This window comes from Gabonia massiliensis (assembly GCF_001403595.1).
GTDB lineage: Bacteria > Bacteroidota > Bacteroidia > Bacteroidales > Coprobacteraceae > Coprobacter > Coprobacter secundus.
Genome location: NZ_LN877939.1, coordinates 493,015 through 723,700, shown reverse-complemented (window position 1 = coordinate 723,700; position 230,686 = coordinate 493,015). Strand labels below are relative to the sequence as shown.

The following is a 230,686-nucleotide window of genomic DNA, read 5'->3' as shown; positions in this document are numbered from 1 at the left end:
AATAGTGTGAAAATATGCTTATTTATCATTTTCAATTTTGTTTCGTTTAGAGGTAAAAAGCTATACCTAATCCAATTGAGAATAAGTTTATTTTAAAATTTGCTGAACTTGACGAGTAATCGCCATTATAAATTTGGTCCGTTGTTTGTCGGGTTTTACTGTAATTTAGTCCTAATACTCCGATACTGACTTCTACTGTTGTATAATTATTGACAAATGCAACAAGTCCCGGTGCCATTCCAAATTGTAGGTCAGTAGATGAAGAGAATGTTCCTGATACAGATTCACCTTTTCCGTTTACGTACTTCGATTGGCTGCCTCCAATACTGAGCTGTGCTTCGTTGAAAAGGCCAAAACGGGCAGAACTTCCCAAACTTATGTAGTAACGCAGAATAGCCATTCCTGAATAAGAATGGCTTAACTTGTAAATATCTTTCGTATTGATATTCATATCATCATTGATACCTATATCGAGACGGTCTATTTTTGTTAGTGTGCGTTGATACATAGCTCGTCCTCCCGCTGCCAAATTATCTTTGAATGCATAGCATAAGACTGGGCTTATTTTGAAAGAATAACCACTGGCATCAAACCCGTCAATAACTAAAAATTTATAATTTTTATCGTCATACTGGGAGTAAGATATAGAACTTCCTACAATCCACTGACCTTTAGGGACAAAAGTATGTTGCTTTATTCCTCGGTCAAAGTCTCCTGCGTATACTGATAATACACTTATTCCGAATAAAATAAGTGTCCATATTTTTTTGTTTATTTTTCTATTCATAAGAGAGATTAAAATCGTCTAACCATAATGTACTTGTAGTACTTCCTGTAAAATAATCACCATATTTACTTGCACTGGCTACTACAATAATGTATTTGGGCTTACGTTCTTCCGACCGGTATTCTAACTTTATAGAAAAGTCTTTCCAATCGGTTTGTCCTTGAGTCAGATTTAGTTCTCCATAAGCAATGATGTGCTCATCGTTCGGATCAAATAATGTTTTATCTTTAGTCTTGATACGAACTGGAGTATCCCAATCTCCAATAGCAATATATATACATCCGATATCCGGAGTTCCTGATGTAATTCCTTCTGGGGTTCCGGAGCCTACGTAATCGATAGTTCCTTGATTGTATTTATAATATCCGGTAAGAGTTGCTGGACGATCAGTAAACGGGCGTCCAAAATCCAGAATACCATCAGTACCGTCTGTATCCACATATTCTCCCGCAAATAGGTTTCCTGCAGCAAACTTACCTATACCCAATATTCCTACAAACTGGGAAGATAACTTTACAGAACGATTTCCATTTACTTGGGTCGACTCATCGTAATTGGTAACATTTACCCCTAATGTAGAAGATCCGTGGTTTCCGCTATCCCAAAACATGCTCTCATTTTCTCCGTAAATCAGCCATATTTTACCACTTTGATGCCAGTTTTCAAAACTGTTGTTAGGTAATTGGGTTATATTTTCGGTAGTAAATGTGCTGGTTACTGATGATGCTTGTTGGCCATCTGTTGCAACTACTTCATAAGTCGTATTTGGTGTTAAATCTGTGATATCAGCATAAAAAGTATCTCCTGAGTCTATAGCTGGGACTGTAGTCCATTCGTCAGTCGTTCCTGATTTGCGATATCGGAATCCTAATTCGGCTTGAGTAGCTTTTATCTTTTTACCTTCTAAACGGGCTCTGTTGGTCCAGACGGTAACGGGATTTATTTCTTCGGTCAATACTGTTGCATTGGATACTATTAGCCTGAAGTCTTGAGTCCTACTTTTTTCAGCAATATCGGTGGCTGAGAAGGTAAATATATATTCTCCTTCAGGCAGGGGCTGCATGAGGGATTCTGCAAATTTTACTTTCAATAACGATTCTTCTTTTTCTACATTGTAAATGTATTCGTAGCTGATACCCAGATTTTCAAGATTTGTTTTTTCTCCTTCAGACATTGCCATAAAATCGAATGATGATGGAAAGATATTTAGTTGAGCAAATTGTTCACTGGATAGTACTGCGCTTTTGAGTTCTGATGTAGTATTAATAAATACTGTCCTTGCAATACCTTCTCCGATTTCCTGATATATGGGTTGGGTGATATCAAATTCATAGCCTGTTATATCAGGCCGTTGTCGTATATAAACATCTTCATTTACTTCAATGCGGCTTTCGTCTATTGTAATTTTGATAAATGCTCCACCTTCCTGATAATCTTCACCATTATTTGCAAAGGTTAGTTTATATTTATAGCAAGGTTTTACGTCTGTTATGGTTCCTGTATATTCAAATGAGTTGTTATTAATATCTTTAGCCGTTAACTTGTACTGTAATTCTGTCTCTCCGGCAGGCATCATAAAATAACCGGCGTTATCTTGTTTAGAGAAATCGAATGCCAATTCTCCGACTGACGACCATACGGTGACAACACAACTTTCCGGGTCAAGAAGTGTTGCGATATTATTATCGTATGTTACAGATACCAAAGTATTTGCCAGACTGCATATAACATTCGCTTCTGTAGATTGGCCTCCTTTTACTGTGAAAGTTTCGCTTCCTTTATAATAAGGTGTATCGAACGATGCATTTACAGAGTCTCCCGCTGTTACAATTACCTTGTAACTATCACTCGTCAAATGTAGTTCTGATGGTACATTTGACATTCCTTCATACTTTCGGATAAGGCCTTTGGAATTTCGGATATATATTTTGCAACTTTCTTCAAGTGATGCTTTGGTGAGTGCTCCTCGTGTAGTTGAGCGACCTAATTGTATAGGCACCATTTTGACGGCATCATCGACTCGAATTCCTAATTTAAGAATTCCTTCTCCTTCTGATAAAGATATGTCTTGTGTACAAGCGTATACCAATAGTATTACACATGAACATAAGATTTTATATATGATTTTCTTTTTCATTATTGAGTAATTATAATCAATGTCTCTGTTATAGATTTGTCATTGTTATCAGTAAGGTTTATGACAAATTGATGAGTTCCAGCTCCGTATATACCTAATAATGGGGTAAATTGTGTAATATTGAAGTCTAGTTCGGTTTTATTTATAACATCTTCTTTAACAGGAAATCCTAAGCCTTTGATTGCAGTTTCGAATTCTCCTGGATTTACCAAATCTAAATGATCTGTTAAACCCACTCCGGGAAGGACTGGAGCCAATTTTTCAGATACGATATCTACGTTCAGTTCTTTGATTCCGCTGGCAGCATTTATTTTTACGATGACAGGTATGCCCTCCTCTGGTATATTTGTTGGAAGAGTAATCGGATTCTTAATGTCAAAGGTCTTTCCGTTAAAATCTTTGCCACTGATGCTCATGTCATTTTCTCCTCCAGAGGGAGGATTCACTGGATCTTCTTCAATGAGATCTTCTTCTATAGTGATGTTAAAATTTTTGTCTACAATTATAGCTGTGGCATCTAAGTCTATAGATGGATTGAGAGTGCCATTTTCTAAATTTCCGTCAGGATTTGTAGATTTGAGTTTAAATGTGATGGTTAATGTTTGAGTATCTTTCGATACCTTGCCATTTGCCGTTTGTAGCGTAGCTATACCATCAACAAGTCCATTAAAGTAAGCTGCATAGAAGATGTTGTCATCTTGGTCTGGTTCAGCATAGAAATAACCGGCTATATTTTGGTCTTTTTGTGTCTTGGTATATGTTAAGGAACCTTTGCCTATCTCAACCGTTACTTTGTAATTGTCGTCCATTAAGGCAAGAAGCTTATCTTCGAATTCTATTTTTACTTCTAAATTTTTCAGTTTACATGTCACACCGACATTTTCTGTAATTTTATTTTCTTCAATAGTAAAATCTGATTCTCCATAATACCATGGTTTATCCCATTCTGCCGGTTGTACATTGTGTGAACTGGCCGTCAGTTTGTAATTCCCCACCTTTAAGACAATACCATCTTCACTTATTTCATTGTATTTTAGTAATTCAACTTGGTCCCCGTTTTCTTTATAGATGCCAATAAGATATTCATCAGTATTTATGGAACGTGTAGTTGTCAATTGAGGTTTTGAAAGTCGCCCAGTAGGTCCGTCTTGTTCATTGCTTGAGCTATTTCCGATAGAAGACGATGTAAGCTCATAGTCGAGTTTTTCTCTGTCACAAGATGTCGTTAAAAATAGCCCGGCAAAAATAACCAATGTAATTATATATATTTTTCTCATAATACTATATTTTCTATGTTGTAAGAATCTTAATATGTTAAGGATATGTCATCGATATATAAATTACTTCCTTCGTAATGAGTGTAACCGTCGATTTCTCCATTCTCGACAAGGCTTTTGAGATTTGATGTTTCTGTCCCTTCTTCATCAGAACAAGCTGCTGAAGAGGAAAATGCTATATACATATGTGTAGCTTTTAAGCTGGTGTTAGTATATGTAATCGGTATTGTATTTTCTGTGAATTCGGTCGTCTCTCCTCCAGTTATTTCTCCTGCTCCTAAACGGATGATTTCACCGTTTGTCCTACTCTCGACGACGACCCATGCTTTGAAATTATCACTTCCGTTTGGTAGATATTTATACCAAAATTTGACGCATGCGGGTCGGGAGGTGAATGGCTGTCCGTAGTTATAGGTATCTTTATTATTGTTATGGTCAAAACTATATGTTCCCATAAATAGTTTTCCGGCAGCAACATGCTTGAGGTTTATTCCTGAGTTTCCGGAACCATTATCCCAGCCCACTGTACGAATCAGGGCACAGTTACCGGTGCGTCCTGTACGTTTTAATGTTGACGGAACAATATTATATGTAGATTTCACATTAGGGCTTCCTTCAAATGTTTTTTGATTTACACAAGCCCAATATGACTCCGGATAGTTTGCTGTAACATCTACGTAAGACCAGAATGATGCTCCGTTCATTAAACTTTTTCGAGTATTATCTGTCCATTTTTCAAGACTGGGATCTTCTAAACTAAGTTCTTCTTCTGTCAGGAATGATTGCGATTCGCTGAATTCATTCTCCATGCATGAAGCTTTAACATGATATGTTGTAGCAGCAGATAAGGACTCTATCAAATAATATCCGTTTTCTGTAGAAGCATTGGTCTTTTTCCAATCATTTCCGTCATTCGATAAATATATATTGGCATATTTGTTGATAACCTCTTGATATTTGCTATCTGAAGCTTTTAATGAGATAGTACTCTTATGAGCCCATACATCTGCTGGATTTATTGTAATTGAGTATTCGGGAACTTTAACGTTCAGCTTCTTTTCTTCCGAGTTTTTCTTGTCTCGATAAGTTGCTAAAATGCTGACGGGCTCATTTGCAGTAATGATATTTGCTTTTATATAACTATTTCCGTCAACAGAGACTGCTTCGTTATTACTGCATTCTTGCCAGACTCCGGCATAGAGATATTTTATTTTTATCTGATCGAGTTCTCCATTTGTTTGTATAGGAATAAGTGCTTCATTACTACCTATATATACTGGGTCGGGATCATTTAAGGTTATTTCTAATGGGGTATTTTTTATTTTTAATACAACCGGTTCATTTACTTTTCCGAATTTATCTTTAATGACTACTCCAAATTCATGTGTATCTGAATTGTCGGCAATCATCAGTTCAGGAATCAAGTTGGTGAAGTCAATGACTGCCATGGTACGTTCGCCTTTTGTATTTTTCAGCCAGTTTACTTTTAGTCCGTTATTTGTTAGGTTTTGGATATCGGCGTTAGCCAAATCTATTTCTGCAGGCCATCCATGAGACAGAAGATAGGCTGAGTTTGTAGTTAATGTACAAGTTGAAATTCCACCTCGGGCGTTAATCATTGTATTTACAGATGGGGCCGAAACTTCTCCAAGTTCTATTATTTCTTGTGCTATATTTGACTCGAAGCCTTCGTTAATAGCGTAAGGTGGCTTAGAATTCCAAAAATCTTCAGATAAATCGATAGTAATAGGTTTTTCGGTAGTTGAGTTATCGAATGATATTAATAGTTGTGCATCGCCAACCTCTCCATTATTTACATCAAATTTTAGTCGGTAATGTTCTTTTCCTATAGCACCCGTAATAGTGGATGGCTCGAATGTTGTAGTTTTGCCATCTTGTTTGGTCATTGAAAGAATGATGCTTATATCACCTGGTTTTATATAGGCAGAACGGGTTTCGTCTTTATCGAATTTTATATATTTACCGCCGTTTACATGTATTGTTGCAGAATAATCGGTAAAATATTTTTTAAATGCGTCGGTGTAATCGATAGAAACTTTTACGTTGGCGAGATAACATGTTACATCAAGAACTGATTCTTGCTTGTTGGCTATAGTAAAAGGAGAAGTCCCTTCATAGTAGGGTAAGTCGAAACCTTCTTCTTCAATATTGCCATATGATGCTTTTAGTGAGTATGTACCTATTGGATATTGAGTATCAGGGGTATATTGGCTAAATTTTTCCCACTCTTTATAAACTCCACCTTGAGCATCAAAAATGGATATTTTGAAATCACTTGTAGACGGGAGAATTGTTTCTGATACAGTATTGTCTATTTCAGAACGAGTTATTGATGTTACTTCGTTTACCTTGTAGTCGGCTGATATACCTAATGTTAGCGACCCATAACCTGCAATTTCCTTATCGTTTTCGATACATGCTAAACACAGTAGAGCACATACGCTACATACAAAAAGTATTTTGAGTTTCATTTGTTTCTGGGTTAATTGCAATTTTATCATTATATACTCGGAAATTTTTACCAATTGTATATTTCCCGTTTGTACTTGACCATATATCTATCAATTTGCTACTGGATATTCATACGTTTTCAACGTACAAATTGTTTACAAATATAAGCAAAATAATCGATTTGCCTTTTATTTACCTTGATTTTGACTCATTTGCAGTAGTTTTTGCAAAGATAAAAGTCTATTTATTCTACATAGTTTTTGTGTATTACCATTTCATTTGGATATTTATATTTAATATTTATATTTATATTTCATTTGAATTTTGTATATCTCTTAAATAATGAAATTCGCTTTTTATTAAAGAATCTTTTAAATTCGGGACAAAATTAGAATATTGTATTTAATAAATAAATGTCTATTTATTAGAATTTGTAGTCTATTTTTAATATATCCCTATTCCAAAACAAATGTTTGATACAAAAAAGTATTCTATTTTTAAAAAAAAGATAGAGATTTGATATGTTTTTTATCCATCTCCTGATTAAGATTAATGAGAACTTTATCTGTATTTTTATGAAACTTGGCTATCTTTGTGAAAAAGATAAATTATGAAGTTGACAGATATATGGTTTACGGCATTGGCCGAAAGTGAGGATGGCCAAATGATTGTGGTTTCCGGTCGTGATAATATTTCTGATTTTAGGAAATCAGGCAAGTTTAGAGAGCGGGCGGAAGTTACGTGGTCATATCGTTCTGCTATTAATGGTATGCCTTCAGAAGAAGAAGCTAAGAAGATGGAGGAAGTACAGCTTGTCTTGCAACGCTCTATGGAAAAGAATAAATTGGCAATACTTACAGGTGTATATACTGGAGCGGGTGAACGAACATGGGTCTTTTATACCCGTAATGTCCCGGCATTTGGTCAGATGTTGAATGATGCACTTGCTGATTTTGAACGGTTACCATTGTCTATATATACAGAAAAAGACTTAGAATGGGCTGAATATCAAGAGATGTATGAGTCAAAACCGGAAGAGGGGAGTGATGATTTTGAATAATAATAGATTATTTATTGTTTTGCATCGATGTACAGAGATAAGCGAGCTTATAAAAGTCGAAGACGATGAGGCTGGGTTTTTTATTTGTTATTAAATATTTTTCAATAAGGGGCCTTATTGATGTAAATAGGAAGGATATCGGGATATGTAGAGGTTTAATTTTCTTATAAAATGAAAGAATTTTTATTTTATTAGATAATTGGGAAGAATATTCTGCTCTTTCGTATAGTTCTTTAAGAGATAGGATGGATTGTTGTGTCTTTTGTAGAAAAATGATATTGTTCTCGATGCCTTTGTGATATAGAGGATTGTTGATATGTAAGATTTCTTTTTTTTCTTTTTCTAACATAATACCAAATAAAGTATCTTCATGTCCGTATTTGGTAATTGATTCATCGAATTTGATAGCCAAAAATACTTTTTTAGGAATTAGCATATTGAAAGAGGTAAAAGCTTGATATGGAGTCTTATTGCGTGTTTGTGCAGATTTTTCTTCTCTTTTATGTCCATATTGGAAACGAAGGCTTTTTTCTGGAGTATAGTCTTTGATATCATATAAAAGGCCTCCGCAGATTATTTTGTCAGATGGGAGGAATGGAAGATATTTCGCAATATAATTGTTACATGTTCCGGCATCGCAGTCAATGAATAGAAGGTACTCATATTTTGCTTCTTGAGCTAACTGGTTACGTATTGCGGAGCGTCCGATGTTGGTGGATAAGGCCGTAAAGTGTACAAATTGGAGTGTCGATAGACTTTGATTTTCTTTTTGAAAATGGTCGGAACAATCGTCGATTAGCCGGATTTCAAAAGGGATGTCCGATACAGTACATTGTTTGTGTAAGTCTTTGACTAAAGAACGGCAATCGTAGTTGTATATTGGAATAAGAATAGAAAGCATGTCATATATAAAATTGTTCGGCTGCTTTCAAAGGTAGAAAAAATCAACTAACAATAAAAGAGGTATTATAAAAAAAACATATTCCTTCTTCATGAGGGAATATGTTCTTTAAGTATGCTGTATAAATTTTTATTCAGCACTTTCGGTAGCCGGGGCATCAGCAACAGGTGTTTCTTCTGCTGGAGCGGCTGTTTCTTCACTTGTAGCAGCTGCGGCAGCTTCAGCGGCAGCTTTTTCAGCTTTTTTCTTTGCTACTTCTTCAGCAATAGCTTTGTTTACTTCTTTTTCAGCTTCTAAGCGTTTTTTTGCTTCAGCAGCTTTTGCTTCATTTACTTTTGCTTTTACTGATTCGATAACAGATTGTTTGTTTTTCAACCAAGCGTTGAAACGATTTTCTGCTTCCTCCATTGAGAACGCACCTTTTTTAACACCGCCCAATAAATGTTTTTTCAGTAACACTCCTTGTGCTGATAAAATGTTACGGGCAGTATCGGTGGGTTGAGCACCGGTTTGAAGCCAATACAAAGCTCTATCGAAATTCAAATTTATTGTAGCAGGATTAGTGTTCGGATTATAAGAACCTATCCTTTCAATAAATTTACCATCACGTGGTGCCCTGCTATCGGCGATTACAATTTGATAAAACGGATAACCTTTGCGTCCGAATCTCTGTAATCTAATTTTTGTTGCCATTTGAAATTTGTTAATTAGTTAATATTTTGCATTAGCGGTGCAAATGTACTATATTTTTTTGTATCACAAAACAATGTTTCTCAAAAACTTCCGAATTTAGANTCTTTCTATTATAGTTTTGTCTATGGTATTATGATAAAAAGGGCTAATTCTAATGTTAGGACTCTTCTGAGTAAGCTGTATTTAGAAACTTTTCTTCCTATTTTAAGAATAATTTTTTCTTTTATAGATTTATATAAATAGTAATAAATAAATTAAGATAATAATTTGTGGATATCTCTTAAATTCTGTAATTTTGAAATTTAATAATATATTATTAACTAACCAAAATATAATTAATTATGAAAAAAATTACTCAGAGATTTTTATTGACTCTTGCAATGTGTGTAGGGGTATGTGTAAGTGCTTTTGCTCAAGCTTCGCTTCCGTTTAATTTTGATGGTGGAGCTAACGACATTAAGGATGTGGAAGGTTTGACTTCTGAAAATATCGGAGCAGATTATAAAGATAGCCCGAAATTGAGATTTGAAAATAAGACAGGTAATGGGTTGCTTATTTTGAATTTTACTGGAGCACCAGAAGAACTTAGTTACTCTATAAAATGGAATGGTTCAGGAACATTTGGCAAATTTACTGTATCGGTATCAGAGAATGGAACTGATTATACTGTTATTAAAACGTATGAAAATGGTGATCTAAAGTCTAATGCAGTACTTAAAGAAAAGGTAGCGATAGATAATAAAAGTGTTCGTTATATAAAATGGTATTATGATGAAAAAGCTAGTGGAAATATCGGACTTGGAGCTATATCGTTGACGGCTGGTGTAGCAGAAGATGTAGTCGAGGCACCTGTATTCGATGTTGTGGGGGCGTTGAACGGATATGAAAAATACATAGAGAAAGCAACAGTAGAACTTACTTCTGCGACAGAGGGAGCTAAAATTTATTATAATATAAATTCTGGTGAAGTGCCTTCTGCCACTTCGACAGAATATACAGCTCCGATACCGGTAACTGAGTCATCAACGATAAAAGCTATTGCTATCAAAGATGGTAAAAGCAGTACTGTAATAACTCGAGAAATTTCTGTTGATGCAAATGATGTAGTAACATTGCCTTATCTTCAAAAATTTGACGGGTCATTAGCAGACTGGTATCCTTGTAGTATTAATGGAGAGCAAGTTTGGGCTGCAGCGTCTTATCAAGAGACGACATATGCCAAGATATCTGGATATTTAAGCGGATCAAGATTTGAAAATGAAGATTGGTTGATTTCTCCGGCTATTCCTGCAGGAAAAATAGTCGTTAATTTTGAGAGTGCGCAAAATAAAGAATCTGATGGGACAGGTATCGGTTTTGCTTATTCGTTTGATTATGATGGGTACTCTGATCCGACTACGGCTTCTTGGACTTTTGTTACTGAAGGTATAACGTGGTCACCTGTTGGCGAGACATATGCTATAACTCCTTCTGGAGATATTGAGATAGATAATACGACGGAGAACCCTACTCATATAGCATATAAATATACGTCGTCGAACGAGGTTGCTAATACATGGCAGATTTATAATGTAAGTATTGATAAAAAAGAAACTGTATCAGTAGAAACTGAGACGGTATCAGATATTGATGTATATACAGCTAATGGCAATATTTATATTAAGGGAGCTGATGGTAAAAATGTAAATATTTATAATATGCAGGGACAAGAAATAAAAGCTTTTAAGGCTGATGCGGAAAGTGTAGTTCCTGTTGTTAAAGGTATTTATATCATAAAAGTCGACGGAAAGGCTGTGAAGGTAATTTTGTGATATGAGAATATTATGTGATATGTGTAAAAAGGCGTGGAGTTTCCACGTCTTTTTCTTTGTTGGTCTTTTTTCAGTTTTTACATTGTCAGCGCAAGAAATCTGGACAGAAAATTTTGATTATAATATAGGTGATTTATTGACAGAGCATGGATGGATAGCTAATGTTTCGGGTGAACCTGCTATGGTAGTTTCTGGATTGTCTTTTGATGGATATGCAGCCACGGGGATAGGGGGTGCTGTGCAATTGGAAGGTGATGGGGAAGCCGTATATACTCCTTTTCCTAAAGTGAGCAAGGGAAGTGTATATGCTGCTTTTCTTGTGCAGATTAATGGAGCAGGAGGAGCTAATGGCCAATATTTTTTACATCTTTGGGATGGGGAGTTACCTACATGGATGGGAGGTACTAGTACCAAGTTTGATTATGATGCACGAGTATATTGTAGTAATGATGGTAAGAATATAGGACTGTCCTTTTCCGATAATCAAAAAGCTTTGTATACGACTTCTGATTTTATAGATAAATATCGTACATATTTAATGGTTTTAAAGTATGAAGTTGTTCCTGGAAATAATAATGATAAAGTGAGTTTATATGTTTTTGATTCGATGACTTCAGAAGTAGAGCCTGAAAATCCTACCCTTGGACCTATTGTGAGCACCTCGGGAGATAAAGATGATATATTCCCGGCGGGTATCGGTTTACGTCAGGGCCATCAAGATATAAATATTATAGTAGATGGTATACGGGTTGCGACTTCATGGGAAGCTGCTGTATTGGGGAAAACCTCTGATATAGGAAAATCAACATTGGAGTGTCCGCGAATATGGTTGTCTGAAAATAAAATTTGGGTATCGAGTCTTGTTGCAGAGAATGTTTATCTATACAATATTACGGGAGAGCAGGTTGCGGTTCAGTATTGTAATGTAGGAAAGAATGTTTTGGATGTTAGCTTGGAAAGTGGAATATATTTGATAAAAATATCAGGTAAGACATACAAAATAGTTATACCTTAAATTATTTAATAAAATGTTGTTATTGGCCTGCAGATATCTTGTTACAAGATATCTGCAGGCCAGTCTATTTTATGATATTTATGGTTTTTATATATAAAAATTCGTACATTATTTAATGTGAGTGAACCAATGATTATGTTTTGAGGTTTTTTATATGGATGAATTGAAAAACGATAGAAAATGGCAAATAGTAGTATATTGATTAATGATGTGTTGGTTTTCAACGGGTGTAATAAAGATGTTTTCCGTGCTAATATTTTCGTAGAAGATAGTTTGATAAGGAAAATCTCAGAGCAGGATATTATTGTTCCAGAAAGCACTTTGGTAATTGATGGAAAGGGTAAATTTTTAATGCCTGGATTGATAGATGCTCATTGGCATACTTTTATGTCAAGTAATACAATGATAGACCTTCTGACTGCAGATTCTGCTTATACACAGATTAAAGCTATTAAGGAAGCTGAGAATACATTGTTAAGAGGTTTTACAACAGTACGTGATGCGGGAGGACCGGTGTTTGGTATAAAGAGAGCTATTGATGAGCAGATATTGCCGGGACCTCGTATATATCCATGTGGAGCTATTATTTCACAGACTGGCGGTCATGGAGATTTCAGAGCTGTGTATGAAGAACCTCGTCCGTTTGATTGTTGTAAATTGAGCCATACTGAGGAGATTGGAGCTGCTATTATTGCTGATGGTGTTGATGCTGTTACTGTCGCTGCTCGTAACAATATCCGGTTGGGGGCAAGTCAGATAAAGTTGATGACGGGGGGTGGAGTGGCATCTCTGTATGATCAGCTGGAAGATACACAGTTTTTTGAAGAAGAAATTAGGGCTGCGGTTAAAGCTGCGGAGGATGTTGGTACTTATGTTATGGTTCATGTTTATGTTCCGAGAGCTATAAAGCGTGCTGTTTTGGCTGGAGTTAAAAGCATAGAACATGGGCATTTGATAGATGAGCCGACAATGGAATTTATGGCACAGAAGGGAACGTGGCTTAGTATGCAACCTTTTACCTATAACGATAATCAATATCCAAGTAAGGCTCAGCAAGATAAACATAAAATAGTGGTAGATGGTACCGACCATACCTACAATCTGGCCAAAAAATATCAGGTGAAATTGGCTTGGGGCACAGATTTGCTTTTTAATCCAATGAATACGAAAAATCAGAACCAAGGGATTTTGAAATTGCAAAAATGGTTTACAAATTATGAAATATTAAGGATGGTCACGTATGGCAATGCTCAATTATTATCTCTTTCTGGTTCTCGTAATCCCTATCCTGGTAGGTTGGGCATAATTGAAGAGAATGCTTGGGCCGATATGATAATATTGGATGGTAATGCGATGGATAATATTGATTTATTAGGAGACCCGGGAAAAAATATACTTTTAATTATGAAAGGTGGTGAAATATTTAAAAATATATTATAGGGAAGAGTATCTTAATTATATGCTATTCAGCATTGAAGGGAAGCAAGTCTTTGGTTTGTATAATGAAAAAACTTGTAAATAAATTTATTTACAAGTTTTTTGTCAGCGGAAGGAGGGGGATTCGAACCCCCGGTACCGTTACCAGTACGACAGTTTAGCAAACTGTTGGTTTCAGCCACTCACCCATCCTTCCTTTGTGAGCTTTTCTCGACTAAATCGGTGCAAAGATAGGCAATTTTGCGTATTTGCCAAATATAATGTTGTTTTTCTTTTTTTATTCTTTATAAGGATGTGTGTAACGTTCTGTTTTACAGTTAAGGAAGATTCTATTATTTTGTTTCAATATTTTGTTTTGCATTCCTTATTTTTAATAAGGAATCGTTGTTAATTTCTTTTTTAAGATTTTCCATGTATGGGGAGAATTTTACCTCATCAGAACCATAGCTTAGGTTGAGTTCATATTCCAATGGAAGCCATGTGGATATATCGGCTTCATTATGTTGTATGATAGCTTCCATCTTGTCTAATGCTTTGTATATTTTAGATTCAAGAGTGACTAAATCATTCATTTCTTGAAATAGGTTAGTCAATTTTTTTTGGTAGTATTGAGGCAGTGATTTGACTAATCGGGATATTTCCAGATTTTCGACGGATTCGTCTTTAGAGGTTTTTAGAAAAGCCGGTATGTCACCAGTGATAGCTTCTCCAAGATCATGGAATATACACATTAATATCACTTTTTGTATATCTGCTTCTGGAAATTCGTCTTGAACGAAATAGGCCATCATTGATAATCGCCAACTATGTTCAGCTACGCTTTCCTGTCGATGAGTGGATGTCCATGAATGTCGGGTATTGCATTTCATTTTTTCTGCAATCGCCATTAAATTTATAAAATCCTTGGGTAACATATATTTATGACAAATAAATGTAGAATAAATAATGCGATAACTTAAGATAAAGCTACCGCATTTGTAAGAGTTACTTGTTTGTTTTATTTAAAATGGTAGAGGAATATTACTGTAGCGTCAAGTGCCGTTTTTTTACAGTCTTTTATTTCTAAAGAGACCTTGATTTCGGCTTTGGCGATACCTCTTAAATTAATGAGTGAAACCAGTTTTGCTCTTATTCTTACATCGCTGTCTACTAATACTGGTTGGTTGAACCGAAGCTTTTCTATGCCGTAGTTTACCAGCATCTTTACATTGTTGACTTGTATTATTTGTCCCCAAAGGTAAGGTAATATAGAGAGATTTAGATATCCGTGGGCTATGGTTGTATGAAATGGGCTTTCTGCTTTTGCTTTTTCGACATCCACATGTATCCACTGGTGGTCAAATGTTGCATCGGCAAATTGATTTATTTGCTCTTGGGTGATTTTCAGATAGTCTGATACACCTAGTTCTTGTCCGACATATTTTTCGAACTCTTCGTAACTGTTAATAACTAATTGGCTCATTATAATGATTTTTATTTCCTGATATAAATATTTTTTGTTTAATAATTAATTACAAATTATTTTGATATAATTTGTAAAAGAAATAAATAATATAAATTTCTTTATTATTAAACTGATACAAAAATACACATTTCTTTATTTAAGAAGACACATTAACAATTGATTAATTAATTATTAACATATTTCAGGAATTATTGAGGATGCCTTATTGTTGTTTCATTTTTTTTGAATTTAGAAATTTTCTTAAGGTATTTTTGATGTCAGAAATATCATTTTGTAATGTTTCAATATTATTTGTGACCGTAAGAGATGTTGGTAAATCGACTGAAAGAAGCATCTCGAAATGCCATATCGAATCTATTTCGTTTAGAGATAAGGTCATATCGGGATATAAACTTTTATTCGGATTATCAGAGATGCAAATAATGGTATTTTTCTTCAAGCTTTTCCTTATTCTTCTTATAAAAATATTTTTGCAGTTGTCAATAATAACATATATATCGTTATTGGATATATTTTCTTTTTTATTGGAAACTTGGCTCACAATAAGATAGGACTGGAATGGTAAGGTCGGAAACATAGAGTTATCATTCACTTGAGTACATAGATGGAATGTGTCATTATTCAAGATAAATGATGGCAAGGACAAGAAGGGTAAGTTGTTGTAGTTGTCGGGATTATTGCCTTTTTGGATAATCTCTGTGAGCTCTTCAATTGGGATACGGATATTCCTTGTTGTGTATAATGGCAAATCGCTGGTTTGAGAGGGTAGTTCTTCTTCGAGTTCTTTGTATCGGAATGTTTGTTGGGGTGGTAATATCATGCTACCTTCTCCGGTAATGAGCCATCTTAAGTTTATATCGGTAAATGTTAATGCAATTTTTTCTAAAACTTGATATGAAGGATATGTTTGTCTGCCTTTTAAAATGTGATGTAGAGTTTGAGGTTGAATTCCAACTTTTTTACTGAAAGAATTCTTGTTTAATTTCTTTATTTCGATGATTTGACTTATCCTCTCCCGTACATCCATAGGAAAATGTTTATATTTTAACATATTTTATATAGGAAAATGTTTGTATGTGCAAACAAATTCCTATATTTGCATTGTAAAATGGTATACAAATGTAATAATTAATATTTTATATCGAGAATAAGGTAGTATGATTTTTTTAACCGGTATATTTATCGGAGGATATTATTATATCTTTTTCTTTTGAAAATCAGAAGTAAAGAAATACATCACATTATATTATAATAGAGCCGGAAGGTCATAGTATGGGCAACGATGCATTCGTTCTCTAACGTAGTGCGCAGTTGCCCTTTTGTGGTAAGAAATTATAGTAGTATAACCTGTTTTTATGCTATTTTCAAACATTTATTTTTACTTTCATTGTATTTTGTTTATTTGTACTTATTTTCAGTAATAATTTATAGACGTATTACTTTTTGAGATAGTTTTTGTTATAAAAAGTAGTGTGCAGTAGTAGAAGAAAACCTTCAGTTTTGAAGATAATAAGAAGGGGCATTCATTAACTTTAAAGTAGAAGGCTCGGCTAAGACCCAACATAGATTAAAGTCTGTTTGCCCCTTTTTATAAAATGTTATAGTATATTTGTTTTTTTGATAAATGTATATTATTGTACATTAGGATGTTATAAAAACTGTTTTATCCCTATCCATGTTTTTAAAGTTTAACTGACTTTGCTCTTTAGGTAAAGCATAATTTGCATATAAAAGTCTTTATCGCTATCTCAAATTATATAAATGTCGCGTTTACTAAGTGCAGATTTCGTTTATTTTTATTATTCTTGGCTTTATTTGTGTATAAATATTTTTTTAGTATTACGTAGAATATTAATTAGAAGTAGAAATTATATATAATAATATTCCTTAACAAAAATGTGATATGTGTTTGATAAAGAGTAAGGTTAAGGTTTACAAAGAATATCTATAATACTTGTCCTTTTGCAGATAAGGACGAGTATTATAAATATTTTTGTTTATTCAAGTTGTCGTAATTTTTTAGAACTAATATTTGAATTCTCCGAATTCGGATTCTATGATAAGTTCATTTTTATTTGAAGCTTCTACATAACCTACAACTTGCGCATCGATTCCAAATGAGCGGGTTATGTCTATTACATTTTGGGCATGTTGTGGTGCAATATATATTTCCATGCGATGTCCCATATTGAAGACTTTATACATCTCTTGCCAATCTGTTCCTGATTGTTCTTGTATAATTTTAAATAAAGGAGGTACTGGAAATAAGTTGTTTTTAGTAATTTTTAGATTCTCGACAAAATGCATGACTTTTGTTTGTGCTCCACCAGAGCAGTGTACCATGCCATGTATAAGAGGACGCATTTGGTCAAGTAGTTTTTTGATAACAGGAGCGTAGGTGCGGGTGGGGGATAATACCAGTTTTCCGGCATCTATGCCCAACTCTTTAATTTGATCGGTTAGTTTGAGATTCCCTGAATAGACAAGGGCTTCGGGAACAGCTGCATCGTAACTTTCAGGATATTTTTTTGCCAGGTATTTGGAAAATACGTCATGCCGGGCCGATGTAAGTCCGTTACTACCCATACCTCCGTTATATTCTTTTTCGTAAGAAGCTTGTCCATATGAGGACATCCCTACGATAACGTCTCCAGGTTGTATGTTGTGGTTTGAAATAACATCAGTTCTCTTCATTCGGCATGTAACGGTACTATCAACGATAATTGTGCGTACTAAATCTCCGACATCAGCAGTTTCACCCCCAGTTGCATAAGCATTTACACCAAGTTCTCGGAGCTCGGAGAGAAGTTCATCTGTTCCGTTTATAATAGCCGAGATGATTTCTCCAGGGATAAGCAGTTTGTTTCGGCCGATAGTTNGTCAATATTCATGATAAGAGCATCTTGGGCGATACCTTTCCATACAGATAAATCTCCGGTTTCTTTCCAATACATGTAAGCTAAAGCCGATTTAGTTCCGGCTCCGTCGGCATGCATAATATTACAATATGCTGGATCCCCACCTAATATATCTGGAATAATTTTGCAAAATGCTTTGGGAAATATTCCTTTATCAATGTTTTTAATAGCATTATGTACATCTTCTTTGGATGCAGAGACTCCTCTCAGATTATAACGTTGATCGCTCATGATGATTTTATTCTTGTTTTGCTTGCAAAAGTAATGTAAAAATAGAAAGTAGGCAATCAATAATGAAAAAACAGGAAAGGAAAGTAAGATTTTTTCTTTTTCTGTTTGTACTTATTTGTTCTTGTATTGATTGTAAGTTACGATACTATCTATTGGTTTTCTTTTTTTAGGTAGGTGTTCCTGGTTTGAGTATCCGATAAGGATGTCAAGAATAACTCGTTTAGATGAGGGAATATCTAATAATTTTTTTATCGCTTTCTCGTCGAACCAACCGATAATGCATGTACTTAACCCCTCGGCTGTAGCCGCCAAGGTAATATGTGCAGCGGCAATACCGATATCAATGGAGGGGAAATGCTTATTCTTTACTTGACTGCCGATGCTGGAAGTAAAATTAGCACTTTCTTCTACAATAATCAAATGTACTGGAGCTTGTTTGGTAAAATGATTCATTCCCAATATCCGAGTTGATGTAGCATCGGCAATTTTATTTTTTAGTTCAGGGTTATCTACGACGATGAAATGCCAGGGTTGAGCATTACATGCTGAAGGGGCTATGCGACCAGCTTCTAATATACGTTGCAATTTTTCTGGTTCTATAGCTCTTTTAGAGTCATATGTCCGACAACTTTGTCTTTTTTCTGCTAATCTAAGAAAGTCCACTAGTGCAAATTAAAAGGTGATGGATAGAGAATGGCGGAAAACATAACAGAATGTATTGTACTATGCTTGATATTTCATGATTCGACTGATGTATTTCCCAATAATATCAAATTCTAAATTGACAATACTCCCGGGAACAATTTGATGAAAATTAGTATGCTCATGAGTGTACGGGATGATGGCGACTTGAAAGCTATTATCTTTAGAATTGCATACGGTAAGACTTACCCCGTTTACGGTAACCGAGCCTTTTTCTACAGTCATGTATCCTTCGGCAGCTTTAGCTTTGTCAAATGGGTACTCAAAAGTATAATACCAACTACCGTCAGCTTCATCTACATGTCTACATGATGCAGTTTGGTCTACGTGTCCTTGTACTATATGTCCGTCGAGGCGACCGTTCATTGGCATACTACGTTCGATATTTACTTTGTCTCCGACTTTTAAAAGTCCAAGATTACTGCGTTCAAGAGTTTCTTTTATTGCAGTAACTGTGTATCTGTTACCTTCGATATTGACGACTGTGAGACATACGCCATTATGAGCTATGCTCTGATCTATTTTCAGCTCATTAGTGAAAGAACATTCGAGTGTCAGGTGTAAATTCCCCTGATCATTTTTGAGAGCAAGAATAGTTGCTGCTTCTTCTACAATTCCTGAGAACATAAGTTTTAAGTTTTGATTATATGCATCAAATGTAAAAAAAAAAAGTGAGTTTGAATGTATACTTAAAATGATAATTGACTACATTTGAAAAATGCTTATTATTTAAACATCCTATAAATGTTTACTTTATGGAAATAGTTTTACCTAAAAAAAGCAACTCGGCAGAAAGTATTATTTTGAAGGATCCGCATAATATCATTATTATAGGGGCTAATGGCGCTGGCAAGAGCCGCTTTGGACGGGCGATTGAGCGCAGGTATGCCGATTGTGTTTTCCGTATTTCTGCGGGAAATGCTTTGTGTTTAGTTCCAGAAAAGAAGAGTACTTCTCATTCCGTTTCTGGGATGTATGAACAAATGCTATCGAAAAATGGGAAAATTGAAGTGAAAGCTCAGACAGAATTTGATAGGTTGCTTTATCTTTTGCAGCAGGAAGAGTTTCAAAGTTTGGTTGATTTTAAGATGAAGCGGTTTCGAGGAGAGTCGTGTAATTTGCCCAGGACTCGGCTTGACCAGACACAAGAAGTTTGGGAACGGCTGTTTCCTCATAGTCGTATATTACGTAAAAATGGGGATTTAGAGGTGCTCTCATCGGTCGATGAGAAATCATATAAGGCTTATCGAATGAGTCAAGGAGAAAAAGCTGTTTTTTACTTGATAGCTTCGGTTCTGTTTGCTATGCCTAAAGCTTTGATTATTGTAGAGGATCCGGAGTTACATTTGCATCGCTCGATTGTAGGCTCTTTATGGGATTCGATAGAACAATCTCGTCCTGATTGTACTTTTATCTATATGACTCATGACATAGAATTTGCTGCGGGACGTCCTGCTGGTGTAAGAGTTTGGGTAAAGAGTTATGATGCAGTGCGTCGTGCTTGGGACTATGAATTGATAGAAAACCGAGAGAGTTTTCCTGAAGAAATTTATCTAGAATTGTTGGGGAGCCGTAAACCGGTGCTGTTTATTGAAGGAACTGATAATAATAGTATAGATAATAAATTGTACCCGTATATATTCCCCGATTATTTAGTAAAGCCATTAGGTGGATGTTCTAAAGTTATAGAAACAACTAAGGCTTTTGGTGAAATGAAAAATTTTCATCATTTGGAGTCAAAAGGTATAGTTGATCGAGATCGCCGTACATCTCGGGAAATTCATTATTTGCGCGAAAGAAATATTTATGTGCCGGATGTCGCTGAGGTTGAAAATTTGTTGATGCTCGAAGATGTAGTGAAAACTGTGGCTCGCCGTATGTTGCAAGATGAGGATGAGGTTTTTTCCCAAGTAAAACATAATGTGATATCTTTGTTTGATAAAGATGTTGAGACTCAGGCATTATTACATACACGTCATCGGTTGCGTCGTCAGATAGAATATATGATAGACCGAAAACTCGATACGATCGAAGAGTTGGCTCAACATATTGAAACATTGACAGAAGGAATTGATACCAAGGAAATGTATGAAAATATATGTGGTGAGTTTAGAAATTACGTGATGAGAGAAGATTATCCCTCTATATTGAAAGTGTACAATCAAAAAGGCATGCTACCACAGAGCCGGGTTACCCAATTATGCGGGTTGGCCAATAAAGAAAAATATCTTAGTTTTGTACTTTCTATTTTGAAGGAGGGTAAGAATGATGCAGCTTGTATACGCTCTGCTATCCAGCATTGTTTTGGAATAGTTTAAGTTTTAAATATTATGATGAGAGATTGGGTTGATGCGGCTCGTCCGCGTACTTTACCGGCTTCTGCGAGTCCTGTGGTTGCGGCTACGGCTTATGCTTGGCATTATGGTGTGATGAATGTTGTGGCTGCTGTCATTTGTTTGTTGTTTGCCTTGTTGGCACAGATAGCATCTAATTTTGCCAATGATTATTATGATTATAAGAAAGGTAGCGATCGTGCTGACCGAGTAGGGCCGAGACGAGCTGTAGCTTCGGGGGATATTTCTCCTAAATCAATGTTAATGGCGACATTGCTTACTTTGATAATCTCTTGTGGATTGGGACTTGCTTTATTGATATGGGGCGGTTGGTGGCTTATATTAGCCGGAATGATAATTGTTGTTTTTGCAATAGCCTATTCGGCAGGACCGTATCCATTATCCTATAAAGGATTAGGAGACGTTGCTGTGTTTATTTTTTTCGGGTTGGTAGCTGTTAATTTGACTTATTATGTGCAGGCTCTCCATTTTTGTATTGAAGTCTTTTGGGGAAGTGTTGCTATAGGACTATTGTCGGTCAATATACTTATGGTGAATAATTATAGGGATGTTGAAGCGGATCGGCTTTCTGGGAAAAAAACAGTCGTAGTACGATTTGGGCATACGTTTGCTCGATATGCTTATCTTTTCAATGGTGTTGTCGCTCTTTTATGCACTGTTGATATCTGGTTTTCTTATAATTTTTGGAGTATAGGGGCAGCTATACTGTTTTTTTGTGTCCATATAATTACGTGGCGGCAAATGTGTATATTGAAAGGAACCGCATTGAATCCGGTATTAGGAAAGACTGCCCGTAATCTGTTGATATTTACGATATTCCTTTCTATTTTTTTAATATTATAATTTCTTTTTAATTTATTGTACGACAATGAGCTGGATAAACAAATATGCACAATCTTCTTTTTCTGTAAAAATCTTGATGAGTTTGGTCATATTTCTCATTTTTTTGATTATTTCTTCCATTATGATAGTGGTAATTACTGCTCTGTGTGAAAACCATATGAGTTATGTAGAATTGTTGCGTTTGAACTTGTCTGTTCAGTCATTAGGACTTTTTGTCATACCTCCATTTTTTGTAGCTTTACTATTTAGTAATCATCCATTTAAGTATTTGCAAATTAGTTATGCCCCATCATTTATGAGTGTTTTGGGGGTTGTTGTTTGTATGGTAGTAGCTATACCTTTTATGAATTGTATCATAGATTGGAATGAAGCGATGCACTTACCCAAAGCATTGGCTGGGTTTGAGTCTTGGATGCGTGAGAGCGAAAAGGCTGCTCAAGCAATGACTAACCAAATACTAGATATGCAATCTGTCGGAGGGTTGCTGATTGTGCTCCTTATAGTAGGAGTGTTGGCTGGGGTTGGGGAAGAACTGACGTTCAGGGGGATACTACAAAGATTGATATTGGATAAGTGCCATAATCGTCATATCGCTATATGGACAGCTGCATTTATTTTCAGTGCAATTCATTTCCAGTTTTATGGTTTTATTCCTCGGTTATTATTGGGAGCTTTTTTCGGTTATCTTTTGATTGGCTCAGGAAATTTATGGCTACCGATTATAGCTCATTTTTTGAATAATGCTATGACGACATTGTATACTTATTTTTCAAAAGATAATTTGTTTTTGGCAAGTTATGAGACAATTGGTACGGCTGACTCGTCTACAGCGTGGATGGCATGGGTAAGTTTGGCACTGTTTGTTTTTTGTTGTTGGGGTTTTCGTAAGTATTTGTTTTCAAGATATTAATTGTTTGCAAAATTGTAATTTGTTTGGGAAAATGATAATTAAAAAAGCATTTCAAAATTTTGAAATGCTTTTTTAATATGTAGGAAAAGTAAGATTATTTTCCTTGAGCTTCAAGAACCAAAGTAATAGTCGGTTGGTCACATACTTCTGTCGGTCCGAAATATTGGATAGGACCGGGATATACATAGCATGTATTTTTAGCCCATGTTTCACGTTGGGATGCGAAATATTTAAATGGAGCGTCATCAAGTTTAACTAAAGCTTTTTGTATAACGGGTTTCATTTCTCCGTGGCGACGTTCCATATTCATCATCATGGTTACAGGAACTCCTCCGGCTATCCATTCTTCCGCTGGTTTAGTGGTATTGCGTACCGATGACATGTAACCGGTCTTACCTTCAGCAATAAGAGCCGATGCCGTATAGCCAAGAGAGTAACAATAATCGGCATCAAAATTTGATGGAGCAGCACAACGGCCTTCGTAACCGAAGAAATGATGTTGGGCAGCAAATTTGCCTGTATATTTGCCTTCGCTTTTCATTTCAGCTAATTTTTTACCAACCATTTCTGATAATAATTTTTCGGTTTCGATAAGCGATACTTGAACATTTCCATGAGGATCACGATCGAGTGATAATTGACGAGCAACCCCTTCAGGAAGACTTGCATAAATAGCTGAATTTTCGGGAGAAAGGTGGTTGATGATATAGTTACGTTGCTCTGATTTTTTTATCATTGCGAATTCATTTCCGTTTTTAGCTAAGAAATCGTTTAGTTCTGCAATGAGTTTTTTCATAGCCGGAATGAATTCAATAAGACCTTCAGGAATAAGTACGGTTCCGAAATTGTTACCCTCAGCGGCACGAGCAGCAACGATATTGGCAATGTAAGTTACAACATTGTCGAGTGACATATTTTTTTCTTCGACTTCTTCTGAAATAATACAGATATTGGGTTGTGTCTGCAAAGCACATTCGAGGGCAATATGAGAAGCAGAACGTCCCATCAACTTGATGAAGTGCCAGTACTTTTTTGCAGAATTACAATCACGTTGTATATTACCGATTACTTCAGAATAGACTTTGCAAGCTGTATCGAATCCAAAAGATGTTTCAATCATTTCATTTTTCAAGTCACCGTCAATAGTTTTAGGACATCCGATAACTTGGACTCCGGCATTGATTTTTTTATAATATTCGGCTAAAACACAAGCATTGGTATTAGAGTCATCTCCTCCAATAATAACAAGTGCCTGTATTCCTAATTGCTTAATGATTTCTAAACCTTTGTCAAATTGTTCGACAGTTTCAAGTTTGGTACGTCCAGAACCAATAATATCGAACCCCCCAGTATTTCGGTATTCGTCTATAATATCAGAAGTTAGTTCAATGTAATTGTGTTCAATAAGACCTGCCGGGCCTAAAAGAAAACCATATAGTTTAGAATTTTTGTTGATAGCTTTTAGACCGTCAAATAGACCCGCAATAACGTTATGTCCTCCAGGAGCTTGTCCTCCTGAAAGGATTACACCTGCTGTTACAGCTGGATAGTTTTTGCTTTCGTTACTGGGTTCAAATGAAATAACAGGCATTCCATAAGTGTTGGGAAATAATTTTTTAATTTCCGCTTGGTCAGCGACCGATTCTGTAGGAGTACCTTCTTTAATAGAAACTTGTCCTTTTAATGCTTTCGGTAATTTTGGCTGATAAGAAGCGCGGGCAATTTGCAGAGCACTTTTTTTCATTGTTGTAATAAGTTTTTATGTGTTAATAATAAAACTACTGTATTCGTTTGTTGAAAGTCAGCGCAAAATTCGTTATTTTTTTTCAGACTACAAAAGCATGTTAGTTGAAAAACTATAGAGTGCTTTTGTGCAAACGATTGTATTGTGAAATAGATACGGATTTTGCTTTCTTATATGTAAAAATATGGTAAATATTTTTATAATAAGCTTTGATTGTAAAGTCGAGATGACAATTTGATAAGTTGTTTAAAATAATGGTGTTTTAATAACTTTTCGTAATGAAAATGTATTGTTAAAACCGAGAAAAATTTTACCTTTGCATCGCTTATTAAGGCTTTAAATTTTTCATTAAATAAAAAGAGCGAATTATGATCTATTCACACGAAGTAGAACACATGTGTGTTGTAAAAAAAGGGCCGAACCATGGTCCGGCTCCTATCCCTGAAGAAGGTAGATGGGTGAAAGCTAAAGAAGTGATTGATATTTCAGGCTTGACTCATGGTGTGGGGTGGTGTGCTCCACAACAAGGTGCTTGTAAACTGACTTTGAATGTAAAGGACGGTGTAATACAAGAAGCTTTGGTGGAAACAATTGGTTGTTCGGGTATGACCCACTCAGCTGCTATGGCGTCTGAAATTCTTCCTGGAAAAACCATTTTGGAAGCGTTGAATACAGACCTTGTATGTGATGCTATTAATACAGCTATGCGCGAACTTTTCTTGCAGATTGTGTATGGACGTACTCAATCAGCCTTTTCAGAGGGCGGTTTGATGATCGGTGCTGGATTGGAAGACTTAGGCAAAGGTTTGCGGAGTCAGGTAGGTACTTTATATGGTACTTTGGCAAAAGGCCCTCGATATTTGGAAATGGCAGAAGGTTATATTAAGACTATCGCTCTTGATAAAAACGATGAAATTTGTGGGTATGAATTTGTTCACCTTGGAAAATTCATGGATGAGATTAAGAAAGGTACGGATGCTAATGAGGCTTTGAAGAAAGTAACAGGTACTTATGGACGCTTCACAGAAGAACAGGGTGCAGTTAAATATATTGATCCACGTCACGAATAATATAAGGAGGAACAAATAATGATTAGAGAAGTAAAATTTGAGAGTCAAGACCGTCGTATCAAGCAGATTCTTGCTGCGTTGAACCAAAACGGAATTAAAGATATTGAAGAAGCAAATGCTATCTGTGAATCTTATGGTCTCGATCCTTATAAAACGTGTGAAGAAACCCAGCCTATCTGCTTTGAAAATGCTAAATGGGCTTATGTAGTGGGCGCTGCTATTGCTTTGAAAAAAGGTTGTAAAAATGCAGCGGATGCAGCAGAAGCTATTGGTATTGGGTTACAGGCATTTTGTATACCTGGGTCTGTTGCTGATGATCGTAAAGTTGGTATCGGACATGGTAACTTAGCTGCTATGTTGTTACGTGAAGAAACCAAATGTTTTGCATTTTTAGCTGGTCACGAATCATTTGCAGCAGCGGAAGGAGCTATCAAAATTGCAGCAAAAGCTGATAAGGTACGTAAAGAGCCTTTACGTTGTATTTTGAATGGTTTGGGTAAGGATGCTGCACAAATTATCTCTCGTATTAATGGATTTACTTATGTTCAGACTCAATTTGATTATTATACTGGAGAATTGAAAGTCGTAAGGGAAATTGCATATTCCGATGGTCCTCGTGCTAAGGTAAAATGTTATGGTGCAGATGATGTTCGCGAAGGTGTGGCTATCATGTGGAAAGAGGGTGTAGATGTATCTATTACGGGAAATTCTACAAATCCGACTCGTTTTCAACATCCGGTTGCTGGTACATATAAGAAAGAGCGTGTATTAGCGGGTAAGCCATATTTTTCTGTTGCTTCAGGAGGGGGGACGGGACGTACCTTGCATCCTGATAATATGGCTGCTGGTCCTGCATCTTATGGTATGACAGACACTATGGGCCGTATGCACTCAGACGCTCAGTTCGCTGGTTCTTCATCAGTTCCTGCTCACGTAGAAATGATGGGATTCCTCGGTATCGGCAACAATCCGATGGTAGGATGTACAGTGGCTTGTGCTGTTGACGTGGCTACTGCTTTGAGCAAGTAATTGAATTCTAAATTGCGATATAAATCCCTGTAACTCTGATGAGTTATAGGGATTTTTTATTTATCAGATTCAGTTGTAAGAATTAGTTGATGAATATTTAGATTGAGTATTTTTTATTGTAGATATCTTTAAGTTCTTTGTTTCAACCGATAAACCGATAGGAGAGATAAACTGTATGTTTTATCTTCTATTTTTACCTTTTCAGTTTTTAATAGGCAAGGACGTATAGGTATTTACTTCGGTAATTATTATATCCATAGTATTGCTGTTTGATTTTGTTTGTACACGAGTAGTCGTAGAAAAACTTATTCCAACGATACGTATGTCGGTTATTTCATATTGTATATCGGAACTATTCTTGGTAGCATGAATATTGAAGCCACCAAACACTATTGCTTTTAGTAAGAGAAAAATATTATTGAATAATGATGGATAAATTTTGTTTTTAATAGTGTATATTCAATTAATAATCAGATGAAAAATATTTTTTTTAGATTGGGTAGTAGCAGTGATTACAAATATGTTTTTGATTTGTAATATAAATATAGGAAAAGAATCCGCTATTGTTGTAGCATATATTCTTTTTAGATAAGTAGGAATATAACTTTATTACTATTTCTGTTTTGGAGGATTGTGATGTGATGTGTTTTTCAAAAATGAATATTTGTGTGATGAAGATTATTTTTATATTTTTTCTTTTGCTATGTAGTCTGGTTACAGTGAGTAGCCAGTCAGTTTTGATAGAAACAGAACTTTTTGAAACAAAGGGTGGTTGGTCAATTGATTCTCAATTCATTGATCAGATGGGTTCTCCTTATCTGCTGGCTCATGGTTTAGGTGAAGCTGTTGAAGATGCTACTACTGAGGTAAGATTTCCGGAAACAGGTGTTTATTATATTTGGGTGCGGACAAAAGATTGGGCTCCTTATCCGAAAGGTCCCGGTAGATTTAGAATGATAATAGATGGAAAAGAATTGGATCATACCTTTGGGGCATCTGGAGATATAGAGTGGAAATGGTATAAAGCAGGGACGGTACGAATAGATAACTTAGTGACAGAAATTCGGTTACGAGATTTGACAGGTTTTGATGCAAGATGTGATGCTATATTCTTTTCAAAATCTGCTGAGGAGAATTTGCCTAATGATGTAGACGGTTTACGGCTATTTAGGAAGAAAATGTTAAAGTTAAAGGATTTTTATTATGAAGGAGAATATGATTTTGTAGTTGTGGGTGGAGGTACTGCTGGAATTTGTGCAGCAATACAGGCAGCAAGGTTAGGGTTAAAAGTAGCTTTGATTAATAATCGTTCAGTACTGGGTGGTAATAGTAGTTCGGAATTAAGAATTCCTACAGATGGAGAGCTTTTTAGGAATAAGTATCCGAAAATAGGCTCTATTATGAGAGAAATTGATAACGGTTTTGCTGGAGTTTGCAATGAGAATCTTTCTATGTATCGGGATAATTGGAGGCTGAAAATTATAAATAATGAGAAAAATATCTCTTTATTTAGAAATATGCATGTCTATGCTGTGGGAATGTCGGGCATAAAGATAGACTATGTAGACGCAATGGATATCAATACATTGAAAACTTATCGCTTTTCGGGAAAAATATTTGCCGACTGTACTGGAGACGCGTCTTTGGGACTGTTATCTGGTGCAGATCATTTGTACGGACGTGAAAGTAAGGCTCAGACAGGAGAGGCTGGGGCTCCAGAAGAAAGCGATAGTTTGACTATGGGTACATCAAATCAATGGTACGCAACATTAACGGATAGCATATCAGCTTTTCCGATTGAGGAATGGATGTTACAATTTACTGAAGATTATCATTTTGAATTGACCAAGTCTGTTTGGAATTGGGAAACCGGATTTGGTAATTTTCATATAGTTGAAGATTCGGAACTGATAAGAGACCATAATTTTAGGGCTATTTATGGTAATTGGGCTTATTTAAAGACTTATTTAAGAGATAAATATGGAAAGTATAAGTTGGCTTATTTATCTTATAATGCAGGCAAACGTGAATCTTATCGTTTAGTTGGAGATGTTTTATTGACGGAGACTGATATAAGATGTAAAGTTAATTATCCAGATGCAATTGTGACAACTACTTGGGGAATCGATTTGCATTACCCAGATAAACAAAATTCCAGATATTTCCCCGGACAAGAATTTATAGCTTACGCTATTCACCCAAATAAGCGGAAAGAGGATTATACTTTTCCTTATCGTTGCCTTTATTCACGTAATATAGAGAACTTGTTTATGGCTGGAAGGAATATAAGTGTTACTCATATTGCTTTAGGTGCAATACGAGTACAGCGTACTACTGGGATGATGGGAGAGGTTGTTGGAATGGCTGCTTATCTGTGTATGAAATATCGTTGTTCTCCTCGTCAGTTATACACTGATTATTTGCAGGAGTTATTGGATTGTGTTTCGTAATTTGAATTTTTGAGCATGGTGAAAGAAAGGCTATTCCTAAAGAAAAAAGTTTACTAAAAACTTTTTAATGGATTTGATTTTTCTATTTATTCAAAAACTTTGTTTGTAGTGGTTGGGTCCTATAAAAAGAGATTTAGGTAAAATGGTATTCGAAAGATAAAATGTGATGATAGATAGATTGTATCTATTCTAAGTATGGTATTTAAAACCGTTTATAAGAAGTAAGGATTGGTATAGTAATTTTTGAGAGGAAGAGAGAAATAGAAAATGAGTTTATATGGAAAATATCTATTTTTCTATGGAAAAGGGCGAAATTGACTTTTACAAGGCATTAAGTCTATGAATAATGGGGGTGAAGGAGAAGGATTAGTCTGGAATTTAGCATAGGAAATCACAGAGTTTTCTTATCTTTACCCAAATAACCGATAAAAGTGTATAATATGAAAAGAATAGTTTTGTGTATGAGTGTGATGTTTTTATTCGTTTTACTGGCTTGTAATTCGGGTAAAAAAGGTGAGAATTCTAAAATGGATTCAGATATTGGTGATATTTTGCAGAAAAGTTTAGTTGAATTGCAAGCAGATTCGGGTTATGTACTTGTTATTGATACAGCAGGACAAGTTAAAGTTTCAGTTAATATGGTACTCGGAGCGGATGGAAAATATGAAAAAGGCAGTAATCGTATATTCTCTGCCCAATCGGAGATGGGTTCTTTATTAATGCCGTTTGCTCTGATTCCTGCATTGGAAGATGGACTTATTACATGGAATGACAGTATTGAAATACCAGGAGATACATTGATGCATGATGGGGTTTCTATAACAGATGAAAATACCCAGATGGCACGGACAGGAAAAATTACAGTAAAAGATATTGTTGCTACGTCTTCAAATATAGGTATGGCTAAAATATTACTTGAAAATTATGAGGAGCAGCCTATGATGTTTACTCAAAAACTAAAACTGATACGTATTGTAAATGTTCCATCTCCAGATGATACAAAAACATTTTTGGGTGTAGGACAAGGGTATGGTGTGACTATGACTCCGGCGGAAATGTTGTCTTTCTATTATACTGTGTCTAAGAATGATACGACTCTTTGCTCTGATACAACGATGATGGGAATACGTGAAATTTTAGATGAGACTGTAGCTTCTGGTCTTGGAATGTCTGCATTGTCGGAAAAAGTTAAAATTGCAGGTAAGACAGGGTCTGCCATTACGGAAGATGAGGTAAAATCAGAATTCTGTGGATATTTTCCGGCAGATGCTCCGCAATATACATGTTTAGTGGTTATTAGTAATCCTAAAAACAGTCAACCTATTGAGAAAATTGCAGGAGACACTTTTAGACAAATTGCTGAGTATATAATGGAGAAATAAAGGAACTTAAATCTTAAGATTTGTCATATAATGTCATCTTATGTAAGTTGTAAGGTGGCATTATTTTTATTATGACTTTTGGGTAATTTCTATTTCTTTGTAGTCTGGAGCTGTCTTTTGAGGTGAGGTTACGGATATATGTTTTCTATGAGGTTTTAAAGCGAAACGGACTAAAAGAAAATTGATAGGCATGATTACTGCCCAGACGGGCATTGGAGCATAAGCTTTGGAGACTCCAAAAAAGAGAAATAAATTGAAAAAAGATATTTGCATGATGTAGTTGACGACATGGCTTCCACTGAATCTGATAGCTCTCTTCCATGTAGGACGTGTATGGAATGTGTAATAATTAGATAATAAAAAATTGCATATAAAGCTGACAATGAATCCTATACTGTAGGCTGCATTTAGTTTCAAAAATGAACTTAAAGGTAAGTATAATCCGTAATGAATAATAGTAGCAATTGTTCCTACAATACAGAAACGAATAGGTTCACTATTAAGTAATCTTTTTTTCATTCTTTGGATTGCTGTTATTACGGAATATGATGATTCTTAAAAATATTTTCCTTTTTATCTCAAAAATTTTAGTAAAAATAGCTCAAAAAAATTATATATACAACTTTCTGTTGGACATTTTATATGTCCTGTTGTTTATATAGAATTGTTTTGTGAGGTATTTTTGTAATGTTACTGCCTTAATTTCCTAATAGCACATTTTATTCCAGGAGTGGGGGAGATGGATTCTTTTGCAATAATATTTTCCATGACCTCTGTAATCCATTTGACTTGAGGATTTAGGATTTGGAGTATATTCAAACACCATATTTTATTCCCTATTTTGGCTTTAGATGCTATGAGCCAATGGCATACTGTCTCTGCGATTGATTCGGCAGTATCAATATCAGGGACTAACCATTTTTTAGAGAGTAATATATACATAATTTTTCCATAAAGACGCCGTACGCTTTCATTTTCTGTTTTATGAAAATAAGTTATAAATTGTGGAACAAAATTTAAAAATGAATCTGGTCGCTTTAAAAAGGCATATTCGACTGCCCATGCTGCACGAAATGCGATATTCCCTTTTTCCTTACAAATAATATCCATCATCAGACCAAACAAATTTTGTTCTAATATTAAATTACCCATGTATTTATTGAAAGGTATTTTCCTATCATAATTCTTATATTGTAATAGTGAAATTAACAGGGAATGACTATATCTTGAGGGTGATACCATTTAGTCGAATTTTTTTCGACGGAATATGAAATTTCGTCCCAAATACTTTTCTCTTACGATAGGGTCAGCCGCTAGTTCTTCGGAACTTCCTTGAAAGAGGATTTTTCCTTCGAACAATAAGTAAGCTCGATCAGTAATGCTAAGTGTCTCTGGAGCGTTATGGTCTGTGATGAGTATCCCTATGTTTTTTTCTTTTAGTTTATATACGATGTATTGTATATCTTCAACGGCAATAGGGTCAACTCCAGCAAATGGTTCATCAAGCATGATAAATTTGGGATTGATAGCCAGACATCGGGCTATTTCAGTACGCCGGCGTTCGCCCCCTGATAATTGGTCTCCAAGATTTTTTCGAACTTTTTGTAGCCTGAATTCGGCAATGAGACTTTCAAGTTTTTCTTTTTGGTAAGTTTTGCTTTCTCCTGTCATTTGTAATATGGAGAGTATATTGTCCTCTACTGACATCTTTCGGAATACTGATGCTTCTTGGGCTAGGTAGGCTATTCCATGTTGAGCTCGTTTATAAACAGGAAATTTGGTAATGTCAAGGTCATTTAGAAAAATACGCCCTTCGTTTGGAGTAACAAGCCCTACGGCCATGTAGAACGTAGTAGTCTTTCCGGCACCGTTCGGGCCTAATAGCCCTACGATTTCACCCTGTTTTACATTGATAGAAACATGGTTAACAACAGTACGTTGACGGTATTTTTTTACCAAATCTTCAGTCCGTAATGTCATCATCGGGTTTTCAGATTCTGGAGTAATTTCGTTCTCAACGATGATATTTTCCTCGACAATTATGGGTGTTATTGCTTCGGGGGTAATTTCTTTTTCACTCTTTTTTGTCTCCATCCAATACTCTCTAAAATAAAAAATTTATTGTGAACAAAGGTATATATTTTTATGGATTACGTTAAGTTCTTTGTCCCAAATTGTGTTTATTGAGAAAGAAAGATTGTTATAATAAGTGTGTAAATAGTGTTTTTTTGTTTAATTGACACTTAACGATACAATAATTTTAATTATGTTTGTAGTGTAGAATCGTTTGTTTCTATGATAGAAAAAGTTGTTTTTTATGATATTGACTAAATCATTAGAAAAATTTGGTGACTATGTCATGCTCATGACAAGGGTATTTTCTGCCCCAGATCGTTGGAGTGAGTTTTTCAGACGTTATATTGCTGAAGTATATAAATTGGGTATTGACTCAATTGCTATTGTAGTGACTATCTCATTATTTATCGGTGCAGTTATAACGATTCAGGTGTCATTGAACATTATGTCTCCTTTAATTCCTGCATATACAGTGGGTTTGGTGACAAGAGATACTTTGATATTGGAATTTTCTTCTTCTATCATGAGTTTGATATTGGCGGGGAAGATTGGGTCTAATATTGCGTCGGAAATTGGCACTATGAGGGTAACGGAACAAATAGATGCGTTGGATATCATGGGGGTGAATTCTGCTAATTACCTTATATTGCCTAAGATTATCGCTTTAGTGACTTTTATTCCGGTGTTGGTGGTTTTCAGTATGTTTACAGGCTTGATGGGCGGCTATCTGATCGCTTCATTTACGGGAATGATTTCTACAGCCAAGTATATTTATGGGTTACAAAGTTTCTTTGTAGAATATTATATTTGGTATTCGATTATTAAATCATTTTTCTTTGCATTCGTTATTAGTTCGGTGGCTTCTTATTATGGGTATAACGCTAGAGGAGGAGCTCTTGAGGTGGGAAAGGCCAGTACTGACTCTGTGGTGGTGAGTAGCGTGATGATTTTATTGTTGGATGTGTTGCTTACTAATTTGTTATTGCAATGATAGAGGTAAAAAATATAGTGAAATCATTTGAAGGTAAGACTATCTTGCATGATATCAGTGCGACTTTTTATGCGGGTAAGACTAATCTGATAATTGGACAAAGTGGTTCGGGAAAGACTGTTTTGATGAAATCTATTGTAGGTTTGATACGTCCAGAATCAGGGCAAGTTTTATATAATGGTAAGGATTTGTTGAAGATGAACAGCTCGGAAGTTAGAACTTTAAGGTCTGAAATTGGGATGTTATTTCAAGGTTCTGCGTTGTTTGACTCATTGACAGTACTTGAAAATGTGATGTTTCCTTTGAAGATGTTTACACGTCAGTCAATGGTAGAACGAGTAAAACGAGCTGAATTTTGTTTAGAAAGGGTAAATATAAAGGGTGTAAATAATTTGTATCCGTCGGAAATTAGTGGAGGTATGCAAAAGCGCGTTGCTATAGCAAGGGCTATAGCTTTGAATCCTAAGTATTTATTTTGTGATGAACCGAATTCTGGACTTGATCCGCGCACTTCGATTGTAATAGATGAGCTGGTGAGTGATATAACTAAGGAATACAATATGACAACTATTATTAATACTCATGATATGAACTCGGTCATGGGCATTGGTGAGAATATTGTATTTCTGAATAAAGGTCATAAGGAATGGGTTGGTACGAAAGAAGAAATCTTTACAGCAAAAAATGAGGCTTTAGATGATTTTGTCTTTGCGTCTAATTTGTTTAAGATGGTAAAAAAATATGTTGTAAAGGAAAATCTGGAATCTTTTTTTGATAATAAATCTGGGAAATGAAATTAATAGATGATAATTTATTCATTATTAACTGTAAAGTTTTTGTGCAAACGTTTGTACTAATTTAGATAAATCTCTTATATTTGTACCTGGTTTAAAAGTTATACCGGATTAGGAAATTTAAGTGGAAGGTAAGACTTTATAAGTACTGGATGTGAAATGTATCAAAAAAAGAATTCAATAAATTGTTTAAGACCATGAGTAAAAAAGTAGTCACTTTTGGAGAAATTATGTTGCGTTTGGCAACACCAGGTTATCAACGTTTTTGTCAGGCCACAGAATTTACTGCGACCTTTGGTGGAGGAGAGGCTAATGTTGCAGTTTCGTTAGCTAATTATGGACTTGATGCTGAATTTGTAACTCGTTTGCCTAAAAATGATATTGCCCATAGTTGTGAAATGGATTTACATAAACATGGAGTGAAAACTAGTCATATTGTTTATGGAGGTGACCGTTTGGGTATTTATTTTCTTGAGACAGGGGCTGTAGCTCGAGCTAGTAAGGTTGTGTATGATCGCGCTTATTCTGCTATTTCAGAAATTCAGCCAGGTATGATAAATTGGGATGATGTGTTTAGAGGAGCTGACTGGTTTCATTGGACAGGTATTACACCTGCACTTTCTCAGGGTGCAGCAGATGCTTGTCTTGAAGCTATAAAAGCTGCAAATCGTTTGGGTATAACAGTCTCTTGCGATTTAAATTATCGTAAAAATTTATGGAAATATGGAAAAACAGCATCAGAGATTATGCCGGAATTGGTTGCGGGATGTGATGTCATTTTAGGGAATGAAGAGGATGCTGAAAAAGTATTCGGAATTAAACCTGAAGGTTTTGATGTTACTCAGACTGAGGGTGAGGTAAATGCTGCCGAGTTCAAATCGGTTTGTACTCAATTGATGAAAAAATTTCCTCGGGCTAAGAAGGTTATTGTTACTTTACGAGGTTCTATTAATGCTAATCACAATACTTGGGGTGGGGTATTGTATGATGGCAATATATTGTATCAATCTCCTCGTTACGATATCACTCATATCGTAGATCGTGTAGGAGGAGGTGACTCTTTTATGGGTGGTCTTATTTATGGGTTGCTTACATATACTGATGATGATCAGAAAGCTTTGAATTTTGCTGTTGCCGCATCTTGTCTGAAGCATACTATATATGGAGATTTTAATTTGGTGACAGTAGATGAAGTTGAGAAGTTGATGAGTGGGGATGCTTCAGGGCGAGTATCACGATGATATTAAAAGTATAAACTAACTAAATGGTAGTGTGTAGAGAGCGTTACCATTTATTTTCATTATAAAAATATGGCAAGATTTTCTAAGATGCAGGTCATTAACGCAATGGCCTCTACAGGAATGGTTCCTGTATTTTATAACAAAGATATTGAAATATCTAAAAGTGTAGTAAAGGCGTGCTATGAGGGAGGTGTAAGAGCTTTCGAATTTACCAATCGTGGAGATTTTGCACAGGAAGTATTTGCAGAGTTGGTTAAGTTTGCTGCAATTGAATGCCCGGAGATGATTTTGGGAGTAGGATCAGTTGTTGACCCTGGGACAGCATCTTTATATATTCAGTTAGGAGCAAATTTCGTTGTTGGTCCTTTGTTTAATCCAGAGATTGCGAAGGTTTGTAATAGACGTTTGATTCCTTATACACCAGGATGTGGTTCAGTATCTGAAATTGGATTCGCACAAGAAGCTGGTTGTGATTTATGTAAAGTTTTCCCCGCAGGGAATGTAGGAGGACCATCTTTTGTAAAAAATGTAAAAGCCCCGATGCCTTGGTCTATGTTAATGGTAACGGGTGCTGTCGAACCTACAGAAGAGAATCTTTCAGCTTGGGTTAAAGCTGGGGTTACATGCGTAGGAATGGGATCAAATTTATTCCCCGCAGATATTATAAAAGCTAAAGATTGGTCTGCTATTACTAATAAATGTGCTGAAGCTCTGGCTATAATTAAAAAATTTAGAAAGTGATTTGAATATAGAGGTTTTTCATTATCTTCGGTGAAGAAATGAAAAACTTTCTTTTTATTACTTTGTCCGGCGTATACTATTGTCCGGCTTTTTGAATCAAAGAAAAACACTAACACAAATATTTGAGAATGGATACATCAAAAAATGGAATGGGAAAGATGACAAATTACAGATGGGTTATCTGTGCAATGTTGTTTTTTGCGACAACAGTCAATTACATGGACAGGCAGGTATTGTCTCTGACTTGGAAAGATTTTATTGCTCCGGAGTTTCACTGGACTAACGATGATTATGGAAACATTACGGCATTATTTTCTCTTATTTATGCCATAGGTATGTTATTTGCCGGTCGTTTGGTGGATTGGTTAGATACAAAGAAAGGATATTTGTGGGCTATTGGTATTTGGTCTTTAGGAGCATGTGTACATGCTTTTTGTGGAATTGCAACTTCTGGTATTGTTGCCGGAGAGTGGTTTGTTGGCTTTGAAGGGGCCAAAGAAGCTCTTGCCAAAGTGGACGATGTTGCGATGATTGTAAATGTGAGTGTAACACTATTTGTCTTTGCTCGTTTTGTATTAGCTATAGGTGAAGCAGGAAACTTTCCAGCTGCGATTAAAGCAACAGCAGAGTATTTCCCTAAAAAAGACAGAGCATATGCTACCAGTATATTTAATGCGGGAGCTACTGTTGGTGCTTTGGCTGCACCAGTTTCTATTCCACTAATTGCGGAGTTATATGGCTGGGAAATGTCATTTATTATTATCGGAGCTTTAGGCTTTGTTTGGATGGGATTTTGGGTGTTTATATATGCTAAACCGGATAAAAGTAAACATGTAAATGCTGCTGAGTTGGAATATATACAACAAGATAAGGGCTCGGAAGAACAATCTAAAGATGAGACAGTTGAAGGCAAGAAATTATCTTTTGTAGAATGTTTTAAGTTTAAACAGACGTGGGCGTTTGCTTTTGGTAAATTTATGACTGATGGTGTATGGTGGTTTTATCTGTTCTGGACACCTGCATACTTGAGTTCGGTATACGATATGAAATCGTCCGATCCTGCAAGTCAGTTAGCTATATTTGTCTTATATGCTATTACTTTATTATCTATTGTTGGGGGGTGGTTACCGACTTATTTTGTAGATAAAAAGCAGATGAATCCTTATGCTGGGCGTATGCGTGCCATGTTGATATTTGCCTTTTTCCCGTTATTAGCACTCTTGGCTCAACCATTAGGTCATATGACATATTGGTTCCCGGTTATCATTATCGGTATTGCCGGTGCTGCACATCAGGCATGGTCGGCCAATATATTCTCTACTATTGGAGATATGTTTCCTAAAAGTGCGATTGCAACTATAACTGGTATTGGTGGTATGGCTGGTGGCATTGGTTCTGTATTTATCAATAAAGGCTCTGGTTTGTTATTTGATTATTCCGAAAATTCAGGAATGAGTTTTCTTGGATTTGAGGGAATTGAATCGGGATATTTCATAGTCTTTTCGTTTTGTGCTGTTGCATATCTGATTGGCTGGGTTGTTATGAAAGCGCTTGTTCCTAAATATAAACCTATTCGGTTATAATTTCACAATAAATAAATTTAAAGAAGTGTCCGGAGAAATCAATATATGTTTTGTCCGGACATTTTTTATTTTGAAAATAATTATTCGTTTGCCATGCTACGTAATGGCCTATATAAAGTTTCAAGGTCTCGGGAATATAGTTCTATATAGAGTTCATCACCACTTTTAAGTTTATCTTTTTTAAGGCTGAGCTCTTGATTGTGCCGTTTTGCACTAAATATTGTACAACCTTGAGGTAGCTGCAATTCATAAGGGCATTTGTTTATCATATATGAGTTGTCGTTTATATTGAAAGAGATTGTAATACGTCTGTCCGAATTTTGAAGTCCTGTAGGTAATAGTCGTTGATATAGCATGTCATAAATTGGTTTGACATTTACAATTTGGCTGAAAAAGTAAGAGAGACTCACAACGATAATCATAGGAAAAAGAATATTGAATTTTTGGGTCATTTCAAGTATTAATATTATACCAGTAATGGGTGAACGAACGACGACACTGAAAAGAGCAGACATTCCGATAACCATAAAAAATCCTGTGTGAGCAGCATTTAATAGCCCTATTTGTATAAGTATAAGAGAGAACCATTTTCCTAGTAATCCGCCGCACACTAATAATGGTAGGAAAATACCTCCTGGAAATCCGGTCGCATAACATAGTGGTGTATAGAAAATTTTTATGAATATAATAATGGTGAGATATACAATGCCTGTGTAAGCCAAAGGAGAACTTTGTTGTATTAAAAAGCGTTCGCCTCCAGCTAATAAATCTGTACAAAAGAAGCCAAGTAAGTAAGTTAGTAGTATTATAATTAGTATTTTCCAATATATGGGTATTGGCATTTGTTTAAATTTTTTTTGGAAATTGAGTAATGATGAATTGAAAAGTTTTCCAGCTCCGGTAAGTAGTATAGAAAAGAAAATGAAAGTGATAAATAATGAAAAAGTGCTCATTTCTTCAGGCCATGTGGTTTGTATGGGTGCGTAAATATTTGTTGGAAGGATGATGCTTGCCATCCATGCTGATACTGTAGATGCTAATAATGAGGTTATTATAATTTTGACAGAATCAAATTTTTCAATTTCTTCTACAATAAAAATCGTAGAGGCGAGAGGTGCTGTAAAAGCTGAAGCCAATCCGGCACTAGCTCCTCCAGTGTAAAGATATCTTTGTTCTGATACATTGGCTTTACTCCATTTTCCTATTATTCGAGCTATAAATCCTCCCATTTGCACCGAAGGGCCTTCTCTGCCTAACGATAATCCCATACCTATACCAGCCACACCACTCCAAAATTTAGCTATAAGTAGACGAAAAGGATATGAAAATTTGAATCTTCCATAAATAGCTCCTTCGACTTGAGGTATACCACTTCCCGAAATAATCGGGAACTTTTTTACTGATATATAGATAAATAGGGCTATAATCCACATAATAGCAACTGTGAGTAGATGAAACCACCAACTGTGATGTTCAACAAAGAAGTATGCTCTAAATATATCTGATTTTTCGAGCAGATATCTATAAGGTATAGTCACAAATCCAGTCAATATGCCGACAAATAATGATAGTACATACAATTTGATGTGGGAAAACTTCATAATGAATCGGATGATGTTTTATACAAATAATAGCCTTTATATTATAAATAGAGGGCTTTTGTTTATAGAAACAAGAATAAGGCAAATAGTGAAATAGTCTATTCGCCTCGTCATATTCTTGTCATTTTTATTATTTATTTGTAATCTTTAAGTATTTCTTGTAAACGTTGGCGAGCAAAAAATATTCGGCTTTTTACTGTTCCGAGAGGAAGTCCCATCTTTTCTGCAATTTCGTGATATTTAAATCCTGCTACATGCATTGAAAAGGGAATTTTATATTCATCTGAAAAGCTATTTATCGCTTTTGTTATTTCTTTTACTGTGAACGAACCTTCAGGAGTATTGAATCCTGATTCTTGAGGTAAATTTAGGTGGTACAGATCTTCGGTCTGATCGACTATTGTCTGATTGCGCACAATCCTTCGATAATTGTTGATAAAGATGTTTCTCATGATAGTGAATACCCAGCCCTTAAAATTTACATTGTCAATGTATTTGTCTTCGTTGTCAAGAGCTTTCAGGGTTGTGTCTTGAAGTAAATCTTTAGCTTCTTCCCGATCAGATGTAAGCATGTAAGCGAAATTCAGCAAATTGTCTTGTAATCCCAACAATCGCTGTTGAAAATTATTTGAATTCATAAATTCAAAAATTAGATTAATTAATACTTCGTTTATTTTCATGCTACTGCTCATTACAAAGCTAATTATATAAAATCGGATTTCAAAATTTTCTCATTAAAAATATGTTATTTAACAGTGTTTAAAAACATATATGTGGTCTTTTTTTATGGATTTTGTCTATATCATGGCTTTATTTTTATAGAATACAATTTTTTTATTTCCATTTAACGATATAAATAGGATAATATCACGTAATAGTGATAAATACGATATGTAGATTTCTCCTCTTAATTATAGTTTTATTTCTTATGAATTTCTTATATTTCAGAGAAAAAGACTAACTTCGTATATGAATATAACGTAAAAAGGATGAAAAGGTTCTCATTTGTTATTATAATTTTATTTTTACTTCCAGTTTTTTCGGTTTATGCTGTTGAGAAAACATTGATATATAAAATAAATTTGAAGAAAGAGGTAGGAAGTACTACGTGGAGATATGTAAAAAGAGGGATGGCTGAGGCATCAAAGAAAAAAGCCGATGCAGTTATTTTGCATATGAATACATATGGAGGAACTGTTATTCATGCAGACTCAATACGAACACTTATTTTGAATTCATCTATTCCGGTTTATGCTTTTATAGATAATAATGCAGCTTCAGCAGGGGCTCTTATAGCCATTGCTTGTGATAGTATATATATGAGGCCAGGAGCCAATATAGGTGCGGCTACAGTAGTAAATGGAAATGGAGAGGCTATGCCAGACAAGTATCAATCTTATATGAGAGCTACTATACGTTCGACTGCAGAAGCCCATGGAGCTGATACTATAATCAATGATGGAGATACGGTTGTCCGTTGGAAACGAGATCCCCATATTGCGGAAGCGATGGTTGATGAGAGGGTTGTAATACCGAGTGTAATTGATTCTGGAAAAGTGCTTACATTAACAGCTTTGGAAGCTGAGAAATGGGGGTATTGCGAAGCAATTGTAAATAGTACTGATGAAATTATTTCAAAATGCCTGAATCAAAAACAGTATACAATAGAAGAATATCATCCTACTTTATTTGATGAGATAGCTGGTTTTTTAACTAATCCGGCATTTCAAGCGATATTGGTGATGATAATTATCGGGGGCATTTATTTTGAGTTGCAATCTCCGGGTATCGGTTTTCCTTCGGCAGCGGCATTAATAGCTGGGGTATTGTATTTTGTTCCTTTGTATATTGATGGATTTGCAGCAGGATGGGAAATATTGATATTTTTGGTAGGAGTTATTTTACTGATATTGGAACTTATTATTATACCGGGTTTTGGTGTTGCTGGGATATTAGGTAGTATTATGGTTTTTACCGGATTGATATTAGCTTTGATTAATAATATTGATTTTGATTTTTCCCCAGTTGAGCCTAGGATTATTAGCCAAAGTATATTGACTGTGATATCTGGTATTGTTATGGGTTTTGTAATTGCTATATATTTAGCACATAAGATAGGGTCAAAAGGCATATTTCATCGTTTAGCTTTGCATACGGTTCAAGATGCAGAGAAGGGCTTTATTGGAGTTCCGAGAGATTTATTTGAGCTTGTAGGTAGAGAGGGGATAGCAGCGACTATTATGAGACCTTCGGGAAAAGTAATGATAGGAAGTGAAGAATATGACGCTATGGCATTGTATGGGTATATAGAAAAAGGAGAATCTATAAAAGTAGTGAAGACAGAAAATACACAATTATATGTAATAAAAACGAAATAAATCATAGAGATAAATATGAAATTTACAGGAATTATTCCAGCACGTTATGCTTCTACGCGTTTTCCCGGGAAACCGTTAGTTGATATGAAAGGAAAAACGATGATTCAGCGGGTATATGAGCAGGTAAGTATCGTTCTCGATAGTGTATATGTGGCAACAGATGATAGTCGTATTTATGAGACTGTAGAAGCATTTGGTGGACGGGCGATTATGACTTCCGAAAAACACAGAAGTGGTACAGACCGTTGTGAAGAGGCTTATTATAAAACGGGGGAAAAGAGTGATGTAATTATTAATATACAAGGTGATGAACCTTTTATAAAGCCTTGTCAAATAGAGGAAATAATGAAATGTTTTGATTCTGAAGATACGCAAATTGCGACTTTGGTAAAAGCTTTTGATTCAACGGATGGATGGGATGTTTTGATGAATCCGAATTCTCCTAAAGTTGTGTTAAATGATAAGAGTGAAGCCTTGTATTTCAGTCGCTCTATAATACCCTATTTAAGGAATATTCCGCGGCAGGAGTGGCTTCTAAATCATGTATTTTATAAACATATAGGTATGTATGCTTATCGGGTGGATGTACTAAAGGAGATTACTAAATTGCCTCAATCTACACTGGAGCTGGCCGAGTCTTTGGAACAATTGAGATGGTTACAAAATGGATATAAAATAAAGGTGGGCATAACTACGCAAGAAACTATAGGCATAGATACTCCTGACGATTTGAGAAAAGCGTTAGATTTATTATAAGATTATATGAATATGGATGTTCGACAAGGAAAATTTGTTGGAGTACTTGACAGAAAACAGGTTCCTTCAGTAAAAGATTTTGAGAATGTATCGTTACCGAAGCCGGAAACAATTATATTGCCAAACGGGATACCGGTATACATTATTCGAATGGGAGATCAGGATGTATGTCGTATAGATGTTATATTTTCGGCTGGTAGATATAATGAAGAGAAAACTATGGCAGCCGTAATGACAAACCTTATGCTGAAGGAAGGTTCGTTTTTAATGAGTTCGTCTCAGATTGCGGAGAATCTGGATTATTATGGTGCGTGGTTACAGACATCGGCATCTTTTCATAATTCGTATGTCACTCTTTATTCTCTAAATAAATATTTTTCAGAAACTTTAAAGATACTTGATTCTTTGATATGGAGTCCGACATTTCCAGAAAAAGAATTTGAAATATTGGCTTTAAGGCGAAAACAACAGTTGATGGTAGAGCAAGAAAAGGTTCAAAATTTGGCTGCTCAAGCTTTTTTTGAATGTTTATTTGGTGCATCTCATCCTTATGGACGTAAGCCTTCTATAGAATCGTTTGATTCTTTAACAAGGAATGATTTATTGGATTATCATCAAGAGTATTATATCCCGAAATCTTGTATGTTACTATTGACAGGAAAAGTTACAGATGAAATGTTGGTGGGACTGTTCGAGTCTTTTGGTCGATATTCGTCAGATATTGAGGTTACGAAGGAAAAGGAGATATCCATTACGATGTCTTCTGACAGAGAGATTTGGGTAGAAAAGGATAATGCTCTACAGTCAGCTGTTAGGATAGGTTGTCCGGTTGTTGGCAGAGAACATCCTGATTTTGTAGGTTTACGTATATTGAATACTGTTTTAGGAGGGTATTTCGGTAGTCGTTTGATGTTGAATATTCGGGAGAATAAAGGATATACTTATGGTATTTCGTCATCTGTAATAGGGCAGCAAAAAGGTGCTTATTTGTCTATATCGACACAGACAGCAACGGAATATACGCAGCCTTTGATAGCAGAGGTGTATTCTGAGATAGAAAAATTAAGGAAGGAATTAATTGGAGAAGAAGAATTAAGTATGGTGCGTAGTTATCTTTTAGGCGAATTGTCTCGTTTATCGGACGGGCCTTTTTCTGTAGCAGATGCTTACGTTTCTATGTTAGCAAATCGAACGACTTTTGATTATTTCGAAAAACAAGCGGATTCGATTCGGAATATTAAATCAGAGGATTTGTTATGTTTGGCAGAGAAATATTTTTCTCGGGATGTTTTTTATACAGTTGTTGCAGGAGATAAATTTTGATATAAATTATTTGGCATAATATTTGACATTTGTTTTGCGATATGTTTTATACTAAAATATTGAAGAAATGAAAAAACGTTTAACAATAGCTTTGGTAGCTCATGATAACCGAAAAGCTGATTTAGTTGAATGGGCAGTACATAATGCGGAATTGCTATCACATCATCATTTGGTGTGTACTGGTACTACAGGAAGTTTGGTGAAAAAAGCATTCGAAGAAAAAGGTATCAATGCAGATATAACTTGTATGAACTCTGGTCCATTAGGAGGTGATGCCGAAATTGCAGCTATGGTAGTTCGGAAAGAGATAGATTTAGCAATCTTTTTGATTGATGATTTAAATCCCCAACCTCATGAAGCAGATATTCAGATGTTATTGAGGCAATGCCGGGTACATAATGTCCCTATTGCTTGTAATCGTTATAGTGCTGACTTGATGATAACGAGTACATTATGGGATAATGAGAGTTATGTTCCTACAGAACCTAAATATGTTCACTTCAAGAGGCCAGATACTAATAGTTAATTTTTTGACTTTAAATGTTTAACTTCTCCTGGCTCTAAGAGGAGGGGAGAAGTTGTTTTTATTTTTATAGGACGTCTTCTGGATGGTAGAAAGGCAGTGGTTGATTGTCTGCTTTGTATTTTCCACAGAAGAACATTTCTATTTTTTTAGGTATACTGCAATTTTTGTATAGCCAGTCGGTAAAGGGTGTTTCGAATATTCTTGCTTCATTCGGGCATTCTTTTACACAAGCGCAACATTTTATGCAAAATTCAGGAGAACTTTCAATTTTGTTGTTTATGGCGTGAGTTGGACATATGTTGATACAATGGCCGCACTGGGAACATATGTCATATAATGTAATGGGAGCTTGAGGTATTTGAGTTCCTTTTACTTTATAAGGTACATTTCCTTTTACGATTAGTTTGGGAATTTTATTTCCCCAATTTTTTATGTATTCTCCAGATATTTTTCCGAAGCGGTAGGCCATATTTATATCTTGAGTATCTGGCCTGCCAGATGCAATTTCTTTGTTCTTACGGCTATATGAATGTTCTCCGATAAAGGCACCTCCCGATATAGGTATGAATCCCTGTTTTTGTGTTAAATCAGATAACTCGATTAGAGCATCTTCATAATCCCTGTTGCCGTATAAGACACAAAGAATTGCTCGGGTATTTTTTGCATGTATGAACGACAATCGTTCTACTGCAGTTTCAGATATTCGTCCGCCATATACTGGAACAGCAATTACAGCCCACCCTCCATCTATATGAATGTCTTCTTTTGGAGTATGATAGGTTAGATTTATAGAGACTTCATGTTTTATCCCCAGTCCGTCTGCTACAGCTTGAGCTATTGTTTGGGAAGTATGTGTCGGAGAAAAAAATAGTGTATATAATGTTTCTTTAGTCTTCATAATTAATAATAAAGTGTAATTAAAATTTTGCGATTACCTCCTGAATTTCTGAATTCGCAGAGGTATATTCCTTGCCAAGTTCCTAAAGACAGTTTATGGTTATGTATAGGTATTGTTAAAGAACATCCTATTAGGGACGATTTTATATGTGCAGGCATGTCGTCATTTCCCTCAATAGTGTGGGTATAATATGTCATCCCCTCTGGAACGATATGGTTCATTATTTGTTCAAAATCAGTTCGTACCGAAGGATCTGCGTTTTCATTAATTGTTAATCCTGCTGAAGTATGTTGAATAAATAGGTTTATAATTCCTTTTTCTGGTAAAACAGGAATTTTTTTTTCTATTTGGGACGTAATTAAATGATATCCCCTTTTGTATCTGGGTAGAGTTAATTCATACTGTTCTATCATAATGATTGGGAATATTTATGTTAATTTTTTCTTTCCAATTCACGGAGGTTATCCATTTTTTTCTTTTCGAGGAATTCATAAATCCCATGTAGATGTTCAGTTACTTTTTGATTTCCGAATTCGTATACTTTAGTGACAAGGCTATCTAAAAAGTCCCGATCGTGAGATACCACTATAAGTGTTCCGTCAAAATCTTGTAATGCCATTTTTAAGATGTCTTTTGTTTTCAAATCGAGATGGTTGGTAGGCTCGTCAAGTATCAATAAGTTAACGGGTTCAAGTAACAGTTTTATCATAGCCAAGCGACTTCTTTCTCCTCCGGAGAGGACCTTGACTTTTTTAGTAGAATTTTCTCCACCAAACATAAAAGCTCCGAGTATATCTCGTATTTTTGTACGTATATCACCTTTTGCTACATTGTCTATTGTTTGAAAAACTGTAAGTTTTTCATCAAGCAAAGATGCTTGATTTTGCGCAAAATACCCGATTTGTACGTTGTGTCCTAACGTCAGAATGCCTTCATGCTCTATTTCATTCATAATGCATTTTACAAGTGTCGATTTACCTTCTCCATTTCTGCCGACAAAAGCAACTTTGTCCCCTCGTTCAATAGTGAAAGATACATTTTTAAATATCGTATGATTCCCATAACTTTTCCCTACATTTTCGGCAATAACAGGATAGTTTCCCGAGCGAGGAGATGGCGGAAATCGGAGTTTTAGAGCAGAGGTATCTTCTTCGTCGACTTCTATCAATTCTAATTTTTCAAGCATTTTTACCCTTGACTGGACTTGTAGCGTCTTGGAATAGGTCCCTTTGAATCGCTCAATAAATTCTTTTGTATCAGCAATCATCTTTTGTTGGTCATTATAGGCCTTTTGTTGTTGTTCTCTACGTTCTTTCCTGAGTTCAAGGTATTTAGAGTAATTCACTTTATAGTCATAAATACGTCCCATGGTAACTTCTATGGTTCGTGTTGTGATATTGTCAACAAAAGCCTTGTCATGTGAAATTACAATAACAGCTTTGGCACTATTGACTAGGAAATCTTCCAACCATTGTATTGATTCTATATCCAAATGGTTAGTAGGTTCGTCAAGCAATAATACATCCGGTTTTTTCAATAATAGTTTTGCTAACTCGATACGCATTCTCCATCCTCCGCTAAAATCGGAAGTGGGGCGGTCGAAGTCGCTTCGTTTAAATCCGAGGCCTAATAGAATTTTCTCAACATCTTCTTCGTAATTAGTTACATCTATTGCATAGAATTTTTCGCTTAAAGCAGATACTTCTTCTATTAATGCATAGTAACTTTCAGATTCGTAATCAGTTCGGTTTGCCAATTCATTATTGAGATACTCGATTTTTTTCTCCATTTCGAAAAGATGAGAAAAGGCTTGAGATGTTTCTTCGAAGACAGAACAAGTATTGTCTGTCATCAAATGTTGGGGAAGGTATGCAATGACCGTATCTTTAGGTGCAGATATACAACCTTTATTGGGTGTGCGTATACCGGCAAGTATTTTTAGAAGAGTTGATTTTCCAGCACCATTTTTTCCCATTAGGGCAATGCGATCTTTATCATTTATAACAAATGAGATGTCATGAAAGAGAGTTGTCCCTCCAAATTCTACAGTAAGTCCGTCGACAGAAATCATAAATTTTTTTGTTTAGACGCAAAGATAGATATTTTATTTAATCTAGTCATGATGCATATGATTAGGAATATCTTATTTTACGGTATGTTTTTCTATAATAATTTTTGTTCTAGGGTAAGGAAAAAACTAAAAAATGTTTGTAAATTGCACAAAAAATAAAATAATATATGAGAACATATCTGGTGACCGGCGCTGCAGGTTTTATTGGTGCCAATTTTTTGAAATATATTTTAGTTAAATACGGTGAGGATATTAAAGTTATAGTATTGGATAAGTTGACTTATGCCGGGAATTTGGGAACTATTAAGAATGAACTGAAAGATCCTCGGGTTAGATTTGTAAAAGGAGATATTGGTAATACAGAGTTGGTTTCTCAGATTTTTGCAGATTATGATATCGATTTTGTTGTAAATTTTGCAGCAGAATCGCATGTGGATCGTAGTATTACGAATCCTCAGTTATTTTTGGAAACAAATATATTAGGAACCCAAAATATATTGAATTGTGCTAAAATAGCCTGGACTACGGGTACCGATAAGGAAGGTTATCCTACGTATCGGTCTGGTAAAAAGTATTTGCAAGTTTCGACGGATGAGGTATATGGTTCTTTGTCTAAAGATTATGATGAACCTCATCTACTTGTCATAGAAGATGAGGTCGTGAAAACTGTCGTGAAAGGCAGAACTAAAATACAAACCTATGGAAAGAAGTATTTTACAGAGGAGACACCTTTGGACCCTCGTTCTCCTTATTCGGCTTCTAAAACTGGAGCTGATTTAATAGTCAAGGCCTATCATGAGACTTTTAGAATGCCAATAAATATCACTCGTTGTTCCAATAATTATGGACCATATCATTTTCCGGAAAAGCTTATACCGCTGATTATTAAGAATATACTTGAGGGTCGTTTGTTACCAGTGTATGGTAAAGGTGAGAACGTACGAGATTGGCTTTACGTGGAAGATCATGCAAAGGCGATAGATATGGTGCTGAACAAAGGACGCATAGGAGAAATATATAATATCGGAGGGTTCAATGAAGAACAGAATATTAATATAGTAAAATTGACAATTAAGACGATTGCACGTCTTATGGATGAGGAACCTAAATATCGTAAAGTTCTTAAAACTGATTTATCAAATATAAATGAGACGTTGATTACTTTTGTTGGAGATCGTTTAGGCCACGATATGCGTTATGCGATAGATCCATCTAAAATTGCTAAAGAATTAGGTTGGTATCCAGAAACCCCGTTTGAAAAAGGTATTGAAAAAACTATTCGCTGGTATTTGGAAAATCAAGACTGGGTGGAAGAGGTGATTAGTGGAGATTATCAGAAATATTATGAACAAATGTATTCTAATCGTTAGGTAAAAATCTCATTTAACTTGTAATTTTTAGATGAAAGGTATAGTTTTAGCAGGAGGGGCAGGTACACGTCTATATCCAATAACCAAAGGGATATCGAAACAAATGTTGCCGGTATATGATAAACCGATGATATATTATCCTATATCAGTTCTTATGTTGGCAGGAATAAGGGAGATACTAATAATTTCTACACCTTATGATTTACTTGGATTTAAACGTTTGTTGGGTGATGGGTCTGCGTTAGGTATATCATTTGAATATGCGGAACAGCCATCTCCGGATGGATTAGCTCAGGCTTTTATTATTGGGGAAAAATTTATTGGAAATGATTCCGTTTGTTTGGTATTAGGCGATAATATTTTTTACGGCCAGAGTTTTACGAGCATGTTACAGAAAGCTGTATTAACAGCAGAAAAAAATGGTTTAGCGACTATTTTTGGCTATAGAGTGGGGGATCCGGAAAGATATGGAGTGGCGGCTTTTGATCAGGAAGGGAATGTGGTATCTATAGAAGAAAAACCTGTAAGACCAAAATCGAATTATGCTGTGGTAGGTCTTTATTTTTATCCGAATAAGGTGATTCGTGTTGCTCGAAATATAAAGCCTTCGGCCCGAGGAGAGCTTGAGATAACTTCTGTAAATCAGAAGTTTTTGGAAGATGGGGAATTAAAGGTTCAATTGATGGGACGAGGATTTGCTTGGCTTGATACCGGGACGCATGAATCTCTTTTTGAAGCATCAAACTTCATTGAAACCATAGAACATAGACAGGGGTTAAAAGTTGCTTGTCTTGAGGAAATAGCTTATAGAAAAGGATGGATAACAAGAGAAGAGATGCTTGATTTAGCAGAACCGATGAAAAAAAACGAATATGGACAGTATATGATAAATCTGGTAAAAGATATTCCTGATGAATTTGGAGTCTGTTAAAGTAATAAATTTGCCTCGTATTGAAGATAGAAGAGGAAATCTTTCTTTTATTGAAGGAAATAGACACATTCCTTTTGAGATAGCACGTACTTATTGTATATACGATGTTCCTGGTGGACAGTTTCGTAGTGGACATGCTTATTATACTCAGCAAGAGTTTATTGTAGCTCTTTCTGGTAGTTTCGATGTCGTTTTAACAGATGGAGTTCAAGAAAAAACTATTTCATTGAATCGTTCTTATTATGGGATTTATATTCCTAAAATGATATGGCGTCAGCTAACAAATTTTTCTACAAATTCATTAGCTTTGGTATTGGCTTCAATTCCTTTTGACGAATCTGACTATATACGGGATTTTGAGAAATATAAAAAGATACAAAATGAAGCGTACAACTATATATGATTGTTCTGTTGTAGAACTTCCTCGTATTTATGATCCAGGAGGTAACATTACACCTATTCATGGGCAGCATAATATCCCGTTCAATATATCAAGAGTATTTTATTTGTATGATATTCCGGGCGGGGAATCTCGAGGGGCTCATGCCCATAAAAGTTGTCATCAATTTATTATTGCGGCCAGTGGAAGTTTTGAAGTTTTTTTGGACGATGGAGAGAATAAACGTACAGTTTTATTGAATCGGCCTTATTATGGATTACACGTGCCTCCGGGCATATGGGCAGCTCAACAGAGTTTTTCTTCAGGATCTATTTGTTTGGTACTTGCTTCTGAAAATTATGATGAAGCAGATTATATACGGGATTATGAGGAGTTTTTAAAAATACAGGATTTTTAAGAGCTACATGAAATTTTTAGATTTGCAGAAGGTAAATGCTGTATATGCGACAGACTTGAAACGTATTGCAGCAGAAGTGATAGATTCGGGATGGTATCTATTGGGAAAATATGTAAAGTTATTTGAGGAGCAGCTATCATCTTATTTAGGTTGCAAATATACTGTTGCTACTGGTAATGGATTAGATGCATTGCGTTTGATACTAAGGGCATATATTGAGATGGGGGTCATGCAGGAAGGAGATGAAGTTATAGTACCTGCGAATACTTATATTGCAACAATTTTGGCAATCACGGATAATCGATTAGTCCCGGTTTTTGTAGAACCGGATGAACAGACATTAAATTTAGATTTTTCTCTGATAGAAAATTATGTAACAAATCGTACTAAGGCGATTATGCTGGTCCATTTATATGGGCGCTGTTGTTGGGGAGAGCAGGTAAAAGTGGTGGCTCGGAAGTATAATCTTAAAATTGTGGAAGATAATGCTCAGGCAATGGGGGCTAAAAGTCATATTTGTGGGTTGTCAGGCAGTTATATGACAGGGGCGTTGGGTGATGCTGCAGGGAATAGCTTTTATCCTACTAAGAATTTGGGTGCTCTTGGCGATTCTGGAGCTGTGACGACTTCCGACGAGGAATTAGCGATGGTTGTGAGGGCATTGGCGAATTATGGATCAGAAAAAAAATATTATAATCGTTATCAAGGATTTAATAGTCGTATGGATGAGTTACAAGCTGCATTTTTATCATTAAAATTGAAATACCTTGATATTGAGAATGAGAGAAGAAGGGTGAATGCAGAGACATATTCGATATTATTGCAAAATGCTGAATTAATTTTACCGCAACAAGCTGGAGAAGAGCATATTTGGCATCAGTATATTGTTCGGTCAAGTAAGAGGAACCAATTACAAAACTGGCTTCAAAAGCAAGGTGTTGATACGCAGATACATTATCCACTTCCTCCTCATCTGCAAGAGTGTTATCCTAAATATAATCATCTTTCTTTTCCTTTGACAGAGCGGCTAAGTCAGGAAATTTTAAGTTTACCAATCTCTTCATATATGGGGAAAGAAGAATTAACAATAATTGCAGAAGCTATAAATAGTTTTGCAGAATAGTTTGTTATGTATTATATTTGAATAAAAAGTTGTAACTTAGCTCTCCGTTTACAGTTTTGGATAAAAATTGTAAAAGAGTAGTAGAATAAGTTTATTTTATGAATATCAATCATGTCGTTATTATGGCTGGCGGTATTGGCAGCCGTTTTTGGCCGATGAGTACAACGGAGCATCCAAAGCAGTTTATAGATGTTTTAGGGTGTGGACGGACATTGCTGCAATTGACGGTCGAACGTTTTGAGGGAATTGTTCCAGCAGAGAATATATGGGTTGTAACTTCAAAGAGGTATAAAAGTCTTGTCCAAGCTCAGTTACCAACTATTTCTGAGTCTCATATATTATTGGAACCTTGTATGAGAAATACGGCACCTTGTATTGCTTATGTGAGCTGGAAAATAAAAAAAAATTATCCTAATGCTAATGTTGTAGTTACCCCGTCTGATCATATTGTTACAGATGTTTCCGAATTTAAACGAGTAATTATAGCTTCCCTTGATTTTGTTACTCGGTCTGAAGCTATTGTCACATTGGGGATGAAAGTATTGCGGCCTGAAACTGGATATGGTTATATAGCAGCAGCTTCGGAAGAAGGGGAGATAAGACGTGTAAAAGCGTTTAAAGAGAAACCTGATTTGGAAACTGCAAAAAAATATTTGCAAGCAGGTAATTATTATTGGAATGCCGGGTTATTTATCTGGAATGTGAAGACCATAGAAATGGCTTTTCGTTTTTATCAGCCAGAAATTGCAGAAATATTTGATAAGATAGAAATAAGTATGGATACAATTTCGGAACAGATGGATGTTGATAAGATATTTCCTTCCTGTCCTTCTATTTCTATTGATTATGCTATTATGGAAAAGGCTGATGATATTTATGTTTTTCCTGCTGATTTTGGATGGTCGGATTTAGGAACTTGGGGATCTTTACATAATATGTTAAGCCAAGACTCAGATAATAATGCCTGTGTTGGAAGTAATCTTTCTTTAATCGAGTCTAAAGGGTGTATTATACATATGCCTGAGAATAAAAAGGTTGTTATACAGGGGCTTAATGGCTATATTGTAGCTGAAAAAGATAATACATTGTTGATTTGCCGTTTAGAAGATGAACAACGTATAAAAGAATTTTCAAAATAGAAAAATGAAAAAAGTTTTTGTATCAGGGTGTTATGATATGTTGCATAGCGGGCATGTTGCTTTTTTTGAAGAGGCAGCAAGTTATGGAGATTTGTATGTAGGCATTGGTTCTGATAAAACCTTGTATGAATTGAAGGCCCGCAAGCCTATCAATACTGATGCTGAACGCCTTTATATGGTGAAATCTTTACGGATGGTTAAGGATGCTTGGATAAACAGTGGTAGCGGTTTGTTGGATTTTGAAAAAGAATTGAGGCAACTAAAACCGGATATTTTTTTTGTTAACAGTGATGGGCACACACCTTTGAAAGAAAAGTTGTGTAGAGATTTGGGTATTGAGTACATTGTGAGTAAGCGAATACCTCATGGAACGCTGCCTGCCCGCTCTACAACGATGCTACGTCAAGAATGTCGTATACCATATCGTATAGATTTGGCTGGGGGGTGGCTTGACCAACCATATGTGAGTAAATATTATCCGGGGCCGGTTTTGACTATTTGTATAGAACCAGACTATGAGTTTAATGATAGGAGTGGAATGTCTACAAGTTCTCGGAAAAAAGCGATAGAGTTGTGGCAGACAGATATTCCTGAAGGTGATAAGGAAAAATTGGCAAAAACACTGTTCTGTTATGAGAATCCACCGGGAACACCTTATATAAGTGGGTCTCAAGACTCTTTGGGAATCGTTATGCCGGGTTTGAATAAGTATGAGTATAATGGAGAATATTGGCCTGAGTCAATAGAGAGTGTCTTAGAAGACGATATATTGTCTTGGATTGAGAAGGTAATATGGCTTCTTCCGCTTTATCCTCGAACGGCCGATTATAATGCGATAGCTGATACTTGTATTGATAAAGATTCAGCGCGAGATTTAAGTAATTCGGCTCGAAAATGTTGGGACGCGATATTAGAGAAAAATATTGATGCATTTGGAGAAGCTGTTAGAGAAAGTTTTGATGCACAAGTGAAAATGTTTCCTAATATGGTGAATTCGGATGTAATGGACCAAATAGAAGCATATCGGCATAATATAAAAGGTTGGAAGTTATGTGGTGCAGGAGGAGGTGGCTATTTGGTTTTTATAAGTGAGGAACCTATAAAAAATACTATACAGATACGTATAAGAAGATAAATTTGAATAAAAATTAAAAATAGATATATGTCAGATAAAGTTGCTTTAATTACGGGAATTACGGGACAGGATGGTGCATATTTGGCCGAGTACCTATTGAAAATGGGATATATGGTACATGGTATCAAACGTCGTGCTTCATCTTTTAATACCGATCGTATCGATCATTTGTATGAAGATCCTCATAAAGAAGGCCGAAGGCTTATTTTACATTACGGAGACATGACCGATTCTTTGAATATAACCCGTATTATCAAAGAAGTACAACCGGATGAAATATATAATTTGGCAGCAATGAGTCATGTGAAAGTAAGTTTTGATACTCCAGAATATACAGCGAATGCGGATGCTTTGGGTACATTGCGTATTTTAGAGGCGGTCAGACTTCTTGATTTGACAAAGAAGACTCGTATATATCAGGCTTCTACTTCTGAACTATATGGTTTAGTACAGGAAGTCCCCCAAAAGGAGACTACTCCTTTTTATCCTCGTAGTCCCTATGCGGTAGCTAAATTGTATGGTTATTGGATTACTGTAAATTACAGAGAGGCTTATGGAATACATGCAAATAATGGAATTCTTTTTAATCATGAATCTCCTTTGCGTGGGGAAACTTTTGTTACTCGAAAAATAACTCGAGCAGTGAGTCGCATTGTTTTAGGACATGAGAGTTGTTTATATTTAGGTAATTTGTCTTCAAAACGAGATTGGGGGCATGCCAAAGATTATGTGAGAGCCATGCATGCTATTTTACAGCAACCTGAGCCTTCAGATTATGTTATTGCGACCGGGATTACGACAACTGTACGAGATTTTGTACGTATGGCTTTTGCTGAGGTAGGAGTTGGCGTTTGTTTCGAGGGAGAAGGAATTCATGAAAGAGCTTTTGTGGAAACTGTTGAGAAGAATAAGTTTATAGATGTAGTTGGAGAAGAATATTTACCTATTGTAAATTCTCTTAAGGGTAAAACTATCGTTGCTGTGGATCCAGCTTACTTTAGACCGACAGAAGTTGATTTGCTCATTGGAGATCCAACAAAATCAAAGACGATATTGGGCTGGGAGCCAGAGTATGATTTACCGGCATTGATTGCGGATATGGTTAGTAATGATATAAAGTTAACCAAGAAGGAAACATATTTAAGAGATGGTGGTTACCAGACATTGAATTATTACGAATAATATCTTATTTGTTTTCATATTTAGAGGATAAATGGAAAAAAATGCAAAGATATATATTGCTGGTCACTGTGGTTTGGTAGGTTCAGCAATATGGAATAATTTGAGCTCGAAAGGTTATACCAATTTGGTAGGACGAACTCATAATGAATTAGATTTATGTGATTCTGTTGCTGTGGCTCGTTTTTTTGAAATGGAAAAGCCCGAGTACGTTTTTTTGGCAGCAGCTTTTGTTGGAGGAATTGTGGCTAATAGCCGCTATCGAGCAGATTTTATATATCGTAATTTAGCTATTCAGAACAATGTCATAGGAGAGAGTTTTCGACATAAAGTAAAGAAACTGCTTTTTTTAGGAAGTACATGTATTTATCCTCGTGAGGCAAAGCAACCAATGAAGGAGGACGCCCTTCTTACTTCTCCTCTTGAGTATACTAATGAACCATATGCAATTGCTAAGATTGCAGGTTTGAAAATGTGTGAGAGTTTCAATTTGCAGTATGGGACAAATTATATAGCAGTAATGCCGACTAATTTGTATGGTCCAAATGATAATTTTGATTTGGAACGTTCACATGTGTTACCTGCTTTGATTCGGAAGATATGTTTAGGTTGTTATCTGGAACAAAATGATTGGGATGCAATACGTAGAGATCTTGATAGGCGGCCGATAGAAGGAATAAACGGTACAGCTTCAGAAAGAAGTATTTTTGAAAAACTCGATAAATATGGCTTGAGAAAAGTTGCTTCGGGCGTTGTACAAGTTGAAATTTGGGGGACAGGAACTCCATTAAGAGAATTTTTGTGGAGCGAGGAAATGGCTGATGCTTGCGTATTTATAATGGAAAATGTAGATTTTGATGACTTAAAGCCTCAAGGTACTAAAGAAATTCGAAATTGCCATATTAATATCGGGACAGGTAAAGAAATCAGTATCGGAGATGTTGCCCAACTGATAAAAAAGATTGCCGGTTTTACTGGAGAGCTATATTTCAATAAAAATAAACCGGATGGTACTATGAGGAAATTAACCGATGTCTCAAAATTGAATGCATTAGGTTGGCATCATACAATTGAGATAGAAGAAGGTATAGCTCGGCTAATTGATTGGTACAGGAGTAAAGAATAAATTTGATATATAGAATAGTGGGCGGATTTTCTTTTTTAATAGATAGCCGTCTATTATTCTGACATAATAGTGTTACAATATACAACTTTGCCTTCAGAAGCCATTTCGGTGATGAAATAATTAGATAATAAAAAGTTTGGAGGCATACATCCAGGTAATCTGTTCTTCATAAGTGAGGGGTATCCATGTCTTTTTAAAAGTACCCCATTTCCAAAAAATAATAAATTTACATTTCCACCTACTTGAGAAAATAATTGAGAAAGAGTTTTTTGTTTTAATGCTATGGTATTTCCGTTTTTTATATCTTGTGCATAATGTTGAGTTGCATCAAAGGTATTTGATATATAAAGTCGGTTATCTTCAGAAAGAGAAAAATAAATACTATCACCATCCAGAAAATAATTTAATAAGTTAGAATTTGTAAGTATAGATGGAATTTGAGGAATACTGTCTTTTGGATATAAAGTGATAACTTTATTCGTTTGAAGTGTTGAGTCTGTTACGATGTTCCATGCAATATTGAAGCTTCCGCGACCGGTTTCCATCAGGATACTATCAGTTGACGTTAAGTTTTTACCATTAGAGAATTGTTTCCAAAAGGATTTCAGTTCTTTTATTCCGTAACGGATACCGAAATAAGTTCGGGAACTAAATATATATGGATCGGGTTCGCATCCATTTGTTATTTTATTTATTAGTGTTTCTAATGGTTGTTCGGGTATTATCATTCCTGTAATCCAGGTTTTATTTTTATCAAAGCTGAGTTCTTGGGCAATCCATTGTTTGTTTTTCGATTGATTGTTGTTATTGGTATAGAGTTCGTAATCAACGGCATTTGTATTGTAAAGTATAGTATGTACAGATTTCCCGATAGTTGCTGAAGCTTGTTGAAACGAGAGATTATGTTCAATAGATTTATTATCAGAAAAAGAATGGATGGATTGTCGTAGTATATGATAATCCTGAGTTAAACATATAGTTCCATTATGAAAGAACCCGAAAAAAAATTGTCCGTTGGGTAAGGAATATTGAAAAATCTTGAAATCATTCAGTTCCTGTACTACAGGTTTAAAGGAGGTCTCGAACTTTTTTTGTAAAAAGAGTAAGATTTTTTTGAAATTATTGTTCCCGACGTAGTGCCATAAAGTAGCTGAAGGAGAATGATTCATTCTATTATGCAAGCAAATAAAAGCATTTTCTTTATTCGGTAAATCGGCCTGAAATATTTCTTTCAATTGTATGGATATTGTTAGCAGTGTATCGTAAATGGTTCGGTTTTCAGAAATGTAATTTCCGAAGTTGTTTTGACTAAGTTCATATAACCCCTCTTTATCTTTTACTCCGATAAGCAAAGTCATAGTGGTGTCGGGAATGTAATGAGCTAAAGAATATTTTTGATAATTTTTTTTGTATTTAAGGTTCGGTAAAAAACTTATGATAATGAATGTTACTATGATGAATAAAATAGAAATTATAGAATATTTGAAAGTTTGTCTGAAGTTCATAGAAATAAATAATATATCTGCTACAAATGTAACGAATAAATTGAAATACGGAATAATAAAATGGAATGATGTTGGATTAAGGCTTTTGTATTGAGATAAAAAGAATATACTTTTTTAGTTGGGATTTTTGGATATAATTGGCTCTATTTTTCTGAAAAATGATTACATTTGTTCCTCAATATACCTGTGACATTTTGGATGATTCGAATGTTCATAGAATATGGAATAGAAAGAAAATATAAAAAATAGAGACCTATGAAATTTATTGTTTCCAGTACTGCATTATTATCTCATTTGCAAGCTATCAGTAGAGTTATTAATTCCAAAAATTCGATGGCTATACTTGATAATTTCTTGTTTCGGTTGGAAGGTAATACCCTTACGATGACAGCATCGGATCAAGAAACTACAATGACTACTGAAATAGAAGTTTTAGAAGCTGAAGGACAAGGACTCTTTGCTGTTTCAGCAAAGATATTACTTGAACCTTTGAAAGAACTGCCGGATCAACCGTTAACATTTGAGATAAACGATGAGAATTTAGAGATTTTTCTATATTTTCAGAACGGTAAGTACAATTTTATAGGGGTTAACGGTGATGAATATCCCCAGAAATCTCCATTAAGTGCTGATGCTAAGACATTACAAATGCCAGCACAAGTATTACTTAATGGAATTAATCGTACTCTTTTTGCAACGGGTGATGATGAATTGCGCCCTATAATGAATGGTATCTATATCGATATTCATCCAGAAGATATTATTTTTGTGGCATCTGATAGTCATAAATTAGTGCGTTGTAAGAATGATTCGATACAATCAGGACTAACTTCTTCATTTATTTTACCTAAAAAGCCTGCAACTTTATTGAAGAATATCTTGCCGAAAGAGTCAGGTGATGTATCGATTACTTTTGATGATAAGAATGCTGTATTTGCTTTATCGAATTTTGTATTGAATTGCCGTTTGATCGAAGGACGTTATCCTAATTATGCATCAGTGATTCCGCAGAATAATCCAAATCGTATTATTGTGGACAGGGCAGTGTTTGTGAATGTTTTACGGCGAGTATCTGTATTTTCGGACCAAGCGAGTAATTTGGTGAAATTACAGTTGAGAGATAATCAAATAAAAGTTTCGGCCCAGGATATAGATTTTTCTACTTCTGCAGAGGAAAATGTATCATGCAATTATACGGGTGATCCTATGGGGATTGGTTTCAAGTCGACCTTTCTTATTGAGATATTGAGTAATATCTCGTCTCAAGAGGTGACAATAGAACTATCTGATCCATCTCGAGCCGGGCTTATATTGCCTGTAGAGAATCAACCGAACGAAGATCTGTTGATGTTGTTGATGCCTATGATGTTGACTGATTTTTAAAGAATTTAGATACAAATAACGGAGGAGAAATGCAGTTAAATCTTAGAAATCCGATTGTCTTTTTCGATTTGGAGACTACCGGTGTTAATATTGCAACAGACCATATAGTTGAGATAAGTTATTTAAAAGTTTATCCGAATGGGAAAGAAGAATGTAAAACATTACGAATAAACCCTGGGGTGCCCATTCCTACAGAGGCAACAGCTGTTCATGGTATTTCAGATGCAGATGTAGCTAATTGTCCGACATTTAAGGAAGTCGCTAAGAATATAGCTAAAGATATCGAAGGTTGTGATTTAGCTGGATTTAATTCAAATCGGTTCGATATTCCCTTGTTAGTAGAGGAACTTTTGAGGGCAGGAGTCGATATCGATCTGTCTAAGCGTAAAATGATTGACGTACAAACTATTTTCCATAAAATGGAGCAACGTACATTGTCTGCAGCGTATAAGTTTTATTGTGATAAAGATTTGGATAATGCACATACGGCGGAGGCTGATACGCGTGCTACTTATGAGGTATTGAAGTCTCAGCTTGACCGTTACCCTGATCTTCAGAATGATATGGCTGCTCTTGCTGAGTTTTCTACTCATACTAAAAATGTAGATTTTGCTGGTCGTATTGTATATAATGAGGATGGAGTAGAAGTGTTTAATTTTGGTAAATATAAAGGGCGGTCAGTTTCTGAGGTTTTCAAAACAGATATAGGTTATTATGGCTGGATGATGCAGGGAGATTTTACTCTTAATACAAAAAATGTGATAACTAATATCAAATTGCGAGAACTCAAGCGATGAGGGTTTTATAAGAAGGGACGTTAAAGGACATTTCAAAAGGAGTAATACTAATAAGTGTTTAGCCATAAGTGGGGTTAAGATTTAGTATAAAGAGAGCTTTTGAAATGTCCTTTTGAGTTATGTCAATATTAATTCTTTGGAATTATGTTAAAAGGGAAAAATATTGTATTAGGAATAACTGGTAGTATTGCAGCATATAAAGCAGCGTATCTTATCAGGGCTTTGGTGAAGAAAGGGGCAGAGGTGCAAGTGGTTATTACTCCTGCAGGAAAAGAATTTATTACACCAGTCACTTTGTCAGCATTAACAGGGAAACCGGTGATAAGCGAATTTTTTACGGCAAATGATGGTTCATGGCATAGTCATGTTGATTTAGGATTGTGGGCAGATGCAATGGTTATTGCTCCGGCAAGTGCAAGTACAATTGCTAAAATGGCTAATGGTGTTGCAGATAATATGCTTATTACTACATATTTGTCTAGTAAAGCAAAGGTTTTCATCGCTCCGGCTATGGATCTTGATATGTTTGCTCACCCTACAACTCGTCGTAATCTGGATTTGTTGCGTTCGTATGGAAATTTTATAATAGAGCCAACAACTGGGGAGTTAGCTAGTCATTTGCATGGAAAAGGGCGTATGGAGGAGCCTGATAAGATTGTGGAAATTTTGGAGGCTTATTTTCAGGGAAAAGAGATATTGTCTGGTAAAAAAATCTTAATAACAGCAGGTCCGACATATGAAAAGATTGATCCTGTACGTTTTATAGGTAATTATTCGTCTGGTAAGATGGGATTTGCATTGGCAGAGGTTTGTGCTGAACGAGGTGCTGATGTGACATTGATTGCTGGTCCAGTGTCTCTACAAGCACTACATCCTAATATCAAGCGAATTGATGTTGAGTCGGCAGAGGAAATGTATAATGTAGTTGTGGATAAGTTTCCTAATATGTCTGCTGCGATTATGTGTGCTGCGGTAGCTGATTATGCTCCAGAGATCCGGAACGAAGCGAAAATAAAACGAACAGGGGATGATTTGTTGTTACGTTTGAAGCCGAATAAAGATATTGCAGCAGCTTTGGGACGAATGAAGAAAACGGGCCAAGTATTAGTTGGTTTTGCGTTAGAAACAAATGATGAAGAAGAAAATGCCTGGATAAAGCTGAATCGGAAAAATCTTGATTTTATTGTGTTGAATTCATTGCAAGATAAGGGTGCAGGATTTAAATGTGATACAAATAAAATTACGATAATCGAGAAAAGTGGGAATAAATTGGTATTCGAAACTAAAGCTAAAAAGGAAGTGGCTGCTGATATTGTCGATGTTTTGAATATGTATTTTTAATTATTGGGAATGATGAAAAAATCGTTGTTAATATTAGTAATATTATGTAGTTCTTGTTTATCTTTTGCACAAGAATTGAATTGCCGTGTGCAAGTTAACAGCGATAAAATACAGGGGACTAATAAATCAGTATTTACTACATTGGAACAGGCTTTGACCGAATATGTTAATAATAGAAAATGGAGTGAAGCCCAGATTTCCATATCGGAAAAGATTGATTGTAGTTTAGTAATTACTGTTAATGAGGTTACAGATAATCGTTTTAAATGTGATTTGCAAGTACAGTCTCGCCGTCCAGTCTATAATGCTTCGTATGCTACAACATTATTTAATTTCAAAGATAAAAGCTTTGAATTTACTTATCAAGAATATGAGCCTTTAGTGTATAATGAAAACACTATTGAAAGTAATTTGACTGCAGTGGTTGATTTTTATGCTTATATGATATTAGGACTTGATTTTGATAGTTTTTCATTGAAAGGAGGGACACCTTTTTTTCAACGAGCCGAACAAATTGTAAATATGGGACAGTCATCGATGGAAGTAGGTTGGAAGGCTTTCGAAGATACGCGTAACCGGCATGCTTTAGTGACAGCGTTTACTGACCAGCGTACAGAGATGTTCCGGACATTGTGGTATAATTATCATCGTAAAGGCCTTGATGAAATGGCACTGAGCATGGATAAAGGCCGAGCTGCGGTGACCGATGCTGTTAAAATGATAGAAGAAGTATATAAGGCGGCATCTACCTCGGTATTGTTGCCTCTTTTTAGTGATTCTAAATTAGATGAGCTTGTAAATATTTATTCGTTGGCTCCGCAGACAGAAAAGGATGAGATTTACAAATTGTTGATTGGAATCTATCCTACGGAAAATACTCGGTTACAGGAAATTCGTAAAGAAAATCGTTGATATTGATATGCTCAAAAAATTATCGATTCGGAACTATGCTTTAATTGATGCTTTGGATATAGATTTTTATTCCGGGTTCTCCTCTATTACAGGAGAGACTGGGGCTGGAAAATCTATTATATTAGGAGCATTATCTCTTATTTTAGGGCAGAGAGCAGACTTTCGTGTCATCAAGGATGAAAGTCGGAAAGCTATTATTGAAGGTTTTTTTGATATTTCAGACTATCATTTGAGGTCTTTTTTTGAAGAACAGGATTTAGAGTATGAAGATGGTGCTTGTATTCTTCGAAGAGAGATTCTGTCTTCCGGCAAGTCCAGGGCTTTTATAAATGATACACCGGTTTCATTAGCCCAGTTGAAGGATTTAGGGGAAAGGTTGATAGATATACATTCTCAATATCAGAATTTATTACTTGGAAATGACAAATTCCAATTACATGTAATTGATGTATGGGGACATAATAATGATTTGTTGTTACAATATAAATCTGATTTTCAGAATTATAAATTGGCAAAAAAGAAGTTACTGAAGTTACAGGAGGAAAGGGTCGAGTGGAAAAAAGAGGAAGATTATCTCAGATTTCAGCTCTCTCAACTTGTAGATGCCCAGTTAAAAGAAGGAGAACAGGAAATTCTTGAACAAGAGCAAAAGATATTGAGCCATGCTGAAGAGATAAAAGGTGAGCTATACACTATATCTCAGTTAGCATCGGGTGATGAGGGAGGAATCCTACCAATTTTGAAAACTTTGATTAGTCGTGCTCAAGGTTTATTACGGATTTATCCTGATTTGGGAGAATTAACAGGACGTTTGCAGTCACTTTATATTGAATTGAAAGATATTTCAGCAGAAATATCGGGGAAGGAAGATAGTATTTGTATAGATTCAGAACGTTTAGTCCAAGTCCAGGACCGTTTAGATATGATATATCGTTTGCAACAAAAACATCAGGTGCAGACGATAGAAGAATTACTTGAGGTGCAAAGTCAATTGGAAAGTAGATTGGAAAGAATAGATACATCGGACGAAGAAATATATGCCTTAGAAAAAGAGATTGCAGACAGATACATTTTGTTATTAGAAATATCTGTAAAACTTACAGAATCGAGAAAATTAGCTGCTGCGGAATTTTCAAGGTTATTGGAAGAAAAAGCTCGTTTGTTGGGAATGCCTAATCTTCGTTTTGAGGTGGAGTTGGTACCACGACCAGAAATAGATGAAATGGGAGCTGAACAGATATGTTTCCTTTTTTCTGCAAATAAAAACCAGTCTATGCAACCTGTTGCAGAAGTTGCGTCTGGTGGAGAAATTTCACGATTGATGCTTTGTTTAAAAGCCCTTATTGCCCATGTAACGGTTTTACCGACAATTATTTTTGATGAGGTGGATACGGGAGTATCAGGAGAAGTTGCAGACAAAATGGGAGACATTATGCAGGAGATGTCTCAGTATATGCAAGTAATAAGTATAACTCATTTACCTCAAGTTGCATCAAAAGGCAGACATCATTATCGAGTATATAAACAGGATACGGAGATAAGTACGCAAACTCATATTGAAGAACTGAAAGATAGAAAGCGTATAGAGGAAATTGCCCGTATGTTGAGTGGCGCAAAGTTGACAGATGAAGCTATGAATAATGCGCGGGTTTTATTGGGGAAAAATATTTAGTATTTAGGTTTTAATTTAGACGACAATATTTTGTTATGAAAAAGAATGAAATGATTTTTGGCATTCGTGCGGTAATAGAGGCAGTAGAGGCTGGGAAAGATATAGATAAAATATTAATTAAGAAAGACTTACAGGGTGAATTAGTGCAAGAACTGTTTGCTTCTGTTAAAGGGCAGAATATTGTTGTACAGCGAGTTCCTATAGAAAAAATAAACCGTATTACTCGAAAAAATCATCAAGGAGTGGTTGCTTTTATTTCTGCGGTTACTTATCAAAAGCTTGAGAATATTATTCCTTCGTTGTACGAGGAAGGGAAAATACCATTTATTGTAGTTCTTGACGGGGTAACTGATGTACGTAATTTTGGGGCTATAGCTAGGACTTGTGAGTGTGCAGGAGCCGATGCTATTGTGATTCCTGAACGGAATAGTGTTTCTGTAAATGCTGATGCTATAAAAACCTCGGCAGGAGCTTTACATCATATACCGGTATGCCGAGAATATTCTGTGTTTGAAGCTATACGATTTTTGCAGAATAGTGGGCTTAGGATTGTAGCAGCAACGGAAAAAGCTTCGTGTAATTATACATCTATTGATTATTGTGGCCCTGTAGCTATTGTTATGGGAGCAGAAGATACAGGGGTTTCTGCAGATGTATTGAAAATTTGTGACCATAGAGCGGCTTTACCATTAATGGGTACGATAAGCTCTCTTAATGTGTCGGTAGCTGCTGGTATTATGATGTATGAAGTGGTAAGGCAACGGATGGGAACCAGAGAATAAGAAATTAAGTATTTATTGTTTCGAAATGTATTATATTCATTGTTATCTATGTTTATGATTGAAGTTTATTAGAAGGTAACTCGGCATACGTTTCTTTGATGAAAGATACGCATATGGCTCCTATGAGTAAAAATATTCCTGCTAAAACTAACATGTTTATCTGTAGACCTCCTAACATGTGGAGAATGCTTCCTCCACCAAGTGCGGCTATGATTTGCGGGATACATATTGTACCATTGAATAACCCAAGATAAGTTCCCATATTTTTCCCTGATATGGAATTGGTAAGTATAGTAAATGGCATTGCTAACATAGCAGCCCATGCAAATCCTATTAAAAAGAATGGTAAAAATAAAAGATGTTGCTCGTGTACAAAAAGCGTAGATATGAAACCTATTCCACCCAAAGCCAGACTTAAAGAGTAAGCTATTTTCCTGGATTTGAACAATGGTAGTATGATAGCCCAACAAACGGAACCGATAGCTTGTATTGCAAATACGACTCCGACCCAGTTGCCAGCTTCTTGATATGCGGCTGAAGAAGTATCAATGACTCCCCATACATTTGCAGCTATGGCTCCATTGGTGTAAGTCCACATGTACATGAATGCTGCCCATGAGAAAAACTGGACTAATCCTATTGTCCAAAATACTTTTGGGGCGTTTTTCAAAAGTGATATAAAATCACTTTTTTCTTTTTTTTGTGTGGTTGAGATTCTGTGAAATTCTTCGAATTTTTTAGGAGGCATTTCTTTTACCTTTATACTTGTATAAAGAGAACATAATATAAGAATAGCTGCTCCGATATAAAATGAATAAATGACTGAGTCTGGAATGAGACCTTTTTCTGCTGTATTATTGATGCCGATGAAAGTGAAAATAAAAGGGAAAAGATATCCGACTAGACTTCCGGCATTGGAAAGAAAACTCTGAATAGAATAGGCCAGGCCTTTTTGCTTTTCATTGACCATATCCCCTACTAACATTTTGAAGGGTTGCATTGCCATATTAATTGAAGTATCGAGAAACATCAGTGCAACAAGGCTGAAAAACATAACATTTATGATATGGGCAAAGTGTCCGGCGTTAGGTAATAAACACATTACCAATACAGCGATTGCAGATCCGATAAAGAGATAAGGAATGCGTCGTCCCCAGCGGGTCCACGTTCGGTCACTAGTATATCCTACGATAGGTTGTACTATGATTCCTGCTAAAGGGGGTAATATCCAAAAGTAACTTAATTCATGAGGATCTGCTCCTAAAGTTGCAAATATTCTACTGATATTTGCACTTTGCAGGGCATATGCAATTTGTACTCCAAAAAATCCGAAACTGATGTTCCAAAGTGCCCAAAAACTTAAATCGGGTTTTGTTTTCATTTGTATATTTTTTTAAGATAACTATACAATCTGATAAACAATCGGTCCGTTTAAAAGTTCTGTTTGATTACTACATCTGTTGATAATCTTTGGCTAGCCCTCCTTCTCCAGTTTCTTTGTAAAGAGAAGGCAGATCGTGTCCTGTCTGTTTCATGACGTCTACAACCTTATCAAAGGAAACTCGATGTATTCCATCGCTAAAAGATGCGTAAATATTTGCGTCTAAAGCCCGAGCTGCAGCATAAGCATTTCGTTCTATACAAGGAATTTGTACCATACCGCATACTGGGTCACAAGTCATACCTAAGTGATGTTCCAGACCCATTTCTGCTGCGTACTCTATTTGAGCTGGGCTGCCTCCGAATAGTTGGTTAGCGGCAGCGGAAGCCATGGCACAAGCAACGCCGACCTCTCCTTGACAACCGACTTCTGCCCCGGAAATAGATGCATTTGTTTTTACAATATTACCGATTAGTCCTGCAGTAGCAAGAGCCCTGAATATGCGTATGTCACTAAATGATCTACTTTCTTGTAAATGATATAAAACTGCTGGCAGTACTCCACATGAACCACAGGTCGGAGCTGTTACTATTTTTCCTCCGGATGCATTTTCTTCACTAGCTGCCAGTGCATATGCGAAGACTAATCCCCGGGATTGTAAAGGTTGTTTATATCCAGATGCTCTTATAAAATAGGTTGAGGCTTTTCTTCTTAAATGTAGTGGTCCAGGTAATACTCCTTCTTCATCAAGGCCTCTTTTTATACTTTCTTTCATAGCTTTCCATATTTCGGATAGATAATCCCAAATATCTGATTCTTCACAATCTTTTACATATTCCCAGTAATTCTTACCATTGATTTCACACCAATTGAGGATTTCATTCATATGGTGCATGTTGTAAATTGGATTTGAACTCTCCATAGGTTTGTTTTCTTCAGCTAATGCCCCACCACCTATACTATAAACAGTCCATTTATCAATAATATTTTTATGAGAATCTAAGGCTTTGAATACCATTCCATTAGGGTGGAAAGGAAGGAAAATCTTAGGTTGCCACTCAATTTCAACTTCTCCTGCAGTTTGTAAAACGTTAAGTATGGCTACATCTGTCATATGACCTTTTCCTGTTGCAGCTAGACTTCCAAATAAGGTGACATGAAAAGATTTGCAATCTGGATGTTTTTTAAGAAAAAGTTCTGCCGCTTTTTGTGGTCCCATGGTATGACTACTGGAAGGACCGTTGCCTATTTTATATATTTCTTTTATAGAATACATCATAAGGATAATGTTTATTATTGGCAAAAATACGTATTTCATTTTCAGATAAGAGAATAAAATAATAATTTTTGTCTGTATAAATAAAAATACCAGAGTAAATAAATGATACTCTAGTATTTTTATTTTTTGAGATTATTTTATAAAGTGACACCTGTTTTGAATATGGCTATCTCTCGATAATTTTTCTTTTCATTCTGGGTATATTTTCCACTGGCTATTTCGATAATGAAATTAATAAATCGATTGGCAAGAGATTCCATATTTTCGTTTTCGAGTAGGGTACCTGCATCGAAGTCTATCCAACCGGGCTTATGTTTGTAAAGAGGTGTATTTGTTGATATCTTTACTGTTGGGACGAATGTTCCAAAAGGTGTACCTCGTCCTGTCGTGAATAGTACCATTTGGCAACCACTGGCTGCGAGGGCAGTGGCTGCAACAAGATCGTTGCCTGGTGCACTTAGTAGATTTAGCCCATGAGTTTGTATTTTTTCCCCATATCTTAAGACATCTCTTACGGGAGATTTGCCACATTTCTGAGTACAGCCAAGAGATTTTTCTTCAAGTGTGGAAATTCCTCCGGCTTTATTCCCGGGAGAAGGGTTTTCGTATACAGGTTGATGATTGTCTATAAAATATTTTTTGAAATTATTGATAAGCTGTACTGTTTTGTTGAAAATTTCGCGATTTTCGCAACGATTCATTAAAATGGTTTCGGCTCCAAACATTTCCGGGACTTCTGTTAATACAGCTGTGCCTCCTTGTGAGATAAGAAAGTCTGAGAATACCCCCAATAAAGGATTGGCTGTAATGCCGGAAAAGCCATCTGAACCACCACATTTAAGGCCTATACGGAGTTTATTTATAGGCATTTCGATACGCCTATCTTTTGAGGCTATTTTATATAGCTCTCTTAGGAGTTTCATTCCTTCCTCAAATTCATCGTCGACCTTCTGACATTCCATGAAACGTACCCGTTCTGTATCGTATTCACCAAGAAATTCTTTAAATGAGTTTAGTTGATTATTTTCGCAACCGAGTCCGACGAGCAGAACTCCTCCAGCGTTCGGGTGTAATACCATATCTCGTAAAATTTTACGAGTATTTTCATGGTCGTCACCTAATTGGGAGCAACCGTAGTTATGAGTATAAGCGACAATAGAATCAATATGAGAATCTTTTGCTTCTTGTCGCAAAGATTGTGCTAATTGATTGACAATACCGTTTACGCATCCTACTGTAGGTATAATCCAAATTTCATTACGTATTCCTGCCTCCCCATTTTTGCGTCTATAACCTTTGAAAGTAAGGCTCTTGTTCTGAATATCAATATGAGTCAGAGCTGGAGTGTATTCGTAATTGAGAATACCTTTGAGATTTGTCCTTATATTTTTCTCATTTATCCAAGACCCTTGAGATATAGGTGTTATGGTATGACCTATTGGATATCCGTATTTAATGATATTTTCATCTACGTTAAAATCTTTTAGGGCAATTTTATGGCCTGCAGGAATATCTTCTTGTATGGTTATTATATTTTTATTGTTTACTGTAATATTTTCTCCTTTTTTTAAAGGATGAATGGCTACAGCCACATTGTCATCTGGATTGATTTTTATGAAATTAACGGTAGACATATTATAGAATTGATTTGACGGTTTCTTCCATTCCTTTGTCTTGAATCATTTGTAAGTAGCCACATAATTTTTTAGATAATCCGGGTATGAGATTTAAATCTTCTTCCCAGATAAATGTAGCACCAAGGACTCCTTTAGCGAGATTTTCCATATTATTTTCAGCCCATAATTTTGAAAGCAATTCAATGATTGCTGGGTCATCATTAGGTATTATTTCGTCATTTCCTCTTTTTCCTCCTTTATAATAGACAATAATGCCTGCTAATCCAAGTACTAAGCCTGAAGGCAATTCTCCTTTTCTTTCCAAATATTTTTTAAGTCCCGGTAGGTCTCTGGTTTTAAATTTAGGAAAAGAATTGAGCATAATACTTGTGACGAAATGTTTTACAAATGGATTCCGAAAACGTTCCATTACTGCATCTGCAAATTGTATTAGTTCTTCTTGAGGCAGGTCGAGAGTCTGGAGTAGTTCGTCATACATTACTTTTTTTACATATCTGCCGATGACTGGTGATTCGCAACATTCTTTTACTGTATTTAAGCCGGAAAGATATCCGATTGGAGATAAAACAGTGTGAGGTCCGTTCAGAAGAGTTACTTTACGATCATGATACGGTTTCTCGCTGGGTACAAATAATACATTTAGTCCAGCTTTATCTGCCGGGAACTCTTTAGATACAGATTGAGGTGCTTCGATAACCCATAAATGGAAGATTTCTCCTTTTACGACTAATTTGTCTTCTAATTGTATATGTTCTAATATTTCGTTTATCGAGTCTTTGGGATAGCCGGGGACAATGCGGTCTACTAAAGTACAATATATGCTACATGCTGTATCGAACCATTTTTTGAATTCGTGTCCGAGATTCCAAAGTTCGATATATTGTTCGATACATTTTTTAAGTTCATGACCATTGTTAAAAATGAGCTCACAAGGAAAAATAATGAAGCCCTTATCTGGAGCTCCGTTGAAGGTCTTGAAACGATGATACAATAGTTGTGTTAATTTTCCTGGATATGATTTGGCCGGAATATCTTCCAACTTACATTGTGGATCAAAAGTTATTCCTGCTTCTGTTGTATTTGAAATAATAAATCGTGTTTCAGGATTTTCAGCGAGCTTGATATATTCGTTGTATTGAGTATAAGGGTTTATGCCTCGGCTGATTACATCAATAAGTTGTATATTGTCAACAGCTTTCCCATTTTCCAACCCCTGAAGGTTGACGTGATATAATCCGTCTTGTTCATTTAATACATTTATCATACCTTTTTCGAGTGGTTGTACGACAACGACGCTACTATTGAAATTGGCTTTTTGATTCATATTGTAGATAATCCAGTCTACGAATGCTCGTAAAAAATTACCTTCACCGAATTGAATGATACGTTCAGGATATCTGTTTGTTTTAATAGTGTTTCTGTTTAATGTCTTCATTATTTGATATTTTAAAAGATGATTTATTGTAATAATTGATTCTGTATTAGTTTAGATAATGGTAAATTCTTGATAAAAATCAATATTTTCTTGTGTTAATATATCAATGGGCATAAAGTTTGTTCGTTTTATTTTGTTTTTGAATATTTTGTATTCGCATAAAGCTTTTAATCCTTTGTAGCTTTGTATCTCTGGTCGTTGTGCCAATAGATAGCAAATTTTATTTTTTTTTAATGCTATAACATTCTTTTCTAATAAATCGTATCCGATGAGTTTGATATCATCTATATAATTTGTGGTTAAATAATCCGCAATCAGATAAGCTCTGGAGTTAAATGTTACCCCTTTCTTTATTTGAGGATAATGATTGAAAAAGTCTTTTAAAATTTTATCGTTTTTATCCGTGTCGTGAGCATATATTTTTACCGAATGAATGACAGTATCAGGATAATAGTCAGATATATATTTTTTAAATCCGTTTATCCGTAGTTCTGTTTGATTTGACTCGGAGTTTCCGGTGCGATATGCTTGAAAAATAGCTATGTCGGAATTATTTTTTTCGTCTTTTAATAAAAGTTTTGCTGCGAGATATCCACTTTTGAACGAATGCATGCCAAAATAGCTCAATGCATTGAGTTCAGAAATATCTGAATCGATAAATACAAATGGAATATTTTTGATTCTTAATTCTTTTGTGAGGATTATCGTTTGTTCTTTAAAAACAGGAGCTAATAATACTCCATCAGGAGATTGTATCAGAATAGTATTTATAGATTGAATGAAAGATGTCTCATTGTATTGGTCGAAGAAGATTTGTTGGACGTTAATATTTAGATCTAAAAGTTCTTTAGCAGCATTGTCTACTCCTATTTTTATATCATACCAGTATTCTCCTTTCTTGGCTTCAGGTAGTAGAGTAATGAATGTATATTTTTTTTTTGAAGCTAAGGCTGTAGCATATATGTTGGGTTGGTAATTTAATTCTGTAAGTATCTTTTCTATTTTTTCTCGGCTTTTTTGAGAAACTTCACCACGATTATGTAAAACACGGTCTACTGTACCAGTAGAGACTCCTGCCAGGGCAGCGATATCTTTTATTCGTATTTTATCTGGTAATTTACACATTCTACTTATATATTATTATTCGTGTGTGCACACGATTTAAAAATTGTTACTTAATTTGTGGCAAATATAAAGTAAAATTTTGGTATGACATAAAAAAGTCGTATTTTCGTGCTCGGACACGGAAAAATATTTTTCTGTGTAGATATGAGTAATTGAAATAACATACTTAGAAGGATATCGATATGAAGAATTTTATGGGAAAAGATTTTTTGCTTGAGACCGATATGGCTAAGCAATTATATCATGAGCATGCAGCTAAAATGCCGATTATAGATTATCACTGTCATCTGATACCTAAAATGGTGTCAGATAATCATCAATTTAGAAGTTTGACGGAAATTTGGCTGGGGGGTGATCATTATAAATGGCGTGCGATGAGAACAAATGGAGTGGACGAAAAGTATATTACAGGGAAAGACTCTTCAGATTGGGAAAAATTTGAAAAATGGGCAGAGACTGTTCCTTACACTATGCGCAATCCTTTATATCATTGGACACATCTTGAACTTAAGACAGCTTTTGGCATAGATAAAATATTGAATTCTAAAACAGCTCGAGAAATATATGATGAATGTAATGAAAAGTTGTCTCATCCAGAATATTCAGCCAGAGGTTTGATGCGCCGTTATCGTGTGGAAGTGGTATGTACGACTGATGACCCTATAGACTCATTGGAGTATCATATAAAGACACGTGAAAGTGGTTTTGAGATAAAAATGCTTCCGACTTGGCGTCCTGATAAGGCAATGGCGGTAGAGGTTCCTGCTGATTTTAAGAATTATGTCGAAAAGTTAGCAGAAGTCAGTGGAGTCTGTATATCGTCTTTTGATGATATGATAATGGCACTCCAGAATCGGCATGATTTTTTTGCAGAGCAAGGCTGTAAGTTATCTGATCATGGAATTGAAGAATTTTATGCAGAAGATTATACCGACGCTGAGATTAGAGTTATATTTAATAAAGTGTATGGAGGTAAGGACTTAACATATGAGGAGATTTTAAAGTTTAAGTCGGCCATGTTGGTAATATTCGGAGAAATGGATTACGAAACAGGTTGGACTCAGCAATTTCATTATGGGGCGATTCGTAATAATAATACGAATATGTTTAGATTGTTGGGACCGGACACCGGATTTGATTCAATTGGCGAATTTATGACGGCAAAGGCTATGGCAAAATATTTAGACCGATTGAATTCGAAGGGGAAATTGACAAAAACAATTTTGTACAATCTCAATCCCTGTGCCAATGAGGTAATAGCTACTATGATTGGTAATTTTCAAGATGGTTCTATTCCTGGAAAAATTCAGTTTGGCTCGGGTTGGTGGTTTCTTGATCAGAAAGATGGTATGGAGAAACAAATGAATGCATTGTCTACTTTAGGATTGTTGAGCCGTTTTGTAGGAATGTTGACTGATTCTCGTAGTTTTTTATCTTATCCGCGCCATGAGTATTTTCGTCGCACGTTGTGTAATTTGATAGGACGAGATATTGAAAATGGGGAAATACCGGTTTCTGAAATAGAGCGAGTTAATCAAATGGTGGAGGATATAAGCTATTACAATGCGAAAAATTTTTTCAAATTTTGATGAGAATATTTTATATAGAAATTGAAATGTCCCCCAAAAGTCAGACACAAGACTTTTGGGGATACTTCAATTTACAAATGAGACAGCCTTACTTATAAGGTTGTAAATTGGATTGTAAAATATATTATTTCAGCCCTATTTTTTTACAGAAAAAGAGGGAAATAAGGGGGGGACTTTGGAGAGATTTCATCTTATAGTTTTATACTGATGAAATTCTATTTTGAGACAGCCTTTTTTATTTTCGACGTTATACTTTAGTCATTTAGTATTTTTTTTTCCTTGATGAGGTCATTCTCATTTAGTTGAGGGGAAGGAACAGTACAAGTCTTGATATAATCCCCTTCTTGGCAAGTATAATTATAGTATATTTCTTGTTCTGCAGTTAGTTTATCTTTGGGTATCAATTCACCTTTTAGTTCTAAGAAGTCATCCATACAGGTGCTATCTGATATTTTTACGAATACAATACGTCGAGCGATAGGATTACGGTTATAGTCGAGACATAAATAAAGCCCTTTGAGCATCTGAGGATAGTCAAACATCGGTAATTGTAGATATATTGTGAATAGAGCTAATTGTGGCGTTTCTCTTTCATTGAACATGATATATGCATTTTGATGATTGTTCAGCAATCCTATTCCTCTATGAGTAGAATGGTATGCACTCATATGGGTTACTTGTACATAGTCGTTTCCTTCAGAGGAAGCGATTAGATACGGTTCAGCCTTCAGGCTATCGGTAGATGAGGAAAGGCTGTAACTCATGTAGATTCCGCTATAATTATATATTTCTTGGGCAGAATGTTGCATTTCTTCATTTAACATTTCAATAAATTGATTTTCTTTATTTGAATGGTTGAGGGAAGGTTCCAGTTCGAAGAGGCGAGTTTTCAGCTCTTGAATATTTCCCATTAATTTTTTCTTTGAAACGTTATTCACTTGGGATAATGCATAATCTAGGGCTTCTTCTTTTGGAGTACCCTTACGTACTGTATTGGCAAATGTAGGTAGGACATTGGAGTATAAAGAAGATAGTACACTGGGAGCTAAGTTGGTATAATCAGCTATTTCTTTCATCTTTACTCCACGATTTCTTAAATATTCTATTTGCTTATATATTTCAAATAATTCGTCCATTATATACCCTAATTTATCATTTATTTTACAAAAATCAAGATTCGATGTGATAATATAATTGCATAAATGTTACATTAATGTTACTTTATTTTTACCTTGATTATAAAGATTATAAATAATAAATATTCATTTTTTTGCTAAAATTGGCATTATACTTTTGTCCCAAAATCAAAGAAAGTAATTATGATATTGGGAAATAAATTGTCGTTGGTAACGAAAGAAAAAATTTCAAATATATTATTTGTCTTTTGGGCTGGTGGAGCAGCTTTACTCTCATATGCTTTAGTGTATGCTTTAAGAAAACCTTTTACAGCTGCAACGTTTGAAGGATTAGAGTTTTTTGGACTAGACTATAAAGTTGCAACGAGCATTATCCAAATCTTCGGTTATCTGATTTCGAAATTTATCGGTATAAAGATGATTTCAGAATTGAAAAAAGAGGGACGTTTACGATTTATGATAACATCGGTTGCTGTTGCTGAAATATCATTGGTATTGTTTGGCTGTTTACCTCGTCCTTTTAATGTTTTTGCTCTATTTTTTAATGGGCTTTCTTTGGGATGTATGTGGGGAGTTATTTTTAGTTTTTTAGAGGGACGAAGAGTAACTGACTTGTTGGCTAGCTTAATGGGCTTGAGTATTGCTGTGAGTTCTGGAACAGCAAAGTCTATCGGATTATTTGTTATTGATACATTACATGTTAGTGAATTCTGGATGCCAGCGTTGATTGGAGCTTTTGCATTTCCTTTATTGTCATTATTAGGATATCTTCTTAATCGTATGCCTCAGCCGGATGCGCGGGACAAAGAACTAAGGACAGAGAGGGTTACTTTGGATAGTAAGGGACGTATGGAACTATTTAGAAGTTTTATGCCGCTATTGACTATGCTGTTTTTTGCAAATCTTTTTATCACGGTTCTACAGGATATTAAAGAAGATTTTTTGGTAAAAATATTGGATGTAAATACTCATAATTATTCATCTTGGTTATTTGCCCGTGTCGATGGAATTGTAACGGTGATAATATTAATTATTTTTGGTTCTATGTCTCTGATAAGGAGCAATATTAAAGTTTTGTGTTTACTATTATTTCTTGTAATGGGAGGAGCTGCGACGTTGAGCTTTGTAGCATTTCATTATTATGAATTGCAGCTTAGTCCTTTGACATGGCTTTTTATTCAAAGTTTATGTCTTTATATATCATATCTTAGTTTTCAGACTATATTTTTTGACCGTTTTATAGCATGTTTTAAGATAAGAGGAAATGTGGGCTTTTTTATTGCAACTATTGATTTTATCGGATATACTGGGACAGTTCTTGTATTGGTTGCAAAAGAATTTTTTAATCCTGATATAAATTGGCTCGAATTTTATAATCTGTTATCGGGATATGTTGGAGTTATTTGTTTTATTGTATTTTTGTGTTCGGTTATTTATTTAGTACAACGATATCGGAAGGTGCATAATTTTACGTTGAAATCTCCGGTAGATAAAGTTTTTACTGAACGTTCTTTTAGTATTAAATCGACTACAATTTAAGAAAAATATTATATCATTTTTTAATAAAGGCAATATGAATAAAATTGATTGCATAATTATGGACTGGGCCGGCTCTGCCGTAGACTATGGATGTTTTGCTCCGGTAGCGGCTTTTTTAAAAGCTTTTGATGAAATAGGTATAGAGATAACGATGGAACAGGCCCGTCGTCCTATGGGAATGGCAAAGATAGACCATATTCGTGAATTGTTTAAGATGCATGAGGTAACAACAGCGTTTGAAAAGAAATATAATCGGGGATGGAATGAAGAGGATGTTATAGCAATGAATGAAAAATTTGAACAGTATCTTTTTTCTTCATTGAGAGAATATACCGATCCTATACCTGGAGTTATTGAGATATTGTCGGATTTGAGAAAAAGTGGCATAAAGATAGGGTCTACGACAGGGTATACACGTGCCATGATGGATGTAGTGTTACCAGAAGCCCAAAAGAAAGGGTATAGTGTCGATAATTGCGTGACACCGGATGGTTTACCTGCAGGCCGTCCATATCCTTATATGATATATAAAAATATGATAGATCTTTCTGTGCCATCAGTAAAAAATATAATCAAATATGGAGATACGATTGCCGATATAAAGGAAGGTGTTAGTGCTGGGGTATGGACAGTCGGGGTCATATTGGGAAGTAATGAAATGGGATTGACATTAGCAGAAACTAAAGAGTTGGATTCTGATGTTTTGAATGAGAGAAAAGCTGAAGTTCGACGTCGTATGCTTTATGCAGGGGCTCATTATGTTGTGGATACGATTGAGGAATTACCGGAAATTGTAGAGATTATAAATCATAAAATGGAATTTTGAATAATTAATTATAGATAAACGAACAATGAAACCTTATATTTTATTGACTCCTGGACCGTTAACTACCTCTGATACTGTAAAACAAGTAATGATGGCCGATTGGTGTACATGGGACGAGGATTACAATTTGCATATAGTAGAAGAAATACGGCATAATTTGGTTGCTTTGGCGACGAAGAAACCTGAATTGTATACAGCAATTTTATTGCAGGGAAGTGGCACTTATTGTGTTGAGGCTGTTTTAGGAAGTGCTATTGCTCCACAAAATCGATTACTTATTCTAAGTAATGGTGCTTATGGTGATCGTATGGGAACGATTGCAGAATATCATAAGTTGAATTATGACATTATTGAGTTTGATGAAATATCTCAGGTTTCGGAGATAACTCTTGAAGAGCACTTATTAAAAAATCCTGATATAACTCATGTTGCTGTTGTCCATTGTGAAACTACTACTGGGGTTCTAAACCCGTTAAGAAAGATTTCCCGAGTAGTCAGAAAACATGGACGGAAATTCATTGTAGATGCTATGAGTAGTTTTGGTGGAGTTCCTATGGATGTTGAAGAATTAGGGATCGATTTTATGATTAGTAGTGCTAATAAATGTATTCAAGGTGTACCTGGATTTGGTTTTATTATAGCAAGAAAGTCAGAATTGTTGAGATGTAAGGGCATTTCTCCATCTCTTTCTCTTGATATTTATGCTCAATGGGAAACAATGGAAAAAGGTCATGGGAAATGGCGATTTACCTCTCCAACTCATGTTGTACGGGCGTTTAAGCAGGCTATGCAGGAATTGGTTGACGAAGGAGGTGTAGAGGCTCGAAATAAACGATATGTTGAAAATCACCGGATATTAGTTGAGGGCATGCGTTCGTTAGGTTTTGAGACTTTGTTACCCGATGATATCCAGTCTCCAATAATTACATCTTTTTTGTATCCGAAAAAGGATTTTGATTTTAAATCGTTTTATACTCAGTTGAAGGAAAAAGGTTTTGTTATTTATCCGGGAAAAATTTCTCAAGCCGATACTTTTCGTATTGGAAATATTGGAGATGTATACCCTAAGGATTTTGATAGGCTTATTGATGCTATTCGTCAAACAAAGTATTGATTCCCTGGGATTTGATAAAAAGAGGATGCGTCATCATTTCGACGTATCCTCTTTTTATTTCTATATACTAAGTCTGTTTGTTTATTGAACAAAATATCCGACGGGATGACATAGCATTATAGCCTGTTGTCCGGTGAGTTTGAGAGCTTTGTAAAGTGTGTCTTTGTCCATACTGCCTCGAGGGTATGTTGCAAGTCCTGTCCCTGAACAGAAAAGAGATATATTTTGGGATACAATGCCGGCGTCGATAGCTCCCCACTCTTTGTTTGTATCACTGACCAATATAAGGCATACAGGAGCTGCGGCAGGTCTGCTGTCTCCAGAAGAAATTGGGACAAGAGTATGTTTTTGATGGTTGTATAAGTAAGAACCTTTAGCTGTACATACATATACTTTTATGTCTTGATGATTCATAGCAGATGGTGCAGTTCTTTTATCGGATTCAGGACGATTTATACCGTTTGCTGCCCATAATAGATCAGATATATCTTGTAGAGAAAGTTCTTTTGAAGAAAATTGCCTGGTGGACTGTCTTTTTTCTAAAGCTTGCATAATAGGTATTCCTCGTTTTAAGTTGGGTTTATTTAATATTATGTCTTGTAGTTCATTATTTTTACTTTCAAAAATTTTTTCTGTTTTGGTATTTGCGTATAACATAATACTGATTCCTAATGAAAATAATATCAGAATAATTTTTCTCATAAAAGTAAAATTTGAATAGATACTTGAATATTGTTAAATTTATCTTTGATTTTATATTGCAAATGTAGAAATAAGCATTTTTTATTATCAATAATAGGCGAATATTTTTATATTATCTATTGGGAAAAGGTTGTGGAGTAGATAAAGTCCCTCCTAAATTAAATACCTGATTGTTGGGCAATTCTTTATTTCCTACACCTTGAGTCATAAGAGCTTTTAAAGCATTGAGATGATAAAAGTAGATTTGTCGGGGAAATGTATTGTATTTTTTACAGAGGGAGGCTGCCATGCCAACGACTTCTCCCATCATTCCGGTAGTACGCATTACTCGTGTTGTACCGAGAGCTACATGAGTTACACTTATGTTACGCCCCGCCATAAATAGATTATCGATATTACGAGAATAGAGACAACGGTAAGGAATAGGGTAAGGATAGATATTTATATGTTTTGTTTCAGCTTTGAACTCATTTCCAGGGAAGTGTTTAGAATTTTTCGGATCGGGAAAATGTAGGTCTATTGACCAAGTTGTAGTAGCCGAACCATCTTCGTGAAATACATTTTTTTCAATATCATCCTGTTTTAATATATAGTCACCTAATAATCGACGTGATTCTCGTTTGCCGGCGATATAAGCAACCCAGTCTAATTTTCTCTTTTTGTATTCACTATTATCTTTTAAATCATTTTTGAGATAACTCCAATTGGAATATACGACTAATAGCCCATAATCACGTATGCGCTCGAAATCTTTTATTTGGTCTTTGTTCATCCCAGTTTCCCAAGTCCATTCGCCCATGGTAACTTTTTCGCAGTTTTCATCATTAAAATTTATTCCGTAATGGAAGTGTGGAAATTTGGATGTTTTTTCTTCTTTTTTCGAATACCATTGTACGGAAGCTCCCATAGTCATTTTATCTGCTTTGGCAGGAGCTATGTCTTCACCGAATTCGTCACGACCTTCACGTCCCATGAGGTAATCGGCACCAGCAAGATAACCAATGGTCCCATCTCCTGTACAATCGGAGAATATAGGTGCAGACAATTCTATTTCTTGACTGTTTTCTATATGTTTGGCCGTAATGGATTTTATCTTTTTCCCATCCATTTTGACAGAAATGGCCCTATAATTGGGGAAAAATGTAATGTTTTTTTCTTTTTTGACAATTTCTTCCTTTTTAGAATCTTCATAAAACTCTGCGGGCTGAGCATTTCCTCCACGGCTGTGTCCGAATTCTTTTTGTAGACTACCTAATGCTTTATAAGGTCCAACTTCTATACGTCCACCCAGATGAACACGTACTTCTGAGCTGTTATTGCCACCTAATATTGGTCGGTCGTTTACAAGGGCGACTTTGCATCCCAGCCGGGCTGCAGATACTGCTGCTGAAATACCAGCGATACCACCGCCGATAACTACAAAATCGAAAGAACCAGCACTTTGTGGTTTTGAAGGTATTTTTAGAGCATTGTTTCTAAATTCCTGCAAAGCCTTATCGCTAACGGGTAACAGTATATCTTTATTGGTTGTAAAATAAATTGCATCACATCGTCCATCGAAACCACTTAAATCCCGTAACCCTATTTTTACTTGTGTATTTTTTATATTTATTTTTCCAGCTTCTTGCCACATCCAAGAATTGCCAGTAGTTCCTAATTCTGTTTTTACAGGTTGTCCGTCAATAGTTAATGTAAACTTTCCGGGTCCGTCTCCTGTGTACCATGGACTCGTCCAGTTATATGTTCGTACGTAGATGTAGTATGTTCCTGTTTGAGGAAAGTTTACGGTAGTAGTAGCATCATCTACAGGAGTTCCAAGACCATGAGCTATTAGGTAGGAAGAGCCCATTAGGTCCATGAATTGTTGGTCGATAGACCATCCACCTTTTTTCTCGAAACTTTCGGCTTCGAGAAATAATTCGGCTGATTGTATCTGGAGGTAATAACTTAAGAATAGGACGATAAGTGATAGTAAATGTTTCATGATATGAGCTAAACCTTTATATGATAATTTGTTCTATAAAGGCAAATATACAATTTTTTAAGGTAAGTGATTGAAAATTTGTTGTAAATTCTATGATAGAAGTAGAAGAGAAGGAGGATCGGTATATTTAAATAAATTGTTTATATATAATATTTTAAATATAAAAAATGATTTATTTCTTTTGAGTTTTATATTTTTATTATATTTGTTCATAATTAAATATTAATTCATCAAGTTAACTCCAGTATTTTTTATGAATAATTAGCCTAATCATGGATCCTTTATTGGAGTTGAAAAATAACAGAAAAACACGGCTTCTAAGAATATAAGGTTATATAAATTGGGAATAATAAAGTGCTGGATATGAAAAATAGTCTTTTTATATTATTCTTCTTTGTTTGCACAGTTTTACACTCTACATCTTCTTACTATACATATTCGATATCGGATGGTTTATCAAATAGTACTATAAAAGCTATTTACCAAGATAAGATGGGGTATATGTGGTTTGGTACTAAAGATGGGATAAACCGTTTTGATGGAAATGAAATCAGAACATACCGCTCTGATGTACAACAACGTAATGCAGTTTTTAATAATGATATAACATTTATTGCAGGAGATGAAAATGGGTATATGTGGATAGGCTCATTTAATGGGATAGAATTGTTTGATCCCTATACCGAGGAATTTTTGTCCCTTGATACTTATTTCCCAGGGCAAACAATGCCTACAGGAATTGTTTCAGGTATATATGTGGAGTCCAGTAGTAAAGTGTGGATATCTACGAAAAATGGACTGTATTTTTTGGATAAAAATGCAGGAGTAGTAAGTTGTATTTTAGAAAATGTTTATATCAACCGAATGAATAAATGTGCTGAAGGTTTTATTATGGCTGAGGTATTGGGCAAAGGTTTTACATTGATTGATCTTAGAACTCATGAAGTAAGTTATCTTGAAAAAGATGGGGCTAATAAAAGAAATCCTGTCAATGATATTTTTATGGATAGCAAAGGGAGAGTTTGGTTAGGAGCAGATCTTTATAATTTCTTTGTGTATGACCACCATTCTCGACAGATTATACCTGTAAAAATAAAGATACCGTCGGGAATTTATTCGGATAGTGGACAAATTCACACTATTATTGAGTATAATGATACAACATTGGTATTAGGAACAGATAATGGGTTGTTACCTTTTAATACCAATAATATGGTATTTTGTAGTAATTCGGATGGATTTTTAGCAGATCGACTTTTATACCATCGTATAATGAGCGTTTATAAAGATAGAGATGGTGCATTCTGGTTTGGAACTTTTAATAAAGGGTTAAAATATTATAATCCGAACCATTATTTATTTAAGTCATATGATTTGGCTACGGATAAAGGTTTGCCAGTAGGCGTAGTAGGTAATATTGTAGAAAATAATGGTATTATATGGATTGGACATGAACGTGGATTGAGTTTATTAGACATGAAAACGGATAAGACTTCTTATTTTAATATTCAGTCTCATGTGTTACAGAAAAATAAAGATAGTGAACTTTATTATATTTTTAAAGAGAGGTCTGATTTATTCTATTTCTACTTGTTAAATAGAGGAACTTATATTTTTGATTTAGAAAAAAGGAAAGATTGCAAGAGGATTAGTATCCCTCCTACATCTCAGGTCAGAAGCATGGTAAAAGATATGGAGGGTAATATATGGATTGCAGAAGAAAATCTTTCTATTTATGATCCGAAGACAGATGAAATAAAAACTGATTTGATAACCAACGAAAAAGGTTTGACCAAATATATGTTAGCGCAGGAATTGTTGATGAGATATAATGGTAATATTTTAATTGGTAGCCGTACGAATGGAGTATTGGAATATTACTATGATAAGTATATTCCTGGCGGTTATCTTATGGCGCATAAGTTGGATATAGAACCATTGGCCAATAAGAATGTAAATGTTCTGTTTGAAGACCATAAACATAATGTGTGGATAGGAACGTATAGTTCAGGATTGTGTTGTTGTAACATTGAAAAAGGAGAATATGTCCTTTATAATGAAGAGAAGGGCCTGATAAGTAATATGATTTGTGGAGTTTTAGAGGATGAGAGAACGGGACATATATGGGTTTCCACTGTTGCGGGAGTTTCTTCTATTCATCCGGAAACGGGGAAAATTTTAAATTATTCTTATAAGACCGGTTTTCCGTTACAAGAAGTATCTGTTCATTCATTTTTTTTAGCATCTGATGGTAAAATATACGTAGGAGGAATCGACCGTATCGTTTCATTTGATCCTAGTTTTTTTAATGCGATGTCAGATACTCTTTCGGTGCATATAACATCGATAAAGACCTTAAATACGAAAGCTGACCCGAAGACACAACAATATACCAGTACTGCGGCTCTAAAGAATGTTCATTTTTCTTATTCTCAATCATCGATTGTCATTAAATTTTCGACTCAAAATTATATTTATCCGAAAGAAAACAAATATATGTTTAAACTTGAGGGTTTTGATAATAATTGGAATTATACAGACCGGCCTGAGGTAACTTATAGTAATTTGCCTGATGGAGAATATACATTTTTAGTAAAAGCTTGTAATATTGACGGAGGTTGGAGTCCGATAGTTACAGAACTGGATTTTGTTATTCATCCTCCTTTTTGGAGGACTATATGGGCTAAAATATTTTATTTTTTTGTAGCATTTGCCTTATTATTGTTTATAATAAAATATATTATTAATCGTAAGACGTATAAATACAAACAGCAGATTGCCCAAATAGAAAAAGATAATATAGAAAAGTATTATCAGTTAAAACTTGACCTTTTTACTAAATTTTCTCATGAATTACGTACACCGCTTACATTGATAATCAGTCCGGTAGATGATTTGATGAATGATAAATTTTTACCTGAAAGATTGCAGTATATTGTACGTACTATTTATAAAAATTCAAAACGGCTTTTATTATTGGTTAATCAACTTCTTGATTTTAGAAAAATAGAACATGGAGCTATGAAACTTTCGATAAGTAAAGTTCCAGTTGAGAGTTTTATTTGGGAACAAATAGAGAATTTTAGAGAACTTTCTTCGAAGAAACAGATTACTATATATTATGAAAATTTATATAAAGAGGATGATGTTTGGTTTGACATTGAAATGATGGAAAAAGTTATATCAAATTTACTTTCAAATGCTATAAAATATACGGGAGAATGCGGCCAAATTAGTATAAGAAGTTATGAGTTGAATGAATTTTTTTATTTCATGATTAGTGATAATGGTGAAGGTATTTCGGAGGAAGATATTCATCATATTTTTGAGCCGTTTTATCAAGTTCACCAAGGAACGCACGGCGGTATGTTTGGTTCTGGTATAGGATTGAGTTTGGTACAATATATTGTCAAATTGCATGGTGGAAATATTTGGGTAGAAAGTGAAAAAGGGAAAGGTACTACATTTTATATTTCTTTATTTTTAGGTAAAGAACATTATGTGGAAAATAATTCGGAAATTGTCGAAGGAAATTTCAGGGATGTAGCGTCATATTCGATAAAGGAAGAAACATTGTTTGACGAAGAAGAGGTCTTGCCAGACTCATCTTTATCGGATAGGTCCAAATCTTGGGTATTGGTTGTAGAAGATGATGCCGATTTGCGTTTGTATATAAAATCTCAATTGGAAAAGGACTTTTTTATTTTAGAAGCTGTTGATGGAAAGGAAGGATATGCTATAGCTCTTGAACAGCTTCCAAATCTTATTATTAGTGATGTTATGATGCCCAATATGAGTGGTATAGAAATGTGTGATAAAATAAAAGATGATATCCGTACGGCACATATTCCTGTGATATTATTGACAGCCAAAGTAATGAATGAACATATTGAGGAGGGGTATGAGCATAAAGCTGATGATTATATTTTGAAACCTTTTGATGCTCATCTTCTGAATGTTCGTGTTAAGAATATAATTCAAAATAGAGAGAGACTCCGCCAGTTGTTTACTACCCGATTATTAACTCCGGGAGTAAGTGAGGAAGATGAAGTTGTATCACAGGATGATTTGTTTATGCAAAAACTGATGGATCTGGTTGAGAAAAATATCTCTAATCCAGATTTTTCAATTGATGAAATATGCCAGAATTTAGGAATGAGTAGAGCCCAGTTTTTTAGAAAGACAAAAGCTATATCAAATTCTACTCCTAATAAGCTTATTTTACAATTACGAATGAAAATGGCAGTGAAATTATTACTTAAAAATAAATTGTCTATATCAGAAGTTGCTTATAAGGTAGGGTTTTCGGACCCTGCTTATTTCAGTAAAACATTTAAGTCCGTATATAATATTTCTCCAACAGATTTTTTGAAAAATCGTCATGTAGATAAAGGAATATAAAATGTATTTGCATTGATGATATATTATTTGATAATTTTCAATATATATTATAGGAATATTTTGAGCAAAGTATATTGTTTATTATGTATTTGTGGGGATAGTGGAGGGATATTTCATCTTGTTTTTTAGAAAAAGGGATGACAGTTTGTATAATTAATATGTTGATTAATAGCGATATATTTAGTTAGATACTATTTTCCATGATTTTGATACTATTTTCCAATAGGGTTATACGTACTCATTCTATTTTTGTAATAGCAAGGGAAAAAAGAGATTCTATTATTCTTTAGATGAAAAACGTAATTTTTTTAAGTTGATATAATATTTATATAATAATATAGTAAAATTTGAAAGTAGAGCAAGACAAAAAACTTTTCTTTCAGATGTTAACCTTAAGTTTTATCGAAAATGAATTTATCAAAAATTGTAATTAATCTGTTCTTGTTATTTTTCTGTGTTAGTTTAGCTGCCCAGACGAAGCAAAACACAAATGAAAGTAAGCATCAAAAAAAGATCTCGGGTACAGTGGTCGATCAGAATGGGGAATCGGTTATTGGAGCGAGTGTGTTAGTGAAAGGTAGTACGATAGGTACTATTACCGATATAGATGGCAAGTATTCAATTGCAGCATCTTCTGAAGATAAACTGGTGTTTTCTTATGTAGGGTTTGACTCACAAGAGATACCAGTGAAGAAGAACACAATTATTAATGTTACATTAAAAAGTACGACTAAAGACCTGGATGAAGTAGTCGTAATTGGATATGGGTCGGTAAAAAAGTCAAATTTGACTACATCTATATCAAAAATCAGTTCTGAGTCCTTAGAGAGCCGTCCATTGACTACTATTAGTGAGGCTTTTAGCGGACAGCTGGCTGGAGTACAGACTCAAGTTTCCAGTGGTGTTCCTGGTGAAGATTTGCAAATAACGGTACGAGGCGCCAGTTCTTTGAATAGTACGACACCTCCTTTATATGTTATTGATGGGATAATTACAGAGTCTTTAAATGATGTCAATCCGAGTGATATCGAATCTATTCAGGTATTGAAAGATGCAGCGGCAACGTCTATTTATGGTGCGCGTGGTTCTAATGGGGTTGTATTGATAGAGACGAAGATGGCCAAAGGAGGAAAACCTGTGGTTACTTTTGATGCTTATTATGGTCTTCAGAAGGCAGACCGTTTGCCAGAGGTTATGAGCCCTAAAGAATGGTTGGCATACAATATTTATTGTCTGAATGCTAATTATTTGAATGCTAATGGGCTGAATTCGATGATGACTCCTAATAAAAATCGTCCTACCAATTATCAGATTCCAGAATCATGGTTGTTGAACCCGAATTCTGACACTCCAGATTGGCGTCTGAACCCCAATATTAATCAAACGAATTGGATTGACGAAATTTTACGTACAGCACCGGTTCAGAGTTATCAATTGTCTGCGTCGGGCAAAAGTGATATGGGCAGTATATATATGTCAGGTGGTTATATGGAACAAGTCGGCATAGTGAAGAATACTGATTATCATAGAATCAATTTTCGACTGAATGGAACATTGAATATAACGAAAAAGCTTAGGTTGGGAGTGAATTTAGCTCCGTCAGTGGCAAAACAACGACGAGGGGAATCTGAGGGTAAAGATAAAGTGATATTAACAGCTTTACAGTATCCATGCTTAATAGGCATTGATGAAAATACTCGTGATTTTGGGTATAATGCCGATTATCCTAATTATGTAAATCCATATGAAAGATTGATGCAAGTAACCGATAATAAAGGTGATAATCGGTTGAATGCATCTGCATGGTTCCAGTATGATATTATAAAAGGGTTATCGTTTAAGTCGATATATAATAATAACTTAAGGAGTACTGTATATGAATATTTTATTCCAGCCAATGTTGTAGCTCCTAATGCAACTGGAGGACAAGTGTCTTCTGGGAATAGTTATTCTGAGGTGTATAATAACTGGGGATGGCAGAACGTGTTATCTTATGATTTGAATGTTAAGAAACATACTATTAATATTATGTTAGGTCAAAGTCTGGATAATACAAATACTTATAGGGCTACGGTTGCTGCAACAGGGTGGCCATTGGAGAATGTTTATACACTGAATTTGGCGACAACTCCTACAACTGCATCAACAGAGCGTTATACCGTGCGTACGTCATCCTTTTTTGGCCGTGTTTCTTACGATTATGCTGATAAGTATCTGTTTACAGCATCTGTTAGACGTGATGGTTCTTCTCGTTTTGGTGCAAATAACAGGTGGGGGACTTTTCCATCATTTTCTGCCGGTTGGAAAATCAGTGAAGAGAATTTTATGAAAAATCTTGATTTTTTGAATTTATTCAAGATTAGAGCCTCATGGGGACAGGCAGGAAATGATCGTGTAGGCTATTATGATTATCTTTCTACATTCGATGTTTCTAATACTGTTTACGGTGGACAGTCTCAAGCTGCTATGTATCCGGCTAATTATGCTAATGCTGATTTAAAATGGGAGAATACAACTTCTGTCGATTTAGGCTTGGATCTTTCTTTTTTGAAAAACCGAATCCAGTTTAATTTTGATTATTATAGAAATACGACAAAATCATTATTATATGACTTGCAGATACCTTCTACTACTGGATTTACGACTACAAAAACAAATGTTGGAAAAATCAGGAATACAGGTTGGGAGATTGATTTAAATACGACAAATATTTCGACAAAAGATTTTAAATGGAGTAGTACGATAAATCTTTCGGCTAATAGGAATAAGGTGCTCGATTTGGGTGGGAATGATAATATCATAACTCCGGCATGGAATGCTTATTTTATAACACAGGTCGGAGGGCCTATTTCTCAATTCTATTTGTATCGCACAGATGGTTTGTTGACAGAAGATGATTTTGCTGTAGGACCCGATGGAAGTTATGACAGATCGCAACCTTTAGTACCAATTATGGCATCTCAGATTCCGGGTAATCTGAAATTTGTAGATACAAATAAAGATGGACAGATTACGGATGAAGATATGGTTCCATATGGTGATAATATGCCTGATTTGCTTTGGGGATTTACAAATCGTTTTAGTTACAAGGGATTTGAATTAAGTATATTTTTACAAGGACAGTTTGGTGGAGATGTGTATTATTTGGCATCTCGTAATATCAATTTTGGCCGTAGGTTTAATAACTGTTTGGTCGGTTGGCTGAATTCGTATAAACAGACTTACCGAGGAGGAGATCCCATTCCCTATGAGTTGGGGGTTGATATGAGCTGGGATGGAAAGACACCATTGTCTTATGGTTTGGGAGCTAATGGCGTGAATGAAAATACGACAACCGACCAGCGTATTTATGATGCTACATTTTTGAAAATAAAAAATATAACATTATCCTACAATTTACCTAAAAATCTATTGCAAAAGGCCAAAATACGGGCAATGAAATTTTATATCTCTATGGAGAATGTACACACATTTACTCATTATGTGGGAAATCCTGAAGTAAATAGCTATTCGTCATCTAATCCGGTATTGAGGGGTGTAGATTATTCTACTTATCCATTGGCACGAAAATACTCTTTAGGTGTAAATGTAACCTTCTAAAATCTGAAAATAATGAAAAGTATTAAGAAAATTATATTTGTTTTAGTGTGTTGCGGCAGTTTTTGTGCTTGTGAAGATTATTTAGCCGTGACTCCGGAATCGGCATATACCGATGAGTCTTTCTATTTGACAGCGACTGATTTTGAGACGGCAATATCCGGTTGTTATTCTGATTTGAATGAAATTTTTGGTAAAAATGGAACAGGGTATATAAATACTCTTATTGCTCGTTCGGACGAGTGTCGCAATAGTTCTGAGATTGGCCGTTTTATGGAATCATCCAATAGTACCTGGTGGTCGAATCCGTGGAAAAATCTTTGGTCTATGGTGAGCCGATGCAATAAAATTTTGGATAAGATAGATGGAGTAGATTTTTCTGATCAGACACAAAAGGCAAATATCAAAGGGGAAGCTCTTGCTTTGAGAGGATATGCATATTTCCAATTTGCTTGGTGTTGGGGTGGGGTACCCTTAATTACAAAACCTCTCTCTTTGAGTGAAACGCATAAAATTGCTCGTTCATCGCAAGAAGCTACTTATGCACAAGCAGAATCGGATTTTAAGCAGGCTTATGAGCTTCTTCCAGAAGCTTGGCCTTCTACCAAAACTGGACGTGTGACAAGATATGCTGCTGCTGGAATGTTGGGTCGATTATATTTATATCAGTGTATAAGCCAAAGAAGAGCTCAAAAAACGGGAGAGACACCGACACCTGCGATGGCAGAAAAGGCAGCAGAATGGTTAAAATTGGTTATTGATAAAGAGGGTTCTTTATATAAAATGGCAACAGTTTATACTGATTGTTTCGACGGAGCGAAAAATAATAGTGCAGAACGTGTTTGGGAAACGCAATATTTAAGTGGGGCTTCGGCTCAGGCATTAGGATTAAGTACCTATTTCCCTTCAATATTTATTCCCTCTTCTCTGAATTTACGTAGGGGGGATGGAACAAAGATGGGTGGAGTTACATTTACCGGAGGGTCTGGTTCTTTTCGTGCATCGCTTAGTATTGCAGATAGTTCGAAATATGAGCTTATTTCGGGAAATTTAGATGATCCGTTGAGTGTTGTTGTGTTTGATAAGCGTCGGGATGCGACATTGGTCAATGGCCTATATGTAGATAAAAGTACACCGGTTTATGATTATTATTTTGTAAAAAAGTTTTTGATAGATTCGGCTAATTTCCCGTCAGCTATTGATTATTGGGGAACCAATCTTCCGATATTACGATATACGGATGTAAAAATGATGTATGCCGAGGCTTTGAATGAGGTTGATTATGCAGCAAATAAGACAACAATATTTTCGATACTGAACGAGGTAAGGACACGGGGAGGCCTAAAACCGATTAGTGAAGTCGAATTGCCGGATTACAATACAGTGTTTGATTGTATTGTCCATGAACGTTTTGTAGAGTTTGCATTTGAGGGATTACGTTGGCCGGATTTAGTTCGATGGAGACTGGCTGAAGAAAAAATTGCGGAACATTTTGCATTGCAAGATGAAGGTTATGATGAGTCTACAGAGACTCCGATGTACGGAATGAAAAAATATCACCATCTTGCTCCGATACCTTATATCGATATAGTGGCGTACAATAATGAAAATATACTGTGGCAAAATGAAGGTTATTAAAAAAGGTAAAATCTAAAGACTACTTTTTTTAAAGTTATTTTTTGAACTTGTTAACATTCTAAGATTATGATTAAAAGCAAAAATATTTGGAAAATAATGGCTTGTGCCGTGATATTTCTTTCATTTTCATGTAATGATAATGACGATGAAAAATTTCTTGGTCCTACAGAACCAGGTGATGCATATTTTGGAGGAGGGGCAATATCTGAAGGTATACCGTTAGATAAGAGTAATATTGATGTTTCGTTATTGGGTAAAGTTGCTGGAGATCCAGATGTAGAAACTGACCCTGATGCCTATCATGCGCTTATGCAAGAACGTAAAGCTGTCATTGAAAAGGCGATATCAGATATGGTATATGTTGATGGAGGTTCTTTTTATATGGGAGCTACGGCGGAGCAGGGAAATGATACTCATATATATGAGAAGAATGTGCATAAAGTAACTCTTTCCAGTTATTATATCTCCAAATTTGAAGTAACGCAAGAATTATATCTGATTGTTATGGGAGGAACGAATCAGGGTGCTTTTAAAGAAGAGGGAAATTTACAGATTCCTATCGACAATCGTCTCTATGAAGAGATGAATAATTTTATAGCGAAATTAAATGCTGTAACGGGCTTACGATTTGCACTTCCTACAGAAGCTCAATGGGAATTTGCTGCTCGAGGAGGTCGTAAACGTACAGGGTTAATGTATCCTGGTAGTAACGATATTAGTACTGTTGCTTGTTATTGGGATAATAGCTTGTTAGGAGATGGCTCGGTAGATCACTGGCCTAGAAGTGTCGGTTTAGGTTTACCCAATGAGTTGGGATTATATGATATGGCTGGGAATATGCAGGAGGTTTGTTCTGACTGGTATGCCCCATATCCTATTGAAGATCAAGTCAATCCTATGGGGCCATCTGATGACGAGGGTTATACTACGAGGGTGTGTCGGGGAGGATCTTGGTATTCGTTTGCTGATGCATGTCGATCATCAGCTCGTGCTTCTTTTATACCGAGTACTCGTTATAAATATGTCGGTTTTAGGTTGGTACATCCGAAAGTTGATTAGAATACAATTAAATGTTTGAAATATACATGAAAAATCACACAATGAAAGTTTTCTTTATTTCATTATTTTTGATATTTTGGGGTGTAGGGAAAAGCCTTGCAACAAATTATATTCTTTCTCCTGATTCGAAAGTTGTCTTTGAGTATAAAGATTTTATCCATATCGAAACTTATTATTGGCCAGAAACAATGCTTTCATACCGGATTTCTTTTGAGGATAATGTAAATATGGAAGATTTGGTTCTTGTCAATTGTGAAAATGGAGAGGAAGTAGAGTATCAATTGTCTGATATAAAAAAGGAAAATGACAATTTGATGTCTTGCAAAATTCATTTTATGGCAAAATTACCATCGAATGGGAACTATAGCTATGAATTATGTTGTCGTCCGTCGAAAAGAAAAGCTGTAGTCCCGATGAAGATTTTACAAAAAAAATCATATTATGAAGTTTTTGGTGATAAGATACAACTGAGGATTCCAATGACATCAGAGAGTATTTCTGAAAGTATTCCTGCTCCGATATTATCAATGAATGTGGGTAATGATTGGATGGGTTGTAATAGGATAAAATCGAAGTATAATCGTATATTGTCATATCATACTGAAATTGTAGAAAATGGACCATTGTATTCTCTTTTTAAAATATCTTATCGATTTTCAAATGGGGGGGAATATCAGGCAAATGTAAAATTGGTAAAGAATTATCCCTTTGCTGTGCTGGACGAGTCAATGACTAACCTTTCTAAATCGGATGAAATCGTGATGGAAATGGAATGGAATGGGTTTAACCCAGTGAAGCGCTTCGGTACTCATTGGGATAGAACATTGGAAAGCAATCGTGATATGTGGATGGGAATAGAGCAACCAATATATACAAGCTATTCAAAAGAAGATCCACGATGGACAGGGACAGGGTGGATTGAAAATCCAGCAGAGAAAATGATTTTCCGAATTTCTCCATTTGGAGGAAATTCGGTCAGAGAGCAGGTGCCTGTTATGTCATTTTGGGAAGAAGGGAATAGTGCTCGAGAATTAGGTATATTTGTTTATGATTTTAATCGTTGGAACGATCGTCAATATGGAATTTGGCAACCAACTCCAGACTTATCCGTCTATTTTCGTTTCCAAAATCATAAGCTATTTTTTACTTATCCTCTAATTTCTGGAACGAGATCTACTGCTGTGTCGCTGTTTCCAGTAAATGATGGAGAAAAAAGAGTGGCAGAGTTTAATGACAAATTATTGTCTTTGTTGGAACATAATGTTTATATGCAGAATGGGTCATTGCATCATAAAAATGATCCCAAAGATTTATATTATCGCTATTCTCAGANAAAGGATTGGCAACTGATGTATCCTGAAGATGCTCGTCGGCCGGAAAATCCTTTTAAAAGCCGATCGGCTTCTTCAGCGGAAAATTTTTATAAAAAAATGCTTACTTCGGCTATGTCTTATTATCCTGTGGGTCTGAATTGTTATCCTGGAGTACATTCTATCGAGCATCGTATTTTATATTCTGAATTTGTAGAAGATTATTTACGTTATTATAAAGTGTTGACAGAGTCTCAACGCCAAACAGTGGAGGCATTGTTCATTTTAGGTGGATATGTCAATATGTTGGAAGCAATGAATCCGATACGTCATTCTCTTGCGGGGACGGCAAATATGGCTGCAGACGGATGGTGTATACCGCTTCAGATATCGTTCCTCTTTCCTGATCATCCTATGGCAAAAGAATGGGCAGATTTTTATGAAAAGGAATTAGAATTGAATGGTTTGTTTTATACTCGTCCAGATGTAAAACAATATGAAAGTTTTGGTGGGCGTTGGGTAGAAAGTTTAGGAATATATAATTGGGCTTTTTTGCGTCCGGTTACCCATTCTAATATCGCGGGAGAAATGTATGACGGGAAAAACCGCTTTGCTTCTCGGTACATGGCTTCTCGTGGACGTTGGATGGTAGATATGTTGACGGCACCAGTTTATATTCATTGGAATAAAAAGCTTGTCCCCGATTTCTATCCAAAAGGATGGAATCCTGGGGATAGTCTGACTCGTCCTGAATTTGCTCGCTGTTATCCTCCTCATGGAGCTCACAGTAAAGGTTTTCTTGTACCTACTTATATGCCTTATTTTCAGTTGGCGGAGTGGATGGAAAACTATGATCACTTGTTGTCTGAACATCTTTTTTGGCTATCTTCTGCAGGAGATGAAGTGGAGAAGAAAAAGACCGATACCGACTGGAATGCTCCTTATCTGAATATGCATCCCATAAAACGAACGGGAACTAATCCACATCTTAAAAGTACAAAATATACGGGACATGGTATTGTTTTACGAGCTGGAGTCGATACTCCCGAAGAATTATCCATTCATCTCAATCAAGTAGATAAAGGTCCCAATTATCGCTGGGGTAATCAAGGAGAAGGAAATACCGGGGGGCTTTATTTCTACGCGCAAGGGCAAGTATTTACTGGTCATGAAAACGAAATTGCAGGAGACCATGTAGTGAACAATCTTGATGGACTGACAAATTTCGGAGTGATGAAGGATGGAGAGTTCAGAACCATAGGAATGAACGAGCTCAAAGCCCCGTTATATGATTTTGGGGTAGCCCAGTTTGCTGAATTATTGTCGGATGGGGAAAATGATAAATATGTGTGGCCTGAGTATCTCTCCCGTAGTGTTATGCTTGCAGGAACTGATTATTTTATTCTTTTTGATGAAGTCGGAACAAACTGGAGAGCATCGACTCGTTTCTCGTGGTTTAATGTCAATGGAAAAGAGTTTCCTAAAATTATATTTTTATCCTCTTATGGACGTAAAGGAGGTTGGATGGCTGCCAGAACTGAAAATTCAAGAGGTTTTTATCGAGATTCGTTCGAGTCATTATTGACTTTAGTTACACATAAGAAAAAAGAAGTGAACGTAGAAGGAGGGAAATATGCTATTGCTCCGATATTGAAAGATTCCGATATAGCAGAATTCATTCCTTCGGGAAGTAGTTCTTTACCGCAAGGTGTATTTCATATTTCGACTGGAAAAAGTTCTGATATTGTATTCCGGGATAGAAGTGAAATAAGCTATGTTTCAGAGACCGAAACATTTGAGGGAAAGGCTGGATTGATACGTCGTTTTGGTGCCGATAGTTTAATACTGGCAATGTTCAAAGGCTCTCATATTGCAGCCGACGGATTAGATGTACGGTTAGAATCGAAGGGGAGAGCAGCAATAGCTTTGACACGAAATTTTAGAAAAGAATTCAACGGGACCTTAAAAACTGAGGTGGATACTGAACTGGAACTTTCTGGACTTTTTCCCGGTGGAACACTATATATAGATGGTGTGCGATACGGTTCGACAGTTTCGGGTAGCGATATGAGGATACATTTATCTAAAGGGGAATACACATTGGAATATACGGAGGAGGTTGCAACTCCAATGTCCAGTCGGATTATCCGTACAGAATATGAGAAAAATAGGGTGAAGTTATTTGTTGAGTCTCCTACATGTCGGTCGGTTCGTATAGAGCTCTCTTATGATGGAGGAAAGACATGGAAGATAAAAGGAAAGACTTCTAAGGGAATTTATTTTTTACCGAATGAGAAAGAAGGGAAAATACATGTGCGTGCAGTATCCTGTAACGGGAATAAATGTGCACGTTATGCTCCAGAGTATCCTATATATTTTACCGCTGAAGCACCACATTATCCTGAAGGATTGTGGCTAAAGTTGAATGAGAGACAGGTGGAACTGAATTGGGGAACTGTTTTAGGTGTACAAGAGTATCGTCTTTACCGTAGGAAGCAGGGAGATGAAAATTTTGAAATGATTTATCGAGGGAAAGAGAATACGTATACAGATACGAATGTTCCCGGAATACAAAAAGCGTATGCGTTGCCGGGTAGCCTTGACAACAAAGAGCAGAATCGTATGGGGCTTGTCGTATATGAGTATGCAGTAACAGCAGTTAATGGGCGAGGAGAAAGCCGAATGAGTCCGGTAGAAAATACGGATCCTGCTTCTTGGCGAAATTGGTATCCAGATACCGAATTGAAATTTAAGCGGCAGTCAGCTTTTTGGATGCCACCTTATACATCAGCTGAAAAATCTCCGGAAAGATATTATCCGGATTGACTTGAAAAAAGAATAAATCAAATATAAAAATGTAATGTATAATCCAATCGAGTTATGAAAAAAGAGAATCAAAAGTGGATGAAGTGGCCTTTGGGGATAATACTATGTATATTCGCCTTTTCCTCTTGTGCAGAAAATAAGTATGATTTAGAGCATTTTCCAAAGGATGCGGATCCGATAATTGTCGGAACGCGTTTAGTAAATCGTTTTTTGGAGCAACCGCATTCCCAATATGGGAATCCTTTGCGTATTAACGAGCCGAGAGTTAATATTACCTATCCGGATGTATGTGCTTGGGTGGGGGGCCTCTGGTTTGCAAAATCGGTAGATAATAAAGAGTTGACAAATAGATTGGAGGAACGTTTTCTTCCATTGTTGGCAGAGGAGTCTCGCTTACAACCTGTTCCGAATCATGTAGATAATAATGTTTTCGGAACTTTACCTTTGGAATTATATATGCAAACGGGTAAGGAAGAATATAAAAACTTGGGAATGATGTATGCCGATACTCAGTGGCAGCTTCCAGAAGAAGGATATACACCAGAACAAAAAAAATGGTCTGAGCATGGATATTCATGGCAGACACGTATATGGATAGATGATATGTTTATGATTACAGCTGTCCAAGGGGCTGCTTATAGAGTGACAAAGGATACTACTTATGCAACAAGGGCTGCCAGAGAAATGGTCTTTTATTTAGATTCGATACAACAGGGTAATGGCTTGTTTTATCATTCCCCGGAAGCTCCTTTCTGTTGGGGTCGGGGCAATGGTTGGATGGCGGTAGGTATGGCCGAATTGCTCCGTATATTACCTGAAGATAATACTTATCGACCGGAGATAATGAGAAGATATTTGAAGATGATGAACAAGCTGAAGGAATGTCAACAAGAAAACGGTATGTGGCTTCAATTAGTAGATGATCCGTCTATGTGGGAAGAGACGTCGGGTTCGGCAATGTTTACGTACGCTATGATTGTAGGTGTAAAAAAAGGATGGTTAGGAAAAGAGTATGCAGAGGCTGCTCGAAAAGCATGGCTTTCTTTAGTGAAATATATTGATGAGAATGGAGATATGACTAATGTATGTGAGGGAACGAATGTCGGGTTTACACAAAAATATTATCGAGATAGAGTACCTCTAACGGGTGATATTCACGGTATTGCACCTATGATATGGTGTGCTTACGCATTAACTTGCAATGATCTTTAAATGATATTTTGAGTTGATATAATTACTGATTTGTTTAAAAATCTTGATTTAAAAGAAAGTCTATTACCAATAAAAAAATGATTATGAGAACGAAATTGATTACTTTGGTTTTGGCGGGTATGACGTTTATTGCAACAGATTCGTTTGCCCGTAAAGTGTATGTGAAATTAGGTACTGATACTCAAGCGTGGAGTAATGTTGTAGAAGATAACGATAATGTTGTGATTACCCTTCCTTCCGGAAGTTCTGATTTTGTTTTGAATGTCATTGACCAGTTGCAAGAGGGTGATGAGGTATGGGTAGCAAAAGGTGTATATGAAAATTCGGCGACTATGATACTGAATGCTGATAATAATAGGACGGATGTTACTTTGTATGGAGGATTTATAGGGACAGAGACTTCAATAGAACAAAGAGTTAAAAGTGATGTGGACGGAAACGGAATAGTTGAACCCTGGGAGTTTACTAATGTGACTAATTTTAAGGGGAAAGGATCGGCAGATGATGCTTCTTCTACTTTTGTTATGTTGAGCATGCAGAGTGGCACTACTGTGGATGGAGTGACTATTTCTGATAATTATTATACCGGACAAACTGCTTCAGGCGGTTCTATTGGGGGGAGTGGAACCGTACGTAATACCATTTTTCGTAATTTAGTCACGGAGAATAAGACCGATGGTAAGAATATTACAGGGGGTGGTATTTATATTTCGGGAGGACATGTTGACGGTTGCTTGATAGAATCGTGTGCTGCTATCCAGACTGCCAATAACGGTGGTCAGAATCAGGGAGGAGGAGTATTGATATATGGTGTCTCTGATAACAATTGCGGGATAAGGACTCCATCAGGTTATTTGAAAAATTCTATTATTCGTAATTGCAAATCTGAAGGGGGCAGTAAGCCGATGGGAGCCGCAATATTTTATAAAAATGGGGCTATCGTTGAAAATTGTGTAATTGCCAATAATGCCTCGACAAGAGGAGCAAATGGCACGAAAGATGGTCAAGGCGTTATTCAAGGGCATACTAAAGGTGATGCTACGTATGAAGTGAACCGTTTTATTAATTGTACTATTGTGAATAATGTAGCCGATATTTATACTATATTTTTTGAAGCAGCTTGTACAGAGGTTTACAACTGTATTTGTTGGGGAAATACTACGGGAGGAAAAGATTACCCCACACAAGATTCTGATTATAATAATAATATTCGTTGGGCAGCAGAGAGTAATGTAAAGTCTGGGACTTATCCTTATGTTGAAAGTTTTGCTTATAATAGTGCAGGTATTTATAATATTGCAAGTGTCCAGAATACCTATTCTCCGATATTGTTATCTTTCCCTCTTGTTGAAGGAACCTCTGAAACTGAAGGGGAAAATCCGGAATTTGTGAATCCGACTATATATCCGGGATTGGCAATAACTGATGAAGATATGGATAATATCCGTAAAGCTAACTGGTCATTAAAGGAGGGTTCTCCGTTGATAAATGCCGGAGTAAATACACCGAATAATATGGGAGAATTTGTTGCAAATGCGACTTTACCTGCATCTTTACCCGAGATGGATTTATTAGGGAAGGTTCGTGTCGGTAATTTCGATTTGGGAGCATACGAATTTGGGGCTGTTTCGGGTATACGGAAGTCGACAATCGATACAACTTGTCGAATATTTTCGAATGAAGGTGCTCTTCAGATTTTGGGTTTAAATGATGTTGCAATTGTTCAAATATATGCTTTAGATGGAGCATTGGTATATAATGCGACCATAGATACTGAAAATGTTGTCCTTCCGATGTCTTTGAAAGGTTGTTATGTTGTGAAGGTACAAGATGTCAATGGGGTATATGGGCAGAAGGTGATTTTTTGAGATTGATAAAAGTTAGGTAAAGATGAAAAATCCGGAAGATTATTTTTCTTTCCGGACTTTTCGTCTAAAAGGCAACAGAGTTTTGTCTCTCTTACCGGAAAGATAATATTGTCCGATAGAGAGTGAAATGATAAGGTATAGGACTGTTATTGAACCATAAATATAAAAGGAATAAAATGTTGAGAAGATTAGAGTATATTACGGTATATTTAGTGGCAGTATTTTTTGTTCAAATGGAGAGTGTGAAGGCACAATTTACAATCACTGGTACTACATTTCGTGAACGATGTGATGCATTGATTGAGTGTATGGTAAATGATATACAGCCATATGGCAAGAACAGCACTTCGATAAAATATACCACACCTTTCTATTGGGCACGTATATATCAAGGAGTTGATGTCGAAAACTCTATTGCGGAGTTGGAGCGTATTTATGATTATTGGTTGACCGACCCATCTACGGTTTATCTCTCAGGGTCTGATGTCGATTTTAGTGACCATATGACTGTGCATGGTTATCTCTTGACCAAAGATAAATTACCTGATAGTTTGAAAGATAAAGTAAAACGTTTTTTACAGCTTTCTGATTTCAACACTTACGGTACTGGGACTAGTACATTGAATATGGATATGATGCATTATACTGCAGGTTTGCTTGCTGCTCAAGAATGGTCAGATTTTACAGATGTGGCCGGTCGTACAGCAGAAAACATAATTAATTATAATCGACCTCGTATTTTGAATGTGTTGGACAATATTTTTCATAATAATTGTAGTGAAATGGATGCTTTCGTCTATCTACCGACAGATTTTATGTATATTCGTATGCTGGCAGAATATTGTACAGACTCAGAGGTTAATCGAAAAGCAAAGGTGGTCTATCAACAGATGATTGCAGCCATGATAGGTGCTTGGAATCAAGGATTATATGTTGCTAATCCTCCACGTAGTAAGGGATGGGAACAGTTGGTAGGAGGTCCTTTGGGCATGAACTCTCGAATAACAATGTTGGCATGGCTTTTCTTCGGGAATCCTTCTAATTCAATAAAAATGGCAGACCAATGTATGTCGGATACGAATAATTCGGCTTCATTTTGCTTTTGGGTAGCGTATAAAGGTCGGGTAGTACCGCTACCTGCAATATTAAATGCAGAGAAACGTAAGACATATCCCTATGAGTATACCAGTTTTATTGATAATATTACAGTCAGTAAAACAAATACCATGACCAAAAACTGGAAGCAGTATAAGTATACTTGGCAAAGTCAAAATTATGGTTTAGCTACGCAGACAGAGATACCTTATAATTTGACAAAGGCTCCCAGTACATATGCATATAAGGAGATAAAACGTACATATTTGGTTTGGCGAGACGAGACTACTGATAAGTGCTTTTTTACAGTCTGTCAGGATAATCCTGAGCGACCGACTGATGCTGTGAATGCAAATGCCGTAGGATATGGAGAGAATCCTTATCATAGAGTTTTGCAGTATAAGGGAACAGCTATTGGAATTACAAATGTTCCGACAACGTATCTTAAAGATAATCGTTATCGGATGTATGTTCCTTTTACGAATGAGGGCATTAAAGCACGTCATGATAAAGAATGGATATTTTGCCATACAGGAAGTATGATGTTTGCTTTTCGTACTGTAGAACCTTTTACGATGGGAGGTAGATTGCCTTTTTCGGTGCCTGGTTGTACTGTACTTATGTTTAATCCTACTACTACCCATAAGGGCGCATGGATATTGGAAACGACTGAAATTACTGAAGATTTGAAAGGTGCAGATATGGATGAGGAGTTAGATAAATTTGAGGCTAAACTTTTAGCAAACAGTAAAATAGAAACATTGGATTATTCGACAGATTATCCTCGACTTCAATATACCTCAATGTCTGGAGATGTACTTGACTTAACTTATTTTCCTCCGACTTCAGCTTATTCGGGTCAATATAAGATAAATGGCATTACCCAAAGTTTAAATACTAGTTTGTTTTCTTCTCCTTATGCTGTGCAAGAAGATAAGAGTGAGGATGTATATATTTATGATACAGAAGAGACACCTACCAAATTATCGTGGGGTGATGATATACTGGGTATGGAGAAAGTACATCCGGAGGTAAATATACGATATCGAGTGTCGGGTGGTTATTTGTATGTATCAGGGATAGAATCTACAACCCCGGCTCAAATATCGATATTCGAGAAAACTGGAACATTGATTTGTAATAAACAAGTATTCAGTGAAGCGGATAGTTCGGTAAATGTAGCGGATTTTGCTTCGGGTATATATTTATTACGAGTACAATCATCTAATTATTGTTGGGTGACTAAGTTTATCAAGTAAGTGTTTTTTGATGGCTTTGTAATAGGTTGTATACTAATTTATTTGTGAGTATTGTTATGTGAAAAGATAGAAAATGAGAAGATTTTTAAGGTATTTAGCGGTTGCCGGTTTATTCTTTATAGGGATAGAATATTCATTGTCAGCAGAGGTGAGGATAACTCGTCCTGATTATTTATCGGACGGCCGGATGTATTATGACCTTTTGACTGCAAATTATAGTGAAGCGAAAATTCAGTCGATGATTGCAAATAAAAGTGTACGCTGGATATGTAATTATATGGCTGCTGAAGGTATTATGTACAAGGCTACGTTAGATCAGAAATATCTGGATCGATGTTTGTACGTATTTACAGAAACGATGACACAATGGCGTAGTAATAAAACTTTGATGAGCGGGACAGATGACTTTTTTGCGACAAAGCATATAGCTTATACATACCGACTTTTGCAGGAACTCGGGAAGGTAGAAAAAGGAGCTTATGATGATGTCGTGTTAAGCTATGCCAATTCGCATTTCCAATCGACTTTTATTGTTGACCATAATCAGGCACAAGAGAGAGCTTTGGGATTTGTTTTGATGCAGAAAGTATTACCCAATGCACCTGATGTAGATAAATGGAAAACTTATACTGATGCTGTGTGGAATTTTTGGTACGATAATTTAGACGTGGATGAGGATGCGACTAATTATTCAGCAATTCATTTGAACGATATTATGATGATTGCAGAAGAAACCGGAAAAACTGATTTGCTGAGACGTGATGAAGTAAAAAAGTGGTTTACTCGATATAGAGATCAGCAAGCTCCCAGTGGTTTTATGCCGGAATATGGAGATGATTACTTTTTTGCTTATTTTAATTGGGTTATTTGTTTTGAACGTATGGCGCGAATATTTAATGACCCTTCTTTTTTAAATGCAGCATGGAAGTTGTATAGAGCGGGTTTTTATAATTTAGCAGCGTCTTATAAAAATGCTAATTTCGATATGAAATTGGCTTCTGAATGGAGTGTGTTGGGAGAGATTAGCTTGTTACCGTCAATGGAAGCGGAACCTTTGCAGACAGATGCAGGGGCATTGGTAACAAGTAGAACTAATAAATATGGTGTTCAAGATATTCCTGATCAGTTATTATTGGCAAGTGCCCGAACACCGGGTGTTCCTTTTGTTATGAGTGATTTATATTCAAGAGGAAGTCATTCTCATCCACATTTACGAGGAACGATAAATTATTATGAGACTGATAATTATCCGTTGTTCCATGGGGTACAACGACATGCTACTGATGCACGATGTGGTAATACGGTAGCATTGGTAAAACAGGAGGATGAAGGGTTTCCTTTTGCTTCGGGGGGAAGTCGACGTCAGACTGATAAATGGTTTACTGATTGTGTCGATTTTTCTTCTTCTACAGAAATTTCATCAACTGATGCTACCATGCGAGGTTTTGCGTATCTGACTTTCCGGTTAGTCGGACAAGTTGGTGAGGAGATCTATATCGATAATGTTCGTTTGATTGGTAAAAAAGGGGAGCTTTTGTTACATGATTGTAACTCTTTGACCAATTGGTCTACTTCTTATACATCTTTGTCAAGTGATGCAGTGTCTGGAAATTCTGTAAAAATAACATTGGCAAATACCAATACTAATTTTATTACACTGAAAGTTTCGAAAAGTTTTAGTCTGAATGATTATCAGTATGTAGCATTTGATTGGAAGCATAAATCTCCTGTGGAAGCTGCAACAACAGATTTGAATTTTATTTTTAGAGTACAAAATAGTCTTGTTTTACCCGGAGATGAATATGTCGACGCTACAGTAGGTACACTTTTTAATTATAATGTTCTTACCGATGCTTATACAGAAATGCAAGGTAATGATTGTTATGGGGTAATAGAATTGGATAATCATTTTTTGCCGGGAACGCAGTTAAAGAGGAGAATATTGTTGACAGAAGAAGGGGTTCTTATATTGCAGGATTATTTATTACCTGGAGATGGAGCCGAAGGTTATACTGCAGGAAGTTTATGGCAAATGTATAATTTGAAGAGTCGAGGAGAAAATTGGTTTAATGCTGGTGAGGAGCGGAGCTGGGTTGATTGGACAGGTAAAGAGATGAAAAAAGAATTATTGGTCTATTTTGAAAAGAATAGTGTACGTACTTATGGTAGTCAGTTAGAAGAATATTCTGTAGCTCCTACTGTGGTATATGCTAAGCAGGCTATATCTTCATCCCAACCATTGACTTTTACTACGATTCTTGTTCCTCATGAGGTAGGGACAAATCCAGAATTCTATGCTAATAGTATCTCTTCGACAACAGTTGGTCGACAGAGTAATATTTCGTTGAATACAGGCGGTAAAATTTTGACTATTGCTTTAAATGAAGATGGTTCATGGAGTGTTGCTCGTGAAATTGTAGCAGCTGATCCTGATGAGAAAAGTATTATTACCAATGGGCATATTGATTATGTGACAGGAAACCTGCCTAATGACTGGGTTGTGGCAGGAGATAATGCTAAGGGGTGTGTATATGATACTGAAGTGGGATATATAAATGCCGGTTCGTTGAGGTTGACTGGGAATGGTTCTGATTGGAATGGATGGATGCATACTGATAATATTATTGTAGAAGAGGGAGAGACATATAAGTTTGGTGTTTATGTAAAAACAGAGAATGTATCAAGTACTTCAGATGTATATGTTTCGTTTGGTATAAAACGGGAGACTGGGAGGATTATTGTCAGTGAAACTTCGATGGAGACAGCTTCTGTGTTATCAGATAATCTGAAAGGGACTCACGATTGGAAATTGATAGAGGGTATTTATACCATCCCTTCGACTGGATATCGTGTATTTAGTTTCACACCACGATTATCTTCGACGTCAGTTGATGAGAAAGTCTGGTTTGACGATTTTTATATTACTAAGGTCGAGTCCACAGCATTACCTAATGAGTGGATTGATGTCGAAGGTATAAATATTTATCCCAATCCGGTGTCGTCAGGGGAAATATTGGGCCTATCGTTTTTTACTTGTCCTGGTAAAAATATTGTCACACTTTATGATATGGTTGGAGGGAAAAAGGTGGATTTGTATAATTGCATTTGTGGGAATACTGAAAGAAAAAATTTGACAATACGATTTCCTGAATACGATTCTGGAATATATTTAGTTCATTTTCAAAATGCGGGAATAAATAAGACGTTTAAATTATTGGTTAAGTGACTGAAGTATATTGATAGGTCAATTATTGATAATGGTAAGTAATATAAAAGTTTAGATATGAAGGTTTTTTGAGAGATAGATTCTTATTTGGTATATTGTGATAAAAGAAACTCTCTGACAAATGAAAATTTCTGTCAGAGAGTTTCTTTTATTTTATTGAATGTTGGTATTTAAAGTATGCCAGTCTTTAATTGCTGGTATAATACCCATAGCAATGACTTCGTCGCGTAATTTACATAGATGTTTATAACTTTCTTCCAGTTCTTTTTCTTCAATCGGTGTACCTTTTATTTCTTTATAAGATATACCATCTTTGGTAATAGATGTTTCCATTGCCATCATGATATGATCGAATTTTCCGGAAGATACATATACTCCGGCAGGCCAGCGGAAGGATGCTCCACCCATAGCAGCAGCTATCATCTCGATAGAGAGATATGCCGGACTCTGGAATGAAGAACGTCCACGAAGGTCGATTATATGTTTACCTCCTTGAATTACATTGTGTTTGATGTCATTCCATGATTCAATCGGCATAGCGTTAGAACCAATTATTTCGTTTAATGGTTTTCCTTTTACAGAAGTTGTAGATGCAAATACCGCCATTTGTTCACCGTGTCCACCATATGTACGGCTATTTTTTATTTCAGATGCTGGGATTTTGAAATATTTAGCCAACTCATTTTGTAACCGGGTACTATCCAGTGCAGCCAATGTAGATACTTGATTGGGCTTTAATCCAGAATAAAGTAAGGTGATAAGACCGGTAATATCAGCTGGGTTGAATACGACAACAACGTGTTGTACATTAGGGCAATAACTACGAATATCTTTTCCAAATTGGGCCGCAATTTCAGCGTTTCCTTTCAAAAGATCTTCACGTGTCATTCCGGCTTTTCGAGCTGCTCCCCCTGAAGAAACAATATACTCAGCTCCAGTAAGCGCTTCTTTTATATCTGATGTAAATGTTATATTTACATTTTCAAATCCGCATTGTAGTAATTCTTCGGCAACTCCTTCAAGAGCTGGGGCAAATGGGTCATACAAACAAACATTGGGTGTTAACTTCATCATTAATGCGGTTTGAGCCATGTTAGAACCAATCATTCCGGCAGCTCCAACGATGGTCAGCTTTTTGTCAGTCAAGAACTTCATATCTTAATTATATTTGGTGAATAAATTTTATCTTTTTATACTAACAAAGTTATAATATCTTTGGATTGTTTGTATATCAAAAAAAGTTTTTGCTGATAATAAAAAATTATACTGTTATTACAACAATATCTGCTTTGTTAAGGTTTTGGATTACTTGCATTTTCGACTAAGCATTTTAGAAGGCTGGGCATGTTTTCTTTTTCGCATTTTATGTTATCTATTGTATTTTTTCCTGTGGATGTTAAAAGGTAGTAAATTTGTCGCCGATCTTTTTCGCCTAATGTTCGTTTTACTAATTTTTTTGATTCAACCGATTTTAAAACTTTGGAAGTATTTGATTGAGATAGGTTTAGTTTTTTTGCAATTTCACCAGCTGGTAAACTCCCATTTTTTAGAGAACATAGCAGCATGCCCTCATTCAAACTAATTCCATATTTTTGATGAAAAAAAATTTCAAATTCGGATATTGCTTGATATATTTCTCGTATGTAGCATAATGTATCCATAACCAATTTAATTAAATGATTATAGTCTGTACTTCGTTTCATTATAAAAGAAGTACAGACTATGTTATGAGTTTATGAATTTACTATTTTTTGTTTTCTGGTGATTTCAATAATATAGTTTCGATTGCTTCTTTAAATGCACTTTTAGGCATGGCGCCTTTTGCCATTTGTGGAGCTCCTTCCATAGGTATAAACAAGAGGGTAGGTATACTCATAATTCCAAAAGCAGAGGAAAGTTCTGGTTCTTTTTCTGTATCTACTTTGTAAATATATATTTGTCCTTCGTATTCTTGAGCCAGCTCTTCAAGTATTGGAGCTATGCTTTTACAAGGGCCACACCATGAGGCATAAAAGTCTACAATTGCGGGTTTGTCACCGAGGTATTTCCATTCTTTGGGGCTGGTTTCAAAATTGGCTACTTTTTCTAAGAATTCAGTTTTAGTCAATGCTATAGTTCCCATGTTTGTTTCTTTTTTGAGTTGATTATTATTTTCTGTTTTATTTTCTGTTTTGTTCGAGCAAGCCGTAAAAATTGTGGCTGCCATAAAGAGTAGTCCTAATAACTGTTTTCGTTTCATATTGAATTCTATTTAGTTTAGTTATTATCTTCAGAATAGTATTTTTTATTGTGATAAATATTTGTTGGGGATAGGAGATAACCTATGGTTGCCCCCCATATAATACTTATGTAAGGAGATGAGGTAATAGGACAGCTTCCTGTTGTACAACCTATAAAATACCAATATGAAAAACCACTAATAGCTCCGAGCAATATCATTATAATGCGGAATTTGTTAGTGAATATCCATTTTTTTAAGTTGTTTGCTTTCATCTTTTATTTTATTAGAAATATTTTCCATTAGAAATATATTGCAAATATATAAATATTTTATAACATAAAAAATTTCCAATGGAAAATATTTCTATATTTAACAAAATACAATATAAAAAGAGGTTTATTTTACTTTTGAAGTGTATATAGATGATGGCCAAGGAATGATTTTGTATGTTATGTTGGTTGCATCGGCGTAGTCAGTCAGTAATCTAATTGTGTATTGTATTGTTTCCGGCAATAAATTTGCACATGAGTATGCATTGATAATGATAAGAATATTTTGAGTGTCTATGGAAAGTTGAGTTCGTATTTCATCACTGGTCGGAGTTCCTATCGGACCTTTTTTGTCTCGATATACCGGTAATCCGTCAATATTCAATAATCCTCTGCCTATGGCGTTAAAGATTTCTTCTTTGTGTCCTATTCCTAAAGTAAGATTACCATCTATCTTATCAGCATCAAAACCTCCGATGGAAAATCCGCTTTTTATAGAAACCAAATTGATAAGATCAACTAATGTAGATATCTGATATAGTTCTGTTTCTTTTACGATACGTCTACAGAGGGCTTCTGCTGAAGGGCGATATCGATTTGGATCTTTGCCAAATGTTTTATAAGCTTGCCGGGTAGCTTGTATGGTCAGTCGTTTGTTGATTTCTGATAAAGTATAGAGCTTTTTTATTTGTTCGGTTTCTTGTGTTATTTCTTTCCATAGTAAATTAGAGTATTTCGTATTATGTACATGGGCTTCTATGATTCCTGCCTGATAATCTGGGCAGGAATTTTGTATTTTATCTGATATAGAAATGATGTGTTCCATTAATCTTTGCTCCAAATGTTTACTATCTCAGCTATATATATTTGATGTAAGCTTCCATTTGTGTACCATTTGTCGAAAATTGTATTATCGAAGAAATTTTCCTTTTTAATAAAATCAGTGTATAATTTTTTACACTCAAATGTCAGACGCGACTGTTCAAAAGTTACATTACCTAAATTGGTAAATATAGGAAGGAGCCCTGTTGCTTTGATTTTGTCTGTATCTTTTCCTGATTTGCTACCGCATATCTTGTGTATATCTTTGTTTTCTTCTCCTAAAAAAGATAGAGTAAAATAATCATTTGTTTCAATAAATTTATGGGTATAACGTTCGGGGCGGATAAAGATATGTACTATTGGCTTGTTCCATAAGAAACCTATACTACCCCAATTTGCAGTCATTGTGTTGAATTTAGATGGATTTCCTGCAGTTACCAGCATCCATTCTTTGCTGATAGTTTCAAAAAAATTATCATTTAAATGGCTTATTTCGAGTTTTTTCATATTGTTTCTATTTTGAATTACACAAAATTATACAAAAATCTGATATTCATATAAAAATGTGTATTGAAATATTTGATTGAGGAAAGTCTATATTTTATTAGTTATGTTGTATGAAGGGCTTGTAAGAAGAAGTAATTTTATATGTAGAATTAAAGAGATAAATGAGTCAAGAAAAATTTAAATAGCAAGGGGAGCAAAGCTCAAAAACAAAAAAGGTTGTCTCACGACAACCAATCTTGTAAACCTTAAATCTAATACTATGAAAAAACATATTACAAATATATTATCTTACTTTATATTGTGCAACTTTTAGTGCAAAATAAATTGTTGTATTAACATTATTTCTGTAAAATGTGGTTTTTTGTTAACTTTTTAAATGTTAAAGAGATAATTTTATCTCTTCTCCTTCTTTTAGGGATATAGATATAGGAGTATTCGTTGAGAGTAGCAAAACTTTGCCTTTTTGTGATATTCTGATTTTGGTACTGTTCTCAGAAATGAATGCTGCTGGTAGTTGAATTGAAAAATTTCCGGCACGAGAAGCTACCAATTTTATATTGAGCCGGGGAGTTTTGATGAGTTCCCAATCGACGTCAACGGTAATACCTCCTTGGGCTCTCAATCCTTTGAAATAGCCTTTATTCCAATAACAGGCCGGGAGTATGTCTATATATCCGTCATGACTTTGTAAGAGCATTTCAGCAATGCCGGCAGTACCTCCGAAATTTCCGTCTATTTGGAATGGGGGGTGAGCACAAAATAAGTTGGGATAAGTGCCACCTCCTTTATAATCGATTGTTTTTCCTTTTATAGGATATAAGAGATTTTTAAGTAGAGTGTGAGCTTTATCCGCATCTTTTATTCGTGCCCAGAAATTTATTTTCCAGGCTTTGGACCATCCTGTACCACCGTCTCCTCGTCGATTGAGTGTTTTGCGACATGCGTTTATTAGTTCTGGTGTTTTGGTTGGGGTTATTTGGTTTGCTGGATATAGTCCGTAGAGGTGGGATATATGACGATGATGAATATCTGTTTCTTCATAATCTTCGAGCCACTCTAACAAATAACCCCCTTGGGGACTTATTTGCATGGGTGGTAATTTTTGGAGAGCTGTATTTATCTGTTGACAAAACTGCGGATCGATGCCCAAGATTTGTGCAGCACTTACTGTATTTTCGAATAGTTCTCTGATGATTTGAGTATCCATAGTGGGACCCATACATACAAATACCGATTGGCCGTTTTGTTTAAATGAATTTTCAGGTGATGATGATGGAGCTGTTACTAACCATTGATGTTTCGGTTCGGTAATCATGTTAGATAGAAAGAATTGTGATGCACCTTTGAGAACAGGATAGATATCGGTTACGTATGATGTATCGGGGTTGAATAGGTAATGTTGCCATAAATGAGAGCAGAGCCATGCCCCTCCGGTATTTGTTGCTCCCCATGATGCGTGTTCTGCAGGTGCAGTAAAAAGCCAAGGGTTACTTACCACGTGTGCTACCCATCCATCTGCTCCGTAAAATCCTCTGGCTGTAATTTCTCCTGAGGGAACGAGTTTTTTTGTGTAGTCAATAAGCGTATTATGCAATTCTGATAGATTAGTAACCTCTGTTGGCCAATAACACATTTGGAGGTTGATGTTCAGATGATAATCTCCATTCCATGGTGTTTGTATTGTATTGGCCCAAAGCCCTTGGAGATTTAGAGGTAGGGAACCTTCGCGTGTACCACATATCATTAAATAACGTCCAAAATGAAAATAGAGGGCATAAAGGGAAGGATCTTCTATTTTTTGATTATTTATTAGACGAAGGTTTGTCGGGATATCGGTTATTTGGGGAGTACCCAGTTGTAATTGTACTCGATTAAATTTTTTTTGATATTTTGCTTTGTGAGCTGATAGTAATTTTTTATAGTTAGTGGTTATAGACTTTTGCAGTAACTGGTCTATTTGTTCTTTATAGTTTGAATTTTCGAAGTTAGTTCCAGAAGAGATAATAATATAAGCGTCTTTAGCCCGGGTGATTGATAATGCTTTATGTTCGGGAGTTACGTTGCCATCAGTAATTACTTGTACTTTGGTTAGGTATTTTATACCATCTTCTCCATATCCGTTATTCATTGCACCTTCCATGTAGAGATTTTTTTCTTGGATATAAGTCTTATAATGTTCAGGTCTGGCTAAGTTTAGAGAAAAAGCTAACTGATTTTTTTTACTTGAAGATAACTTGATTACTATGACGTCGTGTGAGTGTGAAACAAAGTATTCGCGGGTGTATTTGATTCCATGCTTAGTAAAATGTGTGTAGGCTAAAGCATCGTTCAATATAAGCCCTCTTTTATAATTAGATATTAGAGTATCTTGGTCTTTATAATTATAATTTATGTTGAGGTAACCTAATGTTTGAAAACTCCCATAAGGAGCATTTGCTCCTTCTCCTCTGTTTGTCCCTTTTCCTGCGCATTTAAAATGTGCATACATTAAATCCTGTGCTTCTTTATTTTTGCCTGCCAATAATAGTTGTCGTATTTGTGGCAAATACTCTATTGCTTTGGCATTTATTGTATTTTCTTTACTTCCTGACCACAAGGATATATCGTTTAAGATAATTTTTTCGTGATATATATCGCCGTCAGGCATGGCGCCTAATCGTCCGTTTCCTAATGGAAGAGTTTCTTCCCATATTGTTGCAGGACTTTTATACCATAATTCAAGATTTTCTTGAGTATATCCTGGATGTACAGATAATAATAGGAACAGGAAAAATAAAAAGCTGGTTGTTGTGTTTTTTTTGTACATGATATTGTAATTAAATTTCTAAGTAACAGGTAAAATTATGTTATTTATTTGAAATAATAAATATGAATTATCTATTTTTGTTATAAACGCATTTTTAAAGAGTGTCATGGATGTGAATAGAAGACAGTTGGAAACAACGGCTACAGCCTGAATTCAATAAGCCTTATTTTGAAAAACTGGTTGCTTTTGTAAAACAGGAGTATGCGAGATATACGGTATATCCTCCCGGCCATTTGCTTTTTTACGCATTCGATACGTGCCCTTTTGATAAGGTAAAGGTGGTTATAATAGGACAAGACCCGTATCATGAACCAGGGCAATATTATGGGTTGTGTTTCTCTGTGTTGGATGGGGTGCCTTTTCCTCCGTCTTTAGTAAATATTTTTAAAGAAATACAAAATGATTTAGGGAAACCTGTCCCTCGTTCTGGCAGGCTGGAACGTTGGTCGAATCAGGGGGTATTGCTCATCAATTCAATACTGACAGTAAGGGCTCATCAGGCTGGTTCCCATCAGGGAAAAGGATGGGAAGAGTTTACAGATGCTGTGATAAAACGAATAAATGACGAAAAAGAGAATGTCGTTTTTATGTTGTGGGGTGCATATGCCCAAAAGAAGGGGGCTTTTATAGATCGTACCCGGCATTGTGTTCTTACAGCACCACATCCTTCACCATTGTCTGCAGACAGAGGATTTTTCGGTTGTAAGCACTTTAGCAAAGCCAATGAATATTTTAGGAGTAAGGGGTTACCAGAGATAGACTGGTAAACTTTGTATATATTCCTGTAAGGAATATTATGCATGGCAGATGTACCTTGGTTAAATATATAATCTTAATTCGATAATTTTTTTTGAAAAGGGTATAAATACTGTGATAAAGTTATATAGATTCAATATCCAAGAAAATTTGAGATTGAAATGATATTAGTACATAGTCTCATTCATGTCTGCTACAGTCGGGTTATGGATAGTCAATCCGCCATCAGCAATGATGGTTTGTCCGGTGATGTATCGAGCATCATCTGAGGCGAGAAATGCCGCTGTTGCTGCGATGTCTTCAGGCTTGCCCAAATAGGGAAGAGCGTTATGACGAAGAAATATTTGCCGATTTTTTTCTGGCAGATTATTTAATGCTGCAGGGGTCAGAATGAGTCCGGGGGCAATAGCATTACAGCGAATATTCTTTTTTCCCATTTGAGTGGCAGTATATTGTGTAAGACTGATAATTCCGGCTTTTGAAATTCCATAGTAAGTTCCCTGATAATCTCCGGTAATACCGCTTATTGAAGCAATATTGATGATATTTCCTCCATTTTGTCTTTCTAAAAAAGGTATAACCAGTTGGGTCAAATATGTAGCACAGCGGATATTAATGTGAAAAATTTCATCAAAATAATTTATGTCGAGGTGTTCGATATCCTTATCGAGAGTTAAATTACTTCCTCCTATATTATTTATTAAAATATCTATTTGTCCATAGTGTTCAAAAACTGAGTTGATAAGTTGGCGGCAACTTTCTAAATTATCGGCAGAAAAATAAATTGGAAATGTGTTTGCTCCTTTGGATGCTAAATTTTTTGCTAAAACATCAGCTTTGTCTTTTGCATAATCTGCAATTACGACACTTGCTCCTTCTGATGAGAATCTTTGGGTTATTGCTTTACCTATCCCAGATGCTGCACCGGTAATAATGGCAATTTTTTTATTTAATCGTTTCATTATTGTTTAAATTGTTATCGAATTTGGATAATATCAACAGGTTGTTGCATTTTGGGGTCTAAAGGATGAGATTGGTACGATATTTTTTCAAAATCAATATTATTTAGATTGATACAACGTATATTGCCATTATATGCAGTTTTATAATATAACTTCTTTTGGGTCAAGTCTATGGCAGAAGTCCATTGCGTTGCACTGGGAATATTGGGAGCTTTTCCTAAAGCATGTTCTACTCCGATAGGGATATCAAAATTATTTAAAATATGGAAACACTGAAAAATAGTTTCTTCAGATGTTTCCAGTTGCGGTGCAGTGGCTTTGTAGAAAGCAATTCGGATAAAACGAGATGGGGGAGTGACGTCTCCCGGAATACCTAAAAAGCCTGAACCGGCGCCAAAAGGAAATATTGTAATATCACCTATTTTCTGGGTGGGAGCATTACCGGGGAAGAGATTGACGTAATTGTTCAAGTTTGTTATATGCCAAGGAAAGTCCGGTGCATTAGTCAATACTCCTATTTTGTTTTCATAAAAATGAGGTATACCGTTTATAAATTCGAGAACAACTTGACGCCCTGAAGCCTCACCGATACGCCAGTGTACGGTGGAGCCCTGTTTGTCTAAAGAAGTGATTCGTACTTGTTTTGTAGCCTCTATAACTTCGTCTATTGTAGAGAATTGAGATAATATCCAGGATACAAATTGCAAGTCGGATAAAGTTTGATTATTTTGTCGGGGATCATATTCAGGGTATTTTCCGTAATGAGGGAAATAGAATAGGCCTGCAGACAATCCGACTTCGTTTAACCCCTCAGCAATAAATTCTTTTTGAATGATGGCCAATCCTACAACTCCGTATTTTGATTGAAATTTGAGCCCGTTTATACCCGTAGGGGTATAGGATATTTGCTCTAAGTTACGGGGGATAATCACATATTCGCTAGGGAGATAGCTGTCTCCCCATTCTATAGTACGGGCTTGTACGTAACCTCCATCTTTTGCAAATAATGAAATGCCAGTACATGCAAAACCCGAAAGAATTCCAGCAAGAATAAGCGTGATAAAAATAAAGAATGTTCTCATACTAATGTGTGTTAAGTTGAAACTATAGTATGAGAACAAGTAAGAACCCTTTATGTTTATACAAATGTTTTGTTTCTTGATTTTTAAGCCATATTATGGAATAATTTTGAATATGGTGTTCGATTTGTCTGTAATAATTTTCAACAAATAAATATTTCCGGGTTGTAGGTTTGTATAAAATGAATTATTTGGAAAAGATATTTGTTGATATAATACACCGGTAAGCGTATATATGCATACTTTTTGTATTCTGTCTTCACAGAATAGCTGTATTCTGTTATCGTTTCTATTATATGAATATTGTATAGTCGGTTTTAGAGACGTTTGTACAGATGTTTCTTGTTGTAGATATTTTAGCCCGGCTATAGCGTCCAGTTTGCCCATGCCGAATCTTCCGTTGTCTGCTTCTCCGGTATATGTATCATGATAAGCTGTATTTTTTATTATTTTTTTTACATCTTCAGCTGTCAGTTTTGGATTTATTTCCAACCATAGGGCTAATGTGCCGGTTACTACTGGAGTTGCCATAGAAGTTCCATTGGCTATACCCCAACTGTATTTGCGGTTGCTGGATTCATCTGTTATCTGAAAAACTTTATATTCTGGTTTTACTGAAAAACTTCCTGCATATGAACTGAATGAGGAAATGACTGTTGCTCCCGGAGCCACAACATCAGGTTTGATTCTATTATCATAGGTAGGACCTTTACCCGATAAGGTATACAATTCTTGTTGTTTCCATTCAGCGATATGTTTGTTTCCGTCTAAATCTTGATAACATTGTCTGGAAACATAGGCTCCTACAGCGATAGGTTCATATCCGGTGGCTGTACAGGCAATAGTATAGTCTGTTGTTCCTTCTGTATACTCCTCTTCGCCTTTAGATGTGAAATATCCATAATCACTGTTGATCATATATTTCCCGGATTCAGAACTGAATGTTATTTCCCAGATTTCATTTTCTGGTTGGGTGTAAGACATCGTTATACGAAAATTGGGGTTTCCGTTGACATTATTTGTAGAAGAGGAGATATTGATAAGTGCATCATTGTTTTCTCCAGTACCGAATTTTTCGAAACTTTTAGACCACGCTTCTCCACTGGTAAACGTTTGAGAAAATAATGTAGAATGGGTTGTCGTATTTTTTAGGGTTATGGTGAGTTGGTAGATATGTCCTTTTTCTCCTTGTATGAATAGATTGTCCCTGCCATAGCTGGGGGGGATCCAATAGCTTTTAGTCATTTGCTTATCCCCGAATATCCCGGCTAATGTTGATTTTCTGTCACCTTCATTGCCGGCAGCAATGGAAAGAAGTTTGCCTTTTTGGCCTTTTAGTAGTTGGTCTATGAGGACTGAAAAATTATCAGTACCATCTTTGTATCCTAAAACTGTTCCGATACTCAGGTTTATCGATATTGGTTTTTTAGCATTTTCAGCGTATTTTAGGAGGAAGTCTATTCCATCCATAATACCCTGTTCGGTTTTGTTTGTTGATACGAGAACTATGTCAGCTTCAGGAGCTACGCCTCTATAAGGGCCATCATAACTTCCGGCTGCTATACCGGTTACATGAGTGCCATGTGTATCGCCGGATAATTCCATATCTCTTTTGGCATTCGCAATATCTTCGGGTGTGTTATATACTATCCCATATCCATAGGGAGAATTGGTGGCTGAGAAGAAATTGTTTTGGTCCCAAACAGCCTGAATGCGGCATTTCCCATTATTATCTCGGAAATTAGGGTGTCCAAAATCCAGTCCGGCATCAATGATTCCTATTAACACGTTTTTTCCTCGGTAAGGAGTGTTTAACCCATTCGTACCATTGTAAGCTTCATCAATATGTGTGAAGATACGTACGGAATCCATCATGAAGTGTATCTCTTGACCGGTATCTATTTCTAAAATATGGTGATCTTGGGCGATGGCTTCTAAATTTTTTATTGGGATTAGGGCCGTATAAAGATTATTGTCCCCGACGTTTATTTTTATATCATACGATTCACATAACTTTTGGATGTTTGCGTCCGGGTGAAATCGCACATAAGCTTGTATATATTTTATTTTTGAAGAGCTTCGTGCATAGGGTGTAGTCTGGTATTGTTGTATTTTTAGTAGAGTGTTTGCTGTGTATTTGGGAGAATATTCTTTACAGATAACCTGTTTTTGAGCGGTTAATAAAAAACTGTATAAAAGGAATATAAGGAACAGTATTGCTGGCTTTTTCATAGACCTTCGTAAGATAAAATATGACTTAATTATTTTAGGACGAAAAAGGAATCGAATTATATAAAAACTATTCCTTTCGTCCTAAAATAATTGGTTTGAATTATCGCTTTTGACAAAAATATAAGTATTCTTTATTTAATAATCACTTTATGGTTATATTTTTGTCCGTTAGATAGTATGGTAACGATATATAATCCTTTGTTGTCGAGAGTTATTGTTTTGTTGTCTATATTCTCGTTGACAATTATTTTTCCACTGATATCGGAGATGATAGCTTGACATGATGCTTCTGATTGTATATACAAGTTATGCCCTATAGCATATACGTTGATATTAGCTTCTTGTATGCTTTCCGTGCTTACAGGAGTAGGATCAACTTGCCAGGATAAAACAGGGAATCCTTGGTTCATGTTTTTACTATCGGTTACCCATATATTTTGTCCATTATTAAGGTCTGTGATGAAACTTTCGGTTTTCATATCAGCTTCTTCCTTGGCAGTGACACCTGTATTTTCATCAGTAGCAGCGTTAGGAATATTCAAATAATAGCAATTTTCAATGGTTACACCTGCATCGGTTGCTCCAATAACGGCTTGATTGAAAATTCCATCACTCGGGACATTTCCCGTAGTGTAGCAATTTCTTGCTGTACCAGAAGTTAAATATCCGCATATTCCTCCGGCAAAGAATCCGCCAACTGTTATCATACCGGTGTTGTAACAGTTTTCTATTATTCCAGATTTATCAACATAACCGACAATACCACCAACATTGTTGTGTCCATTAATATTTGTACTATTAGAGCATCCCGAAATTATTCCACCACCATTGTTGGTTCCGACAATACCTCCGGCACCGTAAGGACCATCGTTTATAATGGTTAGAATAGCATTGTTTGAGCAGTTGATAACTTTTCCTCCATTCATGGCTCCAACAATAGCTCCGGTAGCATCAGCTCCTTCAATGATGGAGTTTTCTCCAATATTTAAATTTTTGATTTCAGCATTTTTGGATATGCAGGCAAATAAACCGGTTCCACCAATTGTATTTTCCGGATTTGGATCTACATAATATACGTGTATGTTATCGATTGTTTTATAGTTGCCATCAAAAACTCCTAAGAAATATTTTGAATCATCGATCATTCCACCTCCTTGGTTTTCGCTGTCGATATATTCGTCAAAAAATCCGATTGGGGTAAATTTCTGTTCGTCATTTATACCCATATCCAAGTCGGTAGTTAATTTGAAATATTTACCTTCATAAGTTTCTCCATTTCTGACTGTTTCAGACAGATAGGCCAGATGCTGGCCATTTTCTATTAGATATGGATTGCTGGACGAACCGTCACCTTGTGTCCATGCTGCTGCTGTTCCATCCCAAGTTTGGGCATTTGCAGCTGTCCCCATTATTGCGCTTAGCAATAGCAAGTAAAACTTTTTCATACGATGTTTTGTTTAGTTGAACATTAGTTTTATATAATCTCTGTGTTTTATTTGTTTGGAAGTTTTAGAGTTTCTTCAAAAGCTACACCGGAAAGAATGCCCCATTTCCCGTCTTGCTCTACCAAAAAATTCATTTGAGTAATAATGGTGTTACTGATTTCATTTAATTGTCCGGTTCCGGCGACATATACTACGCCATATTCCGGATAAATGAAAGCTTTCTGTTGTTCTATGGTTGCATTTCCGTTTTGGTCCAAGTCTATACGAATGTCACCATTTTCTACATAACAATCTTTAACGATGTAAAATGGGGCTTCTTCAGCTTTCATTACAGTAACTTCTTTTTCTGTTCCTAAAAATTGAGAGGTATAAATTCCTTTTTCCTCCATTTGGTACCAGGTAGGTTTGCGACTGACGGATACGGTTATTGCTGATTTTCCAAAAGGTGAAACACTACAATTTTCTTTTGGAGTCAGACGTATTTGAGTTTTAGCCTTGGTCAAATAATCGAGTTTGACTAAATCGATGTTTAATTTGATTTTAGCTTCATTATTGCCCTCTGTGAATGTAATTATATTGTTGTCGAGAGATATAAATTCTCTACCGGGCTGTTCTCCTCCGTTTCCGTCCTGTTGGAAAAAGAGCTCTGCTGTTACGCTGGCGTTACCTTGCGTGCTTTCTCTATAAATAGATATCTCTAATGTATTTTCAGTCTTTTCTACTTCTTTATTTAAAACGTCATTTTGAAAGGATATGTAGTTATGCGTATCTGATTCGTAAATACGTGTAATATTCTCTTGGTCACATCCGATCAGGAATGAGGGAATAAGTAGTGTTCCGAATATATATTTGTTCATTTTCATATTTATATTATTTAATTAAAGAGGATTTTGGTCTGCTACAGGGTCCATATTGACATTTCCATCAAATTCTGACTGAGGTAGTGTCAGGATAAAACCTTTATAATCCGGTATTTTTGTGTTATCGTTTAGCTTCACGATATGATTTGAGCCTTCGTAGTCCCGGGTATAGCCGGCTTTAAGACGGAGAACATCAAATATTCGACCGGTTTCTCCCCATAATTCGATTCGGCGTTGTAAAAGTATTTCGTCCAATAGAGTTTTTATTTCGGGAGTTGATACTGTGCCGTAGATGTCTAAAGTCATTTCATTGCTGTCTGTCACTTTATCCAGACGATTCTTGACATAATTTTTCTCTCGAATAGAGCCGAAATCTTTCATTAGGGTTCTTGCCTGATCATAATTTTTTAGTCGGCATAGAGCTTCGGCTTCAATAAGTAACATTTCTTCGGCCCTCATATAAATATTGTCTCCTAAATAGGATGAATATTCACTGAATCTAAATTTAGTTGTGCAATAGCTTTTTTGAGGTCCTTGTGTTTGTTCTAATGCAGGTGCTATGTTACCTTTCCACCAGTTATTGCGACGTATGTCCTGAATACCCATTTGTTTATATAGCCATGCACTTATACATTTTCGGTCGTATGAAGCGTGCATTCCGGCATTGGCATCCATATGGCAAAAGAAAGATGCATATGCTCCGTTTTGGTCTGTTTTTTGTATCTCGGTTCCCCATAATACAGAGGTCATATCTAAATCGTTAAATCCGCTTACCAGTTCAGATGCGTCGGCCAGACCCAAATTTGGTTTTTGTCGGGCTATATTTGCTGCATTGGCTGCGTCTTGCCAGCGGTTTTGTACCAGAGCAATACGTGCCTTGATGCCGTTTGCAACATAATAATCGATATGAGATTTGTGTATCTGGCTTATTCCTTGTTCTTCTGCTTGTTTTAGTAACCCTATTCCTTTTTCTATGTCTTCATTAATTTGTCTGTATACATTGGCTACTGTACCTCGGGGTTTTCCTTCAGTCGAAGAGGTTGTCGGTTCCGTATATACGGGAACCCCCGGAGAATTTTCATGACCGATGTATGTTTGTTGATAGAGTTGTATTAGATAAAAATAGCAAAGAGCCCGTAAAGAGTATGCTTGTCCGAACAGGTTGTCTTTTTCACTGGGAAGCCCGGTCAGACTCTTTTCATGAGATAGAATATAATTCAGGTTTGAGATGATGGTATAGTAAAAGTTCCATTCAGAATAAGGTCGATATAACATGCTTGAATAGAAGTTCCGTTCCTGTAGGTTATAGTCCATTGAGAACCATCCTTTGATGCTTGATGATACGATATTATCGTCTCCCATAAAGTCTGCTACCAACATGGTAGACATATATCCGAAAGTATGGGTAGAATTGTCTCCCGCCCAACCGGAAGAATACATCAGACGGTAAACCCCGTTCATGGCAATCATACCTCCATTTACGTCGGTAAATATGACGTTTCCTGATATCTGGTCAGTAGGGTTGGTATCTAAATAATCTGTGCATGAAGAGAGGGAAGAAGCACCGATTATGGCAAGTGCAATATATTTTGTTAATTTCATATTTTTTAGTTTTAGTATCATTAGAAGTTAATATCTATGCCGAAAGAGATAGTTCTTGACGGAGTATATGTATATCCGACTGTTCCTGTGAAATTATACTGAGGGTCCATTCCTTTTAGATGACTGAATAATGCTAAATTGTCTCCGGAAGCATAAAACCGAATTTTTTGCATTTTTATTTTGTCAGTCCATTTTTTAGGAAGGGTATATCCTAATGTGATGTTTTTGATAGCAAAGTATGACGCATCTATTAGGTTTTGGTCGGTTGTACGTATTTGTTGATCCCACATGATTTTAGGTACATCGGTGATATCTCCGGGTTTTTGCCACCTTCTTAAGGCATTTTTATGCCATACGTAGCCTTTATATCCTACATTCATCATGCTGCTGTAAATGCCATCCAGCATTTCACCTCCTATGGAGTAGGTGGTGAGAATGGATAAATCGAATCCTTTGAATGCTAAGTCATTGGTAATGCTCCCATATAAGTCGGGAATACGATTTCCTACAACTTCTCGGCTGTTGGCAGTCAGAGTTACGTCATCGGTTTTATATCGTTCTACGAGATTGTTGTTTTCGTCATGATTTACCCAATAAAGTTGATTACCGGTCAAAGGGTCAACTCCTGCAGAGATAGGCAGGTAGAACGAGTTTACAGCTTCTCCTTCACGGAAGATATTTGAACCTGAGATTATTTCCGGTTTATCGGCCAGTTTCAATATTTTGTTACGAATATGACTACCCATTGCTGTCAGTGTCCATCTGAAGTTTCGATTGTTGAATATGTCTATACTGGCAGTAATATCGACACCTCTGTTTCGCATACTTCCTACATTGGCAGGGTAGGCGTTGAAGCCGGTAGATGTTGCTTTGGGCATATTCAGCAACAAATCTTTGGTATGTTTGTTAAAAAATTCTGCAGTCAAAGAAAAGCGGTTGAATAACCGGGCTTCGATTCCTATATTCAGATTCTCGTTTTTTTCCCATCTTAGATCTCTGTTTTCCAGAGAATTTATGGCTGCCCCATTGTAAATGGCATTTGTCAGTCCCATATTGTACAAGCTTTGGTAGGCATAATAACTTCCGATATTATCATTACCTTGTGAACCAAAACTGGCTTTGAAAGTTAAATTATTTATCCAGTCCACGCCTGCCATAAAAGCTTCTTCAGAAATTCTCCATGAGGCTCCTAATGACCAGAATTTACCCCAACGGCTGGTTTTGTAAAATCGGGAAGAGCCATCTGTTCGAAAGCTTGCGGAAACATAGTATCTTTGAGCATAATTATAATTGGCGCGGCTTAGATATGATTCGATAGCATATTTGTCAGTTTGAGAACTTGCTGCAGCCAAGTTGGCAGCGGCGGCGAGTTCATAAAGACCTCCAAATGGAAATCCCGTTTTTTGAGCAGCTAAGTATTCTTGTTTTAGTTGGTAAAATTCGTGCCCGACCAAAATATCAAAACCATGCAATCCAAAATCCCGTTTGTAAGTTAATAATTGGTTGAATGTATAACTGAGTTGACGTTGTGCAGCTTTGGTTAAGCTACCGGAAATTGTGGCAGCGTTACCCGTGTAAGGATTTTGGTAACTCATTTCGTGGGTATTAAAATAGTCCAAACCTAAATTAGCTGTGAATGAAAAACCTTTCAGAAAACCGTATTTGTCATCATTGGCGGCTAACTCAACGTAAGTTCTTGCACTTAGATTATCTTTAGTGCTTTTTTCCTTATCGTCATAAAGCAATGCTATTGCATTGGAGTTGGATAGTGCAATACGATTAATTCCATAATCGAATATTTTATTCCCGTTGGCATCTAATTTTAAAGAGCCGTCGGCATTATGTTCGTACACGGGATAGATAGGTGCCATAATCTGGCTGGTGTACCATAAGTTTGAAACTTCTGAGCCTGAAGCACTATTATAATTACTGGTTGTTTGAGAAAAAGATGCATTCATTCCCATTTTTAACCAATCTTTAGCTTGCGTATCTACGTTGACACGCCCTGAATAGCGTTCGAATTCTGTTGTCTTTAGTAATCCGACTTCATCAAGATAGCCCATAGATACCATATAGTTGGTTTTAGAACTTCCTCCGGCTACAGATAACTGATACTCTTGCCTCAATGGATTTTTATTACTTAATTCATCTTTCCAATCTTCATGATATTTTAATTGGGCATTTGGATTTACTTTCCCTGTATAAGGATCTATCAATTGAGCAAGAGGCATGTCGAATGGGTTGTATTCTTCTTTATATCCCAATACCCCTTTAGCTATACCACCCATCACCTCGATAGCCTGTATTCCGGCTTGTGCAGGGTCTAATCCTTCCGTGTAGATAAGTTCGTTTTTGTATGCTTCGAAGGCCAGTTCCATATATTCGGCTTCATTTACAGTTTCATATTTGGGAATAGCTCTGGAGGCGATACCCCAATTTGCTTTTAGATTTACGGATATTTTGTCATTTTCTAATCCACCCCGTTTGGTTGTGATCATTACAACTCCGTTGGCTCCGCGAGAACCATATAAAGCTCCTGCAGATGCATCTTTTAGTACGGTTATCGATTCAATATCGTTGGTATTGATGCTGTTTAGAGTACCATCGAACGGTACACCATCTACTACATAGAGGGGGGTATTGGCTGCAGAGATAGAACCGAATCCTCGAATTATCATAGATGCTCCGGAGCCCGGTTGACCGCTTCCTGATGTGCTTTGAACACCTGCGACGGTACCTTCGATAGCTTTTGATACATCAGCTACAATACGTTTTTCAATGCGGTCGTGCTTAATTACTTCTGCAGACCCTGTAAATGAACTTTTTTTAGCTGTACCGTAAGCAATGACAACTACTTCATCCAGCTCTTCCGTATTTTCACTTAGAACGATTTGAAAATTTTTTTTATTTTTTATTGGGAGTTCTTCAGGATTATATCCTACATACGATGCTATTATAATTGAATTTTCCGGAACTTTTGATAATGTAAAATTTCCGTCAACGTCAGAAATAGTTCCAATATCGCTATTTTTCACTCGGATACTGGCTCCTATGATGGGTTCACCTTTTTTATCTTTAATGTTTCCTTTGATTTGTATTATATTTTGAGTCTTGGTTGCGGGGATATAAGATTCTTTTTTCTTAGTTACGGAGATTGTATTGTCTCTTTGTTGGAAACTGAGGCCTGTTTGTTTTTCTATTATTTTTAATATTTCTTGAAGAGATGCATTTTTTACATCAAAAGTTACAGGATTTACTTTATTTATAACTAAGGGGTCATAGAAAAAATTATATTTGCCGTTTTTCTCGATTTCTTTAAAAACGTTTTCGATAGGTTCATTTTTTACGCATAGAGTGATAGTAGCAAGCTTAGAGTTTTGTGCCATACATATATGGGATGTATTGCATAATACTCCTATCAGTATCATCAGACAAATGATGAATTTAGACCTTTTTTTCATCTTAAAATTAATCTTCATGTTAAGTTTATTCGGTATTTTGTTATATTAATTATATATTAAAAGCACTTTAAAATTTTATTTAAATAATAAGATTGTATCTCCTTCAATTTTGTATTTGATGCCGGTTATATATTCGATGGATTGTAGCACTGCCTCTAAACTTTTATTGTCATGCTGTCCACTAATTCGATTATTAAATGATTGATTTTCTGAATATTTGAATTGACAATTATAATAATGTTCCAAATCTTTGGTTATATCGTAGATTGTTGCGTTCTGATAATAAAGTTTACTTTGTATCCAAGCTAAAGCTCGAGAATTATCTTCCTTTTTCTTTATAAATTCATTTCCGTTAGCTTGAATTTGGACTTGTTCATTAGCTGTCAATTTCATGCTGGCTTGTGGCAATTCGACTTCGACTTTCCCAGATTTTACACTTACTAATGCAGTTTCTTGTTCCGTATATGATTTTACGTTGAATTTAGTTCCTAACACTTTTACTATAAAATTGTCAGTTTTGATTAGAAATTTTTTCTTTTTGTCGTGTACTATTTCAAAATAAGCTTCACCATTCAGTTCGATTTCCCGGTTTTTTCCTTGAAATTGCTGGGGAAATTTTATAGTAGAACATGCATTCAACAAGACTTTAGAACCATCGGGAAGTATGTATTCCTTCTTTTCTCCGAACGATGTACTTATTTCGGTAAAAAGTATGTGTTTATGTTCCGATATTTTATATTCTTTGATGCTTATTATGCTGATTAATAATATTATAATACATGCAATTGCTCCCCATACCTGTTTTCTGAATCTGAATTGTTTTTTTTCGATTTTATGCAATAATATTCTTGCTTCTTGCTTATATTTCTCTTGTTCTGTGTGATGTAAGAATGGAGGTTTGCTGATACTTTCTTCCCACATTTCAAGACTGATTTTATTCACTTCCCTTTGCATTTCGGGATTTTGAATATCTTTTAATATATCTTCGACCTCCGATTTGCTATATAAATTATCTAAATAGCGATAAATTTTCTTCTTTTTATCCTCTTCCTTTTTCATAAAGTGAATAATTGTAATAATTTCGTTACAATTATACTACACGGAAATTCTATTTTGCTGGGGTGTATTTAACTTATATTAACTATATATTGTTTAAAGATTGAAAAATAGGGAAGGATTTATCTATAAAATTGAAAGTATTATTAGTCTTTATTTCAATAAAAATAAGAAGATTACAATATTGACATAAGGCCCTGCGTGTTTATCTAAATAGGTTCTGATAGTTTTTAATGCAATTGAAATATGCTCTTGTACAGTGTTGAGTGAGATGCCTAATTTTTGAGCAATTTCTTTATGAGACATATCTTGATTTCTGCTCATGTCAAAAATTTCTCGTTGGCGTGGTGTCAGTTTTTCCATAGCACAAGTAAAATATTTCATAAATTCTTTTGAAAATAAATGTTCTTCGATATCTTCGTGGGCGTCTATAGCTTGGTCAAAGATATAGTTTTTCAGTTCTGCTTCGTTGTCTAAGTTACGCAATAAATTCAAGATACGGTTTCGCATTATAGTATATAGAAAAGATGAAAAAGGAATATCTGGATTAATGAATTTTCGTGTTTGCCAAATGGTTGTGAATGTATCCTGAAAGATGTCTTCTGCAAATTCGGATGATTTGAGAAATTTCATTGCAAAGTAGATGAGGCGATGCTTATAAGAGGAATATAATTCGCAAAAAGCATCTTCATTACCTTGAATTAGTTTTAATACAAGTTCTCTTTCTTTCTCTGATGAATTATTCGAATTTGTCATTTTTTTTATTTTCTTTTTTTCTAAAAGAAATAAATGCCGGTCGCAAACTTAAAGATTTATCAGAAAATTCACAAATGAATTTTAGAGAAAAGGTCCATTGCAATCTTGTTCCGATTTTAAATTTTAAATTTGTTTATAGTTTTTAAGGAGTTGCATTTATTCTTTTTTTGAAAGTTTCAGGTTTATCATTTATGATAAGCTCTTGTGGAAATTCTGTTTCCTGAAGTAAAGGATAAATATTTTCATAATTTGCTATGTCGAATGATATATGGGCATCACTGCCAAGTATTACCGGGACTTCGTATTTTTTACATAATTGAAGTATTTCTATATTATTTTTACGAGCTTCAGTTTTGTGTCTGACTGGATTCAGGGAGCTGTTATTTATCTCTAATAAAGTACCGTATTTTTTTGAAGCTAAAACAACTGGTTCGAAAAGTAGAGTAGCTGTGCCGTCTCCAGGGTGACTGATAATGTCTATATATGGGTTGGAAATTGCACCTATCATGGCAGAGGTATTTTCTTCTATGTTGCCGGGAGTATAACAAAGAGAGTGAATACCTGCTATTTTTATATCTAACATTTGGAGGTAGAATTCATCTAAGTCGATATGTCCCATATAGTCGATAATGTTTAGCTCTGCTCCTAATAATAATTCGATACCATACATTTTTCGAGGAACGACATGTAGGTTGCGAAAATAAATGGGATGGCACGTTCCCGGAATTCCAGGGGCGTGTTCGGTAATGCCTAATATCTGCAAGTGCTTTTCAGAAGCAGTATGAACCATTTCTTGTAGAGAACTGAATGCATGTCCACTGGCCACTGTATGGGTATGTACATCTAATAAAATATTCATAATAGAGATTAGAAAGTTGCTATAATGTATTTTTTAAATTTTAGTTTCTTTTTTCTCTTATCCATAATTGGAGAGAATTGATGCTGTTTTGCCAAACGACATACGATGCAGGACCTATAGAAGCTAACGGATTGAGGTAGGTTAGAGCCATCCATATTGCTAATACTGTATTTTTTTGCCCCAATCCTTGCCCTCCGGCAATTGTATTGTAATATTTTTTACCTATTAATTTGCCCAATATAAATTGTAATATGCAGACGATAAGAGCAAAAAGAGCAATTAAAATTTCTTCTTTGTATTCTGCATTTCCTCTACTGGCAATAAAGGATACAGTTTTTCCCATGACTATAGTCAAGGATATGGCCCATAAATAGAATGAGATGCTTTGATGATTTTGTAAAGCAGAATGTACTTTGGGTAGAAACTTTTGTAATATTAAGGCACAGACGAACGGAAATATCAATAAAGGAATCATTTCGGTACCGATTTTTAGAAAGGATTCAAAGAAAGGAAGGGAAATGTGATCTCCCATAAATGAAAATATAAAAGGGGCAATAATTGCAACGGTCATATTACTCAAAAGACTGTAAGTTGCCAGACAAGCAATATCGCCTCCCAACATTCCAGTTATAACAGCGGCTGCGGTAGCGGTGGGACAGAATACGCATATAAAGGTTCCTTCTGCTACTAAAGGATCGAACGAATATAATAAGACATATATGAGGAGACTTCCGATGACTTGTATCCCTAATAACCATACATGCAAAGGTGATAAATTCATATTGCGTAAAGATAGTTTGCAGTATGTAACTAAAAGCATGATGAATATTAGGTACGGAGTTAAAAAAGAAATTATTTGAACGTACCGATAAAAAACAGCACCGGTGATCATTGCTATAGGAAGCATCCATTTTTTCAATCGTTGCAATATCACTTTTCCTCACTTTTTGATTATGCAAAGTAAGAATGAATATTTGAATTATCAAAATATTATATTGTAATTTTATGGATCAAATATGTATTTATATGTAAAAATATCTCTATTTATACATGTATATTGAATATTTATACATTTTTGGTTCTGTTTTTTTGAAAATCGGCTTTTCGTGAAAAAGGGATATTTTCACGAAATAGTTTTCTATATGTAACGTGCGTTTTTACTCTTTTGGCTCCAATATATTGCATTAAATGTATCATTTGAGGATTAAAATCTCCAATCCAATTCATTTCTAAATATTTATATGGAGAATTTCTTTCTATAATTATTTCACAAAACCGAGTAATCATTGCAGCTTCAACTCCTTTACCTTGAAATTCGGGTATTATGCCAAATAATTGTCCTAAAGCTGTGTCCACTTTTTTTGTTCGTAAATAGTAATAAAATTTTAATATCCCGAAAAAATTCATTTTACCGTTCATCTGTTTTATGAGTTGATTTATTTCAGGGAACATAATAAAGAATCCGATAGGTCGGTTCTTAAAGTAAGCAAAATATATAAGTTCTTTGTCAAGTATCGGTCTTAATTTTCGATATAAAGTTTCTATTTGTTCGAGGGTCATGCCATCTACTCCGTGTGTTTGAGGATTCCATGTTTGGTTATATATATCAAATAACGATAAGACTGCTTTTTTATGACCTATATCTCCATAAGAGAGTATCTGATAATCAGGGTTACGGAGTAAGCGTTCTGATTTCCATACAACAATTCGGGAAAGATTATCCATTACTAAATGTGTACGATAGGTTAATTGCTGAAAGTAATCTTTAAAACCGTATGACTCAAAAAAGTCTTTATAATAAGAATGTGTATAAGGCATTGCATAGTTGGGGCAACGGTCGAATCCATTGGTGAGTAACCCCCACCAATGTAGACGTTCACCGAAGTTTACGGGTCCTTCCATCGCTTCCATTCCTCTATTTTCAAGCCAGTTGCGGCATGTATTAAATAAGAGGAATGCAGCGTCTTTATTGTTGATACATTCAAAAAATCCCATTTGTCCGACAGTATAGTCATCTATATGACTTGTTTGGTAATTTATGAATGCCGCAATACGGCCGATACATTGACTATTGTCATAAAGAACCCATCTGGTACATTCTCCATGTTTGAAATAAGGGTTTTTTACCGGATTGAATATTTGTTTGATATCATTATCTAAAGGGCGTATCCAATATGGATTGTTTTTATATAACTTTATTGGTAATGTAATAAAATCTCGTTCGGATTTTTTATCAGATATTTCTTTCAAGGTATACATAAAGTTTTTTTTAACATATTCATATATACAAAGATAACTTTTTGGTCGAATTCTGTTATATATATATAATTTTTTTGAGTCTGGGGCGGGAATTACCTTATTTTAGTTCAATCTATATATTGAAGTAGTTCAGTAACTATAAATTTGAGATACTTTCTTGTTCTATATCAGATAATTCCAATAATAGGTTTGTTATTGATACTTACTTTATTTTTTAGTATGTAATTATTAGAAGAATAAATGGTAGGGAATTGATAAGTGCAATGGATATTATTATCATGGTGTTAGAGCCAATATGAAATGTAGAGATAGTATTAACTTGGATATTTACATATTTTAAGTTTTCTTTATGCATTTATAGTTTGTAAATGTATAAAGAAAACTTATTTGATAAATTTGAAATTATTATCCTGAATAAGAATAATTTCAAATCTACTGTTACGATTATTTAGGACTGGTCAGCTTATTGTAAAGTCTAGTTTACTTCTTTGGCCAGATAAATCATGGTAGGGAAGTGGTCACTATACCCATTTAGATATACCCCTCCTGCATGTGTTCGTTTAGGATATCCTTTATATTTTCCTTCTTCTTGTTTTAAAAAATCCCGATTAAATACTTCTGCCTTTATAAATTTGAGCGTTGATCTATCTTTGCCTAACAGATTGCTTGAAATAATGATTTGGTCGAATAGATTCCATTGACCTTGATATGCCAATGAGCCTATACCTTTAGCAAAAATAGGCCACATCGTATTGAAATAACCTCTGGGTTTGACCTCGTTTTGTTTTTTCTTGGCTTCTAAAACTTTACTTGTACTACTGTTATTCGGATCGTCATTTAAATCTCCCATAATAACAACTTTAGAGTCAGGATCTGCTTGGATGAGTGAGTCTGCCAAATGTTTGGTAAGAGCGGCAGCTGCTTCTCTTTTAGGGCGAGAATTTTTCTCTCCACCTAGACGTGAAGGCCAATGGTTTACAATAAAGTGCATACGTTCGCCCGCCAGTGTTCCTGTAACCACAAGCTGGTCTCGTGTTCTCATAGATGTATCTGCAGGATAAACCAGACGAACACTTTTGCTGCTTTCGACGGTAAACAAGTCTGCGTTATAGATAAGTCCGACGTCTACCCCTCGGCGGTCAGGTGAATCGTAATGTACTATACCGTAATTTCTGTTGGCAAGAGGTCCGGTTTTTATGAGGTCTTCTATGACTCCGCGATTTTCAATTTCAGAAATTCCGATTACAGCTGGTCCTTGCGGACAGTAATCCAAAGCAAATTGACTAATGGCATAAGCCAAGTTATTCAATTTATTATGATATTTCATTGATCCCCATTTCATGGCACCTTGAGGGGTGAATTCTTCGTCTATGACATCTGGTTGGTTTATTGTATCAAAGAGATTCTCCAAGTTATAAAAGGCAATTGAATAAACGGCCAGTTTTTTATTTTGGTTCTGGGCGAGAATGGCCAATGTGCATGTGCAGGCCAACATAAAAATTAAGCTGAATTTTCTCATTAGTATAAAGTGTTTAGTTCTCTTTTTTATTTGTATTTATTCTTGGAGCTAATTCCGTTTGATTGTCCACTTGATTATTGGAATGTCCTTCTGTTTCTGTATTTTAGGCGAACAAAATGGATTAAAAAATTGTTCATGATTCATAATAATGTTGTTTTATTAATCTACCATGCCAAATAATTTATTCTTCAAATTTCACTCCTAATTTAGACTTTTACAAAAATCAGAAAAAAAAATGAAATATGTATGCCGTTTTGATGAAATTTCAAAAAAATGTGGTTGTTTTCTTGTTCAATATTTACTAATTCTTTGATTATGAATTGAAAGCTTGGATGTAACTTTCGTTAAAGCGTAACTAATCCCTTTATTTAAAGGCTTTTGGTTTGTGATTTTAACATATCAATATAGAAAATATAATGTAATTGTAACATGAATAATCAAAAAAAATGTGTTAATTTGCATTCCTATTTCCCAAAATTGGAGATGGATGGAATTAAAGCTAAAACAACTATTATTATAAACTAAACCTTGTATTTATGAATCGAAATCTATGGTTGTTTATAATGCTCTTTTTCAGCATTTCGGCTTTTGCTCAGAAATCCGAGCTGAAAGGTGTGATTATAGACTTCGGAACTGGATCTCCTGTCGTAGGAGCAAAAGTTTCTCTTAAAGTGAAAAATGTCTCTGTACCATCTGTGAAGAATGGTAAATTTATTTTTAAAAATCTATCTCCGGGTACTGATGAATTGATAATCGAATCTCCAGGTTATCAGATATTCACGCAGAATATATTAATTAAAAAAGGAGAGAAGATAGATTTAGGAAATATTGCGTTGATTAAGGCGGCTGGAGTTGTTCCGAAATCAGAGGAAAATATCCGTCTCTTTGATGAATCCGATTTGGATGACGATGACAATGTTTCTTCTCAGTCGGCTTCTTATCTTGCAGGAGCATCAGATGATGTTTTTCTAAATGCCGCAAGTTATAATTATAGTCCTATGCGGTTTAGTGTACGAGGGTACGAACAAAATGCTTCTACTACATATATAAATGGTGTGAATTTTAATGACCAGGAACGAGGTCGATTTAATTATTCAAGTTTAGGCGGTTTGAACGATGCTTTTCGTAATAAGGATCTTGTGAATGGAATAGAGATGCCTACTTTTGCTTATGGTAGTTTAGGAGGGGTAACGAATATAAATACTCGGGCAAGTGCTTATGCTGCGGGGACAAAAGCGAGTGTCGCTTATACAAATCGTTCGTATAATTTAAGAGCAACGGCGACTTATGCAACGGGATTGATGAATAATGGTTGGGCATTTACTGGGTCAGCTGTGTTCCGTTGGGCCAATGAAGGGATTATAGAAGGGACTTTTTATAATTCTTGGGGTTATTTCCTTTCAGGTGAAAAGGTTATAAATGACAGACATCGTATTTCTTTGACAACTTTCGGAGCTCCTACGAAGAGGGCACAATCGGCTGCAGTGACACAAGAAGTATATGATTTGCGTTCGATATATTATAATCCTTATTGGGGATATCAAGATGGAAAGAAACGTAGTTCTCGTGTTGTAAACAGCTTTGATCCGACGGCTATATTTAATTGGGATTATAAAATAACAGAAACCCAGCATCTAAAATCTGGGATAGGGTTCCATTACAGTAATTATAGTAATACGGCTCTTAGTTTTTATAATGCAGCTGACCCGCGCCCCGATTATTACAGAAATATGCCGAGTTATCAGATAAATGAATTGTTTGATTCACCAGAGAATATAGATTATGATTTGGTCAATGAGATAAAAGACCAATGGTTAAATAATAATACCGATATAACTCAGATAAACTGGAACTCATTGTATCATACTAACTATCTCAATAATGTTGCTAATCCGGACGGAAGTGCAAAATACGTTTTGGAGCAAAGGCATAATGATTTGGTAGAAACTACTTTTAATTCTACATATAGCAATCGTTTTAATAAGTGGGTAAATATGCTGGCAGGTATTGATGTTAATTACTCGATAGGTAAACATTATAAAACGATGAATGATTTGTTGGGTGGTAAACAGTGGATTGATATAGACCAATTTGCCGAGCGAGATTTTTCTGATAATAATATGATAATTCAGAATGATTTGCGTAATCCTAATCGGAAAATTTACGAGGGTGATCGTTTCGGATATGATTATAATATGAATGTAGTAAAAGCCGGAGCTTTTATTCAGGGAAATTTGTCTTTGACGAAATTTGATATTTCTGCGGCATTTCGTCTCTCTACTACATCTTTCTGGCGTGAAGGTAAAATGGAGAATGGTCGTGCTGCAGTAATCGGAGCTACGTCTTATGGCAAGGGCAAAGTACTGAATTTTGTAGATCCGAGTGGTAAAATTGGTGTGACTTATAAAATCAATGGACGGCATCGATTAGTGCTGAATGGATTGGCAGAAACTCGTGCTCCTTATGCAGGTTATGCTTATGTCGCTCCGAGAGTGAAGGATACCCAGATAGGTAAAGTAATAATAAATCCGAAAAATCCAAGACAATATAAAATTAAGGACCTCCCCTCTGAAAGAGTGTATTCTTATGACTTGACTTATCAGTTTAATACACCAATCGTAAAAGGGCGTATTACAGGATTCCACACGATTACGCAGGACGGGACCGAAGCTACAGGATACTATAATGATGAGTTCCGTACTTTTGTGAATCATACGCTTTCTGGAGTAAATAAACGGTATTTAGGGGTAGAAGCCGGGGTTTCGGTTAAGTTGAACGACAGTTTTTCTGTATCTGTTGCAGGAACATATGGGGATTACCGTTATACGAATAATGCTGTCGGAGTAATGAGTGCGGAAAATGGAGCTAACCTTTTGACCGGAGAACTCCCAAAGACTCCGGCGGATGCAAAAAATTCAGATATTATCGAACGGGTGTATACAAAAGATTTGAGAGTAAGTACAGGTCCTCAATTGGCAGCAAGTATAACTTTGGATTATTTCCATCCAAAGATGTGGTTTGCCGATGTAACATTGTCTTATTTTGATAATAATTATCTCGATTTTTCACCCTCTCATTTTACTCAGATGAACTACTATGGTGGTACTTATTTGAATGAGGCAGGTCAGGAGATAGAGTATAGCGGTTATTTGAAGCCCAAAGGTTCGACGTATACGAAAGAAGAGAAAGAACGCTCCCAAGCTTTGCTGAAAATGTTTGGGACCCAGGAAAAACTCGATGGAGGATTTATGCTGGATGCTTCGGTTGGAAAATTGATATATTTCAATAACCGTAAACAGTCGCTGAATATAAATTTGAGTTTTAGTAATATCTTGAATAATAAAAATATGGTGACTGGTGGGTATCAGCAAGGCCGTATAGGACGCAATAATAAGACTCCGAACAAAGACATAGAGCTGGTCGATAAATATCCTAATAAATATTATTATGCATGGGGATTTAATTGTTTCCTCAATGTTGGATTTAAATTTTAATAAATAACGGAATAGAATTATATTATGAGTAAGATAAAATATTTATTCGCAACGTTTTTGGCCGTAGCAGCTTTTAGTAGTTGTGTAAATGATTTTGATAATGTTCCGGAAGATTTAGTGATTATACCTGAAGGAGATCCTCGGGCATGGAAAGCAAATATGACTATTGGCGAGTTGATAGCCATGTATGATCGTATAGATAATATATATGTGTTCGGGAAGGATGATACATTAAAATTTGATCCGGATGCCGGCTATACATATTTTACCGTAAACCAAGACCCGATGCAATATCCGGTGAAGAGTGTATCTCAGACCGATGGTCGGTTGAAAATTTCAGTGGATTATAAAGGCAAGAGTTTTATGATATGCCGGGAAACGGGCGACACTTATAAGAACTTGTTTTCTTTAACCCCTATGGAGGCACCGGGAGATATTTATATTACCGGACGTGTAACGACTTGTGATACGGCTTCGAACATTTATAAATATTTTATGTTGGAAGATTTGGTTGATAAGTCTGCCATTAAAGTTTCTATTGATGCCGGTAGTTTAAGCGGTATTTTTCCATTGGGGCAAGTCGTTTCGATTAAATGTAACGGCTTGATGATGGGACGTTATGCCGAAATGCCCCAGATTGGAGTTTATGGTTTTCGTAATGACCCGCCTAATGCATTCAGCCCGAAAGTTCGTTTTGAGCCGGGACGTATACCTTATTCTCTTGTACCGGAGCATTTTCAAAGAATTGGGTTGCCTGATAAAAGTAAAGTAGTGCCTGAAGAGAAAACAATAGCAGACTTGGCCGGATTAGATTCTACGTGGTATGGACGTCTTATACTGATAAAGGATGTGCAGTTTACCGGTCGTGGAGATGGTGAAGAGCTTTTGCCATATGACCAGATGATAACGATAGAAGAGAGTATAAAGCAGACAGGAAACACGAATAAGTACCAAAGAAATCCTATTTATGCTCCGTCGACCTACAGTGTGGATGCAGGCTATAATATAGGTTTTCCTCAATCTCGAGAGATATCGGATGGAACGGGAACAGTAAATATAGCGACAAGTGAATATGCTCATTTTGCAAATACTCTTATTCCGCGTAAAGAAAAGAAAGGGTCGGTTATTGCAATTTTAGGCTGGTTTCATGATAAAAACTCTTCTCAGGGCGATTATCAGTTGACAATTCGTTCTTTGGATGACTTATCGAAAAGTTTTTATGAATAAGATTTGTATACTAACCAATAAAAACAGATAATTATGAAAAAAATGAGAAAATTAGTATGGATGCTTTTGGCGGCTACCATGGTAGGTTTTGCAGCTTGCTCATCAGATGATGATGAAGATTGGGTTGAAACTCCGGGTGGCGGTGGCGGCGGTACGACAGGTACTGTTGATGTTTGTGGCGATGCAACACCGGTTTCAGAATATACTTTTGATTTTCAGACAGGAGTAGTTGATAACGAAAATTTTAATGTTCAAGGATGGAAAAATGTAATCGTTAGCGGTACCCGCCAATTCCAGGGAAAAGAATTTGATGGTAATTTTTATATTCAGGCTACAGCTCATAATGCTACGAGTGATGTCGATTGTTGGGTAATATCTCCGGCATTGAATGTATCTGAAGCTGCAAATAAGGTTGTTTCTTTTGATTTGGCACAGGCTTATTGGAAAGAATCAACAGAGTTCGGTGTGTATGTATTACAATGCGATAATGGTACAACTAAGGAAACAAAGTTGACCGGATTTAATATGCCGACAGCTTCTACAACAAATTATTCGTTTATTTCTTCCGGAAATATAGATTTATCGGCATATTCGGGTACCATATTTATTGGATTCCATTATAAAGGTACGGGGGGAAGCCAACAGTCTACGACATGGTGTATCGATAATTTTGTTTTTGGTAAGGATGTAACGACCGTAACGACAGTTAGTATTACATCGGCTGCTGTAACGACTGTAACTCTTGGTAGCGAATATAACTATACAGTTAAGACAACAGTAAATAATCCTTCTGGTAATACAGAAATCTCTGCAACGGGATTACCTTCTTGGTTGACAATTCAGGATAATGGTGATGGTACAGCAGTAATTAGTGGTACAGCTCCTTCTGCAGAAGAGACTACAGGTGACATAACCATTACCGCAAAGAATAACAATGTTTCAGATACTCAAACATTTAAAATTGAAGTGAAGGCTCCTGTACAGCCTGGGGAAAATCTATTGTTGAATGGAGATTTTGCTACTTTTACAGATGGCGGTTTCCCAAATTGGACAAAAGGAAATAATGCATCTACCGTATGGGCTCAGTCGACTACTACAGTGCATGCTCCGAGTACGACGTCTTTGAGCCTTACTAATGTGACGGGAACAACTTATATCACTCAAACATTGAAGACAGGAATCACTGCCGGAAAGCAATATGATATTACTGTTTGGTATTATAATGTTACCGGAGGTAAGAATGACTCCGGATTGAGATTGTGGAGTTTCTTCTTGGATGCCAATAATACTTATGTATACTTACCGGAAGCTGGTAAAGATGATGCAGCGAACGACCCTTTGCGTACTAATAACAAATATTTCCCGAATAGTATAGGCGAATGGAGTTCGTATACAACGACAGTAACTGCCCCGGAAAATGCTGTAGGATTTAAGTTTGAAATCAGAGCATATAGAAATTGTGGTGATTTCTTTATTGGAGAATGTTCCATTGCAGAGAAACAATAAGAGACAGATTTTTGTTTAAAAAATAAATAAAGGGCTTTCTGCATTTGCAGAAAGCCCTTTATTTATTTTTCATAACAGAAAAATATGTAAAAGCATAAGATAGACAGTAAAAGAGATTCGAATATTTAGTATCTTTATGCCCTATTAATAAATTAAAATCCGCATTTATGACCGGAAAGCGTATTCATCTTACCTTTTTATCTTTGTTTATTGTTTCACTTTTATTTGCAGATATACCTGTAGGGTATTATACAAATGCAAGTGGAAAATCGGGAGCTGAGTTGAAGACTTCCCTTTACCAAATACTGAAGGAACATAAGCGAATTCCTTACGGATCGGCCTATGGTTCTACGTGGACGGTTTTTAGAAAAAGTGATGTTTATCCTTCTGGGATAACAGGGCACCCTGAGGGTTCTATTTGGGATATGTATTCTGACATTGTCCGTTATTTCCCGAGCGGACAATCCGGCTCGAACCGAGAAATGAACATCGAGCACAGTGCTCCTAAAAGTTGGTGGGGAGATTCTCAGTCCCCATTCAAAAAAGATGCATCTTACGATTTGCATCATTTGGTTCCTTCTGACGCCAGTGCCAATTCAGCAAAATCGAATTACCCTTTGGGTGAAATAACAGGTTCGGTCTCTTTTAGCAATGGAGTTTCTACAGTAGGCATTGCTACTATTGGAGTAACAACTACTCGGGCTTTTGAGCCGGCTGATGAGTATAAAGGTGATTTTGCTCGGATGTATTTGTATCTGGTTACTTGTTATCAGGATTATACTTGGTCGGTGACTTCCATGTTTGCCAGTAATACATATCCTACATTGACGGACTATGGAAAAAGTTTGTTGTTGAAATGGCATCGTCAAGACCCAGTTAGTCAAAAAGAAAAAAATAGGAATGAAGCTGTATATTCATTCCAGTATAATCGAAATCCCTTTATTGATTATCCGGATTTGGTTGAATATATATGGGGAGACCATTATGGAGAAATATTTTATTTTGGTGCAGGCATCAGTACACCTATCGATGGGGAATTATATGTTGCTCCTGTTGCTTATTTAGGCCAGTCCAGAGAGCTGCCATTAATGGTGAAAGGAGGGTTGATATCGTCTGCCGTAGATGTTTCGATAGAGGGAAATTCTTGCTTTAAATTGCCGACAACGTCTTTGTCTTCAGATGAAGTAAATAGGGGAGTTCGTTATGTGGTAACGTATGCGCCTTCTTCTATTGGAATTCATAGTGCACTATTGACTTTCTCTGGAAGTAACTTTAATAAAGTAACAATTCCGGTGAAAGGTGTGTGTGCTCCTGCTTCAATAGAAAGAATATATCCGGTCGGTCTGAAGTCTGTCTATTCAGTTTCTGATTCTTCGGTTTCTCTGCTTCTTAATGTTGTGGATGCTGGAGTGACGTGGAGTGGTGATGGTGTAAGTGGAAATACTTTTAGCCCTTCTGAAGCAGGTAAAGGTACTCATGTCATAAGATGGAAATCTGCATCGAATAGTGGGAATATACGTATTATCGTTAAATAAAGTAAATTATGAAATATATAAGCGTGACATATAAAATAGGAATACTTGTATCTTTGCTTTTCTGGGTAGGATGTAAGGAAGATAATAAAACTTATGCACCTATACAATTGAATTTTTCAAGAGTGGATGTAAAAGTCGGAGTAACTGCATTATTACAAGTTTCGGGGAGTGAAAATTTTACTACGGAGTTATCAAATGACCGGATTGTTGCTCTATCTGTAAGCAATGGAGTAGTGCATATAACAGGTATAAAGGTAGGTAGTACGACATTGACTGTTACAGGGGAAGGGGGAGATCAACAAACATGTACAATTACAGTTGTAGAAAATGCGCAATTGGAAACTGATTTTATAAAAGATGAGACTTCCCGTATTGAAGGCTGGAGAGATGTCTCCATAAAAATGGATGCTCAAGAAGGAGGAGTATTTTCTATGCAGAAAGATGTCAATGCTTTAGGTGTATCTGCTTTGGGAAGTGTCACCTATGATTATTCTTGGGTAGATGATGAAGATTCATTTTTCAGGGCAAGTGCTTTAGGGACATTTACCTCTTCGGGAATTTTGGATGATGGTCTGGTCGTTTATAAAGAGTCCGGTCAGGATATCCAGTATCTTATTTCAGAAAAAGTAGAAATAAAGCAAATAAAGAACGGCAAAGTCTGGTTAGTATTTCAATTTCCTGGTCGGAGGGATATTCGTATCGTGACAGATGCTTTTTAATTGGGAAGAGAAGAAGATAAGGGAAATGAGAGGCTTGTCTTCTTCTCTTTTTCAGTCCGGGTTATTTCCATTCTTTGTATGGATGTTTGACTAAATTGGAATTGTAATATTGGGTATCGCCTGTAACTTCTTTCCCTATCCAATCGGGGAGGATTATAGGATAATTTTCTTCAGGTAGTTCAACTTCAGCGATAACAAGACCTGTATTGTCACCCAAAAATTCATCAATTTCCCACGTTAAGTCATCTATTTTACAAGTATAGCGGAATTTTTCTATAATAGGATGTATACACAATGTGTCAATGAGTTCATTAGCCTCGTTTACTGGAATTTGATATTCGTATTCTAATCGGGTTGCACCTTTATTTTTGCCTTTTATCGTTATGAATCCTTTCTCTTCTACTATACGTATTCGTACGACTCGTTCTTCTGATGTAGACAGGTAACCTTGTTTGTAATACTTCTTACTCGAACAACTTCGGTAATTATCTGTTTTAATTAAATACTTGCGTTCTATTTCTTTACCCATTGTGATGAAATGTGCTGTTGCTTTAACTTATTTTGATTTTTTGTAAAGATAGAGTGGAATATTTAGTTTATAAAATGAAATCTGGGGAATGAGAAATTAAACTATGTTAAACTGAATTGGCGAAAACTTTTTTAGTTAGAATAGTTTTAATATTTTCTCTACATTTGCGGAGCTGAAAAAATATTGAAAATATCTTTATGACCAAAAATATAAAAATTGCATTATATATAGTCATTGTGTGTTTATTATTGCCTGTGAAGGTGTATGCACAACAAACTACAGTTGTGACAGGGATTGTGACAGATTCGTTGACTCATGAGCCTTTGTCGTATGTCTCTGTTTTTTTGAAGGGTACCCAAGTAGGAGGAATGACTGATGAAAACGGTAAATATTCTTTGCGTACGACAGGCAACTGCACAGAGGTTGTATTTTCGTCTTTGGGATATGTAGAAAAATCGGTTCCGGTACGTAAAGGAATTACTAACCATATAGATGTTGCTTTGCTATCGGCATCTTATACTGTTAAGGAAGTAGTAATTACCCCAGGAAAGGAAAAGTATAGAAGGAAAGGTAATCCGGCGGTGGAATTTGTGAAGAAAATGATTGCTCATAGAGATGATTATAGTCCTAAAAACCAGGATTTTTATCAATATGATGAATATGAAAAATTAACATTGGCATTAAATGATTTTTCGGAGGAGCAGAAAAAAAAGTGGTTATTTAAGAAATTTCAGTTTATATTCGATTATGTGGATACGTCGGAGGTATCAGGCAAACCAATATTGACTGTGTCCATTAAAGAAAAAGTTGCGAAAAATTATTACAGAAAAGATCCTCATACAGAGAAGAAATTTGTAACCGGAATAAAAAGAGCTGGAATCGATGAAATGTTTAATCAAGAAAGTCTTCAACAGTTCTATGATGAGGTCTTTAAAGAGGTAGATATTTATAATAATGATGTAAATATCATGTTAAATCGATTTGTAAGTCCATTATCTAATATAGGACCGTCTTTCTATAAATATTATTTGTTGGATACATTGGATGTTAATGGAGAAAAATGTGTTGATTTGGGTTTTGTTCCATTTAATTCCGAGTCGTTTGGGTTTACCGGGCATCTGTATGTTACACTTGATTCTACCTATTTTGTAAAGAAAATAAAATTAAATGTGCCGAAAGACATAAATTTGAATTATGTAAGTAATATGGCCATTAATCAGGAATATAGTCGTGCGAAAGATGGAACCCGTATTAAAGAGAAAGACGATATGATTGTAGAATTCCAGTTAGTTCCTGGAACACAAGGTCTGTATGCCCGAAGGTTGACAAGTTATAATAATTATGAATTTTCGCCACCGGAAGATATGTCTCTTTTTTCGAAAGAGGGGAATGTTATTGTTGAAGATGACGCAGAAGTGAAGCCCGATGCCTACTGGGCTGATAATCGGCAAATTCCTATTAAATCAAAAGAGAATGCCGTAGATAAATTGTTGGTTAAATTGAGGTCTGTTCCGGTTTTCTATTATACGGAAAAGATTATATCAATTTTGGTTTCAGGATATATCGAGACGGCAAAGGATAGTAAATTCGATATAGGACCGATGAATACGACTATTAGTGGAAATGGTGTCGAAGGTGCCCGTTTCAGGGTAGGTGGATTGACGACGGCCAACCTTAGTCCGAACTGGTTTACACGAGGATATGTAGCTTATGGTACCAGAGATAAAAAATTTAAGTATTCAGCGGAAGTAGAATATTCTTTCAATAAGAAAAAATATCATGCTCGGGAATTTCCTATACATTCTCTGAAAGTATCGCATACTTATGATTTGAATCAATTGGGACAACATTATCTTTATACGAATAAGGATAATATCTTTCTATCTTTGAAGCGTATGAAGGATGATAGGAGTGTATATGAGAGAAAATCGGAAATAAACTATTTGAGAGAACATGAAAGTGGTTTTTCATATGGATTGAATGCTCGTTATATGACGGAGTATGCGACTGCTTCACCGCAAGTGGAGTTTATATTGCAGAATGGAACTCGATTGAGACAATATTCTCAAGCTGAAGCTGAAATAAAGTTGCGTTACGCACCGAATGAGAAATTTTATCAAACTAAGACGACACGTTATCCTATTACAAAAGATGCTCCTATATTTACTCTGAGCCATACGGTTGGTATTAAAGGTATATTTGATAGCAAGTATAATGTAAACCATACGGAATTGGGCATACAGAAGCGTTTTTGGTTTTCTGCTTTTGGATATACCGATATTTTAATTAAGGCTGGAAAAGTTTGGGATAAAGCTCCTTATCCTATGTTGATAATTCCGAATGCAAATTTGTCATATACGATTCGAGAAGAGTCGTATGAACTGATGAATCCTATGGAATTTATTAATGATGAGTATGTTTCTTGGGACCTTACTTATTGGGCTAACGGTGCTCTGCTGAATCGTATACCTTTGATTAAATATTTGAAATTGAGAGAAGTAGTTGCTTTTAGAGGGCTGTACGGAAATTTGACGAAAAAGAACAATCCTGAGAATAGTATATTTATATTTCCTAAAGAAACTCAATTGATGAGTAAGATGCCTTATATGGAAGCAAGTGTCGGATTGGATAATATTTTTACAGTTTTACGCATTGATTATGTATGGAGATTGACTTATCGGAATTTACCTAATATAAGTAAAAGTGGAGTTCGTATAGCTTTGCATTTTAATTTTTAGAATATTGTAGAGGCCTATAGAAATTTTTTAGATATATTATTTCAGAAAAGATTTATAATCTACATTTTTATCTTTAATCAGAAAAATTTGATATAGATTTTGAAAGTTAAGTCGTTTTATCTATAATTAAATATGTGAAATAAATGTAAAAGGAACACTTTAGTAAGAATTCTTTTTATATTTGTATCGATATTATGATAACACACAATAATACCATTAAAATGAAACGACAGAACATTCTTGCCGGCTTTCTGATTGCCGGTATGAGCGTATTTGCTCAAGGAAACGAGTGGAAAGATCCGGGTGTAAATGCTGTTAACCGGCTGCCGATGCATTCCCATTATTTTGCTTATGAAAATTCGGAAGTGGCTTGTAACCAGGAACCAAGCCAATCGTCCAATTTTATGACTTTAAATGGGGCATGGAAGTTTTATTGGGTAAAAGATTCGGATATTCGACCAACAGATTTTTATAAAAATAATTTTGATGACTCTTCGTGGAAGACAATACCTGTGCCCGGAATGTGGGAGATTTATGGGTATGGTGACCCGATTTATGTGAATATTGGGTATGCCTGGCGGAAACATTTTAAAAATAATCCTCCAGAGGTTCCGGTAGAAAATAATCATGTAGGGTCTTATCGTCGGGAGATTACTATACCTGTATCATGGAAGGACAAAGAAATATTTGCCCATTTTGGTTCTGTTACATCTAACATGTATTTATGGGTAAACGGGAAATATGTGGGTTATAGTGAAGATAGCAAATTGGAAGCTGAATTTAATTTGACTCCATATTTGAAACCTGGTAAAAATGTAATAGCTTTTCAGGTATTTCGTTGGTGTGATGGCACTTATCTTGAAGACCAAGACTTTTTTCGATATTCGGGAGTCGGACGCGATTGCTATCTGTACGTTAGAAATAAGGAATATATAAAAGATATTCGAGTAACTCCAGACCTTGATGCTGTATATCAGAATGGAGTTTTGGATATAGACGTTGAATTGTCGAGTAAAGCTTCTGGAGCTCAAGTTATTTTGGATTTGAAAGATGCGGCAGGTCAGGTTGTGAAATCGGAAACAATTAAAGCGAAAGGTAAGAAAGCTCAAGTGACTATGGCTGTTACTAATCCGGCTAAATGGACTTCAGAGACTCCAAATTTATATGTGCTGACAGCGACATTAAAAGCCAAAAATGGTCAAGTAAAAGAAGTTATTCCAATAAATGTCGGTTTCCGCAAAGTTGAAATAAAAAATGCCCAGTTGTTAATCAACGGTAAGCCTGTTTTGTTTAAGGGAGCTAATCGTCATGAGATAGATCCTCGTGGCGGATATGTTGTATCAGTAGAACGAATGATACAAGATATTAAAATCATGAAAGAGCATAATATTAATGCTGTTCGTACTTGTCATTATCCTGACGATAGTCGTTGGTATGATTTGTGTGATAAGTATGGTATTTATGTCGTAGCAGAAGCTAATATAGAGTCTCATGGTATGGGATATGATAAAGAGACTTTAGCAAAGGTTCCAGCCTATGCAAAAGCTCATCTTGAGCGGAATCAGCGTAATGTCCAACGTAATTGGAACCATCCATCTGTCATTGTATGGTCTTTAGGTAACGAGGCTGGAGATGGTCCTAACTTTACAGCATGTTATAAATGGATAAAGGAAACCGATTCTTCTCGGCCAGTTCATTATGAACGTGCAGAGTTGGGTAGTAATACGGATATATATTGCCCGATGTATTTACCTTATGATGCATGTGAGAAATATTTAAAGAATAATCCACCTATGCCTTTGATTCAATGTGAATATGCTCACGCCATGGGAAATTCAGAAGGAGGTTTCAAAGAATATTGGGATTTGGTGCGTAAATATCCGAATTATCAAGGTGGATATATTTGGGATTTTGTGGATCAGTCTGTTCGAGTAAAGAATAAAAATGGAATAGATATTTATGCTTATGCCGGAGATTTTAATAATCATGATGATCCTTCGGACTATAATTTTTGTGATAATGGTTTGATAAGCCCTGACCGTCGGCCGAATCCTCATGCTGATGAAGTACGTCATATTTATCAGTCTATATGGGCATCACCTGTTGACTTGCAAAAGGGAGAGGTTGCTGTATATAATGAAAATTTCTTTACTGATTTGGCTGGTATATATGCCCAATGGAAAATTTTGGCCGATGGCGTTTCTATTCAAGAAGGTGTTGTTCCTGATTTGAATGTCTTGCCTCAACAAACATCTTCAATAAAACTTAATTATGATTTTGCATCGTTACCTTCGGATAAGGAATTGTTATTGAATATTGAATTTAAGAAAAAAGCAGCAGAAGAGTTATTGCCTGCAGGGTATGTAGTTGCTTATAATCAATTGGTAATAAAAGATGGTGTTATACCTGCTATTACTATAAAGAATAAAATTCAGGATAAAAATACATCTGTCCAATTACCTGTTGTTAAAGATATGGGTAATAAATTGACATTAAAGTCTGATATATTGGATATTGCATTTGATAAATCTACTGGGTGGTTATGTAATTATGTAGTAGATGGAGTTTCGATGTTAAGTGATGGTGCTGTTTTGAAGCCTAATTTTTGGCGAGCTCCTACGGATAATGATTTTGGGGCTGGTTTGCAAATGAAATATAGAGTATGGAAAAATCCAGGATTTGTACTTAAGTCTTTAGATATTGTGGAAGAAAACGGGTTGATTAAGGTAAAAGCATTATATGATATGCCTTCTGTATCGGCTCAGTTGGAATTGAGCTATGTGATTAATAATGTGGGAGAAATCGTTATAACACAGAAAATGACAGCATCTTCGACAGCTGAGGTGCCGGATATGTTCCGTTTTGGTATGCAAATACAGATGCCGGAATCATTTAATCGTATTTTGTATTATGGTAGAGGTCCTATTGAAAATTATGCAGACCGGAAAAATTCAACATTGTTAGGTGTATATAAACAATCTGTTGACGAACAATATTATCCTTATATCCGTCCTCAAGAAACAGGGACAAAAAGTGATATTCGTTGGTGGAACTTGACAAATATTGATGGAGCAGGGTTGAGTTTTATTTCGGATGCTCCTTTTTCAGCTTCTGCATTACATTATACAATAGAGTCTCTTGATGAGGGGGAAAAGAAAATACAGCGTCATGCTGCTGAAGTGGAAAAGGCATCTTTGACGAATTTCTGTATTGATAAGGCTCAAATGGGTTTAGGTTGTATCAACAGTTGGGGTGCTTTGCCACTGGAAAAATATAGACTTCCTTATGGTGATTATACTTTTACATTTAAAATGATACCAATAAAATCAGCTTATTAAGAAAAATATCTTGTAAAAAATGGGTTGCGGATAAATTCCGCAACCCATTTTTTTATTTATAGGTGTTTTGATGGATAAATTAGGTTTGAGAGATAAAAAGGTTTTTAGAGATTTCTTCTACAAATAAAATTTCGAAAATACGAAAGAGAATATGATATATATTCTTTTATAATTTTCGAAAAAGGTATTTTTTTGAAGATGTTTCTCGGCAAGACCTTACATTCCCGACCGAATGTTTTGGGGAGTCTTGCGTACGTAACGGATAATGTCGGCGTTTTGTGTGTGTTTTTAGTATAGAAGGATAACAAGATTGGCGAGAGAATTTTCTCTCTTCTCTTTTTTCATAACTTGACAAAGATACAGTTTTTATTTATTAAAAAACTGTTTTTGTGTGAAAAGTTTATTCAAAAAGCTACTTTTCTTCTAAAAAACAGTTAAAATACTGGTATAAGTGTCTATTTTACACTAGAAAATCTGCCATTTTGTTACGATTTGGTCATAAATTTAGTGCCGAATCTGTGTAATATATTTATGATGGTGGAAAGATAGGATATTATATTATATAATTATTTTAGGTATGATGTTTTTATATTAATGAAGAAAATAGGATAGATTGGAGTAGGTATATAATCTTTTTAGTTTTCCTCTTGTTCCAGAATTATTTGTTACTTTTACATTCAAAATCAGTATGAAGTAAAATGGTTAGTTATTTACAGGTTGATGGATTAAGAAAATCGTTTGGAGACTTATTGCTTTTTGATGAATTGTCTTTTGGAATAGCAGAGGGTGAAAGAATCGGGTTGATTGCTAAAAATGGTTCGGGAAAGACAACATTGTTGAATATAATAGCAGGAAAAGAGGATTATGAGGCGGGATCAGTTGTGTTTCGCAGAGACTTAAAAGTGGGTTATCTGGAGCAAGATCCCAAATATCCAGCGGCATTGTCAGTCCTTGATGCATGTTTTCATTCTGATAATGAGATAGTTCAGTTAATATCTGAGTATGAATCGATAATAAACTCTTCAGACCATTCAAAATTAGAAGAGGTATTAGGCAGAATGGATTATTTTAAGGCTTGGGATTATGAGCAAAAAGCAAAGCAAATATTATCTCAATTAAAAATAAATAATTTTACTCAAAAAATAGAACACCTTTCTGGAGGGCAATTGAAACGGGTCGCTTTGGCAAACGTACTAATAGCTGAACCCGATTTATTGATTTTAGATGAACCGACAAATCATTTAGATTTGGAAATGACGGAATGGCTGGAGGATTATCTGAAAAGAACGAATGTGAGTTTGCTAATGGTCACTCATGACCGCTATTTTTTGGATAGAGTTTGCAATGAAATTGTAGAAATTGATAATCGTCGACTATATAATTATAAAGGGAATTATAGTTATTATCTTGAAAAACGCCAAGAAAGAGTAGATGCTCAAAATGCTGCGATAGACCGAGCTAATAATTTGTTGCGAACAGAGCTTGATTGGATTCGCCGTCAGCCTCAGGCCAGGGGAACAAAAGCAAAATATAGAATAGATGCATTTCATGAGTTAGAAGAAAAAGCTCGACAGGAAAAATCTTTAGGAAATGTAAAATTGGAAATTAAATCTTCTTATATAGGATCTAAGATATTTGAAGCAAAGCATTTATCTAAGAAATTTGGAGAATTAAAAATTCTGGAAGATTTTAATTATGTATTTGCCCGTTATGAAAAGATGGGGATTGTGGGCAATAACGGAACAGGAAAATCTACTTTTATAAAAATGCTCATGGGGTTGGTATCCCCGGATGAAGGGGAAATAGAGATAGGTGAAACAGTTCGTTTTGGGTATTATAGTCAAGATGGTCTTCAGTTTGATGAGCAAATGAGAGTAATCGATGCTGTACGAAATATTGCAGAAGAAATTTCATTGGGAGATGGAAAGAAATTGTCAGCCTCTCAATTTTTGCAACACTTTTTGTTTACACCGGAAACACAATATAATTATATTTATAAATTAAGTGGAGGTGAGAAACGAAGATTGTATTTATGTACAGTTCTTATCAGTAATCCTAATTTTTTGGTACTTGATGAACCTACTAATGATTTGGATATAGTAACGTTAAATGTTTTAGAAGAATATTTGAGAACATTTAAGGGGTGTGTGATTGTCGTTTCTCACGACCGTTATTTCATGGATAAAGTTGTAGACCATTTATTGGTGTTTAAGGGTAATGCTGAATTGAAAGATTTTCCTGGAAGCTATACCGATTATCGGGAGTGGAAAGATTTTCAGGAACAAAAAGAAAGGTCGGAACTTAATGCTCAAATAAAGAAAAGTAATGCAAATGAAAAAATTCTGTATAAGCGAAATGATGCTCAAGATACAGGTAAGCGGAAATTGACGTTTAAGGAACGCAAGGAGTTTGAAGAATTGGAAAAACAAATACCAATGCTTGAAGAGGAAAAGTCTTGTCTTGAGACAGAGATGAGTTCTGGAGTATTACCGACAGATGAATTAATCGAAAAATCAAATCGTATTGCTGTTCTTATTGATTTAATAGATGAAAAAACAATGCGTTGGTTGGAGTTGAGTGAAATGCAATAGACTAAAAAAGATGGATTAGTAAGTATGTATTTTATTTATAATAAGAAAATAATATTATATGAATAGATGAGTTGTAGTTGTTGTTGGTGTCTTTATTTAAAATAAAATTTATAAATTTGAAAACTCAATTTAATTAATATCTTTTCTACTATTATAATGTAGATTTTAAATTGTTAAGATAAAGAGATGTGTGACCTATGCCTGAAAGTGAATCCCGACGATAATGTGGCTGTAGCTGTAGTACCTCTTCGTGCTGGGAAAAGATTGAATGTTGATGGATGGGATATTATTCTTCCTAGAGATATTCCTGCTGGACAAAAAATAGCTCTTCTTAATCTTGAAGCAGGAGATTATATTATAAAATATGGTTGTCCTATTGGTTATGTCACAGATTATATAGATCGAGGTGAATGGATAAATGAGAAAAATGCGCGTATTTGTCCGACAGGTATCCAAGATACTCGTAAAACTCATCAGGTAGATTTGTCAAGTCTTTGGAATCAGGATATTTGTAAAGGATATTTAAGGAAGAGTGGAGAAGCTGGGGTAAGAAACGATGTGTGGATTATTGCTGCTTCTGAAAATGTGACGTCTTTAATATATGAGCTGGCCGATTCTTTGCGTTCGACAATGGATGGTAATGGTATTAATTTTATAGTTCCTTTTCCATATAATAGGGTATTGTTTAGCCATCCTGAGCCAAATAGTTATTCATATAAAATTTTAAAAGATTTGGTGTGCCATCCTAATGCCGGAGGAGTTTTGGTAATTGCGTCAGAGAACGATTTTGATAAAATAGAGTCATTTAAAAAATTTTTAGGAAAATATGATTCTGGACGTATTCGTTTTATATCAGTAAAAGATAATAAAACTGGGCAAAAATCTTGTTTGAAGCTCCTTAAAGAATTATATATACGTGCATCTAAAAATGAAATCACAGAGATTCCTTTATCAAAATTACGGCTTGATTGAAAGTAGCGAATTATCTTTGGTCTTATAGATATTATGATTGTGATACTATCGAATATTAGGGTGTAATTATTCACTACAGCTATCGATAATTTTAAAAATGTTGAGGTTGTTGATTATAGTGGATTGTATGGGTTTATATAAGGTTCTATAATATTAGGATTGATTATTCGTTATTATATATATTATTGATTAATCATTATTTATTGCTTGATTAGGGGGGATTTTTCTAATTTATTGGATGAATAGATAGAAATAGGGATTTTGATAGAATACGATATTTTAAATGAAATAACATAAAAATAGCCTTGAATATCATATTTTATCAAATTATTTGGACTTTTCTTCCGTATTCTATTGCTGTGTGAGTATAATTTTGTTTCCATACAAAAAGTAAACAGTTCAATTCTGTACAAACGTATTTTATAATATATAAACGAAAATATATATTAATGTTTTTGTATCACCGTATAATAGATGATATAGAATAAGAATTTAATGAGAAGAATGTTCTTTTTGTGTATTTTTCTGGTTATTAATGTTAGTATGATTTATAAGTTGAATACAAATGAAATATTATGAAAAAGACGAGGAGTAGATTGATTTATATCTTGAACAGGAGTTTATTTATAAGTATGTTGCTTTTGTTTGCACCAAATATTTTGTCACAGATTACAATAAAAGGCAGTGTTGTAGATATAACAGATGAGCCTCTTGTTGGTGTAAATATTATGGTAAAGGATACGAAGATTGGCGCGATAACTGATATAGATGGGAAATTTTCTATTTTAGTTCCAAATACCGTGAAAAATCCGATTCTCCTTTTTTCTTATCTTGGATTTAATAAAAAAGAAGTCTTGGTGAAAAAATCAGAAACATTGAAAATTACGTTGAACGAAGAGGCTCAGTCTTTAGATGAGGTTGTTGTGGTGGGTTATGGTACAGTTGTGCGTCGAGACCTTACGGGATCAGTGGATAAAGTCGATATTAAGGAAATGCAGAAAGCTGCGGTTCCTACGTTTGATGAATCTTTGGCGGGTCGTGTTGCAGGGGTTAATGTTGTTGCTTCTGATGGAACACCAGGTGTAGATGCCTCTATTATTATTAGAGGGGCTAATTCTATAACACAAAGTAATTCACCGTTGTATGTTATTGATGGATTTCCGGTGGAATCATCATTAAGCAGTGTTGTCGATCCCAGTGACATTGAATCAATGGAAATATTGAAAGATGCTTCAGCGACAGCTATTTATGGGGCAAGAGGGGCAAATGGGGTTATTTTGATTACGACAAAGTCTGGGACGGCATCTAAACCGACACTTACTTATAATGGATATTTTGGTGTGCAGAATGTTGCTAAAACCATGGATTTAATGGATGGTTATGAGTTTGTTAAGATGCAAGGGGAGGTTTTTGGTCCGGAAACAATGGAAAAATATTATTTTTTTGATGGAAGAACACTTGATGATTATAGGGGTACAGGGACTGATTTTCAAGAGCAACTATTTCGGCAGGCTATTACTCAAAAACATGGAATATCTTTAATGTCTGGGTCAGGAAATACGAAGTATAGTGCTTCATTTTCGTATACAGATCAGCGTGGTGTAGTAATTAATTCGGGATTTAAACGTTATCAGGGGCGTGTTTCTGTAGATCAGGATGTAAGAAAGTGGTTAAAAATAGGGGTAAAGGCATCTTATTCACAAACTAAATATTATGGGCCTTGGCTGTCTGAAGGTTCTGGAACTTATAGTTTATTGCAGAATACATGGGCTTATAGACCGGTAACAGGTTCCAGTAATTTTGATTTAGAAAATGACTTGTTTGACCCAATATTGAATACACAAGATAATTATCGTATCAATCCTATTGTAGCTATGAATAATGAGATAGATAATCGTAATTATACTTATTTCATGACTAATGGATATGTGGATATTTCCTTACCATATGATTTGAAATTTCGTTCAACAATTGGTTATTCAAAAGATAATTCGAGAAATGATACGTTCAATAATTCCAAAACCCGAAGCGGTAATCCGGTGACTACGACGCTGGGTGTCAACGGAGGAATGGCTTATGATGAAAAAATGAGTTGGGTTTCTGAAAATACGCTGACTTATAAAAAGAAAATTAGGAAACATTCAGTTGAAGGTTTGGGAGGCTTTTCGGTACAAAAAGGAGATAGGGTATATACATATGTTCGTATGCAACAAGTTCCTTATGAGCAATTGGGTATGAGTGGTTTGGATCAAGGAGAATTTTATAGTATGGAAACCTATCGAAATGATTGGGTGCTGGCTTCAGGGTATGCTCGGTTTAATTATAATTATGATTGGAAGTATTATTTGACAGCGACTATGCGAGCCGATGGTTCTTCAAAATTTTCTGATAGTAATAAATGGGGATATTTTCCATCGGCATCGGTAATGTGGCGTTTCAATAAAGAAAAATTTATGAAAGGCCTAAAATTTATAAATGATGCCAAGCTTCGCGTTAGTTGGGGGTTGACAGGGAATAATCGGGTAAGTGAATATGCTTCACTTCCGCAGATTACAGCGGATAAACCTAACAAATATTATTTTGGAAATACACCTATTTTAGGTACGGCAAAGACTGTAATGGGGAATCCTGATTTGAAATGGGAGACTACAATGCAAAGTAATATTGGTTTAGATTTGAAGTTATTTAATAACCGGATTAATTTTACAGGAGACCTTTATTTGAAACGAACAAGAGATTTGTTATTGAATGCTCAACTACCAGGTTCATTCGGTTACGCAACTTCGTATAAAAATATAGGCGAAGTTGAAAATCGGGGTCTCGAACTGACATTGAATACATTAAATGTCAAAACGAAGGATTTTTCTTGGGAAACCAATTTTAATATAGCATTTAACAAGAATAAAGTGCTGGCATTGACAGAAAATCAGGAAACCATTGTAAGTTCGGTATGGTGGGAATATAACTGGCAATCTCAACCTGCGTATATAGCTCGTATAGGAGAACCTTTGGGTCAGATGTATGGTTTTGTTTATGAAGGAACTTATAAGTATGATGATTTTACTCGTACTGGGGATACATATTATTTGAAAGATAATATCGCTTATCCAGGTGCTCGCAAAAATGTCCAGCCTGGAGATATGAAATATAGAGATATCAATGACGATGGTGTTATTGATGATAATGATCGTACCATTATTGGGAGAGGAACACCGATTCATACAGGAGGATTTACCAATGTTTTTCGGTATAAAGATTTTGATTTAAGTATATTTTTTCAGTGGTCTTATGGAAATGATATTATTAATGCGAATAAATATATGTTTGAGCGTTATTATATGCCTAATTCCAATATGTTTGCTTCTTACATTAATCGTTGGACACCGGAAAACCCGAATAGTGATATTCCTCGTATCAATGAAGGCTCGGGAGGGTACTATTCTACATATGGTATTGAGGATGGTTCTTATTTAAGATTAAAAACGGTGACTTTAGGCTATAACATGCCGAAAAAAATTGCAAATAAACTGTATCTGCAGAATGTGAGAATTTTCGTATCAGGACAGAATTTATGGACATGGACAAAATATACGGGAATGGATCCTGAAGTATCGACACGCAATAATGTACTGACTCCTGGATTTGATTTTTCAGCATATCCTCGTGCAAGAACTTTCTCTATAGGGTTGAATATGAGTTTGAAATAATTAAATAAAAAATACTGATGAAAAAGACGATAATATATATAGGTTTGGCTGTATCTGTTTCTTTGTTTGCGGCTTGTAGTGATTTGCTGGATACTAATCCAAAGGATTTTCTTTCAATAGAGAGTTATTATAAAACAGAAGATGATGTCATAAATTCTTTAGGTGCTATATATTCTGTATTGGGTAGCCAGAATACTTATGGACGGTATTTGGTTATTGATGGTGCAATGGATGATTTGTGTTATTGGAACCAAAGTGAGGCTGATATCATAAATCGCCTTTGTAGTTGGAATTACACCCCGGCGCAGCCTCATTTAGCCAATTTGTGGAATAGTTTGTATGAAGGGATAGAGCGGTCAAATGTTTTGTTAGAAAATATTGGGAAGGTGGATGGATTGGAAGAAACAGTTCGGAATAAGTATATTGGAGAAACTCGTTTCCTGAGGGCATATTATCATTATTTGTTGGCTGATAATTGGGGAGCAGTGCCTTTGAAGATGGTTTCTAGCAAAAAAGTCTCTGAGGTTAATATTGCACCAACTTCGCAAAAGGAAATATTTCAGACTGTTGTTAAGGAGATTGAGGATATACTTGAAAAAGACATGCTTAACCCTGCTGATAGTTACAACCATGTATCACGTGTAAGTACGACAGTGGCTCAGGGTATCCTTGCCCGTATTTATTTGAAGATGGCTGGTTATCCATTGTATATGGGAGAGGATATGTATGAGAAGGCTCTCTATTGGGCTCAGCAAGTGGAATTAAGTCATTTACACATGTTGAATCGTGATTATGATCAAATATTTATAAATCATTCTCAAGATATACAAGATGTACAATATAGAGAAAGTATGTGGGAAGCTAATTTTGTTGGGAATTCTACGACAGATCCGGGAAAGAGTGATAAATATAGTTGGATAGGGGTTACAAATGGAATTATTTGTTATTCAGATAAGGATGATTTGGGATATTCATATGGATATATTCGTACTCGCTTGAAGTTGTGGGATTTATTTGATGATACTGATAAAAGAAAGATGCGGAGTATAGCTCCGTATAAGTTCAATACAACAGATGTAAACAAGTATGATGAGAAAACGACATCTTTTACATCTATTGCTGAGCGTTGTGCTGCAAAATGGAGAAGAGAAGAAGAAAGTGTGAAACCTAAAACGAAAAATTACAGTACAACTAATTTCCCTATATTGAGATATTCAGATGTGCTGCTTATGATTGCTGAGGCTGAGAATGAGTTGCATGGGGCAACAGATGTTGCTCTTGCTGCGCTTAATCAGGTAAGGGAACGTGCTGGAGTAAAATGTTACACAACAGGTACAACGGATGACACAAAAATTACAGTTACCGGTGCAGATGAGTTACGTCAGATAATTAGAGATGAGAGAGCTCGAGAGCTGTGTTTTGAAGGGATTCGGAAACATGACCTTATTCGGTGGGGAATTTATGTTCAGGAAATGCAAAAAGCTGCAGCGGAACCTTATGAAACCGGAAATGTAGGTAATGGGCGTACAAGTGATGCTAATCAACGGACGAAAATGGCAGCCATTGCCAGTAAAATGACGGAGAAGTATTTATTATTTCCTATTCCTCAGAGCGAGTTGAATTTGAATAATAAAATGAAACAAAACAAGTATTGGTAATTTTAAAATTAAAGTAAAAATGACTAAAAATATATTTTTGTTGGCAGGTATCAGTCTTCTATTTGGGTCATCTTGTGATAATTTGGATTTGGAAATACCGACGTTAAAGATAAGTGTGGATACTGAGAATGCTGTGACAATCGATGAAAATAATATTCCGGTATTTAGAAAAGGAGAGAATATAAAATTTAATATCGATGCACAAGCTGATATGATAACGTTTTATTCGGGTGAGCCGGGAATGATGTATAAACATAGAAACCGAACATCAATTGATGGTTCTCCTTATATGCAATTTGATGTGGAACTGGAGGGATCAGGTATGCCGGATGGAAGCTTGAAAGTACTACTTTCATCTGATTTTAAGGGGTTCACAAAAGATTCGAAAATCGATGCTCAAAGGATACAAGAGGCTACGTGGATAGATATAAGCGACCAATGTAATATTCCTGTAATACCTAATACTACAAACTCTACTCCTAAAATAGATTTAGGAGAATATGCGGGAAAGCCTTTGTATGTTGCTTTTCGTTGCGTACGTCCTAAAAATTCGGGGGAATGGCCACGTTATCAGGTAAAAAATCTATCTATAAATAATGAGGCGGACGGAACTTCTTATTCCGTGATGAATACAGGGAATGCAGGGTGGATTGTATATGATTTTAATGCTCCTATAGGTACTGATCCTTATTTATCGAATGGGGGTTCTGCATCAAACAGGGTATGGGACATCCGTAATGCAGTTACGGATAATCGTATTTATATTGGTTATTCATCGAGTGTGGCTTATGATGACTGGGCTGTAACTGAAGCGATCGATTTGACTTCGGTCTCTCCTGATCTGGGTGAGGGGATAAAGGCTTATGACGATGATCGTATCAGAGATTACCAGTATATATATAATACAACAGGTATGTTTACAGTGACTTTTGTTGCTTTTAATTCTCGTTTTTCAGAAAAAGAGATGGTTGTAAAGGAACTTACTATAAAAATAATAGATTAATCGACAATAAAAGGTATGGGAACGAAAATGGCGGTTGATTAATCGTGTGTTTTTCCGGTTAATTGGCTATTCTCTGTACGTTTATTAGTCTTAAATTGTAATAGAGGAATTTTTTTAAGAAATAAAAACATACACGTATGAAATATATTTATTTTATAACGCTATTATCGGTTTGTTTATGCTTTGGTTTAAACGGGATGGCGGAAATAAAGATGCCGACTATATTTGGAGATAATATGGTTTTACAACAACGTTCGCATGCTGCTATTTGGGGGTGGGCGTCACCTCAAAAACGTGTAGTAGTGAAAACGTCATGGAATGGAAAATCTTATACAGTTCTTGCAGATGAGAATGGAAAATGGAAACTTAAAGTGCAAACTCCGGATGCAGGGGGACCTTATACTATTAAAATCAGTGATGGGAAAGAAAAAGTCTTGAATAATGTCCTTATAGGTGAAGTTTGGTTGTGTTCTGGACAGTCTAATATGGAGATGCCAATGAGGGGCTTTTCTTTACAACCTGTTCGAAATTCTCAAGATGCAATAGTTAGAGCGAAAAATAAAAATATACGAGTATTTACTGTACAGAGGAATTATGATTTATCTCCATTAGATGATTGTACGGGGATATGGGAAGAAGCTTCTCCTGAGTCTATCGCTCGTACCAGTGCTGTTGCTTATTATTTTGGGCGATTGCTTAATCAAGTGGAAGATGTTCCGGTAGGGCTGCTTATTACAACATGGGGAGGATCTTCGATTAAGGCATGGATGAGCAAAGAGAATTTAGCAGGGTTTGATATTTATCCAGCAAAAAGTAAGGCTGAGATAAAGAAGCCGGTTCATAGTCCTACTGTATTATATAATGCTATGCTTCATCCTCTTATCGGATATGGAATAAGAGGTACGATATGGTATCAAGGAGAAACTGATGTGGCTATTCCTAATTTGTATATAGATTTGTTTAAGTCTATGGTTAGAGAGTGGAGAATGCAATGGGGAGTGGGAGAATTTCCATTTTATTATTGTCAGATAGCTCCTTATAAACATTCTAAAAATCAGGCTTTTTTTAGAGAAGCACAAGGAAAATGTATGAGTATTGTCCCTAATACAGGTATGGTAGTGACAATGGATGCAGATAGTCCCGATTGTATACATCCAGATAAGAAACAAGAAGTCGGTGAGAGATTGGCATATTGGGCATTGGCCGAAACTTATGGAATAAAAGGCTTTAAATACAAAAGTCCGACAGTGAAAGGAATGAAAGTCGAAGGGAATGTTGCTATTATATCTTTTAATGATGCTCCCAATGGATTGATAGCTAAGAATGGGGAGGTAAAAGGAGTCTATATTGCTGGAAAAAATAAGAAATGGTATAAAGCTAATGTCAGTTTTTTTGAAAATACAATGCGGGTATCAGCCCACGATGTATTTGAACCGGTAGCTGTAAGATATGCTTTTGATGAATATGCTCCGGGAGAGATTTTTAGCACTCAAGGGCTGCCTGTTTCTTCTTTTAGAACTGATGATTGGACAGAATAAAGGTGGAAGACTCTTATTTATTTTTTTGTAAATGGAGTATGACATACAATATTTTATAATTTGTTGTGAGCAAGATATCAGATAAAATTTAATTACACTTTTGTATCAAATTATTTAGACGATTTTGGCTATTAATTGGTGTTGAAACAGGTTTCCTTTGTTATGTAGTTCTTAACTAAAAATGGAAAATCATGAAAAAGAAAATGTTTGCGATATTATTCGCTGTTTTTTCTGTAAGCGTATTTGCTCAGAAAGTTGAATTAAGAAATGGAGGAATGGAAGAGTGGAAAAATGGTGCAGCTATGCCTGTTCGTTGGGGAGCATATTATAATGATATTGAAGCTGGATTGTATTCACAATCAAAAAATGCTCATTCTGGAAAGTATGCTTTACAAATAGATTTTGAGCCACAAAGAGAGCATGATAATCGTCGCTTCTTTTCTTTTCCAGTGAAACTTGAAGAGGGAAAATATTCGTTGACTCTATATGTGAAGGGCAGAGGTGAAGTGCGTTTTGTTTCTTTTACAAAGAAAGATGAAGCAGCCGGTAGCCATACTAATGATGTAAATGTGGTGGGTACTCCTAAAATAGAAATAATCAATAATAAAAAATGGGAGGCATATACATTGGATTTTGATATTAAGGAAGCCGATATATATCAGCTCTTTATTTGTTTGAATGCTGCAGATAAGCTTCTTATCGATGATATTACTTTGACAAAGAAATAATGTTTAATTTTAAATCTAAAGAAATGAAAAAGTTATACGTATTAGTTTTGTCTGTTTTTTTACTAACTGTAACAAGTAATGCTCAGACATTAACAAAATTGGGTATTCGTTTTAGTGAAGATACATCATTAAAATTGAATAGTGTGGTAGGTTTTGACCCGGCTAAGACTTATTATGAGGTTATCTTGCCGGTAACACAAATGGTGGTCCCAAAAGTAGAAGCTACTCCTGCTGAAGATTGTGGAACCCAAGTAACGCAAGCAAAGTCTATTATAGGAACAGAGACTGAACGTACGGCAACTGTTGTTGTTACTAAAGGTGAGGATATACAAACTTATACAGTTGTTTTTGTTAAGTCGGATAGTTTTATAGAAGGATTTACTGAAGAAGGTTCTGGTGTTGCAGGAAGTTTTTATCTTGATGGTGATGCCAATCATGGGGAACAGGTTGGCAACAGAAGTTGTCGTACCAGCAATAATGCAAATGCGTCGTATTGGACATTTACTGTACCGAGTGCTGGAATTTTGACATTCTATATAACTCAGGATAATTTGAATAATTCAAAAAAATTGTCGACATTTCAAATCAAAAAATCAAAAGATGGGAATACAGGGTGGGTTCCTTTAATGTCGGAAGATGCTGCTACTTATGAATTTCCTGAAGTTGGAGAATGGAAAAAAGTTGAAATTCCTGTGAATGAGGAAGGTGAGGTGTATATCCAATTTGCTGTTACGAAAACGGGAACGACAAGAGATTTCCGTTTTGATGATGTGGTGATTACACCCTATTCAGAAATATCATCTGTTTCGAATGGAGTTTCAGATAATAAGATTATTGCTTATGCTGTAGATGGTAAGATATATATTGACAAAGCTGTTGTGGGCGATAAATATATAGTGTGTGATTTGTCTGGAAAATTAGTTTGTGAAGGCACATTTTCTGGTTCTGTTGTAATTTCCATAGAGAAAGGTATATATTTTGTAAAAACAAGTGCAGGAGTAGCAAAAGTAATGGTTCGATAACTGGTATTGCTTATAGAGTTTGAGGAAAGTGGATGCTAGTTATTGTTAGCAGTAAGAATAATTATTGTTTTTAAGAAAATTCCGGAGAAGTAAAGAGTATTATTTTTTATATCTTACTTTTTCGGAATTTGTTATTCAACTTATATTTTTGTAATTGGATAGCAGTATAGGCTTGTAAATATGAATTTATATATTTTATTTACATTTTATTATCAAAAAAAGGAGGATGTGTTTGCCAAGAAATAGCTGATTTGTCCGTTGTTATTATAAAGGTAATTGATAAATAGAGAAACCATGAGAATACGTATAGGATTTGTTGTATTAAATTTTCTTTTCTTTTTTGTTTGTGTTTATGGACAGAATTATACTTTTGAGAGTTTGAATGTGGAGTCTGGACTCTCTCAGGTAACTGTTACGTGTAGTTATCAGGATGAATTGGGGATGATGTGGTTTGGCACAAAGGATGGCTTAAATCGTTTTGACGGTAACGAGGTAAAAGTGTTTAAGCCGATCTTGGGAGATACAACTTCTCTTACAAAAGCCAATATTCGAGCTATTACTGGGGATGGGGAAGGTAACCTTTATCTTCAGACACAAGGGGCTGTGATTAAGTTTGATATGAGGAAAGAAGTGTTTAAGGATTTATTGAAAATTGGTAATGGAGCGTTAGGTAAGGGAAGAAATGGTATATGGATAGGAGTACGTAATAGTTTGTATTGTTATTCTCCTGGAAAAGATGAAATGGTTTTGGTGCGAGAGATAAAAAACACGTCTTTCAATTGTATTTTGGAATCTGAAGATGGAGTTTGTTGGATGGGTACGAACCGAGGATTGTTAGCATTAGACGATAAGTATACATTACGTTCTTTTTTTACAGATTCTCAGGTTCGGGCAATGTACCGGGATAAGAATAAAAATATGTGGGTATGTACAAATAATCGAGGACTAATAAAACTTGCTCCTACAGGGGATGTAACTATTTTCCGGCATAACCCAAAGGATAATAAATCTATTGTCAGTGATTTTGTTCGAGCTATATGTGAAGATAATTTGGGCAATATATGGATAGGTTCTCAATTTGGACTTTGCCGGTTGGATATTAACACATCGGAGTTTAAGACTTATGTGCATTCTACTGAAAATACAGGAAGCTTGACTTCTAATTCTGTTGTTCATTTGTATAAAGATAGACAGGGCACGATATGGATAGGGACCTTCTTTGGAGGAGTGAATTATTTCAATCCGGAAAGTCAGAATTTTCGCTTTTATCCACCAGAAAAGGGTGGACTACCGTATCCGGTAATTGGAAATTTTATCGAAGATAAAAACGGGTTGATATGGATTTGTACGGAAGGTGGAGGTTATGTAACGTCTTTTAATCCACATACGGAACAATTTACCTCTTATCATTTACCGGGAAATAATTTCAAATCTGTTTATTATGATGCGAACCGGCATTGTCTTTGGCTGGGAACCCATTTGGAATATATTGTCAAATTTTATATAGACACACGTAAGACTGAAATTATAGAAAGTTCATCAAGTGATATTTCTCATTTTTTTGGACAGCATATTTTGGCTTTAGTCCCTTATAAGGGTAAATTGTTGGTAGGTTCGACAGCTGGAGTTATGCTTTATGACCCACAAGATGGGACTTCAATGAAGTTTTTTCAAGAAATTAGTAGTTTGGTAACTACAATGCTTGTTGATTCTCGAAAACGATTATGGATAGGAACTGAGAATGAGGGTTTGTTTTGTTATGATACTGAAAGTGGAAATATAACTTCATATAAACATAAACCTGGTGTTCAGAATAACTTGAGTTCTAATAATATCAATTGTATTCTTGAGGATGACAAACAGCGTATCTGGATAGGAACAAACGGGTATGGGCTCAATCTTTTTTTACCGGAAAGTAATGATTTTAAGGTTTTTTCTAAAGAAAATAGTCGTTTGATAGATAATACCATAGTAGCGTTAGCTCAATCAAAGTCTGGAAAAATTTTAGTAGGTACAGGAAACGGATTATCGATATGTGAGGTACAAAATAAGTTTTTAGTAGTTAATTATCCATTTAATAATGGATTCCCATTGACAACAATTAATGATAAAAGCCTATATGTATCGCGAGAAGGAGATATTTTTGTTGGGGGTATCAATGGTATGGTAATTCTGGAAGAAACAGATTTTAACTATCAGCAGAAGCCTTTTGATATTCAGTTCTCGAAATTGTATGTTAATAATATGGAGGTAAAGCAAGGCGATAAAACAGGAATTCTTAGTCAAGCTTTGCCTTATACTTCTGAAATAAAAATTAAGCCTGGATATTCAGTTTTTTCTGTAGCGTTTTCTACTGATAATTATATTTATCCCAGCCAAGAGGAAATTGAGTACCGTTTGAAGGGTTTTGAATCTGACTGGATGACTGCCCGGTTTGGACGGATGCTGACTTATACTAATTTGAATCCAGGAAAGTATGAATTAGAACTTCGTCTTAAAAATTTTCCGGAGATAACGAAAACTTTGTTTATTGACATTATTCCTCCGTTTTACAATACTTGGTATGCCTATTTTTTCTATGTCCTTGTTGCTTTAGGACTTATTTATTGGTATATCCGTCAAGACAAGATGCGTTTTTATTTGAAAAAATCTTTGGAATTTGAAAAGAAAGAGAAGGAAAAAACGGAAGAATTGACTCAGTCAAAATTACGTTTTTTTACTAATATCTCACATGAAATACGTACTCCGATAACTTTAATTATAGGACAGGCTGAAAGTCTACTTCATTCTCAAAATATACATCCTTCTGTATATAATAAAATTATCAATATACATAAAAATGCATCAAATTTGAGTGGACTAATTAATGAGTTGCTTGATTTTCGCAAACAGGAACAAGGGCATTTGAAGTTAAAAATATCGGAAGTAAATTTTGTGGAATTTTTGAAGGAGACATTTCTTACATTTTATGAATATGCTCAAAATAATAATATTTCTTTCAAGTTCTGTCGAAGTTCAGATGAGATAAATCTTTGGATTGATGTAGAGCAAATGCAGAAGGTTATAAATAATTTATTGTCAAATGCGTTCAAATTTACACCTCCGGGTGGTAATGTCGTGATTTCACTTGAAGAAAATGAATCGGAAGTTATATTTTCCATATCTGATAATGGACAGGGAATTTTACCTGATAAAATAGACCATATATTTGACCGTTTTTATCAGGCGGATTTAACGGATAATGTTCCAGGTACTGGCATTGGATTGGCTTTGACAAAAGGTATTATTGAGTTGCATTCGGGACAGATTCAAGTGAAGAGTGAAGTGGGCAAAGGAACAGTATTTAGTGTCATATTAAAAAAAGGTGATACACATTTTCCAGAAGGTACTATGCGCCTTGAGAAAAAAGTAGATATAAGTGATTATAAAAATAGTTTACCTGTGGAAGATGTTTCAGAGTTACCACAACAAAATTTAAGTGGAGAAAAAGATAAATTGTTAATTGTAGAGGATAATGAAGACTTGCGGAATTTTTTAAAAGAAATTTTTTCAGCTATATATGATGTTGAGGTTGCTGAGGATGGAATAATTGGATTAGAGAAAGTTCGGTCTTTTTTACCAGATGTTGTTATCAGTGATATTATGATGCCTCGTATGTCGGGAATAGAGTTGTGTTCCAAGATAAAGAATAACTTTGATACATGCCACATTCCGGTTATATTACTTACTGCCAAGACTGCACTTGAACATAAGTTTGAAGGGCTTCGTATTGGTGCAGATGATTATATTTCTAAACCTTTTAATGTGAAATTATTGGTATTAAGATGTAATAATTTGGTAAATTCACATAGGATATTACAGTCTAAATTTGTTCAGCAACCAGATCTTATTCATCAGCAACAAGTTGCGACGAATGCAGCGGATAAAGACTTTGTTGAAAAAGCAACTAAAATTGTGGAGGCCAATCTGGATAAGAATGAGTTCGATGTGAATATTTTTGCTATGGAAATGAATTTGAGCCGTTCTTCACTCTTTAATAAATTGAAAGGGGTAACTGGCTTGACTCCTAACAATTTTATATCCAATATACGTTTGAAAAAAGCAGCAGAAATGTTGTTGAATAATCCGGAACTGAAAATAAGTGATGTAGCTTATACTTTGAATTTCAGTAGTCCTCGTTATTTTAATAAATGCTTTAAAGATTTGTTTGGTTATGCTCCGGCAGATTATCGAAAAAGCAATAAAGTGCAGAATGAATAGTACGTTGAGGAAACGATAGAATAGAGAATATAGTCCATGATATTGCTTTCCTGTTTACAAAAAAGGATTGCAATAGTTTATGGAGCTTCTTGTTTATTTATCGAATTTTATCAAAAATTTTGGACAATATTTCCAGTTTATAGAGACGGTCAAAATTACTTTTGCTTTATCAACAATAAATAGAATTTAGTTATGTATCGTGTATTATTGGATATTGCAATTTTAGTTTCCTTTTTGTTATGTGTTGTTGACTGTCGGTCTAAAAGTTTAGTAGATGAGAGTTTCGATTTTGCCGAGATGCGTATGAGAGCATTGGTCCAGTCTTTGGATACAACTGAAAATATGCCTCGGAGTATAACGCCTGATGGTAAAATGAGTTGTGTAGATGTTTTTGACTGGACGAGCGGCTTTTTCCCTGGAAGTCTTTGGTATTTGTATGAATACACGCAAGATGAGTATTGGAGGCAACAGGCTGAACTATATTCGAAAAGATTGGAACCAATACAATATTATACAAAACATCATGATTTAGGATTTATGGCTTATTGTAGTTTTGGTAATGGGTATCGTCTTACAGCAAATGAAAGTTATAAAAAGATATTGCTGAATAGTGCAGAATCTCTTTCTACACGTTTTATTCCTATGGCAGGAGTTATAAAGTCTTGGGACTTTAGCCGCTCGTATAGCGGTACACCTTGGTACTGTCCTGTAATAATAGATAATATGATGAATCTTGAGCTTTTATTTTTTGCATCCAAAATGGGAGGAAACGACAAATATAGAAAAATAGCAATTAGTCATGCCGATAAGACTTTAAAATATCATATTCGAAAAGATTATAGTAGTTATCATGTCGTTAATTATGATACTCTTACAGGAAAAATGACAGATCGGGGAACTCGGCAAGGATTGGCTGATAATTCAACTTGGGCTAGAGGACAAGGGTGGGCTATTTATGGTTTTACTATGGTTTATCGTGAGACACAAGATGATAAATATCTTAAAGTTGCAAGAAAGTTAGCAGATTTCTATATCAATAATTCTGATTTACCTGAAGACTTTATACCATATTGGGATTTTAAGGCTAGTGACCTTAAATGTAAATCTCCATGGGGTTATAATCCTCAAGAGTATAAAGAAATTCTTCGAGATGTCTCTGCTGCGGCTGTTGTGGCTAGTGGGCTGTTAGAGTTAAGCCAATATGTAAAAGATAAAGATAATCGGTATTTTAGAATAGCGGAGCAAATGCTTGCGGTTTTGCAGTCAAATTATAGAAATAATGGAAATCGTCATAATTTTGTTCTTGATCATTCTGTAGGGGATTATCCAAGAGGTACAGAGATTGATGTACCGTTGGTATATGCTGACTATTATTTTCTTGAGGCTTTGGTAAGATATAATCGTATTGTAAAAGGTGAACCTGTAATGTAAAAGGTTGAAAGAATGAAAAACATAAGTATTAAATTAATATTGTTAGTATGGTGTTTAGCTTTACAGTTTCCTGTATTTGGTTTTACACAACGGAACTTATTGCAAAAGGCTGGTGTTAGTGTTGATTCTTTAAAAAAAGTACTTATAGTCGATTATAGCTGGGTTCCTTGTCCTGATTATGACGATAGAGACGGTTGGGATAATTTTTTGGGAGACAAGAAAGAATATTGTATTGGTCAGGGGGAAGAGTGTCTTGATTATAAGTGGCAGATAATTTTGGCAACTGATTATTTAGAATATCAGCGTTCAGGTTCAAGGGATGCTATGCAGACACCTTACGGTGAAAATAACGATGCTCTTTCTAAATTGGTTATAGCTGAATTAGCAGAAGGAAAAGGTCGTTTTATCGACCAGATTATCAATGGTGTTTACCAATATTGCCAGATGGCTTCTTGGGCTGTTTCTGCACATCTGAATATGCAGAAGTTTGATAAAGTGTTACCGTATTACAAAGAAAATATAATTGACTTACAAGTTGCCGATGTAGGGGCTTTTCTTTCTTGGACGTACTATTTTTTGCACAAAGAGTTTGATAAGGTAAATCCGGTAATATCCGATTATCTTCGTGCGGAGATAACGAGACGTGTTTTAGACCCTTATATGGCTAATCCTTCTATGATAGGGTGGATGGCTTTGGGACGTGTACCTCGGATGGTAAATAATTGGAATACATGGTGTAATAGTAATGTTTTGCAATGTTTTTTATTAGTTGAAGATGATAAGGATAAATTGGCCGCAGCAGTTTGGCAGTCGATGCAGTCGGTTGATCAATTTATCAATTTCAATCATGAAGACGGTGCTTGTGCAGAGGGCCCATCTTATTGGGGAGTTGCTGCTGGAAAGATGTTTGATTATCTTGATTTGTTAAGTTTGGCAACTGGAGGAAAAATATCGATTTTTAGTGAGCCTATCATTAAAAATTTGGGAGAATATATTTCTAATACTTACGCCGGTAATAAATGGACTGTTAATTTTTCAGATGCTTCGGCAAAGTCTGCTGAGGATTTTTATTTGTGGTACCGATTCGGTAAAGCAGTGAATAGTTTGGAGATGGTACATTTAGCAGCATTGCTGTATAATCCTGATATTTATCCTTTTAAATCGAATAAACGTCAATGTGCAGATATATTTAAGGGGTTGCGTGCTATGAATGTACGTGGAGAGTTGCTGGTATGCAAGCCAGAACATCGTTTTAAACCTTATGTAGCTTACCCTCAATCGGAAATGTGCCTTATGAGTAATAATGCTGGTTATTTTTTTGCAGCAAAGGGTGGAAATAATGGAGAAAGTCATAATCATAATGATGTTGGAAGCTTTGTTTTATATATAGATAGTAAGCCTGTAATAATAGATGCTGGAGTAGGAACGTATACTCGACAGACTTTTGGACCTGAGCGTTATACAATATGGACTATGCGTAGTGATTATCATAATTTGCCGATTGTAAATGGGATAGTTCAGAAAGATGGGAAAGAATATAGAGCTGGTAAATTGATATTTAATGAAAAGAAGAAGTTTTTCTCGGTTGATATTGCCTCTGCATATCCGGATGAAGCTCAATTGAAAAAATGGGAGCGTTCTTATCGGTTAGAGAAAGATAAACTAAGAATTATAGATTCGTTTGTATTGAATGAAATTTTATTGAATAATGAAGTTATTTTTATGCTTCCTACATTTCCTCAAATTGTTTCACCGGGAAAAATAATGTTTGATAATGCGGATGGAAAAGTGTTTTTACAATATGAAGCAAGACAGTTTGAACCGACAGTTGAAATAATAACTTTGGATGATACGAAGTTGTCGACAGTATGGGGAAAAACGATATATCGTGTCATACTTAAAAGTATACAACCAATGTTATCAGGGACGTATACTTATACTATATCTAAAAAATAATGTAGCTATGAGGTTTTTTGTTATATCACTGATTTCAGCATGTTTTATAATTACTGTTTGTGCACAGAATTATAGTAAACTTGTATATCCCGGGGTAGATGGAAAATTGGTATATGTCCCGTATAATGATAAAGGAGATATTATACCTGATTTTTCTTATTGTGGATATAAAGCCGGAGGAGTAAGAATTCCAGATATTCCGGTAAAAATAGAGATAGTTCCGGGAGATTTCTCCACGGATGATTCTAAACGCATACAGGCTGCTATTCAAAAATTGGCAAAGGAAAAACCTGACTCGAAGGGATTCAGGGGCACTATATTATTGAAGAAGGGAAGATATAACATTCAAAATTCGATAAAAATTCCCTACTCAGGTATCGTTTTGAGGGGAGAGGGGAATGGAGAAGATGGAACGGTACTGGTTGGAACTAGTGCGGTGAAATATAATATGTTTTATATTGGAACTACTGATAAGCCTGTACAAAATAAGTCTTCTTTACAGATTATAACAGATGATTATATCCCGTCGGGGACACGGGAAATAACGGTGGAAGATGCTTCTATATTCCGGTCTGGGGATGCAGTTATTATTGAACGTCCAAGTACAGCGGAGTGGATACGAGCTATAGGTATGGATCGTATTCCTGACTCTTGGAGTCGTATTTCTAATCCTACTGCTGAAAAATTAAAAAAGTATGCAGATGAAGGATGCCTGAGTGAAGATAAGAAATTCTATAATACGACAATTCAGTGGAAACCAGGAAGTAAAAATTTGCGCTTTGAACGGACAATTGTCAAGGTAGATGGAAATCGGATAACTTTGGATATACCATTGACTAATGCGTTGCAAAAAGAATATGGAGGTGGATATATTTATAAATATTCTTTTAAAAATCGACCACAGAATATTGGAATAGAGAATTTGAGAGGGGAATGTATTTTCGATAAAAATGAGGTATGTCTTACTCCTTCGATGGATGAATATTATTCGGACGAAAAGCATGTATCTCAATTTGTCGTTTTTGGTGCATGTGAAAATGTGTGGGTTAAAAAGTTGACATCTAAATATATTGATAATGGATTTAAGTCTACAATTTGGAGCCGTTTTATTACTGTTGAGGATTGCGAATATCTTGATCCGGTTTCTGTAATTACTGGGGGACGGCGTTACGCTTATCATATACAGGGTCAAATGATGCTGGTACAACGGTGTTATGCACGTAATGGACGTCATGATTTTGTATTGGGAGCTACTGTAGCAGGACCTAATGCCTTTGTTGATAATAAAGCTGAACTTTGTCATTCATTTAGTGAGCCTCACCAGCGGTGGGCTACGGGGTGTCTCTATGATAATTGTTCCGTTTCAGGTCCGGAGGCTTGTATAAATATTGGGAATAGGGGATTTTTCGGAACTGGACATGGTTGGTCAGGGGCACAAATGGTTGTTTGGAATTGCCAATCTCCGATTATTATTGTAATGAGTCCTCCTACAGCCCAGAATTTCAGCATAGGTAGTGTGGGTTTGAAAGATATGTGGTCGAAAGATAAAAGTATCCAATCTCGTATCAATCAGATAAATAAAGCATCGGGAAGTAATATGCAATATATGGGAATTCCTATAGTTGGGAATGGTCATATCGAATATTCAGGAAAACAGATGCTTCCACAGTATTTGTATTATACCCAATTAAAAGATCGTTTAGGAGATAATGCAATCAATGATGTCGTTTTAGAAAAGTAGTGAATAAATGGAGTAAAAAAATACAATTATGAAGAAACTGTTAATTATAATAGGGTACTGTTGTCTGACGATTGGGATAATTCGGGCCCAGATTATAAAGACAGATTTTTTTGATGGATTGAGTCTTGGAAGTGAAATAGAACAAGGAGAATATAATTCGGTTGTCCAAGATGGAACGAATCCTATAAAGGCGAATCAGTGGAATTTGACTGGTAGGGATGATATACAATATTTCCGCTCAGGGAGTTCTCCGGTTATAGCTGGTAAGCTTTTTTATCCTAATTATCCACCTTCAAATTTAGCGTTAAACGCAATACGTTTATCAAAATTATCTTCTGGAGGACGAATGAGTGTGTATTCATTAACTGCAGGAAATGAGTATGTAATGCAACCTTATTATTTAGCGTTTATGTTGAAGGTGGAGGATATATCTTCACTGCCGGACGATAATAATAATGATTTTATCTCGTTTGATGGAAATTACAGTGGAAATCATTTAAGAGGACGTTTGATTTTACGCAAAACAAAATTATTGGGAAAGTTTGCATTGGCATTAGGTGGTTATGATTCTGGTATTGAGCAGACTACGGAATATGATGTTGGGGAGACCCTTTTGGTAGTTCTTAAATATAATTTTTTTACATCGGATAGGTCAGTATCTTTGTTTATTAATCCAGATTTGGATGAGGAAGAACCCAAGCATCCTGATTTGAAACTTGATTTTACAGGAACAGATATGTTGGGACAAATACGAGGTATCTCAGTTCGACAATCTTCTTTTTATGCCTTGATGTTGGGGGGACTTCGTTTTTCGGATAATTGGGATGATGTTATTGGAAAAGATTCTGGAGATATTATATCAGGATATTCAACATTGGTAAATATTGGAGTGTCGGGTAAATTGGACTATAATCCAGATCCACAAGGATATTATTTGCCCGATTATAGTTACGCTGGATATCGGAATGGTGAAAAAAAAATACCTGTAGTACCTGTTGTGAAAACGATATCACCAGTTTCAGGTGACAATACTGCGCATATACAGGCGGCAATTGATGAGGTGGGGAGACGTAATCTTGATGTGAATGGTTTTAGAGGGGCATTGTTATTGCAGGCAGGAAAATATGAAGTAAAGGGTACGTTATATGTGAAATATTCAGGTGTTGTGCTTAGGGGTGTTGGAAACGGTACAGATGAGAGTAATTCGACAATTATATATGCAACAGGAGATATACCCCATCAGCGTAATGTGATGATATTAGGATACCCGTCTCAAGATACGTGGAATAATATAATATCTGGAACACAAAGAAATATAACGGATGAACTTATTCCAGTTGGAGCGCGAGAATTTTCAGTTACCGATTCTTCTCCCTATTCGGTTGGAGATCAAATAGTCATATACCATCCGTGCACCAGTCAATGGTTACAGGCCGTTGATTTTGGCGGTGTTCCAGCTCCTCAAGACGGTATGGCTGACGAACGTTGGAGAGAGGGAGAGTTGCCAATTGTATTTAACCGTTTTATAACCAGTATTGAAGGAAATAAAATTGTAATAGATGCTCCGATTTATTATACGTTGAATAAATCTTTATCGCAATCTTATATTTATAAATATGACAGAAGTAATATTCTTACAGAAATAGGTTTGGAAAATTTGCGAATAGACATTGAAAATGCTGGAGGAGAAGATGAAAATCATGCTTGGTCGGCGGTGAGATTTAAAAGTGCGGATTATTGTTGGGCGAAAAATGTGATAGTTAAAGGTTTTGGCTTATTTGGCATATCTGTAGAGTGTGTAACAAGGAGTACAGTAGATAGTTGCCAGGCGATAGAGCCAGTTTCTATTATTACAGGGGAAAGGCGGTATAATTTTAATGCTGGAAATAATTCACAGTTAGTATTATTTAAAAATTGTTATGCTAATAAAGGTCGTCATAGTTATGTTTCAAATGGAACGTCTTCGGTATCGGGTATCGTTTTTCTAAATTGCATATCGGATAGGGCTGTTGATGTTAGCGAATCTCATCGTAAGTGGTCGCAGGGATTATTATATGATAACTATAGGGAGCAAAATCTTTCTCGGAATTTTGTGTTAGGACTTTATAATCGTGTAGATATGGGAACAGGACACGGATGGTCAGCTGTACAATCAGTTTTGTGGAATTGCGATGTAACAGCTCGAGGTGTGATAGGATTACAGAAGCCTCCAACCTCTCAGAATTATGCTATTGGTTGTAAGGCTGGGGATATAACTGGACGTCCATTAGTAACTTCAGAATATGTCTCAGACTTTCTTTTAGGATTTGTAGAATCAAAAAATATGCCTATAGAGAGTATTCCTTCTTTGTATCTGGCTCAATTGAATGACCGTTTGAATAATACTACTTCATGTACTTCTTGTCCAGATGGTAAATCATATACCTTTACCCGAGATGGACAAACTGTTATTATTCATTTTGATGATGACATCCGAGATGGTCGGGTAGCAGTGTATACTTTGGATGGGAAATATGTTTTTACACAACAGTTTGAAGGAAATTCTGTACGGGTAAAGATGAACAAAGATAATGTATACCTCCTTCGTATTTCTGGTATTGGTTTTTGTTTTGTAGAGAAAGCAGTTCTATAAAATTGGAAATAATATTTTAAAGAGATAACGTGAAAATGCTATCTCTTTAAAATAAATATGGTAAAAGAATTAATCTATATTAGTAAAAGTGATGCGAGCATCATCATCTTGTATTGATACTCCTTGTACCTTAATTATGGGTTTATCCATGTTTGAAGGGATGCCAATTTGGGCCTTAGTGAGATTACCATTTGTCCATTCTATATCTATCAGATATCCATTTCGAGCAGCTAACCCTGAAATTTTACCTTCTGGCCACTCTGTTGGTAATGCAGGTAATAAATCAATAAATCCGTCGTGTGATTGTAATAGCATTTCAGCGAATAGACCTGCTGTAGTCATAGTTGCGTCTACTTGCATATTACCCGATTGATTCGACATCATATTTTCATAACCACTTTCTTTTATTAATTGGTTGAAAATTCGAATAGCTGTATTGCCATCGTGAAGTCGTGCCCATATAGCCATTCTCCAAGCTGCTGACCAGTTTCCTCCGGTGTGAGGCCAACGATTTCCAAGTTTTCCGAAATTTCTCATCTCTAAAGACTTTTTTACGGTGTTGGCCCACTCCGGAGTATGAGTATATGAAATCATATTTCTAAGATTTTTAATGTAATCTTCATCCATATAGATTGAGGACTGTTTTTTCTTGGCTGACATGATTTGAACAAAGATATAAATATATATTATAAAATATTGAAATGTAGTAAAAAATATTAGAAAATTAGAGATATTTTTTATTCTATATATTCTATTTTATGAAATTGTTGTATTAAAAAAGAAGATAGAATAATAGTACGAATTTATGAGAGACTGTTGTTAATGTATGTCTTGAAGAATGAGCCGGATAAGTGAAATTATTGACTTATATATGGCAATTGCTAAGATCCCGAAAGCCAAATTTCAGAAAAAAAATGTTGTAAAACTCAATTATTAGTTATCTTTGTAGCCCGAATTTGGTTTGGATTTGATAAATTTTATTTTTTAAATCCAATGAAAAGGGAATCGGGTGAAATTCCCGGACAGTCCCGCTGCTGTGAAGCTCTATAGAAGTTCAAGATTATGAAGTCACTGGCATCTTGTTGGGAAGGCGTCTTGAATTGGAGTCAGTCAGAAGACCTGCCATGTTCGGTTGTGATTTTAATTATTATTTAATTGTAAAATCAACAGTTCTTATATTCTCGTGGGATAGAATTGGGAAATGAAAATTGAGAATAAGATACTATTATATGTCGGGTTTTCGTCCTGTGTGATGATGCATAATGCTATGACGTGTATCATCAGCAGTCAGATAGAGGGTGTACTTCCCTCTTTCTTTATAATTTCTATGCCACGGAATCACAAATTTTATAATAACGGTCTGAAACGGTGTAAATGCTGTGTTCAGAGTTGATATAGAAATAATAAATCCTAAATTAGGAATAGAATGATAAAGAAAATATTAGTTGCTAATCGGGGTGAAATTGCGGTACGAGTGATGCGCTCATGCAAAGAAATGGAGATAAAAACCATTGCTGTTTTTTCTGAAGCTGATAGAACTGCACGTCATGTTTTCTATGCTGACGAAGCGTATTGCATCGGTCCGGCAGCATCAAAAGAGAGTTATCTGAATATCGAGAAGATTATAAATGTCGCTAAAGAGCATGGAGCTGATGCCATTCATCCAGGATATGGTTTTCTTTCAGAAAATGCTGCTTTCGCCCGTCGGTGTAGAGAAGAAGGAATTATTTTTATAGGTCCTGAACCGGAGACGATGGAAGTTATGGGTGATAAGATATCTGCCCGTTTACGGATGATAGAAGCTGGAGTTCCGGTAGTTCCTGGGACACAGGAAAATCTGAGAAATGTCGAAGAGGCGATAGAGTTATGTAATAAAATAGGTTATCCTGTTATGTTAAAAGCTTCTTCTGGAGGAGGAGGGAAAGGAATGCGCCTTATACATAACGAAAGTGAAGTAGCAGAGGCATATAATAATGCTAAATCTGAAGCCCTTTCGTCGTTTGGAGATGATACGGCTTATCTTGAGAAATATGTAGAGGAACCTCATCATATTGAGTTTCAGATATTAGGTGATACCCATGGTAATGTAATACATTTGTGTGAGAGGGAATGTTCGGTACAGAGACGTCATCAGAAAATAGTAGAAGAAAGTCCATCATCGTTTATCACCGAAGAGTTACGGAAGGATATGGGTGAAAAAGCAGTTGCTGCGGCAAAGGCTGTAAATTATATAGGTGCTGGTACTATAGAATTTTTAGTGGACAAGCATCGTAATTACTATTTTTTGGAGATGAATACCCGTTTGCAGGTAGAGCACCCGATTACAGAAGAGGTATTAGGGGTGGATTTGGTGAAAGAACAAATACATATTGCTAATGGAAAGTCCTTACATCTGAAACAAAGTGACATTATGCAACGTGGACATGCTATTGAGTGTCGAATTTGTGCAGAAGATACCGATTTTAACTTTATGCCATCTCCCGGTATTATTCGTCAGATAACAGAACCAAATGGGATAGGAGTTCGTATTGATAGTTATGTATATGAAGGTTATGAAATTCCGGTACATTATGACCCGATGATTGGTAAACTTATAGTTTGGGCTACTTGTCGTAAATATGCAATCGAACGGATGCGACGAGTGCTTTATGAGTATAAAATAACGGGGGTAAAAAACAATATTCCGTATTTACGCCGTATTATGGATACCCCTGATTTTGTACAAGGTGGCTATGATACACATTTTATAGAAAAAAATGCAGAGTTTTTATTACATGGAGTTTCGGGTAATGAAGAAAAATCTGAAAATATAGCGATGATAGCAGCGTATATTGACTATTTGATGAATTTGGAGGAGAATACGTCTACTACAGTTGATAATCGTCCTATTAGTCGATGGAAAGCATTTGGTATGCATAAGGGGGTATTAAGAATTTAATCCAGAAAGTAATGGAGGTACATATAGGTAAACGAATAGCTGAGATTGAACTCGTAAGTAAAGATGGTAATAAAGTGCAATTGACTATCGATGGCAAATCATATGAAGTAGATGTGGTTATGGCAGAGAATGGAATATGTTCTATATTGCATGATGGACAATCTTATAATGCGGAGCTGATAAAGTCCGAAGGGGGGAAAAATTACCGAGTAAATACTCATTTTTCATCTTATTCTATTGATATTGTTGATTCTCAAGCTAAATATCTTCGTACTCGAAAGAAAGAGGAGGATAAACAAGACGATAAGATTGTGTCTCCTATGCCGGGAAAAATTGTAAGCATACTTGTAAAAGAAGGAGATAAACTTTCGGCAGGAGATACAGTATTAGTCATTGAAGCTATGAAAATGCAGAGCAATTTTAAAGTTACATCTGATTGTTCAGTAAAAGAAATCTTGGTAAAAGAAGGGGACTCTGTAGTGAATGACCAAGTGTTAGTTAAACTGGAGTTAAGTTCAACAGAAGAAATGTAAATATGGATAACGAAAAAAAATATGAAGCTTTTATCGAGAAAGATAAGATGGCCGAATTGGGTGGAGGTCTCGATAAATTACAAAAGCAGAGAGAATCGGGAAAAATGACAGCACGAGAACGTATCGAGGTTCTCCTCGATAAGGGGACTTTTGTTGAATTTGATAAGTTTGTAGTACATCGATGTACTAATTTTGGGATGGATAAGACCAAAATTCCGGGGGATGGTATTGTTTCTGGATATGGTAAGATAGATGGGCGATTAGTCTATGTTTATGCTTATGATTTTACTGTATATGGAGGTTCATTGAGTTCTACTAATGCCCAAAAGATTGTGAAAGTGCAGTCTTTGGCATTGCAAAATGGAGCTCCTATTATCGCTTTAAATGATTCAGGTGGAGCTCGTATTCAAGAAGGAGTGGAAAGTCTGACGGGATATGCCAGTATTTTTTATCAGAATACAATGGCTTCAGGTGTAGTTCCTCAGATTTCGGCTATTTTGGGCCCTTGTGCAGGAGGAGCCTGTTATTCTCCAGCTCTTACAGATTTTATATTTATGGTTCGGGATAAAAGCCATATGTTTGTGACAGGACCGGATGTAGTGAAGACTGTTACTCATGAGGAGGTAAATAAGGAAGAGTTGGGAGGAGCTTATACTCATAGTAGTAAAAGTGGTGTAACTCATTTTATGGGAAATAGTGAAGAGGAAGTTTTGATGGGAATTCGTGAATTGCTTAGCTTTTTACCATCAAATAATATGGAGGATGCTCCAATAAAAGCTTCTACAGATGATATTCGTCGTGAAGAAGAAAGTTTGCAGACAGTTGTCCCTGCTGACCCCAATATGCCTTATGATATAAAAGATATTATAGAGACAGTTATCGATGATCATTATTTCTTTGAAGTGATGCCCCATTTTGCTAAAAATGTGGTTATTGGTTTTGCTCGCCTTGGAGGACGACCTGTAGGTATTGTTGCTAACCAACCAGCTTATCTGGCAGGAGTTCTGGATATTGATGCATCAGATAAGGCTGCCCGTTTTATTCGTTTCTGTGACTGCTTTAATATACCTTTAGTGACGTTTGAGGATGTGCCGGGATTTCTTCCTGGGTGTACGCAAGAACATAATGGGATTATTCGCCATGGAGCAAAAATTGTATATGCTTATGCTGAGGCTACAGTCCCTAAGGTAACATTGATTACTCGTAAAGCTTATGGTGGTGCTTATATTGTAATGTCCAGCAAACAAACAGGTGCCGATGTTAATTTAGCGTATCCAACGGCTGAAATTGCGGTTATGGGAGCTGAAGGGGCAGTAAATATTCTTTATCGTCATGCTGATGCCAATACTAAAATGCAAGCCATTGAAGATTATAAAGCTAATTTTGCTAATCCTTATAAAGCGGCGGAATTAGGCTATATTGATGAAATTATTCTACCTAAGCAGACCCGTTATAAACTGATTCAGGCTCTTGAGATGGCTCAGAATAAGAATAAAAGTAACCCTCCTAAAAAACATGGAAATATGCCATTATAAAAATATTATATAGATGTTTTGAGAGCAAAAAAGCAAGTGTAAACTTGCTTTTTTGCTTTTATTAATTTCGGAGAGTATATCCTTTTTTAGAAGAAGGGAAATAAATATTTTTTTAAGAGTTTATTTTGTAGGTTTATTTTTTTTCATTCCTTTATAGACAAGGAATATTAAAACAAAAATACCTATAGCAATAAATACCCAGCCTATTTCTTGGCTATATTCAGATACTTTAGCCATGAGTTGGTCTTGGGGTACTACAGATTCAAGATAATAACCTATAGCTGCTAATATTCCGTTCCAGAGACCGGCTCCTAAAGTTGTATAGAGTAGGAATGTGGATAGTTTCATTCTGGCTAGTCCTGCTGGTATTGATATGAGTTGACGTACAGCGGGTACTAAACGCCCGATAAACGTTGATATACGACCATTTTCATCGAAATATCGTTCAGCTTTAGCAACTGATGCTTCGTCAATAAGGCACATGTGTCCAATACGGCTATTTGCAAATTTATATACCAATGGCCTTCCTACCCATAATGCTAAATAGTAATTGATTAGTGCACCAATATTTGCCCCGATGGTAGCAAATAAAATGACCAACCAAATATTTAATTCTCCAGCCGCAGCTTTATAAGCAGCAGGAGGGACAACGATTTCTGAGGGAAAAGGGATGAATGAGCTTTCGATAGTCATCAATAAAGTAATAGTCCAATAATTCAGATTATCAAGGCACCATTGTATAAAAGATAAAGACTCCATAAAATAGTATCAATTAGATAATTATATTTTTTGTCAAAAGTAGATATTATTGGTTGAAGCGGCAATGACATTTTTATTGCAATAATATTACAATAATATTACAAAAGTGTTTATATAAATAATAATGTTTTTATATGTTAAATTTGGGTTATTGTAGAACAAAGTGGGATAAAGATATGTTTTATGTGCAGAACGAGGGTTTCAATGGGCCAGTTCGTGGAAGACAACTTTCTACAGAGCAATCTGATAAGAAGAGAATAAAAGAGTTTATTTAGAGTCTTCTGTTGAGAATAAAAATTTGGTTAGAAAGATAATATATTCTTGTTTTTTGTGTGTTTCATTGGTATTATTATCCTTGCTTGTTCCTTTGAATAAGCATTATCCTCTTTCTTGTTTTTGATATATTTCAAGTTTAGGAAGGCTGTCTCGTGAGAAACAGCCTTTTTAAATTATAATTACTTTGTTTTAATATAGTTTGGTCTATTGGTTTGATAATAATAAAAAAGCACCTTTTTTAAATAAGGTGCTTTTGTCTAAGTTTAAATGCAGAGGCATTTGTAAATCGATTATCCAAAACTAAAAAAATCAAGAGGACGTTTGTTACTAATATAACATTCTCCTCTGTTTTCGCAGCAGAAAATTTTCTTTTCCCGCGCTAACCACCCGATAGCTGCAAACATTGCAACGTCGTCCAGTTCCAGTCTTTTCATCATTTGGGTAGAAGTGATCGTGTATGTCTCTTCAAGCACACGCCATATTCTCCCGGCATTTTCGGCAATTGTAAGTGCTTTCATAACATAAAAGTTTATATGTAAAGGAACTTTAGATGTAATAAAGTTACATCTATTTTGTCACGAAAACAAATAAATAAAACTATTTGTTTAACGATTTTACATTATTTATATTTTTATGTTATTCCCTATAAGTGTCTTATTGACAATTAATTGTCACTCTGTTCTATTATATCTGAAGGAAAGTCTGTTTCGTTAGAGTCTTCTTCAATTAGTGTTCCGGCAAATAGCCAATACATCATCAATATAATTGCGATGGCAATGGCTATAATTTTCCAAATTTCCAGTTTTTTTGTTTTCATATTAACGTGTAAATATATATTGATTTTCAGAAGAAAGATGACCATTGTAATGATACTTATCTTCCGTAAAATGTTTTAAATCTTCAGGATTATATAATTTATTTTTGATGATATATCTGGCTATTTTTCCTCGAGCTTGTTTTGAGTAAATTTGGAATGATTGTAGTTTTCCGTTACGATAATCTTTGAAAATAAGATTGATTACTCGTATATTTTTGTTTAAAGAAATGGAATCAAGAGCTTTAAGGATTTCGTTAGATGCCAGATTTATAAGTATTCTATTGTGTTTGAGAGTATCATCAATACAAAAAGGTGTTAGTTTGGGACGCCAGAAATTATATAGATTTCCTTTACTTATACCGGGTACGTGCATTTGGAGCATCATCCGATATACTTCAATTTTATCTAGAGGTTTTATCCACCCATACAAAGTTGATAGGATACGTACATTTTTCTGGGCATATTCAAAATCAGTTTTATCGAAATTATAAGCATTTAATTCTTTGTAGAGGTTCCCGGCGTAAGCTAATATTGCAGGTTTTGAAGGGTTCTTTGGTGTTCCGAAGTGTTGATAAGCAATATAACTATTTTTTGCCAAAGAAGGGTTGAGTTTCATTTCTTTTGCCAATTTTTCGGACGATAGCTCTTTCATACCTTTGGCTATTTGTTTGGCTTCGTTTAGAAAATGTGGTATTGTAGCTGGAGGACAGTCAGTCGGAACCGGGGTTGACATGTCCATTGTTCGGGTAGGAGAGAGTAAAATTAACATAATCTGTAAGTTTTTTATTAGAAAACAAAAACTTACAGAAATAGTTCTTTCTAATTTGTTTTTTAAACTGTTGGGTAATAGAAATAGGCTTGTATTATAATTTTATTTTCTTTTTCGTTCCTTTTATACTTTCATTGTGCATACGGTCGACAGCAGTTACAACGTAAGTATATTCTTTGTTCCCTTTTTGGTAAGGCAATACATAGCCTGTTTCACGAGTAATAGCAACAAGATTGTTTGCATTCGACAAATCTATCGGTTCTCCTTTTTTAAAACGATATATACAAAAATATATTTGTTTTTGCATCTCATCTCGTGTATTCCGGCGTTTCCATTCCAGAACATAGCCTTGTGATGTCCATCTTGTTTTTAGTTTTTTTACTTCTTCTGGCGCTTTTGCATCAATAAACGTGTAAGCTGGAATGAGTGCTGGTGATGAAAAATAATCGTTTCGTAATATGCCACTTATGTTTTTATAGTTGTTTATCAGTTCGTAACCAGGCCAAAAACATATTCCAGATATATTGTCAAGATAACGGCTTAATTGCATTTTACGATTCAATTGTGTAAAATTAGGATTTATATCAGCAGCATTCATCGTACGTTTTACATCTTGTCCGATGTACATATGTCTTCCGTTGGAATGGCGGTTCCACCAATAAATTAAAGTTTCGGAACATGCGGCTTTGTGTCCTATTTCCCAATATAATTGTGGCATCATATAGTCTATCCATCCTTTTTGTGTCCATAGAAGTACATCTGCATATAAGTCGTCATAATTTTGTAGACCTTTGGTTTCGCTACCGTTTGCATCATTATGGATGTTCCGATATATTCCGAACGGACTTATGCCAAAGCGTACCCATGGTTTACGGTGTTGTATAGTTTGATGTAATTTTTTAATTAGAAGATTTACATTATTTCTGCGCCAGTCATTACGATTCATGCCATTATTATAGCGGGCATAACTATTATCATCGGGGAATGGCATTCCATTAATCGGGTAGGGGTAAAAATAATCATCCATGTGTATTGCATCTATATCGTATCGGGCAACGATGTCGTCGACAACCTTTGTGATGAATTCTCTTGATTGAGGCAATCCAGGATCGAAATAAATACCGTTCCCATATTGAACAAACCACTCAGGATGCTTGAAATAAATATGGTTTGATGCCAATGGTTCATTTATATTGCTACTTACTCGGTAAGGGTTGAGCCATGCATGCAATTCCATATTACGGGCGTGGCATTCGTCTATCAGGAATTTTAGTGGATCCCATTTGGGCACTAATGCAACGCCTTGTGTACCTGTCAGAAATCGGCTCCACGGCTCAAGTTTGGATGGATAAAAAGCATCAGCCATTGGCCTGACTTGAAAAATGATAGCGTTAATACCCGTTTGCTGTAATTGGTCAAGCATATTTGTGAAATAGGTTTGCATGGCATCTCGGCTCATTGTACTGTATTGTGATTGATATACAGTTTGTATCCATGCTCCTCTAAATTCGCGTTTGGGGTGTTGTTGCGCTTGTGTGATTAGGCATAATGTAAGTAGAAAAAGAAAAATCAGGTATCTTTTGAGTTTCATCGAATTCTATATTTATATTTAAAAGCAAAAATAGGTCTATATGAGGCTATTTTCCAAATAATTTCTCTGAAATTTATCTTAATTCTCTGCTGAAAATTTTGTACCTTTGTATCAAATTTTTTGAAAATAAATCGTGTATATAGTGCCGGTTTTCTAAATTGAAAATAATAAAAGAAGATATATGAATGAAATAGCAACGAAGTATAATCCTGCTGATGTAGAAGAAAAATGGTATGCATATTGGTTGAAAAATGGGTATTTTAAATCGAGACCTGATGGGCGAGAGCCTTATACGGTTGTTATTCCTCCTCCTAATGTGACAGGTGTGTTGCATATGGGGCATATGTTGAATAATACTATTCAGGATATTCTGGTACGTCGGGCAAGAATGACAGGTAAGAATGCTTGTTGGGTACCGGGTACAGATCATGCTTCGATTGCAACGGAAGCTAAAGTCGTAAATAAATTAGCAACCCAAGGTATTAAAAAGACAGATTTGACCCGTGATGAGTTTTTGAAACATGCATGGGAATGGACTGACACTCACGGTGGTATTATTTTAAAGCAGTTGCGTAAGCTTGGAGCATCGTGTGACTGGGACCGTACGGCTTTTACAATGGACGAAAAGCGGTCGGAGAGTGTTCTTAAAGTATTTGTCGACCTTTATAACAAAGGGCTGATATATAGAGGAGTACGTATGGTAAATTGGGATCCTAAAGCTCTGACAGCCCTTTCGGATGAGGAGGTTATTTATAAAGAAGAACATAGCAAGTTGTTTTATCTTCGATATAAGATTGAAGGGGAAGATGGATATGCTATTGTTGCTACTACCCGTCCTGAGACTATTATGGGAGATACGGCAATGTGTATTAATCCGAATGACCCTAAGAATAAACATCTTCGAGGTAAGAAAGTCATAGTTCCTTTAGTGAATCGGATAATTCCTGTTATAGAGGATGATTATGTAGATATAGAATTTGGTACCGGATGTTTGAAGGTAACCCCAGCTCACGATGTGAATGATTATATGTTGGGAGAGAAATATAATTTACCAAGTATAGATATCTTTAATGATAATGGAACGTTGAGTGAAGCTGCCGGTCTGTATATAGGTATGGACCGTTTTGAGGTACGTAAACAGATAGAAGAAGATTTGAAAAAAGCCGATTTACTTGAAAAGGTAGAAGCTTATACAAATAAAGTCGGTTATTCTGAACGGACAAATGTTGTCATTGAGCCTAAGCTTTCCATGCAATGGTTTTTGAAAATGTCTGATTTAGCAAAACCTGCTTTAGAGGCTGTAATGAATGATGATATAAAATTCTATCCGTCCAAGTATAAAAATACGTATCGTTACTGGATGGAGAATATTAAAGATTGGTGTATTAGTCGCCAATTATGGTGGGGACACCGTATTCCGGCTTATTATTTGCCTGAAGGCGGATATGTAGTTGCTGCTAAAGAAGAAGAAGCATTGAAATTAGCTCGGGAAAAAAGCGGGAATTTTGCTTTGCAAATGAGTGATTTGCACCAAGATGAAGATTGTCTTGATACTTGGTTTTCTTCTTGGTTGTGGCCGATATCTTTATTTGACGGAATTAATAATCCTGGTAATGAAGAAATAAAGTATTATTATCCTACCAGTGATTTGGTAACGGGTCCTGATATTATATTTTTCTGGGTAGCGCGTATGATTATGGCCGGTTATGAATATGAAAAGGATAAACCTTTTAGAAATGTCTATTTTACTGGTATCGTGCGAGATAAAATCGGACGGAAAATGTCCAAATCATTAGGTAATTCACCTGACCCTCTTGAATTGATAGAAAAATATGGTGCCGATGGGGTGCGCATGGGGATGATGTTGTCTGCTCCGGCAGGAAATGACATTTTATTTGATGATGCATTGTGTGAGCAAGGTCGTAATTTCAATAATAAGGTATGGAATGCTTTCAGGCTTGTAAAAGGATGGGCTGTCGATGATAATCTGTTGCAACCGGAGTCGGCTGCTATCGCTGTACGTTGGTTCGATTCTTTATTGAACCGAGCAATGGATGAAATTGCAGATTTGTTTGGTAAGTATCGTTTATCAGAGGCTTTGATGACTGTGTACAAGTTGTTTTGGGATGAATTTTCTTCTTGGTATTTGGAGATGATTAAACCTGCTTATCAACAGCCTATTGATAAATATACCTATGAGTCGACTTTACAATTTTTTGATATATTGCTTAAGTTGTTGCATCCGTTTATGCCGTTCATTACCGAAGAATTGTGGCAGCATATTGTCTCTCGTAAGGATAATGAAAGCATTATGATTGAGCAATTGCCGATTGTGAAACCGATTGATGAAGCTTTAGTTTCGGGATTTGAATCTGTGAAAGAGGTGATTTCGGGTGTTCGTACTATTCGTTTACAAAAGAATATTCCTAATAAAGAGGCCTTGGAATTGCAAATTGTTGGAGAACATAATACAGATTATGATTCAGTTATTACTAAACTTGCTAATATATCAGCTATCATTCGGGTTACGGAAAAAGATATTACTGCTGCTGCTTTCTTAGTAGGGACTACTGAGTATGCGATACCTTTAGGTAATAGCATAGATATCGAAGCTGAACTTAAAAAACAAGAAGAAGAACTGAAATATTTACAAGGTTTTTTAAAGTCTGTGAAAGCGAAGTTGGGTAATGAACGTTTTGTAAGTAATGCTCCTGCGCAGGTTGTTGAAAATGAACGGAAAAAGCAATCTGATGCAGAAAGTAAGATAAAATCTTTGGAAGAGAGTATTGCTGCGTTAAAAAAATAAGTGAAAGGCACAGCTGGTAAATATAGTACTCGTATTGGCCAGCTGTGTTCTTTTATTTTTGTTTTAGACTATATGCATAAGAGAGGAAGAAAAAGACTTGATGAATGGCGAGAACAATATTGATAAAGATAAGTGAGTATATTGCTTATACTGATAGATAGGACGAGCAGTTTTTGTGTATTGCTGATACTTGTGAACCTATGTATACCTATGTCTTTGTTGGTATTGTTGATATTTAATAATAAAGATAATTATATTGTAGGTCCGAAAATGGCAATTGAAGTATGATGCGGTAGATTTGCATATTAAGAGAAAGAGAGTATAGTCATATTTCTGGTAAAAGTTTATTTTTCTTTTTTTAGTTTTTTCTTAAAAGTAAATTTCAGAACAGAGGGTTTAAAAATAAAGAGAAGAGCCATTAATGTTGATAGTCGTCTGAAACCCGATATAGACTTATGGAAATAATAAAAAAGGCGATTAAGAGAGAATAACCCTAAAACAAGAAAAACATAAAAAAATTCTTTTCCAACCCCCACAACATCAAAAATATATATTGTTAATTTTTCAAGTGAAGACTGGATAGTGCTCTAATTTTTTATTGTTATTGGGGAGTAAGATATCCGGTCAGACGAATACTTTTTTTTATGTTAGGTATTGTAGATGACGAATAGATATGCTATTATTTCAACTTTAAGTATGGTTATTTGTTATTTAATATAGGATTTTCTTTTAGGAAAAGAATTCAATAGATTGTTTTACTTAAAAAATAATGGAATTATGAATTTTCTTTGGTATATTATTATTGGTATTGTTGCTGGGTATTTAGCTGGAACTATTATGAGAGGTGGAGGCTTTGGCTTAGTTATCAATCTTATTCTTGGAGTGGTAGGAGGTGTTCTTGGAGGTTGGGTATTTGGTCTGTTCGGGATTACGGCTACAGGTATTATTGGTAGTCTTATAACATCTGTTATAGGAGCAATACTTGTTTTGTGGTTGGCAACGTTATTTTATCGGCCTAAATCTAAATAGAAAGAAGGTTGACAAACTTTTATGACGTTTGATATTTTTCATAATGTAATGATGTATTATATATGAAATAGAAAAGTATTCCCGGATAAAAAATTGTTATATATTTTTTGTCCGGGAATTTTGGTGAATCGCTTATGTTTTTAGCCAGTTAATCTGGGTATTTATTTTTTGACTTTTTGACTTGCCTTCTCTACTGCAGCATTGAGATTTTCGGTTTGTTCGTTAATTGCTTCTTTAGTGCTTTCCCATTTATCCAAAGCTTTTTTCATACCTTTCTCAACTTGTCCAGAAGCTTTGTTGATAGCTTTGTCAAAGGATTTACGGGTACTATGTATTTTCCTTTTTAGCTTGCAGTTAGAGTTTTGGTTGCAAGCGATAAAAGCCGCTGCACCAACAGCAGCTCCGGCTATTGCCAACAAAATGATTTTTTTCATATTCTTATACTTTTAATAAATACTATGTTATTATACGAACAATTGATGTATAAGGTATGTTTGTTCTATTTTCTAAAATATGCACTAAAAATTGATAAATATAAAGTAATGAAAAATGCGATAGTATATAATGGATTCTGAAATTGGTTTAGGTTTTGAGATATTGAAAATTAATAATGGAAAAAGAAATAAAAATTTTTCTTTTCAGATATATTTACTGTAGATATAATTAGATTTTAATTTTGTATATTTTTGTGGTCAAATTTCAAAATATGAGTAAAGAAATATTGTTGATAATAGGCCGAGGAATTGGGCAAGTAATGTTTCAAAATAATGCATTTTCTGGATTGTTAATGTTGATAGGTATTGCATGTAATTCTTTGCTTTTAGCTTTTTTGGCTTTGGCCGGTAATGTTGTAAGTACTTTAATGGCTCTGTTAGCAGGCTATTCTAAAGATGATATACGAAATGGTCTGTATGGTTTTAATGGTACATTAGTAGGTATAGCGATTGGGGTATTTATGAAAATAAATTTTATTTCTATATTTCTATTGATATTGGCTTCATGCTTTTCAACTTGGGTAACTAATTTGTTTAGTCGTCAAGAAAAATTACCTGGTTTTACAGCCCCTTTTATTATTACAATTTGGTTGTTATTGATAAGTTGTCATTATTTGTGTCCGTTTTTATTTTTATCTTCTGTTTCTGGAGTTATAGAACAATCTGCTGATTTGTTTCGAGCTTTTAGTTTGAATATGGGACAAGTTATGTTGCAAGGAAATAGTGTACTTACAGGATTATTTTTTTTGATAGGTATTTTTATAAATTCTCGGATAAATGCTATATATGCGATTTTAGGGGCTGTAATTCCATTGATGATGGTTTTGTGGTGTAAAGACGATTATTCTGCGTTCAATACGGGGATGTTGGGGTACAATGGAGTACTTTGTTGTATTGCTATAGGAGATCGGTCAAAAACGGGAATCGTATTTGCAACATTATCAGTATTTCTTTCGATTATATTGCAAGTAATTGGCATGAATTTAGATGTTACTACATTGACGGCTCCATTTGTCCTTTCTGTATGGATAGTTTTAGGCATACGGTATATTACCTTAAAAAAGTATTGCGATTTGGAAAATGCCTGCGATTGAGATAGATTGGATTTGTTTGTGTAAAATTACTTTTTGTCTGGCTTTATTTATAATCTTTTTGATTTCATTCATATTTAATTATGGCATTAATGAGGAACAAAGAGGAATGTGCTCTATGCTATATAGAGATTCTATTTTAGGTAGAATTTCTGTATAGTTTTTTCTCTTTGTAAATCCATTTGGTTAAGCCTTTTGTGCGATAATACATAGGTTTTCTTTTTTTCGATGATGTATAATAATGTTAGTAAATCCACATTTTTGAAGTATTGATTCTAATTGGTGTGCTGGATGTACAATCATTCCATCAATTCGGCTGGTCCATGTTTCATTGTTGGGGTCACTCATTTCGCAGCAGATAAGAAAATAGTTGTTCTTTTTTAGTACTCTGGCGATTTCTGTAAACGAGAGATTTAAATCATCCCAAAAATAAATAGTTTCAAAAGCTGTTACTACATTGAACATCTCATTTTCGTATGGAAGTTTGTTTACACTTCCTATGTGGACAAAGCAACGAGTCCCTAAAAATTTTTTGTTTTTCTTTTGGGCGAAAAGTACACTTTCAGGTGATATATCCAAACCGTAAACTTTTCCTTTTGGACAGTATTCCAGCATCTTTTCTAGATTTGCTCCTCCTCCGCAACCGATATCTAATACATTCCAGTTTACTTGCCAATTTAATTGAGACATTCCCCATAGGGATAGTTTAGAATGACCTATATTCATTCCTCGTAGAATCATTCTTCCGAAGAAGCCCTCAGGTTTACGAGTATTCTGCAAAATTTTGTTGATAAAACTTTTCTTTCTCATTTTATTGTTATATGTGTTATTATGAGAATGCAAGTTAAAGGGGGGAGCTGTAAAATACAATACCCAAATGTAGTTAATTTTAAACAAATGTAGACTTTACTATGGAGAATCTACATTTATTTTTAAGTGTAGTCAATTATATATTTGGGGGAATATTTTTAGAGAGAGGGATGTAAATTTTGTGTAGTGCTTTTATTGTTTCGAATCTTTTTCTATTATTTGGGGAATAAGAATTGCAGTGTACAGTTGTAATATGGCTGCAACGGTTAAAAGGAGAATCCATTCTGTACGAGTTTTAAACATAAAATAAGAGGCTGCGACCAATAATAGGGCAGACAGAGTTTCCATTCGGTAGAGCCGTTTGAGTCTAAAATTGGTACCTTCGTAACGGAATGTCAAACGACAGACAGCGATTCCTGCAGCTCCTAATGCAAAAATATATGGTACAGCAAACCATCCAGTAATATATAATGCTGCGGCTATTAATACACATATGGCAGATAAAAGAAAAATCGTATTACGGGTCTTATTGTTCATTATTGTTTTTTTCTACTTCTATAATATAAATGTCTTCGTTTGGTTTTTTCATTAGATATTGTTCTCGAGCAAATTTTTCTAAGTTTTCACTGTTTGAGCGTAATTCATTCAAGCGGCGGTTACTTTCGTCTATTACGTGTTGGTAATGTTCTATATCTCCCTTTAGTTGTCGTATTTTACGGTTATAAGCAAAACTTTGTAAAAAGCTGTTATCATCGACAAATATCATAATAATGATAAAAGTAAGGGCAAGAATTTTAACCAAAGATAGATGCTTTTGTGCAAATATTCTATATTTAAGTAACCTTTTTTTCATTTTTTGTCGATAAATTATTTTTACAAACGTACATAATCTTTTTTGTTTGCGAAAGTAATCGTTTCATTTTAAGGTTATGTTTAAATATTTCTCACATTTTTATAGATAGGAATTAATTTTGTGTATTATTCTGCATTAAATATCGGGAAAATTTACGTATTGGGAGGAATTTCTTGTTGATTGTTCATCATTATTTGTACCTTTGTGCGCAAAATTTTGAAACAAGTGAATTTAATCATTGATCAAGGAAATACAACGATAAAGTTAGCAGTCTTCAATGCTTTTGCACTTGAAACATTGATTACTTATGATACTTGGAATGAGCCGGTCATAGAAGATTTTTTATCTGGTTATGATATTGAAGCTTGTATATATTCTTCTGTGGCTCGTAAATGTGATGAGCATGTAGATTTTTTTCGAAATCGAATACCGATGTTTCATCTATTTTCATCTGACAGTCGCTTGCCTATACGTATAGGATATCGTACTCCTAATACTCTAGGTTTAGACCGGATAGCCGGAGTAGTAGGGGCTTATTATGAAAAGCCGGGAGTGCCTATATTGGTAATTGACGCAGGAACGGCTATTACATATGATTTACTTTTGGCTGACGGGCTTTTTGTAGGGGGGAATATTGCTTCTGGAATACAAATGCGCTTTAAGGCTTTGCATACGTTTACGGGACGTTTGCCTTTGGTTTCATTTGAGGGAGATATTCCTTTTTTGGGAGATGATACGTTTGCGGCTATTCGTGCGGGTGTAATTCGAGGAGCATGTTATGAAGTAGAGGGGTATATACGAGATTTGACCCATAAATATCCTGGGCTTTTGATTTTTTTAACGGGCGGAGACGCTTTTTTATTTGCCGAACGGTTAAAAACTCCCATCTTTGTAGATAAAAATATCGTAATAAAAGGTTTGAATAGAATACTATATTATAATGTTGAAAAATAAAGTCATAATTATTGCGCTTATTGGTGCTCTTTACAGTATTGGGATAATGGCCCAGAATAATACAAACTCTCCTTATTCACGTTACGGATACGGTATTCTAGATGATAATTCATTTGGTATGGGCCGTGCGATGGGAGGAATTGGGTATGGCTTGCGTTCGGCTCGTCAGATAAATGTGAAAAACCCAGCTTCTTATGCAGCAATGGATTCTTTGACGTTTTTGTTTGATTTTGGAGTAAATCTTCAAAATGTTTGGATGAAAGAGATTCCTACTGGGGCGAAAGAATCTCAAATAAATGGAAATCTTGAATATATAGCAATGCAGTTTCCTTTAGGAAAAAATATTGCTGCCAGTTTAGGTTTGTTGCCTTTTTCTTATGTGGGTTACAGTTATGGAGGGACGATTAATAATGGCTCGGAATCAAAATTAGGAGAAGGTGGTATAAATCAAGCTTATGCAGGAGTGAGTGTAAATGTTTACAAAGGATTTTCTTTAGGAGCTAATATCAGCTATCTTTTTGGAAATATAGTACATGATAATTATATTATACCGAGTAACCAGAATACGATTGACGGAATAATTGAAAATAAACTCCATGTGTCAGATTTTCATGTTGAATTTGGAGCTCAATATACTTATAAAATTAATGAAAAAGATAAGTTTACTATAGGGGCAGTTTATTCTCCTAAGAAAGCTTTGTTGGGACATGAGTATAGGACAGAGCAAGTTTATAGTAGTTCCTCTTCATCTACAGCATCTCAAGTCGAGAAATCGGATACCACTTCATTAAAGGGTAATTATGAGATAGCTTCGACATATGGTCTTGGATTTACTTATTCTCGAGATAATTTGTTTACGGTGGGGGCTGATGTTACTTTTCAGGATTGGAAAGATACTCGCTATGCAGGTCGTACCGATACTTTAAATAATCGGATAAAAGTCGCTGTTGGAGGTGAATACATCCCTAATATTCTTTCTCGTAATTATTTAAAACGGATACGATATCGTTTAGGAGCTTTTTATAACCAGTCTTATTTGAAGGTGAGTGATGCGTCTACGAATTCTTCAATGAATATGCGTGAGGTAGGAGTTAGTTGTGGTTTTGGTCTTCCTATTAAGAGTGATAAATCTATTGTGAATCTTGGACTTGAATATGTTAATCGACGTACAACGCCACAGGCATTGATTACAGAAAATTATTTAAGAGTTTCGGTAAGTCTTACTTTTAATGAGTTCTGGTTTTTTAAACGTAAATTTGAATAGTATAATTGTTACATAAAAATTTTATATGATTTTGTTTCTTATGGAGCAAAATCATATTTTTTATAAATAAAGGCTAAATATTTGTTGAATTTTGGAATGTATTATTTGCTGTTTTAAGTAGACGAAAGTTTTTGATTAGCTATTATTTATTTGTGAATCTAATTCATTATTGAGGGTAATAATGAGGTGTAAAGTGGAGATATGGAATGTACTTTAAAAAAATAGCGAGTTATTTTTATTTTGTTATAATTAAGCTATGGAATGAAGTTTGAAAATAGTTGGATCTATTAAATTTTGATATAAATATTAGATTCTATATCATGAATTCGCTAAATTTGTAATCAAAATATTGCCTTTTATAGTGAATTATTTTGAAAAGAGGCAAAATCTAAGTGAATGGGTAATTCTGAATTTACAACATATACTCGAAATAAGACGTTGGCAGGTATATATGTCGCGTTGTCTGTCGCAGTTTTTGTATCTGTTTTCTTTTCTTCATGTGAGAAAAAAATAAAAAATGAAGTAGTTAAAGGGTTTACCGATATTAAGAAAGTTCCTACTCTGCGTACACTTGATGTGACTACAATGATTTCGGATTCGGGTATAACTCGTTATAAAATAGTTGCTAAAGAATGGCTGATGTTTGAGAATGCAGATGAGCCGTATTGGTATTTTCCTCAAGGAATATATGTCGAGCAATTTGATTCACTTTTTAAGACAGAAGCTTTTATTATTGGAGATACAGCTATTTATCATAAGAATAAGCAATTATGGGAATTGAATGGTAATGTTCGTATGGAAAATGTGAAAGATGAAATATTCCTTACTCAACAACTGTTTTGGAACCAACGNGGTGGCAGTAATCAATGGAAAGAGAATTACGACAGAGGAGTTTCAAACAAGAGTACAAGCCCGTACTGACGAAATGCAGAACATGTATAAGAGATATGGTATGTCTCTTCCTGAAGGGTCTGCTGCTCGTATCAACAAAGAAGTTTTTGACCAGATGATTAACGAGGTTTTGCTGGAAGAAGAAGCTGATAAGTTGGGTATTGCAGTATCGAAAGAAGAATTGGCAGATTTATTACAGGGTGATAATATAGTTCCTCAGGTAAAACAATTGTTTACTAACCCTCAGACTGGAGTTTTTGATAAACAAGTATTGTTGAACTTTTTGAATGTTATTTTGAATGAGAATAGTCCTGAAGCTCAAAATCCAGAGACTGCTGAACAAATATCTCAACAGCGTAAGATGTGGCTTGATATGGAGAAGAGTGTGAAGCAGCAACGACAAGTTGAAAAGTTCTTTACTTTGATGACAAAGTCGGTACAGGCCAATAAGCTGGATATCGAAGCTGCTTATCAGAATGGTAAGGTGAGTGCTGATTTTGCTTATGCAGTACAGTCATATTCTTCAATTCCCGATTCTACTGTAAAAATTAGTGATTCGGAATTAAAAGAGCTTTATAATAAAGAAAAAGAAAATTTTAAGCAGGATGAGAAACGCGTTGTGAAGTATTTTTCTGTAGATATAGTTCCTAGTGAAGGGGATTATAAGATTACAGAAGAAAAAATAAATAATCTCAAAAATACTTTTACGACGACGCAGGATGTTGCTGGTATGTTGAGCCTGAATACAGATGTGCCTTATACTGATGCTTATGTGGCAGAGCGTAGTATGGATACCGATATGAAAAATTTTGTGGCTAATGCTCAAGTTAATGATGTTGAAGGTCCTATTTTTGTAAATAATGCCTATAAGATGTATCGGTTGATGGGGAAGACTGTAGCTCCTGATTCTGTTAAGGTACGTCATATTATGTACCCCTTACAAAAAGATGAGCAGATGACTGCACAGTTTGATAGCTTGTTGAATGTTTTAAAAAATGGGGGCGATTTTGCTCAGTTGGCTCAGAAATTTTCAGTGGATCAATCTTCTGCTCAGAATGGTGGGGATTTGGGCTGGATGACTGAAACTTCAGCTGTTCAATTAGGACAAAAATTTGTAAATGCTATATTTAATAGTAACGGTTCCGGATATATGACTGTGGAATCTCCTTATGGCCGCCACATCGTACAGGTGACCGAACGTACCGCACCGGTAGCAAAAGCAAAAGTTGCACAATTGGTAATGAATGTACGTCCTAGTTCCGAGACGTATAGTACGTTGTATAACGGGGTAAGTCAATATATTGCTACGAATACAGATGTCGAATCATTTGAGAAAAATGCGAAAGATAAGGGATATATCGTATCTACGGCAAATCTTACGCGAGATGATGTAAGTTTGGGTAACATCAACGACGCTCGTCAGGCAATCAAGTGGGCTTTTAATGCTAAGAAAGGAGCAATTTCAGAGATTTATAATGTCGAGAATAAATTCATGGTTGCAGCCTTGGCTGATGTGCAAAAAGAAGGTTATGCCGATGTGAAACAGGTGGAACCTCAATTGAAAGCAAAATTGATGGCTGATAAGAAAGCTGAAATAATCATGGATGATTTGCAGGGTAAAAATGCAAAGAGTCTTGATGCTTATGCTCAGGCTATGAAATCGCGTATTGATACAGCTAAATTTGTTAGTTTTGCTGTAAATGCTATTGCCGGTGTAGGTTTCGAACCGGTTCTGACAGCAAAAGCTCCGTATGCTGATTTAAATACTTTGGTTGGTCCTGTAAAAGGAAATAATGGAGTCTATGTTTTCTCAGTATATAATAAGACAGAAAATAAGGAACCGATGAATGCAGATACAGAAAAACAAAAGTATATGCAATCTGTCAATCAGATTATTTCCAGTCAATTGATAAATGTTATGAAGGATAAAGCCGAAATAGAGGATAATCGTATTAAATTCTTCTGATTTTCAGGTTCAAAATGATATAAAAAGCGAGGGTGCATTTAAAATGCACCCTCGCTTTTTATATCATTTTGTTTCTTTTCTGATAAGAAATCAATTTTTCCAATGGGTTCAGATAATGATTTCTTTAAGATATTATCTTCGTATAATACTGGTTGACATTTTTTGTTGGTAGTGCATAATCACAGTTATATTAATAAGTTAGTTTTATTGTTTATCTATCGTATAAAATCATATCTGTTTTTAAAAAGCTTTCATTTATAGTAATAGGTATATTCAAACATTCGTTATTTATTTCTACTTTTGTATCGATATGGATAATAAATCAGAAAAAAAGCATTTGGCTGGAATGTCAGCTTCTGAAATTACGGAAGTTGTAGAGAGTCTGGGAATGCCTCGATTTACGGCAAAACAGATAGTATCCTGGTTATATGAAAAGCGAGTAAATTCGATTGATGAAATGACCGATTTGTCAAAAGTGAATCGAGGGAAATTACTGGAAAAGTATGATGTGGGTTATGTTGCGCCAGTTCAGGAGATGCGTTCGGTAGATGGTACGGTAAAATACTTGTTTGCCACTTCACATGATAGTTCGGTGGAAGCAGTTTATATACCAGATAAGGAGCGGGCAACACTTTGTGTTTCGTCACAAGTCGGGTGTAAAATGAATTGTTTGTTTTGTATGACAGGTAAACAGGGTTTTACTCGTAATTTAACGGCAAATGAAATTTTGAATCAGATAATATCTATTCCGGAGAGCCGTACTCTTACCAATTTGGTATTTATGGGAATGGGAGAGCCGTTCGATAATATTGATGAACTGATGAAAGTACTTTCTATTTTGACTTCGGAATGGGGATTTGCCTGGAGTCCTAAACGGATAACTGTTTCTACCATTGGGCATCGTGTGGGAATGGAACGGTTCTTAAAAGAAAGCGATTGTCATTTAGCTGTAAGCTTACATTCTCCTTTTCCTGTAGAGCGATTGTCTTTAATGCCTGTAGAAAAGGCATATCCGGAATATGAAATTATTGAAAAACTTCGGCAGTATGATTTCTCGAAACAGCGTAGGCTTTCGTTTGAATATATTATGTTTAGAGGATTAAATGACTCGTTAAGGCATGCAGAGGAACTTGTACGCTTATTGAAAGGCTTGCATTGTCGTATAAATTTGATACGTTTTCATGCAATTCCTGATGTGGCATTAAGGACTTCGGATGAGTCTTCCATGGTGCAATTTAGGAATTATCTTACGAGAAAAGGTATAATTTGTACGATCCGTTCGTCTCGGGGTGAAGATATTTTTGCTGCATGTGGAATGTTGTCTACTGCAAGAACGCAGAAGATGAAATTAAGGGAATAATGAGTTTGTAGATTTTTTGCTAAAATGCTTTTTTTTACAATATAAATATTAACTTAGAGCTTGAATAGAAATATAGTATAATGGAAGATAATTATAAAGTCCGGGTAGGAATTACCCAAGGAGATATAAATGGGATAGGATATGAAGTAATATTGAAAACTTTATCCGATCCTCGAATTGTAGAGGTATGTACACCAATAGTTTATGGTTCACCTAAAGTTGCAGCTTATCATCGTAAAGCACTGGACTTACCTTCTCTTAATTTTAATATCATTAATTCTGCAGAGCAAGCTTCGGATTTGAAGTTGAATATTATTAATTGTATTGATGAAGAAACGAAAGTGGAGCTTTCAAAACCAACTTTACAATCGGGACAGGCTGCTTATTTGGCTCTTGAAGCAGCAGCAGCAGATATAGAAAGAGGTGTCATAGATGTAATGGTTACAGCTCCTATTAATAAACATAATATACAGTCTGAAAATTTTGATTTTCCTGGGCATACTGAATTTCTTGAGAAGAGATTAGGGAAAGGGCGTAAATCTTTAATGATATTGATGAATGAGCATTTGCGCGTGGCTCTTGTTACGGGACATGTGCCTCTGAGTCGGGTGCCGGAACTTATTACTAAAACAGATATTATACAAAAACTTCGTGTATTCAATCATTGTCTGAAACAAGATTTTGGGATTATCAAGCCTCGTATTGCTGTACTATCTCTTAATCCTCATGCTGGTGAAGATGGATTGTTAGGCACGGAGGAAAAAGATATTATCGTCCCAGCGTTGAAAGAGGCTGGAGATATGGGTATTTTATGTTTTGGACCTTATGCAGCTGACGGTTTTTTTGGGTCAGGTCATTTTACTCATTTCGATGGAGTTCTTGCCATGTATCATGACCAAGGACTGGCTCCGTTCAAGACTTTGGCTATGGAAGATGGAGTCAATTTCACTGCCGGGTTGCCCATTATACGTACTTCTCCTGCACACGGAACAGCATATGATATTGCTGGAGAAAATAAAGCTTCTGAGGAGTCTTTCCGTCATGCTATGTATTTAGCGATTGATGTCTTTGGCTGCCGTTCTCGTTATAAAGAAGCTCATGCTAATCCTCTTCGTAAACAATATTTTGATAAGAGTGGGGATAATGAGGTATTGAATCTCGAGGAGGAAGAGAAAGAAGAGTAATTGAGGATAATTGCTGTACAAAATATTCTGTAAGTAAATTTTTTTGTTTAACATATATTATGATTTTCGGACACTTGTGGTTTTAGATGTAAACTTCATAGGTGTCCGAAAGTTTTCTTTTATAGTTTATTTAAATCCTTTTATTTATTAGTAAAGTCGTTTTTTTTTATTAAATTCAGATTACTAGAAAAGTTTTTTGAGTTTTCTGAGTGAAATTATTTAAGTGTTAAAAATAACAGTTTCTTTTGTTTGATAACGAATATTACGGACATTTGCACTAATGAAATATAATTGTAATATATAATGAAATATGCAGTAATTGCAGCAGGAGAGGGTTCTCGATTGGTTGAAGAAGGTATAATAGAACCTAAACCTTTAGTTAGAATAAATGGGGAAACAATGATAGATCGTTTGCTGCGTATTTTTTTGGAAAATAATGCAGAATCGATAAGTATTATAGTTAATAATGAGATGACTGTGGTACAAAAGTATGTTCAGGGGCTGAAATTAGCAGTTCCTGTAAATATTGTCGTAAAGTCGACTCCGAGTTCTATGCATAGTTTTTATGAACTGACTCCCTATTTAAAGGGAGGAAAATTTGTTTTAACCACGGTCGATACAATGTTCCGAGAGGAAGAGTTTGCAGAATATGTATCGGAGTTTGATAAGAGTACTGATATTGATGCTCTCATGGCGGTAACGGATTATATTGACGATGAAAAGCCTCTTTATGTGGAAACGGATGGTAATTTAGATATCATCGGATTTAAGGATGTTGTATATTCGGGAGCACGATATATTTCGGGAGGAATTTATGGCTTGTCTGATAATGCATTAGATATTCTGAGAGATTCTATGATGGAAGGAGTTTCTCGTATGCGCAATTATCAACGTCGTCTTGTAGAAAACGGATTGAAGCTAAAAGCCTATCCTTTTTCAAAAATTATTGATGTTGACCATGCAAGCGATATAGAAAAGGCTGCAATTTTTGTTAAAAGATAAAATGATAGAAATGGACCAGTGTACTGTTATAGCCGGAGTAAAAAGAGCTGGAGCTTATTCGCCTAATCATATAGGAAATGATGCTGCGATATTTGAGCAGACAATGCAGCATTTGCATAGTATGGGTTATGTAATACATTATTATTCGGAAGAAGAGTTTCAGACAACGGAGATAAAAGAACCCATTATTGTGAATATGTGTCGAGAGATGACATCCATAAAGAAACTTCAGGCTTTAGAGAAAGAAGGAAAAATTATTATTAATTCGGGATTTGGAATAGAAAATTGTACCCGAGAAAGGATGACTAGACTTTTGGTAAGTGCAGGAGTGCCTTATCCTGAAAGTATAATTGTTTCTACTTCGGCACCAGTACAAGAAGAGTTAGAAAAGAAACGTTTTATCAATTGTTGGATAAAACGGGGAGATTTTCATGCTATGCATAAAGAAGATGTCAGTTATGTAAGGCATCCGGAGGAAGCACAAGATATACTTCGGGAATATGCTTTGAGAGGTATAAGACGAGCAGTTATAAATAGGCATCTTGAGGGAGATTTAGTTAAGTTTTATGGTATTGCCAATAGTGATTTTTTTTATTGGTTCTATCCTTTTGATATGCATCATAGTAAATTTGGACATGAGCAAATTAATGGAAAAGCAGTGGGAATACCATTTTCGATAGATGAGATGCAGTCTATTTGTAAAAAGGCTTCAGAGGTGCTTAACGTACATGTTTTTGGAGGAGATTGCATAATATCTTCTGAAGGAGATATACGAATAATAGATTTTAATGATTGGCCCAGCTTTGCTCCATGCCGGGATGTAGCATCATTACATATTGCTCGTTGCGTACATAATGTTATTGAAAAAGAGTTGTCGATACGGGCATATTCTACAGTACTAAAGGAGGCTTGATTGGAAATGAAAGAGAAGGGGAAACAGGAAAGGGTACCTTTGGAGGCAACTTTAAAATCAATGGATACAGAAGAGACCATTGATTTGTGGTTTTATCGTCCGATTGGATATAGGTGGGCTCTTTTATTCCAAAAATTGGGTATTACACCTAATGTAGTGACTATAGCTTCGATATTCATCGGAATAGCTGCAGGGGTATTGTTTTATTTTGATGATTTGGTGTATAATGTGATTGGAATGTTGTTGTTAGTTTGGGCTAATTCGTATGATAGTGCGGATGGGCAGTTGGCTCGGATGACAGGACAATATTCTCGTTTGGGACGTATTCTTGATGGGCTAAGTGGAGACCTTTGGTTTATAACTATTTATATATCGTTGTGTTTACGGCTTATGAACTCAGGATGGGGACTGTGGGCTTTTTTATTAGGTGCTGTAGCAGGATATAGCCATATTCGTCAGGCTGCTTTAGCAGATTATTATCGTAATTTCCATCTATTTTTTGTGAAAGGCAAATCTGGTAGTGAGTTAGATGATTCATGCCAGTTAGAAGCTAATTATAAAGCTATGAGTTGGAAGAAAAATTTTATCAATAAATTGGTAATGTTTTTTTATATTGGGTATACTCGTAATCAGGAGCGTTTTACTTCTTGTATGCAAAGATTGAGAGAAATAATCCGCTCGAAGTATGGAGAGGAAGTTCCTGTTTTATTCCGAGAAGCATTTAGAGCCCAAAGTAAACCATTGATGAAATATACCAATATGCTTTCATTCAACACTCGGGTTATTGCTTTATTTATTTCCTTGTTTATAAATGAGGTTTGGCTTTATTTTGTTTTTGAGTTATCAATATTGAATATTATGTTGATATATATGCGTAACCGTCATGAAAAAATATGTAGTAATTTTGTGGAGAAAATCTTGAAGAAAGGCATATAATTATGATAAAAGGACTAATATTTGATTACGGGGGGACTATCGATTCTGACGGTGTACATTGGAGTGAAATTTTGTGGGAAAGCTATTTGCAGTATAACATTCCGGTAAGTAAGGCTCAGTTTAGGAATGTTTATGTTTTGGCAGAGAGGGAATTGGCAAAACATCCGTATATAAGGTCTGAGTACAATTTTTATGATTTATTGAAGATAAAAATAGACTTGGAGTTAGGATATTTGATCGAGCAGGGAGTATTGGAGTTAATTTATAAAAAATATGCAACTGAGATGGCCCGATTTTGCTATGATAAAGCTCGGAAAACTGTAAGTAATGCTTGTAAGATTCTTGATTCTTTGAATGAGCGTTATCCAATGGTACTGGTATCGAATTTTTATGGGAATATACAGACTGTACTTACGGATTTTGGATTGAATAAATATTTTAGTCATGTAGTAGAATCTGCAGTAGTAGGAGTACGTAAGCCCAATCCACGAATATTTGAGCTCGGAGTTGAAGCCTTGGGATTAAAACCTCAAGAAACTGTTGTTATTGGGGATAGTTATAAAAAAGATATAGTTCCGGCTTCTTCGTTAGGTTGTCAAACTATATGGTTGAAGGGGAAAGGTTGGACAGACGAGGAAGATGTAATCAAACATGAGCATATTATTTATAGCTTTGGAGATTTAAAAAATATATTGTTAAAAGTTGTATAAGATGTCTTTTGCAAAGGTATATTATAAAACTGTTCTGTTTTTCTTTAAAAATATATTGAAAGGTCATATCTCTGGCTTTTTATAGTTTGCAAGGCAATTATTAACGTAAAAACCTTTTACAGAATAAAAAAAGAATATATATTTACTAAAAAATTAACCGGTAACAGAAGTAAAGTTATCTAACGATTTTATTCAACTAAAAAAGTTGTTTTAAAGAAACAAGATTATGGAAAAAATTAATGTGAAAAAGGCCGACGGTAAGTTAGGCGTTTTGGTTGTCGGTGTAGGGGGAGCAGTAGCCTCTACATTTGTAGTCGGTACGTTAGCCGTAAGAAAGGGATTAGCAAAACCTATTGGTTCTATTACCCAATTGGCCAATATCCGTTTAGGAAAAAAAGAAGAAAACAGATTTCCCAAAATTAAAGATGTTGTGCCTTTGGCCGATCTTAATGATATTGTATTTGGCGGTTGGGACATATTTGAAGATAATGTTTATGAAGCAGCAAAGCATGCAGAGGTTCTGGAACAAAAAGATTTGGATGGAGTAAAAGACGAGCTTGTTGCGATTAAACCAATGAAAGCTGCATTTCTTCAGGAATATGTAAAACGTTTGCATGGTACTTGGGTGAAAGAAGCCGGGACCAAATGGGATATGATGGAACAAATTCGTGAAGATATTCGTAATTTCAAAGCTAAAAATAATTGCTCTCGTTTAGTGGTGATATGGGCCGCAAGTACAGAGGTTTATATTCCGATGAGTGAAGTTCATATGGATTTGGCAAAATTCGAAAAGGCAATGAAGGAAAATAGCCCTGAAATAGCTCCGAGTATGTTGTATTCTTATGCTGCTATTTCCGAAGGCGTTCCTTTTATAAATGGAGCTCCGGCTTTGACTGTGGATATGCCTGCCATTTGGGAACTGTCAAAACAGAAGAATGTACCTATTTGTGGGAAAGATTTTAAGACAGGCCAGACTATGATGAAGACTGTATTGTCTCCGATGTTAAAGACTCGTATGTTAGGTTTGAGCGGATGGTTCTCGACGAATATTTTGGGAAATCGTGATGGTGAGGTTCTGGACGATCCTGATTCATTCAAAACAAAAGAGGTCAGCAAATTATCGGTTATTGATACTATTCTTGAGAAAGATTTGTATCCAGAACTTTATAGTAATATTTATCATAAAGTTCGTATTAACTATTATCCTCCTCGTAAGGATAATAAGGAAGGTTGGGATAATATCGACATATATGGATGGATGGGCTACCCGATGCAGCTAAAGGTTGATTTTTTGTGTAGAGATTCTATTTTGGCAGCACCTTTATGCTTAGATTTAGTCCTTCTTACTGATTTAGCACAACGTTGTGGCTTTTCTGGTATTCAGAAATGGTTGTCATTCTATTTTAAGAGTCCAATGCATACACTTGAGACACAGCCGGAACATGACTTGTTTGTTCAATATCGTATGTTGAAAGATAAGTTGCGTAATATTATTGGAGAAGAATCCGTTGAATATATTGATTGATAAGATTGATTAATTAAAAGTTAAAGTGAAGTTTCTGGATATTCTGGGAGCTTCACTTTAACTTTTTATTCCTATCTTTTGTCGATTTGCGAATTGCCCAAATAATGTTATCTTTGTATAATATTTCCAGGTGAAATAAGATGATATATAAACAAAATAAAATCTGAATTTATTTAAATGGGAAAAGTTTTAATTATTGGTGCAGGAGGTGTAGGTACCGTTGTTGCTCATAAAGTAGCGCAAAATCCTGATGTGTTTACAGAAATTGTGTTAGCCAGCCGTACCAAGTCGAAATGTGATACTATTGCAAAAGCAATAGATTGTAACCGTATTAAAACGGCTCAGGTAGATGCGGATAATGTAGAGGAATTGATAAAACTCTTTAATGAGCATAAACCCGATATTGTCATTAATGTAGCATTGCCATATCAAGATTTGACTATTATGGATGCCTGTTTAGCTTGTGGTGTGAACTATCTCGACACAGCTAATTATGAACCAGTAGATGAGGCAAAATTTGAATATAAATGGCAATGGGCTTATCAGGAACGTTTTAAGGATGCAGGTTTGACTGCTATTCTTGGGTGTGGTTTTGACCCAGGAGTATCAGGAGTATATACTGCTTATGCTGCAAAGCATTATTTTAAAGAAATGCAATACCTTGATATTGTTGATTGTAATGCAGGAGATCATGGTAAAGCATTTGCAACTAATTTTAATCCTGAGATTAATATACGAGAGGTTACTCAAAAGGGAAAATATTACGAGAATGGTAAATGGATATATACTGAGCCGCATGAAATACATAAAGCTTTAACATATCCTAATATAGGCCTAAAAGAATCGTATGTAATCTATCATGAGGAGCTGGAATCTTTGGTTAAGAATTATCCTACGTTAAAACGTGCTCGTTTCTGGATGACATTTGGGCAAGAATATCTGACTCATTTACGTGTAATTCAAAATATCGGAATGGCACGTATTGATCCTATTATATATAATGGAATGGAAATTGTTCCTATACAATTTCTAAAGGCCGTATTGCCTAATCCTGGAGAGTTAGGTGAAAATTATGTCGGAGAGACTTCTATAGGTTGTCGGATAAAAGGTATAAGTAAGGATGGTAAGGAGATGACTTATTACGTGTATAATAATTGTAGCCACCATGCAGCTTACCTTGAAACTGGTGCACAGGGAGTAAGTTATACTACAGGTGTACCGGCGATGATTGGTGCAATGATGTTCCTCAAGGGGTTATGGAAAAAACCGGGAGTGTTTAATGTAGAAGAATTTGATCCCGATCCATTTATGGAGCAGCTTAATAAACAAGGGTTGCCTTGGCATGAGGTATTTAATGAGGATTTGGAAGTCTGATATTGTAAAGATTTATTTAGGACTTATTATTTCAATTATTGTCATTTCAGATTACAGAATTTTTTGATTATTGGATTTATTTCTGTATCTGAAATGGCAATTATATTTTTAGGTTGGTCAGAACAGAATATTCTAAAGAAAATCCATGAAAAATATATATAATCTTTTTCGTATAGCGTCCCGTATTCGTAGTCAAAGGTTGAAATTATTAGGTATTTATTTTTTACATATGACCCGTCAGCGTTATCTGGGAGTTTTTATAGATCCTATATTAGCCTGTAATTTCAGATGTCGTATGTGTTATTTCAGTGATGGGGAAAAAAGAAAAACATTGAAAGGCAGTTTAGCTTTTCAGGATATTGAAGCTATTTCGAAGTCTTTATATCATCGGGCATTGAAGTTACAAATAGGATGTGGAGCAGAGCCCACTTTGTATAAGGACTTATATAAAGTAGTCGCTTTGGGTAAACAGTATAAAGTTCCTTATATTTCGCTTACTACGAATGGAAACATTTTGACTTATGAATCTTTGTATAAGCTTGTTGCTACAGGGCTGGATGAGTTGACTTTATCTATGCATGGAGTGAAAAAAGATACGTATGAGTACATGATGGTTAATGGGAAATATGAGAAGTTTTGTGCATTGATAGACGCGACGATAAAAGTAAAGCAACAGTATCCTGGTTTCAAGTTGCGGATAAATTATACGATGAATGGGGATAATGTAGAAGAACTTTCTCAGTTATTTGATATATTCCCTGATTTGCCAGTCGATATATTACAATTACGACCAATTCAGAATATAGGCAATACGGTATATAGTAATTATTCTTTGGAGAAACTTTTTTCTTATTTTGAATCTGTTATAAGACCTTTACATGATGAGTGTGTTCGACGTGGAATAATATGCATATCTCCGACAAAAGAAAATCTGAATGTATTGCAAAGTAAGGAAACTTCCGATATGATAAGTGATGTGACGTATTGTTATATTTCTCCTGATATTTGTTGGAAAGAGGATTTTGATTACCGTACGCAAAATTTTGAGCAGTATTCGAGGAAGCATCATTTAGGGTGGTCTTTGATAAAAAAGATATGTCTTCCGTTCAAAAGGACAAAGGTCAATAAAACACGTAAAATGAATTATACGGTAGAATAAAAAGATAAATATTATTGTAGAAGGGTTTGTTAATATCTGTTTATTTGTTGGTGATTAGTTTTAATAGAAAAAGAATTTATCTTCTTAACTTTAAGAAAAGCTAAGATACATTTTCTATTTATCTATTTCCGAGATAGCAAATATATTCAGGATTAGATTTGTTTAGAGTAAAGAGTCTCCTTTTTGAATATTTTTTCCAAGAAGAAACCTAGAAGATATTAAATAGAAATTTTGTAAGATAAAAATATTTGAGATATGCTATTATTTGGCATATCTCATTTGTATATTTGCCGATATAAAGATAGGAAGTTGAGGCGCTATCGTATTGCAGTTGTTGCATCAGTATTTTTTGTTATCTTTGAAAAAGTAATAATTATAATAACGGTTGTAAATATGGCATTAAAAGTTGGAGATAAAATCCCCGAGATATTGGGAGTAAATCAATATGGAGAAGAGGTAAAAGCTAAAGATCTTGCAGGTAAAAAATTGGTTTTATACTTTTATCCTAAAGATAGTACGCCAGGATGCACAGCTGAAGCATGCAGTCTACGGGATGGATATGAAAGATTGAGGGCTGCGGGCTATGAGGTTATCGGGGTTAGCAAAGATTCTATAAAATCTCATCAGAAGTTTATAGAAAAGCAGGATTTACCTTTCCAGTTGATTGCGGATACAGATACTACTTTAAATCAGGTGTTCGGGGTATGGGCAGAAAAGAAGATGGCTGGACGTACCTATATGGGAACTTTGCGTACGACATTCTTGATTGATGAGAATGGAATTGTAGAAAAAATTATTGATAAGGTTGATACGAAGCGACATGCAGAACAGATATTGGATGATAAATTAAGATAAATAGTTATGGACAGTACAGAAGTAAATGCTGAGAGCAAAGCAGGAAGAGTACCTGTGTCAAATGAAAAATTGAAGGCATTGCAAGCCGCAATGGACAAAATAGAAAAGAATTATGGTAAAGGTGCCATTATGAAAATGGGGGACGACCATGTAGAAGAAATAGCCGTAATTTCTACGGGATCTATTGGCCTGAATGCAGCTTTGGGAGTTGGTGGTTTTCCACGTGGGCGTGTTATAGAGATTTATGGACCGGAGTCTTCTGGAAAAACGACATTGGCAATACATGCAATAGCTGAAGCTCAGAAGGCAGGGGGGATTGCAGCAATCATTGATGCAGAGCATGCATTTGACCGTTTTTATGCTGAAAAATTAGGAGTAGATGTCGAGAATCTTTGGATTTCTCAGCCAGATAGTGGAGAACAAGCTTTGGAGATTGCAGAGCAACTCATTCGTTCGTCGGCTGTCGATATTGTTGTAATAGATTCTGTGGCAGCATTAACTCCAAAAGCTGAGCTTGAAGGAGAAATGGGTGATTCGAAGATGGGATTGCAAGCTCGTTTGATGTCACAAGCTTTGCGTAAACTTACGGCGACAATTAATAAAACAAATACGACATGTATTTTTATCAATCAGTTGCGTGATAAGTTAGGTGTAATGTTTGGTAATCCTGAAACGACGACAGGTGGTAATGCATTGAAGTTTTATGCTTCAGTGCGTCTTGATATACGGCGTATTAGCCAAATAAAAGATGGAGATGAAGTGATTGGTAATCAGACAAGAGTAAAAGTTGTAAAAAACAAAGTAGCACCTCCTTTCCGTAAGGCTGAATTTGATATTATGTTTGGGGAAGGAATTTCTAAATCTGGAGAAATTATTGATTTAGGGGTAGAAAAAGGAATTATTAAGAAAAGTGGTTCATGGTTTAGTTATGGTGAAATCAAGTTGGGGCAGGGGCGTGATGCTGCAAAAAAATGTATCAGTGACAATCCTGAGTTAGCTGAGGAGCTTGAAGGTTTGATAATGGAAGCACTGAAACCAGCTAAATAAGTTATTTTCAAAATATTCGTAATAAAAAATTCAGGCTTAAACACCTGAATTTTTTATTTAGTGATTTTTGTCTGTAATAAATAGGGGTGCAAAATTCAATTTTTGAAAATATGAACTTATAATTTGAAATTTGAGTATCCTAAAAGCCTAAAGAAAGGGGCGTATCATTACTCAATACAGAGTTTGATAACGCCCCTTTTAAGTGTTATAGTTACAATCTGTAATTTTTTGGAGTGGACATTTTAGTTTTGATACACCCCCATAATGAAATATGGAAATTCGTTATTTCATTCTGTAAAATTCTAAATCCTCGATATCAAATTGGTCGATAAATTTGGCATTTTTTGTAACTTCCGATTCTCCATAATGGATATAAACTTCAGCAGAGGTACGGAATGAGTCGCAACGAGTTGTGTCAAGCAATAGTAGATGTCCCATAATAATATGACCAGCCATTTCTACCATTCGACGGGCATGAAAATCAATGTACTCAGGATCTTTAGTTTCAGTAACTTTCGTAACAATCTTTTCGTAAATCTCGGTCATTGTTTTTAATCGATTACGTAGAGGAATCAAATCTGAAGAAATCTCTTGAGACTCATAAAATTTCATCATATTGAGGTAAGTTCCGGTTGTCACATGACGTATAGCAGCAACAACTTGCAGTTGGGTTGTACCTTCATAAATAGATGTTATACGGGCGTCACGATATATGCGTTCGCAAGCATAATCTTTCATAAATCCAGAACCGCCATGTATTTGTACACAGTCATAGGCATTCTGGTTACAGAATTCGCTACCCATACCCTTGGCCAATGGTGTAAATGCATCTGCTTGTTTTTGATACATCTTCATTTCTGCGCGTTCTTCTTTTTCGAGTTTGCTTTCTTTTGAGATGTCTTCAAGGGTTTTATACATATCAACAAAGCGAGTTGTCTCATAAAGTAATGAACGAGAAGCATCAAGTTTAGCTTTCATTAAAGACAACATTTCATATACGGCAGGAAATTCAATAATAGCTTTACCGAATTGACGACGTTCTTGGGCATAAGACAGTGCTTCGCGATATGCAGCTTCAGATACACCGACAGACTGAGCAGCAATACCCAGACGTGCACCATTCATTAGTGCCATTACGTATTTGATAAGGCCCATTTTCCGGTCACCACAAAGTTCTGCTTTTGCATTGCGGAATACGAGTTCACAAGTGGGAGAACCCTTGATTCCCATTTTGTTTTCGATGCGACGTACGGTAACACCTCCGTTGTTTTTATCATAAATAAACATAGATAAGCCGCGCCCGTCTTTGGTACCTTCTTCGGAACGAGCTAAAACAAGAGCAATGTGTCCATCTCCGTTTGTAATGAATCGTTTTACTCCATTCAGATACCAGCATCCGTCTTTCTCGCTATATGTAGCTTTTAACATTACAGCTTGTAGGTCAGACCCTGCATCTGGTTCGGTCAAGTCCATTGCCATAGTTTCACCGGCACAAACACGAGGCAGATATCTTTGTTTTTGTTCTTCACTGGCAAATTCATATATAGTTTCAGCACAGTCTTGTAATCCCCATATATTTACAAATCCGGCATCAGCACGGCTTACCATGTCTGCTGCCATAATGTAAGGTACCAGAGAAAAATTGAGTCCATTATAGCGACGAGGTAAAGATATTCCCATTAGGCCGGCTTTAACTAAGGCATCCAGATTTTTCTGTGTTCCTGCCGCATATTGTACATGTCCGTCTATGACATGGGGGCCTTCATGATCTACATCTTCGGCATTAGGAGCAACAATGTCACCACAAATTTCCCCCGCAATTTCGAGCACTTTTTCGTAGCTGTCTATTGCGTCTTCATAATCAAAGGGTGCATAATCATATTTTTGCGCATCAGTGTAATTGCGCTCTTTTAAGGCAACCAACCGCTTCATGAGCGGGTGAGTTAAGTGATGTTTCAAATCACTGTTATCCAAATAAAAATTGGCCATATTATTTTACTTTGTTGTTATTACTTAAAGTTTAAAGTTGATAGGAAGTGTGTATAACACATTTACCGGCAATCCGAACTGTGATCCGGGAGTCCACTTGGGCATCGATTTTACCAGATGCATCGCTTCCTGGTCGAGAAATGGGTCTATACTGTGAACTACCTTTATATCGTCAATAGCACCATCTCTTTTCACAACGAAGCGGACGATAACTCTGCCTTCTATTTTCTTTTTTTGGGCAGCTTCTGGGTATTTCAGTTTCTGCAAATAGTTTTTTAATGCTTCTTGCCCTCCAGGAAAGACTGGCAATATTTGATAATGTATGTAAGGTATCAGTTTACCTTCTTCATCGAAACACCGGCTTTTTTCCTTATCGACTTTTCCGTTATCGAACCAATATTCTGCTCTGATATTTCCATTTTTGAAATAAGAAATAGTCTTACCATTTAGCTCATTTTCATTGTATTCGGAGCTGACTTTGATTTTTCCTGATGAATAAAATTCTTTAGAATTACCCTGACGAATCTTTTTTTTCTTTGTATATGACGAGTAATGGACATCACTTATCAGTATTCCCTTTTTATTGAATTTGCGTACCTTAGTAAGACCGATACCATCTATTTTATTTATCACTTCATATCTGTATATCTGGTTGACTTTATTGTTCGAAATCTTTTTATTGTCGACATCATAATATACCGTATCAGTTTGAGCCGATATAAGATGTATCGGATATAGAGTGGTGATAAAGAAAATATATGTAAGCAGATATTTGCTCATCGGATTCAGATATTATTTCGAATTTTTCTTATAATATTTGATCATTTTCGGAAGAATATCTTCTACTGTACCGGTTATAACATAATCGGCGATGGTATTAATAGGTGCATTCGGATCATTGTTTATTGCGATGATCATGGAGCTATCTTGCATACCAGCAATATGTTGTATTTGTCCAGAAATACCACATGCGATATACAGTTTAGGGCGTACGGTCACTCCAGTTTGACCTATCTGTCGTTCGTGTTCTGCAAATCCTGCATCGACAGCAGCACGTGAAGCTCCTACTTCCCCTCCAATAGTAGCAGCTAAGTCATAAAGGAGTTTGAAATTTTCTTTTGAGCCTACACCGTATCCTCCAGCTACAATAATCGGAGCTCCTTTGATATTGACTTTTGACTTTTCTATTTGCCGTTCGATTACTTCAACAACAAAGTCTGTGTCAGAGATGTATTTCGAAATGTCTAACTTTATAATTTCTCCTTTATATGAAGGTGAGACTATTTCTTTTTTCATTACACCTTCACGAACAGTTGCCATTTGCGGACGGCATTCGGGATTTACAATTGTGGCAACGATATTTCCCCCGAAAGCAGGTCGAATTTGATATAAAAGGTTTTCATAATTTTTTCTTTCTTTTTTATCTTCATGGGAACCTATTTCAAGAGAAGTACAGTCTGCAGTCAGCCCGCTATGTAGTGATGATGATACCCGCGGTCCTAAATCTCGGCCAATACTGGTAGCACCCATTAAGCAGATTTGGGGCTTAATTTCTTTAAAAAGATTTACTAAAACAGAAGTGTGTGGCATGGATGTGTAAGGATACAGTCTTTTGTCGTCAGCCAAGTATATAGTGTCTGCTCCATAAGGAAATATCTGTTTTTCGATGCCATCAAGCTTATGTCCAATAACCAGAGCTTCGAGTTTACAATTTAGTTTGTTGGCCAAGGTACGGCCTTTGGTAAGTAATTCGAGACTTACATCGGCAATGATGCCGTCTTCTATTTCGCAATATACAATAAGATTGTTCATAATTTTGTTTTTTAGGAGTTAATGTATATGACTTACAGACATCATCCGATAGTGTGGTTTGCAATTAACTCTTTCATCAAATCGTCAATTTCTACATCTGCACCTGTGAGTCGTTTACTCTCCTTGGCTTGGAATACAACATTTTCTATTGACTTTACTTTTGTGGGAGAACCGGAAAGACCTACTTGCTGTAAATCAGCATCTACGTCTACTACACTCCACTCATTTAATTTCAAATATGGTCGGCTATCTAAAATACTGCCTAAATAGTCATTATCTTGATTTTGACTTTCACTTACAGTTTTGGCATATTTGTATTTTTGTACCAGTTTGGCATTACGGGGCCGACATTCGTCAGCACTCCCATTTACAGTTACTACCAATGGTGTTTTTGCTTCTACTATTTCGATTCCTCTTTCAAGACGACGTTTGATAGTAGCTTTACCATTTTCTATTTTAATAATTTTTTCTGCATATGTAACCTGTGGTATATGCAATTTTTCTGCGACTTGAGGGCCTACTTGAGCAGTATCTCCATCGATTGCTTGGCGACCTCCGATAATAATATCATATTCACCTATTTTACGAACAGCACAAGCCAAAGCATAAGATGTTGCAAGTGTGTCGGCACCAGCAAAGGCTCGGTCAGTCAGTAAAACACCTCCGTCTGCACCTCGGAATAGTCCTTCTCGTAAAATTTCAGCTGCACGGGGAGGTCCCATAGTGAGCAATGATACAGTAGAACCGGGATGCTGATCTTTTAATTGTAACGCTTGTTCCAAAGCATTCAGGTCTTCTGGATTGAAGATTGCAGGTAAAGCTGCGCGGTTGACAGTGCCGTCGGCTTTCATCGCATCTTTTCCAACATTTCGGGTATCCGGTACTTGTTTAGCAAGTACAATAATTTTTAAACTCATAATTTATTAGAGATATTAGATTTGCAATTTTACAAATACAATTATTTATTTTTCGCTTACGCAAATTTACTTAATGCTGTTAATTTGCCAAGTTTTTTTCTACTTATTTTGAATAAGCCCACGTTTTTGATCCAAAAATCAGAAATTTAGGAGTAATAAAAATCTAATCTGAAACAAAATTGTGGATATTTCATTCTTTATTCTGGTTTTTTATTCATAGCTGCTACCATCAAAACAATGTGTACAAATGCATTCTTTGGGAAGACCAATAGATTTTACCAACGTTTCTAATGGATTAAATTTCAATGTGGTGATATTTAATTCTTTACATATACTGTTGACCATGCGACAATATTGTGGGGAATTCGTAGTAGCATATGACGATAGATTTTGAGAATGATTGCCTTCTAATTTTTGTATTGTGCGACGTGTTATTAGCTCTAGTTCAGATTTGGAAGCTGTAAAATTTAAGAATTTGCACGGATAAATAAGCGGAGGACAACTGATGCGCATATGTACTTCTTTGGCACCATAACGATATAAATCGTTGACGTTATCTCTTAGTTGAGTCCCTCTAACAATAGAATCATCACAAAAGACTACTTTTTTATCTTTCAATAAACTTTTGTTTGGAATCAATTTCATCTTGGCCACTAATTCACGCATTTGTTGATTAGGCGGTGTGAAACTTCGTGGCCAAGTAGGGGTGTACTTGACAATTCCGCGCTGATAGGGTATTTTTTTCCCTACAGCATATCCGAGAGACATACCTATACCCGAATCGGGAATGCCGGAAACAAAATCAGCTTCGATATCATCGTTTTTACCCATTTCCAGTCCACAGTCAAAACGCATTTGATCTACATTTTTCCCTTCATATTCACAGACTGGATAACCATAATATACCCATAGGAATGAACATATTTGCATTTTTTCCCCAGGTTTTCTCATTTGAGTAAAACCATCGGCTGTGATATGTACAATCTCTCCTGGACCTAAATTGTAATGAGTTTCATATCCCAAGTTGGGGAAACTACAGGTTTCAGAAGATACTGCAAAGCCATTTTCGCCTTTACCTAAGAGTATGGGAGTGCGTCCATATTTATCACGTGCAGCAATGATTCCGTTTTCAGTAAGTAACAGCATTGAACAGGAGCCTTTAATGCGGTGATATACATTCTCGATTCCTTCCGTGAAATTTTTCCCTTCAATAATTAGCATTGATACCAGCTCAGACTGATTGGTGATGTTATTGCTATGTTCGCAAAAGTGATTACCTTTAGCCAGCAAGTCTTTTTCGAGTTCAGGGATATTATTAATTTTAGCAACAGTTACAATAGCAAATTTGCCAAGGTGAGAATTAATAATGATTGGCTGTGCATCTGTGTCACTAATAACTCCGATGCCAGAGTTCCCACTAAACGATGGTAAATCATCTTCAAATTTAGAGCGAAAATATGAGTTCTCAATATTGTGTATAGCTCGGGTAAAAGTTCCATTGTTTTGAGTTACCATTCCGGCTCGCTTTGTTCCCATATGTGAATTATAATCGACCCCATAAAAAAGGTCGGCTACACATTTTTCTTTCTTGATTGTACCAAAAAATCCTCCCATAGTCTTTTTAATCCTCTGTTTCTTTCTGTATTTTGAAATATTTTTTTAATAAGAACGGGAGGACGACGGTGTTACACCTTTCTCCTCCCGTAGTATGTTCGAGTTTATTTTTGTATTTGTTTTTCTATCCATTTACGAGCATTTACAAATGCTTCTATCCATGGAGTTACTTGATCGTTTTCCTTACGTTCTCTAGGATAGTATGCGCATTGCCAGGGGAAAATTGCTCTTTCTAAGTGAGGCATCATTGCTAAATGACGTCCATCACTTGATGCGATTCCTGCTATTGCATAAGGAGAACCATTTGGATTGGCTGGATATGAGTCATAACTATATTGAGCGACGATGTTGTATTTGTCTTTAGAATAGGGTAGTTTAAATTTTCCCTCTCCGTGTGATACCCAAATGCCCAACTTACTACCAGAAAGAGATCCGAACATGACGGAATTATTTTTAGGTATTGTTAATCCTAAAAATTGGGATTCAAACTTATGTGAATCATTATGTTGCATTTTAGGTTTTTGTTCATGTTCTGGAGTTAATAAGCCTAATTCAACCATTAGCTGGCATCCATTACATATACCTAAGCTCAAGGTATCTTTCCGAGAGTAATACCTATCGAGAGTTGCTTTGGCTTTTTCATTCCATAAGAATCCTCCTGCCCAACCTTTGGCTGAGCCTAATACATCTGAATTGGAAAATCCGCCACAATAGACTATCATATTGACATCTTCCAGTGTTTCACGTCCCGTGATTAGGTCCGTCATATGTACATCTTTTACATCAAACCCCGCCAGATAAAGAGAATACGCCATTTCTCTGTCTCCATTTACACCTTTTTCACGAATAATAGCAGCTTTTATTCCACTTGGGGTACGGCGATCGGCACTAATTCCGTATTGAGATAATTTCCCTGTAAATTCAGGTGCAAATTTTAATTTGATAGGTTGTTGTTTGTAGTTCTCAAATCGAGCTTTAGCGCAAGCTTCTCCACTTTGTTTCCTATCAAGTAAATATGATGAGGAGAACCAGAGGTCGCGCAAGTAATCAATACCAAATTGATATTCGGCATTATCTTTGCTGACTAAAATATGACGCTCACTGCATGGACGAGCTATTTTTAGGAATCCGATTCCTTTATTTTGTAATATTTTTTCGACAGATGTTTTATCTTTTACTTGAATCAGTATCCCTGGATTTTCGCTGAATAATATCTTGATGATATCTTTTTCTGCAAGTTTGTCCAAGTTGACTTCGAGTCCTCCTTCTGTATTGGAGAATGTCATTTCGAGTAGACTTGTAATCATACCTCCAGCAGAGATATCGTGCCCGGCTATAATAAGGTCTTTGTTTATCAGTTCTTGTATTGTATCGAAAGCTGTTACAAAATATTCTGTATCTTTGATTATTGGTGCTTCGTGTCCTATTTTGTTTAATGATTGGGCAAATGCGGAGCCCCCTAATTTGAAACTATCGAATGAAAAATCGATATAGTAAACAGCAGTATTACGGTCACGCACTAATACAGGTGATACGACTTTTTTGACATCAGATACTTCTGCCCCAGCAGAGATAATTACTGTTCCTGGAGAATATACTTTTTCATCTCCGTATTTTTGAGTCATGGAGAGGCTGTCTTTACCTGTCGGGATATTGATGCCAAGGTCACATGCAAATTGACTACAAGCTTCTACAGCTTTATATAGACGAGCATCTTCTCCTTCATTTTTACATGGCCACATCCAATTGGCACTTAAAGAGACGCTGCTTAGGCCTTCTGAGAGCGGAGCCCATATGATGTTTGTCAAAGCTTCAGCTACGGAAAGTATAGAACCTGCTGCAGGATCTATCATCGCTGCTTGTGGAGCATGTCCTATAGACGTTGCAATTCCGGCTTTACCTCGGTAGTCGAGTGCAACGACACCACAGTCACTTAATGGAAGCTGGATTTCTCCTTGGCATTGTTGACGAGCAACTTTTCCTGTTACAGAACGGTCTACTTTATTTGTCAACCAATCTTTACAAGCAACAGATTCAAGTTGTAATACATTTTCGAGATATTCGTGTATCTTGCTAGTTTTGTATTCAATGTCACTATATGTTTCAGTGATAGTTTTATCTGTCATTATAGTGCGGGGAGCTTTTCCAAACATATCTTCCATTGCTAAGTCTATTGGTCTAACTCCATCAGCTTGTTCGAAAACAAAGCGCATATCTCCAGTCGTTTCACCTACATTATACATGGGGGCACGTTCTCGGTCGGCTATGCGTTTTACAATTTCAACATCTTTTTCATGAATGACTATACCCATGCGTTCTTGACTTTCGTTCCCAACAATTTCTTTGGCCGATAAAGTCGGGTCTCCTATGGGTAGTTTATCCATTTCTATTTTTCCACCTGTACTTTCTACTAATTCAGAAAGGGCATTTAAATGGCCTCCCGCACCGTGGTCATGTATCGAAACTATTGGGTTTTTATCCGATTCGGCTAAGGCTCGTATTACGTTGGCAACACGTTTTTGCATTTCAGGATTGGCACGTTGCACGGCATTCAATTCTATTGCGTTAGCGTATACTCCTGTCTCTACAGACGAAACGGCACCTCCTCCCATTCCAATACGATAATTATCTCCACCCATGACAACGACTCTTTCTCCAGCTTCGGGAGTTCCTTTTATTGCATCACGCATAGTTCCAAAACCGATACCTCCTGCGAGCATAATTACTTTATCGTATGCGAATTTTTTGTAATTTTCAGCATGTTCAAAAGTAAGTAAAGAGCCACAGATTAGCGGTTGTCCAAATTTATTTCCAAAATCAGATGCTCCGTTTGATGCTTTTACTAAAATTTGTTCAGGTGTTTGGTATAACCATTTTCTTTCAGGCATGGCATGTTTTTCCCACGAACGCCCTTTCTCAGTTCTTGGGTATGAAGTCATATATACAGCTGTCCCAGCGATTGGTAGACTGGCTTTGCCTCCTCCTAGTCGGTCGCGTATTTCACCTCCGGTGCCTGTTGCTGCACCATTGAATGGTTCTACAGTGGTGGGAAAATTGTGGGTCTCTGCTTTGAGTGAGATTACAGTTTTGATATTTTTTATTTCAAAAAAATCTGGTTTGTCTTGGGTTGCAGGTGCAAATTGTTCGATTTCTGGACCTTCATTAAATGCCACATTATCTTTATATGCTGATACCAGGCGATTTGGATTGTATTCAGAAGTCTTTTTTATAAGTTTGAATAAAGAACTTTCTTTTTCTTCACCGTCAATAATAAATAATCCATTAAAAATTTTATGACGACAATGTTCTGAATTTACTTGGGAAAAACCGAATACTTCACTATCTGTTAGTTTGCGACCTATTTTTTTACATAGACCGTTTAAATAATCGATTTCATCTTTGCTTAAAGCCAGACCTTCTTGTTGGTTATAAGAAGCGATATTCTCTATGTATACAATAGGATCAGGTTTTTTATTGATTTCAAATACTTGTTGGTTCAGACCGTTATACATGCGTTGTAGCATTGGGTCATGTTCAGCTTTTTCATTTTTTACTGGGAAGTATTCTTCAATACGGTTAATTCCATTCAATCCCATATTTTGGGTAATTTCTACGGCATTGGTACTCCATGGAGTGATCATTTCTTTACGTGGACCGACAAACCATCCTTTTATGTTGTCATTTTCAAGGATTTTTGCTTGGTCAAAGAGCCAGTTGAGCTTTTCGATTTCTTGTGATGAAAAGGTGTGATCGGCGTCAACGGCAATCACAGTTTGGGCAGATGTTTTGAAAAAAAAGACCATTATCTTGAGTTTTAGTTGTTCGGTTGTAATCCTCAATCTATTTACATAGTATTAACTATAATGCTCTTATACTCAAATTCGTAACAAAAAGTAGTTAAGAGCGGCATAAAAAGCAAATGTAAAAATACGCATGCAAAATTAATCAAAACCTGCATTCTTTAAAACATTTATGCGAAAACTATTGACAAGAATATGACAATTTAGCACTATATTTGCATTCATCAACGAAATATGTTAGGGTTTTCCCATCGTGAAAGTTAGAAGAGAATGGTGGATTTAATGCTATATACAATCATCAGAGGGTTTGCTATAGGTGTATTGGTGTCTGCTCCAATGGGCCCTATTGGAGTCCTTTGTATACAGCGTACTTTAAATAAAGGTCGATGGTCAGGTTTTGTTACAGGTGTAGGTGCAGCAGTCTCAGATCTTTGTTATGCATTGCTTACAGGCTTGGGAATGTCGATTGTAATTGATTTTATTGAAGCCAATCAAAATTTGTTACAGATTTTGGGGAGTTTTGTTTTGGTGGGATTTGGGATCTTTCTTTATCGGCAAAATCCGGCAAAGAGTATCCGTAAAGCAAGTAATACTAAAAATACATTTACACAAGATTTTGTGACAGCTTTTTTTCTTACATTGTCTAATCCTTTGATTTTGTTCTTATTTATTGGACTTTTTGCCAGACTTAATTTTTTTACTCCGGATACTTTACGTGCCGATTATTTTGCCGGTTATGTTTCTATATTTTTAGGAGCAATAAGTTGGTGGTTTACTATAACATATCTTATAAATAAAGTCCGTACCCGTTTTAATTTGAGAAGTATATGGCTTATAAATAGAAGTATTGGCATAATAATTATTATTATGGCAATTGTGGGTTTTATTATGGGAATTAATTCATATTTTAGTTTAAATTTATTTTGACCATGAAGAAGTCTATTTTTGTCCCTTTTTTACCTGAATTGGATAGTCTCGATTTAGAAAAAGTATCTGATGTACTTGAAGAGAAAGCTGTGCGTCAAAGTATAGAGTGTGTAAATTGGCCGGAACAATTTTCGTATAAGCCTATAACAGCGTTTAGCATAGCTCGAAGTCAAAAGTATTTGTATATTAATTACTTTGTGCGAGGCAATTGTTTATTGGCGATAAATGATAAGGACAATGGTCCGGTTTGGCAAGACAGTTGTGTTGAATTTTTTGTGCAGATACCAGGGGAGAAAGAGTATTATAATTTTGAGTTTAATTGTATCGGTACAGCTCTTGCTGCTAAACGTGAAAGTCGGGAACTTTGCACGCATTTTACTTCTGACAAAATGGCACAAATAAAAAGATATGCATCGGCTGGAAATAAGCCTTTTCAGGAAATGCAAGGAATATTTGCGTGGGAATTATTAGTCGCTATACCATTTTCATTACTTGGATTGGAGGGGGATAATCTGCCGAAGACGGTAAATGCCAATTTTTATAAGTGTGCCGATAATTCAAGTCTTCCACATTATTTGAGTTGGAGTCCTATACAAACAAAATGCCCAGATTTCCATCGTCCTGAATTTTTTGGAGAATTGCATTTTTGAATGAGTGAGTTCATTTATGTATAGTCTGATTTATTGTCGCTTAAAGAGGAAAGAATCGGAATAAAGGTTCTTCCTCTTTGAGATATTATGGTTATTAAATCTTTTGGGAAGCGTTTCTGCTTTCTTTTTACTAAAAATCATATCTTAATTGAGATAAATGTTTATCTTACTTTTATGTATTTTTGAATTGTAATATATTGTCATTTTTTGTTTAGAAGGTATTATGAACTTACTATAGAGAGTTTTTCCTATTAATATCAATTTGTTTACTAATGTTAATTAGGTTAAAATATATTATTATATTTATATACAATCTATAATTTTATATACTTTTTTTACCTTTGTAATCGTCTATTTTAGATATATATTGTTTTTGTATCTATTGAATTAATATATATGATTAAATAATAGAATAAGGTTGTTTATGAGGCTTATACTGTTGTTTAAAGGTTATATGTTGTCATAGATACGCTTTTGAGATATTGAATTAAATTATTAGGATTATGAAGAAGTGCTTGTTGATGGCTTTTGCCATGTTTCTTTCTTTTTTTATAGCAAAGGGAGAGGATTTGGATACAGCTCAAAGTAAGGAAACGAAACACTCAGGTGTTAATAATGTGGTGACGAATAAATTTAAAGACAATTGGTTTATTTCGTTGGGACTTGGAGGTGATGTATACATGGGACAAAATGATAAAGCTATGCCTTTTGGTGATCGAATAGGATTTACGGGCCATATATCTGGAGGAAAATGGATTGTACCTTGGTTTGGTGCTCAGATTGCTATAGACGGATATCGTTTAAAAGGAGCCTCTTATTCTGGCAATGGAGCATATATTCAGGGGTGGACGGATAATAAGTATTTTTCTCAGAAATGGTATGCAGCATCTCCACATGTGGATATGTTATTTAATTTATCTAACTTGTTTGGTCGGTATAATTCAAAACGTGTATATGAACCAGTGATATATACTGGTTTTGGATTTATTGCGGATAAAAATTTTGATAATTTTAGTCAAGCGACACATTTTGGATTGATAAACAAATTCCGGGTAGCAGATGCTTGGGATTTGAATTTGAATTTGAGGTTTGCATTGGTTAATAATGACTGTGACGGGCAAGGAGGAAGCCGAGGAGACCTTATTGGCGGATTGACTGTGGGAGCTTCTTATAAATTCAAAAAACGGACATTTGCTTCTTTTGCTGAAGCATCAGAAAGTACTTTTAAGCAGCCGGTATCCACAGAAAATAATAATGATGATGCTAAGTTAAAAGCTTTGGAAAATCAATTGAGTGCATCTGAAAAAGAAGTAGAAAGTTTGAGAGAAAATGTAAAAGATTTGAAAAATCAATTAGCTGAAGCAAATAAAAAGATCGAAGATGCAGAAAAGAATGTAAGTGTCCCAGGATTGACACTATATTTTACAGCTGATAGTTATACAGTACAATCTCGTGATTTATATCTGTTGAAGAATCTTGCACGTCAGATGAAGGATAATCCTAGTCAAAAATATGTAGTTTGTGGTTATGCTGATAGTAAGACTGGGGAAGCTTCTTATAATGAGGCATTACGGAATAAAAGAGCACAAAGTGTAATTAATAAATTGGTGTCTTATGGTGTAGATAAAGATCAATTGATTAAAGAAACTAAAGATAGTAGTTTAAATCCATTCGGTGCCTATGTATTGGATCGTGCTGTTATGATTACAGAGAAATAGTTTATAGAATAAGTATAGAAAAAGGCGTATAGGAAATTCTAATACGCCTTTTTTTATAATAAAAAAATATAGAAAAATATATGATTATTTGAAGAATTTGTGCTAATTTAGTTGCAAAAAAGTGATAGTTAATGGTAATATATAAAATTGGATTATAAGTATGAAAAGATTATTTGTATCTGTTTTTACATTATTTATTATTTTCTCATTATTTGCAAAAAATGGTGAGAAAAAGTATGACTCTGATTTTTATGAACCGAAAATATCTGATTATATGGATCATAATTGGTTTATTACGCTCAATGGGGGAGGAAATGTCTATTTAGGACAAAATAATAAATCAATGGATTTTGCTGATCGAATAGGATGGACAGGTAATATTGCTTTTGGAAAGTGGGTTGTTCCTTGGTTGGGAGTTCGTTTGGAAATTGATGCATGGAAATTGAAGGGTGCTTCATTTTTGGAAAGTGGTAAGTACGTTATTGGAGAGAAAGCTGGTTATTATAAACAGCAGTGGTATGCGGGATCACCTCATGTAGATGCAATGTTTAATATGGGTAGTTTGTTTGGAGGATATTCTCCTAAACGAATATATGAACCTGTTATATATGCAGGTGTTGGGTTTATAACAGATAAGAGTTTTGATAATATAAGCCAATCTACACATTTTGGATTAATTAATAAATTCTATCTTTCTTATCATTGGGATCTCAATTTGAATGCGCAGTTTGTTTGGATGAATAATGATTTTGATGGAAAAACAGGTAGTCGGGGGGATATAATAGGAGGTGTAACTTTAGGATTGACTTATAAATTTAAAAAACAAGGATATGCTTCTTATGCAAATGAAACGAGTAATACTTTTAAACCGGTAGAAAAGGTAATTGTTGAAAGAACAGATAGTGCAGAATTAATATCTCTACAGGAGCAATTAGATGCTTTGAATTCAGAAAATAGTAAATTGAGAAATAAGGTAAATACCTTGAATACACGCATTGAGACATTAAAGAAAATGAACGATACCAAAGATACAATGGATTCGTTTGTAAAATTTTATCCTTATAATGTTGTGGTGGGAAGTTTTGAAAATAAGGAGAAAGCCTTGACTTTACAGGTTAATTTAGAGAAAGAAGGGTATAACCCTATAATTGCTCAAAATGAAAAGGGGATGTATCGGGTTATTATCGCGGGATATGATAGTGAACGTTTGGCGTATGATATGTGTAAAGAACTTCGAAGTAAATATCCTAAACGTTTTGGGGATGCGTGGATTTTGATTAATAAATAAAAATGGAGTTTTTTGTTCACAATAAACATTCTTCTTTAGAGAGGAATCTGACACGGAAAAGCGAGTGGGAATATTTCTACTCGCTTTTCTGTTCTTAACGAATTAATATTGGGTGTTTTATTTTTTATAAATTTTAAGATATTCGGTTTCGTATGTTATTATATTAGAATCATAATTCTAAGTCATTTTAAAGTCTAATTTTTCCATTAAGGCATTGTTTATATATCAAGTCTGTTGTTGTCAAGTTTACAACCATTATAATATAAAGATATGATCCGGTAATATTAATTGCTGCTTGATAAGAACATTCTCTTTTTATAAGGAGGGTTTATTAGGCTAACCGGTGTAGTAATGTTTTTTCGCTATGATGACACGCCTCGTCATTTCCATAATATATTTGTATTTTTATAATTAGAAATATAAACCGAATCCTACTTTGAATCCGTATTGATTGAGCCGATCAGCAAAACTATGTTTCCAGTAGATTGCAGGTTCTATAGATATATTAGGGGTTATAAAAATAGCATATCCTAAATCTGCCCCAAAGAAAAAGTAATTATTTTTTAATGTTTTATCCCCCTCATAATCTCGTAACCATTCACGTTCATAGCCAATTTCAGCACCTAAAAAAAGATGAGATAAAATGTAATATTTCAATCCACCACTAAGTTGAAGACTGTTGTCTTTCCATTTTTCCTGTTTGTTTATATCAAATCCTATACCTACATTTACTAAAAGATCATCATAAATAAAGGAGCCGCCCTTGAATCCTAATCCAAAATTAAAACGGTTGGATTTACTTTTATCGTTATCTGTACCTCCCACTCCAAATGTGGTAATTTCGGGGTTGATCATCCATTTCCCTTTTTCTGTTTGGGCCATTATTCTCGGGATAAATAAAAAAATAATTATGGCCATACATAAAAAACGTTTCATAATCATTCTTTTTAGTAGGTAGATATATTATTTTTTTGAATCTGTATTATGTGTCTTTTTTTCTGATTCTTCTTTATAATAGTTGCGCATTTTTTCTTTTTTGCCTTGTACGTACCGGAGTGCAAAAATAGCAACTAAAGTACCGGCAATGATTCCTGCATATTCCCAGTAACGTCCTTCATCTATGTAATTGGGCCAGCCGATATAAGCCATTATGCCTAAGTAAATAAGTAGTATAATAGTGATAATATTTCTTTTTTTCATAATTGTGAATTATTTTAGGAAATAGATGTATCGTTTTGAGAGGCTCGAAATTGTCTAGTAAATTTACCAGAACGTAATCTTTTATATATTTCTATACATGCCCATGCATCTGTTGCTGCATACTTTTTTTGGGCATCAGTCAAGTTTTCTGCTTCCCAGTTTGACAAGCGTTGTGATTTCGAAATCTTTTTACCGAATATGATAGCGTAGACTTTTTGTAAACTCATGTCTTGTATATTAAAGCGCTTTACGTATTTCTGTAATTCAATGAAGTTTTGTGGAACGAAATCTGATATTTTATGTAACATTGTAAAATCATCGTGTATAGATAAGCCTATTTTTGTAATATGTTCGTTATTAAGAAGTTCTTTTATCGAATCGAGGAATCCAATTTGATTGATTCTGAAAAGGAAACAAGTATCTTCTGTTGCAATTTGTATAAGAGCTACTTGATGGGAATGCCCTTTCTTAAAAGATGGTCGAGTTTCGGTGTCAAAGCCTAGTATGGAAAATTTTGATAAATACGATACCGCTTTCCGTGCTTCCTCTGGAGTTTGTACTACAATGATACGTCCGGGAAACAGGACTTGTTCCATTTGTGAAATTGCTTCTTTGCTGATAGTTATAGGTGCTATATTTTTATTCATTCCATTTATTCCATTCATTCAGGTCCATTTCTTCACGCCAGATATTTTGCTGTTGAGTGAGAAAATCATGTTTATTTTCATTTTGATAATTTATGACATTATCATTATCGTTTTCATCTTCATCTTGGCTAAAGTACAGATTATGAAGTGCTCTTAAAACATTAACTAGTTTTTGACCCCAATATGAAATAAAATTTTCTTTACAATAGGCTAAAGCTTCTTGAGTAGCCTCTTCGTTGCCAAGACTATAAATTGATATGAAATCTTTTATGTCCTGATATATATCGGATATATCTTCTGATATATTAGCAATGATAGGAGTCTCGCTATACTGCATATCTGTTTGGAATACTTCAAGATAGGAATCATGTTCGCCAAACATTCTACTGATACTGGAACGAATGTATTCATAAATGTTTTCTGTTACAAAATGTTCTACCGGCAAGTCTGGTCTACTTTCGCAATTAGGCAGTAATGTAGCTTTTAGGTAAAGTAGTGGTAGTATTTTGATAGCAGTATCGGTGAATGCATTACGCGAAGTTTCGTTTGCTTGTTCTATGAAAGAACAAAATTCAACTCCAACTGTAACAAACTCAATGATATTTTTATCATATATATTTTCATTCATATTTTTAGAGGTATAGCTTATTCTTTATAATGTAATTATATACATTCGCAGGGATAAAATAGTTCATATTTTTCCCATGCTTCAGCCCGTAACGAATAAAGGTCGAAGAAATTTCTATAATCGGAGCCTTTGAGAAAGTTATATTTTTTTTAGTCATGCTGTTTTCTTCTATAGGGTATCCTTGTCGAGGATAGACAATAAGATTGTATTCGTTAAGAATACGTTTGGCATCTTTCCACAGGCCAAATTTTGACCAGTTGTCAGCGCCTATTATTAAATAAAAATTGTTTTCAGGATATTGTGCTCGCAAAGCATCCAACGTATGTATTGTATATGACGGTCGAGGCATAGTTAATTCTATATCGCAATGTTTGAAATAAGAATGTCCAATTATTGCTAATTCTGTCATTGCCACTCGATGTTCATCACAAAGGAGACTTGATTTATCTTTTATAGGGTTTTGAGGAGAAACGATAAACCAAACTTCATCTAAATCCTCGAATTGACACATATAATTAGCAATAATTAAATGTCCAGTGTGTATAGGATTAAATGAGCCAGAGAATAGTCCTATTTTTATCTTTTTCTCCATTTTTGTTTATGGTTTGTTTATGAAATCTCTAATCTTTTTTGTTGCTATTTCTTGGGCAGTTTGCAAATTATCATTTATAATGACAATATCGAATTGAGGTGCAAAAGATAATTCATATTCAGCTTTTGCTAATCGACATTCGATAACTTCAGGAGCATCGGTACCTCGGCTAATCAGGCGTTTTCGTAAAGTTTCAATACTCGGTGGTTGAATAAAGATTGAGAGGGCTCGTTCGCCATAAAATTTTTTTATATTTATGCCTCCTTTTACGTCAACGTCGAAAATAACATTCTGACCATTATTGGTTAGGCGCTCGATTTCAGATTTTAATGTTCCGTAAAATTTGTCTGTGTATACTTCTTCGTATTCCAGAAATTCATTATTGGCAATTTTCTGTTTGAAATCTTCAGGGGAAAGGAAATAGTATTCAATACCGTTCTTTTCATTACCTCGAGGTTGTCTTGAGGTTGCCGAGATAGAAAATGCCAAGTTTAAATTTTGTTGTAATAGGTAATTGATAATAGTTGATTTTCCGGAGCCAGATGGGGCTGAGAAAATAATGAGTTTACCTTGCATATTAAATAAGCATTAAAATGAATGTTTAAAAAGATATCAAGTTTACATTACATTTAGAACTTGTTCTTTGATTTGTTCCAATTCATCTTTCATGCGTACAACGATTTTCTGTAATTCTGCGTGATTCGATTTGGAACCTAATGTATTGATTTCCCTTCCTATTTCTTGACTGATAAATCCTAATTTTTTCCCTTGCCCCTTACCATTTTCCATTGTTTCGATAAAATATTTCAAATGATTATCAAGGCGGTGTTTTTCTTCATTGACATCTAATTTTTCGATGTAGAAAATCATTTCTTGTTCAAATCTATTTTTGTCGTAATCAAAATTCTCGATTTTGCTTAATGCATCATTTATCCGTGACTTAATTTTATCGATACGTTCAAGCTCAAAGACATTTGTTTCTTGTAATAGAGTTGCGATGTTGGTTATTTTTTCATTGAAAAGACGTTGAAGCATTTCCCCTTCTTGTATTCTGAATTCTTGTAATTGGTCAAGTGCTCTGTTTACCGTTTGCATAAGAGCTTCGGTTTCTTCTTCTTCCAATTCTGTAATCTCTGTTTTTATAGCGTCTGGTAGTCGGAGTAATACTTGGAACCAGTCAGAGGGTAGGGGAATACCTATATTTTTTGAAACGTCTTTGATTTGATTATAATAGTTTTCTATAATTGGCTGATTGATTTGGGTGCTTGTTTCTCTGCCAAGACTTTCAACATNATCCATTTCTTTTTCCCTGTAAATAGCAGGTATACGAGTAGACAAATCGAGTTGTTTACTATTTAAAGATTTTATTTCAACGGTTATTTTTCTGTTGGGTAATTCGGTAACAGCTTTACCGAATCCAGTCATAGATTGTATCATTGTTTCGAATGTTTTTGCAAATTTAATTTTAATTCTGTATCCGAAAACAATAAAGTCAGAAAAAAAGACTAATTTTGCCAAACTTATATAACATAATTAGGAATTTAGGAGATGCCTTGCATATTAAATATAGAGACTTCTACTACTGTTTGTTCGGTGGCGCTTACGTGCGAGGGCCAGATAGTTTTTCGTCGTGAGAATTTTGAGGGTCCTTCTCATGCTGCGAGTTTGGGAAAATATGTCCACGAGGCTTTAGATGTGGCGCAAAAGTATAACCTTAAGCCAGAAGCTGTAGCTGTAAGTTGCGGTCCAGGCTCGTATACGGGGTTGCGTATTGGAGTTTCTGAAGCAAAAGGCTTATGTTTTGGCTTTGATATACCTTTAATTGCAGTACCAACGTTAGAAATAATGGCATGTGCTGTAATGTTTCAGGGAATACATGCTGAAGATGTACTTTTTTGTCCCATGATTGATGCTCGGCGTATGGAAGTATATTCAGCAATCTATAATATGGCATTACAACCGATAAAAGCTGTTTCTGCTGATATTATAGATAAAAATTCATATCGAGATATATTAGATAAGCATAAAGTTTATTTTTTTGGTAATGGTTCGGAAAAGTGTAAAGATATATTTTCTTCTTATCCGAATGCATTGTTTATTGAAAATATACATCCGTTGGCAGCAGATATGTTAGCTTTATCCGAAAGGGCTTTTCGAAATCGGGAATTTCAGGATGTAGCCTATTTTGAGCCTTTTTATTTAAAGGAATTTGTTGCAACTAAACCCAAACATAAAGTTCTTTAATTTTTAAACTTCAAAACAGATGCTTGATTATAATACACAGCTTAAAAAATTGATTATGCCGGAGTATGGCCGTAATGTACAGCAGATGGTTGACCATTGTGTTGCGTTAAAAGACAGGGAAGAGCGTACTAGGTGTGCCAATACAATTATAAATATTATGGGAAATCTTTTTCCACATTTAAGGGATGTCGATGATTTTAAGCATAAGCTGTGGGACCATTTGGCAATTATGTCTGATTTTAAGCTTGATATTGATTATCCGTATGAGATTATCAAGAAAGAGAATTTATATACGCGTCCTGATACTGTACCTTATGCTCTTACGCCTATTCGTTATCGTCATTATGGAAAGGCTATTGAGGGAATGATTGAGAAGGCTGTTGAGATGCCTGATGGTCCAGAAAGAGATCAGTTGATTTCTCTTTTAGCGAATCATATGAAAAAGTCATTTCTTACTTGGAATAAGGAAGGTGTTGAGGATGACAAAATATTAAAAGATTTACGAGAATATTCTCATGGGAAAATAAATCTTGATCCTGAAACTTATAAATTGAAAGATGCGAAAGAGTTCCTTCAAAAAAATAATATGAATAAGAAAAATAATAATGTAAGAAAAGCGGGACGATAACCGCTTTTTTTGTATCTTTCCGGAGATAAATCTAATTGTAAAAGGTTATGGCATCGTTTGTAATAGAAGGCGGTCATCGTTTGAAAGGTGATCTTGTTCCCCAAGGGGCTAAAAATGAGGCACTACAAATAATTTGTGCTACTTTACTCACTCCTGAGGTAGTAAAGATTTATAACATACCCGATATTCTCGATGTGAATAATTTGATACAGTTATTACGTGATATGGGGGTAGAAGTGCAACATATTGGCGTGAATTCATATAGCTTTAAAGCTGAAAATATAAATTTGGATTATTTGCATACCGAAGATTTCCTAAGAAGAAGTGGTTCTCTTCGAGGGTCTGTAATGATTGTGGGACCGTTAGTTGCCCGTTTCGGAATGGCTGTTATACCCAAACCAGGTGGAGATAAAATTGGTCGTCGACGTTTGGATACGCATTTTTTAGGAATACAAAAGTTGGGTGCGGATTTTTGTTATTCTCCAGATAAACAATTATATGAGATTACGGCAAAGGAATTGAGGGGAGCCTATATGTTACTGGATGAAGCTTCTGTTACAGGTACAGCTAATATACTTATGGCTGCCGTAATGGCTAAAGGTATAACGACTATATATAATGCTGCTTGTGAGCCTTATCTGCAGCAACTATCAAGAATGTTAAATAATATGGGGGCTCGGATTTCGGGGATAGGTTCGAATTTATTGACTATTGAGGGTGTCGATTATTTGACGGGTTGTGAACATACTGTGCTTCCTGACATGATAGAAGTGGGTTCTTTTATTGGTATGGCAGCGATGACAGGGTCGGATATTAATTTAAAGAATGTTTCATATAATGATTTGGGTATTATTCCTGATAGTTTTCGTCGTTTAGGTATTATTGTCGAACAAAATGGGGATGATATACATATTCCTTGTCATGATACATATGAGATAGAAACGTTTATTGATGGATCTATTATGACTTTTTCTGATGCTCCTTGGCCGGGCCTTACACCTGATTTGCTTAGCGTTTTTTTAGTAGTGGCTACTCAGGCTAAAGGGAGTGTGCTTATACATCAGAAAATGTTTGAGAGTCGATTGTTTTTTGTCGATAAACTGATAGATATGGGAGCTCAAATTATTTTATGTGATCCCCATCGTGCAGCTGTAATAGGACAGGGACATGCTCATACTTTAAGGGCATCTACTATGGTGTCACCGGATATACGTGCGGGGATTGCGCTGCTTATTGCTGCAATGTCGGCCGATGGTACAAGTACTATACATAATATTGACCAGATTGACAGAGGTTATCAGGATATAGATAAGCGTTTGAATAGAATAGGAGCTCGTATTACACGTATATAGATGATAGATAGAGAAGAACTTATAAAAATCGGTTTTTTTAATAAACCGCATGGGATACATGGAGAATTGTCATTCACTTTTACAGACGATATATTTGATCGAGAAGATTGTCCCTATATCGTCTGTGAAATAGAGGGAATTTTTGTTCCTTTTTTTATTGAAGAATATCGTTTTAAGAGTGATACTACGGTGTTGATGAAACTGGAAGATATTGATAATGATGAAGATGCTCGGTTGTTTACTAATCTATCTGTATTTTTCCCAAAATCTTATTTAAAAGATAACAGAGATGAATTTCAGGCTCCCGGAGATTATTTTATAGGTTTTACTATTGTAGAAGAATTAGAGGGAGAATTAGGCAAAATAATAGGAGTGGACGATTCTACGGTCAATGTTTTGTTTGAAGTTGATTATTCAGGGCAAGAGTTGTTAGTTCCGGCTAATGATGATTTTATTTTGTCTATTGACGAAGAGAATAGGTTTATACATATGCGTTTGCCACAAGGGTTATTGTCTTTATAAAAAGTATTTGTGGATTTAAAATGTTTTTGAGTATTTTATTTATGAGAGGTAGCTGGCGGTAGATTTTTATTTGAAAATTGACGTAAGTTTATAGTAGTCAGTCTTCTAGATATATATATCAGAATCTTTATATATTTTTAATCATCAAAGTTCTCTAAATTATTATTTGTATAACGTTCAGTTTATTTTTTGTATATAATATAAATGTTTTCTAAGATATTACCATTATATATTATGTCTCAGACGATTTCGATAAGTAGTCCAATGAAAATTTTTCAATGTGCAAAGTAGAAAGAATTATATTTTATCATTGAATGAACCAGCAGCAAAAAATAGATTCTTATTTTTTTATTAGTTATAATTTTCGTATGTTTTTGTATATTTTTTAGGGGACAGTAGATTATTGTTGGTTAAAATAGTCATATAAATTATTTATTTAAAATTATTTATTTGAATAAATGAAATATAAACAAAAGCTCTATCCTATATGTTTTATGAAGTAAAAACATATTTGGTATGGATTTGGTATCAATTCTTTTATTATTAGTAGGAGGTATACTTTGTGGTGTAATAAATGTTGTAGGAGGGGGAGGTTCTTTATTTGCTTTACCTATTTTACTGGCTTTGGGATTACCTGCTCAGGTTGCTAATGGAACGAATCGTGTGGCTATCTTATTTCAAGATATAAGTTCGTTAGTGTTTTTTAAAAAGAAGGGGCAACTGGATATACAAGAAGGATGGAAATTGGCGCTACCTACTATATTAGGAGCTATTTTGGGAATATGGGTAGCTTCGGTATATCTGACAGAGATGATAATGAATATTTCGATTTTGGTGCTGACTGTGTTTATGATTATGGTTCTTTTTTTCCAACCTGATAAATGGACAAAGAAAAAAAATGAAAGCTTGAATTATAAACTTAATTTTATTGATATACTTATTTTTTTTATTATTGGATTTTATGGGGGATTTATTCAAGCTGGATTTACTTATCTTATTTTGGCTGTGTTGGTCTTGAAAGTAGGTAATAGTATGGTCAAAGGTGATGCTTTGAAATTATTCCTTAATTTTTTGATTTTACCGATTGCATTGTTGATTTTCGCTTGGCATCAGCAAATAGATTGGTTATATGGTTTGGTTATGGGATCCGGTAGTGCGTTAGGAGGGTATTGGGGAGTTCGGTTTGTTACATCTTGGAGCCCTAAACTGATACGGAGTATATTATTGATATTACTTATTTTGTCAGCATTATACATTATTTTTATAAGAATGTGATTTTATGGAGAAAGATAAAGTTGCATTACAGCAAGTAGCATTGAAAAGAATATGGGTATTTGACGTTATGCTGATGATGTATTTTATTGTGGGAGTCTTTACTGTGATTAATCAGCAATTTCAGATACCTTTACGGTCATCTATGTTGCCTAAAGAAGGGAATATAACGAATGCTTTGGTAACATTATTAAATTTTTCGTGGTTTTTGGCTTATCCTTTTTCTGAAAAGTTTGCTGCCCGTTGGCTAGAGTCATATGGTTATCGAAAGACTATACTTTTGGCTTTGATTATATTAGTATCAGGTTTGGAAATATATGAGTTGGCTGTATTACAACATCTTTATATTCCTATAAGATTAAATATAATAGGGACTGGAATACCATTAGGTTTTTTCACTTTTTTAATAGGTTCTTTTGTTATTGGTATTTCAGCTGCAGTATTACAGGTAGTTCTTAATTTATATTTGTCCGTTTCTTCTGTTGGAAATACTACAGCATTACAAAGACAAATGATTGGAGGTTCGATAAATTCTATTGGTATGGTTATTGCTCCTTTGATAGTTAGCCATTTTATTTTTTGTAATGTTTCCCTTTCTGATGTTAATTCCTCACGATTTTTATTCCCTGTTTTTATTATGATATTAATTATGATTTTAGTAACTGTATTAGTAAGCCGTGTAAAATTTCCGGATTTACCGGAAAATACTAATGCTCAAACTATTTCTTTACAAAAATCAATATGGAGTTTTCGTCGAGTACGACTTGGTCTTTGGGCATTGGGTATATATGTAGGCGTTGAAGTTGCTGTTGGAGCAAATATAAATATGTATGCCGTGAGCTTAGGGCATTCTTTTGCTTTGAAAGCGACACATATGGCTGCTCTTTATTGGGGCTTTTTATTGATAGGCCGTTTGGTCGGGTCATTTCTTAAGGATGTGTCTTCTCAGAGGCAACTATTAGTCTGTACAGTAGGGGCTATCTTTTTTTTATTATTGGCTATCATATTTGATAATCCTTGGATATTGACTTTAATAGGGTTGTTCCATTCTATTATGTGGCCGGCTATATTTACATTAGCTACAGACAGACTTGGACCATATACAACCAAAGCGTCTGGAATATTGATGATTGGAGTTATTGGAGGAGGAATAATACCTTTACTACAGGGCATCGGTGCAGATGTTTTGTCTGGGATTTGGCGTTGGACTTGGGGATTGATTATATTAGGAGAGGCTTATATTCTTTTTTATGCTCTATCAGGATATAAGATAAAATCAGAATTACCTGAAGATTAAATATATAAACTTTTTATGAATACTATCTGTTATTTATTTCAGAACATTTGATGTATAACTAAAAAATATTATATGGCAGGAAAAATAGCAGAGTTATTGGTTTCAATGTTAGCCGATGCAGGAGTAAAACGTATTTATGCTGTGACAGGTGATAGTTTGAACGAAGTAAATGACGCAGTTCGAAAAAATGGTAAAATACAGTGGATACATGTACGACATGAAGAAACCGGTGCGTTTGCTGCTGGGGCTGAGGCTCAGTTGACAGGAGAATTGGCTTGTTGTGCGGGTAGTAGTGGACCGGGGCACGTACATCTAATTAATGGCTTATATGATGCTCATCGTTCAGGTGCACCTGTATTGGCCATTGCATCGACTGTTGCTACTTATGAGATGGGAACTCGTTATTTTCAAGAAACTGATACCATAAAATTGTTTGATGATTGTAGTTATTATAATCAAATGGCTACTACACCAAAACAGTTTCCTCGAATGCTACAAGCGGCTATGCAAACAGCGGTGACCTTAAGGGGTGTTTCTGTTGTTGGACTACCTGGAGATTTAGCTGCGACAGAGTGCCAACCTGTGGATAGTTCTCTTATTACATACGATATGTCGTCAGATATTGTTCTTGAGCAATCTTGGGTAGAACGGTTGTCTAAGTGGTTGAATAAGGCAAACAAGATTACGATATATTGTGGTATAGGAGCGAAGGATGCTCATCAAGAAGTAGTAGAATTATCTCAAAGACTGAATGCTCCGGTAGCGTATTCATTTAAGAGTAAAATGGAGATACAATATGATAATCCGAATGAAGTGGGGATGACAGGACTATTGGGCATGCCTTCAGGCTATAATAGTATGCATGAAGCTCAAATATTGTTATTATTGGGAACAGATTTTCCTTATACACCTTTTATGCCTGAGGATAATATAATTGTTCAGGTGGATATAAAGGCTAATCGGATAGGACGTCGGGCTAAAGTTGATATGGGAATCTGTGGTGATGTAAAAAATATTTTGCAGACGTTGTTGCCTCATATTAAGCAAAAGACAGATGGTTCTTTTTTGAAAGAGCAGTTGGAGGGTTATAGAAAAGTAAAACAGCATCTTCTGTCTTATGTAAGGGATAGGGGAGATAATAATAAGATACATCCAGAGTATGTCATGTCCGAGATTAATTCTGTCGCTGCAGAAGATGCCATATTTACGGTCGATACGGGAATGACTTGTGTTTGGGGGGCCCGTTATTTGCAAGCGACAGGCAAACGTAAAATGTTAGGTTCTTTCAATCATGGCTCTATGGCTAATGCTATGCCTCAGGCTATTGGCGCAGCTTTGGCATATCCAGAACGTCAGATTATAGCACTTTGTGGTGATGGAGGATTATCTATGTTATTAGGTGATATGGCAACTATTGTACAATATAAATTACCTATTAAGATTGTCGTATTTAATAATCGGGCATTAGGAATGGTAAAATTAGAGATGGAAGTGGCCGGGTTGCCTGATTGGCAGACTAATATGTATAATCCTGATTTTGAAATCATAGCAAAAGCTATGGGAATGAAGGGATATACAGTTTCTAACCCTGAAGATGTGTCTCCAGTCCTTATAAAAGCTATAAAAAGTGAAGGTCCGGTCTTGATAAATGTAATGACTGATCCTAATGCTTTGGCAATGCCTCCTAAAATTGAGCTTGGACAGATGACCGGTTTTGCTCAATCTATGTTTAAGTTGATAATGAATGGGAAGACTAAAGAAGTACTTGATACAATACAGTCGAATTACAAACATATAAATGAGATTTTTTAAATGTAAGTTTAAGATGGAGGCGGTGTAGAATGAAAATAGATTTCCACTCTAATTTGTTAACTGACATTTTTGTTATAGTTGTGACAAAATATCTTTTTCATTATATGGATTTTTTATATGAGTATGAGACATATATAATATTAACTTAAATATGATTATAATAAATAAGTTTCCTTAAAGATTGGTATATGTTTTGTTGTATATTTCATGATTAAGAAAAAGAATAATAGAAGAAGGATAAAGAAAAAACTTCTTATTTGTTTAATAATTATGAATCAAGATAAAAATAAATAATTTATGGCATATATCGATTATTACAAAATTTTGGGAATTGATAAAAGTGCTACTCAGGAAGAGATAAAAAAGGCTTATAAAAAGCTGGCACGAAAATATCATCCTGATTTGAATCCCAATGATTCTTCTGCACATAAAAAATTTCAGGA

At 35.4% G+C, this 230,686-nt stretch carries 175 protein-coding genes, 1 tRNA gene, 1 pseudogene and 1 riboswitch (1 of these 178 cut by a window edge); of the genes and pseudogenes, 101 read left to right on the top strand and 76 right to left on the bottom strand.

Annotation, left to right across the window (positions count from 1 at the left end):
- The 5 genes in view from BN2628_RS07725 to BN2628_RS07705 are tightly spaced (at most 29 nt apart) and all read right to left on the bottom strand, a layout consistent with a single transcriptional unit that may run on beyond the window.
- Window positions 1-29, bottom strand: the 5' portion of a protein-coding gene (locus BN2628_RS07725) for a hypothetical protein (protein WP_055096682.1). The gene continues 835 nt to the left of window position 1, outside the view; only the first 29 of its 864 coding nucleotides appear in the window; it begins with the start codon at window positions 27-29; its stop codon lies beyond the left edge, outside the window.
- Window positions 30-46: 17 nt separating this feature from the next.
- Window positions 47-787, bottom strand: coding sequence for a hypothetical protein (locus tag BN2628_RS07720; protein ID WP_044227811.1), 741 nt, complete (start codon window positions 785-787; stop codon window positions 47-49).
- The gene (locus tag BN2628_RS07715) at window positions 780-2,924 is read right to left on the bottom strand and encodes a DUF4493 domain-containing protein (protein WP_044227813.1); all 2,145 of its coding nucleotides are present in this window, start codon (window positions 2,922-2,924) and stop codon (window positions 780-782) included. Before BN2628_RS07715 ends, BN2628_RS07720 begins: the two co-directional genes overlap by 8 nt.
- Window positions 2,924-4,201, bottom strand: a complete 1,278-nt coding sequence (locus BN2628_RS07710) for a DUF4493 domain-containing protein (protein WP_044227816.1) — start codon at window positions 4,199-4,201, stop codon at window positions 2,924-2,926. The genes BN2628_RS07715 and BN2628_RS07710 overlap by 1 nt, the downstream gene beginning before the upstream one ends.
- A 29-nt stretch (window positions 4,202-4,230) precedes the next feature.
- Window positions 4,231-6,693, bottom strand: a complete 2,463-nt coding sequence (locus tag BN2628_RS07705) for a DUF4493 domain-containing protein (protein ID WP_257606426.1) — start codon at window positions 6,691-6,693, stop codon at window positions 4,231-4,233.
- A gap of 590 nt (window positions 6,694-7,283) precedes the next feature.
- On the opposite strand from BN2628_RS07705, the gene BN2628_RS07695 reads away from it, so the two are divergent.
- Window positions 7,284-7,733: a DUF695 domain-containing protein gene (locus BN2628_RS07695; protein ID WP_021931051.1), complete on the top strand. Its 450-nt coding sequence runs from the start codon at window positions 7,284-7,286 to the stop codon at window positions 7,731-7,733.
- Window positions 7,734-7,740: 7 nt separating this feature from the next.
- Here BN2628_RS07695 and BN2628_RS07690 read toward each other — a convergent pair whose 3' ends face one another.
- A complete protein-coding gene (locus BN2628_RS07690) occupies window positions 7,741-8,634 on the bottom strand; it encodes a glycosyltransferase family 2 protein (RefSeq protein ID WP_044227827.1) in 894 nt (297 codons plus the stop codon).
- Between the two features lie 129 nt (window positions 8,635-8,763).
- Window positions 8,764-9,327, bottom strand: coding sequence for a 30S ribosomal protein S16 (locus BN2628_RS07685; protein ID WP_021931049.1), 564 nt, complete (start codon window positions 9,325-9,327; stop codon window positions 8,764-8,766).
- A gap of 341 nt (window positions 9,328-9,668) precedes the next feature.
- On the opposite strand from BN2628_RS07685, the gene BN2628_RS07680 reads away from it, so the two are divergent.
- The 3 genes from BN2628_RS07680 (at window position 9,669) to BN2628_RS07670 (ending at window position 13,593) form a co-directional block, all read left to right on the top strand.
- Window positions 9,669-11,138, top strand: a complete 1,470-nt coding sequence (locus tag BN2628_RS07680; RefSeq protein ID WP_044227830.1) for a chitobiase/beta-hexosaminidase C-terminal domain-containing protein — start codon at window positions 9,669-9,671, stop codon at window positions 11,136-11,138.
- Window position 11,139: 1 nt separating this feature from the next.
- Complete coding sequence (locus tag BN2628_RS07675) at window positions 11,140-12,153, top strand: T9SS type A sorting domain-containing protein (RefSeq protein WP_044227833.1); 1,014 nt, start codon at window positions 11,140-11,142, stop codon at window positions 12,151-12,153.
- Window positions 12,154-12,333: 180 nt separating this feature from the next.
- Window positions 12,334-13,593 (top strand): metal-dependent hydrolase family protein, encoded by a 1,260-nt coding sequence (locus tag BN2628_RS07670; RefSeq protein ID WP_044227836.1) that lies wholly within the window; start codon window positions 12,334-12,336, stop codon window positions 13,591-13,593.
- Window positions 13,594-13,699: 106 nt separating this feature from the next.
- Here the strand turns inward: BN2628_RS07670 and BN2628_RS07665 are convergent.
- From BN2628_RS07665 to BN2628_RS07635, 7 genes and pseudogenes are all read right to left on the bottom strand, one after another.
- Window positions 13,700-13,786, bottom strand: a tRNA-Ser gene (locus BN2628_RS07665).
- A 136-nt stretch (window positions 13,787-13,922) separates the two neighbouring features.
- Window positions 13,923-14,477, bottom strand: a complete 555-nt coding sequence (locus tag BN2628_RS07660) for an HD domain-containing protein (protein ID WP_257606425.1) — start codon at window positions 14,475-14,477, stop codon at window positions 13,923-13,925.
- A 110-nt stretch (window positions 14,478-14,587) separates the two neighbouring features.
- Window positions 14,588-15,052 (bottom strand): MaoC family dehydratase, encoded by a 465-nt coding sequence (locus tag BN2628_RS07655; RefSeq protein ID WP_044227841.1) that lies wholly within the window; start codon window positions 15,050-15,052, stop codon window positions 14,588-14,590.
- Window positions 15,053-15,257: 205 nt separating this feature from the next.
- Complete coding sequence (locus BN2628_RS07650) at window positions 15,258-16,106, bottom strand: XRE family transcriptional regulator (protein ID WP_055096678.1); 849 nt, start codon at window positions 16,104-16,106, stop codon at window positions 15,258-15,260.
- Between the two features lie 974 nt (window positions 16,107-17,080).
- Window positions 17,081-18,204 (bottom strand): annotated as a pseudogene (locus BN2628_RS07645) (AIR synthase-related protein).
- 111 nt (window positions 18,205-18,315) lie between these two features.
- Window positions 18,316-18,867 (bottom strand): nitroreductase family protein, encoded by a 552-nt coding sequence (locus BN2628_RS07640; protein ID WP_044227851.1) that lies wholly within the window; start codon window positions 18,865-18,867, stop codon window positions 18,316-18,318.
- A 60-nt stretch (window positions 18,868-18,927) separates the two neighbouring features.
- Entirely contained in the window at window positions 18,928-19,533 is a 606-nt protein-coding gene (locus BN2628_RS07635; RefSeq protein WP_044227856.1) for a riboflavin synthase, read from the bottom strand.
- A 128-nt stretch (window positions 19,534-19,661) separates the two neighbouring features.
- Between BN2628_RS07635 and BN2628_RS07630 the strand changes: the two genes are divergently transcribed.
- The 3 genes from BN2628_RS07630 (at window position 19,662) to BN2628_RS07620 (ending at window position 23,013) form a co-directional block, all read left to right on the top strand.
- Window positions 19,662-21,224: a DUF4435 domain-containing protein gene (locus BN2628_RS07630; protein ID WP_044227858.1), complete on the top strand. Its 1,563-nt coding sequence runs from the start codon at window positions 19,662-19,664 to the stop codon at window positions 21,222-21,224.
- A 12-nt stretch (window positions 21,225-21,236) separates the two neighbouring features.
- On the top strand, window positions 21,237-22,103 hold the full coding sequence (locus BN2628_RS07625) for a 1,4-dihydroxy-2-naphthoate polyprenyltransferase (protein ID WP_044227863.1): 867 nt from the start codon (window positions 21,237-21,239) through the stop codon (window positions 22,101-22,103).
- Window positions 22,104-22,224: 121 nt separating this feature from the next.
- Window positions 22,225-23,013, top strand: coding sequence for a CPBP family intramembrane glutamic endopeptidase (locus BN2628_RS07620; RefSeq protein WP_157256124.1), 789 nt, complete (start codon window positions 22,225-22,227; stop codon window positions 23,011-23,013).
- Window positions 23,014-23,107: 94 nt separating this feature from the next.
- On the opposite strand, the gene BN2628_RS07615 is transcribed toward BN2628_RS07620, so the two are convergent.
- Window positions 23,108-24,757 (bottom strand): diphosphate--fructose-6-phosphate 1-phosphotransferase, encoded by a 1,650-nt coding sequence (locus tag BN2628_RS07615; protein WP_055096677.1) that lies wholly within the window; start codon window positions 24,755-24,757, stop codon window positions 23,108-23,110.
- 368 nt (window positions 24,758-25,125) lie between these two features.
- Here BN2628_RS07615 and BN2628_RS07610 point away from each other — a divergent pair, with 368 nt between their 5' ends.
- From BN2628_RS07610 to BN2628_RS07590, 4 genes are all read left to right on the top strand, one after another.
- A complete protein-coding gene (locus BN2628_RS07610; protein WP_021931215.1) occupies window positions 25,126-25,827 on the top strand; it encodes an iron-sulfur cluster assembly scaffold protein in 702 nt (233 codons plus the stop codon).
- An 18-nt stretch (window positions 25,828-25,845) separates the two neighbouring features.
- Window positions 25,846-26,856: a GGGtGRT protein gene (locus BN2628_RS07605; RefSeq protein ID WP_021931214.1), complete on the top strand. Its 1,011-nt coding sequence runs from the start codon at window positions 25,846-25,848 to the stop codon at window positions 26,854-26,856.
- Window positions 26,857-27,527: 671 nt separating this feature from the next.
- Entirely contained in the window at window positions 27,528-29,306 is a 1,779-nt protein-coding gene (locus tag BN2628_RS07595) for an FAD-dependent oxidoreductase (protein ID WP_257606459.1), read from the top strand.
- Window positions 29,307-29,746: 440 nt separating this feature from the next.
- On the top strand, window positions 29,747-30,688 hold the full coding sequence (locus BN2628_RS07590; protein WP_082430145.1) for a penicillin-binding transpeptidase domain-containing protein: 942 nt from the start codon (window positions 29,747-29,749) through the stop codon (window positions 30,686-30,688).
- A gap of 69 nt (window positions 30,689-30,757) precedes the next feature.
- Here the strand turns inward: BN2628_RS07590 and BN2628_RS07585 are convergent, their stop codons facing one another.
- From BN2628_RS07585 to lptB, 3 genes are all read right to left on the bottom strand, one after another.
- Window positions 30,758-31,207 (bottom strand): GtrA family protein, encoded by a 450-nt coding sequence (locus BN2628_RS07585; RefSeq protein WP_074024057.1) that lies wholly within the window; start codon window positions 31,205-31,207, stop codon window positions 30,758-30,760.
- 171 nt (window positions 31,208-31,378) lie between these two features.
- A complete protein-coding gene (locus BN2628_RS07580; protein ID WP_044227873.1) occupies window positions 31,379-31,840 on the bottom strand; it encodes a hypothetical protein in 462 nt (153 codons plus the stop codon).
- Window positions 31,841-31,930: 90 nt separating this feature from the next.
- On the bottom strand, window positions 31,931-32,671 hold the full coding sequence (gene lptB / locus BN2628_RS07575) for an LPS export ABC transporter ATP-binding protein (protein ID WP_044228094.1): 741 nt from the start codon (window positions 32,669-32,671) through the stop codon (window positions 31,931-31,933).
- Between the two features lie 340 nt (window positions 32,672-33,011).
- On the opposite strand from lptB, the gene BN2628_RS07570 reads away from it, so the two are divergent.
- The 5 genes from BN2628_RS07570 to BN2628_RS07550 all read left to right on the top strand — a co-directional run bounded on the left by BN2628_RS07570 (window position 33,012) and on the right by BN2628_RS07550 (window position 38,114).
- Complete coding sequence (locus tag BN2628_RS07570; RefSeq protein ID WP_257606458.1) at window positions 33,012-33,755, top strand: MlaE family ABC transporter permease; 744 nt, start codon at window positions 33,012-33,014, stop codon at window positions 33,753-33,755.
- Window positions 33,752-34,549 (top strand): ABC transporter ATP-binding protein, encoded by a 798-nt coding sequence (locus BN2628_RS07565; RefSeq protein ID WP_021931207.1) that lies wholly within the window; start codon window positions 33,752-33,754, stop codon window positions 34,547-34,549. Before BN2628_RS07570 ends, BN2628_RS07565 begins: the two co-directional genes overlap by 4 nt.
- Window positions 34,550-34,746: 197 nt before the next feature.
- Entirely contained in the window at window positions 34,747-35,790 is a 1,044-nt protein-coding gene (locus BN2628_RS07560) for a sugar kinase (RefSeq protein ID WP_021931206.1), read from the top strand.
- A gap of 69 nt (window positions 35,791-35,859) precedes the next feature.
- On the top strand, window positions 35,860-36,531 hold the full coding sequence (locus tag BN2628_RS07555) for a bifunctional 4-hydroxy-2-oxoglutarate aldolase/2-dehydro-3-deoxy-phosphogluconate aldolase (protein WP_021931205.1): 672 nt from the start codon (window positions 35,860-35,862) through the stop codon (window positions 36,529-36,531).
- Window positions 36,532-36,659: 128 nt separating this feature from the next.
- The gene (locus BN2628_RS07550; protein WP_021931204.1) at window positions 36,660-38,114 is read left to right on the top strand and encodes an MFS transporter; all 1,455 of its coding nucleotides are present in this window, start codon (window positions 36,660-36,662) and stop codon (window positions 38,112-38,114) included.
- A gap of 80 nt (window positions 38,115-38,194) precedes the next feature.
- Here BN2628_RS07550 and BN2628_RS07545 read toward each other — a convergent pair whose 3' ends face one another.
- Complete coding sequence (locus BN2628_RS07545) at window positions 38,195-39,715, bottom strand: ClC family H(+)/Cl(-) exchange transporter (RefSeq protein ID WP_021931203.1); 1,521 nt, start codon at window positions 39,713-39,715, stop codon at window positions 38,195-38,197.
- 134 nt (window positions 39,716-39,849) lie between these two features.
- Window positions 39,850-40,353 (bottom strand): RNA polymerase sigma factor, encoded by a 504-nt coding sequence (locus tag BN2628_RS07540; RefSeq protein WP_044228097.1) that lies wholly within the window; start codon window positions 40,351-40,353, stop codon window positions 39,850-39,852.
- 351 nt (window positions 40,354-40,704) lie between these two features.
- Here BN2628_RS07540 and BN2628_RS07535 point away from each other — a divergent pair, with 351 nt between their 5' ends.
- The 4 genes from BN2628_RS07535 to BN2628_RS07520 all read left to right on the top strand — a co-directional run bounded on the left by BN2628_RS07535 (window position 40,705) and on the right by BN2628_RS07520 (window position 44,698).
- Complete coding sequence (locus BN2628_RS07535) at window positions 40,705-42,093, top strand: NfeD family protein (RefSeq protein ID WP_021931201.1); 1,389 nt, start codon at window positions 40,705-40,707, stop codon at window positions 42,091-42,093.
- 15 nt (window positions 42,094-42,108) lie between these two features.
- Window positions 42,109-42,849, top strand: a complete 741-nt coding sequence (kdsB, locus tag BN2628_RS07530) for a 3-deoxy-manno-octulosonate cytidylyltransferase (protein ID WP_021931200.1) — start codon at window positions 42,109-42,111, stop codon at window positions 42,847-42,849.
- Window positions 42,850-42,861: 12 nt separating this feature from the next.
- The gene (locus BN2628_RS07525) at window positions 42,862-44,172 is read left to right on the top strand and encodes a M16 family metallopeptidase (RefSeq protein WP_021931199.1); all 1,311 of its coding nucleotides are present in this window, start codon (window positions 42,862-42,864) and stop codon (window positions 44,170-44,172) included.
- Window positions 44,173-44,239: 67 nt separating this feature from the next.
- A complete protein-coding gene (locus tag BN2628_RS07520; protein ID WP_021931198.1) occupies window positions 44,240-44,698 on the top strand; it encodes a methylglyoxal synthase in 459 nt (152 codons plus the stop codon).
- A gap of 64 nt (window positions 44,699-44,762) precedes the next feature.
- Here BN2628_RS07520 and BN2628_RS07515 read toward each other — a convergent pair whose 3' ends face one another.
- The 3 genes from BN2628_RS07515 to BN2628_RS07505 are packed head-to-tail and all read right to left on the bottom strand — an operon-like array spanning window position 44,763 to window position 47,667.
- Window positions 44,763-45,596 (bottom strand): 4Fe-4S binding protein, encoded by an 834-nt coding sequence (locus BN2628_RS07515; protein ID WP_021931197.1) that lies wholly within the window; start codon window positions 45,594-45,596, stop codon window positions 44,763-44,765.
- A gap of 2 nt (window positions 45,597-45,598) precedes the next feature.
- Complete coding sequence (locus BN2628_RS07510) at window positions 45,599-46,009, bottom strand: secondary thiamine-phosphate synthase enzyme YjbQ (RefSeq protein WP_021931196.1); 411 nt, start codon at window positions 46,007-46,009, stop codon at window positions 45,599-45,601.
- A gap of 20 nt (window positions 46,010-46,029) precedes the next feature.
- A complete protein-coding gene (locus tag BN2628_RS07505) occupies window positions 46,030-47,667 on the bottom strand; it encodes an ABC-F family ATP-binding cassette domain-containing protein (protein WP_055096669.1) in 1,638 nt (545 codons plus the stop codon).
- A 167-nt stretch (window positions 47,668-47,834) separates the two neighbouring features.
- Between BN2628_RS07505 and BN2628_RS07500 the strand changes: the two genes are divergently transcribed.
- From BN2628_RS07500 to BN2628_RS07460, 9 genes are all read left to right on the top strand, one after another.
- Window positions 47,835-49,037 carry a dTDP-glucose 4,6-dehydratase gene (locus BN2628_RS07500; RefSeq protein WP_021931194.1) on the top strand — a complete coding sequence of 401 codons (1,203 nt, stop codon included), beginning with the start codon at window positions 47,835-47,837 and terminating at the stop codon, window positions 49,035-49,037.
- 31 nt (window positions 49,038-49,068) lie between these two features.
- Complete coding sequence (rfbA, locus tag BN2628_RS07495) at window positions 49,069-49,968, top strand: glucose-1-phosphate thymidylyltransferase RfbA (protein ID WP_021931193.1); 900 nt, start codon at window positions 49,069-49,071, stop codon at window positions 49,966-49,968.
- A complete protein-coding gene (locus BN2628_RS07490) occupies window positions 49,949-50,371 on the top strand; it encodes a sugar 3,4-ketoisomerase (RefSeq protein ID WP_021931192.1) in 423 nt (140 codons plus the stop codon). The genes rfbA and BN2628_RS07490 overlap by 20 nt, the downstream gene beginning before the upstream one ends.
- Window positions 50,349-50,765 (top strand): sugar 3,4-ketoisomerase, encoded by a 417-nt coding sequence (locus tag BN2628_RS07485; RefSeq protein ID WP_021931191.1) that lies wholly within the window; start codon window positions 50,349-50,351, stop codon window positions 50,763-50,765. The genes BN2628_RS07490 and BN2628_RS07485 overlap by 23 nt, the downstream gene beginning before the upstream one ends.
- Window positions 50,766-50,772: 7 nt before the next feature.
- A complete protein-coding gene (locus BN2628_RS07480; protein WP_021931190.1) occupies window positions 50,773-51,888 on the top strand; it encodes a DegT/DnrJ/EryC1/StrS family aminotransferase in 1,116 nt (371 codons plus the stop codon).
- A gap of 98 nt (window positions 51,889-51,986) precedes the next feature.
- Window positions 51,987-53,027, top strand: a complete 1,041-nt coding sequence (locus tag BN2628_RS07475) for a mannose-1-phosphate guanylyltransferase (RefSeq protein ID WP_021931189.1) — start codon at window positions 51,987-51,989, stop codon at window positions 53,025-53,027.
- A gap of 4 nt (window positions 53,028-53,031) precedes the next feature.
- Entirely contained in the window at window positions 53,032-54,162 is a 1,131-nt protein-coding gene (locus BN2628_RS07470; RefSeq protein WP_021931188.1) for an adenylyltransferase/cytidyltransferase family protein, read from the top strand.
- Between the two features lie 27 nt (window positions 54,163-54,189).
- On the top strand, window positions 54,190-55,344 hold the full coding sequence (gmd, locus tag BN2628_RS07465; RefSeq protein WP_021931187.1) for a GDP-mannose 4,6-dehydratase: 1,155 nt from the start codon (window positions 54,190-54,192) through the stop codon (window positions 55,342-55,344).
- A gap of 31 nt (window positions 55,345-55,375) precedes the next feature.
- The gene (locus tag BN2628_RS07460) at window positions 55,376-56,467 is read left to right on the top strand and encodes a GDP-L-fucose synthase family protein (RefSeq protein ID WP_055096667.1); all 1,092 of its coding nucleotides are present in this window, start codon (window positions 55,376-55,378) and stop codon (window positions 56,465-56,467) included.
- A 53-nt stretch (window positions 56,468-56,520) separates the two neighbouring features.
- On the opposite strand, the gene BN2628_RS07455 is transcribed toward BN2628_RS07460, so the two are convergent.
- A complete protein-coding gene (locus BN2628_RS07455; RefSeq protein ID WP_154668422.1) occupies window positions 56,521-57,972 on the bottom strand; it encodes a hypothetical protein in 1,452 nt (483 codons plus the stop codon).
- A gap of 255 nt (window positions 57,973-58,227) precedes the next feature.
- On the opposite strand from BN2628_RS07455, the gene dnaN reads away from it, so the two are divergent.
- From dnaN to rlmB, 6 genes are all read left to right on the top strand, one after another.
- Entirely contained in the window at window positions 58,228-59,355 is a 1,128-nt protein-coding gene (dnaN, locus tag BN2628_RS07450) for a DNA polymerase III subunit beta (RefSeq protein ID WP_021931183.1), read from the top strand.
- A gap of 29 nt (window positions 59,356-59,384) precedes the next feature.
- Window positions 59,385-60,152 carry a 3'-5' exonuclease gene (locus tag BN2628_RS07445; protein WP_055096665.1) on the top strand — a complete coding sequence of 256 codons (768 nt, stop codon included), beginning with the start codon at window positions 59,385-59,387 and terminating at the stop codon, window positions 60,150-60,152.
- 141 nt (window positions 60,153-60,293) lie between these two features.
- Window positions 60,294-61,493, top strand: a complete 1,200-nt coding sequence (gene coaBC, locus BN2628_RS07440) for a bifunctional phosphopantothenoylcysteine decarboxylase/phosphopantothenate--cysteine ligase CoaBC (RefSeq protein WP_044227911.1) — start codon at window positions 60,294-60,296, stop codon at window positions 61,491-61,493.
- A gap of 9 nt (window positions 61,494-61,502) precedes the next feature.
- The gene (locus BN2628_RS07435) at window positions 61,503-62,405 is read left to right on the top strand and encodes a type IX secretion system protein PorD (protein WP_055096663.1); all 903 of its coding nucleotides are present in this window, start codon (window positions 61,503-61,505) and stop codon (window positions 62,403-62,405) included.
- Window positions 62,406-62,412: 7 nt separating this feature from the next.
- Window positions 62,413-64,077: a DNA repair protein RecN gene (gene recN, locus BN2628_RS07430; protein ID WP_021931179.1), complete on the top strand. Its 1,665-nt coding sequence runs from the start codon at window positions 62,413-62,415 to the stop codon at window positions 64,075-64,077.
- A 35-nt stretch (window positions 64,078-64,112) separates the two neighbouring features.
- Complete coding sequence (gene rlmB, locus BN2628_RS07425; protein WP_044227921.1) at window positions 64,113-64,859, top strand: 23S rRNA (guanosine(2251)-2'-O)-methyltransferase RlmB; 747 nt, start codon at window positions 64,113-64,115, stop codon at window positions 64,857-64,859.
- Between the two features lie 52 nt (window positions 64,860-64,911).
- Here the strand turns inward: rlmB and BN2628_RS07420 are convergent, their stop codons facing one another.
- From BN2628_RS07420 to BN2628_RS07395, 5 genes are all read right to left on the bottom strand, one after another.
- Window positions 64,912-66,240, bottom strand: coding sequence for an SLC45 family MFS transporter (locus tag BN2628_RS07420; protein WP_055096661.1), 1,329 nt, complete (start codon window positions 66,238-66,240; stop codon window positions 64,912-64,914).
- A gap of 70 nt (window positions 66,241-66,310) precedes the next feature.
- Window positions 66,311-67,516, bottom strand: a complete 1,206-nt coding sequence (locus tag BN2628_RS07415) for an L-serine ammonia-lyase (RefSeq protein WP_055096659.1) — start codon at window positions 67,514-67,516, stop codon at window positions 66,311-66,313.
- A gap of 140 nt (window positions 67,517-67,656) precedes the next feature.
- Complete coding sequence (locus tag BN2628_RS07405) at window positions 67,657-69,153, bottom strand: UxaA family hydrolase (protein ID WP_021931175.1); 1,497 nt, start codon at window positions 69,151-69,153, stop codon at window positions 67,657-67,659.
- 1 nt (window position 69,154) lies between these two features.
- Window positions 69,155-70,591, bottom strand: a complete 1,437-nt coding sequence (locus BN2628_RS07400; protein ID WP_055096656.1) for a tagaturonate reductase — start codon at window positions 70,589-70,591, stop codon at window positions 69,155-69,157.
- Window positions 70,592-70,642: 51 nt separating this feature from the next.
- Window positions 70,643-71,716 (bottom strand): LacI family DNA-binding transcriptional regulator, encoded by a 1,074-nt coding sequence (locus BN2628_RS07395; protein ID WP_055096654.1) that lies wholly within the window; start codon window positions 71,714-71,716, stop codon window positions 70,643-70,645.
- Between the two features lie 182 nt (window positions 71,717-71,898).
- On the opposite strand from BN2628_RS07395, the gene uxaC reads away from it, so the two are divergent.
- Complete coding sequence (gene uxaC / locus BN2628_RS07390; RefSeq protein ID WP_044227936.1) at window positions 71,899-73,305, top strand: glucuronate isomerase; 1,407 nt, start codon at window positions 71,899-71,901, stop codon at window positions 73,303-73,305.
- A 254-nt stretch (window positions 73,306-73,559) separates the two neighbouring features.
- On the opposite strand, the gene BN2628_RS07385 is transcribed toward uxaC, so the two are convergent.
- Entirely contained in the window at window positions 73,560-74,441 is an 882-nt protein-coding gene (locus BN2628_RS07385; RefSeq protein ID WP_044227939.1) for a hypothetical protein, read from the bottom strand.
- A gap of 183 nt (window positions 74,442-74,624) precedes the next feature.
- Between BN2628_RS07385 and BN2628_RS07380 the strand changes: the two genes are divergently transcribed.
- The 3 genes from BN2628_RS07380 to phnW are packed head-to-tail and all read left to right on the top strand — an operon-like array spanning window position 74,625 to window position 77,920.
- Window positions 74,625-75,980: a DUF5690 family protein gene (locus BN2628_RS07380; RefSeq protein WP_055096652.1), complete on the top strand. Its 1,356-nt coding sequence runs from the start codon at window positions 74,625-74,627 to the stop codon at window positions 75,978-75,980.
- 34 nt (window positions 75,981-76,014) lie between these two features.
- The gene (phnX, locus tag BN2628_RS07375) at window positions 76,015-76,806 is read left to right on the top strand and encodes a phosphonoacetaldehyde hydrolase (protein ID WP_055096651.1); all 792 of its coding nucleotides are present in this window, start codon (window positions 76,015-76,017) and stop codon (window positions 76,804-76,806) included.
- Between the two features lie 25 nt (window positions 76,807-76,831).
- Entirely contained in the window at window positions 76,832-77,920 is a 1,089-nt protein-coding gene (phnW, locus tag BN2628_RS07370; protein WP_055096649.1) for a 2-aminoethylphosphonate--pyruvate transaminase, read from the top strand.
- Between the two features lie 81 nt (window positions 77,921-78,001).
- Here the strand turns inward: phnW and BN2628_RS07365 are convergent, their stop codons facing one another.
- Window positions 78,002-78,622: a SagB/ThcOx family dehydrogenase gene (locus BN2628_RS07365; protein WP_055096647.1), complete on the bottom strand. Its 621-nt coding sequence runs from the start codon at window positions 78,620-78,622 to the stop codon at window positions 78,002-78,004.
- A gap of 112 nt (window positions 78,623-78,734) precedes the next feature.
- Window positions 78,735-80,606: an FAD-dependent oxidoreductase gene (locus tag BN2628_RS07360; protein ID WP_055096645.1), complete on the bottom strand. Its 1,872-nt coding sequence runs from the start codon at window positions 80,604-80,606 to the stop codon at window positions 78,735-78,737.
- A 363-nt stretch (window positions 80,607-80,969) separates the two neighbouring features.
- On the opposite strand from BN2628_RS07360, the gene BN2628_RS07355 reads away from it, so the two are divergent.
- The 9 genes from BN2628_RS07355 (at window position 80,970) to BN2628_RS07315 (ending at window position 104,097) form a co-directional block, all read left to right on the top strand.
- On the top strand, window positions 80,970-85,007 hold the full coding sequence (locus tag BN2628_RS07355; RefSeq protein WP_074024054.1) for a hybrid sensor histidine kinase/response regulator transcription factor: 4,038 nt from the start codon (window positions 80,970-80,972) through the stop codon (window positions 85,005-85,007).
- Window positions 85,008-85,415: 408 nt separating this feature from the next.
- Window positions 85,416-88,607: a SusC/RagA family TonB-linked outer membrane protein gene (locus BN2628_RS07350; protein ID WP_044227949.1), complete on the top strand. Its 3,192-nt coding sequence runs from the start codon at window positions 85,416-85,418 to the stop codon at window positions 88,605-88,607.
- Between the two features lie 12 nt (window positions 88,608-88,619).
- Window positions 88,620-90,242 (top strand): RagB/SusD family nutrient uptake outer membrane protein, encoded by a 1,623-nt coding sequence (locus tag BN2628_RS07345; RefSeq protein ID WP_052431490.1) that lies wholly within the window; start codon window positions 88,620-88,622, stop codon window positions 90,240-90,242.
- A 66-nt stretch (window positions 90,243-90,308) separates the two neighbouring features.
- Complete coding sequence (locus BN2628_RS07340; protein WP_257606424.1) at window positions 90,309-91,301, top strand: formylglycine-generating enzyme family protein; 993 nt, start codon at window positions 90,309-90,311, stop codon at window positions 91,299-91,301.
- A 26-nt stretch (window positions 91,302-91,327) separates the two neighbouring features.
- Window positions 91,328-95,437 carry a hypothetical protein gene (locus tag BN2628_RS07335; protein ID WP_154668421.1) on the top strand — a complete coding sequence of 1,370 codons (4,110 nt, stop codon included), beginning with the start codon at window positions 91,328-91,330 and terminating at the stop codon, window positions 95,435-95,437.
- Window positions 95,438-95,491: 54 nt separating this feature from the next.
- Complete coding sequence (locus BN2628_RS07330; RefSeq protein WP_257606423.1) at window positions 95,492-96,649, top strand: glycoside hydrolase family 88/105 protein; 1,158 nt, start codon at window positions 95,492-95,494, stop codon at window positions 96,647-96,649.
- An 83-nt stretch (window positions 96,650-96,732) separates the two neighbouring features.
- The gene (locus BN2628_RS07325) at window positions 96,733-98,517 is read left to right on the top strand and encodes a T9SS type A sorting domain-containing protein (RefSeq protein ID WP_154668420.1); all 1,785 of its coding nucleotides are present in this window, start codon (window positions 96,733-96,735) and stop codon (window positions 98,515-98,517) included.
- A gap of 176 nt (window positions 98,518-98,693) precedes the next feature.
- Window positions 98,694-100,871 carry a T9SS type A sorting domain-containing protein gene (locus tag BN2628_RS07320; RefSeq protein WP_074024051.1) on the top strand — a complete coding sequence of 726 codons (2,178 nt, stop codon included), beginning with the start codon at window positions 98,694-98,696 and terminating at the stop codon, window positions 100,869-100,871.
- 73 nt (window positions 100,872-100,944) lie between these two features.
- On the top strand, window positions 100,945-104,097 hold the full coding sequence (locus BN2628_RS07315) for a carbohydrate binding domain-containing protein (protein ID WP_055096638.1): 3,153 nt from the start codon (window positions 100,945-100,947) through the stop codon (window positions 104,095-104,097).
- 153 nt (window positions 104,098-104,250) lie between these two features.
- On the opposite strand, the gene BN2628_RS07310 is transcribed toward BN2628_RS07315, so the two are convergent.
- From BN2628_RS07310 to BN2628_RS07280, 7 genes are all read right to left on the bottom strand, one after another.
- Window positions 104,251-105,252, bottom strand: coding sequence for a malate dehydrogenase (locus BN2628_RS07310; RefSeq protein ID WP_055096636.1), 1,002 nt, complete (start codon window positions 105,250-105,252; stop codon window positions 104,251-104,253).
- A gap of 137 nt (window positions 105,253-105,389) precedes the next feature.
- Window positions 105,390-105,758 carry a transcriptional regulator, SarA/Rot family gene (locus BN2628_RS07305; RefSeq protein ID WP_055097144.1) on the bottom strand — a complete coding sequence of 123 codons (369 nt, stop codon included), beginning with the start codon at window positions 105,756-105,758 and terminating at the stop codon, window positions 105,390-105,392.
- A gap of 83 nt (window positions 105,759-105,841) precedes the next feature.
- Window positions 105,842-106,336 (bottom strand): thioredoxin, encoded by a 495-nt coding sequence (trxA, locus tag BN2628_RS07300; protein ID WP_055096634.1) that lies wholly within the window; start codon window positions 106,334-106,336, stop codon window positions 105,842-105,844.
- A gap of 17 nt (window positions 106,337-106,353) precedes the next feature.
- On the bottom strand, window positions 106,354-106,536 hold the full coding sequence (locus BN2628_RS07295; protein ID WP_154668456.1) for a DUF6132 family protein: 183 nt from the start codon (window positions 106,534-106,536) through the stop codon (window positions 106,354-106,356).
- A 178-nt stretch (window positions 106,537-106,714) separates the two neighbouring features.
- Window positions 106,715-107,413, bottom strand: coding sequence for a B3/B4 domain-containing protein (locus BN2628_RS07290; protein ID WP_055096630.1), 699 nt, complete (start codon window positions 107,411-107,413; stop codon window positions 106,715-106,717).
- Window positions 107,413-107,916, bottom strand: a complete 504-nt coding sequence (locus tag BN2628_RS07285; protein ID WP_055096628.1) for a flavin reductase family protein — start codon at window positions 107,914-107,916, stop codon at window positions 107,413-107,415. The genes BN2628_RS07290 and BN2628_RS07285 overlap by 1 nt, the downstream gene beginning before the upstream one ends.
- A 379-nt stretch (window positions 107,917-108,295) precedes the next feature.
- Complete coding sequence (locus tag BN2628_RS07280; protein WP_082430144.1) at window positions 108,296-110,722, bottom strand: glycoside hydrolase family 95 protein; 2,427 nt, start codon at window positions 110,720-110,722, stop codon at window positions 108,296-108,298.
- 116 nt (window positions 110,723-110,838) lie between these two features.
- Between BN2628_RS07280 and ung the strand changes: the two genes are divergently transcribed.
- Entirely contained in the window at window positions 110,839-111,489 is a 651-nt protein-coding gene (ung, locus tag BN2628_RS07275) for a uracil-DNA glycosylase (RefSeq protein WP_257606456.1), read from the top strand.
- 156 nt (window positions 111,490-111,645) lie between these two features.
- Here ung and BN2628_RS07270 read toward each other — a convergent pair whose 3' ends face one another.
- The 13 genes from BN2628_RS07270 to BN2628_RS07210 form a co-directional block, all read right to left on the bottom strand.
- The gene (locus BN2628_RS07270) at window positions 111,646-112,440 is read right to left on the bottom strand and encodes a 7alpha-hydroxysteroid dehydrogenase (protein ID WP_055096626.1); all 795 of its coding nucleotides are present in this window, start codon (window positions 112,438-112,440) and stop codon (window positions 111,646-111,648) included.
- Between the two features lie 14 nt (window positions 112,441-112,454).
- Window positions 112,455-113,522, bottom strand: coding sequence for a linear amide C-N hydrolase (locus BN2628_RS07265; RefSeq protein WP_154668419.1), 1,068 nt, complete (start codon window positions 113,520-113,522; stop codon window positions 112,455-112,457).
- Between the two features lie 93 nt (window positions 113,523-113,615).
- Complete coding sequence (locus BN2628_RS07260) at window positions 113,616-115,751, bottom strand: S8 family peptidase (RefSeq protein ID WP_154668418.1); 2,136 nt, start codon at window positions 115,749-115,751, stop codon at window positions 113,616-113,618.
- A 131-nt stretch (window positions 115,752-115,882) separates the two neighbouring features.
- Entirely contained in the window at window positions 115,883-117,196 is a 1,314-nt protein-coding gene (locus tag BN2628_RS07255; RefSeq protein WP_074024048.1) for a T9SS type A sorting domain-containing protein, read from the bottom strand.
- Window positions 117,197-117,243: 47 nt separating this feature from the next.
- On the bottom strand, window positions 117,244-118,059 hold the full coding sequence (locus BN2628_RS07250) for a hypothetical protein (protein ID WP_055096623.1): 816 nt from the start codon (window positions 118,057-118,059) through the stop codon (window positions 117,244-117,246).
- A gap of 15 nt (window positions 118,060-118,074) precedes the next feature.
- Complete coding sequence (locus BN2628_RS07245) at window positions 118,075-119,658, bottom strand: RagB/SusD family nutrient uptake outer membrane protein (RefSeq protein ID WP_055097138.1); 1,584 nt, start codon at window positions 119,656-119,658, stop codon at window positions 118,075-118,077.
- A 20-nt stretch (window positions 119,659-119,678) separates the two neighbouring features.
- Window positions 119,679-123,119: a TonB-dependent receptor gene (locus BN2628_RS07240; RefSeq protein WP_074024045.1), complete on the bottom strand. Its 3,441-nt coding sequence runs from the start codon at window positions 123,117-123,119 to the stop codon at window positions 119,679-119,681.
- Window positions 123,120-123,194: 75 nt separating this feature from the next.
- Complete coding sequence (locus BN2628_RS07235; protein ID WP_055096621.1) at window positions 123,195-124,178, bottom strand: FecR family protein; 984 nt, start codon at window positions 124,176-124,178, stop codon at window positions 123,195-123,197.
- A gap of 150 nt (window positions 124,179-124,328) precedes the next feature.
- Window positions 124,329-124,931 carry an RNA polymerase sigma-70 factor gene (locus BN2628_RS07230; protein WP_055096619.1) on the bottom strand — a complete coding sequence of 201 codons (603 nt, stop codon included), beginning with the start codon at window positions 124,929-124,931 and terminating at the stop codon, window positions 124,329-124,331.
- Window positions 124,932-125,073: 142 nt separating this feature from the next.
- Entirely contained in the window at window positions 125,074-125,790 is a 717-nt protein-coding gene (locus BN2628_RS07225; RefSeq protein ID WP_055096618.1) for a phosphatase, read from the bottom strand.
- A 40-nt stretch (window positions 125,791-125,830) separates the two neighbouring features.
- Complete coding sequence (locus BN2628_RS07220; protein ID WP_317614741.1) at window positions 125,831-126,724, bottom strand: bile acid:sodium symporter family protein; 894 nt, start codon at window positions 126,722-126,724, stop codon at window positions 125,831-125,833.
- Window positions 126,725-126,855: 131 nt separating this feature from the next.
- Entirely contained in the window at window positions 126,856-128,049 is a 1,194-nt protein-coding gene (locus BN2628_RS07215; protein WP_055096616.1) for a hypothetical protein, read from the bottom strand.
- 475 nt (window positions 128,050-128,524) lie between these two features.
- Window positions 128,525-129,568, bottom strand: coding sequence for an endonuclease/exonuclease/phosphatase family protein (locus BN2628_RS07210; RefSeq protein WP_154668417.1), 1,044 nt, complete (start codon window positions 129,566-129,568; stop codon window positions 128,525-128,527).
- A 536-nt stretch (window positions 129,569-130,104) separates the two neighbouring features.
- On the opposite strand from BN2628_RS07210, the gene BN2628_RS07205 reads away from it, so the two are divergent.
- From BN2628_RS07205 to BN2628_RS07185, 5 genes are all read left to right on the top strand, one after another.
- A complete protein-coding gene (locus BN2628_RS07205; RefSeq protein ID WP_055096612.1) occupies window positions 130,105-133,062 on the top strand; it encodes a carboxypeptidase regulatory-like domain-containing protein in 2,958 nt (985 codons plus the stop codon).
- Between the two features lie 24 nt (window positions 133,063-133,086).
- Window positions 133,087-134,289, top strand: a complete 1,203-nt coding sequence (locus tag BN2628_RS07200; protein WP_055096611.1) for a DUF5689 domain-containing protein — start codon at window positions 133,087-133,089, stop codon at window positions 134,287-134,289.
- 33 nt (window positions 134,290-134,322) lie between these two features.
- Entirely contained in the window at window positions 134,323-135,795 is a 1,473-nt protein-coding gene (locus BN2628_RS07195) for a hypothetical protein (protein ID WP_055096609.1), read from the top strand.
- Between the two features lie 167 nt (window positions 135,796-135,962).
- A complete protein-coding gene (locus tag BN2628_RS07190) occupies window positions 135,963-137,330 on the top strand; it encodes an endonuclease I family protein (RefSeq protein ID WP_052431495.1) in 1,368 nt (455 codons plus the stop codon).
- 8 nt (window positions 137,331-137,338) lie between these two features.
- A complete protein-coding gene (locus BN2628_RS07185; RefSeq protein WP_044228026.1) occupies window positions 137,339-138,049 on the top strand; it encodes a hypothetical protein in 711 nt (236 codons plus the stop codon).
- Window positions 138,050-138,110: 61 nt separating this feature from the next.
- Here the strand turns inward: BN2628_RS07185 and BN2628_RS07180 are convergent, their stop codons facing one another.
- Window positions 138,111-138,578, bottom strand: a complete 468-nt coding sequence (locus BN2628_RS07180; RefSeq protein ID WP_044228029.1) for a CYTH domain-containing protein — start codon at window positions 138,576-138,578, stop codon at window positions 138,111-138,113.
- Between the two features lie 197 nt (window positions 138,579-138,775).
- On the opposite strand from BN2628_RS07180, the gene BN2628_RS07175 reads away from it, so the two are divergent.
- From BN2628_RS07175 to BN2628_RS07105, 15 genes are all read left to right on the top strand, one after another.
- The gene (locus BN2628_RS07175) at window positions 138,776-141,316 is read left to right on the top strand and encodes a DUF5686 and carboxypeptidase-like regulatory domain-containing protein (protein WP_044228032.1); all 2,541 of its coding nucleotides are present in this window, start codon (window positions 138,776-138,778) and stop codon (window positions 141,314-141,316) included.
- A gap of 221 nt (window positions 141,317-141,537) precedes the next feature.
- Window positions 141,538-144,654 carry a beta-galactosidase, LacZ type gene (locus BN2628_RS07170; protein ID WP_055097132.1) on the top strand — a complete coding sequence of 1,039 codons (3,117 nt, stop codon included), beginning with the start codon at window positions 141,538-141,540 and terminating at the stop codon, window positions 144,652-144,654.
- A gap of 698 nt (window positions 144,655-145,352) precedes the next feature.
- Entirely contained in the window at window positions 145,353-147,245 is a 1,893-nt protein-coding gene (locus BN2628_RS07165; protein ID WP_021931378.1) for an ABC-F family ATP-binding cassette domain-containing protein, read from the top strand.
- A 186-nt stretch (window positions 147,246-147,431) separates the two neighbouring features.
- Entirely contained in the window at window positions 147,432-148,217 is a 786-nt protein-coding gene (locus tag BN2628_RS07160) for a UxaA family hydrolase (RefSeq protein WP_055096608.1), read from the top strand.
- Between the two features lie 575 nt (window positions 148,218-148,792).
- Window positions 148,793-151,924 carry a SusC/RagA family TonB-linked outer membrane protein gene (locus BN2628_RS07155; RefSeq protein WP_021931380.1) on the top strand — a complete coding sequence of 1,044 codons (3,132 nt, stop codon included), beginning with the start codon at window positions 148,793-148,795 and terminating at the stop codon, window positions 151,922-151,924.
- A gap of 17 nt (window positions 151,925-151,941) precedes the next feature.
- Window positions 151,942-153,582, top strand: a complete 1,641-nt coding sequence (locus BN2628_RS07150; RefSeq protein WP_055096604.1) for a RagB/SusD family nutrient uptake outer membrane protein — start codon at window positions 151,942-151,944, stop codon at window positions 153,580-153,582.
- A gap of 19 nt (window positions 153,583-153,601) precedes the next feature.
- Complete coding sequence (locus BN2628_RS07145; RefSeq protein ID WP_021931382.1) at window positions 153,602-154,585, top strand: DUF5017 domain-containing protein; 984 nt, start codon at window positions 153,602-153,604, stop codon at window positions 154,583-154,585.
- Between the two features lie 137 nt (window positions 154,586-154,722).
- The gene (locus BN2628_RS07140; RefSeq protein WP_074024042.1) at window positions 154,723-156,123 is read left to right on the top strand and encodes a sialate O-acetylesterase; all 1,401 of its coding nucleotides are present in this window, start codon (window positions 154,723-154,725) and stop codon (window positions 156,121-156,123) included.
- A gap of 191 nt (window positions 156,124-156,314) precedes the next feature.
- Window positions 156,315-156,851 carry a hypothetical protein gene (locus BN2628_RS07135; RefSeq protein ID WP_021931384.1) on the top strand — a complete coding sequence of 179 codons (537 nt, stop codon included), beginning with the start codon at window positions 156,315-156,317 and terminating at the stop codon, window positions 156,849-156,851.
- A 23-nt stretch (window positions 156,852-156,874) separates the two neighbouring features.
- Window positions 156,875-157,873 (top strand): hypothetical protein, encoded by a 999-nt coding sequence (locus BN2628_RS07130; RefSeq protein ID WP_154668416.1) that lies wholly within the window; start codon window positions 156,875-156,877, stop codon window positions 157,871-157,873.
- Window positions 157,874-158,167: 294 nt separating this feature from the next.
- Entirely contained in the window at window positions 158,168-162,133 is a 3,966-nt protein-coding gene (locus tag BN2628_RS07125) for a hybrid sensor histidine kinase/response regulator transcription factor (RefSeq protein WP_055097130.1), read from the top strand.
- 192 nt (window positions 162,134-162,325) lie between these two features.
- Entirely contained in the window at window positions 162,326-163,564 is a 1,239-nt protein-coding gene (locus BN2628_RS07120; RefSeq protein WP_021931387.1) for a glycoside hydrolase family 88 protein, read from the top strand.
- Between the two features lie 12 nt (window positions 163,565-163,576).
- Complete coding sequence (locus BN2628_RS07115) at window positions 163,577-165,520, top strand: heparinase II/III domain-containing protein (RefSeq protein ID WP_021931388.1); 1,944 nt, start codon at window positions 163,577-163,579, stop codon at window positions 165,518-165,520.
- A gap of 7 nt (window positions 165,521-165,527) precedes the next feature.
- Window positions 165,528-167,261, top strand: coding sequence for a hypothetical protein (locus tag BN2628_RS07110; RefSeq protein WP_074024097.1), 1,734 nt, complete (start codon window positions 165,528-165,530; stop codon window positions 167,259-167,261).
- A gap of 28 nt (window positions 167,262-167,289) precedes the next feature.
- Window positions 167,290-169,893, top strand: coding sequence for a hypothetical protein (locus BN2628_RS07105; RefSeq protein WP_055096599.1), 2,604 nt, complete (start codon window positions 167,290-167,292; stop codon window positions 169,891-169,893).
- Window positions 169,894-169,962: 69 nt separating this feature from the next.
- Here BN2628_RS07105 and BN2628_RS07100 read toward each other — a convergent pair whose 3' ends face one another.
- On the bottom strand, window positions 169,963-170,487 hold the full coding sequence (locus BN2628_RS07100) for a glycoside hydrolase family 95-like protein (protein ID WP_257606422.1): 525 nt from the start codon (window positions 170,485-170,487) through the stop codon (window positions 169,963-169,965).
- A gap of 346 nt (window positions 170,488-170,833) precedes the next feature.
- Window positions 170,834-171,035, top strand: a riboswitch (cobalamin riboswitch).
- Between the two features lie 284 nt (window positions 171,036-171,319).
- Here BN2628_RS07100 and accC point away from each other — a divergent pair.
- From accC to BN2628_RS07085, 3 genes are read left to right on the top strand one after another with little or no spacing between them, the layout of a single operon-like run.
- Entirely contained in the window at window positions 171,320-172,831 is a 1,512-nt protein-coding gene (gene accC, locus BN2628_RS07095; protein ID WP_021931393.1) for an acetyl-CoA carboxylase biotin carboxylase subunit, read from the top strand.
- A gap of 11 nt (window positions 172,832-172,842) precedes the next feature.
- Window positions 172,843-173,364 carry an acyl-CoA carboxylase biotin carboxyl carrier protein subunit gene (locus BN2628_RS07090; RefSeq protein WP_021931394.1) on the top strand — a complete coding sequence of 174 codons (522 nt, stop codon included), beginning with the start codon at window positions 172,843-172,845 and terminating at the stop codon, window positions 173,362-173,364.
- Between the two features lie 2 nt (window positions 173,365-173,366).
- Window positions 173,367-174,899: an acyl-CoA carboxylase subunit beta gene (locus BN2628_RS07085; RefSeq protein ID WP_021931395.1), complete on the top strand. Its 1,533-nt coding sequence runs from the start codon at window positions 173,367-173,369 to the stop codon at window positions 174,897-174,899.
- Window positions 174,900-175,019: 120 nt separating this feature from the next.
- On the opposite strand, the gene BN2628_RS07080 is transcribed toward BN2628_RS07085, so the two are convergent.
- The 5 genes from BN2628_RS07080 to BN2628_RS07065 all read right to left on the bottom strand — a co-directional run bounded on the left by BN2628_RS07080 (window position 175,020) and on the right by BN2628_RS07065 (window position 179,111).
- Window positions 175,020-175,658, bottom strand: coding sequence for a DedA family protein (locus tag BN2628_RS07080; protein WP_021931396.1), 639 nt, complete (start codon window positions 175,656-175,658; stop codon window positions 175,020-175,022).
- A 566-nt stretch (window positions 175,659-176,224) separates the two neighbouring features.
- The gene (locus BN2628_RS07075) at window positions 176,225-176,452 is read right to left on the bottom strand and encodes a winged helix-turn-helix domain-containing protein (RefSeq protein ID WP_021931398.1); all 228 of its coding nucleotides are present in this window, start codon (window positions 176,450-176,452) and stop codon (window positions 176,225-176,227) included.
- Between the two features lie 146 nt (window positions 176,453-176,598).
- The gene (locus BN2628_RS17560) at window positions 176,599-176,751 is read right to left on the bottom strand and encodes a hypothetical protein (RefSeq protein WP_257606421.1); all 153 of its coding nucleotides are present in this window, start codon (window positions 176,749-176,751) and stop codon (window positions 176,599-176,601) included.
- A 1-nt stretch (window position 176,752) separates the two neighbouring features.
- Window positions 176,753-177,520 carry a YaaA family protein gene (locus tag BN2628_RS07070; RefSeq protein ID WP_044228058.1) on the bottom strand — a complete coding sequence of 256 codons (768 nt, stop codon included), beginning with the start codon at window positions 177,518-177,520 and terminating at the stop codon, window positions 176,753-176,755.
- A gap of 94 nt (window positions 177,521-177,614) precedes the next feature.
- Window positions 177,615-179,111, bottom strand: coding sequence for a glycoside hydrolase family 10-like protein (locus tag BN2628_RS07065; RefSeq protein ID WP_021931401.1), 1,497 nt, complete (start codon window positions 179,109-179,111; stop codon window positions 177,615-177,617).
- A gap of 181 nt (window positions 179,112-179,292) precedes the next feature.
- On the opposite strand from BN2628_RS07065, the gene BN2628_RS07060 reads away from it, so the two are divergent.
- Complete coding sequence (locus tag BN2628_RS07060) at window positions 179,293-181,917, top strand: valine--tRNA ligase (protein WP_044228059.1); 2,625 nt, start codon at window positions 179,293-179,295, stop codon at window positions 181,915-181,917.
- 777 nt (window positions 181,918-182,694) lie between these two features.
- A complete protein-coding gene (locus BN2628_RS07055) occupies window positions 182,695-182,946 on the top strand; it encodes a GlsB/YeaQ/YmgE family stress response membrane protein (RefSeq protein WP_021931403.1) in 252 nt (83 codons plus the stop codon).
- Window positions 182,947-183,107: 161 nt separating this feature from the next.
- Here the strand turns inward: BN2628_RS07055 and BN2628_RS07050 are convergent, their stop codons facing one another.
- Window positions 183,108-183,380 carry a hypothetical protein gene (locus BN2628_RS07050; protein ID WP_021931404.1) on the bottom strand — a complete coding sequence of 91 codons (273 nt, stop codon included), beginning with the start codon at window positions 183,378-183,380 and terminating at the stop codon, window positions 183,108-183,110.
- A gap of 272 nt (window positions 183,381-183,652) precedes the next feature.
- Between BN2628_RS07050 and BN2628_RS07045 the strand changes: the two genes are divergently transcribed.
- A complete protein-coding gene (locus BN2628_RS07045) occupies window positions 183,653-184,534 on the top strand; it encodes an urea transporter (RefSeq protein ID WP_044228061.1) in 882 nt (293 codons plus the stop codon).
- A 183-nt stretch (window positions 184,535-184,717) separates the two neighbouring features.
- Here BN2628_RS07045 and BN2628_RS07040 read toward each other — a convergent pair whose 3' ends face one another.
- From BN2628_RS07040 to BN2628_RS07030, 3 genes are all read right to left on the bottom strand, one after another.
- On the bottom strand, window positions 184,718-185,341 hold the full coding sequence (locus BN2628_RS07040) for a class I SAM-dependent methyltransferase (RefSeq protein WP_044228154.1): 624 nt from the start codon (window positions 185,339-185,341) through the stop codon (window positions 184,718-184,720).
- A 192-nt stretch (window positions 185,342-185,533) separates the two neighbouring features.
- Window positions 185,534-185,878 (bottom strand): hypothetical protein, encoded by a 345-nt coding sequence (locus BN2628_RS07035; protein ID WP_044228064.1) that lies wholly within the window; start codon window positions 185,876-185,878, stop codon window positions 185,534-185,536.
- Window positions 185,868-186,194: an FtsB family cell division protein gene (locus tag BN2628_RS07030; RefSeq protein ID WP_021931409.1), complete on the bottom strand. Its 327-nt coding sequence runs from the start codon at window positions 186,192-186,194 to the stop codon at window positions 185,868-185,870. Before BN2628_RS07030 ends, BN2628_RS07035 begins: the two co-directional genes overlap by 11 nt.
- Window positions 186,195-186,419: 225 nt before the next feature.
- On the opposite strand from BN2628_RS07030, the gene BN2628_RS07025 reads away from it, so the two are divergent.
- From BN2628_RS07025 to recA, 14 genes are all read left to right on the top strand, one after another.
- Complete coding sequence (locus BN2628_RS07025) at window positions 186,420-187,148, top strand: type III pantothenate kinase (protein ID WP_044228158.1); 729 nt, start codon at window positions 186,420-186,422, stop codon at window positions 187,146-187,148.
- Window positions 187,135-188,412, top strand: a complete 1,278-nt coding sequence (locus BN2628_RS07020; RefSeq protein WP_021931411.1) for a BamG family beta-barrel-assembly machinery protein — start codon at window positions 187,135-187,137, stop codon at window positions 188,410-188,412. The genes BN2628_RS07025 and BN2628_RS07020 overlap by 14 nt, the downstream gene beginning before the upstream one ends.
- Before the next feature lie 811 nt (window positions 188,413-189,223).
- Complete coding sequence (locus BN2628_RS07010; RefSeq protein WP_082430142.1) at window positions 189,224-191,269, top strand: peptidylprolyl isomerase; 2,046 nt, start codon at window positions 189,224-189,226, stop codon at window positions 191,267-191,269.
- Window positions 191,270-191,579: 310 nt separating this feature from the next.
- Window positions 191,580-192,629, top strand: coding sequence for a dual-specificity RNA methyltransferase RlmN (rlmN, locus tag BN2628_RS07005; protein ID WP_055096592.1), 1,050 nt, complete (start codon window positions 191,580-191,582; stop codon window positions 192,627-192,629).
- Between the two features lie 80 nt (window positions 192,630-192,709).
- On the top strand, window positions 192,710-193,813 hold the full coding sequence (gene pdxA / locus BN2628_RS07000; RefSeq protein WP_021931416.1) for a 4-hydroxythreonine-4-phosphate dehydrogenase PdxA: 1,104 nt from the start codon (window positions 192,710-192,712) through the stop codon (window positions 193,811-193,813).
- A gap of 303 nt (window positions 193,814-194,116) precedes the next feature.
- Window positions 194,117-194,815 carry an NTP transferase domain-containing protein gene (locus BN2628_RS06995; RefSeq protein WP_055096590.1) on the top strand — a complete coding sequence of 233 codons (699 nt, stop codon included), beginning with the start codon at window positions 194,117-194,119 and terminating at the stop codon, window positions 194,813-194,815.
- A gap of 10 nt (window positions 194,816-194,825) precedes the next feature.
- Window positions 194,826-195,728, top strand: coding sequence for an ATP-grasp domain-containing protein (locus tag BN2628_RS06990; RefSeq protein ID WP_055097127.1), 903 nt, complete (start codon window positions 194,826-194,828; stop codon window positions 195,726-195,728).
- A gap of 60 nt (window positions 195,729-195,788) precedes the next feature.
- Window positions 195,789-196,664 (top strand): CDP-alcohol phosphatidyltransferase family protein, encoded by an 876-nt coding sequence (locus tag BN2628_RS06985; RefSeq protein ID WP_257606420.1) that lies wholly within the window; start codon window positions 195,789-195,791, stop codon window positions 196,662-196,664.
- A 2-nt stretch (window positions 196,665-196,666) separates the two neighbouring features.
- Complete coding sequence (locus BN2628_RS06980) at window positions 196,667-197,374, top strand: HAD family hydrolase (protein WP_055096587.1); 708 nt, start codon at window positions 196,667-196,669, stop codon at window positions 197,372-197,374.
- 226 nt (window positions 197,375-197,600) lie between these two features.
- The gene (locus BN2628_RS06975; RefSeq protein WP_021931421.1) at window positions 197,601-198,899 is read left to right on the top strand and encodes an inositol-3-phosphate synthase; all 1,299 of its coding nucleotides are present in this window, start codon (window positions 197,601-197,603) and stop codon (window positions 198,897-198,899) included.
- A 177-nt stretch (window positions 198,900-199,076) separates the two neighbouring features.
- Window positions 199,077-200,273, top strand: a complete 1,197-nt coding sequence (locus BN2628_RS06970) for a saccharopine dehydrogenase family protein (protein ID WP_055096585.1) — start codon at window positions 199,077-199,079, stop codon at window positions 200,271-200,273.
- A gap of 145 nt (window positions 200,274-200,418) precedes the next feature.
- A complete protein-coding gene (locus BN2628_RS06965; protein WP_044229365.1) occupies window positions 200,419-201,432 on the top strand; it encodes a radical SAM protein in 1,014 nt (337 codons plus the stop codon).
- A 393-nt stretch (window positions 201,433-201,825) separates the two neighbouring features.
- Entirely contained in the window at window positions 201,826-202,287 is a 462-nt protein-coding gene (bcp, locus tag BN2628_RS06960; protein ID WP_044229548.1) for a thioredoxin-dependent thiol peroxidase, read from the top strand.
- A 6-nt stretch (window positions 202,288-202,293) separates the two neighbouring features.
- A complete protein-coding gene (gene recA / locus BN2628_RS06955) occupies window positions 202,294-203,334 on the top strand; it encodes a recombinase RecA (RefSeq protein WP_021931425.1) in 1,041 nt (346 codons plus the stop codon).
- A 282-nt stretch (window positions 203,335-203,616) separates the two neighbouring features.
- Here recA and BN2628_RS06950 read toward each other — a convergent pair whose 3' ends face one another.
- The 6 genes from BN2628_RS06950 to purL form a co-directional block, all read right to left on the bottom strand.
- Window positions 203,617-205,323, bottom strand: a complete 1,707-nt coding sequence (locus BN2628_RS06950; RefSeq protein WP_044229372.1) for an acyl-CoA dehydrogenase family protein — start codon at window positions 205,321-205,323, stop codon at window positions 203,617-203,619.
- 24 nt (window positions 205,324-205,347) lie between these two features.
- A complete protein-coding gene (locus BN2628_RS06945; RefSeq protein WP_021931427.1) occupies window positions 205,348-206,103 on the bottom strand; it encodes an energy transducer TonB in 756 nt (251 codons plus the stop codon).
- Window positions 206,104-206,115: 12 nt separating this feature from the next.
- Window positions 206,116-207,135, bottom strand: a complete 1,020-nt coding sequence (locus tag BN2628_RS06940; RefSeq protein ID WP_044229375.1) for an electron transfer flavoprotein subunit alpha/FixB family protein — start codon at window positions 207,133-207,135, stop codon at window positions 206,116-206,118.
- A 41-nt stretch (window positions 207,136-207,176) separates the two neighbouring features.
- On the bottom strand, window positions 207,177-208,052 hold the full coding sequence (locus BN2628_RS06935) for an electron transfer flavoprotein subunit beta/FixA family protein (RefSeq protein WP_044229377.1): 876 nt from the start codon (window positions 208,050-208,052) through the stop codon (window positions 207,177-207,179).
- Between the two features lie 210 nt (window positions 208,053-208,262).
- Complete coding sequence (locus BN2628_RS06930; protein WP_044229378.1) at window positions 208,263-209,666, bottom strand: amidophosphoribosyltransferase; 1,404 nt, start codon at window positions 209,664-209,666, stop codon at window positions 208,263-208,265.
- A gap of 104 nt (window positions 209,667-209,770) precedes the next feature.
- Window positions 209,771-213,469: a phosphoribosylformylglycinamidine synthase gene (purL, locus tag BN2628_RS06925; RefSeq protein WP_044229379.1), complete on the bottom strand. Its 3,699-nt coding sequence runs from the start codon at window positions 213,467-213,469 to the stop codon at window positions 209,771-209,773.
- Between the two features lie 267 nt (window positions 213,470-213,736).
- On the opposite strand from purL, the gene BN2628_RS06920 reads away from it, so the two are divergent.
- From BN2628_RS06920 to BN2628_RS06905, 4 genes are all read left to right on the top strand, one after another.
- The gene (locus BN2628_RS06920; RefSeq protein WP_044229380.1) at window positions 213,737-214,393 is read left to right on the top strand and encodes a LysE family translocator; all 657 of its coding nucleotides are present in this window, start codon (window positions 213,737-213,739) and stop codon (window positions 214,391-214,393) included.
- Window positions 214,394-214,395: 2 nt separating this feature from the next.
- Window positions 214,396-215,043, top strand: a complete 648-nt coding sequence (locus tag BN2628_RS06915) for a carbohydrate-binding family 9-like protein (RefSeq protein ID WP_044229382.1) — start codon at window positions 214,396-214,398, stop codon at window positions 215,041-215,043.
- 503 nt (window positions 215,044-215,546) lie between these two features.
- Window positions 215,547-216,761: an OmpA family protein gene (locus BN2628_RS06910; RefSeq protein ID WP_044229385.1), complete on the top strand. Its 1,215-nt coding sequence runs from the start codon at window positions 215,547-215,549 to the stop codon at window positions 216,759-216,761.
- Window positions 216,762-216,921: 160 nt separating this feature from the next.
- On the top strand, window positions 216,922-218,049 hold the full coding sequence (locus tag BN2628_RS06905; RefSeq protein WP_044229388.1) for an SPOR domain-containing protein: 1,128 nt from the start codon (window positions 216,922-216,924) through the stop codon (window positions 218,047-218,049).
- Between the two features lie 411 nt (window positions 218,050-218,460).
- Here the strand turns inward: BN2628_RS06905 and BN2628_RS06900 are convergent, their stop codons facing one another.
- The 7 genes from BN2628_RS06900 to BN2628_RS06870 are packed head-to-tail and all read right to left on the bottom strand — an operon-like array spanning window position 218,461 to window position 222,553.
- Window positions 218,461-218,985 carry a hypothetical protein gene (locus tag BN2628_RS06900; protein WP_154668415.1) on the bottom strand — a complete coding sequence of 175 codons (525 nt, stop codon included), beginning with the start codon at window positions 218,983-218,985 and terminating at the stop codon, window positions 218,461-218,463.
- Between the two features lie 27 nt (window positions 218,986-219,012).
- The gene (locus BN2628_RS06895) at window positions 219,013-219,249 is read right to left on the bottom strand and encodes a hypothetical protein (RefSeq protein ID WP_044229390.1); all 237 of its coding nucleotides are present in this window, start codon (window positions 219,247-219,249) and stop codon (window positions 219,013-219,015) included.
- Between the two features lie 14 nt (window positions 219,250-219,263).
- Window positions 219,264-219,914 carry a 3'-5' exonuclease gene (locus BN2628_RS06890; RefSeq protein WP_257606419.1) on the bottom strand — a complete coding sequence of 217 codons (651 nt, stop codon included), beginning with the start codon at window positions 219,912-219,914 and terminating at the stop codon, window positions 219,264-219,266.
- Window positions 219,889-220,524, bottom strand: coding sequence for a DUF5063 domain-containing protein (locus tag BN2628_RS06885; RefSeq protein ID WP_044229391.1), 636 nt, complete (start codon window positions 220,522-220,524; stop codon window positions 219,889-219,891). The genes BN2628_RS06890 and BN2628_RS06885 overlap by 26 nt, the downstream gene beginning before the upstream one ends.
- A 4-nt stretch (window positions 220,525-220,528) precedes the next feature.
- Entirely contained in the window at window positions 220,529-221,116 is a 588-nt protein-coding gene (gene nadD, locus BN2628_RS06880; protein ID WP_044229393.1) for a nicotinate (nicotinamide) nucleotide adenylyltransferase, read from the bottom strand.
- Between the two features lie 6 nt (window positions 221,117-221,122).
- Window positions 221,123-221,692 (bottom strand): guanylate kinase, encoded by a 570-nt coding sequence (gmk, locus tag BN2628_RS06875; protein WP_044229409.1) that lies wholly within the window; start codon window positions 221,690-221,692, stop codon window positions 221,123-221,125.
- 42 nt (window positions 221,693-221,734) lie between these two features.
- Window positions 221,735-222,553, bottom strand: coding sequence for a YicC family protein (locus tag BN2628_RS06870; RefSeq protein ID WP_055096583.1), 819 nt, complete (start codon window positions 222,551-222,553; stop codon window positions 221,735-221,737).
- A gap of 111 nt (window positions 222,554-222,664) precedes the next feature.
- Here BN2628_RS06870 and tsaB point away from each other — a divergent pair, with 111 nt between their 5' ends.
- The 8 genes from tsaB to BN2628_RS16795 all read left to right on the top strand — a co-directional run.
- Window positions 222,665-223,360 (top strand): tRNA (adenosine(37)-N6)-threonylcarbamoyltransferase complex dimerization subunit type 1 TsaB, encoded by a 696-nt coding sequence (tsaB, locus tag BN2628_RS06865; protein ID WP_044229415.1) that lies wholly within the window; start codon window positions 222,665-222,667, stop codon window positions 223,358-223,360.
- 19 nt (window positions 223,361-223,379) lie between these two features.
- Complete coding sequence (locus tag BN2628_RS06860) at window positions 223,380-223,988, top strand: DUF4290 domain-containing protein (protein WP_044229418.1); 609 nt, start codon at window positions 223,380-223,382, stop codon at window positions 223,986-223,988.
- Between the two features lie 47 nt (window positions 223,989-224,035).
- Entirely contained in the window at window positions 224,036-225,340 is a 1,305-nt protein-coding gene (murA, locus tag BN2628_RS06855) for a UDP-N-acetylglucosamine 1-carboxyvinyltransferase (RefSeq protein ID WP_044229424.1), read from the top strand.
- Entirely contained in the window at window positions 225,341-225,862 is a 522-nt protein-coding gene (gene rimM / locus BN2628_RS06850; RefSeq protein ID WP_044229427.1) for a ribosome maturation factor RimM, read from the top strand.
- A 516-nt stretch (window positions 225,863-226,378) separates the two neighbouring features.
- Window positions 226,379-227,137, top strand: coding sequence for a sulfite exporter TauE/SafE family protein (locus tag BN2628_RS06845; RefSeq protein ID WP_055096581.1), 759 nt, complete (start codon window positions 226,379-226,381; stop codon window positions 227,135-227,137).
- A 4-nt stretch (window positions 227,138-227,141) separates the two neighbouring features.
- The gene (locus BN2628_RS06840) at window positions 227,142-228,431 is read left to right on the top strand and encodes an MFS transporter (protein ID WP_052431536.1); all 1,290 of its coding nucleotides are present in this window, start codon (window positions 227,142-227,144) and stop codon (window positions 228,429-228,431) included.
- A 72-nt stretch (window positions 228,432-228,503) separates the two neighbouring features.
- Complete coding sequence (locus tag BN2628_RS06835) at window positions 228,504-230,243, top strand: thiamine pyrophosphate-dependent enzyme (RefSeq protein ID WP_021931450.1); 1,740 nt, start codon at window positions 228,504-228,506, stop codon at window positions 230,241-230,243.
- Between the two features lie 297 nt (window positions 230,244-230,540).
- A partial coding sequence (locus BN2628_RS16795) for a DnaJ domain-containing protein (protein WP_154668455.1) occupies window positions 230,541-230,686 on the top strand: 146 nt, incomplete at its 3' end.

What these genes read in the sequence shown, in the direction of transcription:
- BN2628_RS07720 (WP_044227811.1), bottom strand. Translation starts at nt 787, where the DNA reads ATGAATAGAAAAATAAACAAAAAAATATGGACACTTATTTTATTCGGA.
- BN2628_RS07715 (WP_044227813.1), bottom strand. Translation starts at nt 2,924, where the DNA reads ATGAAAAAGAAAATCATATATAAAATCTTATGTTCATGTGTAATACTA.
- BN2628_RS07710 (WP_044227816.1), bottom strand. Translation starts at nt 4,201, where the DNA reads ATGAGAAAAATATATATAATTACATTGGTTATTTTTGCCGGGCTATTT.
- BN2628_RS07705 (WP_257606426.1), bottom strand. Translation starts at nt 6,693, where the DNA reads ATGAAACTCAAAATACTTTTTGTATGTAGCGTATGTGCTCTACTGTGT.
- BN2628_RS07695 (WP_021931051.1), top strand. Translation starts at nt 7,284, where the DNA reads ATGAAGTTGACAGATATATGGTTTACGGCATTGGCCGAAAGTGAGGAT.
- BN2628_RS07690 (WP_044227827.1), bottom strand. Translation starts at nt 8,634, where the DNA reads ATGCTTTCTATTCTTATTCCAATATACAACTACGATTGCCGTTCTTTA.
- BN2628_RS07685 (WP_021931049.1), bottom strand. Translation starts at nt 9,327, where the DNA reads ATGGCAACAAAAATTAGATTACAGAGATTCGGACGCAAAGGTTATCCG.
- BN2628_RS07680 (WP_044227830.1), top strand. Translation starts at nt 9,669, where the DNA reads ATGAAAAAAATTACTCAGAGATTTTTATTGACTCTTGCAATGTGTGTA.
- BN2628_RS07675 (WP_044227833.1), top strand. Translation starts at nt 11,140, where the DNA reads ATGAGAATATTATGTGATATGTGTAAAAAGGCGTGGAGTTTCCACGTC.
- BN2628_RS07670 (WP_044227836.1), top strand. Translation starts at nt 12,334, where the DNA reads ATGGCAAATAGTAGTATATTGATTAATGATGTGTTGGTTTTCAACGGG.
- BN2628_RS07660 (WP_257606425.1), bottom strand. Translation starts at nt 14,477, where the DNA reads ATGGCGATTGCAGAAAAAATGAAATGCAATACCCGACATTCATGGACA.
- BN2628_RS07655 (WP_044227841.1), bottom strand. Translation starts at nt 15,052, where the DNA reads ATGAGCCAATTAGTTATTAACAGTTACGAAGAGTTCGAAAAATATGTC.
- BN2628_RS07650 (WP_055096678.1), bottom strand. Translation starts at nt 16,106, where the DNA reads ATGTTAAAATATAAACATTTTCCTATGGATGTACGGGAGAGGATAAGT.
- BN2628_RS07635 (WP_044227856.1), bottom strand. Translation starts at nt 19,533, where the DNA reads ATGTTCTCAGGAATTGTAGAAGAAGCAGCAACTATTCTTGCTCTCAAA.
- BN2628_RS07630 (WP_044227858.1), top strand. Translation starts at nt 19,662, where the DNA reads ATGGAAATAGTTTTACCTAAAAAAAGCAACTCGGCAGAAAGTATTATT.
- BN2628_RS07625 (WP_044227863.1), top strand. Translation starts at nt 21,237, where the DNA reads ATGATGAGAGATTGGGTTGATGCGGCTCGTCCGCGTACTTTACCGGCT.
- BN2628_RS07620 (WP_157256124.1), top strand. Translation starts at nt 22,225, where the DNA reads ATGATAGTGGTAATTACTGCTCTGTGTGAAAACCATATGAGTTATGTA.
- BN2628_RS07615 (WP_055096677.1), bottom strand. Translation starts at nt 24,757, where the DNA reads ATGAAAAAAAGTGCTCTGCAAATTGCCCGCGCTTCTTATCAGCCAAAA.
- BN2628_RS07610 (WP_021931215.1), top strand. Translation starts at nt 25,126, where the DNA reads ATGATCTATTCACACGAAGTAGAACACATGTGTGTTGTAAAAAAAGGG.
- BN2628_RS07605 (WP_021931214.1), top strand. Translation starts at nt 25,846, where the DNA reads ATGATTAGAGAAGTAAAATTTGAGAGTCAAGACCGTCGTATCAAGCAG.
- BN2628_RS07595 (WP_257606459.1), top strand. Translation starts at nt 27,528, where the DNA reads ATGAAGATTATTTTTATATTTTTTCTTTTGCTATGTAGTCTGGTTACA.
- BN2628_RS07590 (WP_082430145.1), top strand. Translation starts at nt 29,747, where the DNA reads ATGAAAAGAATAGTTTTGTGTATGAGTGTGATGTTTTTATTCGTTTTA.
- BN2628_RS07585 (WP_074024057.1), bottom strand. Translation starts at nt 31,207, where the DNA reads ATGAAAAAAAGATTACTTAATAGTGAACCTATTCGTTTCTGTATTGTA.
- BN2628_RS07580 (WP_044227873.1), bottom strand. Translation starts at nt 31,840, where the DNA reads ATGGGTAATTTAATATTAGAACAAAATTTGTTTGGTCTGATGATGGAT.
- lptB (WP_044228094.1), bottom strand. Translation starts at nt 32,671, where the DNA reads ATGATGACATTACGGACTGAAGATTTGGTAAAAAAATACCGTCAACGT.
- BN2628_RS07565 (WP_021931207.1), top strand. Translation starts at nt 33,752, where the DNA reads ATGATAGAGGTAAAAAATATAGTGAAATCATTTGAAGGTAAGACTATC.
- BN2628_RS07560 (WP_021931206.1), top strand. Translation starts at nt 34,747, where the DNA reads ATGAGTAAAAAAGTAGTCACTTTTGGAGAAATTATGTTGCGTTTGGCA.
- BN2628_RS07555 (WP_021931205.1), top strand. Translation starts at nt 35,860, where the DNA reads ATGGCAAGATTTTCTAAGATGCAGGTCATTAACGCAATGGCCTCTACA.
- BN2628_RS07550 (WP_021931204.1), top strand. Translation starts at nt 36,660, where the DNA reads ATGGATACATCAAAAAATGGAATGGGAAAGATGACAAATTACAGATGG.
- BN2628_RS07545 (WP_021931203.1), bottom strand. Translation starts at nt 39,715, where the DNA reads ATGAAGTTTTCCCACATCAAATTGTATGTACTATCATTATTTGTCGGC.
- BN2628_RS07540 (WP_044228097.1), bottom strand. Translation starts at nt 40,353, where the DNA reads ATGAATTCAAATAATTTTCAACAGCGATTGTTGGGATTACAAGACAAT.
- BN2628_RS07535 (WP_021931201.1), top strand. Translation starts at nt 40,705, where the DNA reads ATGAAAAGGTTCTCATTTGTTATTATAATTTTATTTTTACTTCCAGTT.
- kdsB (WP_021931200.1), top strand. Translation starts at nt 42,109, where the DNA reads ATGAAATTTACAGGAATTATTCCAGCACGTTATGCTTCTACGCGTTTT.
- BN2628_RS07525 (WP_021931199.1), top strand. Translation starts at nt 42,862, where the DNA reads ATGGATGTTCGACAAGGAAAATTTGTTGGAGTACTTGACAGAAAACAG.
- BN2628_RS07520 (WP_021931198.1), top strand. Translation starts at nt 44,240, where the DNA reads ATGAAAAAACGTTTAACAATAGCTTTGGTAGCTCATGATAACCGAAAA.
- BN2628_RS07515 (WP_021931197.1), bottom strand. Translation starts at nt 45,596, where the DNA reads ATGAAGACTAAAGAAACATTATATACACTATTTTTTTCTCCGACACAT.
- BN2628_RS07510 (WP_021931196.1), bottom strand. Translation starts at nt 46,009, where the DNA reads ATGATAGAACAGTATGAATTAACTCTACCCAGATACAAAAGGGGATAT.
- BN2628_RS07505 (WP_055096669.1), bottom strand. Translation starts at nt 47,667, where the DNA reads ATGATTTCTGTCGACGGACTTACTGTAGAATTTGGAGGGACAACTCTC.
- BN2628_RS07500 (WP_021931194.1), top strand. Translation starts at nt 47,835, where the DNA reads ATGAGAACATATCTGGTGACCGGCGCTGCAGGTTTTATTGGTGCCAAT.
- rfbA (WP_021931193.1), top strand. Translation starts at nt 49,069, where the DNA reads ATGAAAGGTATAGTTTTAGCAGGAGGGGCAGGTACACGTCTATATCCA.
- BN2628_RS07490 (WP_021931192.1), top strand. Translation starts at nt 49,949, where the DNA reads ATGAATTTGGAGTCTGTTAAAGTAATAAATTTGCCTCGTATTGAAGAT.
- BN2628_RS07485 (WP_021931191.1), top strand. Translation starts at nt 50,349, where the DNA reads ATGAAGCGTACAACTATATATGATTGTTCTGTTGTAGAACTTCCTCGT.
- BN2628_RS07480 (WP_021931190.1), top strand. Translation starts at nt 50,773, where the DNA reads ATGAAATTTTTAGATTTGCAGAAGGTAAATGCTGTATATGCGACAGAC.
- BN2628_RS07475 (WP_021931189.1), top strand. Translation starts at nt 51,987, where the DNA reads ATGAATATCAATCATGTCGTTATTATGGCTGGCGGTATTGGCAGCCGT.
- BN2628_RS07470 (WP_021931188.1), top strand. Translation starts at nt 53,032, where the DNA reads ATGAAAAAAGTTTTTGTATCAGGGTGTTATGATATGTTGCATAGCGGG.
- gmd (WP_021931187.1), top strand. Translation starts at nt 54,190, where the DNA reads ATGTCAGATAAAGTTGCTTTAATTACGGGAATTACGGGACAGGATGGT.
- BN2628_RS07460 (WP_055096667.1), top strand. Translation starts at nt 55,376, where the DNA reads ATGGAAAAAAATGCAAAGATATATATTGCTGGTCACTGTGGTTTGGTA.
- BN2628_RS07455 (WP_154668422.1), bottom strand. Translation starts at nt 57,972, where the DNA reads ATGAACTTCAGACAAACTTTCAAATATTCTATAATTTCTATTTTATTC.
- dnaN (WP_021931183.1), top strand. Translation starts at nt 58,228, where the DNA reads ATGAAATTTATTGTTTCCAGTACTGCATTATTATCTCATTTGCAAGCT.
- BN2628_RS07445 (WP_055096665.1), top strand. Translation starts at nt 59,385, where the DNA reads ATGCAGTTAAATCTTAGAAATCCGATTGTCTTTTTCGATTTGGAGACT.
- BN2628_RS07435 (WP_055096663.1), top strand. Translation starts at nt 61,503, where the DNA reads ATGATGAAAAAATCGTTGTTAATATTAGTAATATTATGTAGTTCTTGT.
- recN (WP_021931179.1), top strand. Translation starts at nt 62,413, where the DNA reads ATGCTCAAAAAATTATCGATTCGGAACTATGCTTTAATTGATGCTTTG.
- rlmB (WP_044227921.1), top strand. Translation starts at nt 64,113, where the DNA reads ATGAAAAAGAATGAAATGATTTTTGGCATTCGTGCGGTAATAGAGGCA.
- BN2628_RS07420 (WP_055096661.1), bottom strand. Translation starts at nt 66,240, where the DNA reads ATGAAAACAAAACCCGATTTAAGTTTTTGGGCACTTTGGAACATCAGT.
- BN2628_RS07415 (WP_055096659.1), bottom strand. Translation starts at nt 67,516, where the DNA reads ATGTATTCTATAAAAGAAATATATAAAATAGGCAACGGTCCTTCCAGT.
- BN2628_RS07405 (WP_021931175.1), bottom strand. Translation starts at nt 69,153, where the DNA reads ATGTCTACCGTTAATTTCATAAAAATCAATCCAGATGACAATGTGGCT.
- BN2628_RS07400 (WP_055096656.1), bottom strand. Translation starts at nt 70,591, where the DNA reads ATGAAGACATTAAACAGAAACACTATTAAAACAAACAGATATCCTGAA.
- BN2628_RS07395 (WP_055096654.1), bottom strand. Translation starts at nt 71,716, where the DNA reads ATGTGTAAATTACCAGATAAAATACGAATAAAAGATATCGCTGCCCTG.
- uxaC (WP_044227936.1), top strand. Translation starts at nt 71,899, where the DNA reads ATGAAGAATTTTATGGGAAAAGATTTTTTGCTTGAGACCGATATGGCT.
- BN2628_RS07385 (WP_044227939.1), bottom strand. Translation starts at nt 74,441, where the DNA reads ATGGACGAATTATTTGAAATATATAAGCAAATAGAATATTTAAGAAAT.
- BN2628_RS07380 (WP_055096652.1), top strand. Translation starts at nt 74,625, where the DNA reads ATGATATTGGGAAATAAATTGTCGTTGGTAACGAAAGAAAAAATTTCA.
- phnX (WP_055096651.1), top strand. Translation starts at nt 76,015, where the DNA reads ATGAATAAAATTGATTGCATAATTATGGACTGGGCCGGCTCTGCCGTA.
- phnW (WP_055096649.1), top strand. Translation starts at nt 76,832, where the DNA reads ATGAAACCTTATATTTTATTGACTCCTGGACCGTTAACTACCTCTGAT.
- BN2628_RS07365 (WP_055096647.1), bottom strand. Translation starts at nt 78,622, where the DNA reads ATGAGAAAAATTATTCTGATATTATTTTCATTAGGAATCAGTATTATG.
- BN2628_RS07360 (WP_055096645.1), bottom strand. Translation starts at nt 80,606, where the DNA reads ATGAAACATTTACTATCACTTATCGTCCTATTCTTAAGTTATTACCTC.
- BN2628_RS07355 (WP_074024054.1), top strand. Translation starts at nt 80,970, where the DNA reads ATGAAAAATAGTCTTTTTATATTATTCTTCTTTGTTTGCACAGTTTTA.
- BN2628_RS07350 (WP_044227949.1), top strand. Translation starts at nt 85,416, where the DNA reads ATGAATTTATCAAAAATTGTAATTAATCTGTTCTTGTTATTTTTCTGT.
- BN2628_RS07345 (WP_052431490.1), top strand. Translation starts at nt 88,620, where the DNA reads ATGAAAAGTATTAAGAAAATTATATTTGTTTTAGTGTGTTGCGGCAGT.
- BN2628_RS07340 (WP_257606424.1), top strand. Translation starts at nt 90,309, where the DNA reads ATGATTAAAAGCAAAAATATTTGGAAAATAATGGCTTGTGCCGTGATA.
- BN2628_RS07330 (WP_257606423.1), top strand. Translation starts at nt 95,492, where the DNA reads ATGAAAAAAGAGAATCAAAAGTGGATGAAGTGGCCTTTGGGGATAATA.
- BN2628_RS07325 (WP_154668420.1), top strand. Translation starts at nt 96,733, where the DNA reads ATGAGAACGAAATTGATTACTTTGGTTTTGGCGGGTATGACGTTTATT.
- BN2628_RS07320 (WP_074024051.1), top strand. Translation starts at nt 98,694, where the DNA reads ATGTTGAGAAGATTAGAGTATATTACGGTATATTTAGTGGCAGTATTT.
- BN2628_RS07315 (WP_055096638.1), top strand. Translation starts at nt 100,945, where the DNA reads ATGAGAAGATTTTTAAGGTATTTAGCGGTTGCCGGTTTATTCTTTATA.
- BN2628_RS07310 (WP_055096636.1), bottom strand. Translation starts at nt 105,252, where the DNA reads ATGAAGTTCTTGACTGACAAAAAGCTGACCATCGTTGGAGCTGCCGGA.
- BN2628_RS07305 (WP_055097144.1), bottom strand. Translation starts at nt 105,758, where the DNA reads ATGGATACATTATGCTACATACGAGAAATATATCAAGCAATATCCGAA.
- trxA (WP_055096634.1), bottom strand. Translation starts at nt 106,336, where the DNA reads ATGAAACGAAAACAGTTATTAGGACTACTCTTTATGGCAGCCACAATT.
- BN2628_RS07295 (WP_154668456.1), bottom strand. Translation starts at nt 106,536, where the DNA reads ATGATATTGCTCGGAGCTATTAGTGGTTTTTCATATTGGTATTTTATA.
- BN2628_RS07290 (WP_055096630.1), bottom strand. Translation starts at nt 107,413, where the DNA reads ATGGAACACATCATTTCTATATCAGATAAAATACAAAATTCCTGCCCA.
- BN2628_RS07285 (WP_055096628.1), bottom strand. Translation starts at nt 107,916, where the DNA reads ATGAAAAAACTCGAAATAAGCCATTTAAATGATAATTTTTTTGAAACT.
- BN2628_RS07280 (WP_082430144.1), bottom strand. Translation starts at nt 110,722, where the DNA reads ATGTACAAAAAAAACACAACAACCAGCTTTTTATTTTTCCTGTTCCTA.
- BN2628_RS07270 (WP_055096626.1), bottom strand. Translation starts at nt 112,440, where the DNA reads ATGAAACGATTAAATAAAAAAATTGCCATTATTACCGGTGCAGCATCT.
- BN2628_RS07265 (WP_154668419.1), bottom strand. Translation starts at nt 113,522, where the DNA reads ATGAGAACATTCTTTATTTTTATCACGCTTATTCTTGCTGGAATTCTT.
- BN2628_RS07260 (WP_154668418.1), bottom strand. Translation starts at nt 115,751, where the DNA reads ATGAAAAAGCCAGCAATACTGTTCCTTATATTCCTTTTATACAGTTTT.
- BN2628_RS07255 (WP_074024048.1), bottom strand. Translation starts at nt 117,196, where the DNA reads ATGAAAAAGTTTTACTTGCTATTGCTAAGCGCAATAATGGGGACAGCT.
- BN2628_RS07250 (WP_055096623.1), bottom strand. Translation starts at nt 118,059, where the DNA reads ATGAAAATGAACAAATATATATTCGGAACACTACTTATTCCCTCATTC.
- BN2628_RS07245 (WP_055097138.1), bottom strand. Translation starts at nt 119,658, where the DNA reads ATGAAATTAACAAAATATATTGCACTTGCCATAATCGGTGCTTCTTCC.
- BN2628_RS07240 (WP_074024045.1), bottom strand. Translation starts at nt 123,119, where the DNA reads ATGAAAAAAAGGTCTAAATTCATCATTTGTCTGATGATACTGATAGGA.
- BN2628_RS07235 (WP_055096621.1), bottom strand. Translation starts at nt 124,178, where the DNA reads ATGAAAAAGGAAGAGGATAAAAAGAAGAAAATTTATCGCTATTTAGAT.
- BN2628_RS07230 (WP_055096619.1), bottom strand. Translation starts at nt 124,931, where the DNA reads ATGACAAATTCGAATAATTCATCAGAGAAAGAAAGAGAACTTGTATTA.
- BN2628_RS07225 (WP_055096618.1), bottom strand. Translation starts at nt 125,790, where the DNA reads ATGAATATTTTATTAGATGTACATACCCATACAGTGGCCAGTGGACAT.
- BN2628_RS07215 (WP_055096616.1), bottom strand. Translation starts at nt 128,049, where the DNA reads ATGTATACCTTGAAAGAAATATCTGATAAAAAATCCGAACGAGATTTT.
- BN2628_RS07210 (WP_154668417.1), bottom strand. Translation starts at nt 129,568, where the DNA reads ATGAGAAAATTCAGCTTAATTTTTATGTTGGCCTGCACATGCACATTG.
- BN2628_RS07205 (WP_055096612.1), top strand. Translation starts at nt 130,105, where the DNA reads ATGAATCGAAATCTATGGTTGTTTATAATGCTCTTTTTCAGCATTTCG.
- BN2628_RS07200 (WP_055096611.1), top strand. Translation starts at nt 133,087, where the DNA reads ATGAGTAAGATAAAATATTTATTCGCAACGTTTTTGGCCGTAGCAGCT.
- BN2628_RS07195 (WP_055096609.1), top strand. Translation starts at nt 134,323, where the DNA reads ATGAAAAAAATGAGAAAATTAGTATGGATGCTTTTGGCGGCTACCATG.
- BN2628_RS07190 (WP_052431495.1), top strand. Translation starts at nt 135,963, where the DNA reads ATGACCGGAAAGCGTATTCATCTTACCTTTTTATCTTTGTTTATTGTT.
- BN2628_RS07185 (WP_044228026.1), top strand. Translation starts at nt 137,339, where the DNA reads ATGAAATATATAAGCGTGACATATAAAATAGGAATACTTGTATCTTTG.
- BN2628_RS07180 (WP_044228029.1), bottom strand. Translation starts at nt 138,578, where the DNA reads ATGGGTAAAGAAATAGAACGCAAGTATTTAATTAAAACAGATAATTAC.
- BN2628_RS07175 (WP_044228032.1), top strand. Translation starts at nt 138,776, where the DNA reads ATGACCAAAAATATAAAAATTGCATTATATATAGTCATTGTGTGTTTA.
- BN2628_RS07170 (WP_055097132.1), top strand. Translation starts at nt 141,538, where the DNA reads ATGAAACGACAGAACATTCTTGCCGGCTTTCTGATTGCCGGTATGAGC.
- BN2628_RS07165 (WP_021931378.1), top strand. Translation starts at nt 145,353, where the DNA reads ATGGTTAGTTATTTACAGGTTGATGGATTAAGAAAATCGTTTGGAGAC.
- BN2628_RS07160 (WP_055096608.1), top strand. Translation starts at nt 147,432, where the DNA reads ATGTGTGACCTATGCCTGAAAGTGAATCCCGACGATAATGTGGCTGTA.
- BN2628_RS07155 (WP_021931380.1), top strand. Translation starts at nt 148,793, where the DNA reads ATGAAAAAGACGAGGAGTAGATTGATTTATATCTTGAACAGGAGTTTA.
- BN2628_RS07150 (WP_055096604.1), top strand. Translation starts at nt 151,942, where the DNA reads ATGAAAAAGACGATAATATATATAGGTTTGGCTGTATCTGTTTCTTTG.
- BN2628_RS07145 (WP_021931382.1), top strand. Translation starts at nt 153,602, where the DNA reads ATGACTAAAAATATATTTTTGTTGGCAGGTATCAGTCTTCTATTTGGG.
- BN2628_RS07140 (WP_074024042.1), top strand. Translation starts at nt 154,723, where the DNA reads ATGAAATATATTTATTTTATAACGCTATTATCGGTTTGTTTATGCTTT.
- BN2628_RS07135 (WP_021931384.1), top strand. Translation starts at nt 156,315, where the DNA reads ATGAAAAAGAAAATGTTTGCGATATTATTCGCTGTTTTTTCTGTAAGC.
- BN2628_RS07130 (WP_154668416.1), top strand. Translation starts at nt 156,875, where the DNA reads ATGAAAAAGTTATACGTATTAGTTTTGTCTGTTTTTTTACTAACTGTA.
- BN2628_RS07125 (WP_055097130.1), top strand. Translation starts at nt 158,168, where the DNA reads ATGAGAATACGTATAGGATTTGTTGTATTAAATTTTCTTTTCTTTTTT.
- BN2628_RS07120 (WP_021931387.1), top strand. Translation starts at nt 162,326, where the DNA reads ATGTATCGTGTATTATTGGATATTGCAATTTTAGTTTCCTTTTTGTTA.
- BN2628_RS07115 (WP_021931388.1), top strand. Translation starts at nt 163,577, where the DNA reads ATGAAAAACATAAGTATTAAATTAATATTGTTAGTATGGTGTTTAGCT.
- BN2628_RS07110 (WP_074024097.1), top strand. Translation starts at nt 165,528, where the DNA reads ATGAGGTTTTTTGTTATATCACTGATTTCAGCATGTTTTATAATTACT.
- BN2628_RS07105 (WP_055096599.1), top strand. Translation starts at nt 167,290, where the DNA reads ATGAAGAAACTGTTAATTATAATAGGGTACTGTTGTCTGACGATTGGG.
- BN2628_RS07100 (WP_257606422.1), bottom strand. Translation starts at nt 170,487, where the DNA reads ATGATTTCATATACTCATACTCCGGAGTGGGCCAACACCGTAAAAAAG.
- accC (WP_021931393.1), top strand. Translation starts at nt 171,320, where the DNA reads ATGATAAAGAAAATATTAGTTGCTAATCGGGGTGAAATTGCGGTACGA.
- BN2628_RS07090 (WP_021931394.1), top strand. Translation starts at nt 172,843, where the DNA reads ATGGAGGTACATATAGGTAAACGAATAGCTGAGATTGAACTCGTAAGT.
- BN2628_RS07085 (WP_021931395.1), top strand. Translation starts at nt 173,367, where the DNA reads ATGGATAACGAAAAAAAATATGAAGCTTTTATCGAGAAAGATAAGATG.
- BN2628_RS07080 (WP_021931396.1), bottom strand. Translation starts at nt 175,658, where the DNA reads ATGGAGTCTTTATCTTTTATACAATGGTGCCTTGATAATCTGAATTAT.
- BN2628_RS07075 (WP_021931398.1), bottom strand. Translation starts at nt 176,452, where the DNA reads ATGAAAGCACTTACAATTGCCGAAAATGCCGGGAGAATATGGCGTGTG.
- BN2628_RS17560 (WP_257606421.1), bottom strand. Translation starts at nt 176,751, where the DNA reads ATGAAAACAAAAAAACTGGAAATTTGGAAAATTATAGCCATTGCCATC.
- BN2628_RS07070 (WP_044228058.1), bottom strand. Translation starts at nt 177,520, where the DNA reads ATGTTAATTTTACTCTCTCCTACCCGAACAATGGACATGTCAACCCCG.
- BN2628_RS07065 (WP_021931401.1), bottom strand. Translation starts at nt 179,111, where the DNA reads ATGAAACTCAAAAGATACCTGATTTTTCTTTTTCTACTTACATTATGC.
- BN2628_RS07060 (WP_044228059.1), top strand. Translation starts at nt 179,293, where the DNA reads ATGAATGAAATAGCAACGAAGTATAATCCTGCTGATGTAGAAGAAAAA.
- BN2628_RS07055 (WP_021931403.1), top strand. Translation starts at nt 182,695, where the DNA reads ATGAATTTTCTTTGGTATATTATTATTGGTATTGTTGCTGGGTATTTA.
- BN2628_RS07050 (WP_021931404.1), bottom strand. Translation starts at nt 183,380, where the DNA reads ATGAAAAAAATCATTTTGTTGGCAATAGCCGGAGCTGCTGTTGGTGCA.
- BN2628_RS07045 (WP_044228061.1), top strand. Translation starts at nt 183,653, where the DNA reads ATGAGTAAAGAAATATTGTTGATAATAGGCCGAGGAATTGGGCAAGTA.
- BN2628_RS07040 (WP_044228154.1), bottom strand. Translation starts at nt 185,341, where the DNA reads ATGAGAAAGAAAAGTTTTATCAACAAAATTTTGCAGAATACTCGTAAA.
- BN2628_RS07035 (WP_044228064.1), bottom strand. Translation starts at nt 185,878, where the DNA reads ATGAACAATAAGACCCGTAATACGATTTTTCTTTTATCTGCCATATGT.
- BN2628_RS07030 (WP_021931409.1), bottom strand. Translation starts at nt 186,194, where the DNA reads ATGAAAAAAAGGTTACTTAAATATAGAATATTTGCACAAAAGCATCTA.
- BN2628_RS07020 (WP_021931411.1), top strand. Translation starts at nt 187,135, where the DNA reads ATGTTGAAAAATAAAGTCATAATTATTGCGCTTATTGGTGCTCTTTAC.
- rlmN (WP_055096592.1), top strand. Translation starts at nt 191,580, where the DNA reads ATGGATAATAAATCAGAAAAAAAGCATTTGGCTGGAATGTCAGCTTCT.
- pdxA (WP_021931416.1), top strand. Translation starts at nt 192,710, where the DNA reads ATGGAAGATAATTATAAAGTCCGGGTAGGAATTACCCAAGGAGATATA.
- BN2628_RS06995 (WP_055096590.1), top strand. Translation starts at nt 194,117, where the DNA reads ATGAAATATGCAGTAATTGCAGCAGGAGAGGGTTCTCGATTGGTTGAA.
- BN2628_RS06990 (WP_055097127.1), top strand. Translation starts at nt 194,826, where the DNA reads ATGGACCAGTGTACTGTTATAGCCGGAGTAAAAAGAGCTGGAGCTTAT.
- BN2628_RS06985 (WP_257606420.1), top strand. Translation starts at nt 195,789, where the DNA reads ATGGATACAGAAGAGACCATTGATTTGTGGTTTTATCGTCCGATTGGA.
- BN2628_RS06980 (WP_055096587.1), top strand. Translation starts at nt 196,667, where the DNA reads ATGATAAAAGGACTAATATTTGATTACGGGGGGACTATCGATTCTGAC.
- BN2628_RS06975 (WP_021931421.1), top strand. Translation starts at nt 197,601, where the DNA reads ATGGAAAAAATTAATGTGAAAAAGGCCGACGGTAAGTTAGGCGTTTTG.
- BN2628_RS06970 (WP_055096585.1), top strand. Translation starts at nt 199,077, where the DNA reads ATGGGAAAAGTTTTAATTATTGGTGCAGGAGGTGTAGGTACCGTTGTT.
- BN2628_RS06965 (WP_044229365.1), top strand. Translation starts at nt 200,419, where the DNA reads ATGAAAAATATATATAATCTTTTTCGTATAGCGTCCCGTATTCGTAGT.
- bcp (WP_044229548.1), top strand. Translation starts at nt 201,826, where the DNA reads ATGGCATTAAAAGTTGGAGATAAAATCCCCGAGATATTGGGAGTAAAT.
- recA (WP_021931425.1), top strand. Translation starts at nt 202,294, where the DNA reads ATGGACAGTACAGAAGTAAATGCTGAGAGCAAAGCAGGAAGAGTACCT.
- BN2628_RS06950 (WP_044229372.1), bottom strand. Translation starts at nt 205,323, where the DNA reads ATGGCCAATTTTTATTTGGATAACAGTGATTTGAAACATCACTTAACT.
- BN2628_RS06945 (WP_021931427.1), bottom strand. Translation starts at nt 206,103, where the DNA reads ATGAGCAAATATCTGCTTACATATATTTTCTTTATCACCACTCTATAT.
- BN2628_RS06940 (WP_044229375.1), bottom strand. Translation starts at nt 207,135, where the DNA reads ATGAACAATCTTATTGTATATTGCGAAATAGAAGACGGCATCATTGCC.
- BN2628_RS06935 (WP_044229377.1), bottom strand. Translation starts at nt 208,052, where the DNA reads ATGAGTTTAAAAATTATTGTACTTGCTAAACAAGTACCGGATACCCGA.
- BN2628_RS06930 (WP_044229378.1), bottom strand. Translation starts at nt 209,666, where the DNA reads ATGGGAGGATTTTTTGGTACAATCAAGAAAGAAAAATGTGTAGCCGAC.
- purL (WP_044229379.1), bottom strand. Translation starts at nt 213,469, where the DNA reads ATGGTCTTTTTTTTCAAAACATCTGCCCAAACTGTGATTGCCGTTGAC.
- BN2628_RS06920 (WP_044229380.1), top strand. Translation starts at nt 213,737, where the DNA reads ATGGTGGATTTAATGCTATATACAATCATCAGAGGGTTTGCTATAGGT.
- BN2628_RS06915 (WP_044229382.1), top strand. Translation starts at nt 214,396, where the DNA reads ATGAAGAAGTCTATTTTTGTCCCTTTTTTACCTGAATTGGATAGTCTC.
- BN2628_RS06910 (WP_044229385.1), top strand. Translation starts at nt 215,547, where the DNA reads ATGAAGAAGTGCTTGTTGATGGCTTTTGCCATGTTTCTTTCTTTTTTT.
- BN2628_RS06905 (WP_044229388.1), top strand. Translation starts at nt 216,922, where the DNA reads ATGAAAAGATTATTTGTATCTGTTTTTACATTATTTATTATTTTCTCA.
- BN2628_RS06900 (WP_154668415.1), bottom strand. Translation starts at nt 218,985, where the DNA reads ATGAAACGTTTTTTATGTATGGCCATAATTATTTTTTTATTTATCCCG.
- BN2628_RS06895 (WP_044229390.1), bottom strand. Translation starts at nt 219,249, where the DNA reads ATGAAAAAAAGAAATATTATCACTATTATACTACTTATTTACTTAGGC.
- BN2628_RS06890 (WP_257606419.1), bottom strand. Translation starts at nt 219,914, where the DNA reads ATGAATGGAATAAATGGAATGAATAAAAATATAGCACCTATAACTATC.
- BN2628_RS06885 (WP_044229391.1), bottom strand. Translation starts at nt 220,524, where the DNA reads ATGAATGAAAATATATATGATAAAAATATCATTGAGTTTGTTACAGTT.
- nadD (WP_044229393.1), bottom strand. Translation starts at nt 221,116, where the DNA reads ATGGAGAAAAAGATAAAAATAGGACTATTCTCTGGCTCATTTAATCCT.
- gmk (WP_044229409.1), bottom strand. Translation starts at nt 221,692, where the DNA reads ATGCAAGGTAAACTCATTATTTTCTCAGCCCCATCTGGCTCCGGAAAA.
- tsaB (WP_044229415.1), top strand. Translation starts at nt 222,665, where the DNA reads ATGCCTTGCATATTAAATATAGAGACTTCTACTACTGTTTGTTCGGTG.
- BN2628_RS06860 (WP_044229418.1), top strand. Translation starts at nt 223,380, where the DNA reads ATGCTTGATTATAATACACAGCTTAAAAAATTGATTATGCCGGAGTAT.
- murA (WP_044229424.1), top strand. Translation starts at nt 224,036, where the DNA reads ATGGCATCGTTTGTAATAGAAGGCGGTCATCGTTTGAAAGGTGATCTT.
- rimM (WP_044229427.1), top strand. Translation starts at nt 225,341, where the DNA reads ATGATAGATAGAGAAGAACTTATAAAAATCGGTTTTTTTAATAAACCG.
- BN2628_RS06845 (WP_055096581.1), top strand. Translation starts at nt 226,379, where the DNA reads ATGGATTTGGTATCAATTCTTTTATTATTAGTAGGAGGTATACTTTGT.
- BN2628_RS06840 (WP_052431536.1), top strand. Translation starts at nt 227,142, where the DNA reads ATGGAGAAAGATAAAGTTGCATTACAGCAAGTAGCATTGAAAAGAATA.
- BN2628_RS06835 (WP_021931450.1), top strand. Translation starts at nt 228,504, where the DNA reads ATGGCAGGAAAAATAGCAGAGTTATTGGTTTCAATGTTAGCCGATGCA.